Consider the following 230,686-nt stretch of genomic DNA (forward strand, 5'->3'; position numbering starts at 1 on the left):
ATGACAAAGCTAATTATTCACTTGGTTTCAGATTCTTCCGTGCAAACTGCAAAATATGCAGCGAATTCTGCTCTTGCACAATTTACTTCCATAAAACCAAAATTATATCATTGGCCAATGATTAGAAATTTAGAATTACTAAATGAAGTATTAAGTAAAATAGAATCTAAACATGGTATAGTGTTATACACGATTGCCGATCAAGAACTAAGAAAAACATTGACAAAATTTTGTTATGAATTAAAAATCCCGTGTATTTCCATAATAGGTAAAATCATTAAAGAAATGTCTGTTTTTTCAGATATTGAAATAGAAAAAGAACAGAATTTTAATTATAAATTCGATAAAACTTATTTTGATACGCTTAATGCTATAGATTATGCCATAAGACATGATGATGGACAAATGCTTAATGAGTTACCGGAAGCTGATATAATATTAATAGGCCCTTCTAGGACTTCCAAAACTCCGACTTCCGTATTTTTAGCGTATAACGGTCTAAAAGCTGCCAATATTCCTTATGTTTATAATTGTCCTTTTCCCGATTTTATAGAAAAAGATATAGATCAGTTGGTGGTAGGACTCGTCATTAATCCAAATAGGTTAATTGAGATAAGAGAAGCTAGATTAAATTTATTGCAAATTAATGAAAATAAAAGCTATACGGATTTTAATATAATACAAAAAGAGTGTTTAGAAGTCAGAAAAATTTGTGAGCAAAGAAATTGGCCGGTAATTGACGTATCTACTAGATCAATAGAAGAAACGGCAGCTTTAATAATGCGTATATATTATAATAGAAAAAATAAATATAATAAATAAAAAGATTTTCATTATTTACAAGTAGAAGTCTATACTTTATAATTTTATTTATAGATGTTGTTCACATGGATCAGAAAAAACACTATGTCGTTCCTGCTTTCACAGCAGTTAACAATAAGAAAACAGAAAGTATAAATTTAAATTTCAATAGTTCTATATTTTCAAAATTTTTCTGAATTTCCGCATTTGTAGGAATAATATATAACCCATATGAACAATACCACAAAACATAGAGGACAAGTATGGCAAGTAACGTAAATGATAGCTCTTTTAAAAAGGAAGTATTAGAATCGGATTTACCGGTACTAGTCGATTTTTGGGCAGAATGGTGTGGGCCATGCAAAATGTTAACACCGATAATAGATGAAATCAGTAAAGAATTACAAGGCAAAGTAAAAGTACTTAAAATGAATATTGATGAAAATCCTAATACTCCTTCAGAATACGGTATTCGTAGTATTCCGACAATAATGTTATTTAAAAACGGTGAACAGAAAGATACTAAAATAGGTTTGCAGCAAAAAAGCTATCTTTTAGATTGGATTCATAAATTTGTTTAATATTTATTTTATGTCACTTAACCATTCAAAAGTATTGATAGAGATAACCGATGGTTATGTAGAAGGCATAGATACTCACAAAAGAGCTCAAGGTTTAAAACATTTTTTTTTAAAAAAGGGAGTTTCTCTTTCTCCAAATATACTCATATTAAATAATATTAATTTTTCTTGTTATGAAGGAGAAAAAGTAGCTTTTATAGGAACTAACGGTTCGGGAAAAAGTTCACTTCTAAAGCTAATCGCTGGAATATATCCTTTAAAATCAGGTACAATAAAAGTTCATGGAGATATTGCAGCAATTATAGATATGGGAGTTGGTTTTGAGTCAGAACAAACTGGTCGTGAAAATATAAAAATGTTAATGCTATATAATAATATGCTGGATAAATATAGCGAAAAAATTGAAAAAGAAATTATAGATTTTTCAGAACTCGGCAATAAAATTGATTTGCCTATAAAGATTTATAGCTCAGGTATGTTATCACGCCTTGCTTTTTCCGTGTCAATATTTCAAAATCCGCAAATCTTGTTACTTGATGAAGTTTTTGCAGCAGGTGATAGCTATTTTATAGAAAAATCTCTTAGTTTAATGAAGAATAAATTTAAAAACACTCCTATTTCAATAATAGTAAGCCATCAAGAAGAAATTATAAAAGATAATTGCGATAGGTGTATTTTATTAAAAGACGGTAATATTATAGGTGATGGAACCCCATTAGAAATGTTTAAAATTTATAATAGACTTCTTGTATAACTTGCTTCTAAGGGTAATTTGTGAGTCGATCCGGTACTCGAATTCTTCACGTATGTTTTCTAATACGCTGTTGTTCTGTGTTCCGTGTTATCCTCCTCCTGCAAATTACTCCTTATTAGCTACATTATATGCAAGGAGTCTAATGGAGAAACTCATAAATGATAAAGTATTTTTTTTCTAAAAAATACTGGCAGGCAATAGCATTATTGGTTAAAGCTTCTATAATTAGACAAAATAAGGATTCTTTTTTAGGTTCTTTATGGAGTTTAATTCAGCCTTTTATTCACATAATGGTAATTTCATATTTTTTCAGTTTTTTATTAAGACAACCAAGAGAATTTATGGTGATGAACTTAGTTGGCGGTCTTCCTTTATGGAGTTTTATAGTAAGCAGCCTAACGATTTGTTCAAGTTCTTTAGTTACACGTGATCAAATAATAAAAAAGGTTAGAATTTCTAAGACTTTTTTTCCTGTTTCAGATAGTTTAGGGCAATTATATAATTTAATTTGTTCATTTTCGGCAATGTATTTTGCTTTTATTTTATTATTTCCAGAAAAATTTTCTTGGCAAATAATATTTATGCCGGTATTAATTTTTCCTTTAATAATATGTGTGATTAGCGGCTCTATTGCAGTAGCATTTTTAACGCCGTATATTCGAGATATTCCGCAAATATTAAATGTTATTCTTGGAGTTATTTATTGGAGTATACCGATAGTTTATCCGTATTCGTTAATTCCGGAATCTAAAAGGATATATTTTGAGTTTAATCCGTTCTTTTTAGTTATAAGACCTGTACAAGCATTGGTGATTGACGGAACATTACCGGATATGATATTAATAGTTAAGTCTGTTATAGTCGCATTTATCACTGTTTGTATAAGTTATTTTATTTACAGACAATTTTCTAAAAGAGTTATTTATTATTTATGAAACTTGGTTTTAATCTAGATTTTAATGAATTAGATTTAACCGGACTTAAAAAATTAGATCAAATATTTTTAGATTATCTCTTTAAAGCTGATAGTTCTCTACATAAAGATTTAATATTATTTAGATCAACTCCTTTCTCTATTATTCCACAAGATTATTCTGAATTTTTGTTAAAAATTTCCCCTTATTTAGATGATTTTTTAGCAGAGTTATTTTGTATTTCAAAAGAAGTGATAATTTCAAGGCTGAAACATAAAGATTTTGATATTATTTATGAATGTAAAAGAAAATTTGTTCAGCGTATTGCCATAAAAAAATATCCACCGGAAAAAATAAAAAATATTGATTTTGAAGAGATATATTTAAAGCTAACTGATTTAATAGGTACAAATTTTACTTCTAGAGAATTTGCAAAACAAATAATTATATGGCAACAAGAGGAAGAGAGTTTCGTAGAAGAGTTAGACATAGCAGCACAATATGCAGCTTATATGGTTTATGGTCAATGTCATTCCAGCAAAAGTGTGAATCTAGAAAAACTAAGTCTGGATCCCTGTTTTTACAGGGATGACATAACAAACGATAGTATATTGTTCAATCTCCCACAAAAACTAGATAAAGAAAATCTAATAGACGATAAAAAAATATTAAAATATCAAAGGAATCAACGAATAGATTTTAATTATACTAATATCTTTTCAAATTTAGAGGAAGCTTTAAACAACTCTCATTATTGCATTTATTGTCATAAGCAGGATAAGGATTCATGTTCTAAGGGAATAAATGTCATCCGGTGGCCGCCCCGCCGCCACGGGATCCAAAAAAAAATTAAAAAAGACTGGATCCCGAGACTCGATCGCACAATGACAACCGGTTGTCCTTTAAAGCAAAAAATTTCTGAAATGAATTATGTTAAGGCACAAGGTTTTAACCTAAGTGCTCTTGCTATTATTGTTATTGATAACCCGATGGTTGCAGCAACGGGCCATAGGATTTGTAATGATTGTGTGAGAGCTTGTATTTATCAAAAGCAAGATCCGGTAAATATTCCTTTAATAGAATCTAATATTTTGGAAGAAACACTTAAATTACCTTATGGTCTAGAGATATATCTACTCCTTACCCGCTGGAACCCGCTTAATATTTATGCACCGCTTCCGAAAGAATCTACTAATTATAATATTTTAGTTACCGGTCTTGGTCCTGCAGGTTTTAGCCTTAGCTACTATTTATTACGGTCAGGTCACAATGTTACGGCTATTGATGGCTTAAAAATTTCTCTCCTACCTTTTGATGTTAATAAACCTATCAAATTTTGGCATGAATATAAAAGTTTGTTATCGGAAAGAATGGCAAGAGGATTTGGAGGGGTATCAGAATACGGTATAACTATTCGCTGGGATAAAAATAACCTTGATATATTGCGGCTAATATTAGAGAGAAATGATAACTTTAAATATTATGACGGAGTGACTTTAGGTAGCAATATAATGAAAGAACAAGCTTTTAGTTTAGGCTTTGATCATATAGCTTTTTGCATTGGAGCAGGTCAGCCGAAAGTTTTAGATATAGAAAATTTTGAAGCTAAAGGCGTAAAAATGGCTTCTGATTTTTTAATGACTCTGCAAAGCGGAGGAGCATTTTTAGAAAATTCTAATGCTAATATGCTAATTAGGATGCCGATTGCAATCATAGGAGGTGGCCTTACTTCAATTGATGCGGCAACGGAAAGTCTATATTACTATAAAATGCAAGTAGAGAGATTTTTTAAAGATTATGAGCTTGCTGTTCAAAAATATGGTAAAGATTATATAGAAAAAGATTTAACGGAGGAAGATAAAGAAATAGCTGAAGAATTTATTGCTCATGCAAGATTATTTAAAGAAGTTAAGAATCATGAAGAATTAAGAAAGCTTTTTAATAAGCTTGGTGGTAGCACCATCTATTATCGTGGAAAACTGCAAGAATCACCTGCATATAAGTTAAATCACGAAGAGCTAATATATGCTATGGCACTTGGTATTGATTTTAGAGAAAATATGCAGCCTTTAAGGATTAATACCGATAAATATGGTCATGTAGAGTCTGTGACGTTCAGTATCATCCCACGACTTGATCACGGAATCCAGATCCAGGGAAATTATCAGGACAATATTATGGATCCCGCGATTAAGTCGTGGGATGATACTGAAGTACTTAAAGCCAAAACCGTGATTATAGCAATCGGTATAGAAAATAACCTTGAACTCGATGAGAATAAATATAGTTATTTCGGTGATTGTAACCCTGAATATTCAGGTAGTGTTGTTAAGGCACTTGCAAGTAGCAAGGAAGGATATGAAAATATTAACAAAAGACTTATAAATAATAACCCTAGCTTTAAAGATAGTTACAGAGACTTTATAACGCAGCTTGATTATTTATTAATCAGCAGAATCCATAAAATAAATATTTTAGATGATAAAACTTTTGAGTTGGTGATTCACTCACCTCTTGCTGCTAAAAATTTTAAGTTTGGTCAGTTCTTTCGCTTACAAAATTATTCTGAAGATATTGCTAAATTAATAGAACCGTTAGCCTTAAGCCCTACAGATATTGATATAGAAAAAGGTTTAATTAGTTTTATAGTTTTTGAAGTAGGTAAGTCTACTAGTTTATGTAAAACATTATCTGAAAATGAGAAAGTAGTGTTAATGGGACCGACGGGCATACCACTAGAAATACCTCAAAATAAAAAAATAGTTATTGTTGATTCCAAAGTCAGTAATGTAAGCTTGTTGAAAGTTTTAAAAGAAAATAATAATGAAGTTATATTTTTTACCTATCCTGATATAAAAACCCGTAAATTGACTTCTGTGGATAGAGTAATAATTAATGCTTCTCCTGAAATAATAGAAGAATTGCAAAGTCTAAAAAATGAAATATTCGGTGAAAATACGGAGCTAATAGTTAGTGTTAATTCATCGATGCAATGTATGATGAAAGGAATTTGTGGACAATGTATACAAAAAGTTCGAGGAGAGCAGAAATATATTTTTGCATGTAGCTGTCAAAATCAGAAAGCAGAAATAGTTGATTTTGAGAGTTTAAAAACTCGTTTACGCAAAAATTCTTTACAAGAAAAAATGAGAAGATTAGTTTGATAAGTAGTCATAGCGTGTCTTAAAACCACGGTATCTAGAAAAACAACTTATAATATAGCATTTTTCTAGTTTTTACTGGATTCTGCGATCAAGTCTCGGAATGGATAGAATATATAAATCACTTTTCAAAATGGCAAAATGCTCTACTACTATCTTGATTAAGAAAATCAATAATTTGCATTACTATAGAATTATTTTTATACTTCTCTGCAACTTGTTTAATACGCTCAGCAAAATTACCTTCGCTTGAAAAGATTTCTTTGATAGCCTTTAAAGCACTTAAAGACTCTGCTTTATCAAATCCTTTTCTATTCATACCGATTAGGTTTAAACCCTCAAGTACTGCACGTTTACTACTTACAAGTCCGAACGGTATTACATCTGATCCGACCGGTGATAGTCCGCCGATCATCGAATATTTACCGATTCTAGCATATTGATGTACGGCAGACAGCCCGCTGATTATTACATAATCACCTACCTCAATATGACCTGCTAGGCTTACGTAATTGGCAAATACTACATTATTTCCGATTTTACAGTCATGGCCGACATGAACACCGACCATAAATAAATTATTATTTCCTATTCTTGTTATCATTCCACCGCCTTGGCTTCCTGCTTGCACCGTAACATATTCTCTAATAGTATTATTAGAACCGATTATCGTGCTTGATCTCTCATTAGCATATTTTAAGATTTGCGGTGGTTGACCAATTGATGCAAAAGGATAAATAATCGTATTTTCACCGATTTCAGTAATCCCTTCAATTACCACATGAGATTTTAGTTCTACATTATCATTAAGTACTACTTCAGCACCTATAATACAGTACGGACCAATTTTTACATTTTTACCAAGATTTGCACCTTCGGCAATTACAGCTGTAGGATGTATATTAGAATTTGACACTATATTCCTATGCTTTATCTTTAATCATTGCGGTAAATTTACTTTCTGCGGTTATTTCACCTTCAATTTTAACTGTACTTGAAAATTTCCATACATTGGCTCTTTGCTGATCAATAACAGTATGGATATGCATAGTATCTCCAGGCTGCACAATTCTACGAAATTTTGAGTTCTCTATTGTCATTAAAAACACTTCTTTATTCTTAGTAGAACCTAAAGATTTAGCAACTAATATAGCTGCAAGCTGTGCCATAGCCTCAACCATTAGAACACCAGGCATAACAGGTCTTGCCGGAAAATGCCCTGTAAATTGTGGTTCATTAACGGTAACGTTTTTAATACCTAGTATTGATTTGTTAAGATCAATTTCAAGTACTCTATCTACTAATAAAAATGGATAGCGATGAGGTATTAAATTCATAATTTCCGTAATATCCATCATTTATTTAGGTCTCTTTTTTATTAATTGTTTCATAATAATAGATTGTCTATGCCAGTTCATGATATGAACTGCAGGACTGCCGCCGACAATTTTACCTGCCTCTATATTTTGTGCTACGCCGCTTTGTGCCGCTACCTGTACCTGGTCGCCTATATTTAGATGTCCAGCGATTCCTACTTGTCCTCCAAGAGCACAATATTTTCCAATTGTGCTACTACCTGCTATACCTACTTGTGCTATGATAATAGAACCTTTACCTATTTTTACTCCATGTCCTATTTGTACTAAATTATCTATACAGCATAAATCTTCTATAATTGTATCTTGAAGTGACCCTCTATCAATAGTAGTGTTCGCACCGATTTTGACATTATTGCCGATTTTAACTATCCCTGTATGAAATATTTGATGATGTACACCTTTTTCAGTAGAAAATCCAAACCCGTCTTGTCCTATTTTTGCACCTGTGAGTATTACAACGTCGTCGCCTATAATTGCATAATTTATTGAAACATGTTGCTCTATTCTAGCGTTTCTGCCTAGGTTTACGCCTCTACCTATAAAACTTCCAGCTTCTATAATACTATTATCACCTATAATAACATCGTCTTCAATAACTACATTGTGACCTATATAACAATTTTTTCCTATAATTGCTGAAGCTGCAACAATAGCTGATTTCATTATTTTAGCAGGATATGATTTAATAGGAGCATAAAAAAAATCAATCAATTTGCCGTAAGCAAAATACGAGTTCTCAGCATGTATTAAAATGGTATTTGGATTTACTTCTCCCTTAAAATTTTTTGGCACGATACAAGCAGCAGCGTTAGTAGTTTTTAAAAATTCGGAATATTTTGTGTTACTTAAAAAGCTAATATCGTTTCGGGAGGCTTCTTGCAAAATTTTAATATCATGAATAACTATATCTTCATAAATCTTAGGATGCTCTATAATATCGTGCAAAAAATCTATAATTGTCGTTAGTTTTCGTGGTCCTAGATTTTTATAAAAATTACTACTTGCCATATAAAACTTCAGCAAAAATGGTGGTGGCCACGATTGGAATCGAACCAACGACACAAGGATTTTCAGTCCTTTGCTCTACCAACTGAGCTACGTGGCCATAATAATTGAATGTCATTCCCGCGGGGAAGCGGGAATGACATTTTACTCAGAAAGAAACATAATTTAAGCTTATAATATATTAATCGTCTTTTGTCTATTCTTAATTAGTAATATTAGACAAAAATACCTAATATGATATTATACGAATTTATTTTATAACGGTTGTTATGATCAAAATCGGTGATATTGTACTTTCTTCAAATATTATACTAGCTCCAATGTCGGGTGTTACGGATTTGGAATTTAGAAGATTAGTAAAAAGATTCGGTGTAGGGCTGGTAGTTTCTGAAATGGTTGCAAGTAGAGCAATGATTGTGGAATCTAGACAATCGCTACAAAAAAGTGCCATTATGCGTGATGATGCAACAAGTGCTTGCGTGCAGCTAGCAGGCTGTGAACCGAATGTAATAGCAGAAGCTGCCAAAATGAATGAGGATATGGGTGCAAAAATTATCGATCTTAATTTTGGCTGTCCAGCGAAAAAGGTAGTAGAAGGTTATTCAGGTTCGGCTCTAATGAGGGATGAGCAGCTTGCAGCTAAGATTTTTGAAGCAACAGTTAAAGCAGTAAAAATTCCGGTAACGGTTAAAATGCGTATGGGATGGGATGATCAAACAAAAAATGCTCCGACTTTAGCTAACATTGCTGAAAACTCAGGTATTCAGATGGTTACCGTTCACGGCAGAACAAGATGTCAATTTTACTCCGGTAATGCCGATTGGGATTTTATACGATCAGTTAAAGAAGTTGTAAATATTCCGGTTATTGCTAACGGTGATATTACTAATTTTACTAAAGCAAAAGAAGCCCTACAAAAATCCGGTGCGGACGGTATTATGATCGGTAGAGGGGCATATGGCAAACCTTGGCTTATTTCACAGATCGATCATTACCTTAAAACAGGTGAAGCAAAACCTGCTCCCTCTATAGCAGAGCAGCTAGATATTGTAACAGAGCATTATGAGGCAATAATTGATTATTACGGCGAATCTGTAGGCGTACCTATTGCTCGTAAACATATTGGTTGGTATAGTAGCGGGCTACCTAATTCAGCAGAGTTTAGAGGTGCTGTTAATTTAATGAACGATTCAGTTGCGGTAAAAGAGAAAATCAAGGAATTTTATACGAGTATTATAGATACGAGATAAATGAAAAGAATTTAAGTTTTATTTTTATAATATATATTTAAGCTATTCTAAGTAAGAAAGCAATAATTATAATTAATTACAAACCGGTATTTTTGCATGTAATTACTGAAAATAAGCAAATGAAAGTTGTTATTTGTTCTTATTTAAGTAATGAAAAATCATATTTCGTTTTAGTAGATTCGAATTCTTTTAAAACTTAGCTAGTCCTACAAGAACGGGTAATTTTACCTACGAATAAAGTAGAAAAACAAAATCTTCTAAAAAATTAAATAAAACTCCGTATATTTAAGCTTTAAATAAATATAGCTCTGTACCTTATATATAAACAAAATTACGGTGCTACGAGTAGCATGTATAAAGTAAAAGGACAATTTCTTACAATTGAGTGGTTCTTATATAGTATGAAGAATATGAGAAATTTAATCAGCTTGAAGATATGTATTGGACAATGCAAGTAAAAATGATTTGTCTTTAAAGTAAGGATGGCTAGTGTTTTTTATCAGAGAAAGAAAGTAAGGATTTTTTAGATAAGATATTAAAGGAATATATAATTCAATTTTTTAGAAAGGCTTTGATCTACCGAATAGCGGAGAATTTTGTAAAAAATCAATAAGGTAAGATTCTTATGAATTTTCTTTATAATTTGTTATAATACTACACAAACGTTTGTTTTCATCTAATACCTCTAGGTTTACCTCAATTAAAGTAGTGGGCAGTAGGTGCTTAATTATTTGAGACCATTCTATTAAAATTAAATTACCGTTTAACGCCTCTTCAAATCCAAGCTCATAGATTTCTTCAGGTGATTTTAGACGATAAAGATCGTAGTGATAAATAGTGAAGTTAGAGGCTTTGTATGTTTGGAGTAAATTAAAAGTTGGGCTTATAATGCTTGTATTTTCACCGCAAAAATATTTAATAATTTCACGACAAAAAAACGTTTTACCAGAACCAAGATCACTGTTAAGTAAAACTATATCATTTGGTTTTAAGTTTTGTGCAAAGCGTTTTGCAAGATTCTTTGTCTCTTCTTCATTATTTAAGTTTATAAACATTTTTTAACTTGATCAATTATCTGTAAATATTGATTTTGAAAAGTGTTTGAATTAATATTTTTTACATTCCAGTTTTCGCTATTTAATATTATTATTTTAGTATTTAATTTGTCATATAGTTGTGAAGTTTGTTTATTACTTAAAACAAGGCATTTGTTATTAGAACCTTTAATTAAAGCTTCTAAATTACTTATATATTGAAGGCTTTTTTGACTTTCACTATATAGTTTTGCAGTTTTAATATTAGTATTAAGAAAAAAATACTCTGTACTATCACTTAATAAAATTACGTCTTTTAAACTAGCAAGCGCATTATTTTTAATTTCTTTTAGCTTGTTTAATTCTTTAAGTGCTGCTGAAAGATTATTATTAATATCTTCTTGTAGCGCAGGAAACTTCTCACTAAATATTTGTGCAAATTCTTGTAATAAAATCGCAGAATTATTAAGATCAAGCCAAATATGCCAATTATCTTTTATAGAGGTTAAAGATTTAATATCACTGATTTTTATAATATTTTGGCTATGATTATCAATTAATTTTTTAGCAAAACCGTCAAATTGTTCATTAATATAAATAGCTATATCCGCATTTTTAACTTTTGCTAAATCACTAGGTTTTAAATTATAATGATGAGGACAATCGCTACTAATAGCTAAACTTTTTATATCTGCTTTATCCTTAACAAGCATTGAAACAATACTAGCGATTGGCGTAATGCTTACAACTATCTTAGGTTTAGCATAACTAGCAAAGCTGAAGAGTGTAAAGAATATTAATATTATGTATGTCATTCTGCGACTTGATCGGTGTTATTGCAGGTTACCAATATCATTCCATCGTTCCTTTATTTCATTCCCGTGGAAGCAGGAATCAAGAAACAAAGTAAAGCAATTTCTATTTTTCATATTTACTCCTTTTTATTACTGGATTGCTGCTTCCGCGGGATATCACACGTAACAATTCTAATTTACTAGGTTTAAAATCATGCTCTATCCAAAAATTTTTTAGATATTCTAATTTTGCACCTATCTCTTTTTTCTCTATATTCATATTTAACAAATTATTACCGTTTACTTGGAATTTAGGACGTAACACTGCATCATATTTACGTATAAATTCTTTTACTTGTAGATAATCTAGTTTACCTATTATGCTAGCAGCTAATAAATATTCTTTATAATTATTTTTTTCTAACCAAATTTTCTTCATATTACATTCAGTGTCATTCAGAAAGTTTGTTATTGATAATATTTGCATTGCCTCATATTTTGAGAATTTCCAATCTAGAAAAACCTTTAAGTTTAAATCTTTTTGATTATATAATAAGAGTGCATATCGAGTAGCTAATTCTAATTTAAAATCATTTGCCTGCTCAAAGAATTTTATTTTATAATTTTGTATAGAAAATATTAATTCTAATATTCCTATTTCAAACATAGCTTCTAAAATTTGTGCTGCTCTTTTTGAAACAATAATTTTATTCATTTCGCTTTTTATTCGCTCTCTTGATAAAGTTTTTAAGCCGTATTTTAAAACTTTACATGCTTTTAAACCTTCATGATCAAGCTGATTAGCATAATAGCTAGAAAAACGAAAGAAGCGTAGAATTCGTAAATAATCTTCTTTAATTCTATTTAGAGCTTCCCCTATAAATACAACCTTTTCCTGCTGTAAATCCTTAAACCCGTCAAAATAATCATATATCTTGTTCTTAAAGGGACAATAACTTAAAGCATTAATAGTAAAATCTCGTCTTGCAGCATCTTCGGCAAAATCATTTGTGAATACTAATTTGGCATGTCTGCCGTTGCATTCAATATCTTTTCTAAGAGTTGTAATTTCAAATTTTTCCTTATCTAAAATAGCTGTAATCGTACCAAATTTTAAACCAGTCGGGATAGTTTTTATTTTAGCTCTAGATAAAATATTTATTACTTCACTTGGTATCAAAGTAGTATCTATATCAATATCGTAGCTATCCTTTTTAAGTAGAGCATCTCGCACGCATCCGCCTATAAGTCTTGCTTGTCCTTTTTCATTTAATAGGCTCAAGATTTTTTTATATCCTTTTGAAGAAATTTTTAATGTTTTTTGTATAATTTGCATTTTTTATAATGAATATATTTTGAGTAAGATAATTCAATTTCTTTGAACACATGATTATTTTAATTTTTATTGATAATTAATTATATTCTAATATAACAAAAACTCTACCGACATAAATTACTAGTTTATTTTCCTTATTTTTAACACCGACAATCATATGATTTGCATCAAATATTAATCCCGGCTTTGGCTAGTAAAGCATAAATATAAGAGATATTGCCATGATTACAAGACCAAGTAAACGCTAATAGGTTTTTCACATACAAAATCCAAAAAAAGCCGAATAAAAAAAGTAAAATACTAAAATTGTAATATAACTGAAATACTATACAGCATCAGGTAAACTAAAATAGGCAGCAGATTATTATATCAATAAAGAATCCCATAAGCTTTAGTATATAGCTATCAAACCCAATCATGGTAAAAGGCAGAGATAAAGCAAGCGATATAAGGAAAAAAGAATGAGATTAGTCGGTACTCAGTAAGTAGAAAATATGAAGAATTGGTTAATTACTACAGGTGCCGTTATGATGCTTGCTAAGAATCTTGAATAAATATTTGAAGCTGTATAAAATTTATTGCTCTGAAAATGCCTTTCTTATTGCCAAGTAGCCATGAATTCTTTAAGTAAGATTCTTCATAACCGGTAACACGCTATAATACCGCAATAAAAGATAATTAGAAACTTGGATAAAAATATATTCAAGGTTTCACATATTATAAAGGCCTCAATTGTAAATGAACGAAGAGGAAAGCAAGAGCGTCTGAGTAATAAAGATTGTAGCAGTAATAAAAGCACTCGTTGCTGCTAACATACCGCTTAGCTCTAAATAACCAAAGCTACCTACTAGCGAATAATAAGCAGAGATTAATTTTATATTGAAATTATATGCTAAATGATTTGAATGATTTAATAAAAATCTTGTAGTAAGGAAAACAATTATGACTACTAAAGATAAATGCAAACCTGATTTTAGTAAGCTAACTTCAGTTTTTGTCAATCACCATTAGATATCTTCCAAAATTCTACTTCTAGAGGTAATTTGTGTGTCGACCTGATACTTGTATCCTCACGTACACTTTTGTACTACGCTGTGGTGTTGCTTGTGTCTACTACAAATTCCTCTATAAGCGAATTTGGGAAGATATTTATTAATTTTTTCGATTTTAATATTATTTAATACTACTTGTCCTCCTATAATAGTCGGTTTATAGATTCTATATTGCTGTTAATTTCTATGATTATTGGTTTGTAAAGAGTTTTTCTATGTAAATTTATCACATGATATTTAGAGATAAATATGCCAAAAATAAAAGCAATAATCATCTAATAAGTAAAATGAAAAATATGTTAGAATTTCTAGTAAAAGTTAATATTAAGCAAATACAAAAAATGATAAAAATTGTTGTAAATGAAAGCTCAAAATTAAGCATAAATAGCTAATAATACCGTAAATATAAAATACTATTTAAATTATTATGTTTTGCTTCTTAAGTTTTTTAAAATATCATAGCATTTTCAATTAAAAGCTAAAATACGCTATATATCATATCCATATAATATTTTCAATAATGAGAACAAAATTCTCTTATAATTAAAAGTTAAGGTAAATATATTATATTGCTTTTTATTAACTTATTTATTAACATCCCCAACGTTTATGTCTATAAAATAATTAATTAAAACTGAGGTATTTATAATGAGTACGTTAATAGAACAAAGCCAACTACAAAAATCAAGATTTTTAAAATATTCTCTGCTTGCCTCTATCTCAGTAGGGACAATAATTACATTACCTTTTGAGGGTATGGCGAGTAGTGAACCTATTAATTTAGATATTATTGAAAGAGGAGATAATGGTTTATTACAACCTGTTATAAATAATAAATTTGAGCGTGCTAAATCTTTTGCTACTGCTGGTAATAAGAGAAAAAGACCTCCTACTAGAAGGAAAATATTAGTAGGCAATGAAACAACAGAACAAAATCAAAATATTGATACTTCTGAACCGATAGAGCAAACAGCTCAAAAACCAGAGATTATAATAACAGTATCTTCACCTACTGTTAGCCCAACTTCAGGTAGCTTTGTCACTGCACCTAACACCTTAAATACTACACCAATATTCTCAACTCCATCAACATCACCGGAACATATTTATACTACAGCACCTGGTACTCCGTATGATGAGCCTATCCCGCATGCTACTCCAAATAATCAATATGCAGTAGCACGAAGATTATCGTTTAGTGAGCCGCAACAGATAGAGCAGCCTACTACACTGATTAAACCCACAATGTCTCCAAAACCGACCACACTTGAAATTACAGCAGGAATTGTAAATCGCATATCTACACATAATGAAAACGCAAAAAGAAAGTTAGGTATGATAACGGCAGCTATTGAACAGACATCAGGTAAAAAAGCTAAAAAATCAGCTCAAAAAAAAGCTCCCGTTGCGGAAGTATCGACAGCTGGACCATTCTTAAATCAGCAGCGACAACTAGATGTGCTTACTCAAAAGCAGAAAGTCAATGCTGTTAGACAAGCTGCAGTTAATAAAAAGAAAAGGAGAGAAAATGAAGTAAAAAGAAATAGTACAGATGTAGAAAAACTGATAACTCAAATGAATCAAGTTCAATTAGAACAAAATCAACGACGTATTGCTGCAGAACTCCAAAGAAAAGCAGAGACATCAACTAAACATGTAACAATAAAGAATAAAAATAAATCAAAAGCAGATAAAGTTAGACAAGAAAAAACTTTTTTGCAGAAAATACACTTAACTAAGACTGAACAAGAAAAGAAAATTGCTGAAGACAAAAATGCTAGAGCCGCAGCAGAAAAGGTAAGAAAAGAAAAAAATAAACAAGCACAAAAGGCTGAAGAGATAAGCAATATAAAATTGAAAGTTTCAGAGCAACTAATACAAATGTTGGATTATAAGGCAAAATTGCAGGAAAAATTGCAGGAAGTAGAAAGAATAGAAGCAAAACATGAAGTATCAGTAATAAAAAAAGAATTAAAAAATATAGAAAAATTAGTAAGTAAGGCAGCAAAAGTAGTAAATAATGCAGAAACAGAAACAAGTAGAACAACATTACAAGTCATGCAAGATAAAATGAATGGTTATTCTGAACAATTAGATAAGATAGAGGAAAATCTAAAGTTATTAACTCCTATTGTTTATAGTTCTAATGATTCTACTTATAAGCAGCCACCAAAAGCGAAGCCAATCATGCCATTAACTAGTGGAGTTCAGGGAATTTTAGGTAAACAATTGCAACTTGAGGAGAAATATGGATACTTAGTGCCAAACCAAACTCAGCCGCAAACTTATACAACAGTGTTACCTAATCAAGAAGTAGCAGATCCTAAAAGGATGGATTCAGGCTTTGTGAGTTTAGATAAAGAAACAGATGCAGATGTTGGATTTAATACAAGTTGTGGTAAAGGTACAGATTGTACACAAGTTGGCCAAGAACTTTCGTTTGAATTGCCTACTTTGAAAGTTTTGGGGTATCAAGATAATATTAATCAGACATTAGACACAATTGCTAGAGCAAATAGTATAGAACGTCCTATATTATTTCAGAACCTACTCAAAGATTTAGAAAGAAGAAAACAAGAAGCTAAGATGGTAGAAGAGCAAGCTATTATGCATGTAATAAATAATCCAAATGATGATCAAGCAAAAGAACAAGTAGCATTAGTGGATAAATTATTGGAAAAATATAATACGGATATAAAATTAGTTAGAAAAACTTTAGAGGATAACAAAGAAAATAATAGCAGAAATAATGTAAAAAAACCATTAGAACGTCTAGTATTTGAAGCAAAACTTCCACCTATAAGAGAATATGATGCTTTATGTGAGGAATCCCAAAAAGTGATTGCTTCTAAGAGAGCTACGGAAGAACTACGTAACCAACGTGAAGATGATCCAGAACTTGAGAAATTAGCTATAATAGAATATATGGAGGTACAGAAAAAACAGTCACAGTTAGAACAAGATATAAAAGCCATAGATCCTTTATTTCAAGCTGCTATATATTCAGACTCAGAGCTATCACGTGAGCTATCACGTTCTTATTCAGTTGGTGACATACTTAGCAATACAGAATCAAATCTATCCCACTCATCATCAGTTAGTAGCTTAAATAATTTAAGCAGTTCTAATGTTATGAAATTAGAGGAATTAAAATCTAAATATGAAAAAATATCCAATGATTATAAAGCTAAGGAATTAGAATTAGATGCTTTAAATCAAAATGATCCAAAATTTAAGGAATTAATGCTCGAAGTATTTGCAATGTCGAAAGACAAGATTTGGTTAGAAGGGGAAATAAAGCATCTAGAGACGCAATTTGAACCTAATATACATTCAGCTGAGGGTAAGCCAGTGTTTTCACCTGACAGCATAAACAGTGTATTTAGTGGTGTTGATTATATTAATACAAATGATCCAACAAAATTAATCGAAAATAAAATAGCTGCTTTGCGGATATATCAAATGGCAGTAATAGTTAAAAGGCAAGAACTGGAACAATTGCCAAGTACAAGCTCAGGAGCTGATCAAACTGCTCAGCAGATTAAAAAGCTGCAAGAAAAAGAAGTAATTATGCACGATGCTATAAATGCATGTATAGCAGATCCATCAAAATTAAATAATGTTTCTTTTGAAGAAATAAAAGAAGCACTTAAGAAATTGAGTGCAGGGATTCCCGAATCAGTTATTAATGTTCTTGAATCTAAAGCCCAGGAAGATCCTGAAGATATTTTGAATGGATTAACATTACAGGAAATGTTAAGTTCAAACAATGATACAACTATAGATTCTTTGCCATCAGGAAAGGAACAATCATCAGAAGATGAAGAGGTAACAAAAGCAGGTATTCAAGAAGTAGAAGATAAGCAATTACTTGCACTACCTGTATCAAGTAATGAGTATGCATTAGCATTAAGTGACGATAGCGAAAAGGAATGTTTAGTGTTAAGTGATGGTAGCGAAGATGAAGATGACGATAATGACTCAGGAATAGATTCAGAATCTGAAGAAGGAGTAGTAGATCAATTACTTGATTCTAGAGAGGATAATCTTAAAACAACAGAAGTTAATACAGTTATTTCTCTTAAACAGGAAGTAATAGAAGAGACAAAAAAGAGTATTGCAGCAATTGCTCCTACCCTTAATCAAGGAGTTCAAGTTGTTAAAAATATAAGTAAGTCTATTCTTGGTGCAAGGTTAGATTCCTCTGAAGCTCTTACTGCCGTTGCAGCAGGTGATGAAGAAGAGTCTCGTATAAAAAGAGGTTTGTGGATGCGTGGTATGTATGGCACTAATAATCATGGACGTGTTAACAATATGACCGGTTATAGAGGTATTAATAAAGGTACTACTATCGGGTTTGACTTTGAAATCGACAATAATATTGTAGGTATAGCTTATAGTAATGTTTATTCAGTATTTAAATTTAAAAATAGTAAAAATAATGACAAAGAATTTATTAATAGTCATGTAGTTTCTATTTATGGACAAAAAGAATTACCGAAGAATTTTGTAGCACAAGCTTTAGTATCTGCTTCTAAAAACTTTATTAAAGATAAGACAACTTATTCATATGGTGATACTAACATTAGAAGTAATGTAAAGCATCGTAATCATAGTTATAATGCGGAAGCATTACTAAATTATAATTATCTTGTTAAAAACAATCTTGTTATTACTCCAAATATTGGCTTAAGATACGGTAAGTCACGAGATGGGGTATATAATGAAATAGGTATTAACGTACAAGAAATAGCTCTTACAATGAAAGAGAATAATATATTATCCGGAATTATTGGTACTAAAGTTAAAGTACCTTTGAAAGATGTTTTAAAATTTAATAATTTAGGGCTAATATTCCAAGGAGCTGTAGAACATAATTTTAAAGAGAAAACCCAAAGAATAAATAGAGTTATTAAAATATTAGATAATACATTCAAGCAGTATTATCTAATACCAAAACAACCAAAAATATCCTATAATTTAGGAGTAGGGATTATGGGGAGTATAAAAAATACTACTATTTCTTTAGATTATAATTATTACCTAAATAAACATTATCGAAGTCATCAAGGTAGCGTTAAGCTTAAGGTAAACCTATAATTTTATACTTGCAATATTTGCAAAGGTGTTATATAAAACTTCTAACTGTCATCCCGTGATTGTAGCCACGGTATGACACTTTAATACATTTACCAGTCTACTTATACATTAAGGCCCCTTCGTCTAGCGGTTAGGACACCACCCTTTCACGGTGGGAACACGGGTTCAAGTCCCGTAGGGGTCACCATTCTCTATTTTCCTATAAATTAAGATTATTGAGGTAATAATTATTACCTCAATAATCTTAATTTAGATTCTAATTATAACTAGAAATTAAAAAAACATTAATCATAAAATAATAGCTGAAACTAATAACTTTTAATGCTTTAAAAAATTTAGTTGAAAACGTAAATTTCAATTAGAGCTACACAATACAGCTAATAAAATCTTATGAAGTATATTTATGAAAGCAGGTAAGTTTTTTTAATCCAGTTAACTATTCTCAAAATATAATTATAATCTATCTTTTACCGGTTATTCGTTAGGTGCTTGGTTTGCAGAGCTTAGTTTATATTTTGGTCATAGAGATTTTAATTATTTAAAAGCAATAGCTTTTGATAGTCTGGGTTCTGCAAAAATTATGGATAACTTTAAATCAAATGTTTATATTCATGGTCATAAAACTGATTGTGATGTAAGAAATCTAAACATAACAACTTATTTATCTACAATGAATTTTGTGAATATTTGCAACCTGCATATTCATAAAGCATATAAACTATTCCCTAAAATTACCGCAGCTGAATATAGCAGTAAAATAAATAAAGCTATATCTATTAAAAATTATATTCCTCTACTATCATTAACTGGTGACTTACTTGATTCAATGCTAGATAGTTTTGATCACGAAACAGGTAAACCTATAAAATATGAGAAAATATTAGATTGGCCTTGCATAGAATATGATCCTAAAGATGACACATTAGGTAAGAAAGCAATAGATAAGGTGCTTAATTTTATACCTGTTAATAGTATTGATTAAAGATTTTGGAAGTAAATTAATACATAGAAATATTATAGCACAACATTGGGAGGTTTAGACCAATTTTTAATAGTAAGAATATCACCGGTGTGGACAATTTTAGAAGTTTATAAGCATTTAGAAAATGATTCTGCACAAGGATAACCATCAAAAAAAGATATAATATCTGCTAAAGATCAATTTAAACTTTCTTACAAAGGTCCATTACCGCTAGCAAGAAGTAAATTTGTCTACTGATATAATAAATAAATGAAGTAGTGATTGGTTATTTAGGGCAACTAGCAGAATTAAACCTTTTGAAGCAAAAGAAATATGAAAGATCGAAATGCTTACACTTCTGACTATATAAAAACATAAACAGTAATTTACCTCCTTTATCAGTTTATAGTCTTATTATTTGTAAAAAAGTATTGTAAGAAATATTTTAAGTAAAGAGCAATGTGTAATAATTAGTGTTTTTGCCGGAACAGGTAAAGAGTACGCTAGCTATCATTGTAAACAAAGAGAAGAAGCGAAGAAAATAGTACATTTTATTAATGTAGATTTCGCATATAAAATCCTTGAAGCATATAGATTAACTTGCCAAAGAGTTTACTATTTACTTAAACAGATGAAAGGGAAGAAGACATAATAAGATGGTAATACTTTCATGTACTAATTGGTACATGAAAGTATTACCAATTTAATTCAAATACATTATTTATTTTTGATAACGTAGAAATCATTTATATAAAGACATTGAGCATTATATTAAAGGTATAATGAATATATCTAAAGATTAAAGCACAAACAATAATTACTACTAAAAATAATAAATAAAGTGATGATATAGAAAATATTACATTAGAGCCTTTTAACCAAGATGAAGCAAATTGAGAGAAATCTTTAGGGAACAGGTTAAGTAATAAAGATATTAATACTTTATTAAAAGAACGTGGTGATAAAGAGTCCGTATGACCATTTCAATTATTGAAAGTGGTAGTGTATTAAAGTAAAATCAATTACTTAGATCCTGATTTTTCAGCATAGATTTTTTTTAAAAGAATTAATAGATGAAGCTACAATAATCTATAAAAATATTAGAAGCATTGTCATTAATGAATATTATGTGAGTTTGAAGAAACATTAAAATATCACAAAAAAGTATTAAAAATATTTTAAAAATTATATCATGATAAATATCATGATATTGCAAGGTCTATAAAATAATATCAAAGAAGCTTAAGGAAATGATACAAACAGGCAATAGTAATAAACAAGCTTATTAAATGTTTATACAAACTTCAGGTTTAGATTATTCTAGTACTAAGGATAAAAAGTTATCTTGAGGTACCAGAATTTATAAGAAATAATGAAATTAGAGAATTTATATTATAAAGAGGCGATTTTGAGGAAGTTACATTAGAAATTAAACAAAAATTACAAAAAAATTAAATATTTATTAATGTTGTTAAAGGGAAATAGAGTAGTTTTGCGATTTTAGGAAATTGGGGAGTGAAAGGTTATTTAAGTGCTAATTACTTAGTAAAACAATTAAGGGCTTTATCTAATGCTAAGAATATAGAAAAATAGCCCCAAAATGTTGTGTTTTGAAGTAATTGCTTAGGAGCGGTTAACAGCTCTAATAAAAACTTCACTTGTGTAAAAGAATTTACTAGAGCTTATTCTGAACTACAACAAAGATAACAAATGAGCATCCTAAATATTGTATTGACGGATATTAGATATTACAGATCTGTGTCAAATTGCTAGATAGTAGTTAGTGTATCTATGTAACTTTATTATTATGGACAAAATCAGATTTATCCATTAAATTTTTAGCAATGTTGCTCTCTGAAAGCTTAACTGATTGAAAATATTTGGAGACAAGTTTTATCACTTCATCACAAAATTCATCTTGTAATTCTTTACTTGTGATTAATTTTTGGTGTTGAATTAATTTTATAGCATCAGATTTTTTATGCTCTAAAAATTCTTCAATTTCTTTAGTTTTTTCTTGAATGATTTTTTTTGTAACTTTATTGCTTTCTTCTATCATTTGAGAGCGTAAAGTGTCTAATTGCTTTATTTGTGCGTTCGTTTGTTCAAAGAGTAAGATAGCATCTTCTTTTAACTTTTTAGCTTTTAGAACTCTTTCTTGGATTTCTAAAATCTTAACATCTAAAGAATTTAAAATAGCTTTTTTTGCCGGTTTATAAATTAAATATACAAAAATTACAAAACTAACGGCAAGACAGAAGTTTTCATCTAGGAAATTCATTATTTTATTTTTTTTAGTAAATCTATATCTGCTTTAGTTCCAGCTACTTTTTCAATAATATTAACTGCAAGTTTTATGATTGCTTCGCTTTTATTAGTTCTAAATTGCTTAGCAGCTAAATTTATATCTTCAATATTTTTATTTATAGAATTTTTTAAATCTTGTTCTAGATTCTTTTTTTTTATTAAGAATTCTGATTCTAAAGAGTATATTTTTGCTTTTTTTAGCCTATCTATTGCGGTATTTGTTTTTTCTACTTCCTCATTATAATATTTATTTAGCTTTTCTACTTCTAAGGTCAGTATATCAGCTTGTGTAATATTATCTTGAATATTTGTCTGTCTGTTATTAAAAATTTCTTCGGCTTTTGGAATGATAAATTTATAAATAAAGATATACAATAAGCCGAAAGTAACTATAAGCCAAAAAATTTGTGAATAATATGTAGCAATATCAAATTGAGGCATCTTATTTAAAATGAATTTTAAGAAAAAATAAGTAACATAGCAATCACAAAGGAAAAAAGCCCTATTGCTTCAGCAAGACCTGCGCCGATAAGAGCCATTCTTTGTAAGTTTTCTGCAGCTGCAGGGTTTCGTGCTATTGCATTAAGTAGAGAGCTAAATATATTACTAACTCCTAGAGCCGCACCATACATACCGATAGCCATAAGTCCTACACCAATAAATTTTAAAGAAACTATATCCATACGAAATTCCAACTTTAATTAAAAATATTTAAGACTTCTTAAAATTTGCTTATAGAGAGGAATTTGAAGGAGACACGGAACGCAGAACCGCAGGGTACACAAACGTACTTTATGATTCGCGTTTTACCGGATCGATGTACAAATTACCTCTAGAAGTAGAGTTTTATAAGAAGTCTAGTGTAAATTAATCGCATCATTAAGATACATACAAGACAAAATAGTAAAAATATAAGCTTGAAGTACTGCAATAAAAATTTCAAATCCAATCAGTATAACCATAAGAGGGATTGATATAAATTTCAAGTAAATCATTAATGAAATGGTAAAACTAGCTATTACTTTTAATAACACATGCCCTGCCATCATATTAGCAGCAAGTCGCAAAGATAAACTAATCGGTCTTGCTAAATATGTAAATAGTTCAATTACTATCATTAGCGGTGCTAACCATAAAGGGGTACCGTGTGGTAGAAAAAGAGTTAAAAAACGTAAGCTGTGTTTTACAAAACCGACTATAGTTATCGTTAAAAATACTAAAATTGCCAAGGCAAAAGTAACGATAATATGACTAGTAACAGTAAAGCTATATGGTGTCATACCAAGTAAATTACAGAATAAAATGAAAATAAATAAACTAAAAAATAATGGAATAAATTTATGTCCTTTTGCTCCTATATTCTGATTTAACATATCAGCTACGAGATTATAAACTATTTCAGCACTTACTTGTAATCTAGAAGGTACTAACTTCCAGTTATAAAAAGCTAAGTAAAAATAAGTTAAAGCTAAGATACTAGCAAGTAACATATAGATACTTGAATTAGTAAAGCTGATGTCAAAACCGAAAATTTTAATTTCTATCAATTTTTTGATATCAAATTGTACTAAAGGGTTAAGAGTCATTTTCTTACTTTTTATTATTTACTTTCTGCCTTATAATATTAAAACCGGCAATCATTCCTATTATTGTAAATATAATCAGAAATAAAGGTTTAGAATAAAATAACTTATCCGTGAATATTCCACTCGCGACACCTACCATTGTACCTGAAACTAAATCTATGGCAATAGTGAATGAACTAATTTCTTGCTGAACTTTAGGATTAAAAAGTCTAGCACTTTTAAAGTCTTTAATTCTTGCTTTGATATTGTTTAGTTTTTCCGTATCCACATCCACAGTTATACTCGTTTAATTTGAAAAATTGACTACGTCGTCTATATTAAGTTCTACAGTGCTCACATGCTAAATGTATGCCTCCGCTCCCTCACTTTATAGACTTCTTGCTCTTTTCCAAATTAAACTTTGTCTAGCAATCCTAATATTAAATTATAAATTCATCTCATTTTTTTGCTTTTTCTTTTTGCTCATCTAAAGCTTTATCCACTGCCTTAGCAATATTATCTATACTATAATTTTTGGTTTGTACTCCGTTAACGAAGAAAGAAGGAGTACCTATAAATTTTGGTGTTTTTGCTACTAAATTAGTATTAGCAATTAGTGTTTCAGTAATTTTATCGCTATTTAAGCATTGTTTATATTCTTCTGGAGAAATGCCACCAAGCTTACCTATATCGGTTAATAATTCTCTATATTTATTGCTATATGCCCACTTATCTTGTTGTTTTAATATAATATTATGAAACTGTACAAAACTATTTATATCACCCTTGCAACGGGCTAAAATTGCAGCGTCTAAATCTTGTTTTGTAGCAATAAATTCACGAACGACATATGCAATTTTATTAGTATCAATATATTTTTTCTTAAGTTCCGGAAAAATGGTCTGATGATAATAAGCACAATGTGGGCATGTAGGAGAAAAATACTCGATTACTATAACATTTGATTTTTTGTTACCGAGAACCATATCATTATCATCAACTTTAAAAGTGACTTTAATAGGCTTTATTTTAGGATCTTTGTGTTCTTGTGAATCCGGCGTTGATACTTCATTAGTTTGATTGTTATCATTAGCAGGTACTATCGATTCAGCTGCATTTTCAGAATTTATAGCTTCTTGATTTATTTTTTGAGAAGTTTCGTTATTTTGTACAGTTTTTTGCTCTATTATTTGTTTCTCCTCGTGGTTCTTACCCTGTACTTTTCCTTCTGAATAGCTACTCAAAAATAATAAAAATATTAGCACAATAAAAATACTTTGCATATTTATTCTTACCTTAATATTAACGTTAACTTTATTTACAATAAGATTGTATCAATTTTATTTCAATAAAAATATCTACTTTATAATAAAAGTAAAATATGCTATAAGAAAATAATAGTCTAATATTAAGTTCTTAGGCACTAAAACCACTACGGAGGAATTAATAATGGCAAATACAACACAATCCGAACATAAAACTAAATCCGAGTTTAAAATAGGGCAACGAATTGTCTATCCTGCACATGGAGTGGGTGAAATAACAAATATAGAATATCATACTATAGCAGGTACTGAAATTAAAGTATATGTAATTTCCTTTGCTCAAGATAAAATGACGTTAAAAGTTCCGGTTAATAGGGCTACAATTGTCGGTCTGAGAGCAGTCGCAAGTAGAAAAGATTTAGATGTCATATATTCGACTCTTCAAGGTAAACCAAAACAAGGAAATAGAATGTGGAGTAGAAGAGCACAAGAATATGAAGGCAAAATTAACTCAGGTAACATTGTAGCTATAGCTGAAGTATTACGTGACTTACATAAAAATGTCGATAATGATCGTTCTTACAGTGAAAGAACACTCTATGAATCAGCTTTAAATAGACTTGCAGGTGAACTTGCTATCCTTGAAAATATACATCCAACCGAAGCAATTAATAAGTTAGTTGAAGTATTGCGTGAAAAATTAGTAGCGTAGCTGCACTTTTTGTCATTGTGAGTAGACATTGTTGCGTAGAGCAAAAAACACGCTCTAGGTTGTCCCGTGTCTTGACCACAGTATAAAGTACTAATAATCTTAGTATATTTTTAACTGTGTCCCGTGATTAAAGCTGCGGGATAACAACAGAAAGCTTTAGACACATAATAAAGCACGCTTGCAATGTGAGACGACAAAGCTGTACTAACTAACCTACTAAAAGATAGTTCATTCGGAATTTCTCAAGGGACGCAGTAACTATATAGTCAATAAATTCTTTTAACAATTTTGGGTCAGTTACTTCCTGTCCTTTATCGTCACGAGCAGTTAAGAGTTTTGAATTAATCTTTTCAAGAATTTCTTTTTTAATATCATTAATATTATGAGTACCGTCTAACATTTCTAAAATATATTTTTCATGTAACGCTATACCTATCATATCATTAAGTCTATTAGTGATGCTAAACACATTAGTTGCATTATTAAAATGTGCTTGTCGTGCTTGGTATCTTGCAAATTCACCAGTTTTAGGTTTTTCGGTGATAGTAGTTATAGTATGTGGTTTAGTCTCAAATATTTTTAGATAACCTTGAAAAATGAATTTGATAAAATGTTGCTCTAGTGCAGCTAGGAAATCTTGTAATCGATATTTACCAAGCTTTTTAAAAGCTTCTTTTGCTACTTGTTCTAAGCTTAAAGGATTGCTAATATTTTCAGCATATACATATAAAATAGCTTTTATAATTGGTGAAGTGCTTGAAATAAGAGGGTTAGGTAAATTTTCATAATAGAAGCTGATATTTTCTTGTTCATTAGTTAAATCAACCTCTTTTTCCAGAGTTACCGGTTTAATATTAAGGCTAGTATAAAACTCTTTTAAATTGTTAAATTCAATTTTTCTGTTTATAGGTATGTTTTTATGACATAACAATGTCGAGCGAAACTTTCTATTAGTAATAAAATCCATATATTGTTCCGTACGAACAATATCATCAATAACTTGTAGCTTTTCTGCTGCCTGAGCAGGTAAATTACCGATAAACATTGAAGCAAGCGACGCATCTCCTAAGTAATTTAAATGATTTCTTTGAGCTTTTTCTATGAATTGGTTAAAATATATACCTGTATTAATTTCGCCTAAATATTCATGTAGTACGTATGAATCAGTATATGCAGATAATAATTTTGTTTCTTCACGTAAAAATCTAGAATAAGGTGTTGTGGCACTTTCTAATGAGTCATTGATAAACTTTAAAAGTAATCTAGCTTGTTGTAACTTATCGTGGCTATTATTAAAAAGTTCTGAGTGAAACATCATCATTTCACGTATTGTTCGCTGCATATTCCAACCAGGCAGAGTATTATAACTTACAAAAGCTATACCGTTTGGATTTAGCAGCTTATTACAAACTTCAAGTATTTTATTTTGTACTTCTTCAGGTACCCATGAATATACGCCGTGACAAACTATGTAATCAAACTTACCGTATGACTCGTTAAGGTCCAATATAGATAATGCATTTAGTTCGACATTTTTTATTTTCAAATCACTGATAATTTTTTTGCCTAATTCTATTTGTGTTTTGGATAAATCAATACCAAGAGAATTTGATTTAGGATATGTTTCAGCAAAGTTAAGTAGATTAACTCCAACCCCGCAACCGATATCAAGTATTTTAGCAGTTTCAAGAGATGGTGGATTTAGCCCAAATAGCTTGCCGATAGTTCTTAAATATGGCGGAGAAGTATAACTGAAAGTAAATGGGGGATAAGGTACTTCATCATAGGATATTTTATTTGTTTGTTTTGTCATAGTAGTTACATAAGTTAAAAATTAATTTTAAGCAGTTTCAAAAGATTAAGCAATACATTTATTATAGCTGCTGCTAGAACGGATAATGTGTTTATTTACTTTTGAAAAATTATAGAGTATGCTAATTTAGGTTATTTGAACATAATACAAACTATTATAATTTAATCAATTGTGCTTTACTTGCAAAATTTTCTATACTTTCTAAATTGGTAGTGGTAATCCATAACTGCAAATTTAAATAGGTAAAAAATTCAGTTAAATAGTCACGTCTTTTATCATCTAGATGCACAAAGACTTCATCCAAAAGTAAAACCGGTGCTATTTTAGTTAGCTTTATAGCATAATTCATTTCAGCAAGAATTATCGCAATTAATATGGCTTTTTGCTCACCGGTAGAACAGAGTTTTGCTAAGATGTTTTTCTTTTTATGCTTCACTAGAAAGTCACTTTTATGAACTCCAAAACTAGTGCGACCAATTAATTTATCTTTGTTTCTTGTTTTATAAAGTTCTGCCGTAATAACACTAACAATATTCTCTTCACCATCTAATATTTTTTGTTCGACAATGCCGTCAATTGATAAATCAGCTTTTGGAAACTCATTTTCAAGATTATTTATTGTTTGCTGCATAAATTCTAAGGTTTTTAAGCGGTTAACAGCAATATGGTTAGAAATATCAGCCATCTTTTCTTCGATGATTTTCAGCCAATTATCATCTTGTATTTCTTCTGCTAGAATTTTATTTCTCTCATGCATATAATATTCATACTTGCCGACTAATTCTGCATGCTTTGGATCAAAATTATAAACTATTCTATCAAGGAATTTTCTTCTTTCTACTTTTCCACTTGTAAAGATTCCTTCCATTTGCGGAGTTAACCATACCATACTAGTGAATTTACTTAACTCGTTATTAGCTATTTTACTTTCGTTATATTCGGTTATTCTTCTATTTGAACTAAGCTTGAATTGTGTAGTGAACTCTGCAAGCCCTAATTTACTTTGTAATAAGGCTTTAATAGAGCAATGATCTTCTGAAGTTTTGCATATATCGGCAAGTTTAGCTGACCGTAGTCCTCTTCCTGGATAAAACAGTGATATTGCTTCTAAAATATTAGTTTTACCGCTACCGTTTTCCCCTATAAGAATTATAGGGGTATTATCTATTTTCAGTTCAAGATTTTTAAAATTACGATAATTCTCAAGAATTAAGGAGTGCAGAAAAATATTTTTCATTTAGTAGAAAAAAGAGAAGAATAGTTAAATTGATATACCACCACTTTTTTTAAAGCCGGCATAAGTTTTTTTAAGTTTTTTAATAAGTTTAGGTGAATATGATTTAATGTCTTTTTCCTTGCCGCCTTCATATTTTTTAGCGAGTTTCATTCCACCTCTGATCATATTATAGGCAAAGTTCATTAGCTTTGTTTCGCCTGCTATTCTTTTTGGGTTCATAAACATATAAATTTGATAAACAGCAAAACTTTTTAATAAACGTTTTAAGTCTATTCTAGCTTGTTTGGTTAAACCTTGCAATTTATCTTTTGGTTTTGCAAGGTTTTTATTAGCATCTCTAACTATTTTAGAATGTTGATGCATTAAATAATTGCTGACTTCGGCAACATTCTTGTTAATGAGCTTCTCATCCACTTTAAGCATTTTAAGCTTTAAGTTCTTAGTTTTACCTAAATACTTACGGATTAATAAGATAATTCGGCTTTGCAGTTGAGTCAAATCCATAGTTTGTTCGTTTAAGATAGCAAGCATTTGCTCTATCTCATACTCAAATTTTTCATTTTGGCTTAATTCTTCAAAAATTTCCTCTACTTCTTTACTCTCAAGCACAAGATCGTCACTAATACCCATTAATGCATCTTTTATTTGATTGGCGATTTTTTTGGTATCTTCAGAAAAGTGATTATTTGTCATAATCTAATTCATTGTTAAATATAGCTTATTTATACTAGCAACTCATTTCTACTTGTCTATAAAAATTGCATTAAGAGATATTAATTTGAATATAATATTAGATATTTTTTTTCTGCGTCACAATTAATAATTGCCTAAAAAATCTACATTTTCTTTAGAAAATGTTGCTATATTCCATGAATGATATTTATCTTCTGACTCTTCTCCTATCATTTCTAGCCGTTATCACGTTATAAAACACTATTTATGTTGATTCTTGTACTTTTTGTTACAGATACTGTTTTTTTTGACCTGTGGCACTTACAAAACTTAGCTTGTTTTAAAGATAATATCGTTAATTTTGAAGATAATTTAATTGCATCTTAAGTATTGCTTTGTCATTTGTTTATTATTGTCGATTTTTGTTCATTGATCAAGTTTTAAATTTTAAAAGCTATTGATGTATTTAGTTGTATCAATTAGTATTTGATAATAATTCTTCTTATCGAGTTCTATATTTGTTTTAACAGAACCAAGTTCAGCAGCTTTTTTATATAACTCTATTAGATTATTGATCTGGCATCATTGTGGATATTTTAGCTTCTTGGAAGTAAGTTTCATCTTTTGGTAATGGAATTTTATCTAATTGATGCTTAAAGATTTCTCTTTCTATTTATAAGATACTCTTTGTTTATGTTCTTGAGGTATAGCTTCAAAATCGTTTTTTAATAATTCCTCTAATTTGTTATAAGTATCTATTATCTCTTGTCGTGAGGATATTTCAGAATTGAGCAGCTTTTATTATAATTACTAAGTTAATATCTTCTTGCTTCTTGCTAATTTCTGTTATAGAAGCAATAATATATTCACATAAGTTTTATATTAGTGCTTGTTAAAAATTCTCTTAGCTAAATATATTATTAACTTCTGCGCTATCTAATATCTAAAGTTTTGTTAGTTTTTATTTGTTATTATAAAATTCTGAACAGCTTCATTTAATTTTTTAAGAAACGAATCTTTAGTATTATCTATTATCGCTATAAAAGCTACTAATAATTCTTTAATTTATATTATAACCTGGCTACCTAGCTAGATAAATTATCAAACCACTCTGAAGAATTAATTAAATTTGATAGTACCCATTTTTAAGGGCAGTGAAGTTTAATTTATTTTGGTACTACTTAATTCCTTGTATGACAAACACTAAAAAAATTAGAAGATCTTATTTTAGATTTTGAAGAGAGAGAATATTTTAGTACAAGTAGTTTTTATTACTCTAGATCATGAACATGATACCAATTGAGGTGTTAAAAAAATATTTAGAAAAATAGATGTTAATTTTATAGGTTTAATATGAAAAGTACAAGATATTGAACAATTAGCAGATCAATTTAAGGTAATTTTATACATTAAAAATATTCGATCTAATTTTGTGTATTTAATTTAGTAGTCAGGGCAAATTTTTAAAGCATTATTACTTATGATTATCAAAAAATATTGATTAAATGTCATTCCTAGCTAAAAGCAGGAATTCAGAAAAAAGTAAGACAGTTTTAGTTATATCAGTTTTAAAACCAATGTTATTTGTGTTTTTGACTGTAGATTTCTGCTTTCGCAGGAATGACACACATGAGCCATGCTGTATGAAGTTATCTAAGCATTCCCTATTTGTGATGAGAAATGTATTTCATCAATACCTAAGTGCTTTAATGCATTATGCCACTTACTTTCAGGATTATCGGCAAAAATAAATTCTTTATTACAATCCATAACTAGCCATAGATTTTTTTCTAATTCTTCTTCAAGTTGCCCCGATTTCCATGCAGTATAACCGACAATGAATAAGCTATTTTTAGGTCCTTTACCGAAAGCTATATCTTCCGAAATTTCTAAATTAGAGCTTACTGCTAAATCATTATGGAAATCCAATAACAAATTTTTATTATAATCACTAGAATGAAGAAAAAAACCTTTTTCATGTTCTACGGGTCCGCCAAGATATATAGGAACCATAACGGGGTTTGTTATTTCATCATTTTTTATTTTAAAAAACGATTTTAAATCTATATGATTTACTAAACGATTAAAAATTAATCCTATTGCTCCTTCTTCTGTATGTGATAACATATAAATTAAGGACTTATGGTAAATGCCCTTTGTAATTACATGCGGTGTAGCAACAAGTGTTTTACCGGATAAGTTATGAAAAATTTTATCGCTCATAAATAAAACTTATTATTATAATAATTAACATATAAGATTTAAATCAAATTATTCAATAGAAGCTAACAATAATGATCACATTTTTTGATGTTACTATTTTTGCTATTATTACTATTTTCTCATTTTTCGGGTTATATCAAGGTATAATCGGGTTTTCAACTAGAATACTCGGTTTTATTACTTCCATAATGCTAGCATATTTCTTATATCCATATATTTCTGAATTAATCGGGAAATATATGGATAATGAGGTTATAAGAATAATTATTGCTGGTGTTATATCTTATGTTATTTCTTTAATTTTATGTGTTTTTATAGTTTACAAATTTCTTACTATAATTTCATTTATGAGAAATGGTTTTATTGACAGATTCTTAGGTCTATTAGTAGGATTTGCTATAGGTGTTACTATCTCGGTAGTACTATTTTTTATAACAATGATTTTTACTTCTGAAAATTATTTTAAAAGTAAATCTTTAAAAGATTTTATAGTAAGTAGCAAACAGCACAAATATTCAGGAGTGTTGAAAGTTTCCGTTACCACTGATTATTTAGATGAATTAAGTAAAAATATTATAGTTATAATTCCAAACGAGACTTTAAAATCTATTGAAATATTTGAAAATAGAGACTTAAATAATTTCAAAAACTCTCTTAAGAAATCAAATGGTTCTAACGATGATGAGGATGTATTTTCTCAAGAATTATAAGGTGAGCTTTTAATATAGATGATGAATAAAGTGTTATTCCATGGCTCGAAAAACGCATTCGATGCCATTAACACTTTTGCACGAATGGCATCGAATGCGTTTTCCAATCCACTAAACAAGTATCATAACTCTACTGCCATTAAACAAATTTATTTCCTTAAATTGCATCAATCGCTCAATCATAAATAGTTAATTTATTAATTAATTATTGTATATCGTAAATAAATATACTATGCAATAAGTTAAGTGATAAAACTATTAAAAACAACAAGTTATAGGGGGAATAATGACTATTAAGAAAAAACTTTTTTAATAAATTTTTACTAGTCACCAATAGTATTGGACTACTTGCAAGCATGAAAAGCTTGGCAGTGGATATTGCTGTCGTAGGAGTGACACGTTTATATGTGGAATCATGGTTCTTTGCAGCATAATGGAGGTAATTATGCTCAACAAAATGGTGATAATATTATTCTAACAGAGAATAGGCAGAACATAAATTTTGATACTAAGTATTAATATAGGTAATAATTAATCTTTACACTAACCTGTTACAATATATAGTACCTGGGTTGCATATTTTCATAGAAAATAGCTTCACAATAAGCAGCCTAAGGTAAAAGCTAGATTGATAATTACTTTGGGAACACTACAAGTACACTGAAAGTCGGTTATAATGTAGGTGCAATTTTACTTACGGCTCCATAAGAATATTGAGCTACTTGCAACGTATAACTGTAATTGACGCAGCAAATATACTAATACTAGCCATCAAGAGGTTCATTAAAGTATAATAGCTTATAATTCCCTAACCGGTTTTAGTACTAATTTCTTGTTACTAAAAATATTAATTTTAGAAAAGAAATTACTTTTCGGCTTTTTAAAATCACGTTTATAATCTTCACCGGTAACGGCATTATAGCTAGTAATTAAAGAAGGTATAACATCATTATAATATATTTTATAAAGGTCTTGCATAGTTTCTTTGGTAGTTAAATATCCCCATTTTATGGTTTGTTGAGGTACTCTTGCTAAGGCTTCAATGCAGGCTATCGCTTCTTCAATTTCAGGGTTTTTATTTTTATACACGTCAGCTGCTGGTGATAAATTAGCTTGCATATCTTTAAACATAGCATCAATCATTAATGCCATATATTTATCAGTTTTAAATTTTTTCACAAATATTAGATTATGCCTACTGCTATAATTTAACAGCCGAAATTTATATATAAAAATCATGAATTTTATAGCGTAAACTTTTAAACCGCTAATTTTATTTGCATTATAAAATTTAAGTTTCATTTCATATTCTAGCTGCTTTTTCATACCTGCTTTAAGGAGCTTATAAAGCAAATTATGACAATGTATTATATCATTTCTTCTAGCAATTCTTACTTTATCCTTAGCTTTAGTACCGGAAAAATTAGCCGAATGGCGGGTAATTTGCTTACCTCTATCATCTCTTTTTATATCGGCAAAATGCCCAAGTTCTTGAGCTGCAATAATCTGGAGTCTTGCTACTGCCGCAAAGCCGTTGCCGTAAGTCGGATGATCTTTATTGTTTTCAGCAAAAGGATTACCGCCGCATGAAACAAAAATAGCTACATTCTTGCCGTTAGTACTTTGCATGCCGCTATTAGCTCCTACCCGTTGCCAGTTAACCATATCCATCATATTACCAATATTATGTGAATAGGTAAGGAATACTTCCGTCTTATTAAGAAGAAGCCACCTTATTACAATCGGATGAGCAGATTGGACAAAAATACGTGCCAACATTTCAGTTACTTCTTTCTTAACTGGCTGTAGCTTTTGTATTTGTTTTTTTAAATTTTCAAAAATTGATTTTATTTTCTGATCTGAAAGGGAATTTCTATATAAACTTTGAAAAAGCTTGGTAGTTTCAGGGATTAAATGCGGATTTGTTAGTTCTTCTTTACTAACCATTAAGCTTATATTAAGAGCGGGATCGGTAAACCTTGCAAAATTGCAACAATCATCGGTATCTATTCGTAATTTACCGGACTTAATTAATTGCATTGCTAAATGCTCATACTCTATTTCCATGTCCTGCTTATAAATAGCAGGAACATGTTCAAGAATGTGGTATATGCTGGTCATCTTGTTTATTTAGTAATTCTAGTAATTTACAACTGCTATTTCAACGTCATCTCTAGAATGCGAACTATTTATATTAAAAGATAGTGTTACAGCTTCAAATACCATTTCAATTTCAGGTACTTCTTCTAATATAATTTGCAAAAACTTTAACAATATCTAAATTAAGGAATATTGTTTCAAAGCAATCTTTAAAAAATTTCTCTGACAATTTTAACTGTAATTTAAGTAATGCTTTTTGTTTATTCTCTTAATTTTTAATACATGTGTTAATTGCATCTTTCCTAAAAAATAAATGAGGATAATCCTTTAGAACTTGTGTCATCAGTGCTGGATATTGACTACTAAAATATTTGAGACATTCCTCATTATCATATATGAATATTTTATATGCTAAGAATAAGAAGAAGCAGCCTTGCTCTTCTTAAGTAAGTTTATCTGCATAATATTCTTGATTAAAAAATCTTCAATTCTTCTTCTGACCACTGTTAAAGCAAGTATTACTTTTTGAAAAATTGGTTTGAGAGATCAACTGAAATGTAAGCTATATTTATACTTTTCAACTTTCGATTTTTGCTTCCTCAGTTATTTTTTGAGATTCAGGTATTTACTTTTCTATTTGCCATAAATCATACTCTACATTACCAGGCGTACTTTTCATTATATATATCCATCCCACATTATTAATTTTTGAGATTTCCACACTCCTTAAATTAGAAAAAATAAAGCTAATTTCTGTAAACCTTGCCCTATAGGTCGGTTATATCAGATTGTTTATTAATCGTTAATTAGTAAGTAGACCTGCTAGCTTTGTTTCTCTCCTAGAGTTAAGCATATTATCACTGGCATCATGAGCTATTACAGCAGTGGACAATATGATGTAAAACCGGCTGTTGCTATAATCACCAAGGTAACAAAGCCATTTTATAACAGAAATAGGCTCCAGAAGTTTCAAATCCCCTGCATCAGGAACTACTAAAGCCGCTACTTTTTTTATATAGCAGTAACAAATACATTGTGTAAAGCAATATTAAAACGCAGATTTATGTACTAAGGCTTTAGTAAAAACAATAATGGTAGCCTGGAGCAGCACAATGATTAGTTTGCCCAAACCTATCACCCTGCTTGAGCATTAATTGAACTGATATTTGCTATACGACTGTAATCTTGGTTTCGCATCTGCTCTATCACTCTACTAGACATATTGAAACAAGAATTAACATTAATCACATCATTCCAATCTTGATGACTCATTTTTGTAGCATTTTATCTTTGGATAATACTGACATTATTTCTCCTTATATACTTATCTTTAGTGTTACTATATCTATAATGCTGTGAGATCGTTAAAATTTTGAAAATCCTTAGTAACATTCAGCTTCTTATGAGCATCTTTAACAACGTTTTTGCTTAGTAATTTTGCTACACTGTCAATTTCTGTTTTTATTTTCTTTGAAAGATTTTTTGAGATTATTTCATATTCAAGGCATTAAAACTATTAATAAATTTTACTGCTTCTTTATTTAATATTTAATTTTAGCAAAGCTCAGGTTTATTTTCACCATCTGGTCTATGTCGATCACTCCTCTGATGGCATTTAAATATTGCATTTCAACAGCTTCAGTGCTTAAAACCTGTGATTTGTTAGGGTTCTCTCTCGACCTTCACATTAATATATGAGTACTACCCTCTTTTCTTTCAATTTTGATAAGCTTTATACCAGTAAGTTTTTACAATGTCTCAGTAAAATTACCGTTTTTAACTGCTTTATTGAGCTCTTCTCTATTAGCTCTTAAAGGTTTACCAAATTTACTACTATCTTTTAAAAATTCTTGAGTTGTATCAATTTGTATAATTATTTCATCACTTGTGATTTTAATTTAAAATAATTATATATTAATTATCTATTAAAATATATTATTTATATGAACATTGATAAATTTACTGCACATGCTAAATTAGTGATAGCTAGTAGTCAATCGCTTGCTGCTAAAAACGATCATCAGCAAATATTATCTTTACATTTATTATCTAGTCTTTTAAGTGAAGAAACAGGCATTATCAGGAGTATTATTAATAATGTCGGTAGTGATTTAAATATAATACACACTCAAGTCAAAACAGAGCTAAATAAAATACCGCAAGTACAAGTTGCAGGCGGAGGACAAGTTTATTCTTCTGCTGAAGCTCTTAAAGCTTTAGAAAAAGCAAGCAGCCTTGCTAAAGATAGTGGTGATAGTTTTGTAACCATAGAGCGTATACTTGAAGCATTAACTTATGATAATACGATAGCCGGTAAAATTTTAACGAATAACGGAGTTAGTAGTAAAAAAGTAGCAGCTAGTATTTTGCAGATGCGCAAAGGTAAAAAAGCTGATACCGCATCGGCAGAGAATAGCTATGATGCTCTAAAAAAATACGGCAGAGATGTAACAGAGCTTGCAGAAAGGTGCACGCTTGATCCAATAATCGGGCGTGATGAAGAAATAAGAAGAACCGTGCAGGTACTATCACGACGTATGAAAAATAATCCTGTATTGATTGGTGAGCCTGGAGTTGGTAAAACTGCTATAATTGAAGGTTTAGCTCAAAGAATTTTTAGCAAAGATGTACCTGAATCGCTTATGAACTGCCGTATTATTGAGCTTGATATGGGAGCATTAATAGCAGGAGCTAAATATCGAGGCGAATTTGAGGAGCGTCTTAAAGCAGTACTTAGTGAAATCAAAGAATCAAGCGGTGAGATTATTTTATTTATTGATGAATTGCATCTATTAGTCGGTACCGGTAAAACCGACGGTGCTATGGATGCATCAAATTTACTAAAGCCGATGCTTGCTCGTGGTGAGCTACACTGCATCGGTGCTACTACTTTAGATGAATATCGTAAATATATCGAGAAAGATGCGGCACTTGCCCGCCGTTTCCAGCCTGTTTACGTGAGTGAGCCGACGGTTGAGGATACTATATCAATACTTAGAGGAATTAAAGAAAAATATGAGCTACATCATGCCGTGCAAATTTCTGACAGTGCAATAGTTGCAGCAGCTATGCTTTCAAATCGTTATATTACCGATCGTTATTTACCTGATAAAGCTATTGATTTGATTGATGAAGCTTGCAGTCGTATGAAAATAGAATTGTCAAGTAAACCTGAAGAGCTTGATGAATTAGATCGTCGTATTATTCAGATAAAGATTGAGCTTGCAGCACTTAAAAAGGAAAATGAAGATCATTCTAAAAAGAAAATTACCCATTTAACAGAAGAACTCAAAAAGTTAGAATCTAAATCATATGATATGAATGCTAAATGGCAGGCAGAAAAGTCTAAACTACAGCAAGCCCAAAAACTCAAAGAAGAGTTAGAACGAGCAAGAATCGATCTAGAGCGTGCCGAGCGTGATGCTAATCTTGCTAAAGCTAGTGAGCTAAAATACGGAATTATACCTGAGATTATGAAAAAGATTCAGGAAGCTGAAAGTATGGATCATAAAGGGTTGTTAAAAGAAATTGTATCGGACAGTGATATAGCAAGTATTATCTCTCGTATTACCGGAATCCCGATTGATACTATGCTGTCAAGTGAGCGTGAGCGTTTGCTTGTAATGGAGCAGAAATTACGAGAATCAGTTATAGGTCAGGATAAAGCTATTAAAAGTGTTAGTGATGCGGTTAGAAGATCACGTGCAGGTATTCAGGATATTAACCGGCCTCTTGGTTCGTTCTTATTCTTAGGACCTACCGGAGTCGGTAAAACTGAGCTTACCAAAGCCTTAGCCGCTTTTCTTTTTGATGATCGTAATGCAATACTTCGTGTAGATATGTCGGAATATATGGAAAAACATACTATTTCTCGTCTGATAGGAGCTCCTCCGGGCTATATTGGGTATGATCAGGGCGGGGTACTAACAGAAGCAGTAAGACGCCGTCCTTATCAGGTAATATTATTTGATGAAGTGGAAAAAGCACATACTGATATTTTTAATATTATGCTGCAAATACTTGATGAGGGAAGATTAACTGATAGTCAAGGTATAACGGTTGATTTTAAAAATACTATTATAGTTTTAACATCTAATTTAGGTGCAGAAATACTTGTTAACCAAAAAGAAGGTGAAGATAGTGATAAAGTTAAGGATGAGGTTATGGAGTATGTTAGAGCAGTATTTAAACCTGAGTTTTTAAATAGGCTAGATGAGATTATATTATTCCATCGCCTAAGTCGTAACAATATCCACGACATTGTTAAGATACAACTTGAAAGTTTAAAGAAAATTTTACTAGCACAAAATATTACTCTTGAATTTGATGAATCTGCATTAAATTATTTAGCTGAAAAAGGCTATGATCCAAGCTTTGGAGCTAGACCCTTAAAACGCCTTATTCAGCGAGAAATACAAAATAATTTAGCTAAGCTGATTTTAGCAGGCGCAATAAGTAGCGGTAAAACAGTTAAAATAAGTAGAGAAAAAGAAGAGCTAAGGATAAAGCTTGTGAACTAGGTCTAGTTAAAAATACTAAAACTATTAGTACTTTGAGTTCTTTTACTAAATACTGTGGCAGACAATGTCTTTAAAACTTTAGTTAAATTTATATTTATAAAATTTAGGATAAGATTTAAATCTTATCCTAAATTTAGGGTTAATAACTTTCAATTTCAACTGAATTTATTACTTCTCCTGAAAATTTATAATAATCACTACTAGTAGAGTTAGGAATTTGTAAGTCAAATAATGGTGTTTTTTCTTCTTTATACAGATCAACTAAGTAAGAATTTGTAATATCTGTAACTATTGGCGATAAGTAGTTTGTTGTTTCAATAAGTTTATTAACAGCATTTTGTCCGTCTTTTAATATTTTATCGACTAGTTTTTTATCATTATAAAAAGTATTGACGGCACCTATTAAGGTTGTTGATATCTCATATATAATAACACTGTTTTTAATTATATTGGTTATATTAGAATCTAATTTTGCTGTTTTAGAAAAAATTAAAGAAATAATAGTAGGATATTTCCTAAATACATTAGGTAATTCTAAAAAATTATTTACAGCTGAATAGGCAGAATTTGTTGCTTCTGAAAAACAATTAAATGCTTTGTATATGTTTTCATAATTGTTATTGCTCATAAACTTACCTCTTTTTTATATAGATAATTACCACAAAATATGGTTATTATTATAATACCACTAAATTAAGAAGTGTCAATATTAAAAATTATATAGTAAAATGATTTGAATACTGTAGCACGTTGTTTGTCGACTTGCCTATTATTTATAGGCTTCGCTCCTCACGTCTGTCACAAAATGGGGCTGAGTATACTATATTTCTTCCAAGTTCCACCTAGCTTTTGGACAGAAATTCAAAGGAGTAAATAACTTATTATTATAACGCTCAAGTCCTGCATATGCAATCATTGCGGCATTATCAGTGCATAAGTGGATAGGTGGATAAATAAGCTGATAACCATATGTTTTAGCACCACTACTTAATATTTCTTGTAAATATTTATTAGCAGCAACACCGCCAGCAATTACTATATTTTTCTTATCACAATTATTGATCATTTGTTCATATGCTCTAATAGCGTCCTGTAACTTACTACTTAGAATTTCTCCTATTGTGAACTGAAAACTTGCTGCTATATCATTAACTACAGTATCATTAATTTCCTTTAGACTCATTATTAAAGTACGTACGGCAGTTTTAAGTCCTGAAAAGGACATATTGCAATTGCCGCTGTTAATTATAGGTTTTGGAAATTTATATTTATGAGAATTACCAAATTTTGCTCTTGTCTCAATTTCAGATCCTCCAGGAAAACCTAAATTTAACATTTTTGCTACTTTGTCAAAGGCTTCGCCTACGGCATCATCTATAGTAGATCCTAGTATTTTATATTTTCTAAGTCCTAAGATTGCTACAAATTGGCAATGTCCACCTGAAGCTAGCAAGAGTAAATAAGGATAAGGGATATTATCGGTTAATCTTGCGGTTAAGGCATGACCTTCTAAATGATTAATTGCAATAAATGGTTTTTTTAAAGCACTGCTTAGCGATCTTGCAAACATTGAACCCACTATAACACCGCCGATTAAACCGGGACCGGAAGTCGCAGCAATTGCGCTAATTTCTGTTAATTTAGTATCACTTTCTTTTAAAACACTTTTTAATGCTTTATCTAGATTCGATAAATGAGAACGTGCAGCAATCTCAGGTACTACCCCTCCAAAAACTGCATGTTCTGTATTTTGTGAAATGATTATATTAGATAAGATTTCTCGGTTTTCGGTGATTATAGAAACAGCTGTATCATCACAGCTTGATTCTATACCTAAAATTTTTGTCATTCAAATTAACATTAATTAGATACCTTGAAGGTATTTAATTGATTATACAGCTTATAAATAGATTGTTCAGCATCAATAATTTTTTTATTAACTATTTTTAGTAATTTTTCTGAAGATTTTTCTGTTATTTGTGTTGCAGAACTTATTTGCTCCGCTAAATTTTTAAGCGATTCTTGTATTTCTACAAAAGATTTTTTAAATTGTGCTTTAATTGTAATAGATGATTCTTCAAGCTCTTTAATTTTTAAGCATAAATTTTCTAGAAGCTGATCTATTTTAGTTTGCATTAAGCTCAATTTTTGCTTTTGTTTTTCACTAAGATAACTTAAAGTTTCTTGCATTTTTGCCTGTATCCGTACTTTTGTAGTACGTTCGAGTTCTGAAGCTAAACCGACTTTACTCATTAAAAATATTATCCATTTGTGAACGTCAAAATGATACCATTTTGCACCGTTACGATAATCTGAAGGAAAAGCATGATGGTAATTGTGCCAATTTTCACCGAGTAAGAATAATGACATCCACCAAATATCTCCGGCAGTGCCTTTATAATATTTTTTACTACCGATAAAGTGGCATAAAGAATTGACGCAGAATGTTGCTTGTTGTTGCAGGAATCTACCGAGTCCCATAAATAAAAATCCTGCATATGCTGATTGCATAGTACCGCCGACTAAATAACCGATAAATAAAGGTACGACAATATTCATAAAAGCTGCTATTTGCCAATAATATTTTAGCTGCCATTTTAATAAATTGTTCTTCCCGTGCTTAGTCCAAGTAATGCGATCAATAGATTTATAGCTACCGTTTCCAACCAACATCCATCCTATATGAGACCACATAAAACCTAAAAATTTATTGTCAAATTTTAAAGGAGTATGCGGGTCTTGATCTTTATCTGTAAAAGCATGATGTTTATAATGATTCGATGCCCAAGATAAAGCCGGTCCTTGTAATGTTCCTGCAGACAGCATAACTAAAATAAACTCGGCATATTTATTTATTTTATAAGAATTATGAGACCATAGCCTATGTAAACCGATCCCAACAGTAATATTATTAATATAATAGCTAGCAACTATAAAAATAACTTCAGCTAATCCTATTCCATAATCAAACAAATATTTAACTATAAGAGATATAATAAAAATAGGATAAAATATTAAAGAAAATAAAGCAGGCTTATTTAGTTTACTTAACATAAAATTTACGGTTTTTAGTTATAAAAAAATCGGTAACGCATAAGATGTATAATCTTATTTAGTATACAAAAATATAATTAATGGATATTAACATACTTAATGTATAAATACAAAGAAAATTTTGGCTTATTTAGTTAATTTAAAATTTAGGCGAAAAAAGTTGCTATCCTTACCATTATTTAAACAATCACCGATAAACCAAATGGTTTTAATAATTTAATTGTCTTTTCCTGAACCTCTCAATCCTATTTGGATGAACATCTTATAGATGTTCATTAAAGGCCTTTTAGTTTTCTATAACATTTTATTTATTTCTTGATGTGAAAATACTTTATTTGAAAACTGAAAAAAGTAGTAAAATTTTAAACTCAGTAGGACCTAAATCAATATTTTTATTCTTAAATTTAATAAAATGTTATCTTGTAAAACTGATTTAGATTGTCTCAATAAAACTCTTTAAAGTAACCTATACTATTGCTCCGATAAGAAAGGCTTATAAAATAGCACGTTATTGTCTATTAATTGCTTGTTTGATAATAAAAAGATTATGGGTGTTTTAGCAAATTTATTAATTTTTTCTAACGTTAATTTTGCACTAATAATCATGATAGTAAGTGGTTGACTGAAAAAATAAGTTAATACTTTTTCTATAAGTTGAAGTCCTAATTATATATATAATATTTTTACTTCTAAAGAAATATTAACACTTTTTTATTTTTTTCTTCTATAATTAAAACTTTAGGTAATAGCTATAAACACTGAATTAATCTGCATTAATATTTAATATTTAATTTTCTAATTTATTAAGGTTTATAGCAAACTTTTTACAAAAAGAGAAAAAGAAACAAAAGGAATGATAATTTTTTAAGATAATACTTGAATTTAATAGTTTTAGTTGTTATAAATGGTTTTATTTAAAGTTTGTTTGTTGGAGACCCTTATATATTATGAGCTTTTATGAATCAGTTTTTATTATACGCCAAGACATATCATTAAACGATATAGATAAAATCGTTGATGATTTTGCTAAAATTATTAAAGATAATAATGGTACTATCATAAAAAAAGAATATTGGGGGTTAAGAACCTTAGCTTACAAAATCGGTAGTAACAAGAAAGGACATTATTATTTTTTAGGTCTAGACATTACTCCGAATGTAAAAGAAGAAATAGAAAGAAAAATGAAACTTAACGAAAATATCATTAGATTTCTTACAATTAAAGCAGATGCAATTAGTAGTGAACCTTCACCAATGTTAAAAAATCAGAGTACAGAGAATAATCTGGTAATTGACGTAACGATTAATAATTAAATTTGTAAGAATTAAGGTTAAAGAATGTTAAAAAGTAATAATACTAGTGAAGCAACTACTCGCAAAGTAGGAGATAAAACTGCTAAAAAGGTATTTTTTAGAAGACGTAAAGGATGCCCTCTTTCTGTGCCTAATGCACCTGTTATTGATTATAAAAATCCTGAACTTTTAATAAAGTTTGTCTCTGAAGGTGGTAGAATGCTACCAAGCAGGATCACAAATGTTTGTGCAAAGAAACAAAGAAAGCTAAATAATGCTATTAAAATTGCGAGAATTTTAGCGTTATTACCTTTTGTATTTCAAGCTAAATAAAGGCATAATACATGGAAATTATATTAATAAAACCTGTAAGAAAATTAGGTAAAATTGGTGATATACTCAAAGTAGCAGACGGGTTTGGTCGTAATTATCTTTTACCGCAAAAATTAGCTATTAGAGCTACTGAGCCTAATAAAGAGCTAATAGTTAAACAAAAACACGAATTTGAAGCAAAAGATAAGCAAATAAGAGAAGAAGTAGAAAAAATCAATGCTCTTATTAAAGAGCAAAAATTAGTGTTTATCCGTCAAACATCAGATGATGGTAAACTTTTCGGTTCAATTACTAATAAAGAAATAGCCGATAAATTATCTGAAAATGTATCTTATAATATTTTTCATTCAAATATTATTCTTGATAAAAAAATTAAATCTACCGGAATTTATACGGTTGAAATAAGACTCCATGCAGAGCTTAATGCTATAGTTACAGTTATTGTTGCAAGATCAGAATCAGAAGTACAAGATTATTTACGTGAACAAAAGAATGAAAGTTTAGAAACATTAGCTGAATCAGCATAAAATTTTTCTTTATCATCTAGTTGCATAGTTTTATGGATACAAAATTGTCATAAGCTAAGTGACTGGAAGGAGTCTGGTAGTCCAGCAAAATAATTAAAAAATGCTATAAATTAGCATTTTTATTCTTCCGTTTCATCAATTTACTTTGTAAATTTCTCGTAATGACGAAAAACAAGTCATAACAGAAACGTTTGTACATTACTGCGTTTAACCACGGATAATACTAGATTTTTTTAAACTATGCTACAGCTAAATCTTGATTGCTTCAGACAGGATGAATTTAAGAGTAAGTCTGCAAAAACAGTACAAATAGTATGTGAGCACAGACTTAACTTAAAAAATTTCGTCTGTATCAAGCTTTTTGAATGACACTATATAATCCTGTGAAATGAAGAGTTGGGATACAAAGTTCAACTTGAAAAAGAGCAAGAAGTCTGTAAGATGAAGAGTGGAGTGTATAATTCAGTATCCGAGGATTTGCAAAGACATTGTTACCAATTTTTTAAGTATGGCGAGTATATATGAAAAATTTGAGTATAATATCAATAATCTAATAGGTGATTTTGCTTTATCTAGAATAGCGGTTGCAGTCTCCGGTGGAAGTGATTCGGTAGCACTTCTTTATCTTACTAATGTTTGGGCAAAAAAAAATAATATAGAATTATTTGTTATATCGGTTGATCATAACTTACGGGAACAGTCGAAGCAAGAGACCCATTATATCCAAAATATCAGTAACAGCCTAAATCGCAAGCATTATAATTTATCTTTTGATCATCAAAATAATTTTTCCAATTTACAAGAAAGAGCAAGAGAAGGACGCTATAATTTAATGACAAATTTATGCCTGGAACTTGATATATTAGCACTTCTAACTGCTCACCATGAGGATGATTACGTAGAAAATTTTTGTTTGAGGTTAGAACGTAATAGTGGTATATTTGGTCTTAGTAGCAGCAATATAAATTGGCATAATAATATACAAATAATTAGACCTCTATATAATATTCCAAAAAGTGAATTAGTAGAATATTTAGTCAACCATAATATAAAATGGTTTGAAGATGAATCGAATTTATCAGATAAATATAAGCGGAATCTTGTTAGACAAAAATTAGCTAAAGAAGAAGATTATATTAAAGCCGATATAATCTTGCAACAGCTTAAAATTAATAATCTACTGGATGATAAATTTAAACCGGAGTTGATATCAGCGATAGCTGAAGCAGTCAAGATTTTTGAATATGGTTTTGCTTTTCTTGATTTGGTAAAATTTGATAAGTTTTCAAATGAGGTAAAAGTACAACTAATTAATTTTTTACTGATAATAATTAGTGGACAATCTAGAGTAGCGCGTTTTTATTCAGTATCTCCTATTTTGGAGCTAATTACTCAAGACATAAACTTTAAGAATACACTTCATGGTTGTGTAATTAAGCGTATACAAAACGAGTTACTTATATACAGGGAATTCGGTAAAAAATTACCTAAGAGTCAAATATTACTAGATAAATCCATTATTTGGGATAGTAGATTTCATATTATAAAAAATCAAGAAACTCCAAATTGTTTTGTAACTCATTTATCGTTAGAAGATTATAAAACGATAAAGAAGCAATTAGATTTAGAACCTTTGAAAAATCTATCCTGCAAAAACCACAATGCAATTTTATTTACCTTACCTGTCGTTAAAATACTTGAAAAAGTTATAGCAATACCACATATATCATATTATGATCATGACATGAGGAATTTTGGAGTCTCTTTTGCTCCGAATTTTGTATCTCGTTTTACACATTTTTGCTGATATCAGTATTAATCAGTATTAAGTATTAATATATAATATTTTATAATCTTAATACTGAATTCGCATTTTATACATATTTTGTTAGGTTTTATATCGATGAATAATCAAGGTAGAAGTATTTTAGTTTGGGCAGTACTTTTCGTTTTTGTAATATTACTTTTTAATGTTTTCCAATCTGATGGTTTACTTGGTGGAAGAAATAATATAACTTTCTCGGATTTTTTAACACGAGTTGATGAAAAGACTGTTAATTCGGTCAAAATTCAAGGTAGAGTAATTGAAGGCACTTCAAATGACGGTTCTACTTTTAGCACTTATTCTCCTGATTATCCTGATTTAGTAAATCGTCTTACTAGCAATGATGTTAATATTGAAGTCGTGCCTCTTGAAACAAGAATGAATACCTTTTTAGGTTTCTTAATTTCTTGGTTTCCTATGCTTTTATTGATAGGTGTTTGGGTTTTTTTTATGCGTCAAATGCATGGTGGTGGGAAAGTCCTGGGATTTGGAAAATCTAAAGCTAGATTATTGTTATCAGATAAAGGACCTAAAATTACCTTTAAAGATGTGGCAGGTATCGATGAAGCAAAAGAAGAATTAACTGAAATAGTAGATTTTTTAAGAGATCCAAGTAAGTTCCAAAAACTTGGTGGTAAAATACCGAAAGGCTGCTTGCTTATAGGTCCTCCTGGAACAGGGAAAACACTTCTTGCTAAAGCAATTGCAGGTGAAGCGAATGTCCCGTTTTTTAGCATATCCGGTTCTGATTTTGTTGAAATGTTTGTAGGTGTCGGTGCAAGCCGTGTGCGTGATATGTTTGAGCAAGGTAAACGCAATGCTCCATGTATTATCTTTATCGATGAGATTGATGCCGTAGGTCGCCATAGAGGTATCGGTATGGGTGGCGGTAATGACGAGCGTGAGCAAACCTTAAACCAAATGTTAGTTGAAATGGATGGATTTGAAGCAAATGAGGGAGTTGTGATCATTGCAGCTACGAACCGCCCTGATGTTCTTGATCGTGCCTTACTACGTCCTGGTAGGTTTGATCGTCAAATTGCCGTTGCAAATCCTGATATCAACGGTCGTGAGCAAATTCTAAAAGTACATTTAAAGAAAATTAAATATAATAATACGGTACTAGCACGAATTATTGCTCGTGGTACCCCAGGTTTTTCCGGTGCTGAACTTGCTAATTTAGTTAATGAAGCTGCTCTTATTGCTGCAAGGCTTGGTAAGAAAGAAGTAGATATGCATGACATGGAAGAGGCAAAAGATAAAGTGCTGATGGGAGTTGTACGTCGTTCTATTGCAATGTCGGAGAAAGAAAAAAGGTTGACTGCGTATCATGAGGGAGGACATGCATTAGTCGGACTTTATTGCCCTGCAGCATCACCTATTCATAAAGCTACAATTATACCACGTGGTAATGCTCTTGGGATGGTGCAAAGACTTCCTGAAACTGATGAATATTCTCAGAATCGTGAACAAATGGAATCATCTATAGCAGTTTATATGGCAGGAAGAGTAGCGGAAGAAATTATTTTCGGTAGAAATAAAGTTACCTCAGGAGCTTCATCGGATATAAAAGGTGCGACCAATATTGCAAGAGCGATGGTTACAAAAGCAGGTTTAAGTGATTTAATAGGACCAATATTTCATGGTTCAAGCAGTGATGATATGTATGGCAGACAATCTAATAATGAAACGTCGGAAGCTACTGCAGAGTTAATTGATACCGAAGTTAAAAGAATTATTATGCAAGGATATGAATTTGCAAAAGATATTTTAACAAAGCATATAGATCAGCTCCATACGCTAGCTAATGCTTTAATTGAATATGAGACATTATCCGGTCAGCAAATTAAAAATTTACTTAGCGGTAGAGCTTTAGATTCAGAAGAGGAAAATAAGTTTCCTTTTAATGATTCATCTACTATAAAAATAGATAAAGAAAAATCACCTGAAAAAGCAAAAACAACGAAAGCTAAAAAAGAGAGTACTTAAATGGCAGAGTTAAGATTGCCGCCAAATTCAGTAGTAGAAAAGGGTAGAGAGCATAAAGAAAACGAGGAAATGCTAAGACCTCGTAAAATAAAGATTTATAGATATAATCCTGACCTTGATGAGAATCCTACTATCGATAGTTTTGAGATAGATTTAAGTAAAACCGGACCAATGGTTTTAGATGCTTTAATTAAAATCAAAAATGAAATCGATTCGACTCTAACATTTAGACGTTCTTGTCGAGAAGGAATTTGCGGTAGTTGTGCAATGAATATTGATGGCACAAATACTTTAGCATGCATAAAACCAATAGAAGATATATCAGGCGATATTAAAATCTACCCACTTCCTCATATGAAAGTAGTGAAAGACTTAGTACCCGATATGTCACATTTTTACGCACAATATGAATCGATAGAACCTTGGCTTAAAACCGATAGCCCTGCTCCTTCAAACTCTGAAAGGTTACAGTCAATTAAGGACCGAGAAAATCTGGATGGTTTATATGAGTGCATATTATGTGCTTGTTGTTCTACTTCCTGTCCTAGCTATTGGTGGAACGGTGATAAATATTTAGGCCCTGCAATTTTATTGCAGGCTTATCGATGGATTGTCGATTCACGTGATGATCATACCGGCGAACGTCTTGAAGCTTTAGAAGACCCGTTCAAGCTTTATCGTTGTCATACAATTATGAACTGTACTAAAACCTGTCCTAAAAGCTTAAACCCTGCTAAAGCTATCGGTGAAATAAAAAGTTTAATTACAGAACGTCGTGGGATGTGACTCTTAATTAATTATTTCTAAAAATAATAAAATAATGAAAAAAAGAAATTATTATCTGTTGGACTATTTTTTAGTTCTATATCTTGCATTTTGCTTGATTGTAATAGTGTGCACTAACACAGGGTAACATGTATTATTGTGCTGCTGAAGAATATCAGAAAATAGTTTATAAGACACTAAATCAAATATGCCAAGAAATATTAAAACATATTTCAGACAAATAAGAACAAGTTAATTTGCTTAAAAAATCCCAAAACTTATCGATTAAGTACCGAAAAGCTGAGTGTGAATTTCAGAGTTCTGGAGTTTATGGCGGTTCTGTATCTCTAATGATAATGCTTACGTTTTACAGAAAAAACTGAAGAGCATATCAAGGAATTTGAAGTCATGCTGAAATGTAAAGAAGGTGTAAGTTGTATATTTAATTGAGGATTATTGAAATTTATAACATCTTAATAAAATTATCCCATTTGTTTTGTGATATTAGTCTTTCTACTTTGTGTGTGTTCAGATATAAACTCTATTTCTAGCTGGAATACATTCTGTTGAGGAAAGAATTTAGCCAATACTAAAATAGGAAAGGTTAGGTAAATTTTTACGTAAGCAAAATCTTAAATGCTAATAGTTTAGGAGAATTATATGTTCAAGTTTATTATAAATTTGAGAATAGTAAAGATATAGTAGTGATGTATACCATTGGAAAAAAAGTATTAAATTCTGTTAATTTATTGCTACTACTTCTAATTTAGTTAAAGAACCTACGCCTAAAAAACTACAGGTATATATGTCAAAAGATAATAAATTAACTGAAGCAGAGATGAGATTTGCAGAGTAGTGTGATAGAAAATCTGATAAAAATGCAATTACTAGTGCTGTAGTTGAAAATTTTAATGCACAAGACTGGGAAAAATTTTATTAGTCTTCAGGAGAAAACACTGCTAACACTCCTACTAAATATAGATAAGAACTAAATTATGAGACTTTCTAAAGATTAATATTAATTCATTATTTGTAGGACTTTAAATAATACACCCATTTGTTTTGGCGATATTAGTCTTTCTACCTGCTTTTCTATTATTTGTGCTTGCTCATTATTAAGTTTGTCTTGCAATGTTTTACTACGTAATAAGATTCCGTTTTCTATTAAAAAATCACGTTGCAATATTGTATTTATTACATTTATTTTGCTATTTTTAGCTACTGTTTTTAATGTATAAAAATCTACATGTGCCGATAAATCGGCCTTTCCACAATTCTCAAGGATGGGACAATATTTATGATTTTTCACTGCTTGTAATGTTGGATTATATTGATATCTATTTCTATTACTTAAAGCTATATCATAGCCGTAATCGATTATTAAGCAGCTGCCGCTTAGTTTTTTTAGATGTTGAGCTATAAATTTTATAATTTCTATCGATTTATAAGATTCTTCAAGCACTGCTCCGTCTTTTGCTTCAATATGAGTTTGCAGCAGATATTCTTGTAATTGCTTATTAACGCTTATTTTATCGTATTTAATTCTTCCGTCTACCGGCTGTACTACAAATATTCTTTCATACCATAATTCCTTGACTTTAATATATTGTTTTATCGGCATAGCATCAAAGAATTCATTAGCTACTATTATGGTAGGTTTTTTTGGTATATCTTCTATAAATGATAGGTGTTTAATCGGTAAATTAATATCTTGTAAATTAGACTTTTGATGAGCAATAAAATTTTGATTAATTTCTATTAGTTCAATTGATAAAGCTTTGTAAAATTCCGGTACTAATTTTGCGGTACGTAGTAAATCACGCATTAATAGGCCTCGACCAGGTCCAAGCTCAACTAAACTAAGACTTTTTGGACAACCAATTCTTTGCCACTCTTTGATACACCATAAGCCAATAATTTCGCCAAATAGCTGTGACACTTCAGGAGCAGTAATAAAGTCACCTTCGCTAGCCAAAGATTTTGTTTGTCTATAATATGAAGCAGGATTTGAATACAATATTTCTTGTATGAGGACATCGCAAGTAATATAACCATTTTGATTGATTAATTGTCTTATTTTAGAGTCGATTGACATATTAAAGAACTCCCTAAGATTAACATTGGTATTGATAAAATCTGTCCCATAGTTAAACTATCTAAAATAAACCCAATCTGCATATCAGGTTCTCTAAATATTTCAATAGTTATTCGGAAAAGAGCATAAAATGTTAGAAATAGTCCTAAGTTTAAAGCACGTTTTTCAAGAGTTTTGTGCTTAAATGTTGCATATGCTAAGATACAAAATAATACTAAACCTTCAAAAAAAGCTTCATATAATTGACTAGGGTGACGTGGGCTTAGGTCACTATTTGGGAAAATTATACCAAAAGAAGAATTTGTAATACGTCCATATAGCTCACCGTTAATAAAATTAGCGATTCTACCTAAAAATAATCCGATAGGTACTACCGTTGCTATTATGTCTGTAAGACTTAAAAAATTAACTTTATATTTGCGACAAAACAAATAAGCAGCAATAATTACTCCTAAAGCTCCGCCATGGAAAGACATCCCGCCTTGATAAGTTTTTAAGATATCTATTGGATTTGAAAAATATCTAGAAGGGTTATATAATAAAACAAAACCTAGTCTACCTCCAACTATTATGCCTATAACAGCATAAGTAATGAAATCTTCTAGATTTTTTTTTGTAATTTGAGGCTTAAATTTTTCTATAATTTTGTTTGCATAAAACCAGCCTAGTAAAATTCCTATTACATATGAAAGGGAATACCAAGATATAGCAAATGGACCTATAGAAAAAATAACAGGATTAATATTTGGAAATATCATAGTAAATAAGTTATTGAAATAGATTTTTTGTATAAAACTTGCTTCTAAGGGTAATTTGTAAGTCAATCCGGTAATCGCATTCTCACATATGTCTATACTATATGCTGCAGTGCTGTGTTCCGTGTTCCTTCAAATTTCTCCTTATATTATCTACGTTATACAAAAAATCTATTTTTTGAGTTAGAATTATTGATAAGATAAAATTTTAGTAATAATAAAAAAGATTTAATATTTTATTATTATAATAATAATAGGTAAGATATGCAATATTTAATGGATCTATATTATATCTCAAGTACCGAGTTAGTATTATTATTTGTTATGTTAGTAACTCTTATACCAGTGATATTTCTAATTAAAAGATTAATTTTTATTCCTGTAAAAAATTATTTAACTAGACATCATTATGATGATTATGAAAGGATAATAAAAAAATATCCTATATTTCGTTATTTATTACACACTTTATTAGCATTTTACTTTGTATGTTGGGGAAATATTTTTCATCCTAATTCTTTTAAAGCACATGTGTTCCTTGGAATCAAAGATACTATAGTAATCTTATATACTAGTATATCCATGACTATGTTATTATTAACGCTTATAGATGCTTTTGCAGATCTGTATCACAATAGGATCAAAACCGTAAAAAATGTACCGCTAAGTTTATATTTTCAAATATTAAAAATCATTGTCATGGTCATTGCAGTCATGATAACTATTTCCTACATATTAAATATTTCACTTAGTACATTCCTAACAAGTTTAGGTGCAGCCACAGCTCTTTTAACATTTGTTTTCAAAGATACCGTTTTAGGATTACTTGCAAGCTTGCAACTAACTACTCAAGAAATTATTAATATTGGAGACTGGGTACGTATTGGCAAAATTGAAGGGATAGTTGAAAAAATTACTATTTCTGTAGTAACAATTAGAAATTTTGATCAATCTATTTCTACAGTTCCTACTTACAGCATTTTAAATTCTACCGTAACTAATTATAGAGGAATTAGTGAATCAGGAGCAAGAAGGATAAAGAGAGTATTTAATATTAATATGGCAACTATTCACTTCTGTGATGCTACTATTTTAAAAGAATTAAAAAAATCTCCTTATCTATCAAAGGATATAATAAATAAAATCACTGTTGATAAAGAAGAGAAAGATTTAACTAATATTAAACTATTCAAATTATACGTTCAAGAATATCTAAAAAATAATCCAGCAGTTTATACTGAAGGGTTTACTTTTCTAGTAAGACAGCTTGAACCTACGATTTACGGGTTGCCTATAGAAATATATATCTTCGTTAAAGAAGTGAACTTAGTAGGTTATGAAAATATACAAGATGATATTTCTGAACATTTAATTTCTATACTGTCTGAATTTAAATTAAAAATATTTCAGAATGTAGCAGTGGTATAGTAATCCGAGTAAATGAAAAGTAGTAAAAATAGAAAAATACATTAATATTTGCATCCAAAATGGAAGCTACCTTTCATCTTGGATATTATTATTTTTAACTCATTTTAAAAGTAGTATATACTACTTGATTATTTTCTCTAAATGCTTTAAACTTTAAGCTTTAAAAATATAAAAATTTAAGACCTAGGAATGAATAATAATATAATGAATTTAATAGCTGCTATTGTACTGTCTTTAAGTATAATTTTTGGTTGGCAATATTTTGTTGTAAAACCTGAACACAAAAAACAGCAGCAGCAAATAGCAATGCAGAAAGCAGAAAATTTAAAGAAACAAAAGTTAAAAGCTTTAATCAAACCTGCATCTGATCTTGTTGTACAAGAAGCAAATCAAGTCCAGCGTATTAAAATAGAATCTGAATCGCTCACCGGTTCTATTTCATTAAAAGGACTTAGATTCGACGATTTAATATTGAAGAAATATAAACAAGATTTATCTAAAAATAGTACTGAAGTAAGGTTATTTTCACCAGCTAATACAGAGAATGCTTATTTTGCCGAAATTGGCTTAGTTAGTAATTTATCTAGTGTAAAACTCCCTAACAATGATACTATATGGAATAGCGACGGTGAAATATTAAGTCCTGAAAAACCTGTTAATTTATTTTGGGTTAATGAAGACGGAGTTAAATTTTTAGTTACTATTACTCTCGATGAAAACTATTTATTTACTGTAGAACAAACCATTGTTAATAATAGTGATAAAGAACTTCCTGTGCAATCTTACGGTTTAATAAACCGTAAATATATTGCTGTAGAGAAAGCGGTGAATATATTACATCAAGGGCCTATAGGTTGTATAAACGAAAATCTTAAAGAATATTCGTATGATGATATTAAAGATAAGAAAAGCGAAAAGTTTGTAGCAAGTAAAGTTGATTGGATAGGAATGACCGATAAATATTGGTTATCTTCATTAATTCCAGATAAATCAAGTAATTATAGCTCAAATTTTAATTATGCTCTTACACAAGGTGTTGAAAGATATCAGGTAGATTTTATTTCACCGGTACAAATAATAAAGTCTGGCGAAAATTTTTCTATTACAAGTAGAATTTTTGCCGGAGCAAAAAAAGTAGACTTACTAGATAAATATGAAAAACAATATGGTATTAAGTTATTCGATAGAGCTATTGATTTCGGTTGGTTTTATATAATTACTAAACCGGTCTTCTACGCCATGAATTTTTTCTATGGTTATGTTGGTAATTTCGGGATTAGTATATTAATCGTTACAGTTATAATTAAGTTGCTAATGTTTACTTTAGCGAATAAATCCTATTGTTCAATGAAAAAAATGAAAAATTTACAGCCGGAAATAGATAGGATAAAAAATTTATACGGCGATGATAAAGCACGTTTAAATCAAGAAATTATGGCTTTATATAAAAAAGAAAAAGTAAATCCGGTAGCAGGTTGTTTGCCCATACTTGTTCAAATACCCGTATTTTTCTCTATATATAAAGTATTGTACGTAACTATCGAAATGCGGCAAGCACCTTTTTACGGTTGGATTAAAGACTTATCTGCACCTGACCCTACTACTATTTTTAATTTATTCGGATTCTTACCATTTTCGCCGCCGTCATTTTTAATGATTGGAGCATGGCCTATTTTAATGGCTATTACTATGTTCTTACAGCAAAGAATGAGTCCTGAACCTGCCGATCCCGTGCAGGCACAAGTAATGAAATTTATGCCGTTAATTTTTTTAGTAATGTTTAGTAGTTTTCCTGTAGGGCTTTTAATATATTGGTCTTGGAATAATATTCTATCTATAATCCAACAATATTATATTAATAAATTTAATTAATGAGAATAGATAAAAATTTACCTAATTATCTAACTGTTGCTCGAGTAATGGTAATTCCAATAATTATACTAGCGTTTTATATCAATAATTCACTTGCACGTACATTTGGGGCATTATTATTTGTTTTAGCTAGTATTACAGATTTTTTTGACGGTTATATTGCAAGGAAATATAATTTAGTTACAAGTTTTGGTAAAATGTTTGATCCTATAGCAGATAAGCTACTCGTAGGTTGCGTTATTATAATGCTACTAAAAAAAGATAATGTAGATGAGATACCTTGCTTATTAATTTTAGCACGAGAATTTTTAGTTAGTGGTCTTCGGGAGTTTTTAGCTCTAGTAAAGGTTAGTGTGCCTGTATCAAGACTAGCTAAGGTAAAAACGTTTTTACAAATGTTTGCTTTATCGATATTGATACTAGGTTCAAAAGGTTCAGGAATTATTTATTTAGATATAGTAGGAGAAATAATTTTATGGATTGCTGCTTTTTTAACCATCATCACAGGTTATTCTTATTTTAAAGCATGTAAGAAATATTTTTAAAAACGCTAATAGCAAATTACTATAGGTAATTTGCTATTGATTGCAAGGTGGACAAATCAAGCTTGGGACAGCCCTATGCTTGGATTTGAGAATAAAATGTTTATATTATTAAGTAGGATTTATATGGTTTATTTTTATAAATCTACGCTGCTAACAATGATATAATTGCTGATAAGAAAGTTGTAAAGATAGAAGTAATTAATGAACATTTAAAAATATTAGACTAATAGATGCAACAGAAAAATTAATGAAGCAATTAGGATTAGAAGATACTTTTTATAAAGTATCACTGCCAGATGCGTCACGCTTGTCCTTGTTAATGAGAAATATACTCATTGTAGAAAAATAATAGAAGATACTATAGAGATTTTGTAACATTAAACTAATTGTTTTTCTTGATCATAGAGAATGCAGAGCTTATAAAATATAGGTCGGGAAGAGTAAATATCAAGAAAAAAGAAACGGCAGCATATGCAGAAATTTTAAATAAGGCACGTAATAACATAATTAAAGAAAAATTCACCAAATTAAAAATGTATACTCTTTAATGTGGTTTGACGATGTAGTAGAACAAACTTAGGAAGATGTCATTCCTGCGAAAGCAGGAATTTAGACTTTTTTGTTGTCATCCTATAGCTTGACCACCAATTCTTGTATAACAGATTATATCCTAAGATCTAGCTCACAAGTTGCAGTATGATAATAAAAGGTTACTAGATTCCTGCTTTCGCAGGAATGACATAGAGCAGATTTAGCCTCTACCCATACCATATACCTATAAGTTCGCAAAATAATAGATTTTATTTTGTATCTTTATCCTGTTTATCGTTAGAATTAACAGCATTATTTTTGCGGTCGTTGTTTTCTACTGTTAGTTTAGAGAGAGATAGTTTTTGTTTATATTTTTGTTGCTCTGCTAAAAAATTTTGAGCCTCTTTGGAAAGGCTATTATATAATTTACGTTTTTCTTTGTTAATATTAACTATTTTTACTCTATATTTTTGTATTTCCTCACGTACTTCTGGTTTTATAGTCCCGGCATAAGCAGAAAAAGCATCTATAATTTTTTGTGTTGTGACATCATTAGTTTTTGCTGCATCTTTTTTGGAGCCGTTAGAAGTTACACTGTTAGCAAAGCTGATTGTACTAAGTAAAAAAGCTATTCCAAATATGATATTTTTAATTATTTTTCGTGTCATATTAAACCTTAATTTACGCGAATAGTGAATTATTACTATTTGATTAGAAATATTAAATATAAAAGGTGAAAAACGGTTTCCACTTTTTTATATAAATTAATTATATATGTTATTTTTTACTAAAAATAATAACATTTTGTTCTGAAATCGGGTTGAAAAACTGCTTCAAACCTTAATTTCTAGAACTTTTTAATAAGTAGTAAATGAGTGTAGTAATTTGCTACTTATTGGCGATAATTTTATCCTTAGTAAGTAGAACATGTTTAAGTCTAATAGTCAATGAAAAGATATATAATAAAAGGGTATTACCTAAAAAAATTGTTTGGGACAGCTTAATGCTTTAATGTCATTTACACGAAAGCGGGAATCTAGTAATTTAAATAAATAAGATTTTTTCGGAGATACATAATCTAAAAATACTTTTCTATTTAGATGATCAATTCTATGCTCGATAATTCTTGTTAAAAATCCTTCTACAATACCTTCAATTTGATTTTCATTTATATCATATGCCTGATAATTAATTTTCTTATATCATGCTAACCCTGTAGCATTTTCAACAGAAAAGCATCATTTGTAATCTTCATGTTTGTTAATACCTATCGGTTTATATGATGGGTTGAGCCATATAGTTTTAGGCATTGTATCGGTAAGGTAAGGACAGCATTTTTTAACTCTTCATTTTCATGTAATACAAATATTATTACACATTATTAATATGCTTATTTATGGTGCAGCAAGCTCTGCACAATTTTCTTCTTGATCATATTTCTTTTCTAAAATAGATATATCATATAATCTCCTGGAGATAACTGAATGTTTTAAGTTTTTGCCTTTATTCTGATAGTTTTATCCTCTGACCTATTTAAGGTTACATATTCCGGTAATAAATCTTCACTTTTCATATATGAATTTTTATAATTGTATTACTTTTACAACCTGTTATAATAATTATTATATTTCTTTAACTTACCTTAACATCAATAATTTTATTTAATTTCCTTTGAGTAAAAATCAATAGGTTTGACTTTTTAACATATTCTAGTATAATATCTACCTTCAAAATAAATAGAAAAATTTGATTTATGAGTACGACGAAAAGCGATAATTATCTCTCGGAACTAAGAAAAATAATTTGGCCTATAGAAAGATATGAAAATAAGAAGTTTCTTCCTATGGCGTTTATGATGTTCTGTATTTTATTAAACTATTCAACCCTTCGCTCAATTAAAGACGGGTTTGTAGTAACGGATATAGGTGCAGAAGCAATAAGTTTCTTAAAAACATATATAGTACTACCTTCTGCCGTAATTGCCATGGTAATTTATGTTAAACTTTGCGATATTTTAAAGCAAGAAAACGTGTTTTATGTCATTACTTCATTTTTTTTAGGGTATTTTGTACTATTTGCATTTGTTCTTTACCCTTATCCTGATTTAGTACATCCTGATCCTGAAACGATTGAACATTTGAGTTTAGCTTATCCTAATTTCAAATGGTTTATAAGAATAGTTGGGAAATGGAGTTTTGCATCTTTTTATACTATGGCAGAACTTTGGGGAACAATGATACTTAGTTTATTATTTTGGCAATTTGCTAACCAAATTACTAAAACTGACGAAGCTAAGCGTTTTTACTCAATGTTCGGTTTACTTGCTAATTTAGCCTTGCCTGTAGCATCTGTTATTATTGGATATTTCTTGCATGAAGAAACACAAATAGTTGCAGAACATCTAAAATTTGTTCCGTTATTTATTATTATGATAACAAGCAGCTTTTCAATAATATTAACATATAGATGGATGAATAAAAATGTTTTGACTGATCCGCTTCTTTATGATCCTGCACTTGTAAAAGAAAAAAAATCTAAAGCAAAAATGTCGCTCCTAGATAGCTTTAAGATGATTTTTATGTCTAAATATGTGGGCTATATTGCTCTACTCCTTATTGCTTACGGCGTTTCTGTAAATTTAGTTGAAGGGGTGTGGAAGTCAAAAGTAAAAGAATTATATCCAACAAAAGAAGCTTATACTATGTATATGGGCAGGTTCCAATTTTATCAAGGTTGGGTTGCTATTGCTTTTATGATTGTAGGAAGTAATATTCTAAGAAAAGTATCATGGTTGATTGCTGCAATGATTACTCCTTTAATGATGTTACTTACCGGTGCTGCATTTTTTGCATTTATCTTTTTTGATAGCGTTATTGCTATGTATTTAACAGGAATTCTTGCTTCAGGTCCTTTAGCACTTTCGGTTATGATCGGTATGATTCAGAATGTTTTAAGTAAAGGTGTAAAATATTCTTTATTTGATGCAACTAAAAATATGGCATATATTCCGCTTGATAAAGATTTACGTGTAAAAGGACAAGCTGCCGTTGAAGTTATCGGTGGAAGATTCGGTAAATCAGGCGGTGCTATTATTCAATCTACATTCTTTATTTTATTTCCTGCATTTGGCTTTGTAGAGGCGACTCCTTATTTCGCTTCTATATTCTTTGTAATAGTAATATTATGGATATATGCCGTTAGAAGTTTAAATAAAGAGTATCAAGTTTTGGTGAATAAAACCGACAATAGAATTTGTTAAAATTTAATTTTATAAAAAAGCAAGTTTCTTAGAAGATTGCTTTTTTATAGTCCGATGGTTTATAATATGACAAATACAAAATCCAAAATTAAAATTCCAAGATCGCCATATGTAAAAAAATATAATAGTTGGCGAGTAAGGATTTTGTATTCTATTATTATAGGTTATGCGACTTTTTATTTTTGTCGTCAGAATTTTAATATAGCAACTCCTGCTATAAGAGCATATTTTGGTGTTACTAAAACACAAATTGGTTGGATATTAACAGCTTCTTCTATAATGTACGGAGTTAGTAAAGTGTGTAACGGTTTTATTAGTGATAAAGTTAATGCACGTATATTTATGGTATTAGGTCTTTTACTTGTTGGGATCATTACTATTCTAATAGGCTTGTCAGATTTTTTATGGCTTATAGGCATTTTATGGATAGCCAGTAATTGGTTTCAATCTATGGGCTGGCCTCCTGCAACAAAAATGCTTACTCACTGGTTTGCTCCAAAAGAGCTTGGAACTAAATGGGCTATGGGTGCAACTTCTAACCAAATAGGTGGGGCTTTAGCTATGGTAAGCTGTGGTTATTTAATTGATAAATTCGACTGGAGAGCTGCTTTTTTTGTTCCCGGTGTTGTTGCTTGTATAGTATCGCTTTTCTTATATAATAGGCTTCGTTCTTCTCCAAAAGAAGTAGGCTTATCTACCGTGGAAGAATATAAAGAATATCCACCTGAATCTATAGGTGATTATGAAAAGCTATTAACTACGCAATTACTTAAAATGGTTTTTTGTAACAAGCTAATATGGTATGTTTGTCTAGCTAACATGTTTGTTTATATAATACGTTCCGGTGTAATTTATTGGGCGCCGACATTTTTAAGAGATTTACGTAATATAAGTCTTGCAAATGCAGGTTTACAAATCGGTTTATATGAAATGATAGGCATCCCAGGGGCATTAATAGCAGGTGTTTTATCAGATAAACTATTCCAAGGACGTCGAGGTCCTGTTGCTGCCATATGTATGATATCGCTTAGCTTATTGCTAGTCTTATTTTGGAAAATACCTGTTCAAAGTGAATTATTAAGCATAGTAATTCTTTCTCTAATAGGCTTTTTTGTTTCAGGACCACAGCTCCTTGTAGGTATTGCTGCTGCAGATTTTAGTTCGCGTCAAGCTGTTGGTACTGCTAATGGATTATCAGGATTATTTGGTTATTTAGGAGCAGCGATTGCAGGTGTTGGTGTAGGATGGATTAGTGATAATTACGGTTGGAATGGGGTATTTACCTTTTTTAGTGTTTCTGCTCTTTTAGGAGGCGGTTTATTCACTTTAACATGGAATCGTTCAGCTAAAAAATAAATTTAATAATTATATAAATAGGTTGCAAAATGACAATACAATATACTTTTTCAATGATTAAGCCTGATGCGATTAAAAGGAATAAAATAGGGCAAATTAATACTTATTTAGAAAATGCAGGCTTAAAGATAGTAGCTCAAAAAATGAAGTATTTAACTAAATATGAAGCAGAATGTTTTTATGATGAACATAGAGCAAGACCATTTTTTAATAGCTTAGTTGAATATATTACTTCAGGAGCAGTAGTGCTGCAAGTTCTTAAGGGGACAGATGCTATAACTTTAAATCGTAAAATTATGGGAGCAACTAATCCTGATGAAGCTGAAGCCGGAACTATTAGAAAAGATTTTGGTGAATCAATTGAAGCTAATAGTATTCACGGTTCTGATAGCCAAAATAGTGCAAAAAGAGAAATCGAATTTTTCTTTAATAAATCTGAAATTATAGAATAATTAATGCTAAAATATGACGTAATAGTTATAGGTGGTGGGCATGCAGGAGTAGAAGCTGCAGCTGCTTCTGCACGTCTTGGGGTTCCTACTCTCTTAATTACGTTAAAACCGGGAAATTTAGGTGAAATGTCTTGTAATCCGGCAATTGGTGGAATTGCAAAAGGCATATTAGTTAAAGAAATCGATGCACTTGATGGGTTAATGGGTTATGTTATAGACCAAGCAGGTATACATTATAAAATGCTTAATGAAACTAGAGGTCCAGCAGTTTGGGGACCTCGAGCACAAGCTGATAGAAAGCTTTATAAAAAAGCGATGTATCAAATATTAACAAATTACCCAAATTTAAATATATTATATGGAAAAGTGGAAGATATAGAAATTAAATCTTCTAAAGTTAAAGCGGTTGTTTTAAATGATGGTAGCAAAATTCCTTGTCAAAAAATTATATTAACTACAGGTAGTTTCCTATCAGGTCTTATTCATATCGGTTCGACAAAAATTCCTGCCGGTAGAGTAGATGAAGAAGCTTCTTATGGATTATCTAATACATTAAAAAGAGTAGGATTTAAGATTGCACGTTTAAAAACAGGTACACCACCGCGAATTGACGGGCTGACAATTGATTATAGTAAAACAGTTCTACAGCCTGGCGATAAAACTCCTCGTCCTTTTTCGGCATTAACAAATATTGTTGATGTTCCTCAGATAAATTGTTTTATCACAAAAACAACCTCAGAAACTCATGATATTATACGTGAGAATCTTGATAAATCTGCTATGTATTCAGGACAAATAGAAGCGATAGGACCAAGATATTGTCCTTCTATAGAAGATAAAATAGTCAGATTTAGTACAAAATCAGAACATCGTATATTTTTGGAACCTGAAGGGCTAGATGATTATACGATTTATCCAAATGGTATTTCTACTTCTTTGCCTGAAGAAGTACAATGCAAATTAATAAAAACAATCCCTGGTCTAGAAAAAGCAACTATTTTACGTCCTGGTTATGCTATAGAGTATGATTATGTTGATCCACGTGAAATAAGTATTACTCTAGAGACAAAAAAAATAATGGGACTATATTTTGCTGGGCAAATTAATGGTACTACAGGATATGAAGAAGCAGCAGGACAAGGTATAGTTGCAGGCATTAATGCTGCTTTGGCAGTAAAAAATCAACCACCTTTTATATTAACAAGAGCAAATAGTTATATTGGGGTAATGATAGATGATTTAACAATATTTGGTACTAAGGAACCCTATCGTATGTTTACCTCCCGCGCAGAATACAGGTTATCTTTAAGGGCAGATAATGCAGATTTACGTTTAACAGAATTAGGAATAAATATTGGAGTTGTATCAAAAAAACGTAAAGAAATATTTAAAAAAAAATGTTATAATATAGAAAAAACAAGAAATTTATTAAAAACATTATCTTTCACTACTAGTAAGCTTGTTAAAATAGGAGTGCAAGTAGCACAAGACGGTACGTATAAAACAGTTTTAGATTTATTTAAAATACCTAATTTTACTATTGAGCAGGCTATTAAAATTTTTCCTAAGCTTCAAGAAATTAATAGTAATATTTTACAATTGTTATATATTGAAGCTAAATACGCGTCATATTTAGCTAAACAGCAAGCAGATATTAATTTATTTCAAAATGAGGAAATACAATTAATACCTAAAAATATTGACTATTTTAAAATACCAAGTATATCATTAGAGATAAGGGAAAAACTTTCTTACTATAAACCTACTACTATTGGCATAGCACGTCGAATTCCAGGGATTACACCTGCAGCAATTACGGCTATTATAATTTATTTAAAAACTAAATATAATGATGGAAGTTTCATATCAAATAATTGAAAAGTTAAAAATTTTTTCAAGAATTAATAAAAAAATGGAATAAAGCAATCAATCTTGTATCGTATAATAGTATACATAATTTTTGGCAACGTCATATATATTAGACTCATTACAATTAATACAATACATTGATAATAAAGAGATACACTTGGTTGATATAGGAAGTGGTCCCGGTTTTCCTGGTATAGTACTATAGCAGGTGTAGCGAAAGTAAGTTTAATAGAAGCTGATTTACATAAATGTATTTTTTTAGAAAAAGCATCAAAGGTATCAAATAATAACATACAAATCATCAATCAAAGAATAGAAAAAGTAACAATAGATTGCAGTATATTAACTTGTAGAGCTTTTCTAACTTAAATACAATATTTAATTATATAAAGAATATTTCAGTACAAGAAAATTTTTTGTTCTTAAAAGGAAAAAATTATTTAACTGAAATAGTAGAAGCTAAAGAAAGGTGTTTATACGTTTTACAGCAGGGAAAATTCTAGAAGTTAGTAATTTAACAAAAATTATATGAAAGTTATTGCTATTGTTAATCAAAAAGGAGGAGTAGCTAAAACTACAACTACTGTAAATTTAGCTACAGCTTTTGCTGCTCTAAATAAAAAAGTTTTAGTTATAGATCTTGATCCTCAGGGGAATAGTAGTACCGGCTTTGGCATTAGTCAGCAACAACGCAAAAATACTATATATCAAGTATTAATAAATCTAATAGAATTGAAAGATGCAATAATTGCTACAAATATACCAAATTTAGAAATAATTACTTCAAACACTAATCTATCTGCAGCTGAATTAGATTTAACAAAATTAAAGGACCGAGAATATATTTTAATGAAGTTATTGAAAGAAATAAAAATATTATATAATTATATAATTATTGATTGTCCTCCTTCGTTAAATTTATTAACGGTAAATGCTTTAGTTGCAAGCGATGAAGTGCTGATTCCAATGCAATGCGATTTTTATTCTTTAGAAGGATTAAGCCATTTGCTAAAAACAATTAAAATTGTAGAGAAAAAATTAAATCCTAAGATAAAGATTGTAGGTATATTATTTACAATGTATGATAAGCGTAATCGTTTAACTGAGCAAGTAGAAGATGATGTTAGGAAATGTTTAGGAGCATTAGTATTTAAAACTGTTATTCCAAGAAATATTAAACTATCTGAAGCTCCTTCATATGGAAAGCCGGCTATTATATATGATTATAAATGTTCGGGAGCAGTTGCATATATGGAACTTACAAAAGAAATCTTAGAAAGATATGGCGAAAAATAAAGGACTAGGAAGAGGATTATCTTCATTGCTTGGAGAAGAAGTTATTTCTATAGAATCAGAAATAATACAAATAATAAATATTGATAAAATAAGACCGAATGAGAATCAGCCTAGAAAAAACTTTGAATATGATAAAATAAAAGAATTAGCAGATTCTATATTGAATAATGGTTTATTACAGCCTATTATTGTTGATAATAATTTCCAAATTATAGCAGGAGAACGACGCTGGCGCGCATGTAAATTGGCAAAAGTGTTAGAGATACCGGTAATTATAAAAAATTTAGATGCTAAAGAGAGTGTAGAAATAGCGTTAATTGAGAACATACAAAGAACTGATTTAACAGTTATGGAAGAAGCTCGTGGTTTTAAATATTTAGTGGATAATTTTAATTATACGGTAGAAAAATTAGCTGAGAGGCTTGGTAAAAGTCGTAGTCATATAGCTAATTTGTTAAGGCTTAATAATTTGCCGCAGTCTATTCAAGATAAAGTAAATGAAAATATACTAAGCATGGGTCAAGCTCGATGTTTAATAAATCATGAACATGCAGAAGCAATAGCTGATTATATTATAAATAATAATTTAAATGTACGTCAAACAGAAAAACTAGTAAGACAATGGTATAAAAATGATTATACAAAATTTCCTAAAAATAATAACAAAGTAGGAAAGCCTTTTTTAAAGGATAGCACTACAGATAATGATCTAGAATTATTAGCAAAAGCTTTATCAGAAAAATTTGGTATAAAAATAACAATAGAAAATTGTTCATTAGGCGGAAAATTAATATTTCATTATAAAGATTTGAAAGAATTAGACTTGATATTATTACAATTAAATTAAAATCCAATATGGAAAAATCATCAATAAGATTAAACGAAATAAAGTTAGTAGGTATAAAAGTACGTCAAGCAATAATAAAGACTTTGATCGTCAAGCTGCTAAAATTAAAGCATGTATACAGCATTTTATTTTTAAAGATTTGACAAATCAAATGTCTGAACAAGAAAAACAATGATAGAAATTATAACATCTGATTTTGAATTATATGATTATAGAGCAATAAATTCATACAATGTGGTAGTTGATATATCTATCGGTGTAAAATAATAATATAAAGAAATAAGTAATTTATGTCGTATCAATATGTTTATGAAATGGTTGGTTTAAGCAAAATTATAAATGGCAAACAAATTTTAAAAGAAACAAATTTATCATTTTTACCAAGAGCTAAAATTGGTATAATAGGTCCAAATGGAGCAGGTAAATCGACGTTATTAAAAATAATGGCAGGTATTGATAAAGAGTTTGAAGGTAAAGCAATAGCTAAAATTGGTATAAAAGTAGGATATTTACCCCAAGAACCATATCTTGATCCTAGTAAAAATGTTTTTGACAATATCATTGAAGGCCTTCATGAAAAGAAAAAACTTATTGAAGAATTTAATGATATAAGTAATAAATTTTCTACTGAAATCACTGATGAAAAAATGCAAAAGCTTTTTGATAAACAAGCAGAATTGCAAGAAAAAATAGACAATTGTGATGGATGGAATCTAGAACGTGAAATAGAAATTGCAATGCTTGCTTTACGTTGTCCGCCAAAAGAAGCAGATATTACAAAAATTTCCGGTGGAGAAAAAAGAAGAGTAGCTTTATGTAAATTGCTTTTAGAAAAACCTGATATGTTATTACTTGATGAACCTACAAATCATTTGGATGCAGAATCAGTGTCTTGGCTTGAAGATTATTTAAAGCATTATGAAGGTACTGTAATAGTAATTACCCATGATCGTTATTTTTTAGATAATGTTACAGAATGGATATTAGAAATAGATCGTGGCAATTGTATACCGTGGGAATCAAATTATAGTTCTTGGCTTGAACAGAAACAAAAAAAAATAGCTTTAGAAAGTAAAGAAGACAATGATAGAAAAAAACAATTGCGTCGTGAACTTGAATGGATTCGTCAAACTCCAAAAGCTAGACAATCAAAGAATAAAGCACGTATTACAGCATATCACGAGTTATTAAATAAACAACAAGACCAAAAAAATGACCCCACTCAAATAATAATACCTAATGGACCTCGTTTAGGTGATCTTGTTATTGAAGCGGAGCATATAGCTAAAAAATTCAACAATAAAATATTATTATCAGATTTTAGTTTTAAAGTTCCACGTGGAGCTATTGTAGGAATTATTGGACCAAATGGAGCAGGTAAGTCTACTTTGTTTAATATTATTACAGGTAAAATAATACCGGATAGCGGTTCTATTAAAATTGGTCAAACGGTAAAATTAGGATATGTTGATCAATCACGTGACCATTTGGATGATAATAAAACTATATGGGAAGAAATTTCAGAAGGTTTAGACGAATTACAACTTGGTAATAAAATAGTGAAAAGTAGAGCTTATTGTGCAGCTTTTAATTTTAGAGGCAGTGATCAACAAAAGAAAGTTGGACAACTTTCAGGTGGAGAACGTAACAGAGTGCATTTAGCAAAATTATTAAAAGAAGGAGCAAATGTTATATTATTAGATGAGCCGTCTAATGATTTAGATATTGATACCTTAAGAGCACTTGAAGATGCTATTTTAGGTTTTGCAGGTTGTGTATTAGTGATTAGTCATGATAGGTGGTTTTTAGATAGAATAGCCACTCATATTATATCATATGATAAAGAAAATAATGCTACATGGTTTGAAGGAAATTATCAAGATTATCATGAGTATATGCTAAGTACTAACGGCGAAAGTATTTTAAATCCAAAATATAAACATAAGAAGCTAATATAAATATGTCTTTAACGCAAATATTATTAATTTTGTTTATAGGAATATTGGTAACAAACCCGAGTGATATTTTTATAATTATTAAAGAATTTAAAAAAATAAAGGCATATTTAATTAATATTAAGACTTCTATTATAAAAAATGTAAATGAACAATTAGAAACAGAACAATTAAATTTTTATTTAAAAAAAATTATTAACCTAGAGGGTTATTATCATGGTGATTATGATTTAACGACAATAAAAGAAAAATATTATACGTTAGTAATTAATAATGACTTAATAGACAATGAATCAGCAACTGATATAACAGAGAAATACTAATTCGTGCCTTACTCAATAATTAAATCTCAGAATTATGCAAAAAGTAGTAAAACTTCACAATATCAAAATAGGAAATGATTTGCCGTTTATTCTAATTGCAGGACCATGTCAGATTGAAGGACAAGATCATGCTTTATTTATGGCAGAAAAACTTGTTAAATTAACTAGTAAGCTTGATATTCCGTTTATTTATAAATCTTCATTTGATAAAGCTAATAGAACTTCTATAAATGGGGTTCGAGGGCTTGGTATAGAGAAAGGTTTAGAAGTTTTATCAAAAGTAAAAGCTGAATTTGATTGTCCTATTGTTACTGATGTTCATTCAGAGAGCCAATGTACTGAAACAGCCAGAGTGGTAGATATTTTACAAATTCCAGCATTTTTATGCAGACAGACTGACTTACTGCAAGCTGCAGCGAAAACTGGTAAAATAGTAAAAGTAAAAAAAGGACAGTTTTTAGCCCCTTGGGATATGAAAAATGTACAAACAAAACTAAAAGCTTTTGGAGCAGAAAATATATTATTTACAGAGCGTGGGACATGTTTTGGCTATAATAATTTGGTATCTGATATGCGTAGTCTTGCAATAATGGCAAAACTAAATGTACCTGTAATTTTTGATGCGACACATTCTGTTCAGCAACCTGGAGGACTAGGAGATAGTACCGGAGGGGAAAGAAAATATGTAGAGTTACTTGCAAAGGCAGCAACAACTGTAGGTATTGCTGGTATGTATATGGAAGTACATCAAGACCCCGATAACGCTCCAAGTGACGGTCCATGTATGATTAAGTTGGATAATTTAGAGTCGATTCTTATCAAACTGAAAAAATATGATAAAATTACAAAAGAAAAATAACCTTAAATTTTATCTTTCAAAATATATATAAATATCCCATTATTAATTCAATATCTTTTAAAATAAGAGTGATAACGTTTTAAAAATAAACGATAAAACTTTCTTATCCTCAGAGTTCTGTCAATTCATCTTATAGATCAAAAATGTTTTGATTTGTAAATATTAAAAGGTAAAATTATTATGATGAGTTATGTGAAGAGTGTGGATAGTAGTATGTTTGGTAGCACCAAACAGGAACGAGTTTTTAAAAAAAATAAATTTCTGTCAAAAAATCATTTATATTTTATTTATTTAAAATATAAATGATTTTTTGACAGAAAATTTTAATAATCTTTTCAAAACAAGAAAAAAACAAACCTTAACTGTTGCTGAACAATACAATGTTTTAGAAAAATTCGTAATATTAAGGATATATTAACTCCAAACAAGTGCTTCATAGTTGATTATAAATATGAAGATAGATTGACTTTCTAATAATAACAGTTCTAAATTTAATGAAAAATTAGTAAAATCAAATAGCGAGCTTATGAAATTTATTACTATAGCTACTTTGGATTTTAATCATGACACCTTTATAACAAAAGATGTACAACCATATAGCAATTATTTATAAAAGGAAATGATACACTAGAAGTCATAATTTTTTGTGCCGGTACAGAGTAAATATTTTTGATGATAATTCAATAAAGGTATATTCAGCAAAAACACAGAAAAATAAATTTAGATGTGAAAATCACAAATTAAAACTTTGCCGCTTGAGGAAATTTGGAAGAAGATTGCTCTTCTAAAGATTTATTAGATATGAATAAAAATTCTACAAACCTATTAAAATTTATCACAGGAAGTCACAACGAAATTACTAAAACAGAAAATATTATAAAGAAACTAATTGTGATATGGTAAGTAGGTAGCGATGGAACAGAGTAGTTACAATTGCTCTTAGCTGTTTTTTAAGTGGACAAAAATTAGCAGCAGACAAGGAAGAACGCTCTTTGTATATAAAATAATCAGAATATAATGCAAAAATACATTATAAAGTAGACAAGTGGTGAAGGTGGAATTTAATATTATAGAATTTTTTCGGGATTTATAATAAAGATATAGATACTATTCAAACAACATATATTTATTGGCAAATATTAGAATTAGTCAAAAAAGTTAAATTTTCAGTTGTAATTAGAGATAATAGTGTAAACGGCCTTTTAAGGCTACATATAAAAATTCACTAATATTTTTAGAGATAGAACTCATAAATAATTAAAATTACCCCTAGGAAAATCTATAAATCTATAAAACAACAAGTTTTTTATAGGTTTCAATAGATTCCCACTTTCATGGAAATGACATTGGAGTTGTGTTATATCATAATGTTCACTTCGTAATATTTGTATCTATACTGTAAAAGAATTACCGCAACTGCATTTTGCTTTAGCTTGTGGGTTGTGAACGTTGAAATATGAGCTACCAAGTTCTTCTATAAAATCTAAAATACAGTCCAGCATAAATTTTTGAGAGATAGGATCAATAATAATTGTAGCATTATGTTTAGTAATGACATAATCATCCTGTTCTATAGTATTTTTTGAGACTAATTCATAATTATACATCAGACCTGAGCAACCACCACTATCAACAGAAACTCGCAATGCTAAATTCTTATCTTTTTCTAGTCCTATTAACTTGCGGACTCTCTGAAAAGCTCTATCCGTAATTGTTATCGTCACTTAAAATTACCTTGTAAAAGTCTTATAAATTATATAATATATTTTAATACCTTTCAAGGTGGCATTGTTGCATGATTCTGATGTAATTCCCACGAAGGCGGGAATTAACATTGGACACTTTTTTTGATCCATGTAAAATGCCTTTTAAAATAAAGGATAACGATGCTAGCTTCATATGCTTCCGATCCTCTTAAAAGTAGGGGGAGATTATATAAGGAGATTCCGAACACGTATAGAAATGAGTTTGAACGTGATCGTGATCGCATCATTCATACTAATGCATTTAGGCGTTTACAGTATAAAACTCAGGTTTTTATTAATCACGAAGGAGATCATTATAGGAATAGATTAACTCATTCTCTAGAGGTTTCAGCTGTTGCACGTTCGGTTGCTAATACTTTAAATTTATCAAGTGACTTAGCTGAAACAATAGCACTTGCTCACGATCTTGGTCACACGCCTTTTGGTCATGCTGGAGAGAGAGCTTTAAACGCATGTATGAGAGATTATAACGGCTTTTCCCATAATGCTCAATCTTTAAAGATACTAACATTACTTGAAAAAAGATATGCGGCTTATAATGGAGTGAATTTAACATGGGAAGTTTTAGAAGGAATTGTAAAACATAACGGTCCTATAACTTGTGAGATAAATGAATATATAGCAGAGTATAATAAACAAAATGATTTAGAGCTTGATACATATGCATCTGCAGAGGCACAAATAGCAGCACTTGCCGATGATATTAGTTATATTTCACATGATTTGGAAGATAGTATCGGTGCTAAAATTATCGATTTTAATAGTCTTGCTGAACTTAAATATATTGATCAGTATGTTTTTGCACTTAAGTCAAAATTTAAAAATATTAGCTCCTCGTGTCTTATTTATGAGGTAGTACGTAAGCTAATGCATGAATTGATTACGGATTTATTATGGCAAACAAAAGAAAATTTAAATAAAGAAAAAATTACTGATATAGATGAGATACGTAATTTAAATTATCAGCTAGTGGATTTTACGGCAAACACTAATGAACGTATTAAGGAAACTAAAAAGTTTCTACATGAGCGGGTTTATAAAAGTAATAAAATTACAGCCATCAGCCTTAAGTGTACTAAAATCGTACAAGGTTTGTTTAAGGTTTATATGGATGATATTAATTTATTACCGGTGAATTGGAAAATGCTAATAGACTCTAATGAAATATATAGTAAAGCTAGAGTTATTGCCGATTATATAGCAGGTATGACAGATCGCTTTGCTATTCAGGCATATAATCAACTTTGTTAGACTTTCTGCATAACTTGCTTCTAAGGGTAATTTGTACGTTGATCCAGTACTCAAATCTTTACATAATAAGTTAAATGTAACGCTGCGGTTTGCTGCGGAAGTGTCTCCTACAAGTTCCTCCTTATTAACGTTATGCAGAAAGTCTATCTGTACATTTTTAATAACATATAAAATTATGAATATATTTAATCAATTGAAACAAGACATAATTGCAGCAAGCCGGCAATTATATAATAATCAAGAAATAGCGAATATTGTTACTATTGAAACGTCGAAAGATAATTTTAATGGTGATTTATCAAGTAATATTGCAATGATCATTGCTGCTAAAGAAAATATGCCTCCACGTACGGTGGCACTGAAATTTAAAGAAATACTGATAACATTACCTTATATTGCAAGTATAGAAATAGCAGGGCCGGGCTTTATTAATTTTACTATAAAAGCGGAAAGTTGGCAGATAGCAATAAAAAATATTCTACAGCACGAAGGAAAGTTTTTTGAAATTGATATAGATAAGAACAAATATATTAATATCGAGTATGTTTCAGCCAATCCCACTGGTCCAATGCATATAGGTCATGCTAGAGGAGCAGTATATGGCGATGTTTTAGCAAGAATTTTGCAAAAGGTAGGTTACAATGTTACAAAGGAATATTATGTTAATGATGCAGGATCACAAATAAATGATTTAGTTAGTACAGTATTATTACGTTATAGAGAAGCTTTAGGCGAAAAAATTACTATCCCTGTTGGTTTATATCCAGGAGAGTATTTAATTCCGGTTGGACAAATTTTAGTGAAAGAATATGGTAATAAATTATTAGTGATGGATGAAGAGGAACGGTTCAAAATAGTCAAAAATTTTGCTGTAGAAAAGATGCTTGATTTAAATAGAAAAGATTTAGAAGAGTTAGGTATTAAACATGATCTATTTTTCTCTGAACAGTCATTACATGATAAAGGTAAAATAGAGGAAATAGTTAAATTACTTACTAATATGGGGCTAATTTATGAAGGTACGCTACCTGCTCCTAAGGGTAAAATTCATGCAAAATGGGATAACAGAGTTCAAAAATTATTTAAATCTACCAAGTATGGTGATAGTCAAGATCGCCCTATAGAAAAAGCTGACGGAAGTTGGTCGTATTTTGCTTCCGATCTTGCATATGCTAAGGATAAAATAGATAGAGGAGCTAATCACTTAATTTATGTACTTGGTGCTGATCATAGTGGATATGTTAAAAGAATTGAGGCAATAGTTAAAGCTCTAGGCAAAGAGCAGATTAAAGTAGATGTTAAAATCTGTCAATTGGTCAATTTTATTGAAAATGGTGTGCCCGTTAAAATGTCAAAACGTCTTGGAAACTTTGCTAGTGTGCAAGATGTAAATCATGAGGTGGGTAAAGATATCATAAGGTTTATGATGTTGACTAGACAAAATGATAAGCCGCTTGATTTTGATTTAGTAAAAGTGAAAGAACAATCAAGAGAAAATCCTATCTTTTATGTACAATATGCACATGTAAGAACAGTATCAATTTTATCAAAAGCTATGGAACTAATGCCGGAATCTTATAGTAGCTTTGAGGCTGGTATATATGATTTATCATTATTATCATCAGAAGAAGAAATCGACATCATAAAACTTTTAGCTGCATGGACAAAAACATTAGAAGTATCTGCAAAATATTTTGAACCACATCGTATAGCATTGTATTTAATAAATTTAGCTTCAAAATTTCATTCTATATGGAACTTTGGTAAAGAAAATAGTGACTATAGATTTGTAATTGAAAACAATAAAGAATTAACTACCGCCCGTCTTGCTCTTGCTAAAGCTATACAAAAAGTTATAGCTAGCGGTTTTGAAGTGATAGGTGTAGAACCAATGAATAAAATGTAATTATTGTAAACGTTAGTACTAAACTTGCTGTGTTATTAACGCTTTTGTGGGAATGACAGCTAGAGTATTTTATTTATGATCAATAATATTTTTGTTAAAATATGTATAGGGTGTTTAATATGTATATCTGCTATTTATTTTGCTTATCAATATTATCAGAGTAGCAAGCCGATAATAACTATTTATCCTGATGAGCTGCCTACAAAAATAAAACCGTCTATAATAGAAAATAACCAAGCAGCAGTACATAGTACGATATATGAAAATCTTATTGCTAAAGATATAAATATTAAAACTGTAAAATTGCTTCCTGATCCTGAGAAACCTATAAATATAGATTCTTGCAACCAAAGTCAAAGCGATGAATCTTTTGATGAAATATCTAACCTTATTGCATTAATAGAGCCAAGTAATAACTCCAAAAATGAAACAGATTTAAATATAATAAAGCTTGAAAAAGGAACTAAAGATAAGGCTAGTAATGCTAAAAATTGTAAAAATAATGGAAATTATAAAGTACAACTTGGTTCGGTAAAATCTGAAGTAGAAGCAATACAGGAAGGGGAAAGAATAAAAAAGAGATTCCCGAAAATTCTTCAAAATGTTGTTATCACAACCAAAAAAGTTAAATATGACGACGGCAAATTTTTCTATTTAATCTTAGCTGGTGATTATGGAAGTCTTAGTCAAGCTAAAGTGGTTTGTAAGAAATTAGCTTATAACAAGCAGAGTTGTGTGTTAAAATGATGTTTTATTAGCATAGTTGACTTTACTATCTAGAAATACAACTAAAAATGCTAAAATTTTAGTATTTTAAACTCGATCCCGTGATCAAGTAGCAGGATGACAACAAAAAAATCGAGCTATGTAACAAACTTTGCGCGGGAATGAAATAGGAGTCAATACAACAAAAACAAATACTAAACATTTTATGAAACAAGCTAAAATAGAAAATATTGATTTTGGTAATGCATTATCGGAGCGTTATCTTGCTTATGCATTATCAACAATTATGTCGCGTTCGCTTCCTGATGTACGTGATGGACTTAAGCCTGTACATCGTAGGTTATTATACGCCATGCTACAGCTAAGGCTTGAACCGAATTCTGGCTATAAGAAATGTGCAAGAGTAGTTGGTGATGTGATCGGTAAATATCACCCGCACGGTGATGGTGCGGTATATGATACTTTAGTGCGTCTTGCTCAATATTTTTCATTACGTTATCCTTTAATTGATGGACAGGGCAATTTCGGCTCTATAGATGGCGATAATGCAGCGGCTATGCGTTATACTGAATCACGTATGACTGAGATATGTATGTTATTAATGGATGATATTGATAAGGATACGGTAGATTTTCGCCCTACTTATGATGATTCCGATTTAGAACCAGTAATAATGCCGGCAAGTTTTCCGAACTTACTAGCTAATGGTTCTGAAGGGATAGCAGTCGGCATGGCAACCAATATACCGCCGCATAATTTACATGAGTTATGTGATGCTCTAATACATTTAATCGACCATCCGAAAGCTGAAGTTAACGATATAATGAACTTTATTAAAGGTCCTGATTTTCCGACTGGTGGCATAATTATTGATAAAGCTGAAGTTATTAATGCTGCATATAGTACGGGACGTGGTAGTCTTAGAGTGAGAAGCAGATGGAAAAAAGAGGAGTTAAGTTACGGTACATATCAGATAGTTGTCACTGAAATACCTTATCAAGTGCAAAAATCAAAACTCATAGAACAAATAGCGATATTACTAAAGGATAAAAAAATCCCGCTTGTTAGCAATATTAGAGATGAATCAACCGATATTATCAGGTTGGTTATAGAGCCAAGAGATCGTAATTGTGATCCGCAGGTAGTTATGGAGTCTCTATTCAAGCTAACGAATTTAGAAAGCCGAATTCAACTAAATATGAATGTAATAGGTAGTAATAACGTACCGAGAGTAATGAATATTTTAGAGATTTTACAAGAGTTTCTAGATCATAGGCAAAGTATTGTTACTCGCAGGTCAACTTATCTTTTAAATAAAATCCAGCATCGTTTAGAAATTCTAGAAGGACTTAGAATAGCTTATCTAAATTTTGATGAAATCATTAAAATTATTCGTGAAGAGGATGAGCCCAAAGCGATAATGATCAACTGGTTTAAGCTAACCGAAATACAGGTAGAAGCGATATTAAATACCCGTCTTCGTTCGCTTCACAGGCTTGAAGAACAGAAAATTATTAATGAACATAGTAATTTAAAAAAACAACAAGTCATATTAGAAGAGATTTTAAATAATCCTAAAGAACTATGGAAAGTAGTTAAAAAAGAAATAAAAACAGTACAAACAAAATTTGGATTAAATACAGTAATAGGAGCAAGGCGGACCTACTTTGAAGAAGTAACGCTTACGAATCAAGTAGTTGATATAACGGCTTTCATTACTAAAGAACCGATTACTATTATCTGCTCAAAAATGGGGTGGGTACGTTCGTTCAAAGGTCATAACAATGATTTATCGAATATTAAATATAAAGAAGGTGACACAGAAAAATTTATTTTAAAAGCTTATACGACCGATAAACTATTAATAGTTAGTTCAGAAGGGAGGTTTTTTACGTTACTTGCCGATAATATTTCCAAAGGTAAAGGAACGGAGGAATCTATAAAGTTACTTGTGGATATAGGCAATAATGATATTACTAATATTTTAGTCTATAAACCTGATCAGCTTTTATTACTTGCAAGTAGCATAGGTAAGGGATTTTTAGTTAATTCAAACGAAGTAATTGCTCAAACAAAAACAGGAAAGCAAATTATGAACGTACCAAATGGACATATATGCATTACTTGCTTGCCTGCAAATGGAGATAGTGTTGCTTGCATCGGTGAGAGCCGTAAATTGCTTGTGTTTAATATAGATGAAATACCTGAAATGAAAAAAGGACAAGGTGTAACGTTACAAAAATTTAAAGATGCAAAGCTTCTCGATGTTAAAATATTTAATAAAGAAGATGGTTTAGGCTGGAATAACAATGGAAAAGTAAAGCTCGAGAAAAATATTATTACCTTTTTAGGGAAAAGAGGTGGTGCAGGTAAATTACCGCCTATGGGTTTCCCTAAAAATAACAGGTTTTCATCATCGTAATAAAAATTTAGTGTATATAAGAAACCCAGTATATTTTATATGGTTTGATACAAGCGAATTTTTAGGATTCGCTTGTGGTACTCACGTTACAAAGCTAAGCATAATTTGACAAGAATTAGAAAGCTGCAGACTAAACCAATGGTTCAGAAGTGTAACAGAAGAGTAAACAAGGCTATTGCAATAACGAACTATAATAGTTCGATTAAAAAAGTTAAATAATCAAGGCATAAGATTGCTCTATGCCTTGATTATAATAATGATGAAATTATTTTATTCTCATAGAGCATAATGAGTTTGTAAGTAATTTTGTTAACTCTTACAATAATGCTAATCGGCTATAAAACGATGTAAATTTGTAAACAATTAAAACTTAAGTTTTGTACCTATAAGACCAACAGTACCTCGTGTTGTCTTACGAGGTGCTTCAGGGTAATATACAGGCTTACCTTTAGCTTGGAAATGAGAAATTTCAGCATATGGTAATAAACCAGGCATGATCTTATATTCAGTAGCTAAGCTTACAGTGTTAACAGTATTTTTATATCTTGAAGTTTTGAGATATTCAAGGCTTGTTTTTATAGGTCCTTGCCTATAAGCAACTGCTCCATTGTAATAATAGGTATCACGACCGACTTTATAATATTCTTTAGCGGTTAAGCTTTTACCTAAACTACCGTAAGAAGCTCCGCAAGAGAAATTACCGTAAGTAAATACTGCTCCAAGATTATATGCTTTTAAATTAGACAGCTTATAAGTATTTAGAACCTCTACTCCTTTAGTTCTGTCCATTTTAGTATGAATAAGACGACGAGCAGGCTTGCCGTATTCTCCGGTAACAGATAATTTTAAGTCTGTATCTTCACTAATTTCATGTTCATAAGTTAAGCCAGCAGAAAAAGCATCTCTAATATTCTGATTGATAGTCATAGCTTCATTATTTTCTAATTTAACCCTCTGTATTCCAGTTTTAGAAACGCTAATCACATTGCTTCCTGAACTTTTGTCAGGCATTAAATTATTTATATATCTATTACCACCTGTATTAGCAGTATCGGGAGTATAAGAGATAGCGGCTTGGAAGCCTTTCATTTTAGGCGTAAAAAAGTTTACTCTTCTAGCTCTTTCAGTTTTATCATTGATTTGATCAAAATAATTCGAGTATGATTCAAGATAAAAGCTAGCATTAGTATCAAAATCCGGCTTTAAGCCTTTATACCTCATATGCTGACCATTGAGTAGAGCATATCTAGACCACCCCCCAGTACCTGCAGTTACTTGAGAGCCAGTAATACGTAATTTAGCACTTGCATCAGCAGGAGAGCCGAGTTCTGTTTTACCGTAACTAGTTTCAATAAAGATATGTGATCCATTATAACTTGTAGAGGTTTTTACTCTTGTAGTAGGCTGAAGCACTATTTTAGCACCTGCTATTATATCATTAATAGTTTTAGTAATAGTTGCCGCAAACGCTGCTTCTGTATAGAACCCTAACTTTTTCCTGTTATCGGTTACATTTTTATCAAATAAAATTAAATGATCCTGTTTAATGTAACCACTTTCAAGTAAATAAAATCCTTCTAATTTTATTGAAGTATCAGAATTAGAAATAATAGGTGTTGGATTTTTTGTGGCAAGACAAGCCGATGCGAAGCAAACAATACTTGTAGCTAATAATAAATTTTTCATTTATTGAAGTCTCCATAAAACTAAATAATAATTTATAAAAATACTAAAAAATAAACTTTCAGTATATAAATCTAACTACACTAAAGTATAACAATGCTTTATAATAATTGACAATAAAAAACTATTTTAATTTGTAATAATTTAATTTTAAATAGATAATGTTGTATTATTACCACTATCATTATTCAAGTAACCTTAGACTTATAGTTTTAAAGAAAAATTTTGTATTGTAAATAATTATGAGTTATAATCATTAGTTTATTAATTAAATTAAGTTTTGATTATGGCTATTATGTCAGATAAGTGGATAAAAGAAGCTGTTATAAATCAAAGTATGATTAAACCATTTGTGGAAAAGCAGGTCAGAGTTCATAATAAAGACAAGATTATTTCTTATGGTTTATCTTCTTACGGCTATGATGCTAGAGTATCTAATGAATTTAAAATATTTACCAATATTAATTCTACTACGGTTGATCCAAAAAATTTCAGTGAATATAATTTAGTTGATAGAGAAGTAGATGTGTGTATTATCCCACCTAATAGTTTTGCCCTTGGCAGAACTATAGAATATTTTAAAGTACCACGTGATATATTAGTTATTTGTGTCGGCAAGTCCACTTATGCAAGGTGCGGTATAATAGTAAATGTGACTCCTTTAGAGCCAGAGTGGGAAGGACATGTAACTTTAGAGTTTTCTAATACTACTCCATTACCTGCTAAAATATATGCAAATGAAGGAGCTTGTCAGTTTTTATTTTTAAACAGTGATCAAATGTGTGATACTTCATATGCTGATCGACAAGGAAAATATATGAAACAAGTAGGCGTAACTTTACCATTAACATAACTTTTTTATTTAAAAAATTTATTAGTTCTTACTTTAAAAAACAATAATACTATTAAGTAAGTAATTATAAATATAATATTTTTAATAAGGATCTTTATGAGTACAATAAATACTAATACGAATGAGGTAATGCCTCATATTTCCGTTAATGCACAATATATAAAAGATTTATCTCTTGAGAACCCTTCTGCCCCATCTTCTCTTGCAGCTTTGGATCAACGCCCTCAAATTGATTTATCTCTAGATATAAATATTACTAATTTATCGGAAGAAAATTTCTATGAAGTAGAGTTAAATATCGAAGCAATTGCAAGAAATGAAAAATATACATTATTTCAGATAGAATTAAAATATGCCGGAGTATTTAATTTAATTAATATTGATTCTGAACAACATCCGATTTTATTATCCGTTCATTGCCCGGCAATGATATTCCCATTTGCTAGAAAAATTATAGCTAGTTGTACTCAAGATGCAGGATTCCAGCCTTTAATGATTGATCCTATAGACTTTGGTGCCTTATATCATAAAAAAATGTCGGAGCATCAAAACTAAGAAAATCATTTAATTATTAAATACACTTCGTTTTAAACGTCATGGTTTTTAAATCAATATAGATAAGATATAATAGTAAAAATTTTATCAATATGTTTAAATATTCTTTACTTATATTATTAATGAATGTATAAAGCACTAGATAAAAAATTATAAATTAATTAACAATAACTAACTGTAATTAAATTATAACACAATATAAAAATTATTTTATGGAGAAAAACAATGAGAGTTTTGTTAATTGAAGACAAGCCGGAAATGGCGAACTTAATAGAGCTAACTTTAGCTTCAGAGGGTATAGTTTGCGATAAAGCTTCAGTTGGTGTAGAAGATTTAAGGCTTGCTAAAGTCAGTGGTTATGATCTAGTGATTTTAGATCTTATGTTACCTGATATTAATAGTTTTGAAATATTACTAAGATTGCGTGCTGCAAAAATAAAAACCCCTATCTTAATTCTATCTAGCTTAACGGATACGGATCAAAAAATTACTGGTTTCTCTTTCGGAGCCGATGATTATCTAACCAAGCCGTTTGTAAGAGAGGAATTAATTGCTAGAATTAAAGCTATAGTTAGACGTTCTAAAGGTCATGTAGCATCAGTATTTAGATTTGATAAGGTTAGTGTAAACCTAGATACTAGAAGTGTAGAAGTTGAAGGCAAAAAAGTACATTTGACAAACAAAGAATATGCTGTTTTAGAGCTATTAATACTTCGAAGAGGCACTATTTTAACTAAAGAAATGTTCTTAAATCACTTATATAATAGTGTTGACGAACCGGCAATAAAAATTATTGACGTATTTATTTGTAAGCTTCGTAAAAAGCTAAGTGATGCTGCCGGCGGTAGAGATTATATTGATACAGTATGGGGACGCGGTTATATGCTAAAAGAATATGATGAATTACAACAAAAAGAAATTTTAGCACAAGGAGCATAATTAATGCCTTTATCTGCTTCTTTACTTGGTAAAAATAGTACTTATAAAGATAGTTACGATGCAACTTTATTATTTAAAATTCCACGTATAAATAATCGAAACGAACTTGGAATAAATAGTAATAATCTTCCGTTTTACGGTGTAGATATTTGGAATACATATGAACTATCTTGTCTTAATAAGAATGGTAAGCCATGGGTTGGAGTAGGCACTTTTTATATACCAACGGATTCTGAAAATATAGTAGAGTCAAAATCATTTAAATTATATCTAAATTCTTTTAATAACTTTGTTGTTGAATCAATAGAAGAATTAGAAAGAATTATCTTGCAGGACCTAAGTAATGTTACACACGCTAAAGTAACAGGACAGATATTTCCTATAAATACAAAAATAGAATTTGGTCTTCCAAGCGGTAAAAATATCGATGATTTAAATATAGAATGCAATAATTACTGTCCACCCGATAATAGTTTAATTGAGTATGAAGATGTTTTGGTAGAAGAAGAGATTAATTCTAATTTACTAAAATCAAATTGTTTAGTAACCGGTCAGCCGGATTGGGGTACAATCGTTATAAAATATAGAGGAAAAAAGTTAAAACATGATTCTTTCCTAAAATATCTAATATCTTTTAGAAATTATAATGAATTTGCAGAGCAGTGTGCCGAGCGTATTTTTACAGACATTAATAACTCGATAAATCCTGATTTTCTTTCTATTTATATAGTATATACTAGGCGTGGAGGGATTGATATTTGTCCATATCGTTCTCTAGATCAAAATTATAATTTACCTAGCAATAAACGACTTATTAGACAGTAATACACTTTTTTAATCCATAAAAAAATTTCGCTTTGTGAGGAAACCTTGATTATGTTGATAACAAGTTATCATTGTGAGAATTTACTAGCCCTTATTGTATAGATCAAAAAACACGTTCAGGTATCCACCCTAGCTTGACCACGGAAATACAAACTTAAAATACTAATAATTTTAGTATTTTTAACTGGATCCCACAATCAAGTCGTTGGGGATAATAATCAGACAATGATCCATGCAAGCAATTCTTCCGCAGAATAGAAGTTATTATAATTTTATGATTCTTTTGTAGGATTTTGTATAGGTTTTAAGACTTCTACTATTTTATTTAGGTCTATTTGACTACAGATTCCCAGTAATACAGGATCACGAGGACGAATAGAATTCATATTCCAATGACTACGGGTCCTAATAGCATTGATAGTAGTTTTAGTAGTACCTACTAGTTTAATTATTTGATGGTCTTGGATGTTCGGATAATTAGATAATAACCAATATATAGCATCCGGTTTATCTTGACGTCTTGCTATAGGGATATATTTAGCACGTTGTTTTTTCTGATTTTTCATCAATTCATCAGTTGGACTATATGAAATTTGTAAGCTAGTATTAGGATCTTTACTGCAACGTTCAATTTCCTCTAAAGTTAATTGACCGTTTGCAATTGGACTTAAACCTTTTATAGATTGTGCTACCTCACCGTCAGCCATACCTTTTATTTCAAATTCATGAATACCGCAAAAATCGGCAATTTGTTTAAAAGTTAAAGAAGTATGTTCAATTAACCACATAGCTGTGGCTTTTGGCAGAAGCGGTAATATTTTTTGCGCATTCATGATAATTGTTTTTTGGCTTAATTTGAAAAGTTATAACAAATAGAGTTATTTAAGTCAATCTTCATTTAAAATGATCAATGTCATTTTATAGCTAAAAGCAAGTAATAAAAAAATGCTATAAATTAGCATTTTTAACTGTATTGCTTCATCAATTACTGTATAATTTCCCTCGCAATGACGAAAAAATCGATCTATGCAACAAATAAAGCCAAGCTTGTAGTGGAATCCATCCAGTATTTTTTTATTGATACCTGTGGAGTGATCACAGTATGATATAGAAAAGAGTTGAATTTTCTCCTATGTGGGAATGATATATTACATCCTAATCTTCATTTAAAAACTGAACGATTTCCTCAACTACTTTCTTAGCATCTCCAAATAGCATAAAAGTATTATCATGATAAAATAGTTCATTTTCTATGCCTGCATATCCTGATGCCATAGAGCGTTTAATAAACAAAATAGTGTGGGCTTTTTCAACATCGAGTACTGGCATACCATAAATTGGACTATTCGGATCATTTTTAGTGGCGTGATTAGTTACATCATTTGCGCCAATCACAAGCACTACGTTAGTAGTAGCGAAATCTCTATTAATTTCTTCAAGCTCAAGTACTTTTTCATAATCTATATTAGCTTCTGCAAGTAAAACATTCATATGCCCCCCCTGGGGGCCATTCTACCGGCTACTGGATGTGCGGCAAAACGTACATTAATATTTGAATGCTCTAATATATTAACCATCTCTTTTATGATATGTTGAGATTAGGCTACTGCTATACCGTAACCCGGGACAATTATCACCGATGATGCATTAATGTGCCGCATCTGCAGGGCAGCTTGTTTTTGCTATTTTATCATCTTCTATATCTTTATTAATTCCTGCGGGGTGAGGTAAAAATGCCACAAAAAAAACCTTAATTAATGAGCGGTTCATAGCTTTACACATTATATTTAGCTAAAGTCCCCGCTACTCTGCCTACCAATGCTCCAGTAATAATGAGTAGGCTATTACTAAGTGTAAAGCCTATACCTGCTGCCGCAAAACCTGAGTATGAATTTAGCATAGATACTATAACCGGCATATCTGCACCGCCTATAGGTATTATCAATAATACTCCAATTAACAGCGATACAAAGACTATTAGATTAAATAAAAATATACTCTCTGAACGAATAAATGATCTTATCAAAAGAACTAATATTATTGCTGACCATAGAATTTTAACTGGCTACTTTTTATTAAGCCAATTTTAGAAACGCTATTACCGAACCACTAAAAGTTAATGCACCTATAGAAACGTCAAGTGAGATTTCTATTAATGAATTAATTGGTAAGCTGCCTACTATTCCTGTAGAAAAATTTTCAGGAGCAAGTACTGTAGTGTAAGCTACAAATACTGCAGCAAGACCGACAAAAGAGTGAAAGCCTGCAACTAATTGAGACATTGCCGTTATAGAAATTTTAAGTGCAATAATTCCTCCAATTATACTGCCTAATAATATTAGTAGTTATAATTGGTAATTTATGAGTAAAATCAGGTAGGAAAAAAGTAACGCTGACTTGCTATTGTCATCCCCAAAATACCTATAGTACTACCTAAACGTGCTTGTTTCTGTGAGGATCAGAATTTGAGGGATAAAATAAAACAAATAGCAGAAGCTAAATATAGTAATTGGATAATCTGCAGAGACATATATGAATTACTTATTTTACTAGATTCCTGCCTACGCGGGAAACAGCAAAATTCACTATCCTTAAAAAGGAAATCCTATACCTATAGAAACTATTAAAGGATTAAGTTTAACTTTAGAGGTGACGGTTTTATTACCTACTAAATTTGGTTTGTATTCAAGTTTAGGATTTAACAAAAATTGTTTTACGTCTAGATTGATTAAAGTATCATCTTTAGCGTAAAAATCTACACCTATTTGTCCTACAGCACCATGTCCGTTTCTAATTTTAAGACTGGTTGCTTGCGTAAGCATATAAGACCCGTGATAACCTAGACCTATATACGGTCTTATCCCACCGTAAGGAGCTATATGAAACTGTCCGGTAATCGTTGCAGGAATCATATAAATTGGTTTATATTTTCCTAGTTTAGTGACAGCACCGTAATTATGAGCAACATTTGCAATGGCTTTATACTTGGTACGTAAAACATTAAAGCCAAGTGATAATTCAGTAGCTAAATAATTGTTAAAGAATATAGTAGTGGATGCATTACCGCCATAACCATTTTTTGCAACTTCTCCTACTGAAACGGGTTGAGTAGAGGTAGGAGGAGGTAGTCCTTTTTGCTTAGCACTTGAAAAAGTAGCACCTAGACGCACCTTGAAAACTAAACTTCCTTCGTTTTCGTAATACGGTGTACTATCATAGTACTCAGTAGAGTCTATATCATTGTACATGCTTTTAGCAAAACTACTCATGCTTATGCTAGACACAAGCAAAGTTATCCCTAATTTTTTCACTATTCTTAACATATAATTATAACCTTTACTTGCTTAAAATTGATTACCATATATATTATATAAAATTTTTGTTTATACCTTTGTCATAAAAGATAGAATGCTTTTATGCTAAAAGTCAAGACATTTAATAAATTTATAGGAATTTGGGTATATTAATGAATGATGCATTAAAAACATATTTAACTGGTATAGGTTGGTTTTTACTTAGTTTAGTCAGTAGTAGTGCCAATGATGTAATGTCTAAATATCTGGGGACTCGTTTAGATAGCTTTGAGGTAGCTTTTTTCCGTTTCTTTTTTAGTAGTATAGTTTTACTACCTTTTGTTGCTTATTACGGTAAAAATACCTTAAAGACAAGTAGTCCTTTTGTACATATATTAAGAGGATTATTATTATTTTTCGGTATGACTGCATGGACTTACGGTCTTACTATTGCTCCTGTTACGACTGCAACCGTCATAAGTTTTTCTATCCCTTTATTTACTTTAATACTTGCCGTATTTTTTCTTAACGAAAATATTATTTGGCAAAGGTGGGTGGTTACCATAGTAGGATTTATAGGGCTTGTTATTACGCTTAAACCGCATGCAGAGGATTTTAATCCCGAAATTTTGTATTTTGTATTAGCGGCTATTTCATTTGCTATGCTTGACATTATTAATAAAAAATTTGTAATAAAAGAATCGATGATTAGTATGCTATTTTATTCTGCAATAGTAACTGCTATAGTATCGCTACCTGTAGCATCTCAGTATTGGCTAACTCCCAGTAGTTTTGAATTAGTTTTATTATTTGTACTCGGTAGTAGTGGAAGCATAATATTATTCTTCCTGCTTAAAGCCTTTTCTATGGTAGATGCTACCGCTACTGCTCCTTATAGATATTTAGAGCTTGTAATTTCAGCAATAGCAGCATATTTAATATTTAATGAATTTCCTGATAAAAGCACACTCTATGGAGCAGTAATAATAATTCCTGCCACCTTATTTATAATATACTCCGAAAAAAAAGCCATGAGCAGAAAACATGAATCGCAGTAAACTAGTATTTTCAAGTGTTATCGCCAATACTTTTGAATGGTACGATTATGTATTATTCGGTTATTTTGCACCTATAATCGGAGCTAAATTCTTCCCGAATGATGAAGCTAATACTGCTTTACTACAAGCTTTTTTAGTTTTTGCGATAGGCTATTTAGCAAGACTTCTTGGAGGAATATTTTTTGGTGTTATAGGTGATAGATTTGGACGAAAAGTAGCCTTAACTAGTGCATTATTTTGCATGTCTGCTCCAACCGTGTTAATCGGAATATTACCGACCTATCATACTATCGGCATTACTGCTACCATATTAATGATTATCGTTAGAATTTTGCAAGGATTATCGATGGGAGGAGCTTTGACCGGTTCTATTTCATTTGTTATTGAGCATACTAGCTCTAAACACCGAGGCTTCACCGGTAGTATTTTAATGTCTAGTATATGCTCCGGTTTACTGCTCGGTGCTTTTGTTTCTTATATAGTCAGGCACATCCTCACAGCTTCACAATTTGATAATTTTGGCTGGAGAATACCTTTTTTACTTGGTTTTTTTATTCTTTTTGCAGCATTTTATATTAAAAAACATACCGACGAAACACCGAATTTTAAAAACCTAAGAGAGCAGAAAAAGATTTTACAGTCACCGTTAGAAAAAGTTATTACCAATCATTGGTTTGATATATTAATCTCAATTTTTATCAATGCTCCGGGTTCGATAATATTCTACCTAACTACAATTTACTTAGTATCATTCCTAAAAATCAGCCGTAATTTCACTGAAGATGAGGTAAATAGTCTCGCTAGCGTATGTTACGTGATTATGATAGCCGTAACTTTATTAAGTGGTTATTTATCCGATATTATAGGTCGCAGAAAAATTTTTGTAATTAATCTTGTAATAATTATTGTAATGACACCGTTTTTACTTAATAACTTTAAGAATGGCGACTTCACGAGCATAATTATCTCACAATTTATATTGGCAGTACTTGCCGCTAGCTATATTGGTCCTGAACCGGCATTGCAAGCAGAATTTTACCATGCAAATATACGTAATACCGCTCTCTCTATTTCATATAACACTGCTACAAGTATTTTTGGCGGTACTACGCCTCTTGTCTTTGAATATTTAGTACAAAAAACAGGTCATGTAACCTCGGCAGTTTATTACATCATATTAAGCTGTATTTTTGCATTGATTGCTTTATCTTTTTACAAAAATAGAAGTTTAGATAAGATGCAAAGCTAATAAGATGAAATAATATAACAAATTCAAAAATTCTTCTTGATTTAATAGCAAATATGTGGCACAAAGATTTTGAAATAAGGTTTAGGCTACTATAGCTCAGGGGTAGAGCACTTCATTGGTAATGAAGAGGTCGGGGGTTCAATTCCCCCTAGTAGCACCATTAATATATTCAAAGCTTTATAAGTTTTTATCTTTGCTTGAAAAACTCATACACTGATTTTAGTCTAGTTTCTATCAGATACTGTTTATTTTATAAAGCTAAGTTGCAAATAATATAAAACTAATGTATAATTTTCATTAAAATACGATAATGATTGTTTTATGATAGACATACTTCTCTTTGTACATATTACTATTGCAATATTGTTAATTATAGTTATTCTAATGCAGCGTAGCGGATCAGATGGAATTAGTAGTATAAGCGGTGGTAATAACATGGGAGTGGTCAGTGCTAAAACAGTCAGTAATTTTCTTACTAAAAGCACTGTAATACTTATGATATTATTTTTAATAAATGCAATAGTACTTGCTAACCTTTCCTCAAAAAAGAAATCTGATTTAGTTTCTAAGATTAATGAAATTGAAGAAAATCAAACAGAAAATAGTTTACCTATAGCTAAATAGTTACAGTTTTATCTTATTAATATCCTCTCATACTTGTCACTTACATAATATAATTCTATCTTTGTAGTACATTGTTGTTATCTTGAATGTACTACTTGTTATCAATTGATGTCATCACCGTGAAAACGGTAAAATATTATAAAAAACTTATTTTTATATTGTTATATGTAATTTTTATACTAATATTAAGGTTATTTTTTCTAGATTTCCACCTACGCCGGAATGACTTCAAAGCTAGTGCTAACCAAAACAATTCTTTTTAGGAAATACCCATAAAATAATTTTAAAAATGTCTATAGAATTTAATATAAAAGAAAAGATTTATATCATTTTGTGTACGTTTTTTACAGTACTTATTATAGTAGGAAACTTAATATATCAAAAATTTATTTCCCTTAATATTTTTAATTTTTATATTCTTGAATTGTCTGTAGGAACAATTTTGTACCCGTTAACTTTTTTATTCACTGACTTGATAACCGAGTTTTACAGTAAAGAAAGAGCCAATTTTTGTGTAAAGCTTGCTATTATTTTTAATATAATAGTAGTTTTAATAATAAGTCTTATGGATAAATTGGAAGCTACTAATTGGTCTAATGTTGATAACATAACTTTTCATAAAGTTTTTGGCTCATATCATATATCTTTTTTAGCATCAACTTTTGCTTGTTATATAGCTCAACTTTTAGATATTAATATCTATTTATGGATACGTAAAATTACTAAAGGTAAATATTTATGGATAAGAAACAATTTCAGTACGGCAATTTCTTTATTTATTGATACTTTTATTGTAATTGGGATTATGAGCTTGTTTAATATTATCCCTCTTAAACAATTAGATTATCTTGTTCTTAATAGCTATTCATTTAAACTATTTTTTACTATATTTAGTACCCCAATATTTTATGCAGGAGTTTGCTTAATAAGCTTATTCTTTAAGAAAGGATAAGTTTTAACTTATCCTTTCTTAATATGAATAGTGAATTATTATATAATCTGTTATTTAGTTAATATATTAGATCTTTCTACACTTTGCTTCTACAGGTAATTTATAAGTCGATCCAGTACTTGAATCCTCACTTACGTCTATCTATATACGCTCTAGTTCGAGGTGCAGAACTACTTTAACCTTTGATTTCTACAACTTTTAAATCAATAGCAAATTACATAAGTAATTTGCTATTGTTGATTTATAAATTAACTTTTAGTTTAACAAGACCTTGATGGCTTTGATATTTTTTATGCGTATAATAATTATACTCAAGTAGAACATTTATATTTTTTCTACTCATAAGTATATTACTACCGATATTATATCCAAGCTTAGGTTGTTTTGGTAGAATAATTATTTCTTGTAATGCTTGTCCTTTAAAAGTTGCTTTTGCATTAACTTTTGTATTTTTATTATTGAAGTGATACTCAATATTACCGTACAAACTTGGTGTTAATACTATATTACTTATGGTTGCTATAGGCTTAAACACTATTTTACCGCCAAGGCTACTTTCAAATGATTGATTTGATTTCTTTTGAATCATTAAATTTTCTATATCTACATTATACTCTTTATAGTTGCTAGCTCTTGAATAATCGTATTTAAGGCTAATATTAGGGATTAAATATAAATCATATTTTGTACGATATTTATAATTTAACAAGCTTTCAAAACTTACGTTATTGTTTTGATATTTTCCAATTATATTATTGGTACTTATAGATTTGTTTTTAATATAATTATGACTGTAAGTTGTTATAGCTTGCAACGTGAAACCTTTAATTAGTTCTTTTTGACCGTAAATGCTTAAAAGATGACCGTTAATTGCTGTTTTTCCTAGTTTTTTATTATATTTAACTTGAGAGTTTAAACGGCTATAAGCTATTCCTATAACATCATGACTATTGATGAATTCAGCATCAGTCCCGATAGTTATGCCGGTTGTACGACCTTGATATTTTGGAATATTCTTCCAAGCGCTTTGTTTGTTGATCCCGTATAAGCCGCTAATCCATAATCCTCTATTTATACTAGCTTCTTCATCACCGGCAGCTATAATACCAATATTAAGTCTATTAGCTAAAATACTAGGATGAATATACTTATTAAGAGTTGAAGTTGCCTTAACTAATATTGCTACTTTGTTATTAGTTTCTTTAGATATCTGTTCTTTTAATACAGCCTCATCTTGTCTTGCAATTTCTTCAGTTTCTAATGACATATTGATAGTTTTATCTTCACTTTCTAAAGGTATATCTTTTTTAAATTCTTCTTCAGTTGTGTTATTGCTTTCTTCTAGTTCTTTTTCATCAGTTTCATATCCTTCATCTTCTTCATCACTAGATCTTAATGCTAGAAGTGATTTTTTGTCATCTGAGGATTTATCATTTTTGCTATCGTTAGAATCTGATAACATTTGTGATACAGTAGTTTTTGAGTCAGATAACTCTAACTTTTTATTGTTATCGTCGTTATCTTCATATTTTGTATCACTTTCTGTTAAGGATTTATCATTTTTGCTATCGTTAGAATCTGATAACATTTGTGATACAGTAGTTTTTGAATCAGATAACTCTAACTTTTTATTGTTATCGTCGTTATCTTCATATTTTGTATCACTTTCTGTTAAGGATTTATCATTTTTGCTATCGTTAGAATTTGATAACATTTGTGATACAGTAGTTTTTGAATCAGATAACTCTAACTTTTTATTGTTATCGTCGTTATCTTCATATTTTGTATTACTTTCTATTGAGGATTTATCATTTTTAACTTTGTTTTCTTGTTGTAATCGTTTTTTCATTTTATCTACAAGCGATTCTTTCTTACCTTTATTTTCTGGCTGAACATTACTACCATATTTTTGTTCTAGATTAGTAGATTCTGTTAGTAATTCTTCAACAAAAAGTAGTAATTCTTTATCTTTTGTTAATTCCAAAAGTTTAGAATTATAAATATTATGTACTTCTTGCCCTATTTCAGTTCTAGGACCTATAAAATCAGAGTTAGCAGTATTAAATGCCTCTCTTACCTCTTCTTCTGTATATTTTGTCATTTGCTGTGTAAAAATGTTATGTATATCTTCAGTTATAGGACCTATAAAATCAGAGTTAACAGAAGTAAACGCTGCTATTAATGCATCTGTACGTTTTTTGCTAGGTTTAACATTATCTTCAACATATCTAATAAATTCTTTATCTTTTGTTAATTCCAAAAGTTTAGAAGTATAAATATTATGTATTTCTTGTCCTATTTCAGTTCTAGGACCTATAAAGCTAGATTTCATAGTGCTAACTGCTTCTTGCATTTTTTCAAAATATTGCGTGTTTTGATTGACTTCAGATACATTTTTTGAATGCTCAAGTACTATTGATTCTATTATAGCTTTTTGCAACAAATCGGCATCAGAGTATTTTGCTTTATGTCCTGCTGATTTTTGTCCCGATAAAGCAAATCCATTATATCTTAAAGCTATATCAGAGTTAAAATCATAAACCTGTGGAACTGTTTTGCTAGTATGTGTGTTAATATTTTCATTTAATTTAGTAATTCTATTTATCCAATCTTCAGTAATCCCTAAATTTTTTAGATAAGTTATTTGCAAAATTTTTGAACCAGGCGGTGGTGGTGGCGGCGGTGGCATATTACTGGTATGAGTGTGATTTTTAGATTCTTCTTGCTCGTATTTTTGAAGAGCCTTTAATATTACATACATATTTAATTTACTAGAAAGAATTCTTACTTGTTGATCGCTCATGCCTGTAAATGAAGGCAAAGCTAATCTTAATTGATCTAAATTATTATTACTTTCATGTTTGATAATAGTAGCTTTTAAAAACTCTTTTAATAATTCTGGATCTTTTTCTTTTACTATAGCAATAAAATCATTTTGAGATAAATTTGCTGTAGTTAATTCTTCAAATTTTATTGTACTTAAAATAGCTGTTCTTAAATTATCGAGTTTAGCTTGTGCTTGATCAGAATGAATTACTTTTTTCAATTTGTTATTTTCTTGTGTTAAAAAATTAATTTGCTCTTGGGTTGTTAATATAGCAGGGTTTTTGATTAATTCTGCAAGCTTAGTGTCAAACGTTTGACCAAGAATTGCTGCTTTTTCATAAGCAAATTTTAATTGTTCAAATGGATTTTGTTTACTCTCTAATTCTCTCATCAATTTTGATTTATTTAATTCATGTTCAATAGGCTTCTTTAATGCTTCAGATATTTTACACGACGATAATAAAATACGTTCTACTGCATCATCAGCATCTTCATTGAAAAGATTTTGTAGTATTGCTTCGCTTGTTATTGTTTTCTTACCATTTACGGTTATATCTTGTATATATGGGTCTTGAACAAGGATAACAAAAACTTCTTTCGCTTTTTCTGTAACTTCTGGATTTGGATTACCAAATAAAGTTATAAGATCTTCAGTATTGATTCCTTGCTCAGCATATGATGCTGTTAATATTTGGCGGATAACATTTGTAATATCACTTTGTTTCTTTATGAGTTGATCTTGTAAATCATCAGCTTTTTTACCGCCTGTCTCAGCTCTATATTGCTTATATAATTTAGCATATTCTGTCTTTGGTTCACTTCTTTTTGGAGTATTGCTTTTAGTTATATTTTCAGTGGTTTTTTTATTTTTTGATTTATTATTTTGAATAAATTGATTATATAAATCATATAATTTAGGAGTACTTTTAAGCTTGTCTAAATAAGGATTACCAAACAGAGGAGGCAGTGGTGGTGGTGGTGGTGGTAGCAGCGGCGGCATGTTACCATTACCATGTGTTTTATTTTGAATACTTAATCCAAATAAATTATATATTTGCGTATTTAATTCTTGCTCAGAAAAGCTCATAATTTTAATACTATCTTCAAATCCCTGACTGTGAAAAGAATTTGCTAACTTAATCATTTCCGAACTACTTAAATCTTTTTCTGTAACATGATATTTTCTTAGTATTGCATTAATTACTTTTATTCCTTCAGGAGATATACCATTGCCTTGAGCAGTATATGAGTGTACATTATTTTTTAACTCTAATTGTAACATTAGAACTTTTTTTACTATCGATTTGTCTGTAATTGCTGCCAGTTTTAATAAATCTGATAATTTATCATGCCGCACTTCTCCTTTAAATACTAAAGGAATTATATTTTCTTTTGCATATTTGCTAATATTTTCAATAATTTTTTTTCTTTGTTCTTCAGAGCTATTTTTAAATAATTCTTTTAGAATAGGTTTATGTTCGACGTCAATATTTGTATTAAAATTTAATTTCCCCTTATCATCACTAAATAATATTTTTTGAATAGTATCATTATTAAAATCACTTAAGATAGCATTTACTGCTTCTTTTTTATAACTACTATCTACTTCAAGATTTAGTGCTGCTATAGGCTCTGTTTTAATAAGATGTTTAAATTCTTCAATGTTTGCTTCTTGTTGTATTATTTTATATATATTTTGCTGGGACTGTGTAAAATTATTATTCCCCTTTCCTTTAAGCAAGCGTTCAAGAGTACTTCTAGGATCAAAAGAATATGGTTGTTTTTCTTTTTTAAGTGTGTCAAAAGGAAATTGAGAAAATTTTTCTTCAGTATCTGTAGTTGTTCTAGAATGTTTAGTAAATGGTTTAGTAGTATTTTGTTTATTGTCGGCTTGATGTTTTACTTCTGTTTCAGCTTTTATTTGCTTTAGATAAAGCTTTGCATGTCCTTTATCTATATTAAATTCTTTCATTATTTCGTGAGTGTTAGGAATATGATTAGTATCTACATAATGCTGTTTTTTATTATGCATAACATGCATTCTTATATCATTAATATATTTTGTATCATTTGACTCTCTATCTTTACCAAAAAGTTTATGCAGTGTTTCTTGTGTAGGAATCTTTCCAATAGTTATAATTTCTGCTTTTTTATTCTTCATAACTTGATCTCTTATCGCAGTCCTACGAAGTTTTGCTTTGGCTTTATCTATATTAAGTTTTTTCGTTAATTCTTCTAATTCAGGAACCATGCCGGTAGTTGTGTAGTCCTTTTCTACAAGTGCAATTTTTACTAAATCAATATATCGATCTATTATTGCTTTCTTGTCCTTTTCTGCACGGCGTACTTTTTGATCTGTTTCTATTGTAGAGTTTGTTTTTCTAGGATCATAAACTATTCCAAGGTTTTCTCCTACCTCTTCAGGTGTAGGAATTACTCCTCGATTAATATATTCATTAAATTTTTTATCATAATCTGGTTGTGCTATTTGTGCGATATATAAAGTAATGTCAGCATTTTTTTCTCTTGCTTTGTGTCGGATATTTGTGTTTGAATCAGACAAAAGTTTCGGATCAAAACCATTTTGTACATCAAGTATTGCTTGATTAAGATCAGGTACTAACTTTGCTGCTTTCCAAGCTGCTTGTTTGGTTACTAAACTATATTGATTCCATTGATTTTTTCGCTGTGCTTCCGAAAGATGGCTCAAAGCCGGTGTTTTGTTAGCTAATTGTGTAAAACTTGCTGCTCTAGCACTTGTACTTAAAAAACTAATAGCTAACAAATATGTGGACATAAAAAAAGCTAAAGCATATTTTTTTGAATTGAAACTTTGTGCATTCATTAGAACCTCAATTAGTTATTATTATTTTTAATAAACGAGGCGAATAATATAATATTTATTAACTTATGTAAAATATTAATTACTAATTTTCATTAACTAATAAATTTTTTAGCTAAGTGTGATTAATATATTGTATGCAATAGTAATTTAGTTTTCGGTAAATAAAATATGCAAATTCAATTTCATTTATATAACACGCTTACTCGCACTAAAGAGCTTTTTAGACCTCAAGATCAGGCTAACGTAAAAATGTATGTGTGTGGACCGACTGTTTACGATAATCCTCATATAGGCAATAGTAGATCGGCAGCGGTATATGATTTACTTTATCGTATACTGATAAAAATATTCGGAAGTACAGCAGTAAAATATATACGTAATATTACCGATGTTGATGATAAAATTATCGATAGAGCTGAACTACTTGGCAGTACTATTAATGAGTTGACTGATAAAGTTACACAAGAGTTTCATATAAATATGGAATATTTAGGTTGCAAGCTCCCGAGTATTGAGCCGAAAGCTACAGAGCATATTGATATAATGATTGAAATAATAGAGCGCTTAATAGCAAAAAAACATGCATATATTGCTGATAAGCATGTATATTTTAATGTTTTATCGGCTCCGAATTATACAGAATTATCTAACCGAAATTTAGAGGAAATGTTTGAGGGAGTACGTGTAGAAAATAGTAAAACTAAAAAGCATCCACAGGATTTTGTATTATGGAAACCGGCAAAGCCAAATGAATCCGCAAATATGAATTTTGACAGTCCTTGGGGACTTGGTCGCCCTGGATGGCATATTGAATGTTCAGCCATGAGTTATAAATATTTAGGTGAGAATTTTGATATTCACGGTGGCGGAGCAGATTTAATCTTTCCACATCATACTAATGAAATTGCGCAAAGTAGATGTGCGTTCCCAAGTTCTACCTATGCTAAATATTGGGTACATCATGGTTTTTTAACGGTTAACGGCGAAAAAATGAGTAAATCCCTTGGTAATTTTATTACCGTCAGGGACTTAATGGACAAAGAAATTTCAGGAGAAGTAATAAGATTATTTTTATTAAGTAGTCACTATAGACGTCCCCTTGATTATAATGATAAAGCTATAGAAGATGCTAAGAAAACTTTAGATTATTGGTATAGAGCTATAGTAAATATTAATTTACAAAAAATAGATATCATACCTAATGATTTTATGCAAAGCTTACTTGATGATATGAATACACCACTTGCCGTAAAAATAATTAATGACTATGCTAGAGGGGTATTTACTTCTACAACTGAAGAGGAAAAAAAGTTTAATGCATCTAACCTTATTACTTGTGCTAATTTTATTGGTTTAATGAATAAGACTCCACATGAATGGTTTAATAGTGGTGTGAATGAACTATATATAAATGAGCTTGTAAATAAACGTTTAGAAGCAAAAAAACAAAAAAATTGGTTATTAGCCGATCAAATTCGTAATCAATTATTAGAACAACAAATAGTCCTAGAAGATAAGCCTGACGGTACTATCTGGCGAAAAGGATAAAAGCTTGTAAATTACGCATTATGCTTATATAATTTGTAGGCTTATGAGAATGAGACTTTAAGTCTATCTATGTCATTCCCGTGTAGGTGGAGTTCAGAAAAAATAACATTAATATTAAGTACATTTTTGATAAAATAAACATACAAAAACAAGTTTTTTATATGTTTTTCTGAATTTTCGCCTACGCGGGTAATGACATCCTAGACCTAAATAAGCAAAGTTCACACGTAAGATATAAGTTAGTTCATTGGTATGAGCATCTTACGGAGGTATAAACTAACAATTAGGAGAATGTAAAAATGTCAAAAATACCATCTGTTAACATTAAAGAATTATTGGATGCGGGCGTGCATTTTGGTCATAAGACCTCACGCTGGAATCCTAAAATGGGGTCTTATATATATGGTGAACGTGATGATGTTCATATAATCGATTTAAGACAAAGTGCCGTTTTAATGAGTGTTGCTTTGAATGCAATATATGAAACCGTAAAAAAAGACGGTAAAATATTATTTGTAAGTACTAAAATACAGGCCAGTGATATTATAGCGGAATATGCTGAAAAATGCGGGCAATATTATGTAAATCATAGATGGCTTGGTGGTATGCTAACTAACTGGAAAACTATTGCGGGTTCAATAGAAAAATTAAATAAGTTAGAAAAAACCTTAGGAAACGAAGAAGCACTTATGGGCTATACTAAGAAAGAGATACTTGATATGAGTCGTAAGAAAGATAAATTACTTTTATCTCTTGCTGGTATTAGAAATCTTAATTCTAAACCTGATCTTCTAGTAGTTATTGACACTAATAAAGAGCATATAGCAATTAATGAAGCGGTAAAGCTTAATGTCCCTATAGTGGCAGTAGTCGATACTAATTCTAATCCTGATAATGTGGATTATCCGATTCCTGGTAATGATGATTCTATAAGATCAATAAGACTTTATTGTAGTTTATTTGCGGATGCAGCATTACAAGGACTTGCAGAATCAATGAAAGCTTCAGGAGTTGATATGGGTGCTATACAGGAACATACAGATAAGGCGTTAACTTCTAAAAGTGTTTCTAAATTAAAACAAACTAAAAAATTCTCTAAAATGAAAAATATTGATGAAGAGACAAATACAGAATTTGAGCAAGCATTAAATGATGCCGATAAAAATAAAAATTCTGAAAATGCATAATTAAATGGAGATTAAGTGAATATGAGTGAAGTAAATATAAGTGCTGTAGTGGTTAAAGCATTAAGAGAAAAAACCGGTGCAGGTATGATGGACTGCAAAAATGCATTAATAGAAACTAGAGGTAATTTTGAAGAGGCTATAGATTTTCTTCGTAAAAAAGGTCTAGCTGCTGCTGTAAAGAAAGCCGGACGTATTACTTCTGAAGGCTTAACAGCTGCAAAAGTTGAAGGACTCACCGGAGTAGTCATTGAAGTAAATTCTGAAACGGATTTTGTTGCTAGAAATGAGCAGTTCCAGGATTTAGTTAAGAATATTGTGAACCTTGCAGTAGTTGCAAAAACTATAGACAAGTTAAAAACATCTAAAATGTTGAACAGTAAATCAGTTGAAGAAGGTATTATAGAAAATATTGCTACAATCGGTGAAAATTTAACATTACGTCGTATGGATATATTAGAAATATCCGAAGGAGCAATCGGCTCGTACGTACATAATGAAGTTGTACCAAATTTAGGAAAAATTTCTGTATTGGTAGGTCTAGAGTCTAAGGCAAAAGATAAAACGAAACTAGAAGCTTTAGCTAAACAAATTGCAGTTCATGTAGCAGGAAATAATCCACAAAGTATAGATGATTCAAGTTTGGATCAAGTACTCGTGGAGCGTGAGAGAAAAATATTCTTTGAGAAATCTAAAGAAGAAGGAAAGCCCTATAATATTATAGAAAAAATGGTAGAAGGTAGAATACGTAAATTTTTCTCAGAAGTTGTATTACTTCAACAAGGGTTCTTGTTTGAGCCTAGACTTACCGTTGCAGAAGTAATTAAAAATACTGAAAAAGAACTCGGTGCAGAAATTAAAATTACCAAATTTATTAGATATGAACTTGGTGAAGGTATAGAACACGAAGAAAAAAACTTTGCCGATGAAGTAACAGCTATTACACAGGGTTAATATTTGTGTCAAGCCACCGTTAAGATCAAGAGCTAAGGAACTAAAAGGAGTGTGGCAATCTAGCAAAAATAATAAGAAATGCTATCATTTTTACTGGATTGCTTCGTCAAAACTTACAATTTTTCCTCGCAATAACATAAACTTCTCAAGTTATCTTCAGCTTAATACAATAAGTCTTAATTATTGATCATATATATCTTCTTATGATACGCAGGGTTAGTATGTCCTATTTCTAATACTCCTTTATTTTCATAAATTTTTTGAGTGAAATGCTCATAATGTCTGCTATTTACTGGTAAATATATAGTTTGTTGTTATAGTCGATTAACACCAGATAATGATGAATATGACAAAGTACCGATGAGCATTTTTGTAAAGCTAATTTGTATTGAAATGAACTACCTAGATTTACAGTATTGGTAAAAGTAAGCTTTCTATAAGCCGTAACTTCAATAATCTTGTTATTAAACTTTAAACTTGTATTTTAGTAGAATATTATTATGTTTATAATATCTTTTCACGTACTTATCCATAAGTCTGCTTCTAATTAATACCTAGGATCATTGTATAAGATATATATAATATATTGCATTGTTGGTTTTAGGAGTTGTAATCATAACTTTTTGTTTACCTGTCTCATCAGGGTTCACTATTTCTGTGATCTACTAGTTAATTTATAAGCACTTGTTATGCTAGCTGATTTACTTCTTTTTACTCCTTTTCCAATCTATTCTTTTACTTTTTCTCTCTTAGAAAAAATAGTATTTTCTTGAGGTTTAGTAGGTAGATGCACTAGGCTCCGGTTCTTTTTCTAGAATATTACCATCCTCTACAATTTCGATATCTCCCTTGTAAATTTATAAGTATTCGCTATAGTCTTTATCGGCTTTTACTTCCTTTTATTGCCATTTTGTCTTCTTCTATAGTAGCTTTTCCTAGAAATTTTACTCCTTCATATGATGCTATGCAACTGACTACTATTATTATTAACTCACATTCACTATCACAGAAACTTTGTAATTACTTTCAAATATTCATATAGGACTTTCTGGTTGTTCTCAACAAATTTTAAAGCATTTTCACGATAAATTTTAAGTTCTAGAGAATTATTAGAACTAAGTAAATATTGTAGTTTAGTTAGTAAATCCTCACCGTTTTTGATTTGGATAGCAGCTTTATGTTGCAGTATGTCTTTAGCGATATCGGTGTTTTTACTCATATCGGGACCAAATATAATACAATTAGAGAAATATGCTGCTTCTAAAATATTATGTCCGCCTTGTTTAAAAGAACCACCTATAAAAGAAATTGTAGCTACGGAAAAAAACAGTCCCATTTCACCGAATCTATCAACTATATAAAGATCATCGCTTAATACCGGTGAATCATTTTGCGACTTAGCGGTAGAGGATAAATTATGTGACTTACAGTTATCAATAATTGATTTAACTCGTTCAGGATGTCTTGGAATTAAGATAACATAACAATCTAAAAACTGCTCTTTTAAGCTTTTAATTATAGGTAAAATAAGTTCTTCGTCTTCCATGTGAGTGCTAGCAAATACTACAACTCGCCTATTGTTTAAATGTAAGCTTAATTTTGATAACTCTTCTTGATTGACCGGAAGTTTTTCATTAGCGAATTTAATATTTCCTAGGTTAATTGCATCTGATACTCCAAGTTTGTTGAATTTTTGTAAGTCACGCTCGCTTTGTACGATAATTTTACTGAAATTTTTGAGGATAAGCTGAAAAAAGCTTTTTCTTTTTTGCCAAGCTTTAAATGATTTATCAGAAATACGAGCATTTACTAGTAGTAATTTACACTGTTTAGCTCCCTCATTAATAGTACACGGCCATAATTCCGATTCTATAAAAATACCTAAATTAGGTTGCCAATTTCTTAAAAATTTTCTAGTAACAATAATATTATCTATTGGTAAGAATTGATGAGTAGCTATTTTAGGTAACTTAGTACTTAATATTTTAGCAGAAGCTTGTGTCCAAGAAGTTACTAGAAAACGCACATCAGGGTAGCGTTTACTTATATTATGTATTAATGTTAAAGCTGTCATAGATTCACCAATGCTAGCTGCATGAATCCATACTAAGAAAGAGCTATTTTGTCTATGCTTTCCGATAGCAAAACGTTCTTGTATACGTTTTATATCTTCTTTACCTATTAGTAAACGAATAAGAATTATGATAAAGTAAACAGGTAATAATATAAAGCTTAAAGTGTAATATAATAGCATCATTCCTTTAAGCTCTCTGTTAAACTTGCTAATTGTTTTTCAAGGTTTATATGATTTTGTATTTTATCATTTGTGAGTTCTAAAGGTGAGCCAACTATGATTTTAATAGTACCAAATGGTAGGGGTATTATTAATTTATCCCAACTGTTTAGTCTAAAACATTTAGAGGTACTACTGATTATTGGAATAACTTTTTTATTATATCTATAAGCAATTTCGGTAATTCTGCTATTGACTTTATATACCGGTCCTTTAGGACCGTCCGGCGTGACTATTATATTTGCACCTTGAGATAGGTTGCCTATAATATTGCGTAAAGCTGCAATTGGATTTTTATTAGTAGAACCTACTATAACTCTGCAACCGAATTTTCCTACTAGATTGTTTAAAATTTCCCCGTCTAAATGGGGCGATATTAAAGCATAGATATTTCTATGTCCTATAAACATAGCCGGACTCAAAGCAAGCATATTATGCCAAAATACAAAGATTACACCTTGTTCGTTTAGGAATTTTGCCTTATTACCGTTATCGTAGAATATAAATTTCTGTCTTGAAGTAAGGTAAACAAAACGCAAGTACCAATATAGTAAAATAGTAATTATACTAAGTACGCATCTGTTACGTTTTAAAAGTTTTTTAAAAGCTTTCCACATTATTTTTTTTGTTGGTTTAACTTTTCTCAATCTCATTCCAGCGAAGGTGGGAATCTAAAAAAATAATCTTAGTTTTACTGGATTCCCGTATTCGTGGGAATGACATTGATCGCTCTCTCAATTCTAAGGCAAGCTTCTTCTAGCTCTGTCATAGAAGTAGCATAAGAAATTCTAAAATACCCCTCTAAGCCGAAAGCAATGCCCGGTACTACGGCAACTTTTGCTTCTTCAAGTAAATATTCGGCAAAATCATTACTATTTGTAATAATTTTTGCTAACTTAGTTTTATGTCCAAATATTTTATCGCATTTAATAAATAAGTAAAACGCACCTTCCGGCTTATAGCACTCAAAATATTTTACTCTTTTCAAAATTGATAAAGCAAGGTCACGCTTTTGCTGAAAACTTAAAGCATTAGTTTCTATATAATCTTGAGGACCGTTTAATGCTTCAATAGCAGCCATTTGACTTATTGAGCAAGGGTTTGAGGTGTTCTGCGACTGGATAATAGTCATTGCTTTAATTAAAGCTTTTGAACCTACACCATAGCCTATACGCCATCCCGTCATAGAATAAGCTTTAGATACTCCGTTTACAGTAAATATTCGTTCTTTTAAATCGGGTGCTATTTGAGCTAATGTATAAAATTTAAAATCATCAAAAGTAATATGTTCGTAAATATCATCCGACATTACGTTTACATGGGAATACTTTCTTAAAACTTTAGCAATATTTTCTAATTCTTCAAAATTATAACTCGCCCCTGTCGGATTATTTGGAGAGTTAATAATAAGCCACTTAGTTTTATCCGTAATTAAAGGTTCTAAAGCTTCCGCACTTAATTTAAAATTATTTTCAATTCCACAATTTACAAAAACCGGTGTTCCTAGGCTAAGTGCAACCATATCAGGATATGAAACCCAATAAGGAGCGGGAATAATTACCTCATCCCCTTTATCTAAAGATGCCATAAACAGATTATATATAACTTGTTTACCGCCGGCACTAACTATTATTTCATCAAGTTCGTAATCTATATTATTTTCACGTTTGAACTTGTCTTTTATTGCTTGCTTTAAAGTTAGCATACCATCAACATTAGTATATTTGGTAAAGCCGTCTTTAATAGCTTTAATCGCTGCTTCCTTAATGTTATCAGGCGTATCAAAATCAGGTTCACCGGCACCGAGTGCAATAATATCAATACCTAGTCTTTTAAGCTCAAGAGTTTTTTTTACGATTGCAAGGGTTGGTGACGGCTTTATAGAATTTAGCCTCGTAGAAATAATTGACATATATTTTGAGTTTGTATTAATTAGACATTTGTTTGTTACACAGTTCGAATCCAGTAATTAAAAATTTTAAAATTAATAAGTTATAGTTGTTTCACTTTTCTCTGAATTCCAGCTTCCGCGGGAATGACATACATAGTTTTTCTGAGCTACGTAATAAGGCTTGTTTATAAAAGCAATAATACAGTAATTTTGATCACAATAAAATTATTTTATTTAAAAATTTATCAAGATATGTTTATTATAATAAGTAATATTAAATTTAGTAATTAAACTATGCTCGGTAAAATAAAAGACAAAATCAAACATGATTGCTTAATTATAATGGATATACCAAATTTTATTAAAAATAAAATTTTAGAATTTAAAAATTATATCAGTGATTGTAAATATAAATTCTCTCATATAGCTGAAACGAATTATCAGCTTGGACTCGATCATTTATATAGAGGTAATTTAAATGATGCACTGCTTAGGTTTAAACTAGTCGATAAATTTTTTAATCCTAATAATTCTAAAGTATATTATCAACTTGGATTGGTCTATTTTTTAAAAAATAATTACAGGCAAGCTATAGAATATTTAGAAAAATCTAATGAAAAATATAAAACTGTATTTATAAATTTTTTGAAAAATTATAATGATATTACTGAAATACCTCAAGAAATTTGGGTGCAATATCGCGATTTAACTGCAAAATATTATCCTACTATTTTTAATAACGATAAAAATATCAATCTTCCGTATAGGTTTGTTAATGAAGCACTTAAGCAGATATCTGATGTACCGGATAATTACTCTATTTTAGAGCTTGGAAGTAATATAGGGCTTGTAGGTTATGAAATACAAAAACATTTTCCAGAAAGTTTTACTTTAACCGGCGTAGAAATTTCTGCTTTAATGAATGCTTTACAAGAAACATATTATCCAAATACTAAAATTTACGATCAAATATATAATATTTCTATCAATAAATTTTTAAGTCAAAACTCTAATAAATTTGATATTATTTTTAATTTTTGCGGATTATCGTTTACTAACAATTTAGTAGAATATTTTAATTTAATATACTCATCTCTGAGTAAACAAGGGTATTTTGCCCTTTGTTTACCTACTTCTGTAAAGACACAGTTTTCAGTAAAACGCAAAGAATTTATTTTTAACTTAAATGAAATAAATAATTTTTTACAAAAAAATAATTTTACTATATTCACTTCGGAAGAAATAATACTAGCGGAACACAATAAATATAGTATTATTGTTTGTTGTAAGAAAACAACATAAATCAATGAGAATTTTAATTATACTATCTATTATACTATGCTCATTATTCGCAAGAGCTGATCTTGAATATGTTGATAATGACATATATAATTATAATGGTGGAAGAAATGAAAAGGGTTGTTTAGAAGTTTATGATCCATATGAAAAATTTAACCGTAAAGTGTTTGCATTTAATTCTGCGTTAGATTACATAATATTACGCCCTTTAGCGGTGGGTTATAAGAATATCACGAATGATTATGTAAAAGCGCGTGTTAATAGTTTAGTTAGTAATATTGATACACTGCTTACGGCGGTAAATTATGGACTTCAGTTAAATTACGATAAAACTATGAAAAGCGTTTGGCGGTTTCTCATTAACACGACGCTTGGTATAGGCGGTTTATTTGACGTGGCAGGTAAAGTAGGTTTGCCGTCTGATCGTCAAACCTTTGGTAATACTCTTGCGCATTATGGAGTAGCTCCGGGTCCTTATTTAGTGTTACCGATAATCGGTAGTACTAATGCAAGAGATATGACGGATCTGATATTTACTAACTATGTTCTTAATCCCTTAATGTATTACACTCGTAATGATTTTGAGCTTGGAGTATTGGTAGTTAGTAAAATAAACAATCGGTGTGTTGTATTACCGTTTAGTGATTATGTAATGAAGAATTCTACTGACCCTTATGTGGCTATTAGATCGGCATTACATCGTGCTCGTGAAGCATCGGTTCAATATCCTGAGAATTTTAAATGTCCTAAACCTAAAAATTAACTTAAAAGAGGATTATATGCACAAAATGATTACAGGTTTATTTCTGTTAGTTATAACGTTTTCTGCCTATTCTAATGAGAAAGTGCCTGCCGGTTTAAACGATTACATCACTAATTTAGTAAATGAAGCTTCAATTACACTAAATAATAGCAGTTTATCTCAAGAAGCAAAAATTTCTAAAGCTCGTGAGTTAATATACAATAACTTAGACTTTAACTGGATGGCTAGATATACTTTAGGACGTAATGGAGTAAAAACTTTATCTAATGAACAAATCAGGGAATTTATAAAAATTTACTCTAAATATGTTACTAAAGCTTATACTGATTTAATAAAAGATTATAAAGGTGCAAAGCCTAAAATAGTAGGAGTACGTGCGTTAAATTCTACTGATTTTATGGTTGCTATGAATATTATTAGTAATAAAGGACAAGATCCTATTAAAGTAGAGTATTTAATACGCGAAATGAAAAAAGACGGAAAAGGTTTTTTTAAAGTTTCTGATATAATTACAGAAGGCGTAAGTCTTATTGGAGCTCAACAAGATGAGTTTATAAATACTTTAAAGAATGAAGGTTTTGATCAATTAATACAAAATTTACAAAGTCGTTCTTAAATGCGGTGTCATCACTAACACGTCATTGTAAGCATTTGCTCGGAGCGTGGCAATCCAGAAAGATTATAGCATTTTTTACTGGATTGCTTCGTTAATTACTTCGTAATTTTCATCGCAATGCAGGTAAACAACATAACCCACTCACATGAAAATCCTAATAGTTAGTTAGTAATGAGCTACTTGTATCTCGTTTAGCTATAGCATTAAATATTAATATATTGAGTAGAGAATTACATGTTTCAATGATTCCGCAATAAAAGTAGAAATTCAAGAAGCGCTTCATAATGAAGATGTAATCGTAGTACAATCTACTTCAAAACCAGTGAACGATCTACTAATTGAGCTGTTCTTGCTAGTAGATGCAGCAAAAAAAAGTGCAAGTAAATAATATTGATAATGCCTTATTTTAGTTATGCAAGGGCAATATAGGTTTTAATTAATCTACGATTCCTACTAGGTTTAAGACGATTGTTTAGAGAAGTTTTGAGTAAACCATGTAATTACCATTGATTTATACACCGATAAAATAGAGCAATTTTTTAATATTCCTGTTTCTAATCTTACGCCTACATATTTATGTATTCCATTTTTAAGAACTTTTAGCAATTTCAATGTCGTTGCAGCTGACAAAGGAAAAGTATTGATCGAGTGCAAAAAATTAGTAATTTACTAAATATAGATTCAGCTTATCTGAATACAGAAAGGGATATAAATAATAATTGTGAGATGATAGAAATAATAGGTAAAGCCCAGGGGACAAATTGTATATTTAATATTATTAGATAGTGGCGAAACAATCGATAAAGTAGTAATCTTTTAAAAAAACATTCTGCTTGATCGGTTAATGCTTTTATAACTAATGAAGTGCTTTCTGTTGATTCTAAAGATAAAATTGAAAATTTAGTGATAGATAATATTTTTGTACCGATACTACAGAAGTAGGTGACTTATCTACAAAATTTCATATAATATCCGTGTTGCCTATCATCTTAAAAGAGTTAAGAAATATAAATGAGCTTGTGTACTCTAGCAATAAATCTATCTGCAATAAAAAATAATTACTTTTTATTACAAGATATTTGCAAAACCTCGTTAGTCGGTGCTGTCGTTAAAGCTGATGGTTACGGTCTTGGAGCAGTACAAATTTCTAAAGCTTTAATAGAAGAAAATTGTAGACATTTTTTTGTAGCTTCAAGTGAAGAAGGAGTTAATGTACGCAAAGCTTTAGGCATAGATGTTAATATTTTGGTCTTAAACGGTGTTTTTGAGCATGATGCTTTAGAGCTTATAGAATATAATTTAATACCTATTCTAAATAACTTAAAGCAAATCGAAATTTGGCAACAATTCGGTAATTTGAAAAACCTATTATTACCTTGTTATTTACATTTCAATACCGGGATTAATCGTCTCGGCTTAAGCTCTAATGAGATAGAGCAGTTAATTAATAATCGTGATTTGTTAAAAGGACTAAATTTACAATATATTATAAGCCATCTAGCTATATCCGAGGAAATAGATAATCCTTATAATCTAGAACAATTAAACAAATTTAAAGCTTATTTACGATATTTCCCAAGTATAAAAGCAAGTCTTGCTAATTCTGGCGGCATATTTTTAGGGCAGGATTACCATTTTGATTTAGTAAGACCAGGGGCTGCTTTATACGGTCTTAACCCTTTGATGCAAAATCCCGTAACCTTAAAAGCCCCCATAATTCACTTACAGAATTTGACACTAGATAGCCATATCGGTTATAATATGACTTTTACCACTAAGCGTGATAGTGTTATTGCAACATTACCGCTTGGTTATGCCGACGGATATAGCCGTAATTTTAGTAATCAAGGTAAAGTGTTTATTAACGGTCGCAGCGTTCCTATAGTAGGGCGAGTATCGATGGATTTGATAAATATTGATGTTACCGATCTACCACCTTCTGATATTTTTCTAGGGCAGGAAGTGGAAATTATTGGCAATCATTGTACGCCTGATAAAATAGCGAGTATTATTGGTACTATCGGGTATGAGGTATTAACTAGTCTTGGTAATCGATATAGAAGAAAATATACTAGATGAACTTCAAAATTGGCTGTGTCTTCCTACAAGTACCGCAGTGCTTACGTATTAAGTATACGCTCCGCTTCTTGTCTTGTAGTCTCCTTGCTCTTTTTGAAGTTGATCTTCCTATACCGGCTTATAATACCGGATAATTTTTAAAAATGTTATGTTTTTGTAAGGTATATCCTTATATGTCATTCCTGCGAAAGCGGTAATCCAGTAAAACATTTAAAATTATAGCAATATACACAAATGTTATTAAATATAGCTAATGCAGTTGGCAAACGTACCATAAAGTTTGCTCAAAATATAGGCAGTTTTTCTCTATTTAGCTTTGCTGCCGTTAGCAGTATTATAAGACCACCTTTATATTTTAGTTTAATCATTCGGCAATTATTATTTATCGGGTTTTACTCTTTGCCGGTTGTTACTATGACAACTTTTTTTTCAGGTGCGGTACTTGCATTACAGAGCTATAACGGCTTTTCCCGTTTTTCAGCTGAAAGTTCCATTGCAACGGTAGTAGTATTATCACTGACTAGAGAACTTGGACCTGTCTTAGTTGGACTAATGGTAGCAGGAAGAGTTGGAGCATCGATTGCTGCTGAAATAGCAACAATGAGAGTAACGGAGCAAGTAGATGCTTTATATACTTTATCTACCGATCCTATTAAATATTTAGTTTTCCCAAGAGTGATAACAGCTATGCTTACAATGCCTTGTCTTGTTTTAATCGGCGATGTAATCGGTGTTATGGGCGGTTATTTGGTAGGTGTATATAAACTTGGTTTTAATAGTACAGCTTATTTAACCAGTACTTTTCAGTATTTAGAGCCGATTGATGTAATTTCCGGTCTTGTTAAAGCAGGAGTTTTTGGGTTTATTATTTCTATAATAAGTTGCTATAGCGGCTATTATTCAGGTAAAGGTGCTAAGGGAGTCGGAAGAGCAACTACCTCGGCAGTAGTAAATTCTTCTATTCTTATCTTAATAAGCAATTATTTAATAACCGAATTATTTTTTAAAGTATAGATATGAGTACAAAAGAAGAATTTAAAATTAAAATTCGGTCATTATATAAATCATTTGCTAATCATAAGGTATTAGACGGAATAGATTTGGATGTAAAAAATGGCAGCTCATTAGTTATTTTAGGTGGTTCCGGTAGCGGTAAATCGGTTCTAATTAAAAATATAGTAGGGCTGATTAAACCCGATAAAGGTAAAATTTTTATTAATAATGTAGAAATCCAAGATATCTCAAGTAAACGAAAATTTGAGATTATGGACAGTATAGGCTTTTTATTCCAAGGCGGAGCATTATTTGACTCCTTAAATGTACGTGATAATATTACTTTTGAGACTAAAAAATTGTCTAAGAAAGAAAAAAATGACCTTGCCGGTGCAAAGCTTAATTCTGTTGGGTTATCCCCTAGAATACTTGATCTTTATCCTTCCGAATTATCGGGAGGAATGCAAAAAAGAGTCGCACTTGCTAGGGCTATTTGTAGTACACCATCGATTTTATTTCTTGATGAACCAACTACAGGGCTTGATCCTATAATGGCAAATGTTATCAATGAATTAATTATAAAAATACAAGAGGAACTTGGGGCAACTATGATTACTATAACTCACGATATGATTCATGCCAAAAAAATAGCTAAAGAAGTAGCTATGATTTATCAAGGAAAGATTAAATGGTACGGTAGTAAAGATGAAATGTGTAATAGTGATAATCCTTATTTAAAACAATTTATAAATGGATTAACTACCGGTCCTATAGACTTTAATTAGAGGATAAGAATTTGTCCTAAATCCACATTGTTGAGGTATAAAATGTTAAGAAATTTATTATGTGTAATAATCTTTTTAGGTATAAATCTAAATGTTTATTCTGTAAATAATAGTTCTTATAAGGCAGATGATATAATAAAAATAGTAATTATTCTTGGAATAATTATTTTAATTTTTAGTCCCGCAAAATTTCGTATAGTAGTTATCGGTACTATTTTAGGTTTGACTTTTGCCTATTTCACGTATAAATACATTGTACCTATCTTTATTTCTTTACTAAATGGGCCATAATTACCTCTTGACACTAGGGTAGCATTACTTTATACTTCTTATCTGTTGTATATTTAATAAGGTATTTAGCTTATGTCTCGTAAGTGCGACCTCACAGGTGTGGGGGTTTTATACGGCAATAATGTATCACATTCTCAGCGTAAAACTAGAAGACGTTTTGAGCCTAATTTAAGGTCAGTTAAGTTTAAAAGTGATATAACATCTGGAGCATATAGATTATTGGTTAATGCTAGATGTATTAGTTCAGTGGAAAAAGCCGGTGGTTTTGATGCATATATTCTAAAAGCTGATGATAATGTTTTATCTAGTGCGGCTAGAGCTATTAAGAAAAAAATAATTCAGACTAAAACGGCAAAATCATTATGAAAAGTGGTATACATCCAGAATATAAAAAGCTTTTGATTAAAGTAGGGAGTGATGTTTTTAAAACAATGTCAACTCATCCTACAGGTGAGATTTTAATGGATGTTGATTTTAGAAAGCATCCGGCATGGAATAAAGATTCCGGAAATGTAGTAAATCAATCGAACAAAAGTGTTAGTGATTTTAATAAAAGATTCTCAGGTCTTTCTTTCGGTAGTAAGAAAGGAGCTAGTTAGGTTTACATTTTTTGGATTTATTATAAGAAAGCTATGTTTGTTGTGTGGATTAGTTTTTCGTCATTGCAAGGAAATTTACAATAGTAAATTGACAAAGTAATCCAGTTAAAAAATGCTAAAGATTAGCATTTTTTAAGTTTTTTTGGTTGCTACACTTCTTTCAGTCGCTTAGCTCATGATGATTGTATACACAAGCAAGTCTTACGTAAGAATGACAGCCTGAACGTTCCGTATAGTAGTGGATTTATTCACAGTTAACACGGGTATCAAAGTCATTAATTCTCAATTATTGCGGGGTGGAGCAGTTCGGTAGCTCGTCAGGCTCATAACCTGAAGGTCGTTGGTTCAAATCCAGCCCCCGCTACCATATTTTATATTTTCAGTAAAGTTATTTTTTAGGTTGTTAAACAACTTGGTAACTCCAAGAAGTTATGATAGTTTCTTGATCGGCATCATTGTATAGATCGATGTTATTCTTGCGCTAGTGTTATTGCGTAGATCGGTAAAATCTTTTGGGTGTGTTACCACGTGGTTTGAGACCACGGGTTCCAAGAACAACTTAAAATACTAATAATTTTAGTATTTTAAACTGGATACCGCGATCAAGTTCACGGAATGAAAAATAATTTTAATATTGATACACATTTTTGATAAAAAATATATAAAAAAGTTTTTTATATGTTTTGTTGGATTCCTGCTTTTAGCTAGAATGATATTTTAGCTATTTTCTAAGCTATGCAACAAAACCTAATTTTTTCCGCAATGATGATTAAAAAACTATGACTAATAATGAGAAAGTGATAAATAATAAAAAATCAACTGATAGCAGCAAGCTTTTTCGTTATCAAGCTAAATTTGTAGCCGGTGCTATGAATATAAATCAAATACCCAATTTTTTATTACCAGAAATTGCTTTTATTGGTAAATCAAATGTTGGCAAATCAAGTCTAATTAACACTATATGTAATAATAAAAATCTTGCTAAAGTTTCTAATATTCCGGGGCGTACTGGGCAAATCAATTTCTTTAACCTTGCAGATAAACTTATTATAGTTGATCTTCCAGGCTATGGTTTTGCTAATGTCCCTATATCAGTCAAAGAACAGTGGGAGGTGTTAATTAGTTATTATTTACGAAATAGCAATAATTTAAGGTTAGTTAACTTATTGATTGACTCAAGAAGAGGTATAAAAGAAAACGATAAAAAAGTAGCTGAGCTATTACTTAAAAATAAACGAAGTTTTCAAATTATTTTTACAAAGTTTGATAAAGTGACGGATTGTAAAAACCTTACCGATGAAGCACAGAATTTTCTTACAACTTTACACTACTCATGTAATGTTATGTATGTAAGTAGTAGGAGTAAAGAAGGTGCAAGAGAACTTAAAGCTAGTTTAGCAAAATGCATCATCAAACCTCAAAGGTCAAAAGGTAGATAGTATTTCTTTATTAAATAACATTACTCTAATTAAGAATATAATTAAAAGTAGTGAGCTGAAGAATTAAGCAATAGTTCTAAAATTACCTGCTATATTATTATTGACGATAAATTATTTACAGCTTTTATTGAATCTGTTAGATTACTTGAGATGTGTAGTCCTAAATATATAGTACGTGATCATATTAATTTACGAAGTTCGTCTTTAATATCACAAATAGATGAAAATTTTAGTCAAAAAATTAGTAAAATAAGTGACTTTTGGTATTTTAGGTAATGATACTCATTTACTGCAAAAAATTATCTCACCAAAAAATGTAAATCATGATGTTATAAATATTGGTTTTTAAGTGAGTCTATTATGATTAATCTGGAAATTTTATTAAATTTTGAAGATAATAATATTATACCTGTAAATAGCACTGTTTGCTAATGATGATCAGGAAAACGCATTTATTAAATGTTAACTTAAAGGTAGTAACAATTGCTTCTGCATTAAGTGCAGAACATTTAATATTGTCATATGAAATATTATAGGTATAGGTATCCAAGACATTGCCGTATAATATAAAAATACGAGATATTAACTTATTGAAAATCAATGTTAGAATAACTTTCTTAAAGAAGAATTAATTAAAAACGGTTACGTACATTTTGTAAATAGTGAACTACAAAATTCAATATTGTCAACTATGTTTGATATAAATATAAATTAATGCATAATCTGCTATTAGTGATAAATTAAGAGAGGTTTTTTATGGCAGGAGCATTAGCATCCGATCTTTTATTTGTAGGGTTAACTAGACCGCCGATGATATTTGGAGTCAGTATTAAGTTTGCTGCATTAAATATGATAATGACGATGATATTCTTTATTTGGAATAACGGTATTATGATTTTATTCATTGCAACGGCTTTGCATTTGATAGCTTATATTATATGTTTTAAAGAACCAAGGTTCATAGAATTATATTTAAATAAAATGTCAAGAACTAGCCAATGTCCTAATAAATTTTACTACCGAGCAAATTCTTATGGTATTTGAGTTTGATGTCATTGCCTGCCTATCCAGGAAAGCATTGTTGCGTGGCTCGGTAAATCAGTTGTTATCCTGCAGCTTGTGAGCTAGATCCAGATAAAAATATATACTACAAGTTATTTTTTGGATACCGTGTTCAAGCTAAGGTATAACACCGAATGTGTTTTGTGATCCACGCAACGAAGATACGTGGGAATGACATCAGTACAACATTTCAGAAATAACTAATAAAATAACAATATTTAAAATCAGGTGAGGTAATGAAGTTATTTAGAACTAGAGCAGCTAAAGAATTCAGGTCTAAACAAGAAAGACCCACTTCACACTTTATCCCTTATAAATGTCATTGGGATAGTAATACCATTTTAACTAAAGATAATTCGTTATTGCAAGTTATTAAAATAAACGGCTTTTCTTTTGAAACTGCAGATGATGAAGATTTGGACATTAAGAAGAATATAAGAAATGCCTTACTTAAAAATATGTCTTCGGGAAATATCGTTATGTATTTCCATACTATTAGAAGACGTAAAGCAGTAATATTTGATGATACTGAATTTACTTATGATCCTACTGTAAAAGTACCTAATGATTTTATTACTTATTTAGGTGTAGAATGGCGTAAAAAACATGCTGGTAGCAAGTCGTTTTTTAATGAATTATATATTAGTATTTTGTATAAGCCTGATACCGGTGGTGCTGCTATAGTTGAGTATTTTCTAAAGAAGCTTAGACAAAAATCTAATAAAATCGCTTGGGAAAACGACATGAAAGAAATGAAAGAAAATCTTCAAGAAATGTCAACTAGAGTGATTAATACATTCAGAAGTTACGGAGCAAGATTACTTGGAGTGCGTCAAACGCCGTCAGGTAATTATTGTGAAATTTTAGAATTCCTTTCATCTTTAGTTAATTGCGGTGATTCACCCGGTCCTATAGCATTACCGCGCGGTACTATTGACGAATATTTACCGACACATCGCTTATTTTTTGATTCACGTACTATTGAAGCAAGAAGTCCGCTTGGCAAAAAATATGCGGGAATAATTAGTATACTTGAGTATGGTCCTAATACTTCAGCAGGAATTTTTGATGGATTCCTGCAAATGCCTTTTGAATTTGTCATGACTCAAAGTTTTGTTTTTGCTAACCGAACTGTAGCAATAGGTAAAATGCAATTACAACAAAACCGAATGATACAAGCAGGTGATAAGGCTACTTCACAAATTGTTGAAATTTCAACGGCACTTGATATGGCCACTAGTGGTGATATCGGTTTTGGTGAGCACCACTTATCCCTTTTATGTTCTGCAAATAGTATTAAAGCTTTGGAAGATATATTGTCAATGGCATCAGTTGAGCTTTCTAATTCAGGAATTCAACCGGTCAGAGAAAAAGTTAATATGGAACCTAGTTATTGGGGGCAGTTACCTGGAAATATGGAATATATAGTACGTAAATCTACTATAAACACCTTGAATATGGCTAGTTTTGCATCGCAGCATAATTACCCGCTTGGTAAAATTAAAGATAATCATTGGGGCGAGTATGTCACAGTACTTGATACTACTTCAGGTACGCCGTTTTATTTTAATTTTCATGTAAGGGATGTTGGACATACTCTAATTATCGGTCCAACAGGTGCCGGTAAAACAGTTCTTATGAATTTTTTATGTGCTGAAGCACAAAAATTCAAACCTCGTATGTTCTTTTTTGATAAAGATCGAGGAGCAGAAATATTTATACGTGCTTTAAACGGAGTTTATACAGTAATTGACCCAGGTTTAAAATGCAACTTTAACCCTTTGCAGCTTGAAGATACTAGTGAGAATAGGACATTTATTTTAGAGTGGCTTCGTGTGCTTGTAACTTCTAACGGTGAAAGTTTAACTGCACAAGATAATAAAATCTTATCTCAAGCGGTAAGTGGTAATTTTAGATTAGAAAGAAAAGATAGAAGGCTTAGTAATGTTATAGCATTTCTTGGTATTGATACACCAAATAGTTTGGCAAGTAGGATTGCAATGTGGGTCGGTAAAGGTTCACACGCTAAGATATTTGACAATGAAATTGATGATATCGATTTACAAAAAGCAAGAGTATTCGGTTTTGATATGACTGAATTACTTAAAGATCCTATAAGTCTTGCACCGGTATTGTTATATATTTTCCATCGTATTAATATCTCTTTAGATGGTCAGAAAACGATGATAGTGCTTGATGAAGCATGGGCTTTAATCGATAATCCAGTATTTGCACCTAAGATCAAAGATTGGTTAAAAGTGTTGAGAAAATTAAATACTTTTGTTATATTTGCTACGCAGAGTGTTGAAGATGCCGCAAAAAGTAGAATTAGCGATACGTTGATTCAACAAACAGCCACGCAGATTTTTTTACCTAATTTGAAAGCTACAGATATTTATCGTAGTGCATTTATGTTAAGTCAGCGAGAATATATTTTAATTAAAACTACCGATCCTACTACACGTTATTTTTTAATAAAACAAGGAGTAGATGCTGTAGTTGCCAAAGTTAATTTAGACGGTATGAATAATATAATTAGTGTTTTATCTGGCAGAGTTGAGACTGTAATATTGCTCGATCAAATTAGAGAGAAATACGGCAATGATCCGGATAAGTGGTTACCTATATTTTATGAAGCAGTTAAAACATTATAGATTGGAAGTGTGTCAAAAAAGACTGTCATACCGTGGCTTGACCACGGTATATACAAAAACAACCAATAATAGTATTAGTATTGATACCGTGGTCAAGCCACGGTATGACAGTCTTACGATACACGAGGCAAGTAACTAGTTATGCAATTATTTCCTCGTAGTATAATTATAACATTAGTAATAAGCTTTGTCATAAATTTAGGACTAGTCACTAAAACTCATGCCAAAGATACTCTTGATAGCATTATAGATGTTTTAAGCGGCTTAACTTGTGAAACTCAAGGAGTCGGTGATTTATTGCGTAGTGAATTCTCTCATACATGTATTGTTGCCCCGTTCTTTACTTTTGCAGTAATGAATCTTGTTTCTCCCGTTTTATACATGAATACATTTTTAAAGCTTAAAATAAACGATAACGATTTATTTAGTAAGAATGAGCATGATGATTTTGGGTATTTCCCTGGAGGTCAATGTACTCGTGAAAACAGAATTGATCCTAACAAGCCGGAATTACGTTTTGCTTTATGTAGTAATGCTAAATTAATTGTAGCTCGAGCAGAGGCTGTAGCAAAATCAGCACTTGCTATTGCTAAAGCTGTATTAACAGGGAGCGATCCTTGGGACGATATAAAAGAAGCATGGAAAAATAATAAAAAGGATTATTATGTTCCATATAGCGGTAAGCCAGGTGATGATGGTTTTGCCTTTGATGTCGGTTTCCCTGTAATATATTGGAAAGTTATTCAAGATAAAGATAGAATATGTGTCTCAACAAAGGGGTTTACAGGAGATGTTCCTGTCGGTTGTAAATATATGAAAGAGCCGTTTCCGAAATCCATGTATAATAGTTTTATGGATGTAGGAGATAAGGATTTGATTGAGAATACAAATAAAACTCCTACAGATCCTTTAGCCCTAGTTTCATGCAGTAGTGCAGGTGGAGGATGTTATCAAAAAGCTTATAATGCTTCAAAAACTGCAGTAGTCATGACCTCTCCTCTTATAGAATGTATAAGGCAAATGATTGCTAGGTTACTAATTAGTAAAGATGTTTGTAGTTTTGATAATGTAAGTCAAGTGATTAATCTTGCTTCAAGGCAAGATAGTGCATTATTTCAGTTTCAAGTAAGAATGTATAAAATAGTTGCAGCTTTCTTAACTTTATATGTTATGTTTTTTGGTTTTAAACTATTACTTGCAGGTGAAGTACCACCAAAAAGTGAGTATATAAATTTTATATTGAAAATGATATTCGTGACTTATTTTTCAATAGGAATTAATATAACCCCTGGTAGTGGTTCTCCGTATGACCGGCTAGATGGTATGATTCAGTGGGCGTTTCCTTTCTTACTTGACGGTATAAATGCTTTAGCAAGTTGGGTTATGAATGCTGCTCCGTCTAATTTATGTAAATTTAACGGTCCTGGTATTTCCTATGATGGCAGTGTTTCCTATATTGCATTATGGGATGCATTAGATTGTAGGGTAGCTCATTATTTAGGGCTTGATATATTATCTACGTTACTTGTCGAAAATGCTTATCGAAGCCATGATTTTTTAAATTTTGATTTCTTTAGTTTTAGTGCACCGCCATATATTTATTTGTTAATTCCAGCGATAATCTCCGGTAATATGATGTTAGTGTCACTCGCTCTTGCTTATCCGTTACTTGTGATTTCGGTTGCTGCATTTATGGTTAATGCAACGATTATGTGTATGATATCTATAGTAATACTCGGTATTTTAGCTCCTCTTTTTGTACCAATGTTTTTATTCACGTATACAAGAAATTATTTTGATAGCTGGGTTAAACTAATGATTTCGTTCTTGCTACAGCCTATGGTGGTAGTTACTTTTATGATCACGATGTTTTCGGTATATGATTATGGTTTCTACGGTAAATGTCAATATAAGAGCAAGTTAATTCACAATAGTATAGAAAATCTTGCACAGGGCAGTACTTCAAGTCGTGATGTTTTGATATTTTATATTAATAATGATTGGAATGATAAGTCACAATATCCTACTGATGAGGATGTGGAAAGTTGTCAAAATAGTTTAGGTTATATGTTAAATAACCCTATTACCACAGCATTTAATTTTACAAAAAATAGTGTAAGTGAAATTGTCGGTAGTAAATCGGGCGATACCTCTACCGATAAATTTCTTGCCAAATTTCAATTTTTATCGGGAGTGATTTTAGGTCCAGGGATGTTTTTTATGTCACCAAAAGTCGTTTTTGAGAAAATTAAAAATATTTTGCTTGCGTTAGTTACGGCATGTTTTACATTGTACTTGATGTATCATGTTAGTAGTCAACTGGCTGAATTTGCTGCAGATATGACGGAAGGAGTAGCTCTGAATAATGTTGCTATAAAGCCGCAAGCAATATTTAAGGCAGCTATGGCATTATCTGCTACTGTTGCGGGTGCTGCAACTAAGGGTCTAGATCAGGTAGCAAGTAGGAGAGGAGGTGTAAGTGATTTAGCAGGTGGTTTAGGTGGCGGAGTAAGGGATAATGTTGCTGCAAGCGGAGGTGTGTCGGCACCTAAGGTAATGCAGACAACTTTGTCTTCTGTAGCCACTGCTAGCCCAAAAACTGTAAGTAGTGAAGCAAGATCGGATGTTGTTACTACTACTCCTGCTTCTCCAGAAGTTGTATCACTTCCTTCTAGTATTAGAAGTGCTATTTCTATATCTGAACCACAAAGTAATATTAAATCTGAAAGTGCTGGAAAAATCATAAGTGATAATAATCAAGAAAGTAAAAAAGAGATCGATAATACTCCGCCTTTACAAGAAAAAGTTGATAATGCAAGTAAGGGTTCAGGAGTAAGTGATTTAGCAGGTGGTTTAGGTGGTGGAGTAAGGGATAATGTTGCTGCAAGCGGAGGTGTGTCGGCACCTAAGGTAATGCAGACAACTTTGTCTTCTGTAGCCACTGCTAGCCCAAAAACTGTAAGTAGTGAAGCAAGATCGGATGTTGTTACTACTACTCCTGCTTCTCCAGAAGTTGTATCACTTCCTTCTAGTATTAGAAGTGCTATTTCTATATCTGAACCACAAAGTAATATTAAATCTGAAAGTGCTGGAAAAATCATAAGTGATAATAATCAAGAAAGTAAAAAAGAGATCGATAATACTCCGCCTTTACAAGAAAAAGTTGATAATGCAAGTAAGGGTTCAGGAGTAATTGATTATAGTTTTAACTTGAAGGAACATGATAATCCGACAGGAGTAAAGCAGATACGGGAAAATGCAGAGATTCGGGATAAACGTGCAGAAGTAGAGAAAGCATGGAATGAATTAGTAGCAAGTGGAGGAGGAAGAATAAGAGACCAGCAAGGTGAAGAAATATCAGAACGACGTGCAAATGCCGAAAAAGTATGGGATGAGTTAGTAAAAAACGGTGTAGTAACAGAAAAAAAAGATAATAGTTCTAATGAAAACTCTTAAAACCTTAAAGATATTTATTATGGTTTGTATAGCGTCTGTAAGCTTAGCTAGCTTTGCAGGTTTTGGGGAATCATGTTCTAGTTTACCGGCTACTTCAGACAAATATTTAGAAACAGATACAGCATATGGCTATATAATTCGTAATATTGATATGAAAGATCCGAGAGGTAATTGTGACTCAGCTGTGCCTGGTATAACGTTTTGTTTTAAAAATATAGAAGGTAGTAGTAGTCCTTGTACCATGTATACTTTAAATGAAGGTGATTCTAAGAAGATTAGTGATTTAAGTACTGATAATAATCCTGATCTTGGAGCAAATCCTGTATTACAGAATATCGTTTTAACGGTTAAAAAATTGGATAATGATTTATGTTTAATTATGCCTACATCAAGGGGTCCGATGCCGGTAGCATGTAAATCTTTAAGTGCTAATCCGCCGCCTAATCCGTCTGATTATGAAAATTGTAATATAGGTAAAAATTGTTATACGGGAGCAAGTTATAGTCAATCGTTAATTAATTTTTCCGGTCTTGCAGTTCAGTGTTTGAGTGAAACACTTAATAAAATATTTTTTGTTGGAAATAGCTGTAGTTCTCAAGATCAAAATTCTAGAATAACTAATCTTGCCGCTTTTTCTACGTTTCAAGGTTATTTAAAGAGAACTATAGGTGCAGCACTAATTCTCTATATTATGTTTTTTGCCTTTAATATGGCTCTAAATAAAGAATATGCAAGTACTGAAAAAATAGCTCTTTTTATAATAAAATTCTTATTTGTTGCTTATTTTTCTATCGGTCTTGGACCTTTAGATTTTAGCAGCGGTCAGCCGACAAAAGAAAACGGTATGTTAAAATACGGACTACCTCTTTTGACGGGAGCAGCACCAGACTTTGCACAGATGATCTTTAATGCAGCAGGTGCTAGAGGATTATGTCAGTTTGATAATTCAAAGTATAAGGACGGTTATAAATTTTACGGTTTATGGGACGCTATTGATTGCCGTATAGGTTATTATCTTGGTTTGGATTTACTTTATAATATAGATAAGAATCGAGTTTTAGGGCGTTCGGTCGGCAATGGTCCCAGTGGTAATAATGAGAAGATACCTAACCTTGGTAATCCGGATAAAAATAGTCCAAATGATTTAAGTAAAGCAGGATCACTGAGGTTTTTTACAGTTATGTTTGGATTTTTTATGGCTGGCAACGTCATTATATTTGCAGCAGGTTTAGTATTTTCTGTAATATTTTTATCTATACTTTTATATTTTATTACGCATTATTTAGTTTGCATGGTTACTATTTACGTTATGACATATGTTTCTCCTATATTCATTCCTATGGCTCTATTTACTCGTACAAAAGCTTATTTTGATGGGTGGTTAAAAGTATGTATTTCATGTACATTGCAGCCGTCAGTAATAGCAGGTTTTATAGCTTTATTAATAACTATGTATGATTCCGCAATATTTAAAAATTGTGAATTCCTTAGACATGATTATGAAAAAGGAGATATTAGATTTAGTACTTTTGAATTAAGGCTCCCTATTAGTGCTGCAGACAAATGTCAGGAAAGTTTTGGATATAAAATGTTACAATATTATGCAGGTGAAGGTTGGGAAGAGCATTTATTGATACTTTTCCCAATAAAATCAATTGTTAGAGATGTTGTGTCTATTTTAGCGGAACTTTTGTATGTATTAGTATTTTCAGTTATTTTTTATTATTTCTCTAAATCTATAGGGCGTTTTGCTGCTGATTTAACTAACGGTCCTAATATGGACGCAGTAAATGCACGTTCAACTAAAATAGTTGATTTAGTAAAGAAAGGAGCTGCGTTCCTTAAGGATGCTGCTATAGCTTCACAAGGCAAGCCACTGGTAGGACATAAGCTGAGTGGAGGAAGTAGACGTAAAGGTAGGGTGCAAAGTGATGATACACTTGGTTCACACGGAAGAAGTAGTGATAATGCCAAAGATGCTTTATCGACAAGTAGAGGTAAATGATAGAATATGCAGAGTAACTTGTTAAAAGTTTTAGGAGTACTCGCTATAGTAGCAACGTTAGTTTGCTTTATTTTTGCAGCACTTGGTATGATAGGAGCAGTAAAAATCGGTAACGGCTGCTACATGAGATATGACGCAGACGGTAAAGGTGGTAGAGATTCAATAACTGATACTATAACCCTTAATGCTAATGCTAATTATGTATACACTTCTAAGATGCTGTCCGACGGTACAACTCGGCTTATTCCTGATCCTACTCGTTACGGTGAATGGTTAAATACTAAGGTGCTAGTAGAAAATAGCCAATCGGTGAATTTACAAGTCGTCGGTCAGGTTAGTTTGTGTTTAGCTTATATACCACAAGATAATGTCCAACGTACTGGACCTGGATCTAATTTAGATGATAACGGTAAAATGATTCCGATCCCTCGTGTCACCGATTCAAATATTCCTCCTATCTCTCTAATAATGGATGCCAAAAATAGTGAGTGGCGTAATATTGCCGAATTATACGCCAATGATAGAGTTTTAGTTTCCATATCTCCTAATTTTATCGGTACAGAGGCAACAGTTAATGATGCCTTTAAAGGTACTGCGGTCACGACAGATTGTTCACAAGGCAAAACTTCTTATGAGCCGATTTGTGGAAAATATTCTTTTTATTCTGGTCAATATGTTAATGCTTGTGAATTGAAACAAAATTATTGGCAAGGTAATCAGCATAGGGAACCATGTCATTGTGTTTTTGGATGTATTTATCAAGAAGCAGTTGCTAAGTGGGTATGTGATTCTGCTAATGCAGCTTCTCATTGTTGTCTTAGTTTGGTATGTGACTCCCTACCTGCTTGGATAAATCACTATGGCACAATGCCAGAATCTTATAAAGACGATGGTAGTTTTACCTTTAGTTGGTCAGATAATTTGGGTAATTTATTTATTGATTATTCAAATCTTCAATGTTCCAATAATGCTAATATTTTACCGAATGGTAAATGTCCTGATGTTGTCTCTAATCGTAGTCCTAAAGATAAAGATTATATTGGAGGTGTACATTGTACTTCAGGAATATGTAACGATGGAGATTTTCAAAAGCATCGGAGATTTTGGTATACAGCGGATGGTAAAGGAGGTAAAGGACCAACTGGATTAATATATCAAATGAATGATACGGGTTCTGTAAGTCAAGCTTTGCCTTCTAATCTAGAATTTGCTAAGTTTGTTGCAGATTCAGATCAACTGCCTGAATATAAAGATAAAGACGGTAAATATATATATAAAGTTATATATAATATACCTTTTAACAGCAATATTGAAAAAAGTTATTTACAATATAGACTTTGGTCTCCCACCTCACAAGATGCTAGTAAGAATACGGGTGGATATGTTCTAAATATTAAACAGACTAAATGTTATAGAGAGAACGGTAATAGTTTTAATGATACTTTTAATGATCGGGGACGAGTGCAATACATAATAGTAGCTGGTTCAGAAAACCCGAATACTAGCGGTAAATCTTATTCACCTCAAGGAATTAACGTTGATAGTGATGGTAAAGCTAACATTATTGCAAATGGAGATGGTTATATATGGATGAGAATTCTAAACGATTCTAATGATTATAAAGATAGTGATGGTAACTATAAAGTACATTTCTCAACATTCTTAAAAGTAGGAAGTTTTACTGTTAAAGTAATGAATCCATTACTTCAGTTATTTAAAACTAAAGTGCAAGGGGCTGCTACTTCTATTTTTAGAAATATGGTATGTTATAAAGCTAGTGATAGCTCGTCCTGTACTAATTTTTTTACTTATATTAAAGCGATTTTAATTCTGTATGTGATGACTTACGGAGCAATGTTCTTGCTCGGCTTTACTAAGATAAACCAAAAAGAGCTAGTAATTAGAATAGCAAAAATTGGAGTAGTTAGCGGACTTATAAACGGTAATACTTTTGAGTTTTTTAATAGCTATCTTTTTGATGTAATTACCGGTTTTTCAGATGCAATTATTGCTAATATGAGTGGGTATAGTTTGTTTACTTCTACTAATACTATTTCTAATCCTTTTATGTTTTTAGATGCAGTAATGAGTAAAATATTTTTTAGTCAAACATTTATTGCTCAATTACTTGCACTTCTTTCTCTTGGGCTGAGCGGTATTATATATTTTATAATTACTTTTATTGCGCTTGGTATAGTAATTGTTACAGCACTTAGAGCTATGGCCGTTTATATTATGGCATTTATGGTAACTTGTATATTAATCGGTATAGCCCCTTTATTTATTAGTTTCTTATTATTTGATTTTACTAGGTATTTATTTGATAATTGGGTAAGGTTTACAATCCGCTATATGATAGAACCGGTAATTATGATGGCGGGTATTATAGTACTAACACAGCTATTTACCATTTATCTAGATTTTGTTTTAGGTTATAGTGTTTGTTGGAAATGTGCTTTACCGATAAAAATTCCATTTATCGGGACTATTTTACCTATTGCATTATTGAATGTACCGATCTTCTGTATTAATTGGTTTGCCCCTTGGGGGATGGATTATATGTCAGGTATGATGGGAGTGAATATGCAAAATATCGTAGCTTTAGTTATTATTGCTTATGGTATGTACGGTTACGTCGAATTTTCAGGACGTATGGTAGTAAAATTAACTAGTGCTGCCGGACCTTCAGCTACTGGTATGGGCGAAGCAATGTATAATGTTGCAGAACAGAAAACGTTGAGTCAAGTAGGAATGGATGCCGAGACAAGAAAAGGTATTACTGGCAGAGCGGAATCACGATTGAAACAACGCAATAAAACATTAGATCAAGCTGAGAAAAACAGAAAACATACGCCGCAAGAAGGAGGTGAAAAGACAAATGAAGAACCGCCTAAACCTGAAACACTGAAATAATATAATATGATGAAAATTCTTAAGAGTTTAGTTGTATTAGTTTTATTTATGACCGTACCAGCTAAAGCTGTTGATACTTTTTCATGGATGTCAACCAGTTTTAGTGGGTTAAAAAGCTTATTCGGTTGTTTAGAAGTGCCTGAATTTACAAGTTTTCAAGAGGGTAATATAGGCATTAGTTTATCTACAGCTGGAACGTGGCAGTCAACAGGTAATGCTGTTAAGAAAGGTAAATTATTAAAAATAAATTGGTCTACTTCAGGTATTACTCCTGAGCCTAGAAAATATCTAGTATTATATAGAATTGATCCAAGGTTTAGTACGCCGCAAGTTTTCATTAAAACTTATAATTATACTAAATTACAATTTGAAGCTTTAGGATTTCCTCGTTTTGTTACAGGAAATAACGGTGCTATACCGCCTGATAAAGATCTTGATGCACTTTCATTTACTAAAATGTCTGATTCTGTTAAGTATTTTAACTATTCTAACGGTCATTCGAGAATTCAAGTTAATGCTGGCGATGTAGTAAATATTAGTTTAGTTAGTAAAGATAAATTTTTTAGCCCTAATACTCCAAAACTTCCTAATACTGTAGATAATATTTTAACACAGGAACTTGATAGTTCAGTATTCGCTGCTTCTGCACTTTATACTCAAAGTAACCTTGGCAACTTTGATAATAGAATAATTTACTTATCTGCAGAGCAGGTGTGTAATATGATAGATGCGTCAAGAACAAGTGTATGTAGAGGCACAGGCACTGCTACAAAATATAAAAATACCGATAACGGAGTAATAGTTGGTAAGCCTATGAGAACAGGAGCAGTAGAGCATTTTATGGGCTTAATTAATTCTTGTCCTGCTAATGCTGGTATAGATACTAGTCCCGCTTGCTATTACGATCAAGGTAGAGGGATGATAATTAAAGTAGGCCGGCAGGTTATTAAGGGACGAGATCAGCGTTTTGTAAATTCAGGCAGTACTCACAGTAGTTTTATATATTATCAAGCAACTAGCGGCGGTACTATGGATTTTACTAGTGATTGGTCGTCTACTGGAATGTTTGATAAGTCAGTTTTAATGAGTGATTGGAGCCGAAATTATTCTGGTGATTATAATAGGTTTGTAAATGATATAAATAAGAATGATTGGTCAGCTAATTTTTTATATTTCGGTCGTTATGTGATGATTGTGGAAATAGGTAACGGGACAAATTCAATTAGTCCGGGTGATCACCAAAATATAAAGTTAGAATATTTAATTACACCAAATGGTACGTTACCTGATTCATCTGTTCGCGGTATGCCGGTAGATTATAACTTTGCGACTGATGCACTGCAAGATGGATATTTATGGTTAAGGGTGGTAAATCCTAATAGTAATATACAAGGGGTAGTTAGTGTAAATTATGCTAATTATACTGGTACAACTTGGTTTTCTGATATAGTATATTACGGTGTTATTAAACCTATTACCGATCAGTTTAGAACTTTTAGTCAAAACTTTTATATTAAGTTAGTGAAAAATTCTGCAGTGCAGAATATAGCTAAAGCTGCATTAACCCTTTATGTTACTATATTTGGCCTAATGTTTGTTGCTGGAGCATTAAAATTAACTGCTGTAGAAGTAATAACACGTATATGCAAAATAGCTATAGTAGCTTTTTTACTTAGAGAAGAAAGTTGGGATTTCTTTAATACATATTTTTTTAGTGTATTTACTAACGCTATTGATTTTTTTGTAACTAACGTAGTAGGTGCTACAAGCTCTAGATCTAATATTTTTGGTTTTATTGATCCTATATTTGATAAATATACTAACGGTAGGATTTGGGGACTACTATTTATTGAATTATTGCAAATACATAATGGTTTAGCATTTATCTCTGTTATAACCATTTATTCTCTTATCACTTATTTTAGAGCTATTTTAGAAGTTATAATAGGCTATGTTATTGCATTCGTAGGGGTAACTGTTATGATTTCATTAGCACCGTTTTTCATAATATTAATGTTATTTGAAAAAACTAAGAGTTTATTTGATAACTGGATATCAATATTGCTTAGCTATGTAGTGCAGCCGACAATATTATTAATTTTCTTTTTATTGATAGATCAGGTTTTATCTGAACAGCTTTTAAAAGTAGTAGTTAGAGCCTGTTGGGATACTCTTATACCAATAAAAATAGGGCTTGATTTAACACATCTCGGTATTCCGATCAATTTCTCTTTTACATTGCCGTTCTTACCCGGAATACCTTTCTTTGTACCAGATGTTCCGGAAATTAGTAGCTCGAATATTTTAACGAACAATGCTAATACTTTCTTAGTATTATTTACTACGGCTTTATTATTTTATTCATATTGTCTGATGTCATATGGTTTAGTAACTTTTGTAAATGTAGTAGTCGGAATGCTTACAAATGTTACACCAGCACGAATATCAGGAAATTATCAAGAACGTTCTGATCCTGTGGGAGCCATTATGCATGATATAGATTCGGTAACAAAACCAATTAAAAAGACTACAATAGTTCCAGCTAGAGTTTTCAAAGACAAGATAATTGATCAAAATTATAAAGCTAGAAAACCCGAAGGAGGTGGTGAGTATACAAATAAATTCCTTGCCGAGCGTAATGACAGAAAAAAAGAGGAAGAGGTGAGAAAGTAAATAAATTGTCATACCGCGACTCTTGATTGCGGTATCTATTATAAAAATTAAAAATAACTGTCTTTAAAGATGTTGTGATCAAGTCACAGCATGATGAAATAACTTGAAATGAACAAAAATATTTTTATTACATTATTAATATCGCTATTGTTGCTTTCCAGTTGTACCGGTGATACTTGCATTGACCCTGATGATTTCGGTTTTATCAAATTTAATATCTCTTCTAGATATGATTTGGAAGAGATTACTTCAAGACAGGAAGGAGATCAGGTAGCACCATGGCGTAATAGTGCTTATAAAGTAAACGGTTATCCTTTAACCGTTATGGTAAGACCGTGGAGTTATATACTTGGCGATAAAAATACTTCAGGTCAGTTATCTGCATGGTGTCCATGGTATGGTCAAAAAAATGATACAACTACTTTGGCTGCTTTGTGCGTTAAGCTACAACCGTGTCTTTTTATAGATAATGATATGTGTAGACCTAGTCCTATAAATCAAAATGATGCTGCTATTTATAATGCTCCATGTATCATGACAAACGGTGTAGGACTTTATTTTCTTATTGCCGCTAAAAATACCGATCCTAATATTTCGCCCGATTCACAGCGTAAACCGCAAGGTATAACTCAGCATTTAGGAGAACCGCCTCCAAATAACGATTATGCATTTTATAGTATTAGTAGTACAGGACAATTTTTAAAAGCCGGCGGTATAAATTATCAATATAAAGGTGAGGATAAGTCAAAATATGCTCAATGTCCTCTTTATTTTAAGATTATAGATAAATTTTATAATGATAATAGTGGGCAATATAGATTAGTGATAAAGTCTGGAATTAGTGATACTAGACCTGACCCATTACAATTTTTAACGAATTTGATAAAAAAAGTATTATTTGGTACTAGTGATCAAGATCACGGCATTGTAAGAAAAGTTTATACACAAATAATTGATACTTCTGGTTATAGAATGAGTGTCTCGGCTATTTTAACTCTATATATAATGTTTACGGGCTTTTCCTTTTTAATAGGTAATATAAACCTTACTCATGTTGAACTTATAATTAGAATATTAAAAGTTAGTATAGTCTCAATATTATTAAGTACGGATAAAGCTTGGACATTTTTTCATGATTATTTATTTGTATTTTTTATTGATGGAGTTCAGCAAATACTGCAAATAATTAATGAGGCTTCTGCTAACGGGCCAGGTTCTCAAACCTTGCTTGGGTTACTTATTGCTCCTCAAACTTTATCTAAATTATTTTCTTTACTGTTTGTTGATTGGCTTGGCTTTATATACATCATTCTATATTTTATAGCTCTGTATTTTATTTTCTTGCTTATATTTAAAGCTACTATTATCTATCTAACTGCTCTTATAATTATCGGTATGATTATAACTATGGGACCGATATTTATTTGCTTCATGTTGTTTAATATCACTCGTTCGTTATTTGAGAATTGGTTAAGGCAATTAATATCATATGCAATACAACCTCTAATCTTATTCGCTGGTATTGCTTTTATTTCAATGATCATCAGAACCGAAATATATTCAACGCTTGGTTTTGCAGTATGTAAACATGATTTTCCTAATTTAGGTCCGATAAATGAAATATTTGGTAGTTTCCTTGAGGATATAGATCCAAGTCTTGGTAATTCAATATTTTATTGGTGGTTCCCCGTACCAATGAAAGGGGGTATAAATAATTTCCACAAAGCAAAGATATTAGTTCCTGAAGATCATATAAGAGATGACGGTAAGCATTGCGCTGCGTATGAGTGTATAGATGAACGCTATATTGAGTTACCGTTTTTAGATTTAGTTAAAGATGCAAAAAGAATTAGTAATTTTATAAATGGGAAATTTGTCCAACTTGACGGGATATTATTGATTTTTGTGTCTATTTATTTACTAAGTAAATTTAATGATATTGCTATATCGACAGCAGCATTTATTGCCGGTACTTCGGGTAATTTAACAGACATACAAAAAGTTAATCAGCAATCTGCATCACTTGCAACGAAGCAAATGAATAGACCACTAAATTATGTGGCTAAGACATTAAGTGCACCTGTAACTACCCGTGTAAGTGCAAAGTTGGAGGAAACAAGTATGTTTTTTGCCGCGAAATTTGAAAATATGATGATGAGAAGACTTGAAAATCAAGCCCTTGGTTCTGCTGCTAACAAAGCCGTACAAAATGAAGTTAAGAGGAAATACGGTATAGATTCTAAAGATGTAAAAATGAATGCTATTACGGATTATGAAAACAGTATTTCAGGATTATTAGAGAATTTACCTAAAGGGAATGAATTAAAAGCGAAAGAACTATCACAAATGAAATTTACTCAGCTTCGAGATAAAATTGCTGAAAATAAATATGGAGTGAAAGATTACGACTCTTTAAGTAAAGAACAAAAAACTGAGCTTGATAAGTTATTAAAAGATGCTAACTTACGTGAACTAGCTAGTGATGCAAACTTTACTAGAGATTATCAAAAAGCTTATAAAGATGCTCATCAAGATATGTCAGGGCGAGGAATAGGTTTATTTGGTAAGAATATAGGAGTATTAAGAAGTTGGCAAGAGATGCAGCATCGGGTTAAATCTAAGAGGGCTTTAAAAGAACAAAAACGTGTAGGTATAGGTGAAAAAATATATGCTGGTTATACAGGAATAACAAGAGCTGCTTTAACTGCAATAGTTGGTAAAGATTTACGTGATGCTTATGAGGGTAATCTAACTAGTGCTGAATGGCATGATTTTGAATATAACGATCCAAGACTGAGAACTTATAGTGAAAAATTAAAAGATGAAGAAAAAGTACGAGAATTTCAAGAGCTTCAAATGCATATTAATAAGGAAACGCTAGCTGCTCAAGCAGATGTGTTATCACCGGAATATCTAGCAAGACTAGAGCAAACAGGTAGACAGAGTGATGTGGAATATTATCAAGAATTAGCTCAAAGAAAGCTAATTCATGAGGTACGTAGTAGGTTATCCGAGGAAGATGATCCGGTCATGATGGGTGACAGATTTATGCGTGAGAAAGCTACTGATTCTCAGATGCGGGATATGATAGATAACGCTCATAGAAAATATGTACAATTTATAGATGAAGATCGATATATTCGTCGTCAAGAGTATTATGATATTATGCACGAGAAAGCCCAGGAAAATTTAGAACAAACTTATAAAGAGCTTAAAGATCATTTCAAAAGAGATGATATCAAGCTCGAAGAAATGCCGGTATTAATAGCACAAAAGTTCAAAGATACTGACGGGGGAGCTGAAATAGACAAAAAGATTACAGAAGAGATTAATAACTTTAATGCTAATGTTAACAATTACGAATATAGTACTGAAGTACTAAATAAAATAGAGGATAGAAAGCAAGTTATTACCGATGAAGTAAATGCTCAGATCAATCAGATTAATAAATATAGGGAAAATGCAAAAATGCAAACCTATGTAAAACCTATAGTAAATAAAGGCAGAAAACTAAGAAAATTAGAAGATCATTTGAGAAATATGAAGTAGTAAAAATATAGGATTTTTGTTTGTGCTGTAATAATATTATAATGTATTATTATGAATAAAGCAAAGATATTTATGAATGGTCAAAGTCAAGCAGTAAGATGACCTAAGGAATTTTGTTTTTTAGCTCAAGAAGTAAGCATCATTCTTTTAGGAACAGTATTACAGCCAATATTAAAAACATAGGAGAAAGTATTTGATGCAATAAAACCTACAGAGGTGATTTTTCCCTGAAGGAAGAAAGGATTTGCCACTACAACAACGAAACTGGGAATTATTTAAATGATTTACATGTTAGATACAAACGTTTATATTTAAGTAATGGATAAAAAACTTATAACTTACTTACAAAAGCTTAAAATAGTTGAAAAAATAATTCTGTAGTTATTCCTTCTATAGTATTAGCTCCAATATGGAGTATCTAATGCAAGTAATCAGAATAAAAAACAAATTAACTTAGACGCTTTTTAAAATAAAGTTGAAGTAATAAGTTTCTCTGCAAAGAGTGCATTTTACTATGGCAAATTGAGAAGTATCTTAGAGAAGAAAGGAACAATAATAGTGAGTAATGACTTACTTATTGTAAGTAATATTCTAGCTGGGAATACAACTTTCATCACTAATAATATAGAAGAATTTAAGTGTATACCTAAAATTTAATTTTAGAAAATTGGGATAAATAAAAAATAGTAGATGAAGTTTAATTTGAAAAAGAGCAAGGAGTATAATATAAGGTGAGTATCAATTAAACGTTCAGCACACCGCAGATCTTATAAAGCCAAATTTTTAAGTGCAACGTATATACACTGTTGCGAAAATTTCCTATTGGTTTATAGAGAAACAACATATAATAATGTTTCACCGCATTTAATGAGACTTTTTTAGATGTGATTCTAGCTAAGAAATTAGGTACTAATTACACTCCTCGAAAAGAAATTAACGATCCTGATTTTGACAGAGAATCAGCAAAGCATTTCATCGATCTATTACTTAGAGCCGATGGCTTTAAGCCTGTAAAACTGCAGTAGTGCATCCGATCAATAAAGAATCATTACTCGGTTCAGTTAGAGCAGCACAAATTTAATGTAATAAAACTAGTTTTAATTGGACCTCAACATAAAATAGAAGCAGAAGTTAATAATGTTGATCTTGACGATTATCAAGTAATTAATGTTGAGCATAGTTACGATGAAGCAGCAAAAAAGCCTTAGAACTTGCAAAGAAAAGAGGCAGCTCTCATGAAAGAATCCTTGCATAATGATGAGCTGTGTCTACAGTAGTTCATAAAGAAAGTGGTCTGTGTACCTAATGCTGTATAAGTCATGCTTTCCTAATCGCAGTCGCTACTTTTTCAAAGCCGTTGATATTACCGATACTGCCTATTAATATTTGTCCTACTCTAGAAGATAAGCGTGATATAGTACAGAATTCTATTGATTTAACGCATATGATCAAAGAAGATAAAGAAAAGTTTAGAGTAGCAGTATTATAGCAGTTGAGACGGTGACTTCTGCAATGCCTACAACCATTGATATTGCTGCTTTATCAAAAATGGCAGATTGCGGACAGATCACGAATGCTATAGTTGATGGACCGCTTGCATTGTAGAAGCAAAAGGTATTAGCTCTTCAGTTTCAGAAAATATTAGTAGTACCAGATCTTGAGTCAGGCAATATGCGTGCAAAGCAGCTAAAATATTTGGATCAGGCCGTTATGACAGGTATTGTACTTGAAACACGTCGATTATTCTAACAAGAGCCGATCCTATGGATATGCGTGTTATTTCCTGTTGTACTTGCTTTGTGTATTTATAATCATACCAAAGGCAAAGTTTTACCTATTTAAACAGGTAAAAAAGATGTTATTTTTATAGCTAATTCCAGTTCATATAGTTTAAAAATTTCTATTTTTGAAATTCAGAATAAAAAAGTTAAGGATAAATATTTTTGTAGAAAAAAAATGACAATAAAATACTATTCCACATCAACAAAAATCGTGAGTCTACTACAGATATCACCGGTGATCCTATTAAAGGAATGATTGATCTTTTTGAAGATGTATAGGAAAAGCAAGAAAACCTAAATTTAATTACAACTGGTTACTGTATTGTCTATCTATGGCGAGAAAAATTTTTAATAAACCGTTGATTGTTAATGAAAAAGTTAGTGAAGTTAAGAGCATTAATATCCTTAAGTCCCTTGCATCAACCTTATAATGTGTAGGTATTGGTTTTTAGAAATACAAAGAAGTCTCACATATAGCCTGTTTTGATATGTCGTTTCATTCTACCTATTCGCCTATTACAAAAGTTTCCGATTTACCGAAAAATATTATGATAAAGGGAGCATTCTCAGTTTAACAAGTTCCATGGGCTTTAGTAGCTGTACTTGATGGTGTGTGATGCTGGGTACAAGAACAGGTAACCTTGATCCTGGATTAGTGTTTTATATTTTATTGATTATGCGAAAATGAACATGCAAGAAGTAACCAAGTTATTATATAAGAAATCATGGTTACTAGGTGTGTATGTAGGATGAAAGCTCCGATATATGTACTTTACTTGTAAGCAATTCGCCAGATGCTAAATTCGCTATAAATTTATTCGTCTATTGTATCCAATTTGAAATAGGTAAGCTAACTGCTGCACTTGAGGGGCTTGATTGCTTAATTTTTACTGCTGGTGTTGGTCAAAATTCTGCCGTAATACGTGCAATGATTACTAAAAAATTTTCGTGGTTAGACATTAAAAATTAAAATAGATGATGCAAAAAACCAAAAAAACGATTATAAGTACTAAAGATAGCAGAATTAAAGTCTTCGCTGTACTGATGAATGAAGAGCTAATCCTCGCTGAGGAAGTGATGAAGTTTTTATAATATAAATTGGTTAATCTTTCATTACTTATACATCTATTTTTCTTTATTAACTTTTTTTGAAATAAAATATATGCAATTATAAGTATATTTTAACTTAAATTTTGGAGAAAGTTATAGTAGAAAAATTTGATAAAAAGAAAGTAGAAAAACAAATAAAGGATATAAAAATAATAGGATAAATCCATATTGTGATGCAATAAAGTACGGTTCTAAAGTGTATTTTATGAAACAGCAAATTATAGCAGAAAAAGCATCTAAAGATTATAATAAAGTATTAGAGATAGACTATAAAGCAGCAAAAGCCGGCATTAAGTTAGATAAAACTGCTATGAGACGTTTGGATAAAATAATAAGTACTTGTTTTAAGCAGCTACGCAGAAAAGTGATTTTAAATAATATCAAAGCGATTATGCTTATAGAACGAGTCAATAAAAAGCTGAAGTATTTAGGAGTGGTGCAACAGTTGCTGCTAGAAAGCAAAAAAAAAAGAAAATTATAAAGGTAAATTAAAATTATAATTTTATTGTATTAATTATCTTAAACGTATGTCTAGGCTTCACGCTACAATCTTAACCATTTTTCCTAAAATGTTTCCTGGGACTTTAGGATATTCTTTAGCAGGGCAAGCACTACACAAAAATATTTGGTCATATGACATTATTAATATTCGTGATTTTGGTTTAACTAAGCATAAAAACATTGATGATGCAGCATATGGTGGAGGTGACGGGCTTATAATGCGTCCTGATGTTCTAGGGAATAGTATAGATCATGCTTTATCGTTAAATTCTAATGCTAAAATTTACTATCCTTCACCTCGCGGTAGAGTTTTTACTCAAAGCTTTGCTAAAGAGATGATAAAAACCAAAAATATCATATTCTTATGCGGACGTTATGAAGGGATTGACGAACGTGTAATTCAAGAGTATAGTATCATGGAAATTAGTGTGGGTGACTACATTTTATCCGGTGGAGAAATACCTACCCTTACCATTCTTGATTGCTTAATTAGGCTACTTCCTGGGGTATTGATAAATCAAAATACCTTATCTTCTGAGTCTTTTGAAGAAGATGGGGAATTTAAAGGAGGGCTTGAATGTGGTCTATATACAAGACCTGAAGTTTGGCGTGGAATAAAAGTACCTGAGATATTATTATCAGGTAATCATAAACTAATTAATGAATGGAAAAGAGAGCAGTCTCGTATGATTACTAAATCACGCCGTCCGGAGTTACTTAAAGATTTATAGAGTGTCAATAGCAAATTACTTATGTACATTGCTATTGATTTAGAAATTTTAGAAATCGTGCTTGGATGCTAGTCTTCACCACGATAATATTATTATATTTAGTAAAGAATTATAAGTTTTTACTAAAAAATAACATATATAATGAATTTATATAAAAGGTGGAGTTGCCTTTCACCTTTTATATTCAATATTTTAACCGAATAGCAGATTATGTAATAATTCGCTATTCGCATTATAGAGATTAAGGAGTTAAATAATGAATATTATTGATAGTTTTGAACAAAAAAATATTGCAAAACTTACCGCAAATAAAAATATCCCTGATTTTGAAGCCGGCGATACAGTTAAGGTAACTGTTAAAATTATTGATAGATCAATTGAGAAAGACGGTAAGGAAAAACTCACGGAAAGATTCCAAGCTTATGAAGGTGTAGTTATTGCAAAAAGAAATCGTGGTATTACTTCTTCTTTTTTAGTGCGTAAAATTAGCCACGGAGAAGGTGTTGAAAGACGTTTTATGACTTACTCGCCGATAGTACACTCTATTGACGTAGTAAAGTACGGGGTGGTTCGTCGTGCTAAACTTTATTATTTAAGAAATAGAAGTGGTAAGTCAGCTAGAATTAAAGAGAGACATATCCCTATTGCTAAAAATCAGGCAGTAAAAGCATAAGTATTAGCTGTGTCATCTTAGCTAACTTGATTGGTCTTGCGTAGCTTAAGTTTTATCATCATTGTGAGCGACTGCAAAGCATCGTTGCCTAGCTTAGGAAAAGGGAGTCGGTGTCTCATGCTTTGGCTTGACCCTGGGGGTTCTGAAAAAATGTAAAAACTATGTATTGTTTTAAGTTATTTTTCTAGCTTCCCGCATTCGTGGGAATGACATCTTAAACGTTCGTGCAAAATACATGTTCAAGCCAGAGTATGACAATATAATACTTCAAAAATTCAAATCCCTAAAGTATCTCTATAAAGCTCAAGCATAGCGTCTTGTTCGGCAAGTTTATCTTTATCCAATTTCTTTAGTTTTAATATAGATTTCATAGCTTTAACGTCAAATCCATGTGAAGAAGCATCTTGAAAAATATTTTTTATTTCCTCCAATAAATCCGCTTTTTCTTGTTCTAATCTTTCTATTTTGCTTATATATTGCTCTAATTGTTCTTTGACTACTACTTCTGACATAAAAAATCATTTAACCTTTTTGAATTTACTATATAATACAAATATAACTTTTATTCAATACAATATATAAAATGCAAATTTATCCTTTGAGACTTTTACCGAATAAAATCGATTTTGATTTTATGAACTTTAAAAAAGTCAGTTACACTTTCTCAATTATTTTATCACTTATTAGTGTTATTTCGATCGGTATATATAAATTTAATTTCGGTATTGATTTTGTCGGTGGTATAGTTATTGAAGTAAGACTGGATCAAACCCCTGATTTACCAAAAATGCGTCAAATTCTAGGCGAGCTTGGAATAGGTGAGGTGGTCTTACAAAATTTCGGTAGTGAGCGTGATTTATCGATTAGATTAGGTAGTAGTAGTGAAGCAAATCTCATGGAAAATATTGAATTAATTAAAGCATCTTTGCACAATAATTTTCCGTATAAGTTTGAATATCGTAAGGTAGATTTTGTCGGTCCGCAGGTTGGTAGGCAGTTAATAGAAGCAGGGACTATGGCAATGCTATTCTCTTTTTTAGCCATTATGGTTTATATTTGGGTGCGGTTTGAATGGTATTTTGGTCTTGGTATACTTATTGCCTTAATGCATGACTTAATACTCGCTCTTGGGTTTATGAGTATGACAAAGCTTGATTGTAACTTAAGTACTATTGCCGCAGTGTTAACTATTATAGGTTATTCCGTTAATGATTCGGTAGTAATATATGATAGGATTAGAGAGAATTTACGTAAATACTATAAAAAAAATATCACGGAAATTATAAATTTAAGTATTAACGAGACTTTATCAAGAACTATTTTGACGGTAATTACTACGCTACTTGCCAATTTAGCCCTTATTCTTTTTGGTGGGGAGGCGATTCGTAGTTTTAGCGTACTTGTATTTTTTGGGATAATAGCCGGTACTTATTCATCAATTTTTATCTCTGCTCCAATACTTACAATGTTTGCTAATAAGAAGTTTAATAATAAGAAGTTTAATAATAAGAGGTAATAGGTACTTGCCATTGTCATTCCGTGATTTGAGTGCAGAATCGAGTTTTTAATTTTGCCTGGATAGCTTTAGTCAAGCCCATGGCATGACAATAATTAAAACTAGAACTATTTATGCTAAAAGAAGAAGACAAAATTTTTATTAATTTACATGGTCAGCAAAGCCATGATTTGAAATCTAGCAAGAAACGCGGTGATTGGGATAATACTAAAGCTTTGCTTGATAAAGGTAGAGACTTCATTATTGAAGAGGTTAAGCAATCAGGGCTTAGAGGGCGAGGTGGTGCAGGATTTTCTACCGGTATGAAATGGTCTTTTATGCCAAAAAATTCAGAGAAACCTTGCTATTTAGTAGTAAATGCAGATGAGTCTGAGCCTGGCACATGCAAAGATCGGGATATATTAAGGTTTGAACCACATAAATTAATAGAAGGTTGTTTGCTTGCAAGTTTTGCTATAGGAGCGAATAATTGTTATATCTATATTAGAGGTGAGTTTTATAATGAAGCTTCTAATATTCAGCGTGCATTAGATGAAGCTTATAAAGACGGGTTAATAGGAAAGAATGCTTGCGGTTCAGGGTTCGATTGTAATATTTATTTACACTGCGGGGCGGGGGCTTATATTTGCGGTGAAGAAACGGCACTGCTTGAAAGCTTAGAGGGTAAAAAAGGCATGCCACGGCTGAAGCCACCTTTTCCTGCCAGCTTTGGATTATATGGCTGTCCAACTACTATAAATAATGTTGAGTCTATCGCAGTAGTGCCGACCATTTTAAGACGTGGAGCTAATTGGTTTGCTTCTATTGGTAAGCCTAACAATACTGGGACTAAGGTTTTCTGCATATCGGGTCATGTTAACAAGCCTTGCAATGTTGAAGAAGTAATGGGGATTCCATTAAAAGAATTGATTGAGAAATATGCTGGCGGTGTGCAAGGTGGTTGGAATAATCTTAAAGCCATAATTCCAGGTGGTTCTTCCGTTCCGTTAATTCCTAAATCTATCTGTGAAACTGTTGATATGGATTTTGATAGTTTGAGAACTGCAGGTTCTGGACTCGGTACAGGTGGTATTATAGTTATGAATCAATCTACCGACATTGTTTATGCAATAGCTAGGCTTAGTAAATTTTATATGCATGAATCATGTGGGCAATGTACCCCTTGCCGTGAGGGTACGGGTTGGATGTGGCGAGTTATGATGCGGCTAGTTAAAGGTAATGCCAAAAAATCTGAGATAGACCAACTTCTTAGCGTTACAAAAGCAATAGAGGGCCATACTATTTGTGCCTTAGGTGATGCGGCAGCTTGGCCGATTCAAGGACTGATACGTCATTTTAGAGATGAGATTGAAGAGAGGATATGTCATCTCATGTAGATTGATGGAGATTGTTACATGGTTGCAGATGTCATTTCAGCAACGGTGGAATCCAGAAAATAACGTCAATATTAATACAATAATTATATGTTGCTGTACGGCGCAGGCATGACATAGTTAAGAGCCATGTAACAAATGTTACTTATTAAATAATTAAGAGATTATGCAAATAGATACAAAAACAAACACTAATAAAACAACTGCTCAAGAATGGAAATCTTTTGCTTTTGTAGTATGTATCGCTTTACTGATTAGAATACTTATTATGGAGCCGTTTACTGTTCCAACAGGTTCTATGAAAGCAACCATACTTGAAAATGATTATATATTTTCTACTAAATATAGTTATGGTTATAGTAATTATTCTTTATCTTTCTTTGATTTTATTCCTCTTTTTAAAGGGCGAATATTTGCTTGTGAACCAGAGCGTGGTGATATTGTAGTTTTTCGTCCACCTAATGATATGAGTGTTAGATATATAAAACGCTTAATAGGATTACCGGGCGATAAAATTCAATTGATTGACGACATAATATATATTAACGATAAAAAAATAGAACGCACGGAAGTTGGAACTTATATAAGTGAAGAAGGAAGAAAATATTTGAAATTTAAAGAAACTCTGCCAAATGGTAGAACATATTTTTCGTATAAGCTCGCCCCTATTTTTGGTGTTATATCTGATGATAGATACGGTAATACGGACGTTTTTTATGTGCCGGAGGGAAAATATTTCTTTTTAGGGGATAATAGAGATCAATCAAATGATAGTAGAGTAAATCTTGGATTTGTACCGTTTGAAAATTTTATTGCTAAAGCACAATTTATTTGGTTCTCAACAAAAATAACTTGGTGGGATAATGATATAGGAGTTATTAATCTAATATTAAAGTTAAAGCCTTGGATTGAGTCTGTTAGGTTGAATAGAATTTTTAGAAATCTTTATAATACGGATGAATAATGTCATCATTTAACGAATTAGAAAAATTACTAGGCTATAGTTTCAAAAATAAAGAGCTTTTAATAGAGGCGTTAAGTCACCCGTCTTTAAGACAGCATCACGAGTACAAGGATAATAAAGATTATGAACGATTAGAGTTTTTAGGTGATGCTGTATTAAATTTAGTAATCACGAAAATTTTATTTAGTAATTTTGCAAGTTATAATGAAGGGAATTTAGCTAAAATTAGATCATATTTGGTTTGCAAAGAAACAATATGTATGGTTGGGGCTAAGCTTGCTTTAAAAGATTATATAATTATGACTTATGGTGAAGAAGTAGCAGGGGGGCGTGATAACCCTAATAATATAGAAAATGCTACGGAAGCTTTGATTGCAGCTATATATCTTGATAGCAATATTGAAACAACCCATAATATTATCGGGCAATTATGGGCAGAATTTATAAAAGTTCAGAATTTAACGGATTATGATCCAAAAACTGCTTTACAAGAATGGGCTCAAGCTAGTGATCATCACCTACCTATATACTGTCTGATAAAAAGAGAAGGAGCTGCTCATTCATCAACTTTTACTGTTCTTGTGAAAGTAAAAGATTATGAACAAATCGGTATAGGTTACTCGATAAAAGAAGCAGAGAAAAACGCAGCAAGAAGCTTATTGCATAGGCTTAAAAATGACTAAACAAATTCAGAAAACGGTTTCTGTTTGTATCATCGGTAGGCCAAATAGTGGTAAATCGACTTTATTAAACAGAATAATTGGTGAGAAGCTTTCTATAGTTACGCCCAAAGTTCAAACAACTAGGTCAATTATTACGGGCATTATTACCTTAAAAGATACACAGGTAATTTTGTATGACACGCCTGGTATATTTGAGCCGAAAGGAACACTTGAGAAAGCGATGGTTAGATGTGCGTGGTCAAGTTTACATAGTGCGGATTTAGTTATGTTGATTATTGATAGTTTAAAACCGTTTGATGATGTAACACATAATATTTTAGATAAGCTTTGCTCACTTAACATTGTACCGGTATTTTTATTGAACAAAATAGAGATTGAATCAAAATATCTAAATAACCTTAAAGCTTTTTTAACGGAAAATCATCCTGATAGTTTGCTTTTTCCTATTTCTGCTTTATCAGGCAAAAATATTGATCGATTGCTTGAATATATAACAAGTAAAGCAAAAATCGCTCCTTGGCTTTATGCAGAAGATGATATAACGGATTTACCGATGCGTTTTATTGCAGCAGAAATTACAAGAGAACAGTTATTTTTAAATTTGCAGCAAGAACTTCCATATAAATTAACCGTGCAAACAGAAAAATGGGAAGAGCTTAAAGACAAATCCGTAAAAATTAATCAAGTTATAGTAGTTGCAAGAGAAAGCTATAAAACTATAATCCTTGGTAAAAATGGCTCTAAAATCAAAGAGATTGGAGCTAAATCCCGTATGCAAATGGAGCAGTTTTTTAGCTGTCCTATTCATTTATTTTTGTTTGTTAAGGTACGTGAATTATGGGAGAATAATCAAGAATTTTATCAGTATATGAAGATATGAAAGTATGTCATTCCTATGAAATTGGGAATCGAGTAAAAATGTATTATGGTCAACCCCGTGGCTTAACCACGGATTCCATAAATACAAAACTAGATGTCGTGGATTAAGTCACGGTATGAGACTATGGAAAGCTGGATTCCTGCTTTCGTAGGGCTAACATCGGAATCGTGTATAAAAAATAAAATAATAACTATGATAGTACTTGGCATTGATCCAGCACTTGGGAGTCTTGGATGGGCGGTGGTTGTAAGGCAGTCGACAAAATTGAAATATTTAGCCAGCGGCACGATAAAGACAAATAGCAAAGATGAAATTCATCATAGGCTTGCTTTTATCAATATTACTTTAGAAAAAGTAATATTAGAATATCAGCCAAATATGGCAGCGATTGAAGAAATATTTGTTAATACTAATAGCCTTACTTCTTTAAAACTCGGCTATGCTAGAGGTGTGATAATGTCGCTGATCGGTAGATATAATTTGGGTTTACGAGAGTTTAAGCCAAATATGGTAAAAAAAAGCGTAACAGGATATGGTCATGCAGAGAAAGAACAAATTTTGCATATGATTAAACTCTTATTGCCTGGAACTTCCTTAATTACTAACTCTGATGAAGGTGATGCCATAGCAATCGCTTATACTTGCCTAGTTACAAAAAGTTATTAAAATGAATCCAATAATAATATTAGTTGCACCGCAAATGGGTGAAAATATTGGTGCTACTGCAAGAGCAATGAAGAATTTCGGTCTAAATGAGCTTAGAATCGTAGCACCAAGAGACGGATGGCCAAATGAGCAAGCACGCAGCAATGCAGTTGGAGCAGTCAATATTATAGATAATACAAAAATTTATGATAACTTAGAGGACAGTATTAAAGATCTCGAATATTTATACGCTACTACTTGCATTAAAAGGGCTATGAATAAAGATTATGTATTTTCACAAAATTTGTCTTTAGATTATCCAAATTCTGCAAAAGTCGGGATAATGTTTGGGCGGGAAAATAACGGGCTTAGTAATGAAGAGATTTCACTTGCCAATAAGATTATCACTATTAACACAACTGAATTTAGTTCGTTAAATATTGCTCAAGCAGTGATTATTATATGTTATGAATTGTTTCGTAATTTTACGCTTAGAGAGGATATACATAATATTCAAAAATTAGCTACTAAAGAAGAAATAGAGCATTTTTTAACAAATTTATTCGGCAAACTTGATAAACTCGGATTCTTCAAGGCTCCCGACAAAAAGCCTGCTATGCAGCAAAATATCACCAATATATTTACACGTATCAATAACCTCTCTTCCCATGAAGTTCAAATACTGCAAGGCATCATAAAGTCTTTGTATACTTGATGAACTTCAAAATTGGCTACATCCGTTCTATAAGAGCTGTGGTACTCACGATTAATATACGTTCTGCGCCTAGCTATGCACTCCTTGCTCTTTTTGACGTTGATCTTTGTATTCTGCTAGGAATATACCATTCTTAAAATGACAGGTATTTATTTTATCAAAGATTTAATAATTTCAGCTACTCGCTCTGATTCATTTAAAGATTTATAATTATATTCTTCTAGAGAAATAACTGACTCATCAAAAATTCTTGCTATTTTTTGTTCTACTAATTGCTTTATAAAAATCTTATGTTTTGAGGAATTAAAGTTTGGTGGGTGGAATATATAAAGAGGCTTACCACTTGAAGCTGCTTCGCTACACATTGAAATCGAGTCAGCTGTAACTATTATGTACTTCGCATTAGCAAGCATAGCGATATAAGGGTTATAGCCTATGTCTTTGTTCGGGTCATAAATAATTGTGGAAGATGGCATATTATTTTTAATAATGGACTTTACTTCTAGAGGAGTACGTCTACTGAAACTAATAAAAAAAGGTATTTTTTGATTAGTATATATTTTATTTAGTAGTGAAGAAAATAAAATTGCTTCATCTTTATTAAAATTAAATTTTTTATTATTTCCGCCTATTATCACTGCAATAAATTGTTTAAGATCAGGATAATATTTTTGTAGTTCTAAACTTACAGCAGCAAACTTATCGGTTACGTTGTTGATAGCTCCGTTGATGGCGATTATGTTTTTGTGTTTGATGTCATTCCCGCGAAAGCTGGAATCCACTTTGTCATATCGTGGCTTAACCACGATATCTAGAAAATAATTTATAGTATTAATTATTTTAGAATTTTTACTGGATCCAGCTATCAAGTTACGAGATGACGATAGGTGACAATCATGATAAGGTAGGATAACGGCATCAAATATATTATAAGGAAGATTAGGCTGCATTATTTGTATTAACTTTATATCTTTAAATTTCTTTTTTAAGTAAAATGCCAGTACTGTCGTTCTCCTTCCGGCGGCAATTATCATGTCAGGTAGGGATTGATCCAAAATATCTTGCAATAGTTCACTTTTTATATGAATAGGATAATATTTTAATAAAAAGTTTGGCAGCTTAGCTAAACAATTATATTGAAGTTTAATTAAAGTATAATCTGTAGCTAATTTTTCTGCAAGTGCAATAGCCTGATGTGTGTTGCCTGTTCTCTCATCTGTCAATACGTATATTTTCATGATAGATATTTTTCTAAAGGTAATGTTAATAAGTCTGTAAGGGGTAGTGATTTATCACAAGCATCGGCTATTTGCAGTGTGATTGGGATTTGAGCCATTAAAGGTATATTATATTTTTGTGATAAATGGTGGCCACTATTATCTTCAAGCATATAGCTCATATTTTCAATTATTCCCAGTATCGGCAGTCCTAATTTTTGATATAAATCGATAGAGCGTATTACATCTATTTCTGATATTTTTTGTGGAGTAGTTACTATTATTACGCCGTCTAAATGATAATTCTCTAAGATACTTAAATGAATATCACCGGTACCGGGAGGCATATCGATAATTAAATAATCAAGGTTATCCCATTTTGTTACTGATAATAATTGATAAATGGTCTTACTTGCCATAGGGCCGCGCCAAATAATTGCTGAATAGTCTTTAACAAAAAAGCCTATAGACATAATTTGAATAGTAGATATCTTTCCAAACTTTAGTTCTAGAGGTAATTTGTACGTCGATCCGGTACTCGCATCCTTACATACTTCCTTGTATGTTGTGGTGCTGTGTTCCGTGTTTCCTTCAAATTCCTCTCTATAAGCGAATTTTGAAAGATATCTATTTTTTGCTGTTATAGGTATTATTTGTCCTTTAATGGTTTTCGGCACTTCGTTAATGCCAAATATGTGAGGTATTGACGGACCGTAAATATCGGCGTCTACTATCCCGACTCGGTAATTTTCTAGACTTAACTGCTGAGCAATAAGAGCCGATATTGTAGATTTTCCGACTCCACCCTTACCTGACGCTACTAAGATAATTTTTTTTACGTTTTCTACAAAATGTTTTGGTTTTTGAGATTTTCGTTCTGAAGTTTTGTGGCTTGTAAAAACAATTGTTATATTACCTATTTCGGAAATTTTGTTAAGTTTATTAATTGCTTTAAGTCTGATTTCTTCAGCTTCTAACTTTGTTTTACCTGATATATCTATTGAGAAACCTATATTATTATCCTTAATTACAATATCCGATATAACTTGTTTTAAAAAAGTACCGTCTTTAAAAGTAATATTCTGAATCTTATCGATAATTTGTCTTTGGTGTAATTTCGCCATAATTAAATTTCCTTTTTAAGTCTATATAAAGCTCGTAACTTGACGTTATATACTATAATATATATAATTATCTAATCTTTAAAATAATATAAAAAAGCAAATGCTTAATAAAAAATATATCTTGATTTTAAAAAAATCCCCATGGCAAGATTTTGATTCTAATAAAGTCGATAACATATTCACAAGACCCCGTAAAAATCAATTTAATTTTGATAAATTTCAATTCCAGTTTAATTTCAATGCTAAAACAATAATTTTAGCTATTGTTGTGGTGGCTGCTTTATGGCTTGCTTCCGGTATTTATGAAATAAAAGAAGGTGAAGAAGCAGCAGTGATAAGGTTTGGACGCTTTGTACGTAAGGGCTATCCAGGGCTTAATTATCATTTACCTGCTCCTTTTGAAAAGATAATAGTTGAGAAAGTTAAACAATCACGCCGAATTGAGATTGGTTATCGTACAAATAGCTCAATACGTAGCGGTGGTGATAATACTAAAAATATTGCTGGTGAAAGTATAATGCTCACCGGTGATGAAAATATCGTTGCTTTAAATTGTGACGTAATGTGGCATATTAATAATCTTGAAGATTTTATTTTTAATGTACAAAGACCTGAAGAAACAGTAAAAGCAACAGTAGAAAGTGCCGTTAGGGAAGTAATAGGGAATACTCCTATTTCTTGGGTATTATCAGATCAAAAGCAAGAAATTACTTATAAGATAGAGAAATTAGCACAAAAGATATTGGATAGTTATAATGCTGGTGTTATGATTGAGAAAGTACAGTTATTGAAAGCCGAACCACCTGCTGAAGTAATAGACGCTTATAGAGACGTGCAAACTTCAAAGGCTGATAAAGAGAAAGAAATAAATCAAGCTCAAGCCTATAATAATAAAATTTTACCGGAAGCTAGAGGAGCAGCTGCAAAGATTATACAAGAAGCAGAAGGTTATAGAGAAGAAGTAATATCAAAAGCAGAAGGTGATAGCCAAAGATTTAATGCTATTTATAAACAATATACTACAGGTAGGCAGGTAACGAGAGATAGGTTATATTTAGAGGTAGCTGAAGAGATATTAAGTGGTTCAAATAAAACAATTATTAATAATGTACTGCTACCACATATGGCTATTAAACCATAGGGTACTATGTCCATTTCCACTTTGGTGGAAAATCACTTTGTCATACTATGGCTTGACCACGGTAAAAAATACTGGATCTATCTCACAAGTCATGGGATGACAATCAGGAAACTGATCAATGCAACAAAGTCCTTTCGCAAGAATGACATTTAAATAACAAGGAATATTAAATGCAACAAAAGGTTTATTATATAATTTTTACAATTGTTTTCGGGCTGATGCTGATTTCTAGCTCCTTATTTTCAGTTGACCAACGTCAATCTGCTGTGGTATTCCAGTTTGGTGAGGCGGTTAGAACTATAGAAAATCCAGGGCTGCATATTAAAATTCCGTTTATTCAAAATGTAGAGTTTTTTGATAAACGTCTTTTAGATGTTGAGGTTGAGGCAAAAGAATTAACAGCTGCTGATGGTAAACGAGTTATTGTTGATGCTTACGCCAAATTCCAAATTAATAATCCGGTAATGTTTTATAAAACAGTGCATAATTATCAAGGAGTAAAAATTAGATTGACTCGAAATCTTGAGTCGTCGATGCGTAAGGTGATAGGTAAAATTTCGCTCAGTACTCTTTTAAGCCAAGAGCGTAGTAACGTAATGTTAAATATCTTAAACCAAGTGGACGGAGAAGCTAAAAGTTTTGGTATTAATGTTGTAGATGTTAGAATTTTAAGAGCAGACTTGCCACAAGAAAATAGTGCTGCTATTTATCGTCGTATGCAAACGGCACGTGAAAAAGAAGCTACACAAATTAGAGCAGAAGGACAAGAAGAAAGCGTGCGTATTCGTTCAAAAGCAGATAAAGAAAGTAAAATAATACTTGCTAAAGCTTATAGAGATGCACAAATTATTAAAGGTGACGGCGATGAGAAAGCAGCAAAAATATATAATGCTGCTTATTCAGTCGATCCAGAATTTTATAAATTTTATAGATCACTTTTAGTATATAAAAATTCTTTAAAGAAAGAAGATACTAAGTTTGTAATCTCACCTGAGGCTGAAGTTTTTAAATATTTAAATTTAGCTAAGTAGTAATAATTATGCACCCCAAAATGTTTAAATATATTTTTGCCGTAATAGTTATAATTTTATTAAACAATGCTGTTTTAGCAAAAGAGAACATTAAAAAACCAGGAAAAATTTTAGAAGAAAATGAGTTTACAGAAATAAATTCTGTCCCTTTAAAAGTAAGTGAAGCTGCTCGTTATAGCTTTGCTGATATAGTGGAGCCGTTAATTCCTGCAGTCGTTAATATTTCAACGATAGAATATGTGAATAGTAAATCAGAAAATGCCGAGAAAGATCCTCTGCAAGAAAAAAAACCTTTAGACTTCATTAATGATTTTTTAGAACGGCTTAATATACCGCTGAATTTGGAAGAAGTGGATCAAAATCCTAAAAATGTTCCACTTGGCTCAGGATTTATTATTGAGCCTAACGGCTTAATAGTGACAAACTATCATGTAATTGCAAATGTTGAGAAAATTAATATAAAACTTGCAGATAATACTGAATTACCTGCTAAATTAATAGGTAGCGATACTAAAACCGATTTAGCTCTCTTAAAAATAGATCGCGAGGAGCCTCTACCTTTTGTTGAGTTTGGAGATTCAAATGATGCAAGAGTAGGTGATTGGATTATTGCAATCGGTAATCCGTTCGGTAATCTAGGGGGCACAGTTACTGCTGGTATTATTTCTTCTAAAGGTCGGGATATTGATATAGATACGGATAATATAGTTGATAATTTTATTCAAACGGATGCTGCAATTAATAACGGTAATTCCGGCGGTCCTATGTTTAATTGGGATCAGAAAGTAATCGGCGTAAATACGGCAATTTTTTCACCGCTCGGTACTAATATAGGTATCGGTTTTGCAATACCGTCAAATACTGCAAAGCCTATAATCGAGCGCCTTAAGAAAGACGGTAAAATAAATAGAGGACGTCTTGGAGTAACAATACAAGATTTAACTGAGGAAATTTCTGAAGGGTTAGGTCTTAAAGATACTAGTGGGGTGTTAGTGGCTAAAGTACAAAAAGACGGCCCGGGCGATAAAGCAGGTATTAAAACAGGCGATATAATAATAGAGTTTGCAGGTATACCGGTTAAAAATACTAAAAAATTACGTGTCATTATTGCAGATGCTCCTATTGATCAGGAAGTAAAAGTAAAAATACTTCGTGACAAAAAAGAGTTTGAATTACCTATTAAGGTTACTGCAGATAATGAAGAAATTAACAAAGATTTAGCAGAACGAGTAAATAAAGAAGCGGTAACAAATAAAGGAGACAATAATTTATCTATTACTAAAAATAATATTACTTTTAGTAATTTGACTCAAGAATTAAGACAAAAATATACTATCCCTCAGGATAAAACGGGAGTAGTTATAACCAATATTAATGAAGAAGAAAACAGTTTCAAAATTGGTGATCTGATAACCAATGTTAATCAAGAAAACATAGAGGATATAAGTAAGCTAGAACAATTATATGAAAATGCTAAAAAATCGAATAAGCAAAATATTTTACTCTTGATTGAAAGAGGCGATCGTTATATGTTTGTACCGCTGCAGGTGATGTGATTAACTGTCATATACAGTGGTCAAGCCACGGATGACACCGGAGTGTTTTTCAATAGGCATACCATAATAATCGTTAAAAATAACATTAAAAGTTATGAATGAAAAAATAGCAATTTTAAGTACATATAGTTTTGTTAATATAGAAGAACCAGCGAATTTAATACCAAAGCTTTTGCTTATCGCTAAAAGAAAATATGTTAGAGGTACTATTTTATTATCAAAAGAAGGTTTTAACGGTTCTTTTTCAGGTTCATATGAAAATGTAAATCTTGTACTTGAAGAATTGATAAAGCTAACCGTTCCCAAAGATGTTAACGTTAAAATAAATTATAGTGATCTTCATCCTTTTCAGAAATTAAAAGTCAGACTTAAGAAAGAGATTGTAGCGATGAATGTCGATGATTTAAATGTTGATTTATTTAAGGGCGAATATATAGAGTCGAAAGATTGGGATAGTTTTATTACAAAACAAGATGTTATAGTAATAGATACTCGAAATGATTATGAAGTAGAGATCGGTACATTTAAATCGGCAATTAACCCATATACGAAAACATTTAAGCAGTTTCCGGCTTGGGTTCACCAGAATGAGAAATTACTTAAAGGCAAGAAGATTGCTATGTTTTGTACCGGCGGTATTAGATGTGAAAAATCCACTAGCTTACTTAAAAGTATAGGCTATGATGATGTATATCATTTAAAGGGTGGTATATTGCAGTACTTAGAAGATACGCAAAATAAGAATAATTTATGGCAAGGCGAGTGCTTTGTTTTTGATGATAGAAGAGCAGTGGAAGATGATTTATCACCTTCTGAACGGCATACTCGTCTACCTTCCACCTAATTTTTTATTATGTTCAATAGCATGACTAAAACAAAACAGGAAATTTATAATAAGCGTCCTATTTCACCGCATTTAAGCATATATAAAATGCAGATAAGTTCTACGTTGTCAATTTTGCATCGTATAACTGGTGTAGCTTTATTTTTTGCAGTATCAATTTTAGCGTGGTGGTTGATTCTTAGTAAATATGACAATAATTATTTGTATCTTGCTAGTTGCTATATTATAAAAATATGCTTAGTAGCCGTTAGCTACGCTTGGTTTTATCATTTATGTAATGGTATTCGTTATTTATTTTGGGCTATCGGTTATTGCTTTTCTATAAAAGCAGTTAATATCACGGGTTGGTGTGTGGTTATATGTTCTACATTATTAACTATATTGTTATGGGTTTAAGCTATATGTTGTTGTAGGAATTATGAAAACTCCTTTACCTGAATGCTCTCTTAAAATTAGGGCAAGGCTCAATTTTATAGTGCAGCAAATTCTAGATATTTCATAAGATATAAAATCACCATGATTATCTTATATGGATCATATGCTAGAGGCAATTGGGTACGTGATTGAGTTAATAGTTATCATAGTGATCTCGATATTTTAATAATACTAAGAAAAGGTAAGTATAAGGTATATGCTAATTTAAGATTCGAAGATAATATCTCTGATGATTCAGAAATATCCATAATTCTTGAATCAATATAGGAAGTAAATACTCAGCTTGAGAAAGGGTGTTATTTCTTATCAAACAAGAAATATTGCTGTTATATGATCGTGGTGAATTTATTTTAAGCGAAGCTAAAGATTTACCTTGGAGTGAGGAAATTGCTAAAGATTGTTATGAAAAGTAGTTTAAAAGTGGATGTAGGTTTTTGATTGATGACAAATATCAATTTGAAAGTGGTAAGTTAAACAAAAGTGCTTTTTATCTTCATCAAGCTATGGAAAGTTTTTATAGTAGTATTTTATTAGTTTTTTCAAATTATAACCCTAAGCTGTATGAGATCAAAAAGTTAGGTAGTAGAGTAAAAATTATAATAGTGAGCTATTGCAAGTGTTTTCTATAGCAGCGGCAGAGCAAAAAGAATGTTTTAAATTACTTTGGAAAGCTTACGTCGATGTAAGATATAATAAAAACTATAAACTTGACCAAAGAACAGCTTTTATATTTAATGGCAAGAGTTAAAAAGCTAAAACAAATAACAGAAAAATGTGTTTAGAGAAAATTAATGGTATATGATTTTAAAGTGGAAATTGTAAAAGCAAAGGCCAGCGGTTCTGCTAAAAGCGGTTCTCATCATTGGTTATTACAAAGGGTTACAGCGATTATATTAGCTTTATGTTCTATATGGTTAATATATTTTACCTTAACTAATAAAAGTAGTGATTTAAGTATCATTATGTGGGAGCTTAAAAAACCTTTTAATGTAGTAGCATTATTAATTACGGTCATTATTTCTTTATATCATGCTATGATCGGTGTGCAGATAGTAATAGAAGATTATATAAGATGCAATAAATTACTTAATACATTAATTATAGTAGTAAAATTATTCTGCTTAGTTACTATTGCAGCTTTTGTGACAGCTATGTTTTATAAGGGGTGATTTAGTTATGTTCAGTGTCATCTCACACCTTGATCGTGGTATCAAGAAAAAATCACTAATAAGTAGTGTTATTATTAACTGGACCCCATGGTCACAAGCCACCGGGGGTAACAATTGAGAAACCTTACGTCACAATACTTTCTCGCAAGGACTGTTGATACAAATATTTCAAAATACAAGATCAAACATTAAAAGTAATGACTAAAGCATATAATATTATTCATCATAAATTTGACGTTGTTGTTGTAGGGGCAGGCGGAGCAGGTCTTCGTTCTGCTTTTGGTATGGCTAAAGAAGGTCTAAATACTGCTTGTGTAACTAAGCTATTCCCAACTCGTAGTCATACTGTTGCTGCTCAGGGTGGAATTAGTGCAGCTCTTGGAAATATGGGCGAAGATGATTGGCGTTGGCATATGTATGATACTGTGAAAGGCTCTGATTGGTTAGGTGACCAAGATGCCATCGAGTATATGTGTAAGAACGCCGCTGATGCGGTTTTAGAGCTTGAGCATTACGGCGTACCTTTTTCAAGAACCGAAGAAGGAAAAATTTATCAGCGTCCTTTTGGTGGTATGACAACAGAGTACGGTAAAGGAAAAGCAGCCTATCGTACATGTGCTGCGGCAGATCGTACGGGGCATGTCATACTTCATACTTTATATCAACAATCATTGAAACATAAAGTACAGTTTTTTGTTGAATATTTTGCTATTGATTTATTGATGGAAGACGGTCAATGTAGAGGTGTAGTTGCATGGAATTTAGATGATGGTAGTATGCATTGTTTTAGAGCTCATAATGTAGTACTTGCAACGGGTGGATACGGGCGTGCTTATTTTTCAGCGACTTCTGCTCATACTTGTACTGGTGATGGAGGAGGTATGGCGATTCGAGCTGGTCTGCCGCTGCAAGATATGGAGTTTGTGCAGTTCCACCCGACTGGTATATATTCGGCGGGCTGTCTTATCACGGAGGGAGCTAGAGGTGAGGGGGGATATCTTGTCAATGCAAACGGTGAGCGTTTTATGGAGCGTTATGCTCCGGCCACAAAAGATTTAGCTTCAAGGGATGTAGTGTCAAGAGCAATGACTATCGAGATTCGTGAAGGTCGAGGAGTTGGCAAGTATAAAGATCATGTATTTCTACATTTAAATCATTTATCTCCTGAAATTTTATACAGTCGCTTACCGGGTATTGCCGAAACAGCTAAAATTTTTGCAGGTGTAGATGTTACTAAAGAGCCGATACCGGTACTTCCTACAGTTCATTATAATATGGGCGGAATACCAACTAATTACCATGGTCAAGTTATAATTAAAGAGGGCGAAAATCATAACACTATAGTAAAAGGTCTTATGGCAATTGGTGAGGCTGCTTGTGTATCGGTACATGGTGCTAATCGTTTAGGATCAAACTCTTTGCTTGATTTAGTAGTATTTGGTAGAAGCTCTGCATTAAAAGCAGCTGAGCTTATTAAGCCTGCTAGCCCGCATAAGTCTTTAAAAGAAGAAAGCCTTGAAAAAGTTATAAATAGATTTGATAAAGTTCGTCATAGTAATGGTAATATTTTAGTTGCAGATTTAAGGCTTAAAATGCAGAGAACTATGCAAAGCCACGCTGCGATATTTAGAACTCAAGAGGTACTAGACGAAGGAGCGGAAATGATTAGCGAGATAAGGGCTGGTTATAAAGATATAAAGGTTAACGATAAATCTTTAATTTGGAATAGTGATTTAGTCGAAGCCTTAGAGCTAGATAATTTACTTGATCAGGCTTTGGTAACGGTATATTCAGCAGCTGCAAGAAAAGAAAGCAGAGGTGCCCATGCTAGGGAAGATTACCCTGATCGTAATGATTTGGATTGGATGAAGCATACCCTTAGCTCTATCAATGACGTAGGTACAGTAGTGCTTGATTATAAACCTGTGACGTTAACCACTTTAACTGATGAAGTAAAAGCAATCCCGCCAGCAAAGAGAGTGTACTAATAGTTTAATGTGAAAAATTGGCGTCATTAGTTCGTGGATACCTAAATCATTATTGCACGCATTTGCTCAGAGCGTTGTAATCCAGTAAAAATAATAAAATGCTGTAAACTAGCATTTTTATTTCTTCCTTGTTTAGTCAATTACTTCGTAATTTTTCTTGCCATGACGAAAAAATTGATCTACGCAGGAATAAATCTATAAATAATTTATGTTTGAGTATTTAATAAAATTCTATCCAAAAATCCTTTTTATTGTAGAGGGGACTTTAGTTACTTTAAAATATAGCGTTATTGCCGTTATATTTGGTTTAGTTATAGGGATGTTACTTGCTATTTGTAAGGTAAATAAAAATTATGCTTTAAGATTCTTTGCAAATTTCTATACTTCTATTTTTAGAGGGACGCCTCTGTTAATTCAGCTAAGTATTATTTATTTTGCATCACCTTATATAGTAGGTATTAAATTTAGCGTGTTTACGGCAGGGGCGATTTCCTTTTCTCTTAATTCGGGTGCATATGTTTCAGAAGTAATTAGAGCAGGAATTAATGCGGTTGATAAAGGTCAGTTTGAAGCGGCTGAAGCTCTTGCTATTCCAAGGTATTTAATAATGCAAGATATAATCCTACCGCAAGCAGTTAAAAATATTTTTCCATCATTAGTAAATGAGCTTGTAAGTTTGATTAAAGAATCAGCCATTATTTCTATGCTTGGAGAAATAGATTTAATGCGTAGAGCACAAATTGTATCAATTGAAACATATAATTATTTTTTTCCAATGCTTATTGCTGCGTGCTGTTATTATATTTTAGTGATGTTAATCAGCTTTATAGCAAAAATAATTGAGAAAAAAATGATTGTTAATTAAAACATACTTGCTTTTATAGAAAAAGTAATTATAATTCAAGTTTAGTATAATTTACAAATGCTTATAATTTGTATTTAGAAATGATTTAAAACTAAAGGGTGGAGTGTTTTTCACCCTTTAGTTATCGTATATAAGTTTTTTTGGAGTATTTATTTTAATGCCGACATATAATCAATTAGTACGTTTTGGGAGAAAATCAAAAACTCGTAAGACAAAATCTCCTGCCTTAGAATCTAATCCTTTTAAAAGCGGTGTTTGCTTAGTTGTAAAAACCGTTACCCCTAAAAAGCCTAACTCTGCACTTCGTAAGATCGCAACGGTACGTTTAAGTAATAAAAGAACTGTAAATGCATATATTCCAGGTGAAAAGCATAGTGTAAAGGAACATGATAGGGTGTTAGTAAGAGGCGGTCAGGTGCCTGATCTTCCAGGGGTGAAATATCATATCGTACTCGGTGCTTATGATATTGCCGGAGTTAAAGGACGTAAGCAAGGTCGTTCACGTTACGGTGCTCCTAGTAAACAAGTTGCAGTTACAAAAAAATAAATTATTAAGTTAGAGAGAAAAAATCAAATGTCACGTCGTCACGCCGCGGGAAAGCGAGTAATTTTACCTGATATGAAATATAACAGTATTTTGTTGTCAAGATTTATCAATAATCTTATGAAAGAAGGAAAGAAAGCTCTTGCAGAAAAAATTGTTTATTCAGCTTTTAATAAAATTGAAAAAAAGCATAGAGTCGATCCATATCAAATCTTTAATAATGCTATGCATAACGTAAAGCCGCATTTAGAAGTTACTTCCGTTAGAGTAGGAGGAGCGAATTATCAAGTTCCGACACATGTTGATGAAAGCAGAGGTTATGCCCTTGCTAGCCGCTGGATTATTAATGCTGCGTTAAAACGTTCTGAAAAAATGATGATTGATAAACTCGCTGAAGAGTTGTTTGAAGCTTCTAATAATAGAGGCGTTGCCATTAAGAAGAAAGAAGATACTCATAAAATGGCTGAAGCTAATAAAGCTTTCTCTCATTTTAGTCCTAAAAAAATGAAATAAGGTAAGCTAATTATGACTAAAATAAACAAACTTGAGTATATTCGTAATATAGGTATATGTGCTCACATCGATGCTGGTAAGACTACAACTACTGAGCGTATTTTATATTACACTGGTAAATCACATAAAATAGGTGAAGTTCATGAGGGCGGTGCTACCATGGACTGGATGGAGCAGGAGCAAGAGCGTGGTATAACCATTACTTCGGCTGCTACTACCTGTAGATGGCAAGATAAGATAATAAATATTATTGATACTCCTGGACACGTTGACTTTACTATTGAGGTAGAACGTTCGCTTCGTGTTCTTGATGGTGCGGTTGCAGTATTTGATGGTGTAGCAGGTGTCGAACCGCAATCTGAGACGGTATGGAGACAAGCGGATAAATATAATGTTCCTAGAATGTGTTTTATCAATAAAATGGATAGAATGGGAGCAGATTTTTATAGATGTGTTGAAATGATCAAAGATCGTTTAGGAGCAAAACCACTTGTGATTCAGTTGCCTGTAGGGATTGAAGAGAATTTTAAAGGTATAATTGATCTTGTGAAAATGAAAGCAGTGATTTGGAAAGATGAATCACTTGGAGCCGAGTATTTTGCAGAAGATATACCTGCCGATATGAAATATAAAGCTGAAGAATATCGTACTAAATTACTTGATATGGTTGTTGAGTTAGATGACCATATTATGGAAAAATATTTATCAGGTGAAGAAGTAACGGAAGAAGAAATTGAAAGATTAATCAGAAATGGTACTATTTCAGCAGCTTTTTATCCGGTTTTATGTGGTAGTGCTTTTAAAAATAAAGGAGTACAGCCTTTACTTGATGCCGTAGTAGGTTTTTTGCCTTCACCTATTGATATAGGTATAGTAAAAGGCATAGAAGTAAGTACTGGTGAAGAAAAAGATTTTCCTATTTCGGTAACTGAGCCTTTTGCAGCTTTAGCATTTAAAATTATGAATGACCCGTTTGTCGGTTCATTAACTTTTATTAGAATATATTCGGGGAAAATTACTTCTGGATCGACTGTTATTAATACCGTAAAGAATAAAAGAGAAAAAATCGGTAGAATGCTATTAATGCATGCTAATAATCGTGAAGACGTAAAAGAAGCATCGGCAGGTGATATAGTAGCTTTAGCAGGTCTTAAAGATACTACTACCGGTGATACGTTATCCGATATTGATAAGCAAGTAATCTTAGAAAGAATGGAATTCCCGGAGCCGGTGATTGAGCTTGCGGTGGAACCTAAATCAACAGCTGATCAAGAAAAAATGGGCTTAGCGCTTTCTCGTTTGGCAGCAGAAGATCCGTCCTTTAGAGTTTCAATGGATCATGAAACAGGACAAACGGTGATAAAAGGAATGGGAGAACTTCATTTAGAAATTATCATTGATCGTATGAGAAGAGAGTTTAAGGTTGAAGCAAATATTGGAGCTCCTCAAGTAGCATATCGTGAAACTATAACTAAAATCTGCGAAATTGATTATACTCATAAAAAACAATCAGGAGGTGCGGGGCAATTTGCACGTGTAAAAATTATCTTTGAACCTTTAAATCCAGGTGAAGGTTTTGTTTTTGAAAGCAAGATTGTCGGTGGTGCTGTGCCTAAAGAATATATACCTGGTATTGAAAAAGGATTAAATAATATTAGAGAAACCGGTGTTATTGCTGGTTATCCTATGATTGATTTTAAAGCGACTTTAGTTGATGGTGCGTTTCATGATGTAGATTCTAGTGTACTTGCGTTTGAAATTGCAGCAAAGGCAGCATTTAGAGAAGGGATGCTGAAAGGTAATCCTAAATTACTTGAGCCGATTATGAAAGTTGAAGTTATCACTCCTGATGAATATATGGGAGATATTATAGGTGATTTAAATAGTCGTAGAGGACAAATCCAAAGCATGGATCCAAGAGCAAATGCTCAAGTAGTTACCTCTAATGTTCCTTTGGCAGAAATGTTTGGTTATGTTAATACACTTAGGTCTCTATCTCAAGGTAGAGCTCAGTTTAGTATGATATTTTCTCATTATGATCAAGTGCCGAGTCAGATAGCTGATGTTATTAAAGCTAAAAAATAATTGAGGGTTCTAATTAGATATAATTAATGTTACATCTGACAAAGGTAATATTATTTTGTCTGTGACAGATTATAAGTGAGAAGTACCAGTTATTATAGTAATTTTTAATAATAGCAAATATTTTTAATAAATCTTATTGATTTTTTATTAAAAATATGATAGGAGTGTAGCTCAATTGGTAGAGCGCCGGTCTCCAAAACCGGAGGTTGCGGGTTCGATACCTGTCGCTCCTGCCATTATAGGTTTGAGTTTTTTACTATAAAATGTAGACTTCTTATAAAATTCGCTTATAGAGAGGAATTTGAAGGAGACACTTTAGCTTGAATTGCATTGTACATAGTAGTAGGTTAGAATGTAAGTGCTGGATCATTGTCTCAATTACCTAGAGAAGTAGCATGTTATGATAAGTCTAATAAATTACCTAACAAAAATATGTTTAAAGAATATAAAATTTATAAGTTTTTTGAACAAGTTAAACAAGAAACTTATAAGGTAGTTTGGCCAACTAGAAAAGAGCTTGTAGCTTCAACATTAGTAGTGGTGGTCGCAGTGTTTATTTTTAGCTTAATTTGTTTGGTGCTTGATTATAGTATACATAATATAATGAAGCTTTTGCTTAATATTGGCAAATAGTATAAGGAATAAATTGTGACAGCACAGAGTTTAGATAATATATTACCTTCTTCTAAGAAGAATATAAAACAGTGGTATGTAGTACATACGGCATCAGGAGCAGAGAAACGCATAAAAGAAGATATGCTTAGAAAAATCGCTAAACAGAAAATGACAGATTTTTTTGAAGATATATTAATACCTGTTTTTGGAGTTTCTGAAGTTAAACGTGGTAAAAATGTTAAGGTAGAAAAAAAGCTAATGCCGAGTTATCTTTTGATAAAGATGAATATGACTGATAAATCTTGGCATTTTGTAAAAAATATACCTGGAGTAACTGGCTTTTTAGGAAGCAAAACCATGCCCAAAGCACTTACAGAAGGTGAAATACAAAATATTTTTAATAATCTGGAAGCAGAAGCTAAAGAAGCAAAAAATTCTAAATTGTATGAAGTCGGTGAAATAGTGACTGTTACAGACGGTCCTTTTGAAACTTTTATGGGTACGGTAGAAGAAATAGATCAGGAAAAAAATAGGTTAAAAGTTTCAGTGTCAATATTTGGTAAAGCAACTCCAATAGAACTAAATTTTAGTCAAGTAAAGAAAAATGATTAAAAGATGGTAGTATATTTAGAATACTCCTAAATAAGATGAAGAGTAGGTAAATAAATTTTTTAATACCAAGTGAAACCAGCTGTTTCATTTTTATTACTCATTATTTAATTTCTTCAAAAAAAGAAGTATATGTCTAATTAGGACTAAAGCGCGATATATATAAAAATTGCCTCTACGTAATGAGTGTTATTAAGTAATATTAATTTAAGAAAAAAATAAGGATATTTATCAATGTCTCAGAAAGCAATAAAAGGTTATATTAACTTGATCATTCCGGCTGCCGGGGCAACTCCTGCCCCTCCTATAGGGCCGGCACTTGGACAGAGGAAAGTTAATATTGCAGCATTTTGTAAAGATTTTAATGATGCTACACAAGCTATGGAAAAAGGCATACCTCTGCCAACAGTAATTACTGTTTATGAAGATAGAAGTTTTTCTTTTAAAATAAAAACTTCTCCTGCTTCTTATTTTTTAAAGAAGTATGCTAAAATTACTAAAGGTTCTAGTGCTACTAAAAAAGAAGCCGTAGTAGGTAAAGTTACTATGGATGATTGCCGTGAAATTGCAAAGTTAAAAATGCCTGATTTAAATACAAAAAATATTGAAGCGGCAACAAAAATTATTTGTGGTAGTGCTGCATCTATGGGACTTGAAGTGGTAGGGAATTAATTATTATGTCAAATAAGAAAGATATTGCTGTAAAAAATAGCGGCGGTAAAAAAATAAGAGAAGCTAGAGAGAAAGTAAAATCAGATACCTTATATAATTTAACAAATGCAGTTGAGCGATTAAAATCAGCATCATATGTTAAATTTGATCCAACTTTAGAAATAGTTATGAAGCTTGGAATTGATCCTAGGCATTCCGATCAAATGATACGTGGCGTAGTTAATTTACCTGCTGGTACAGGCAAAACCGTAAGAGTTGCTGTTATTTGTAAAGCAGAAAGAGTAGAAGAAGCTAAAAGTGCCGGAGCAGATTTAGTAGGTTCAACAAGTATCATTGATGAAATTAAAGCAGGAAAAATTAATTTTGATGTATGTATAGCTACTCCCGATATGATGGCAGCTATAGGTTCAGTTGCAAGAATTTTAGGACCAAAAGGTTTAATGCCTAACCCTAAACTTGGTACTGTAACTTTAGATATTAAAAATGCTATAAAAAACGCTAAAAGTGGTCAGGTAGAATATAGAGCAGAGAAAGCAGGTATAATTCATGCAGGGCTTGGGAAATTATCTTTCTCAGACCAAGATTTATTACAAAATTTAAATGAGTTTATTGAGGCAGTAATTAAAGCAAAGCCTGCTGGATTGAAGGGAAGTTATTTAAAAGCAATGTATTTATCTTCTACTATGGGAGCATCGGTACAAATAGATTTAACTAGTATAGCATAATTTTTATAAACCGTTTCTATTTAAACAACGAAAATAGCGAATTATTACATAATAAGGTGAAAGCCGGCTTCGACCTTTTATATAAAAATATTAGTTTTATTTAAGGATTTATAGGTTATATTTTATTTTTGAAATCAAGTGAAGAACTGCTTCAAGCTTGATTTATACAGCTTTTAAAACAATAGCAAATTACATATGTTTTGCTATTAGTGGTAAATAGATAATCAATAATAGTTTTAGGATTTAATATATTTAAAACTGTATTATAAAAGGAGAATTAAAAGGTGTTAAGATCAGAAAAATCAGTAGCAGTAGAGGATATTGTAAATATTTATAAAGAATCGCCGTCTGTAATTATTACTCATTATCACGGGTTAACTGTTAGTCAAGTCAGTTCACTTAGAGAATCACTTAAATCTCAAGAAGCAGGTTTTAAAGTAGTTAAAAATACTTTAGCAAAAATAGCTGCGAATCAAACAGGGCTTAATAATATTGTTGAATTATTTGCGGGTCCTACTGCTATTGCTTATTCTAAAGAACCGGTTGGGATGGCAAAATTAGTAGTTAATTTTGCGAAGGCTAATGATAATCTTAAGATTATTGGTGGAGTAGTCGATAATCACGTATTAGATAAACATTCAATAAAAGAACTTTCTAAGCTACCTTTACTTAATGAGCTTAGAGGTAAAATTGTTGAGTTATTACAAGCACCTGCTACTAAGGTTTTAGGTGTTTTACAAGCCCCGTCTTCGAGTATGGCGAGAGTAATACAAGCACATGCTAGTAAAAATTAACTTAATATAAAAAAGTAAAAAGGAAAAAATTATGGCAGATTTAGCTAAAATTGAAGAACAATTATCATCATTAACATTAATGCAAGCAGCTGAACTTGTGAAAATGCTAGAAGAAAAATGGGGTGTATCTGCAGCTGCTCCTGTTCCTATGGCAGCTGCATCCGCTCCTGCTGCCGCTGAAGAAGCAGTTGCAGAGAAAACAGATTTTGAAGTAGTGTTAACAGCTGTAGGTGGCAAAAAAGTTGAAGTAATTAAAGTTGTAAGAGAAATTACGGGTCTTGGTTTAATTGAAGCTAAGAAATTAGTTGATGAAGCTCCAAAGGCAGTTAAACAGAGTGTAAAGAAAGCAGAAGCAGAAGAAATTAAAAGTAAATTAGAAGCTGCTGGAGCAAAAGTTGAATTAAAATAATTATTTCTGCACTAGGTTCTGTAAAGAAAATTTAAATTATTTGTATTTTTAGATATTTTTAAGTGAAAATTAATAAGATTCTTGCAGGAATAGTTGTTTTATTTTAAAAAAGCTTATAATTTGCAATCAAAAAGAACTAAATGTAGATTAATTTTCTTTTACAGAACCTAATGTTTTTTGCATTACAGATGGAATATTTTATAGCTTTAAATTCACTTTTTAAATAAAAAAGCCTTATTTTAGTGATTAAATTTGAATAAGGCTTTTTTATTTTAAAATAATTTTATTAACGTACCATACGTCTAGAAATTTAAATTATTGAATGGCCTAGGCTCTGTGAACGTTTCTAATTGATTTTTTGTTTTTAAGTAAAAATTAATAAGATTTTTGAAAGAATAGCTGCTCCTATTTTCAAAAATCTTATAATTTACAGGAAAACATCGTCTACATTAAATCTTTATTAGAAATGTTTACGAGGCCTACACAAGATCTAAATGAGAAGCTTACTAGGTTTCTTTAATTTAGGTTCTATGTAAAAAAAATTAAAACGGTATATTTTTAGTTTTGTACTGTATAAGTATTTTGTTGAAATATGTGTAGCTATTTCAATAAAAACTTTATTGCTTAAAATATAATGTAAATTTTATATACAGAACCTAGTCACTTCAATACGGGCAGTAATTTTATCAGTCAGGAGATTATATGGTTTTATTAAGGGATAATATAGAAGTACAACCCTTGTCAAATAATAGAAGAATAAGAAAAAATTTTGGTCACATAAATTTAGTAGCAGATATACCAAATTTGATTGAAATTCAAAAGAACTCATATGAAAAAAACTTTCTACAGTTAAATATTAAAGATTCTGAAAGAAAAAATAAGGGTTTACAATCTATATTAAACTCAATTTTTCCTATTTCAGATTCTTCTAATATTGCTAACTTAGAATTTGTAAAATATGAATTTGATACTCCAAAATATGATGTAGAAGAGTGTAGTCAAAGAAGTTTAAGTTATGCTGCTCCTCTTAAAGTTACTTTAAGATTAAGTATTTGGGATATAGATGAGGATACTGGTACTAGAGAAATTAAAGGGATTAAAGAGCAAGAAGTCTATATGGGTGATATCCCATTAATGACTAAAAACGGTACTTTTATTATCAATGGTACGGAAAGAGTAGTTGTATCACAAATGCATCGCTCACCAGGTGTATTCTTTTATCATGATGAAGGAAAAATCCACTCTTCCGGAAAGTTGTTATATTCTGCTCGCGTTATTCCATATAGAGGGTCTTGGCTTGATTTAGAGTTTGACGCTAAGGATATTATTTATTTTAGAATTGATAGAAAAAGAAAACTGTATGCTACTACTTTACTTAGAGCTATAGGCATGAGTACTGAAGAAATTATTAAATTTTATTATAATTCAGTAACTTATAAGCTTGTTCAAAATAAAGGTTGGGCGGTTAAATTTATGCCTGGGCATATTACTGCTCATCGTTTAACAAGTGATTTAGTAGATGCAGATACTGGTAATGTTTTACTGAAAGCAGGACAAAAAATTACCCCTCGTTTAGCTCAAAAATATTTTAGAGAAGGGCTTAATAATGTTTTAGTAGCTCGTGAAACTTTAATTGGCAAATATCTATCCGAAGATTTAAGAGATCCTGTAAGTGATGAAATATTAGCAAAAATCGGTGAAATGATTACTGCTGATATGCTCAATGTTATTAATGATCTTAAAATTAAGAATGTTAACGTATTAGTGGTCAATCCTCAATCAGGTCCGTATATAAGAAATACCTTATTTGCCGATAAAAACCAGGATCGAGAGACAGCATTATGTGACATTTTTAGAGTTTTAAGACCAGGTGAACCTGCTAATATTGAAGCTGCCGAAGGCCTGTTTTATAATTTATTTTTTGATGCGGAAAGATATGATCTTTCAGAAGTTGGGCGAATAAAAATGAATTCTAGGTTAGAGTTGAATATTTCTGAAGAAGTGACAGTTTTAACAATTGATGATATTAAAAATATCGTAAGGGTTTTAGTAGAGCTTAAAGACGGTAAAGGTATCATAGACGATATTGATCATTTAGGTAACAGAAGGGTGAGATCAGTAGGTGAATTAATAGAAAATCAATTCAGAATAGGTCTAGTCCGAATGGAAAAATCTGTAATTGAAAGGATGTCCGCAGGTGATGTTGATACACTAATGCCTCATGACTTAGTAAATTCTAAAATTTTAGTTTCAGTAGTAAAAGAATTTTTTAGTACTTCACAATTATCACAGTTTATGGATCAAACAAATCCATTATCGGAAATAACTCATAAAAGGAGGCTATCAGCACTAGGTCCTGGAGGTCTTAGTCGAGATCGAGCAGGTTTTGAGGTGCGTGACGTACATCCGACTCATTATGGTCGTATTTGTCCTATTGAAACACCTGAAGGTCAGAATATCGGGTTAATTAACTCTATGGCTACCTATGCTAGAATAAATAAACACGGCTTTATAGAGAGTCCGTATAGAAGAGTTAAAGATGGGCGTGTAACTGATGAAGTAGTATATCTTTCTGCCATTGAAGAAGGTAAATACAAAATTGGACAAGCAAACTCTAAAGTTGATAAAGACGGAGTGCTACAAGGAGAGTTTATTAATTGTCGTGTTGAGGGAGGAAATTTTGTAATGGTAGAACCGCATGAGGTAGATTTCATTGATGTTACTCCTATGCAGGTAGTATCAGTTGCAGCTTCTCTTATACCTTTCCTAGAAAATGATGATGCTAATCGTGCTTTGATGGGTTCAAACATGCAAAGACAAGCCGTTCCTTTAATTAAAACGGATGCACCTTTTGTAGGTACTGGAGTTGAAGGTGTAGTAGCTAAAGATTCCGGAGCATCGGTACTTGCATTACATGACGGTATTGTTGAGCAGGTAGATTCAAATAGAATCGTGATTAGAACTTTAGCACAAAAAGCTGACGGTTCTCCTTCGGTTGATATTTACAATTTACTAAAATTTCAAAAATCTAATCATAACACTTGTATTAATCAAAAGCCTTTAGTTAAAGTCGGTCATTATGTTAAGAAAAACGATATTATAGCTGATGGTCCTAGTACGGATAACGGTGAAATTGCTTTAGGTAGAAACGTACTTGTGGCTTTCTTACCTTGGAATGGTTATAATTTTGAAGATTCAATTTTAATATCTGAACGTATAGTAAAAGAGGATATTTTTACATCTATTCATATTGAAGAGTTTGAAGTAATAGCAAGAGATACACGTCTTGGTCCTGAAGAAATTACGCGTGATATACCGAATGTAAGTGAAGAAGCATTAAGTCATCTTGATGAAGTTGGAATAATTTATGTAGGTGCAGAAGTAAAAGCCGGTGATATTTTAGTTGGAAAAGTAACACCGAAAAGTGAGTCGCCTATTACACCTGAAGAAAAATTATTACGTGCTATTTTCGGGGAAAAAGCCTTTGACGTAAAAGATTCGTCACTGCACGTACCTTCCGGAGTTAGCGGAACCGTAGTAGAAGTAAGGATATTCTCTCGTAGAGGTGTGGAAAAAGATCAGCGTGCTATTGCTATTGAAAAACAACAAATTGAAAAATTAGCGAAAGACAGAGATGATGAGTTAGAAATTGTTGAGCATTTTGTATTTAGTTGGCTTGAAAAGCTTTTAGTAGGGCAGGTGATTATTAACGGTCCTAAGCAAGTAAAAGCAGGGCAAACTATTACTACTGAAGTGCTAAAAGGCTTATCTAAAGGGCAATTTTGGCAGCTTACCGTGGAAGATGCAAATATAATGAATGAAATAGAGCAGATAAAGACTCATTATGATGAAAAAAAAGAGGCTCTTAATAAACGATTTGCTACTAAGGTAGAAAAATTGCAAAGCGGTGATGATTTACCTCAGGGAGCTTTGAAAGTAGTAAAAGTATTTATTGCAACTAAGCATAAATTACAACCTGGTGATAAGATGGCAGGAAGACACGGAAATAAAGGTGTTATTTCACGTATCGTCCCTGAAGAGGATATGCCGTTTTTAGAAGATGGAACAGTGGTGGATATTGTTCTGAATCCGCTTGGTCTTCCATCTCGTATGAATATAGGTCAGATTTTAGAGACGCATCTTGGGTGGGCATCAATAAATTTAGCAAAAAAAATATCTACCTTAGTACAGGAATATCAAAATAAAAAGATCGCTATTGAGCAAATTAAGAAATTCTTAATTAAGCTGTACGGAGAAAATATTAATTCTGTACTTGAAAGATCAGAAGAAGAGATTATCTCTTTCTGTAAGAAAGTAAGTAAAGGCGTACATTTTGCAACTCCTGTGTTTGATGGAGCAAAAGTTCAAGATGTTAAAGATATGTTAAAGCTTGCCGATCAAGATCCTTCAGGACAAGTAAAATTAATTGACGGTAGAACCGGTGAATATTTTGATCGTTTAGTCACTGTCGGGCAGAAATATTTGCTGAAATTGCATCATTTAGTCGATAATAAAATTCACTCTCGTTCTATAGGGCCTTATAGTTTAGTAACGCAGCAACCGCTTGGAGGTAAATCTCATTTTGGCGGACAGCGTTTTGGGGAAATGGAATGTTGGGCTCTACAAGCTTATGGTGCTGCTTATACGTTACAGGAAATGTTAACGGTTAAGTCAGATGACGTAAACGGTAGGATCAAAACTTATGATTCTATAGTACGCGGTGAAAATAATTTTGAATCAGGCATTCCTGAGTCATTTAATGTTATGATAAAAGAGTTTAGATCTTTATGTCTTAACGTAAAGCTTGAAGTGACTTCGAGTTAAATGTGTTATCCTATCGTTCAAACCGGCTTTAATGTGTTAATCAATTCTTTTTCTTGTCGTCCTGGCGATTTGATCGCAGGATCCAGTTAAAGATACTAAAATTATTAGTATAGTAAGTTGTCTTTTTAGATACCGTGGTCAATCCACAGTATGACATTTTAGAGAGCAAGTAATTTAAAAGGAAAAGTATTTATGAGCTTAGTAAATTTTTACGGACAATTAAGTAATACTCAACAATTTGATCAGATAAGAATTAATATAGCAAGTCCTGATCAAGTACGTTCGTGGTCTTTCGGTGAAGTAACAAAGCCTGAAACAATTAATTATCGAACTTTTAAACCTGAAAAAGATGGGTTATTTTGTGCAAGAATTTTTGGTCCGGTAAAAGATTATGAATGTCTCTGTGGCAAATATAAGCGGATGAAAAATCGTGGTATTATTTGCGAGAAATGCGGTGTTGAAGTTACGGTTTCTAGAGTAAGACGTGAAAGAATGGGGCATATAGAGCTTGCAGCTCCCATTGCTCATATTTGGTTTTTAAAGTCGCTACCTTCAAGGATTAGTACGCTTCTTGATATGACAATGCGAGATTTAGAAAAGATTCTTTATTTTGAAAATTATGTAGTATTGGACCCAGGGTTATCAATTTTACAAAAAGGCGAACTCTTAACAGAGGAAGAATTACAGAAAGCAAAAGATAAGTACGGTGAAGATGCATTTACTGCCTCTATAGGTGCAGAAGTAATACAACAAATGCTTAAAGATCTTGATTTTGCAAAGTTAAAGCAAGAATTATACGAAGAATTACAAAATACAACTTCAGAAGTAAAAAAGAAAAAATTAGTCAAACGTTTAAAATTAGTAGAGGATTTTTTAGAGTCGGAAAACAAGCCGGAATGGATGATTATAGATGTTTTACCAGTAATTCCTCCTGAAATTAGACCCCTTGTTATGCTTGACGGAGGAAGGTTTGCTACTTCGGACTTAAATGAACTTTATAGAAGAGTAATTAATAGAAACAATCGTTTAAAGAAATTAATAGAGTCAAAAGCGCCTGATATAATAGTTAGGAACGAAAAAAGAATGTTACAAGAAGCGGTGGATGCATTATTTGATAACGGTCGTCGCGGGCGAGCAGCAAAAAATGCTAATAAGCGTCCATTTAAATCATTAAGTGACATGCTTAAAGGTAAGCAAGGTCGTTTCCGTCAGAACTTGCTCGGTAAGAGGGTTGATTATTCAGGGCGTTCAGTTATCGTGGTAGGACCTGAGCTTAAACTTCATCAATGCGGCTTACCTAAGAAAATGGCTTTAGAGCTATTTAAGCCATTTATTTATTCTAAGCTTGAGTTGTACGGCATCGCTACAACTATTAAAGCTGCTAAAAGAATGGTGGAAGCTGAAAAACCTGAAGTTTGGGATGTGCTTGAAGAAGTAATAAGAGAGCATCCAGTTTTACTTAATAGAGCTCCGACGTTACATAGGCTTGGTATTCAAGCATTTGAACCTCTATTGATAGAAGGTAAAGCAATTCAGCTTCACCCGCTTGTTTGTGCTGCATTTAATGCAGATTTTGATGGTGATCAGATGGCAGTACATATCCCGCTATCAATTGAGGCACAGCTTGAAGCTAGGGTATTTATGATGTCTACAAATAATATCTTAAGCCCTGCTAACGGACGTCCTATTATTGTACCGGATAAAGATATAGTACTTGGTTTATATTATCTAACCATTGCATTTGATAATGAAGTAGGTGAAGGTCTGATGTTCTCAGACTTAGCTGAGATGGAACATGCTTTATATAATAAATTTATAACTATTCATACAAAGATAAAATATCGTAGAAATCAGTTAAATGCTGAAGGTAAAATGGTTCCTGTTATCGTTGATACTACTTACGGTAGGTTAATGGTCGGTGAGTTATTGCCCTCTAACCCTAATATAGAGTTCAAGTTTATTAATAAACAACTAACTAAAAAAGACATATCATTAGTTATAGATCTAGTTTATCGTCACTGTGGTCAAAAAGCTACAGTAATTTTCGCCGATCAGTTAATGAAACTAGGTTTTAAATATGCTTGTTCTTCAGGTATTTCTTTTGGAATGGATGATATGGTAGTACCGGAATCTAAGAGTACTCATATCAATGAAACTCAACTTGAAATAAAAGAATTTGAACAACAATATTCAAACGGTTTAATTACTTACGGAGAGAAATATAATAAAGTAGTTGATGCTTGGTCAAGATGTACTGATAGAGTAGCAAACGATATGATGAAAGAGATTGCTACGCCACCGATTAATGATGAACCAAATCATCAGAAAATAAATGCTATATATATGATGGCTGTTTCCGGAGCAAGAGGTTCTTTCCAGCAAATTAAGCAGCTTGGCGGTATGCGAGGTTTAATGACCAAATCAAACGGTCAAATTATACAAACTCCTATTATTTCTAATTTTAAAGAGGGGTTAACCGAATTTGAGTGTTTTAATTCTGCTAATGGAATGCGCAAAGGGCAAATAGATACAGCTTTAAAAACAGCAAGCTCAGGTTACTTAACAAGAAAATTAGTAGATGTTGCACAGGATTGTATTATTACGGAGAAAGATTGCGGAACTGATAAAGGAATTGAAGTTAAGAGTGTTATTGAAGGTGGAGAAGTGATAGTATCTTTAGCTGAAAAGATTTTAGGTCGTACTGCTGCTATTGATATATTTCATCCGGTAACTAATGATCTAATTCTCAATAAAGGCGAGCTTATTAATGAAGTAAAATTAGAGCAAATTGAGTCGGCAGGATTAGACAGAATTATGATCAAATCCGTATTAACCTGTGAAAGTACTACCGGTATATGTAGTATATGTTACGGTAGGGATCTTGCCACCGGTACATTAGTATCGGAAGGTGAAGCAATTGGGGTTATTGCTGCTCAATCTATCGGTGAACCAGGTACGCAGCTTACAATGAGAACTTTCCATATCGGAGGAGCAGCAACGAAAGGTGCTGAGATTTCCTCGGTAGAAGCTTCCTATGATGCAAAAGTGAAAATTATAAGCCGTAACGTTGTTATTAATTCCGAAGAACGCAAAATTGTTATGAGCCGAAATTGTGAGTTATTATTGCTTGATAACAATGGTAATGAAAAGGCACGTCATAAAATTCCATATGGTGCTAGATTACTTGTTGATGACGGTGATATGGTTATTAAAACTCAAAAACTAGCTGAGTGGGATCCTTATACTATACCAATTATCACGGAGAAGTCAGGTAAAGTTTTGTTTAAAGATATGGTTGAGGGTATTTCTATTCGTGATGTAACTGACGAAGCTACCGGAATACCAAGTAAAGTTATTATTGAATCAAAACAATATTCACGTGGTGCAGAATTACGTCCACGTATACAGCTTTTAGATGCTAAAGGTGAAGTTATAACTTTATCAAATGGTTTAGAAGCTAGATATTACTTGCCTGTTGGAGCAGTTTTAAGTGTAGAAGACGGAGTGCAGATATCCGTAGGTGATATTATTGCACGTATACCGAAAGAATCAACCACTACTAAAGATATTACTGGTGGTTTACCGAGAGTTGCCGAACTTGTAGAAGCAAGACGTCCTAAAGATCATGCAGTTATTGCCGAGGTTGACGGTAGAGTAGAATTCGGTAAAGACTATAAATCTAAAAGACGCATTATCATACATCCGATTGATGAAACAATGTCTATTGAATATATGGTACCCAAAGGCAAGCATGTTGTAGTGAACGAAGGTGACTTTGTTAAAAAAGGTGATTTATTAATTGATGGTAATCCGGTACTTCAAGATATTTTAAAAGTAATGGGTGTAGAGGTTCTTGCAAATTATATTGTTAAAGAGGTTCAGGCCGTTTATCGTCTACAAGGTGTAAAGATTGATGATAAGCATATAGAAGTTATTATACGTCAGATGTTACAAAAAGTAGAGATTACAGATTCAGGTGGGACTACGTTATTAGTAGGTGAAAAAGTAGATAGACATGAATTTGATGAGATAAATGAAAAAGCTATTAAAAACGGTTTAAAACCTGCTGAAGCACAATTAATATTACAAGGTATTACTAAAGCTTCGTTACAAACTAGATCATTTATCTCTGCGGCCTCATTCCAAGAGACTACTAGAGTTTTAACTGAAGCAGCTATTGCCGGTAAAGTAGATAAGTTACGAGGACTAAAAGAAAATGTGATAGTTGGACGATTAGTCCCTGCCGGAACCGGTTATTTTATGGACAAAATGCGTAAAGCAGCTGTAAAGCTTGATGAAGAGAATAGCATAAATGCTGACAAAGGATAAGATCCTTTTTAAATACTTTAAGCTGGATCTAGCTCATAAGTTGCAGTATAATAGCTGAAAATTGAGGTATTGCTAAATAGAAGGTGGTTTTATTTTACACAACTCTTAAAAAAGCCTTATTGTCATTCCAGTAGTGGTGGAATCTAGATTAAATAGCCTTAATTTTGGTACTAAAATTATATTTAGGCAATGTCAAAATTGATTTATGCAACAAAGCTAATAACAAGAGATTGATGTTGTTAAATGCTCGTAGTTTTGGCCTAAATAAGAGATGGGTTGTTCTGGGATATACGTATTATTATTATCATAATTATAATTAGCGTATAATTGTAATTTTGTTAAATCATCGTCAATATAAGCATTTTTAAGCATTGTGTAATGATGACGTATACGTATCTGGTATTCTGCTAGATAGTTTTCAATATAGACTTTTTGTATTTCCTGACCAACTCTATCATATAAAGCTTTAAGCATTATTAAGTTCATTAATGGGTTGTTAGTATTAACTTCTTCATATTTTTGATTATTAGAAAGAGGTCTATTACTTACTTCTACCTTATCTATTTGAAGATCTTCTGATTCAGCTTTGATTTTTTCTTTAAAATTTATTTTGGGGAAAATGGCTTGTACATCCGTTATTTCAAGTTTTTCTCCTTTCTTACCTACTTCATAAGCTTTGGAAACAATTTGTTTATAGATAACGTTAATTAATTCTCGTTTTGTTTGTATTTCATAAGAATAGTTAATTCCTCCTTCATTCCAAAATTTTATTATTTTAGAAAAAGCCGGAATATATTTACCGGCCTTTGCTAAAAATTTTTGTATAAATGTAGGTTCAATAAGAGGTGCTAATGTAGGATTTTCTTCATATTTTTTAAATACATATTCGACAGTTTTAAGTATATCTTGCTCTGTTTCTATTCCGTCAGGTAAGCCATGCAAAATTTTTGTAGCTATTGATTGATCCATCTTCTTATACAAAATATTAACACCGATCCATGTCCATACCGGATTAGCTGTAAAACAAAACTTTATTAAATAAAATGCTAGTGATATAGGTAAAGATAATAACTTTAAATAGTTAAGGCAAGCATATCGTATCGGGTGAGGCGTAAGACTATAAATCTCATCCATATTACATTTTAACTCACATGATGTCTTAATCATTGTGTACTTCTGTTTAATTAAGTAAGAAGTGATGTCTTGTATTGGCATATGGTTACTTAAATTTAACTAATTCGTTAGCAAAAATATAAAAAACGTTAACATTTGTCAACTAGTCTTTAATGAGATTTTGTTCTAAATCAATTATAATACTTGCAAAGTTTTATCAAGATAAATAGAATTATCGCTAAATATACTCAAATGATTTCAAGAATTGCTCTTTCATTTTATTAAGGATTCGCATCCTCACCTATTCAGTATAGGTCTGCAGGTGCCTCACCTCTTCAAAATAAAATTAAATTCTTGAAATCATTTGAGTATAAACAAGTTAATATAAGGAATAGTTATGCTTAATGTAAATTTTACTAATGGAGAATTGCTTAACACTCAAGGTTTAGTAGTTTTTATTGATGAACAGTTAAAACTTGATAGTAATTTAATAACACTTGATCAACAACATCATGGATTAATTTCTAAAACTATTGCAGATAAATTACAATTTACTGGTAAATATGGACAGATCAAGGTTATTCCGTCCGTCATTAAGTCAGGCGAGATTAAATACTTGATAATAGCAGGGCTTGGAACTGAAGAAAAGTTAACTGAAGCAAAAGTCGAAGAGTTAGGCGGCAAAATCTTACAATATGCAACTAGTGCTAAAATTTCTACTATTAGCTTAAAAATTATAAATAGAATAAGCAGATTTACATCTCAAACATTTGCATCTTTAGTTGCTAGCGGTGCATTTCTTGCTTCTTACAGATTTGATAAATATAGAACTAACTTAAAAGAAGCAGAAAAGTTTGCAGTAGAATCAATCGAAGTGTTTACCGATAATAATACTGAAGCAGCAAAATTATTTGAAGTCAAAAAATTAGTTGCTGAGGCAGTATTTTTTACAAGAGATATCAGTAATGAACCGTCAAATATTAAAACTCCGCAAGTCTATGCTGAAAGAATAGTTGATATACTTGAACCACTAGGAGTAGATGTTGATATTATCGGTGAACGTGAGATGAAAAATCTTGGTATGGGAGCATTACTTGGTGTGGGACAAGGTTCACAAAACGAGTCAAAGTTAGTAGTTATGGAATATAAAGGCGGCAGTAAATATCCTACTATTGCTTTGGTCGGTAAGGGAGTGATTTTTGATACAGGCGGTATTTCCTTAAAACCGTCAAGTAATATGCATTTAATGAGATATGATATGGGAGGTTCTGCAGCAGTTGTGGGTAGCATGATTGCAGTTGCTGGTCAAAAATTACCTGTAAATATAGTTGGTGTTGTAGGGCTTGTAGAAAATATGCTATCCGGTAACGCACAGCGTCCAGGGGACGTGGTAACTACCATGTCAGGGCAAACTGTAGAAGTTTTAAATACCGATGCAGAAGGGCGTTTAGTACTTGCTGATGCTGTTTGGTATGCACAAGAAAAATTTAAGCCTAAATGTTTGATTGACGTTGCAACTCTAACAGGAGCAATAACTGTAGCACTTGGTAGTACATATGCCGGTTGTTTTTCCAACAATGATGAGTTAGCAAGTAAATTAATAAAAGCGGGGGAAGAAGTTAATGAAAAACTTTGGAGAATGCCGCTTCATGATGAGTATGATGCAATGATTGGCTCCGACATAGCCGATATGGCAAATATTAGTAACATACCGAGAGCTGCTGGAAGCTGCATAGCTGCACATTTCATTAAACGTTTCATTAAAGATGGAGTAGATTGGGCTCATTTAGATATAGCAGGTGTTGCAAATAGTAATAAAGTTTCATCACTTGGTCCTAAGGGAGCAGTGGGATACGGTGTTAGACTACTTGAAAAATTCATCAAGGAATATAATCGATGAACTTTACAAATTTGCTACATCGTTTTACAAGTACTGTGGTACTTTTACTTATTAAGTAATGAAGAATAGTTAGAATAAAACATAATTAAATTTGTATTCGAGGTGGAAACCAATTTTCATCTTGAATACCCATTATTTAAAACTTCTTTCAAAAGTAGTATGTACACTACTTTTGAAAGACAAAAAGTATATTATGAACAGTAAACCTTATATTTTTGTGATAGGTAATGAAAAAGGAGGAGCAGGTAAAACTACCTGTTCTATGCATCTAATAATAGCTCTGCTTTATCAAAATTATTCGGTAGTAAGTATAGATACCGATTCACGTCAAAGTTCTTTAACAAATTATTTAAAAAATCGAGATTTATATAATAAACAAAATCCTGATAAGACTGTATTAGTACCAAAACATTTTTATATATCGGAAAGTGAAGTAGGAGAACAAACAAAGAGTTTTGAGCAGGTACTCAAAAATAATCAGGATACCGATTATATAGTGATTGACACCCCAGGTAGCCATACTCCTTTATCAAGGCTTGCGCATTCTTATGCTGATATGATTATTACACCGATTAATGATAGTTTTCTAGATTTAGATGTGATAGCAAAAATCGATAGTAAGGACGAAATTATTAGCCCATCAATCTATAGTCAAATGATTTGGGAACAGAAAATGGAACGTGCTAGTCGTGATAGAGTCAGTATAGATTGGATAATACTTCGGAATCGTTTAAGTAACCTTGATGCATTAAATAAAAGACGTGTAGGAAATGTATTAGCTAAACTTGCTAAAAGAATTAACTTTAAACTTGCAGAGGGATTTAGCGAACGTGTAATATATAGGGAATTATTTTTGCAAGGTTTAACATTACTTGATCTAAAAACTGCAAAATATGATAGAGCGTTTAATAGCTCACATGTCCTTGCACGTCAAGAATTACGAAATTTTTTAGACTTTTTAGGTATTAAGACTATGTTTAAAGGTTAATTTCTATTAAAGTTTTTCTTGTATAAAGTTAAAAAATATATATAATAAATTAATGTATTTTAACTTTTTAAGAGAAACAAATGCAAAATATTTCTGAAAATATTTCACCGGAACAACGAAAGCAAGTGGATGAGCTTATTAATAAATATAAGCATTTAACTCTGGCAGAACAAAAAGAAGTTGATAGAAAGCTTGAATTACATTTTAGAGAAAAAGATCTTGAACGCAATGAACTTCAGTTAAGAATGAATAAGATATTTGGTAATTTATCACGCGAAAATCAAGAAAAATTACAAGTAAATAATAATCCTATAAATAAAATTAAAGAGGAGTTATTACCGTTAATTAAAGGAATAATAAATTTAGTAGAAAATGTTGCAGAGATAATTAAAAACCCTAAGAAAGTAATATATGAATGGATTAAAGGTGAGTTAAATCAAGTAAAACCTCAACAACAAAATCATATCCAATCATTGCCAAAACAAAAGAATGTTCCTACATTATCAAGATAAATTTTTAGTTTTTATTTGTGAAAATCCACAATTTTATGTATATATTTAGGGGACAGCGTATAATCAAAAATAAAAATGCATAAATATAGAACTCATAATTGTAACGCATTACAAATATCTGATGTAGGAAAAGAAGTGAAATTGTCAGGTTGGGTACATAGAAGAAGAGATCACGGTAATCTAGTTTTCATAGATTTACGTGATCATTACGGTATAACTCAGATCGTGTTTACAGATCAAAACCTCCAGCTTATGGAGATGGCTAGTCGTTTGCGTTATGAGTCGGTAATTACAGTTATTGGTAAAGTTGTAGCAAGATCAGGTGATACTATTAATGATACGCTTACAACTGGTCATATTGAAATATTAGCCAGAGAATTTATTGTTGAATCAGCAGCCGATACTCTACCTTTTGTTATTAATACCGAAAAAGACGCGCCAGAAGATTTGAGGCTTAAACATCGTTTTTTAGATCTTAGACGTGAGAAATTACATAATAATATAATACTCCGCTCGCAAATTATTTCTCATATTCGTCATTTGATGACGGCAAGAGGTTTTACTGAATTTCAAACACCGATCCTAACGGCAAGCTCACCTGAGGGAGCCAGAGATTTCTTAGTCCCTAGTAGAATGCATTCCGGTAAGTTTTATGCACTACCGCAAGCACCTCAGCAATTCAAACAGCTTTTAATGGTTTCGGGGTTTGATCGTTATTTCCAAATTGCTCCTTGTTTCCGGGATGAAGATGCAAGAGCTGATAGGTCTCCTGGTGAGTTTTATCAGCTAGACGTAGAAATGTCTTTTGTTACACAGGAAGACGTATTTAGTACTATTGAGCCTGTGATGTATGATTTATTTACTAAATTTACAGATAAGAAAGTATCAGAAACCCCTTTTATCCGTATCCCATATAATGAATCTATGCTAAAATACGGCTCTGATAAGCCTGATTTACGTAACCCTATTATAATTGCTGACGTAACGGAAATATTTAGAGATTCCGATTTTACAATTTTTAGAGAAAATATCAAAAAAGGTAGTGTCGTTCGTGCAATTCCTGCACCTAAAGCAGCAGCACACGCTCGTAGTTTCTTTGATAAAATGATAGAGTTTGCGATATCCGAAGGGGCAGGAGGGCTGGGCTATATCCAGTTTAGTAAAAACGACAAAGCAAAAGGACCGGTAGCAAAATTCTTAAGCCCGCAGCAATTAGAGAGCCTCAAGGCTACTGTCAATATAAGTGATGGTGATGCCGTATTTTTTGTTAGCGATAAAAAAGAAAAAGCTGCCAAACTTGCTGGTAAGGTTAGAATAAGAATTAGCGATGAACTTGATTTACTTGAAAAAGATTGCTTTAAATTTTGTTGGATTACTGATTTTCCATTCTATGAATTAAATGAAGAAACAGCTAAAATTGATTTTAGCCATAATCCATTTTCTATGCCGCAAGGCGGTTTAGATGCTTTAAAAAATGCTAAAACAACTGCAGAGTTGTTAGAGCTTACTGCATACCAATATGATATTGTTTGTAACGGTATTGAACTTTCCAGCGGTGCTATTAGAAACCACAAGCCGGAAATTATGTATAAAGCATTTTCCATAGCAGGTTATAGTGAGGAGGAAGTTAATAAGAGATTTGGCAGTATGATTAGAGCCTTTAAGTTTGGTGCTCCACCACATGGCGGAATAGCTCCAGGAATTGATCGAATTGTTATGCTGCTTGCAGAAGCCACAAATATAAGAGAAATAATTGCATTTCCTTTAAACCAACAAGCGGAAGATTTACTTATGAATGCCCCAAACTATGTGGAAGATAAAGCTCTAAAAGAGCTAGGCATTATGCTCTTACCGTCTGCTAGAAAAAATGTAGAGCAAGAATAAGAATTTATAGTTGTTGCTAGGTGCTTGAAAAACGCTCTAATATCATTCCTGTGAAAGCAAGCATTCAGAAAAAGTTTAAGCTTTTAATTTTAAAAATTTAGTGTGTTTATACTTTTTAGTTACTGAATTCCGGCTTTCACGGGGTTTTTTGATCCCCCTGCGACAAGAACAGTCAAAGCTGTGAATCTAGACATCATCTATGGCATCAAAGCATTAAGCCTATATACAAAGCAATTCTTTTTAGGTACTCTCCAAAAGAGTTTTAAAAAATTATTTGCATCGACTCTCATGATAAGAGATTTAGCAGTTATTACTTAATGTAAAATAGTCACTAAACTCAAATAGCGAATTATTACATAACCCGCTACTACTAGTGATCACCGAAGTTAAATTATTTGTTTGTATAGATATAAAAAAGTATAAAGATTTTTTTAATCTCTTCTATTGCCTAAAAATCTCACTAAATGTAAGAAAAGGTTGATAAAATCTAAATATAAAGTAAAGGCTGCCATAATAGAAAGCTTTTGTCCTACTTCATTGTTGCCTGCCATGTAATACATAGATTTAATCTTTTGAGTATCCCAAGCAATTAAGCCCATAAATACTACTATTCCAATAAGAGAGGTAGCAAAAGAGAGAGCTGAACTTTTTAGAAATAGATTAACTAGTGAGGCGATTATAAGACCTATAAGACCCATTGCAAAAAATGACCCCATAGATGTCAAATCTCTACTTGTACTATAACCGTATAAGCTCATTGCTCCAAAAACAGAGGAACAAATAAAGAAAGTACGTGCTATTGATGTACCGGTATAAATAAGAGCTAAATATGCAAGAGACATACCGGTTAAAGTGGTATAAACCCAAAATAATATTTGTGCCGTTTGCAGATTCATGCGTCCGAAGCCCATAAAGAAATATAAAGCAATACCGAGCGGAGCAAACATTATAATAGTGCCGAAGCTGGTTTGAAACATTAAATTATAAATAGGCTCAACTGATATAGTCGTTAAAGCTGCTACGCCGGTTAGTAAAAGTGCTAAAGCCATATAATTATATACTTTAAGCATGTATTTTCTTAAGCCTTCATCAAAAGTTTTATTTTTTGCAGTGGCAGTTAAAGTTTTTGTATAATCGATCATAAGTAACCTACTATATATTTACATAATAAAATATAATCTTTTAAATGTGTTTTTTCAAGCTTTAATTAATAAATTTTATAAATATCTTGCATTGAATATAAAGCAGAAGGTTTATCTTGTAGCCAAATAGCAGCTTTAATTGCTCCGTTGGCAAAAGAATTGTTATTCAGAGCTTCATGTTTTAAAGTGATTATTTCATTGTCATCTAAAAAAGATATTTCATGTATACTGTGAACATTGCCACCACGAAGTGAGGAAATACCTATTTCCTCTTTTTTTCTTGGTCTGTTACCGCGATTAAATATTATATCTAAATCTTTTCCGTTTGCAATTGTTTCAGCAAGCATAATAGCAGTACCTGATGGTGAATCTTTTTTATTACGGTGATGTATGTCTAAAATTTCAACATCGTAATCATCTAGTATTTTTATTGCTTCTTTAGCTAGATAGCTGAGCAAATTAGCACCTATACTCATATTTGCAGAATATAAAATAGGTAAAGTTTGCGCTGCTTTTTCTAAAAGCTTAAAATGTTTAGGCTGAAGACCTGTCGTTCCGATCACTAATTTTGTATTGTGTTTTAATGCATAATTAACCAATGTTTCTAATATTTCAGGGGTAGAAAAATCGATGAACACATCAGAATGTTTACAAAAATTGTCTAAATCATACAGACTATTAGTACTACTAAATTTTGCCGAAATTTTGCAATTTTCAAATTCGTCTATTCTTTCAGCAATAGCTCTGCCCATTTTACCTGTAGAACCACTAAGACCGATATTTATCATATGTGCTTTATTGTAAATTTGTATAGGATTTATGAAAATATAATAGAGGTTTTAAATTGTTTTTAATAGTGGTATTTATTACTTTACCAATAAATATAGTATGATCACCGGCATCATAAGCAGCATATTTATTACATTCTATATGACAAGTTGCACCATTTATTAAAGGACAATCAGTTTTATTCCCAAGCGTATAATCAATTTTTGTAAATTTATTAAGTTGTGATTTAGCAAAATGCTTTGAGATATCAATTTGATTCTCTGCTAAAATACTAACTGCAAAGTTATTACTTTTTTGAAAACTGTTTATGCTGTAAGAATTTTTATTAAGGCAAAATAATATTAACGACGGTCTTAAAGATACGGAAGTAAAAGAACTAGCAGTAAAACCAAAAAGTTCGTTGTTGTAATTTGTTGTTATAATAGTTACCCCCTGAGGGAAGCGGCTCATAGCATCTTTAAATTGACTTTCTGTTACTGTCCCAGCCATTTTTTCATAATTTTGTTAATGGTTCCGTCTTTTTTTAATGAATAGATTGCCTCATTAATTTCATTAATTAGTCCTGAGTTTTTAGACATACCTATAGCAAAATCAGATGAAAATTCTTCTAAAGTACAGCTTTCTAAATTTGGATTATTTTCTTTTAATTTTATACCCTGAAATTCTTCGGAGATAATAGCATCTATGACTCTGGCTTTTAATTCTTCAACTAACATTAAATGATTTGCTAAAGAATGGACTTTAATATTCATCGTCTGTGATAGATCTTGTGCTTTTTTTTCTAAAACACTGCCAAGTTGTACTCCTACTATTTTATTCTCTAGCTCTTTACTAGATTGTATATTATCGCCTGTTCTATATATTATGGCAAATCTTGCAGTAGCGTAATTATCGGAAAAGCTGATATATTCGGCACGCTCCGGTGTTACAGAAAGCTCTGCCACCGCAACATCAATATTTTCGCTAACCAAAGCTGCAAGTAAACCGTTAAAGTCAAAGTTTTTTATGATAACTTTTTTATTTAGACGCTCGCCTATTGCTTTGATAATATCAATATCAATACCAACAATCTTGCCGCCTTGGATGAATTCATAAGGAGGATTATCTGCGGCAGTACCAACTATTAAAGTTTTTTCCGTTTCTTTTTTTTCACAAGAAACTAGTAAGAAAGATAGTAAAAATATTTTGAGAAATTTCATAAAAATAATGTTTTAAGTTTGAGCATGTCCTGTGTCATACCATGATCAAATTGTGGTATGACATTTGGTATAGAAAACATCAAGAACCCAATTTCTCCTTTAAAAGCTGATTCACAAGTATCGGATTAGCTTTGCCGCCAGTTTTTTTCATTATCTGCCCTACAAAAAAACTGAATAATTTCTCCTTACCACTTCTATAATCCTCTACAGATTTAGGATTTTCAGTTATCACCTCATCAATTACCGTGTTTAGTACGTTATTATCCGAAACTTGTACAAGTCCTTTTTCCTCTACTATTTTATCAGGTGCTTTGCCGGTTTCAAACATAATTTCAAAAACAGTTTTTGCAATTTTACCGGAAATAGTATCATTTTCTATTAATTTTATTAATTTTGCAAAGTTACTGGGAGTAATTTTGCATTTACTTATTCCTATCGATGCTTTATTTAATTGTCCGAACAACTCACTGGTGAGCCAATTAGTAAGCATTTTAGGGTTACACTCATTTGCTGCTTGCTCAAAATACTCGGCAACTGATTCATCGGCTACGATTACTTCGGCATCATATTTACTTAAGCCAAACTCTTTCATATATTTCTCAATCTTTTGATCAGGTAGCTCAGGTAAATTTGCTTTTAGCTTGTTTATTAACTCATCAGAAATAATAAGAGGTAATAAATCAGGATCAGGAAAATATCTATAATCAATGGCTTCTTCTTTTAAACGTATAGTTCTTGTTTCGCCACTATCAGCATTAAATAAACGTGTTTCCTGAATTACGATTCCACCGCTCTCAATTAAATCTACTTGTCTTTTAGCTTCAAATTCTATTGCTTTAATGATGTTACGAATTGAGTTAATATTTTTAATTTCGCATCTTATGCCGAGTGGTTCACCGCTACGTCTTACTGATATATTAGCATCACAACGCATTGATCCTTTCTCCATATCGCCGTCACAGCTACCGATATAACGTAGCAAACTCCTTAGTTTTTTAACAAATTCAGCCGCTTCTTCTGGGGATGATATATCAGGTTCGGTCACAATTTCCATAAGCCCAATGCCGGCACGGTTTAAATCGATAAAGCTATAATGCGGAGATTGATCATGTATAGATTTACCTGCATCTTGCTCTAAATGCAAACGGTTAATACGAATAGTTTTAAGATCACCGGTACTAGTTAGTATTTTCATAGTCCCGTTTTGTACTATAGGATAGTAAAATTGCGAAATTTGGTAACCTTGTGGTAGATCGGCATAAAAATAATTTTTACGATCAAATACTGAATATTTATTTATCTGTGCTTTAAGTGCAAGTCCTGTTTTAATTGCTTGGTGTACACAGTGCTTATTTAATACCGGTAACATCCCTGGCATTGCTGCATCAACATAAGAAACCTGTGAATTTGGCATTGCTGCAAATGTAGTACTACTTCCTGAAAAAAGCTTAGATTTGGAGGAGATTTGAGCATGAATTTCAAGTCCTATTACATATTCCCATTTCCCTGTATTACCTTTAATATATGTCATAATTAAAAACCCTTTGGCTCAAATTTAATATGTTTAACACCTGATTCAATTGTCGATGCTACTTTCAAAACATTATATTCATCTAATTGTTTACCGATAATCTGCATTCCAAGAGGTAAACCTCGTGCCGATAATCCGGCAGGAACCGATACACAAGGTAAACCGGCTAAACTTGCAGGAATAGTAAATAAATCGTTTAAATACATAATAGTCGGATCATTTTGTTTTTCACCGATCTTAAATGCTTCAGACGGGGCAGCCGGTAATAAAATGGTGTCAACTTTTGTGAAAGCATTATTAAAGTCGTTTGCAACTAAACTACGTACTTTTTGAGCTTTTAAATAATATGCATCCATACAACTAGAAGAAAGTACATATGTTCCAATCATAATACGACGTTTTACTTCCTCGCCAAATCCTGCTGATCTAGTCATTTCATACATTTCATCAAGCGTCATATTTTCACGTTCTACCCGAAGACCATATCTAACGCCGTCATATCTAGATAAATTTGAAGAAGCTTCAGCCGGTGCTATTACGTAATAAACGGCAACGCCATATTTAGCATACGGCAAAGTAATATCAACTATTTCAGTACCAGCATTTTTAAGTAGCTCTATAGTATCCTGCCACATTTTCATAACATCAGGTTCAATAATACTGCCTTCACCAAGGCTAAGAGGTACGCCTATCTTCATATTTTTTACCGAACTGCCGATAGCAGATTGTAATTGTGGTACTTCTGCTTTGAGCGAAGTAGAATCTTTTTCATCAAATCCCATCATTGCTTCAAGCATAATAGCACTATCTAAAACGCTTCTAGTAAATATTCCTGCTTGATCAAGAGAGCTAGCAAATGATACCATTCCGTATCTTGAACAACGTCCGTATGTCGGTTTAAACCCAACTAAACCAGTAAAACTTGCAGGTTGACGTACCGACCCGCCAGTATCGCTACCAAGCGCAGCAGATGCCATAAAACCACTAACTGACGCAGCTGATCCTCCGGAAGAACCGCCTGGCACTAGATCACTATTGTCGTTATTTGCTTTCCAAGGGTTAATTACATTTCCAAAACAACTAGTAATATTTGCCGCACCCATAGCAAATTCGTCCATATTAGTTTTGCCGAGCATCACACCACCATTATTAAAAATATTTTGTGTAACGCTTGATTCATAATTAGGTATAAAATTTTTCAGTATATTAGAACATGCCGTAGTTCTAATGCCTTTCGTACAGAAAAGATCTTTAGCGGCAAACGGGATACCCTCAAGTGTTCTTGCTTTATTTTGAGCATAATTTTGATCAGCAATTTGAGCACCCTTTAAGGCAAGATCAAAAGTTTTGGTAACATAAGCATTTAGGTTTTTATGCTTCTCTATTTGTTGAATATGTGCATTAACTAATTCCGTACTTGTGAAATCTTTATTTTTTAGACCTTTTATACTATCTGCTAATGTTAATTTGTTTAGTTCTGTCATAATTATTCAATAACCTTTGGAGTGATAAAATATTTTACTTCTTTAGCAAGCTGAGCGCTTTGTCCACTTACATGATCCAATAATTTATCTGATAAATCAGAACTTGTAACTTCATCCTCTCGCATTCTAGCATTCATATTAGAAACTGAAGTTAAAGGCTCTATATCTTTGCAATCTATTTCATTTAAAATATCGATCATATTCATTATAGAGCTAAGCTGAGTAGAAAATTTTTCTACAGTATCTTCTTCAAATTTTAATCTAGCTAATTTTGCTATTTTTTGTGCTTCTTCTTTTGTAATCATAGTTTTATTATTTTAAGTAATATAGCCTGATGTCATTTCCGTGAGGCATTATTGCGTTGATCGATTCCACTTGTTTGTGTCATCCCGCGAGCTTGTTTATAGCCGGGATCCAGTTAAAAATACTAAAATTATGGATACCGTGATCAAGCCAGAGGTATGATACTGAACATCAAACAGTCATTATTTCTTGTTCTTTTTGTTTTATTGCTGAGTCAACTTTGTTACTATAATCATTAGTTAGTTTTTGTACTTGTTCAGATAAGCTATGATGCTCATCTTTTGTAAGAATATTGTTCTTTTCTAGCTTTTTAAGTTCTTCGTTGCCGTCTCTTCTAATATTACGTAATGAAATTTTAGTATCCTCACCGTATTTATGAGCAAGCTTTACAAGTTCTTTACGTCTTTCTTCAGTTAAAATGGGTATCGGCAGTCTAATTAGTTGACCGTCCGTTGCCGGAGTTAAGCCGAGATTTGCTATCGTAATCCCTTTCTCTACCAATGATACCATAGATTTATCCCAAACCTGCACGTTAATTGTTCGTGCATCAGGGGTGGATATGGAAGCAACTTGTGAAAGTGGTATTTTACTCCCGTAAGCTTCTACGATTACACTGTCGAGTAAATTAACCGAGGCCCTACCTGTACGTAGTCCTTTAAGCTCATGATCTAAAACTTTTAGAGCTTTTTCCATCTTTTCTTGTAAATTTTTCTTTAATGTTTCTGTGTCCATATATTATTCCTCAATTGTCGTATATTTGCCTTTATCTTGTATTACTTTGGCAAAATTTCCTTGGTCTTTTATCGAGAATATCCTTATAGGTAATTTATTTTCTTGTGCTACTGCTATAGCTGCCATGTCCATGACTTGCAGGTTGTTAGTTATAACATCTTTATAGCTAATAGTGAAATATTTTTTAGCATTCGGATTTTTTTTAGGGTCGGAATCATATACGCCGTCAACCTGAGTTGCCTTTAATAAAATATCACAATTCATTTCGATTGCACGAAGTACTGCAGCACTGTCGGTTGTACAAAATGGATTACCCGTGCCGCCGGCAAAAATGACTACTCGTTTTTTTTCCATATGTCTTTTAGCTTTGCGACGAATATAAGGCTCGCACACGCTCATCATAGGAATAGCCGATAGAACTCTTGTATAGATATTGAGGCTTTCCATAACGTTTTGTAAAGTTAAAGCATTAATCACCGTTGCAAGCATACCTATATAATCAGCTGAAGCACGATCCATACCGACGAGTGCTGCATTAATTCCGCGGTAGATATTTCCACCACCGACTACAATAGTGACTTCTACTCCTAAATCGATAACTTCTTTAATATCGCCGGCAATCTTTTTTATTACGTCATATTCATGTCCAAATTGCTTGTCTCCCATTAAAGCTTCCCCTGAAACTTTAAGCAAAACTTTTTTATACTTTAGAGCATTTATATCTGATGTCATTTTCTATTTGAAGTTGCTTTTAGCTGCTTAATTTTTTTAATCATTATACCTCTTTGTAGGGTGGTAATCGATGATTTATTGAGTGCATGCACTAATAACATATTATTATTTATATCAAGTGTTACTGTACCAGGTGTTAATGTAATCGAGTGAGCATATACTATTTCACCTATTACTTCTAGTCCTTCTGCATCAATCCATTCAAACACTGGTTCTATTTTTATTTTTCTTTGCCAAATTATTTTGATAACCGAGAACGCCGATTTCCATATTTCTAATAATAACCAAGGAAAATATAATATAAATTTAATTTTAGTGGACATTAACATTTTTGGTTAATTTGATATTTGAAGTAAAAGGTATAAGCAGCATTATAAATACAAATACCAATCCTATCATATTAAATATATTATTTATTGCAATTACAAAAGCATCATTATTTAATTTGTTTGCTAATAACAAATATGATGCTTTTTCAGGATTAAGAACTTTCCTGCTTAATAATTCAGTGTAAGAATCGAGCTGCTCTAATGCCATTATAGAAGTAGATGAGATATTTTCTGAGAAATATTGCATAAAGGTTTTGGTATCATTAGTAAGTATAGTGCTGATTATTGCAAGTCCTACTGCTCCTCCTAGATTACGGGTAAGATTATAAAGCCCGCTAGCATTGCCTATTCTTTCTTTTGGCATATTGCCAAGCGCTATATTATTAGTCGGTATAAAACAAAACATTAAGGAAATACCTCTAACAAATTGAGGAAGTACAAATGCAGCAAATTTAGAATCAGGCGTTAGAAAACTATTCAAATGACATCCAAGAGCGAATCCTCCAAGCCCTATAATAAGCATCAGGCGTAAATCTACCCCTAGCCCTAGCATCCTGCCGGCTAACTGTGCAGATAAAAATTGTGCTCCGCCCGTCACCATCATAGTAGCCCCGATTTGTAATGTATCATATCCGGCAATGGTAAAGAGAAATAGCGGTAATATATATACTGCCCCGTACAATCCTATACCCATCACGAACGAATAAAGGCAACCAAAAGTAAAGTCTTTATAAAGAAATGTTTTTAAATCTAAAATTGGATTAATAAAGGTTAGTTCTCTAATGATTAATAAAATAAAGCCTAAAGCTACTGCAATACTTAAAAATAATATTAAATTATCCTCAAGCCAACCTTTTTTGTTGCCTTCTTCTAAAACATACTGTAATAAGCCAAGTGTTAAAGCCATTAATAATATACCGAGAAAATCAAAATTTTTGAGTAATTTATAATTTGGTTTATCAAAATCACCGTATAAAAAAACGACGCTGCACACAAAAATTCCAGGGATAACATTTAATAAAAACATAAAATGCCATGACAAAATTTCCGTAATATATCCACCGAGCGTAGGTCCTAAAGTAGGTGCAACAGTTACGACAAGTCCAATTAAAATAGTGACGGTAGGACGTTGTGATGCCGGAAAAATTGTAAAAACAGTACTAAAGACTGTTGGTATCATTGCACCGCCAAAAAATCCTTGTAATGCTCTAAAGATAACCATTGATTCAATATTAGTTGCAAGCGAACATAATACACTCATAACCGTAAATCCTAGGGTTGCAATAAAATAAGCAATTCTAGTAGAAAGTAAGCGTGCTAAAAAGCCTGAAGTAGGAATAATTATAACTTCGGCTATTAAGTACGATGTTTGAACCCAAGAAAGCTCGTTACTTGAAGCAGCAAGGCCTGCAGCTATTACAGATAATGAGCTAGCAACAATTTGAATATCAAGTACCGACATAAACATCCCGACAACCATACCGTAGAAAGCAAATAACTGTCTTTTGGATAGATTAGAAGTAACTTGTAAATTATTGTTTGACATAATTACATTATACAGTTTAAATTAAATTTTGTATACAGAACCTAACCATATTATAAATTTGTTGTGTCATATAAGATTTTTTCATGTTTTTTTTAATAAAGTTAATAAGTGATATAAAAATATGTGTTTAAAATAAAAAATTGTTGTACAACTTTTAATTTTTAACTAAACTACTTTATTAGAATATAAGTAGACAAGGTCTAATAGTAATTTTATTTATATTTAGCATAATATAGCATAATATAGCATAATAAATATGTGATTGATTTATTAAAAAATATTTACTATAACATTAATATTTATTAACTGTAATTGATTTATCAATATGCAAAATCCAGCACAAAAAGTTATATCTTTTTCAGAGCATAAGTCTGATATAGAACGCATAAAGAAGTCAATAGAAGAGGGGTGGGCGATAGTAAAGCTAGTACCTAATAAAAACCGTTTTATCGGACTTTTAGAAAAGATTTCACATGCTGAAGATGAAACAATCTATATTCCTCCAAGAAAAAAGATAATAGTTAATTAACACGAATAGCAAATTATGACATAATCTGCTATTTGGTTTAAAAAGTTGAATATAAAAGGTGCAAGATGGTTTCACCTTTTATATAAAGGTAAGTGTATATTATTTTTTAGCAAAAACTTATAATTCTTTACAAAATATAATGGAATTACCTAAAAAGGTGGTTTTGTTTTACATAACTTTTAAAAAGACCTTATTATCATTCCCGAATACGTGGGAATGACATCGAAGCATTAGGCTATGCTCTAAGCAATTCTTTTTAGGCAATGCCAATATTAATAACTGTTTTAAATCTCAATTTCTACGGCTTTTTATGGTGTAGTAAATTACAAAAGTTTTTTTTAGTATAGTTTGGAAAGAACTCTATTATAGAATGCCAATAATCATTTATAAATAGTACATAGAATCTAAACCAATCTCAAGTCTAAGTTCTGTGAAAATTTCTAATTGATTTGCTATTTTGAGCTATTTTTAAACAAAAATTAATAAGATTTTTGTTGGAATAGTGAACCCAAAAAAATCTTATACAGCTAATAAAGAGTCACAATTAAATCTTTTGAGAAATCTCCACAGAACTTAGGATATTTTATCCTAAATTTGTATTTGGAAAGTGGTGCCAATGTGGGGATTTGAACCCCAGACCTACGCATTACGAATGCGTTGCTCTACCAGTTGAGCTACATTGGCTGAAATATAATCATATTACGTTGAATTAGAAATTGTAACTTAATATTGTATTTCGGTGTATGGTCATTCTAGCTAAAAGCGGTTATACCATAGATTGCATCCTAAGATACTACAATCAAGTCATGATATAACTAAAAGGTTTCTAGATTCCAGCTTTTTAGCTAGAATGACATATATAGATATAGAGACCATACAACAATGTTTATAATCACGGTATTTTTAAAGATGCGTCGAAAATCTTAAATGGAAGTGCTGCGTATCATCATATTTTTTCTTCTTTACTGGAAATCCCCAGTCCATTCTGATCGGAGCAAAACGCGTTACCCAAATAAAGCCGAAACCAACAGAAGCTCTAAGTGATTTATCATTATAAAAACCATTTAGAGTTTCATACCGCTTTTTATTTAAACCTACACCCCATACACTTCCTAAATCTATAAAGACCGCCCCCGTTAAATTAAACTCTTCAGGTACAGGAGTTGGAAAATTAAGCTCTGTTGATAATGTATAATACCTCTCACCGCCAAGTCCCTCATTAGTGTTCTTTTCACGAGGTCCGACACCGCCACTTGCAAAGCCTCTTAAACTATAATCACCTAAATTAAAACGATCTGAGATTCTAACGATTTTTCCTCCAAGCCCTGCAATATCACCGCCAGAAGCAGATAATTTTAAAGTAAGCTTATTATGTATGAAAGATTTATAATATTTACCGTCAACTTCATGTTTTATATATTTGTTATCACCTCCAACGCCGGCAAATTCTTGTGTCCCGCTTATTAAATAACCGTTCTTTGGAACAATGTTGTTATCAGTCTGATTATAAGTAATAGTATGTCCTATAGCAGAAGTAATGAATCTCCCCATTTGCTCCTTTAAGAACATTGAGGTTGACAGAGTTGGTGCACTTAAAATATCACGTTTAATTAAATAATCTATTTCATGACCTAAGCCCTCTTTAATTTCATAACCAAGAGAGGTTTTGAGTCCTATAGAGTGTAACTTATAGTTTTGATCAGTTGTATTTAATACACTACCACCATATCCAGCATAGTTTCTAAATGCGTTTACACTAAGTGATAAATCGCGATCTAAAAAATGCGGTTCAATAATAGTGCCGTAATAGCTTGTACTATTTTTACTTACTTGTACACCGGTATTAAGCAGTTTACCGGTACCGACTAAATTACGCTCTAAGAAAGAAAAACGACCAAATAAACCGCCGGCAGTATTATATCCTAAATCAAAACCTATAGAGGAAGTAGATTTTTCATCAACTTCAACATTAACGTCATACTTATCTTTAGCTTTAGTTGGAGCTAAGCTAATTGTTACTTTCTCAAAATAATCTAAATTTCTAAGATTACGCTCACCTTTTTCAATATATGAACGGTTAATTATATCACCTTCCTCTATCTTAAATTCTCTTCTTATAACATGGTCTTCAGTTTTAAGGTTATTAATAATATTAATCTTATTAATATAAACCTTATCTGCTTTCTCAATAATAAATTTAATATCTGTAGTATGATTAACATTTTTCATTATATCCGGATAAACATTTACCGCAGGATAACCAGAAGCCGTAAAATATTCTCCGATTTTTTTAGCTATGTCATTAACTATTTGCATATTGAAAACCTGGCCTTGCTTAATATTAACAATTTTATTAAGTGGAGTTATATCTATATTAGTTAATTTGTTATCTATTGTAACATTACCGAAACTATATTTCTCTCCTTCTTCAATGGAATATGTAAGGGTGAAATATTCTTTAGTATTATTGAGTTCTGCCAATGCCGAAATTACTCTAAAATCTGCAAAACCGACAGATTGATAAAATTCTCTTAGTAATTCTTTATCATACTCCACTCTATCAGGATCGTAAGTATCGTTACTTTCTAAAAAACGAAACCAACGAGATTCTTTAGTTAAAACAATAGATTTAAGTTCTGAATCACTATAATTGTCATTACCGTTAAAATAAATATATTTAATAACGGTTTTTGGTCCTTCTGCAATATCAAAAATAACCTTAACTCTGTTGTTTTCTAAATTCTCAATTTTAGCTGTTACCGTAGTAGCAAAACGTCCGCTACGTTTATAAATTTCTAATATTTTCTTTACGTCTAATTCGAGTTTAGATTGGCTAAGGGACTCACCTGACATTGTATAAATTTCTTTAGCAAGCATATTAGTTTTGATTTTAGAATTACCGCTAAATACTACACTACTTATAAAAGGTGTTTCGGTGACGTTAACTATTAAATGCCCCTTATTTGTTATATACATATTTATTTTTTTAAAAAGTGAGGTGGCATATAAACGTTTTATTGCCTCATCTTCTTTAGAATTATTGTAAGTTTCTCCTACTTTAAGCTTTAAATAGCTCTCAATAGTAGAACGCTCAACCCTGTGGTCACCTGTGATAGTTATTTTACGAATTACAGTGTCAGCTAATGAAATTTGATAATAAAAAATCGTTAATAATAAAATTGTTAACTTACTAATTGATCTGCTTTTCACTTAAAACCTTCTTTTAAGATTTAATTTAAATTTCTTTACGTTAATATAGGTAAATTGTTATATTAGTTTGAAAAACATTATAGTTATTCCAGCGAAAGCGGGAATATAATAAAACCATATAAAAAACTTGTTTTTATATGTTTATTTTACCAACAATGTAATTATTAATACTAATATTTAAGGCTATTTTTTTGATTCCCGTTTTCCTGAGAATGATATAAAGTCCTCCTACACTAATGCATTTAAATATAATTAATGTACTCTAACTATAGTGGATAATATTAGTCAGAGCAAGTAAATCTATTATTTAAAAAATAAATTTTGTATATCGTTGGAAACAGAGATTATAATAAGAAAAACTATTATTGCCGCTCCTAATTGTAACAAAATATTTTTAGTTTTAGGATTTGGTAATCTACCGGTAATTGCTTCATAGAGTATAAATATCAAATGTCCACCGTCAAGAACCGGTATGGGTAGTAAGTTAAGTAACCCTAAATTAACGGAAAGCATTGCAATAAATAATAGATACATTTGGGGTCCTTGAGCTATAGATTTCCCTGACTCTCTAGCAATAGCTACCGGTCCTCCTATCTCATCTAATGAACGTTTTCCTACAATCATTTGTGATATTGCTTTTAGAGTTAAAGCGGACATATCTATAGTAGTATTAATAGCTTCCCAAAATCCTATTAAAATTCCTATTTTAGTATGAATAGGTGCATTTTTAGCTATAATACCGATTCGGAGAGTTTTCTTAACATTCTTTGCTTCAGGATGCGTTATAATTATTTCTTGGGGCATTATATTAACAGTAAATTCTTCGTTGTTTCTTTCTATAGTTAAAGTAGAAGAACTAAAACCGTTAATTAATATTTCTTTCTGTACGTCCCCGAAATCTTTAACAGGTTTATTGTTAACCTTAATAATTTTATCTCCTTCTCTTAAGTCTGCTGTCTCTGCCGGTGATGAAGCTACTACATCACCTATTATAGGAGGAATCTCTGTTTTGCCAAAGTAACAATAAAGACCTGCAAATATTATTATGGCAAGTAAATAATTAATAAGTGGGCCTGCTGCAACTATTAAAAAACGTTCTAAACAAGATTTGGTATAAAAAGCTACTTTTTCATTCACTTCTTTAGCGTTAGCTATAAGAGTACGATCATAGCCGTAAATCTTGACGTAGCCACCGAGCGGTACAAGGCCAATCTTCCACCTAACTCCTTTTTTATCGCTAATACCTATTAGTTCTTTACCGAAGCCTATCGAGAACTCCTCAACTTTTACATTAACATATCTAGCAACCGCATAATGTCCAAACTCATGGATAAATACCAAGAAACTAATTGTTATAATAAATCCGACTATAGATAACATAAAATTTTTATAAGTTTACTAATAAATTATTTTAAGGTATAAATTGCAATGTTATAGGTATCATTCCGTCATTGCGAGTGAATATTGTTGCGTGGATCGTAAGATGTGTTCAAGTGTCACCACCACGTGGCTTACGGTATCTAGAGCAAAATAAAAAAAAAGACTGGATCCTGTGATCGAGTCGCGGGATGACAAACAATGAGAAACTCAAGCCACGTAACAATACTCCCTCGCAATGATGTAAATTTAAAAATTCTTTTCTCTATGGGTTCAAATAAAATTAATAAAAAGTCGATTGCACGTATTGCAGCAGTGCAGGCTATGTATCAACATATATTACAAGATAATCAAGATATGGAATATATATTGCAGAACGTACTTTCTTTTTATCAAAATAATAATTCTATAACAGATTTGTCGGAGAATTTAAAAATATCATTAAGTATAAGTCATTTTAAAATGCTGGTAAAGTCAGTATTTGAAAATTTTAATAAACTAGATGAAATGATCGACAATCATTTAACAAATGATAAAGATCCTGCACATATGCCGATCTTACTCCGAGCTTTATTTCGTGTTAGTATATGTGAGCTATTATTTTGCCATACTACGCCTGCTAAAGTAGTAATCAACGAATATACGGACATAGCAAATGATATGTTAAATGAACATGAGATCGGTTTTGTTAATTCTGTATTAGATAAAATAGCAAAAGAAAATAAAAAAATCTTATGACAAATAATTTAAGCGGTTATAGAAATAAATTTGTTAGAGTTAAAACTTCTAGAAAACGTACCGTCTCCTCTAATAACTGGCTTAGACGCCAATTAAATGATCCGTATGTTGCAAAGGCACGTACCCAAGGCTTTAGATCAAGAGCTGCGTATAAACTGCTTGAAATTCATGAAAAATTTAAACTTTTTACTCCTAATATGAAAATTGTTGATTTAGGAGCAGCTCCTGGTGGATGGAGCCAAATAGCTTCCAAGCTTATTAAAGCTTCGGATAATAGCCTCAATAATAAAATAATCTCTATCGATTTATTGGAAATCAGACCTATTGTTGGAGTTGAGTTTTTTCAAAAAGACTTTTTTGAAGAAGATACGGAAAAATTAATTATTCAGGCTTTAGATGGTAAAGCTAATATAGTAATGAGTGATATGGCATCAAATACCATAGGTCATAAAGCTACCGATCATATCAGAACCTTACTTTTATGTGAGCAAGCTCTTGAATTTGCTTTAAAAGTTCTAAAACCTTCAGGTCATTTTATTGCTAAAATCTTTCGCGGCGGTGCAGAAAACAAGTTATTAAATAAAGTGAAGCATGAATTTAGGACCGTGAAACATTTTAAACCTTTATCCAGCCGTAGTGAATCTACTGAAATCTACTTAGTTGCTCTAAATAAGAAATAAAAATTACCCTCAATAGTTGAGGATAATTTAAGATATAATACTGAAATTATGATTTGGTTACAGAAGATGACTCATCTCCTAATGAGACTACTACCCAGTTGCCATCAAGTTGCTCTATAATAGTAGGATTATTAACTATATCTTCATTATCTGTTATTGTACTTAAAGTAGTAGAAATTATATTTATATTAGCTTCTACTATATTTGAAGCAGTATCAGCTGCACCTCTTATAAATCTAGCTATACCAAAAATAATGTTGTCTAACATACAATTTCTATACTATTATATAAGTCTATGTTACCTATTTGTTTAACTTCCATAGCACAACTTTGTTGTAAATCACTATATCCCCAATGATACATATTTACTCCAACCATGCTAGAACATTCATCTGCAACATAAGTATCTAATAAAAATAAATCTTTACCCTGACCTGAAATAGTTTTAAGTTGTTGAGTATATTCATTATTTTCTAATATTTGCTGTTCCCAATCGGCTATAGGTAAAATAATCTGATCTTCTAAATTAGCAAAATTTTTTAATTTATGATTATCAATCCCTTCCATTATTTTATTAATGCCTAGATATTTTGAAGCTGTTTGAACAACAGAACCAACCATATTATATAAATATGATCCCCACCCGTCTGTTGTTGATGATTCTGACGTCTCGATATTATTTACTTTCGGTAGAACTAAGTTTATTTTACCGGAATGATAATTGGTAGTATTAATAATATTAGGTTTTGCATTATATACCTCAGAATGTTTAGCTAACTCTTCTAGAGGGGTTGTTACTTTTCCGGTAAATAAATCCTGATCTATAGCGTATTTAATTACTTCTTGTGAACCTGGGCTGTCAAAAGTTACAGATTGATTAAAATTTAAATTACGAGAATGTAATTCTACTCCGGTTAAATCCGCAACTATTGCTCCAAGTGAATGACCGCTAGTATCAAAAATATATTCTGCAGCTTTCTCAATACCGCCTATTTTGTCAATTACTTCATCAATAAATTTCTTAACTGTTACTAATTTATTAGGATTATAATGGAAAGTAATACGTGCATCATCCCATATGTCATGCATATCTGCTTTTGTACCGGCACTAGCAATATGAATAGTTTTAGTTTCCTTATTTATAAATGCAACAGCTTTATAACCATATTGAGCTGTATTTGCGTTATTACAAGAAGCAGCGAGTATTTCCCAACCACTGCCTACTAAGTGACTACCATCTGTCACTAATGCTTCTGCAAGATATCGCTGTGCATCATCCGTCTTATATGCAAGATTTACTCCTAAATGAGCAAATTCCTTATAGTTTATAGTGTTTATAGGAATTTCTTCTACAGTTAAAGATTCAAATTCTTTCATTTTATCCCTCAAATTAATTCTTTCATTTGTATTCCCAATATTTGGTTTATCTAAATTACCACAAAATATGGAATTATGTCAAGCATTAATATTACTTAAGTTATTATTAAATTAAAGTTTACATTTGTTTACCTTTATAATACAGTACATTTACGTTATATTTAAAAACCATGAAATATGCTAATTTAAATTTAATAATAATGAAAGAGGAGATAATGTTTCATATATTACAAATTTATTTGGTAGCGATGCCCCAAAAACTTATTCATCTATTATAAAGACTAAAGCAACATATCTTGAATATATTATATAGCTAAATAGCTAAAAAAGTAGCAACAGATATAGCAGCAATATTATCAGCTTTAGGTTTAAAAATAGTTATTAGTTATGCAGAATATGTCATTGATTTTTCAGTAGAAAAAATTTTTGGAAATACTATAGGTAGAATAATCTCTCCTAAAATTAAAGCAGCTATTAAATATATAACGGCATATGTTGATGCGGCAACAAAAAACCTAGAAGAAGATATTAAAACTTTTAATGATTATTTAAATAATGCTGCTAACATTGAGCTAGATTTTGCTAATGAAGAAGAAGGAAGTATAGTTTTAGTGGGAGTTGATGCTAATTGTTAAGGTTCAAGTTATTAAATCTGATCAAAACTTATCCTTTTTCATCTAATAATATCCTGTGCTCTTTTTTCAAAAGCTACAATTATTTTTTCAGTTGCTTTTGTAAAATAAGTGCTGATTAATTTATCCAGTATTACGGACTGCATTTTTAAATCAATAAAGAATTTTAATTTAGTTCCTGCAGTGCGTGGAACAAATTGCCAGGTACTTGTTAAATATTCAAAAGGTCCTGCAATAGCTACCGTATCAATCAAATATATTCCATTATCTGTTATTGCATTTGTAACTCGTGAATTATATTTTTCTGAAAAACCTTTTAACTGGATCACTAACTCAGCAATGATCTCATATGGATCTTCTGAAAGAATTCTAGAAGCAACACACCAAGGTAAGAATTTAGGATAAGACTTTATATCCCATACCAAATCAAATAATTCTTGCGGTTTATAAGGTAAAACTTTAATTTGCTCAAATGAGGGCATAGTAGGTATTGTATAGTAAGTTTAATCTAAAAAAATCCTTAAAATATAAATAATTTAAACTTACTACACAAGACCTAAAAATCGGTGACTTTAACTTTATGTTGCCAATCGTAGTATTTGCAGATATAAAATTTTTCATAAACCTACTTCTTAACATGGGAAAATAAAAACTATTAATCCAGCAAGGAGATTATCTTCACTCTTAAACACAACAAGATGCAATGTTATGACATACAATATTTTCTTAGAAAAGACAGATAATAATACACTCAACAAACGGATATTTCAGAACAACAAAAAAAGAGTGTTTTAAGGATATAATCAGCGATATTATTGATATATCGTATTGCCAATAACAAAATAGTGTTATTGCATAGCTCATTTTATTTTATTGCCGCACAGGCTGGATCCCAGTATAACATCACAAAACTTGTTTTTTATATATTATTTTATTAATATTATTTTTCACGTTGGATATAACATAAAACGCGCTATGTAAACGCTATAGCAAATATAAAAGCAATTCGATATTCACGTTATCTTAATAAGTCATTTATGCTTACTCTAGCTCTAGTAGTTTTATCAACTTGTTTTATAATGACTACGCAGTAAAGCCCAGGCTTACCCGCTTCCTTAGCAGGTAATACCCCAGGTACTACAACAGAATAAGCTGGAACTCTGCCATAAATAATTTCCCCTGTATCTCTATATACTATTTTTGTAGAGCTACCGATAAACGCCCCCATACTAATTACTGCTCCCTCCTCTACTATTACACCTTCTGCTATTTCCGATCTTGCACCGATAAAACAATTATCTTCAATGATAACAGGTTTTGCTTGCAATGGCTCAAGTACTCCACCTATTCCCGTGCCACCTGAAATATGGCAATTCTTGCCGATTTGGGCGCATGAGCCGATAGTAGCCCATGTATCAATCATTGTTCTCTCATCTATATAAGCACCTAAATTAATGAAAGAAGGCATAATAACAACATTTTTAGCTATATAAGTACCGGTTCTAACAAAAGCACCAGGTACTGTGCGTATAGATGCTTCTTTGAATATATTTTTATCAATATCTGCAGAAAATTTAGGAGCAACTTTGTCATACCAGCTATTATAATTGTTACTATAAAGTTGCGATTCCGTAGTGATAAAATATAGCAATATAGCTTTCTTTACCCATTCATTAACTTGCCAACCATTTTCTTTCTTTTCACAAACACGAATTGTACCTTGATTTAAGCTTTCTATAATGTAATTAAGAGTCTTTTGTAATGTTATAAGCTTTGCAGAATCTTGAAGCAGCATGTCCTTAATTTGCCAAGCTTCTTCAATTTCTTTAATAAGGTCGTACATATCTTTTAACTGTTTTATTGCCAAAAATAATAAATGAGATTATCATAAAAGTCAAACATAATAACAATTATAATTAACTATGTATATTACTTGCCCAAATTGCCAAACAAAATTTATTGTTACAAGCAATCAAATAGGTATTAACGGACGACGAGTAAAATGTTCCAAATGTAGCCATTTGTGGTATCAAAAATTAGACTATAATACTAGTAAATTAAATGACTGTAAAGATAAAGTAAACACGGAAACTATTACAAATCATTACAATGCTAATGTGCCGGTTATTTTACCGTGTATTCCTCCTAAGAAAAAATATAATATATTTCCAATATTATGGACTCACTTTATAATTTTTTGTTTAGTGATATTACTAGTAGATAGTTTTAAATTCTTAGGTAAATATGATCAATTAAAAATAGAGCAAATTAATTTAGGAAAATCTCTTCATATAGGCCGTATGAGGATATTTTATAAATTATCTAATGAGTCGGATTATCTAATTTCCGATCCTATAATTAAAGTTAGAGTAATGGATACTAATAATCAAGCTTTAGATGAATATATATCCATTACAAGGCTGCAAACAAAAATTCCTGCAAAACAAGCAATATACCTAGAAATGAATCTTGCAGGGATACCTATTACGGCAAAATATATTAATATTGCTATAGGTAATAGATTAGGACTTTTATTTAAGTGAGAAGCACTTTTTATTTTTTATGAATAGGCGTTGTGGTATGATTCCTTAATTCCGACGAAAAGGAGTCTTGTTGCATAGATTGATTTCCTATTGTGATCCTCCCACGGGTCTTGTACTGTGGTCCAGTTTAAAAAAATTATTAGTATTTTAAGTTGTTTATACTGTGGTCAAAGCCATGGTATGACACTGAAGGCGTTTTTTCGATCACACAACAAAACTGGAACGACATTAGCAATGTTTACTGTATCTAAAAGTAAAAATACCTATAAGTTAAAACTTATAGGTATTACTCTAAAGATATAATAATTTTTATTACCGTGTATTAGGAAACACCACAATTTGAGCTATTAGTATCGCTTGATACCATATTAACAATATCAGGAGCTTTAAATAATATAATAATTGCAGTAACTACCACTAAAGCTACTTCCCACTGCAATTTTCCTCTTAATGTTTGAATTCCCAGAACAATTATACCAACAACAGCTATACCTTTTGCAGTATTGCCTCTGAATACTTTAATTAACTTACACAATGTATCACCTACAGGATCGCTACTACTACCTAAACTGTCAAAAGCTACTATAATAATAGCCACGCTTAGAATAGTAAATAATATGCGTAACGATAGCTTATAATTGATTAATTCTTCGTTTAATTCACGAATATGAAAGTTCATATATTGTACCTCAATAAAATAAATTAAAAAGATAATGTATAGTTTATTTATATATAAATCAACTCCTAAATATATGCAATTTTATTAATATGCAAAAATATTTTAAAAACACTTATTTTAAGTAACATTATAATCACATATAGTATAATTTAACTGCCAAATATATAAACAAACGTAAATAAAAATAACCAAACCAGGTCAATAAAATGCCAATACCATGCAGCAAATTTAAATCCTAAATGTCCATTACCTTCTGTAGTAAAATCTCCTCTTTTTGCTCTAAAATAACAAACTATTAGAAATATAGTACCTATAATTACATGAGCACCATGAAAACCCGTGGCTAAATAAAAATTAGAAGCATATATGCCATCTGTAAATTTAAACGCTGCATGATAATATTCATATGCTTGCATAGTTGTAAAAAATATTCCAAGCAATATAGTAAGAGCTAGTGCAGTTACACAATCTTTTTGATTTTTTTCCTCTAAGGCGTAGTGAGCCCAAGTAACGGTAGTGCCTGATAAGAGTAGTATTAAAGTATTGATAAAAGGAATATCAAACGGATCAAAAGTTTTAATTGTAGGCGGAGGCCAAACGCCTTGCTTTACAACCCATACACCATCTAAAAGACCTACAGGTGATAGACTTGATTTAAAAAAAGAAGCAAAAAATACACCAAAAAATACTATTTCCGTTAAGATAAATAACGCCATACCTATTTGTAAACCTTTTCTAACCGGTATTGTATGTTGGTGTTCTACTATTCCTTCTTTTACTACGTCTCGCCACCAAGAATATAAACAGTAAACTACTGAAATAACTCCTGCAGATAAAATATATACATTAAATTTGTAGCCATGCATAAACGAGACACTGCCTATAACCAAAAGAAGTAAAGCAAAAGATGTTAGGACAGGCCAAGGGCTTGGGTCTACTACATGGAATAAGTGTGATTTTGTAATAGGATGTGAATTATTTAAAATTATTTTTTGACTCATATTTTTATTTTATATTTCCTAATTATCACCAATAACAAACTACAAAAGTAATGAGCGATTTGCATGAATTAAATATAAATTATTACTGATGTAAAAGCAAATGCTAGAAGCAGATTATATAGAAAATATACCTCATAACTATTACAATATTTATTATTAATCACAACTAAAATCTCTTAACTCTATATATTATTCAACTAATATATAGACCACTAATAATGTTTAAGCTCCATTGTTGCAAGAACAATTTGTCAAAACTTAATATTAAGTTATGCCAAGGGCCTATGTATTGTAAGTGAGTAAAATCATGAAATATAATGAAGGTTGTTGTCTTACAGCAACGGAGCTTATAAGCCCTAGCATCTTTATTTATTAATTGCTAGATTAGGTTTCGACATATTGAATCAAGGAATTGCAAGTAGTATTAGCTAATGTTTGAAGATTTATTAATTATAAAAAATACAAAGGTAAAAATTTTTCCTTTCACCACTGTTTCTAATAATATTATTTAATATCTTAGAAAGAAAATATTTCTAGATTGTTCAACTCACTAAGTAATCACCAAAAAATATATCTTTGCTTATTAAACTACAAACTCTAAATTTTCTTGCTTAAAATTATAGAAATACGACAAATTATCTTCACTACTTTACTACTTATTTCTGCAAATATTGTCTTAGTGCTATCATGCATTATAGCAATATTTTTATGTTCAATTTCATCAAGTCGAAATTTAGTTATATTATCTAATAATTCTTGTTCGCAACCTAGGCCATGCCAATCATTTATTTGCTGTTCATAATGTTTTTCTATTACTTCTTCTACACTCTCGGTAATAAGCATTGCCGTTTTTATTCCCATCAAGGAAGATAAAGCACCAAGTAAAAATCCGTAATAATGCCACAAAAATAATAAAATCGTGGGTCTTACTTTTTTTTCTAATAATTTTTTTTCAAAAAAATTTAAATGTATCTCTTCGTGATCAAGCATTTCTTTAATCAAAATATAATCATTTTGAGATTTAATATATTTTAGCTGCCCTTGATAAATTCTTGTTGCACCATACTCTCCAGCATGATTAACTCTAATAATTTCATGAATTTGTTTATGAGGGTCAGAAAAATCAGGTCTTGGCATATAATATACTTCTAATAAATGAAAACACTTGTATACGAAGAGCAACTTCAAAAAGATCAATAAATCCACAAGACAAAGAGCAGAGTATATAATAACGTGAGTACCACAGTAACTATAATATTAGGATAACGTAACCAATTTTTGAAGTTCATCGAGTATAAATTTTTTGGAGTAAATCAAAGCTAGCAGGGTTTAGCTTATATTCTACCTCTGCTTGCTGCAGCAGTTTTAAAGTCTCTAAACATTCAGCTAGGCTAAGACTACTTGCTATTTTTGTAAAATCATTAATATACTGATAAAAAATTGGTGGTGATAATGATTTTATTGCAAGTTCCAAACACTCACCGTTTTTTACTTTCGATAACACTATATATAAATTTAAGTAATGCCTTATTAAGGCTCTGATCATTAAAACTTCATTGATATTTTGTTTTTTTAATATATCAAGCTCTTGCAGAAAATTACTATAATCTTTTTTTGAAAAATATATTGCTAAATCGCTACCGTTTGCCGTAATTTCGCTACTTATAACTTCTAGGACGTCGTTTAAAGTAATTTCTTTTCGATCATGAACAAAATATATCAATTTATTTATTTCGTTACAAACTAGATTATGATCACCTTTTAGGTGAGCTTTTAAATAAGCATTAGCTTCTTTACTTATAATTTTATTAGTTTTTCCTACTTTATCTAAAATAATTCTTTCAATTTTTACTTCATCATCATGATAACAAGCGGTTGCCGCTAAATATTCTTCCGTTTCAAAAAATTTTCTGAAGCTTGAACTAGAAGTCATTTCCTCACCTATAAATACAGGAAAATTTATATAATCACGGCTTAGAATTATTTTTAAATTCTGATCGATTGAATTCCCGACCGATCTAACTTTAATTAATTCTTTTTGACCAAAAAAATTAGGTGAATTAAGCAATATCTCTAAAGATGCAATATTAAGTTCTGTATATTCTATAGAAGTTTGTAGCATATTTAAGCTTTTTACTAAGTGCTTACAAATTTTTTCTATATAACCTTTATCAGGACCATATAGTAAAAGAGCTCTAATTTTTCCAGCTGTTATTAGTGCAAATAATCGCTTAATTTGTGAAAAATAAAATTTCATACGTTGAGGTTCTATGTATAAAAAGCAAAATAAGCTATTTTAGTTCTTTTTAGTTATAAATGACAAGATTTTTTTAAATAGGAATTAGCTATTCCACTAAAATCTTATTAATTTTCACTTAAAAATATTCTAAAATACAAATATTGTATTTTATTGTACATAGAACCTACTTCCGTATAAAATATAAAATTAATCTGCTACGAATTTCCTCTGCTGCTTGATATGCTAAATCTATTCCTGTTCCATGTCTTTCAACATTTGTTGCATATGGTGTAAAAATAGCATTATATGATGTGTTTTGATAAAACTGCTCTTCAATTAAAACCTTTTGGCTTTCTATATCAATCAATTTATATCTCACTAATTGATTAATATATTCCCTTAAAATATTGGACTTTTTGTCAATAGTAGCAGGCATAGTTGTTGCGATAAGCTCTACTTTAAGTAGGTATTTTGCTTTTGTTCTCTGAGGTAAAATACTAGTTAAGCGATGATAAAATTCAGCCCCTTCAATTGTTTTAATCGGCTCAACTTCAATAGCTTCTAAATCATCATTTCTATTGTATGCTTCTCTATATACGGGCTTTAAATTACAGCTACTTATTAGAAAGAATATTATTATAAATACAGAACGCATAATTTTTATTTTTTATTAATTTATAATATATTGGTTTATTTCAGTTTTGTGAAGATTTTGTTGTATAACTTGTATGTTATTCCCGCCTTCGCGGGAATAAACATATGAAATGTTTTTATGAAAGAAAATTATAATAATGAGTATCTATTAATATTTGTAATAAGTTGACACTTATGAATAAGACCTGTAATATACCGCCTCAAATAATTTTTAAGGTATTGATGAAATTATATATAACTTGTTCAAGTATTCAAAAATGTTCAAAAAGCAATAAAAACATCTACATAAACACAGACAAAGCTAAAACTGTAAAGATTACAAAAGAGGATCTAGAAAAATCTTTTAAGTTACATGAAGAAAAATTGATAATATTAGCACAAAAACTATCATCACAAGAACCAATTAATAATGATAATTATAATCCTCAAACAGAGTATTACCGATTGATAGGGGACGATGGAATTAGCCAGTATATTCCTACCACTGAGTTATAATTTTTAAAGCTTTTGTTCATATATTGCTATTATTGCTTTACTAGTATTATAACGCGATGGTGTAAAGACCTGAAGCATCTTTTATCATTACTAAAGTAGGTTTGTTGTTTAATAAAATTTCAATATTACTATAACCACGGCAATTGCCGAATGTAATAGCGATAAACGGTAGAATCTATAGCGTCCTAATTTGCGTCTAATATCTCTACTACTAAATCTTTTTTACCATGTTCAGCTACTTCGTGTATAAGAACATTGGGATTGCTTTCAAGAAACACCTGTAACGCACTTTTAAAAGTTTTAATAACACTTTTTGATAATTTTCCAACTCGTCTATATCACTCTTTACTGACGCGGATTTCATTTCTCTATCTAAATCGGGCGAATTTAAGTTTGGAGTTTTATATTTAAATCTGATGTAAAGTAGGTATTTGTTGTTTTCTCATTAATTCTCCTAAATTTATAAATTATTAATTATTTTAGGCGTAATTAGCTATGTTTCTTAGGTAGGTTTGGGTGCGATGTACTTCCTGCAAAAATAGGAATTCAGTAATCAACAAGCATAAACACTATTATTAGTTTAAATTACCTCAATTTTTTCTGGATTTCCACTTTTAACTAGGAATGAGACATCAAGAGTGTTTCTGATCCCTACAACACAAAGCTACGTAGGGATGAACATAGTATTATGAATAATACTGAGCTAATTTGCAATGCTCCTGACGCTGTGAAGGAACATTAAATTATTTATTTAGATATTTTTGATAATAAGATTTTTGTAGGAATAGTTATTCATTTTTCAAAAAAATATTATAATTTGTAGCCAACAAGAATTAAAATATATTAATTAAATTTTCATAGAACCTGAATATAAGATTATAAATTTAGAAACAACAACGCAAGCAACACACTAAGTTGAATTGAAAGAATTGTTAATTTATCACAATGAATTACTTACTGAAATTTTATATTTTCCATATCCCAGTCATGAGAAATAGTATTATATTTCAATATATAAGGCTTAATATCTATAGAATCTAAAGTTACATCCGCAATCATATTATTATGTGATGAGATAAGTTCATTATAACCAAAATTAGCATAATAAGGTTGATAATTTCTAAATCTAACCGTTATAAATTTCTCTTTAGTAATAGCAGGTAAGAATTTCACCAAATCATCAATATTACTTAAGTTCAGATCTTTTATTTCAAGCATTTGTAATCTATAAATATTTTTATAATCTTTAGTAAAAAACGTTGGTATAGAGCTAAAGCTACTACCAGATTGAACGGAAGCTATACTTAAAGCTTTAAGCGGAATACCTGATTTATTGCTAAAATAATCATCGGTTTCAAAAAATATGGCACCGCCAAAATTTACCATTTTAGTGATTTTATTACTATTTATATCATATAAATCTACTACTTGTTCTAGCTTTTTCCCGTCACGAAATATAGTAAGCTTAATAGCTATTCCTTTAAAATTATCCATTTCTTTATCAAATAACGCTAGATTACCTCCGAGTTCCTTATCATTTACTGCCCAAATAATATCACCGGCTTTTAAAAGCTTTTCAGCAGGTGAGCCTGCTAGAATTGTCTTAACGCTTATCACTCTATTTCTACTATCAGGAAATTTATTTATATATTTATCCATTTCTTCTTTAGGGAAATTATGATGTTTAACTGCTTTATTTAAAGAATATAATTCGCTTATTACTCCAATATGATGCCGCTTTGGTTCTTTATTATTCTTCAAACTTTCCAAAGTACGAGCTACATAATCACCATGCAACGCCAAAGAATGGGTTTTACCGCCGCCATATAATACTCCTATAGCCTCAATCTTATCATTTAACACCGGTGAACCACTTGCACCTCCTGTAGTATTTAAACTAATTACATAAGTACATTGCGGCATCATACCTGCAATATTATAAAGATCTGATAAGTACCCTGTATGGAAAGAAAAGCCTTGAGCTTCAGTATTCCCTACCACAAAAACTTTTTGATTTAATTTGGGCAGTTCGCTTGCAAAAGATATTTGTGTTACCGATGCTGGTATGTCTTTGCTCTCTACTTTTAGAATGGCATAATCTTGCCAAATATCGTAATAGATAAGTTTTGCTTCTGCCTGCTCGCCGTTATAAAAAGTAACAAAATAAGTTCCGATCGAAGCAACACCGACTACATGGGTATTAGTAATTATATAGCCATTTTGCTTATCGTTAATAAATCCCGTTCCGGTCCAACTGCTTGTATCTTCGTACGCTGACACGGCAATTCTAGTATCAATCGTTACAATTGCTTTCTTAGCTTTTTCAAATATAGTACTATTCATTTCTGCAGAGGCTAAAACTATCTTGTTTAAGAAAACTAAATTAATAATAAATAAAAGTTTTAGTACAATCGATAGTTTTGTCATTTTCACCTCTTGTAAAATCATTAAAGTCGCACTATATCAAATAAAAAGTCATAACAAAATAGAAATTTTAAGAAAACGAGGATTATTATGGGCAAAGTAATAGGTATTGACCTTGGGACTACTAACTCTTGCGTTGCGGTCATGGAAGGGAAAGAACCAAAAGTAATAGAAAATTCAGAAGGTGAGAGAACTACACCGTCAATAATAGCTTTTGCAAACGGAGAAAAATTAGTAGGACAATCAGCTAAGAGACAAGCAGTCACTAACCCTCGCAATACTATATATGCGGTAAAGCGGTTAATCGGTAGAAATTTTACCGATCCTATGGTTAAGAAAGATCAAGATATTGTACCGTATAATATAGTTAAAGCCCAGAACGGTGATGCATGGGTTGAAGCAGATAATAACAAATATTCACCAAGCCAAATTAGTGCTTTTATTTTACAAAAAATGAAAGAAACTGCTGAGAATTATTTAGGAGAAAAAGTAACACAAGCAGTAATAACTGTACCTGCTTATTTTAATGATGCACAACGTCAAGCAACGAAAGACGCAGGTAAAATAGCAGGTCTTGAAGTACTTAGAATAATTAACGAACCGACCGCTGCAGCTCTTGCTTACGGTTTTGACAAATCTGCAAGTAAGACTATTGCAGTTTATGATTTAGGCGGCGGAACGTTTGATATTTCAATCCTTGAAATCGGTGACGGTGTTTTTGAAGTAAAATCAACAAACGGTGATACATTCCTTGGTGGCGAGGATTTTGATACAAGAATATTAAACCATTTAATAGATGTATTTAAAAAAGCAAGCGGTATAGATTTACGTAATGATCCTTTAGCACTTCAGCGTTTGAAAGAAGCAGCGGAAAAATCTAAGAAAGAGCTATCTTCTGCAGTAACTACTGATATTAATTTGCCTTATATTACGGCTGATAGTAGCGGTCCAAAACATTTAAATATCAAATTTACTAGAGCCGAACTTGAAAAATTAGTAGATGATTTAATTGAGAAAACCATCGAACCTTGTCGTCAAGCATTAAAGGATGCAGGTTTAAAGCCTTCCAATATTCAGGAAGTAGTGTTAGTCGGCGGTATGACTAGAATGCCGAAAGTACAAGAAGCCGTAAAAAAATTCTTTGGACGTGAACCGCATAAAGGCGTAAATCCTGATGAGGTTGTAGCCCTTGGTGCTGCTATCCAAGGCGGAGTACTTAATAAAGAAGTAACGGATATATTATTATTAGACGTTACGCCTCTATCCCTTGGTATTGAAACTCTTGGCGGTGTCTTTACTAGATTAATAGAGCGCAATACTACTATCCCGACCAAAAAAAGCCAGATATTCTCTACTGCCGATGATAATCAGCATGCTGTAACAATTAGAGTATTCCAAGGTGAACGTCAAATGGCAAAAGATAATAAATTGCTTGGTCAGTTTAACCTTGAGGGCATACCTCCTGCACCTAGAGGTGTACCCCAAATAGAAGTAACATTTGATATTGACGTTAATGGAATAGTACATGTTTCAGCTAAAGATAAAGCAAGCGGTAAGGAACAAAAAGTAACTATTCAAGCCTCAGGAGGACTCAGTGATGCTGAAATCGCACAAATGGTTAAAGATGCTGAGCAGAATGCTGATGAAGACAAAAAGCGTAAAGAACTTATTGAGACGAAAAATGCTGCCGATAGTTTAGTTTATTCTACTGAAAAAACTTTAAAAGATTACAGCGATAAATTATCATCAGAAGATAAAGGACTAGTCGAAGAAGCACTAGCTGCCTTAAAAGCCGTTCTTGATTCGGAAGATGCAGCTTTAATTAAAGAAAAAACTGAAAGCTTAACTGCAGCTAGCATGAAAATCGGTGAAGCAATGTATAAAGCACAAAGTGAAGGTCAGCCTTCTGAAGAAAATACTGCTAACGATGAAAAAGTAGTAGACGCCGATTTTAAGGATGTAGAGAAGAAGTAAAGCTTGTCATACCGTAGTTTGACCACGGTATCCAGTAAATATATAAATGGATTCCTAAGATCCCGCAGTCAAAAGCTGCGGGATGATAACCATGTTTATAAATTAAATTATGTCACAAGATTATTACCAAATTCTAGGTGTTAGTAAAACAGCTAGTTCAGCTGAGCTTAAAAAAGCTTATCACAAGCTAGCTAAACAATATCACCCCGATAATGCGGCAGCTGGAGATACGAATGCTGAGAAGAAATTTAAAGAAATCAATGCTGCTTATGACGTTTTAAAAGATGAACAAAAAAGAGCTGCTTATGACCGTTTTGGGCATGACGCTTTTCAAAATCAACAATCACGAAGAGGAGCAGGAGGAGGGACTAGCAGTTTTCATCCCGATATTAACGATATTTTCGGTGACTTCTTTAGCGATTTTATGGGAGGTAGTAGAAGGTCACGCCCGACTTCAAGCAAAGTTAGAGGCTCGGATTTAAAATATGATCTGACAATTAATTTAGAAGAAGCATTTCACGGTATAGAAAAAAACATTAGCTTTTCTAGCGAAGTACAATGTGACACTTGTCACGGTAACGGTTCTGAAAAAGGTGAAACCATAACAACTTGCGATGCTTGCAGCGGTGTTGGAGTGACTAGAATTCAGCAAGGATTCTTTACGATCGAACAAACTTGCCATAAATGCCAAGGTAACGGACAAATGATAAAAAATCCATGCAAGAAATGTCATGGCATGGGACGTTACCATAAGCAACGCAATTTATTGGTAAATATTCCTGCAGGCGTTGAAAACGGTACTAGAATAAGGCACACAGGTGAAGGAGAAGCAGGTATTAGAGGTGGTAATAGCGGTGATTTATACGTTGATATATCAATAAAACCTCATGATATTTATAAAGTAGACGGAGCAAATTTACATTGTAAACTACCTATTAGTTTTGTAAATGCTGCCCTTGGAGGGGAAGTAGAAGTACCAATCATTGAAGGCGGAAAAGTAAATTTAACAATTCCTGCAGGTACACAAAACGGTGATCAATTAAGACTACGCAGTAAAGGTATGTCTAAAATGAGATCAACTATTAGGGGTGATATGCTGACACATATTCATGTTGAAGTACCTAAAAATTTATCTAAAAGACAGCGTGAGTTACTAGAAGAATTCAAAAAAGAATCCATGAGTGAAAAAGAAAACGACAGCAGCTTTTTTAACAAAATGAAAAGCTTATGGTCGTAAATTTTGTGTAACTTTCCTATAGAAATAAAACCTGTGATGTTATAAATATTATTTGCATAATATTATTACCGGAGGAGGTGTCTATGCCTGATAAAAATAAGGATGATTTACCTGATTAAAACATCTTCAGAGCTATGCTAAGGATATTTTATCGCGAAGCTTTTAATCATGCATTTGAGCGATATAATGATGCCGATAAAAGACATAAGGATGATTCAAGAGAAGCAGTTGCACACAAAGTAGCGTGTTCAGCCGTTGAAAAACAATACCATAAAAATGATAAAGGACATTGGGTGGAGAAAATAAGTCCAAGAAATTTATAAGCTTATGAGATTTTAAATTGAATCCTTGAAATTCGATAAGCCTATATGTATATTTAGGTATTAACTGAATTTAAGTTCTTATGAAATTAGCAAAATTATTAAGTGTCCTTTTCATTATAGGACTATCTTTAAGTGGCTGTAAAAGCAAAAAAAACAGTGATGATGTAGTAGTACCTATTCCTACACTTTATAACGAAGGTATTATTTTGTTAGAAAAGAAAAAATATAAGAAAGCTGCAGAAGAATTCGGAAGAGTATTTTACCAACATCCAGGTAATGAAATGACGCCGCAAGCTGAATTGATGCAGGCCTATTCTTTATTTCTTGCCACTCAATATGAAGAAGCGGTTGATGTGCTTGATATGTTCATTAATTTGCATCCTGCAAATGTTGATATTGCGTATGCATATTACCTTAAAGCTCTATCATATTATATGTTAATTTCTGACGTAAACCATGATCAATCTAGAACTTTCCTTGCTAAAGACAGTTTTAAAGACATAATAGAAAAATTCTCAAATACCAAATATGCCATTGATGCATCTTTAAAAATTGACCTAGTAAATGATCATCTAGCAGGTAAAGAGATGATGGTAGGTCGTTTCTACTTAAAGAAAAAGAATCCTATAGCAGCAATTAACAGATTTGAAGAGGTAATCAATCATTATCAAACTACTTCTCATTCGGTAGAAGCTCTTTACCGTTTAGCCGAAAGCTACATGATGCTTGGACTGCCAGATGAAGCAAAAAAATATGCATCGGTGTTAGGTTATAACTACCCCGATAGTCAGTGGTATAGTTATGCATATAAGTTGGTCAAGTAGTATGATAGTGGTAAATATGAAGAAGAGTTATACGAAGATCAACTTTAAAAAGAGTAAGGAATTCACAAGGCAAGGAGCGGAACTATATATTAGTGGATACCTGCACTCTTTGTAGAATGACGATGCCAATTTTTGAAGTTCTATCTTAGTATTAATTATGCTCCAGAGCCTTTTAGTTAAGAATTTCATTCTGATAGATGAGCTGGAAATTGAGTTTAATAAAGGTTTATGTGTTATTACCGGTGAGACAGGAGCTGGTAAATCTATTTTACTCGATGCTATTTTATTTTGCCTAGGTTACAAAATTTCAAACAATATAATAAAGCGTGGAAAAGATTACGCTGTTGTTAGTATAATATACTCTTTAAATGAAGAAATAAAAAATTTTCTACTACAAAATTTTATTGAACCTGAAGAGTTATTACTTGTAAAGTGTTTGCACAAAACCGAAGGACGGAAAAAATTCTTCATTAATAATCAAGTAGTTAATAAGACTCTTATGCAGCAATTAGCTACGTACTTATTTGAGCTTCATGGACAAAATCATAACATTTCTCTTCTAGAAGCAAATACGCAGCGTGATATTTTAGACAGTTATGGAAATATTTTGGACTTCCGAGCGGAGCTTTCCAAATGTTATCAAATTTGGAAAGATACTCAGAAAGAAATTGCTGAAATAACACTTAAACAAAATTCTATAGAACAAGAAATTGATTATTTAAGCTTTGCAACGGAAGAATTAACTAAGTTGAACATTCAAATAGGTGAAGAAGAAAAATTAGCAAATATACGAAAAGATTTGCAAAATAAAGATAAAGAGTTACAGCTAATAAAAGATACTCTAGAACAGATCAACAATCCCGAAATAAATATTTCAATTAATAGGGCAGAAAAATTATTAGCAAGACAAGGTCAGAACAAACATTTTAAAACTATTGCTACAAGTTTAGAAGAAGCCTATAATAATTTAGAAGAAGCACGCCAAGAATTATCAAATCTGTTAGATAGTTTTAATTATAAGGAATCTAATCTTGAAGAAACAGAAGAAAGATTATTTTTAATAAAAGCTATTAGTCGTAAATATAATGTTCCTGCTAATGGGTTAGGTGTATTTTTAGATAAATCTTTAGAGCAGCTCGGTATATTAAAAAACAAAATAGCAAATAGCAATGAGTTAAAAGCTCAAGAAGTGCTATTGCAGCAAAAATATTATGAATTAGCAAGCAGTTTATCTAAAAAGCGTCTTATTGCTGCAAAACACCTAGAAGAATCGTTGCATCAGGAGCTAAAACAGCTTAAAATGGCGAAAACAATCTTTAGGATTGAGATAACTGCTAGAAAAGAACCGACAGCATGCGGTAATGACGATATTGTTTTTAAGGCTTCTACTAATCCCGGAACGGCAGCGGAAGTAATTAATAAGATTGCTTCCAACGGTGAATTATCAAGGTGCATGCTTGCTTTAAAAACTTCTTTATTTGATAAAATGGTAAAAGCGTCTATTATATTTGATGAAATAGATGTTGGAATCGGCGGTGAAGTTGCAGATAAAGTAGGTGAGAGATTAAAAAAGCTTAGTACTGTTACTCAAGTAATAGTTATTACACACCAGCCGCAAGTAGCAGGTAAAGCAGACTTACATATAAAAATTGAGAAAACGCAGCTAGAAAAAGAAACAAAGGTAACAGCAAAAGCTTTAAATTTATCTGAAAGACAAGAGGAACTCGCCCGCATGATTTCAGGTAAAACAATTACCAAGACAAGTTTAAAGGCAGCAAAAGAATTGTTACATTTGTAGTAGTACTCATTGTCATCACGCGACTTGATCACGTGATCTAAAGAAGCAATATCTACAATACTAATAACTTTATTACTGTATCACGCTAGAACTAGAAGCTCACGGGGTGATATTAAGTGTTTCTAGATTTGCGCTTTTGCGGGAATGACATTCGAGTAGTACAACAAAACTTACAATAGAGAACAATATGAACAACTACACAAAATTAGAAAATGCATTTTCAACCATCTCTCATTTTAATAATATTCTAAACATATTATATTGGGATGTTGCGGTAAATATGCCTATAGGTTCAGGTGAGAGTCGCAGCAACGAAATAATAACTTTAACATCGCTTGTTCATTCTATGCTCAAATCTCCTCTCCTAAAAGAGCTACTTAGCAAAGCAAAAGAAGAATCAAAAAACCTTAACAATTGGCAAAATGCTAATATTAGAGAGATTGAGAGAAAGATAACAGATGCAAATTGCATCGATGAGCAACTACAAAAGAAGTTAGTAGCTGCTACTAATAAAGCAGAACTTGTTTGGCGAGAAGCAAGAAAAAATAATGACTATAACTTATTCAAACCACACTTACAAAAAGTTTTAGATTATACGAAAGAAGTAGCAAAAGCACGAGCAGATGTTTTTAATTGCGGATTATACGACTCATTAATAGATATGTATGATCCAAGCAGAAAAAGTAACGAGATCAAGCAATTTTTTTCGGTACTTAAAAAAGAACTCCGGGAGCTTATAAATAAAGTTTTAGAAAAGCAAAAAGGTGAAAAAAAATTAGTAAAGATTAGTAGACTAGATCCTAAGATGCAAAAGCGTATCGGAAAACGCATTATGGAAATTATGCAGTTTGATTTAGCAAAAGGGCGACTTGACGAATCGAATCATCCTTTTTGCAGTGGCACACCAAACGATATACGTTTAACTACTAGGTATGATAAAGACAATTTCATAAGCGGTTTAATGGGAATTATTCATGAAACAGGTCATGCTTTATATGAGCAAAATTTGCCAGAAATGTATAAAGGACAACCGGTAGGACTTGCTAAAGGTATGGCTTTTCATGAAAGCCAGTCTTTATTTATGGAGATGCAAGTAGGGAGATCAAGAGAATTTACAGAATTTTTAGCCAAATTACTTCACGATGAATTTAATATAAAAGGTGAAGAATATTCAGCGGAAAATTTATATAGAAAAATTACAAGAGTTATGCCTGATTTTATAAGAGTGGATGCAGATGAAATAACTTATCCAATGCATGTAATATTACGTTTCGAGATTGAAGAACTGCTAATCAACGGTAATTTAAACCTTGATGATTTACCAACCTTTTGGGATAGTAATATGGTGGAATATTTAGGTATTAAACCAACAAGTTTCAGTAATGGCTGTCTTCAAGATATTCATTGGTCACATGGAAGTTTCGGTTACTTTCCTGCCTATACAAACGGTGCAATTATTGCTGCGATGATGATGAAAAAAGTAAAAGAGATGCACCCAAATATAAAAGATGATATATTAAATGGTGATTTTAGTAATCTAAATAATTATCTAAATAAGAATTTTAGAAATCTCGGTTCGTTAAACAATTCAGCTGATTTATTAAAAAGTGCTAGCGGTGAGGACAAAATAAATCCTGAAGTGTATATCAAGTATTTAGAGGGGAAGTATTTATAGTAAACACTGTCATAAGCTAAACGATTGAAGGCTTTGCTGTATAGATCTGTAAAACCCACTGTTGTTAGCCTGTTGCTTGACTACGGGGACCAAACTTAGAGTGTGAATTTTTGACATTTCTAACTGGATCCCACGATCAAGTCGCAGGATTAACAGTGTAGAATCATTCAACGCAACAATGCCTACTCGCAATGATGTCTTACGACAAACAATCAAACAATACAAACAAAAATAATATGGAAGAATATTTAAAAAAAACAGACTTTTTATTTGGCGGGAATGCTGTTTTTCTTGAAGAGCTATATAGACAATATTTAACAAATCCCACTTCAGTTGATCAAACTTGGCGAAAGTTTTTTTCTCAAATTAAAGACAATAATGAATCTTTGTTTAATAAAAGTACAGCAAAAATAATTATCTCTAATGATACTAAAAAAGAATCCTTAAATAATAATCTCTCTTCTGAAATCTTAAATAGTTTCAAAGCTAAAGAAATGATAAATGCTTATCGCAAGTATGCTCATTATTTAGCAAATCTTGATCCACTTGGTCTTGAGATTCGTAAAACAAAAAATGATTTAAAGCTTAATATAGAAACTTTTGGTTTTGATAGCGGTCAGCTAGAAGACAACATTAATATTACGGATGAATTTGTTGGTACTTGGAACTGCAAATTATCTGAATTAGTTACCAAGCTTGATAAAGTTTATACAAATTCTATAGGTATAGAGTTTGAACAAATAGAAAATGTAGAAGAAAAAAACTGGTTATATAATAAGCTAGAAAGCGAAGTTATCTTTTCTTCTGAAGAAAAAAAAGCTATCTTAAATGATTTAGTGGAAGTGGAGGGGTTTGAACAATATCTACATACAAAATTCCCTGGAGCTAAACGTTTTTCTATTGAGGGCGGTGATGCTTCTATAGTTGCCATGAGTAAAGCTATAGATTTATCTATGCATCAAGGCGTTGAAGAACTAGTCATCGGTATGGCACATCGAGGGAGATTAAATACCATAACTAAAGTAGTCGGCAAACCATATAAAGCCGTTATTGCAGGCTTCATAAGCGGCAGCGTATTTCCTGATGAGCTAAATGTTTCAGGCGATGTAAAATATCACTTAGGATATTCCTCGGATAGAGTCGTAGGGGATAAGAAAATACATTTATCACTAGCCTATAATCCATCGCATTTAGAGGCAGTAAACCCTATAGTCGCAGGAAAAGTAAGAGCAAAGCAAGATATACTTAAAGATACTAAACGTAATAAAGTAAAAGCTATTTTAGTGCATGGTGATGCCGCTTTTTGCGGTCAAGGCGTAGTAGCAGAGAGTCTATCAATGTCGCCTTTAGCCGCTTATGATATCGGCGGGATATTGCATTTCGTAATTAACAATCAGCTAGGTTTTACAGCGAATGCTGCAGATACTAGAGCTAGCAGATATTCTACGGAGTTCGCTAAAATAATAGCTGCCCCAATTTTACATGTTAACGGTGACGATATAGAAGCAGTGTTAAAAGCAACTAATATTGCTGTAGAATACAGGCAGAAATTTGGTAAGGATGTTGTAGTAGAAATTGTTTGTTACCGAAAATATGGGCATAATGAGGGTGACGAGCCGATGTATACGCAAGGCCAGATGTATAACATTATAAAAAGTAAACTGACTCCTGGAAATATTTACGCAAATGAGTTAGTAAAAAGTGGTATAATTGATCATAATTATTTTCCTAAATTAAAAGAAGCATTTAAAGCAAAGCTAGATAAGGAATATGAGCATGCTAAAAGTTATAAGCACGAAGCTCATTTCTTAGGCGGTTTATGGCAAGGCATTTCTCGTACTCTTAAGTCTACTTCAGTAACAGGTATAAATAAAAAAACCTTACAAGATTTAGGAATCAAACTATGCACAATACCGAAAAATTTTACCGTTAACGCAAAACTTGTAAAATTATTTGATGCTAGAAAGGCTAGTTTAACCACAGACAAGCCTATTGACTGGGCGACGGCAGAACAGCTAGCTTTCGCAACGCTGCTCAACACAGGGACGTATATAAGATTAACAGGGCAGGATTCAGAACGCGGTACTTTCTCGCATCGTCATTCGGTATTGCATAACCAAATTGACGATACTACCTATATACCTTTAAATAATCTATCGAAAAACCAAGCAAAATGTGAGGTGGCCGATAGTAATTTATCTGAATATGCGGTGCTTGGTTTTGAATATGGTTATTCTTTAGCAAATCCTAAAAACCTGATTTTGTGGGAAGCACAATTTGGTGATTTTGCTAATGGGGCTCAAATTATTTTTGATCAGTTTATTGCAAGTGCTGAAACTAAATGGCTTCGTATGAGCGGGCTTGTGGTTTTGTTACCTCACGCATTTGAGGGGCAAGGACCGGAGCATAGTTCGGCAAGGCTTGAGAGATTCTTACAATTAGCTGCAGAAGATAACATGTATGTTACATATCCGACTACCCCTGCTTCGATTTTTCATCTGCTACGTCGCCAAATACTTGATGATACACGCAAACCGTTAATCGTAATGTCACCGAAATCACTATTACGTCATAAATATGCCGTATCTAAACTTGATGAGCTAGGCGAAAATACTACTTTCTTACCGGTTTTAGATGAAGTAAATAAAGTAGATGCAAACAATATTACTAAAGTAATATTATGTAGTGGCAAGGTATATTATGATTTGTTTGAAATGCGTGGGAATAATAGTAATATAGCGATTATTAGGTTAGAACAATTATATCCTTTTGAAAAAAAGGTTGTAGCATCATTATTAAAAAAATATAATAGGACGCAGGAATTTATTTGGTGTCAGGAAGAACCGAAGAATATGGGAGCTTGGCGTTATATAGTTTCTCACTTAAACGATGCTTTAAAAGAAGCCGCCATTAATAATGAATTTAAATATGTAGGTAGAGAGGAATCAGCCTCTCCAGCAGTAGGTTCACTGCAAGTACATAATAAACAGCAGGAAAGATTGCTAAAAGAAGCAATAGAGATTTGAATATTGTGGTTGGATAGTTTAAAAAATTAAGTTGTTATCCCGCGATTTGATCACGGGATCTAGTTTATACTAAAATTATTAGTATTTTCTATTGTTTTTTGGATACTGTGTTCAAGCCACAGTATGACATCGAATCATTTTGCGATTTTTTTAGGAGTAAAATAAACTATGAGTATTAAAATTATAGTACCATCACTTGGAGAATCCGTAACGGAAGCAACTATTGCCAAGTGGTATAAGAAAGAAGGTGATTCAGTTAAAACCGATGACTTACTGTTAGAAATCGAAACTGAGAAAGTAACTTTAGAAGTTAATGCTCCTTGCAACGGTACTATAGGTAAAATATTGAAAACTGACGGTGCAAACGTGGAAGTTGGCGAAGAAATAGGCGAAATAAATGAAGGAGCGGTTGCAAATACTGCCGGTACTAATAATGAATCTGCGAATTCTCAAGCAGCCACACAACCTACTTCAGAAAAACCTATAGAAAAACCTGCCGTTGCTAATAATACTCTTGCCCCTTCCGTACAAAAATTAGTTACCGAAAATAAGCTTGATCCAAATAATATAAAAGGCACAGGTAGAGATGGTAGGATTACCAAAGGTGATGTGCTTGAAACACTAAACACTCCGCCTGCAGCTACTACTGCTCCTGCAATGAGTAAAGCTAACGAAGATAGGGTACAGCGTGTTCGTATGTCACGTTTGCGTAAAACTATTGCACAACGCTTGAAAGATTCACAAAATACAGCAGCTATTTTAACTACTTTTAATGAAATCGATATGTCAAAAGTAATTGCATTGCGTAATCAATATAAAGAAGAGTTTGAGAAAAAACACGCTGTAAAACTTGGATTTATGTCGTTTTTTGTCAAAGCAACCATAGAAGCTTTAAAGCTTATTCCGTCGGTAAATGCTGAAATAGATGGCAACGATTTAGTATATAAAAATTATTACGATATAGGGGTAGCTGTTGGAACAGAGCTAGGGCTTGTCGTACCTGTTGTGAGAGGCGCTGATAAAATGGAATTTGCTGAAGTAGAAAAAGCTATAGGAACTTTGGCTAAAAAGGCACGCGAAGGTAAGCTTTCTATGGCTGATTTGTCAGGAGGGACATTCTCGATTTCTAACGGCGGCGTATATGGTTCATTATTATCCACGCCGATTATTAATCCACCTCAAGCAGGTATTTTAGGCTTACACAAAACTGAGGAAAGACCTGTAGTTATAGACGGTAAAATTGAAGTGCGCCCGATGATGTATATAGCTTTATCTTACGATCATCGTATAATTGATGGAAAAGAAGGAGTATCATTCTTGATAAAAATTAAGCAGCTCATTGAGCATCCTGAGAAGTTATTGTTAAACTTATAAGTATACTTGTTTAATTTGAAAAATTGGCGACGTTGTTTTTCATTTTTAATCCGCACGTAGGTTTAACTACATTGCAGTTAAAAATCTTAAAATACCTTGCTCTTTTCTAAATTAAACTTCATCTACCTACTTTTCGTTTATTAGGAGTATACATAATAATGATAAAATGTACTCGTCGCATTGAATTCGATTCAGGACATAGAATTATTGGACATCAAAATAAATGTCAGTTTTTACATGGTCATCGCTATGTTCTTGAGATAACTATAGCTGCAAACAAAACTGATACACTCGGTATGGTAATCGATTTTGGTTTAATTAAGGATTTGGCTAAAAAATGGATTGACAAAAATTTTGATCATAGCTTAATCCTACATCAAGACGATAAGGAAATGGGACAGCAAATAGAAAATTGTACCGGTCAGAAAATATATTACATGAGAAATAACCCAACTGCTGAAAATATAGCGATACATTTAAAAAATGAAATTTTTCCTAAACTTTTCATAAATCAACAGTTCTCTGTTACTAGTCTCAAACTATTTGAAACACCTAATTGTTTTGTTGAGGTTTAGGCATGCATTTAGATGAAATGAAGATGGGTTATATGCAGATCACCTTGGACAAGGGTAAGGAATCTGTAAGCCGAGGAACGGAGCATACAAAAGTACGTGAGTATCCTAGGACTTACAAAGATGATATAGTCAATTTTTCAAGTTCATCGAGTATACAAGATTATTGTTTAACTTTAACTACTACTAATGATTTGCAAATTGCTGAAAAAATAGCATCTGTTTTATTAGAATTAAATCTTGCTGCTTGCATTCAAATTGACAATGTCAAAAGTTACTTTAGATGGGATAGTAGAGTAACTTTAGAAACCGAATATAGACTTATAATTAAAGCAAAATCTTCTAATTATAAGAAAATTGAAAATAAGATCCTTGAAATTCATAATTATGAATTACCACAAATAATAAAAATAAATATTGACTATGGCTTTCAAAAGTACTTAAAATGGATTGACCAAAATAGTAAATAAATTTATAGTTGAACAAATTTAAAAATTAAGTAAGTAAATTATGAAATTATGGCAAAAAGTTACCTTAGGGTTAATCTTAGGTATTATATTTGGTATATACTTACCACAATACGTTAATTATATTAAACCTATCGGTGACATTTTCTTACGTTTGATAAAAATGATCATTACCCCTTTAATTTTCTTCAGTTTGGTTTCCGGTATTACTAGTATGAATGATACTTCCGCACTCGGTAGAGTAGGAATGAAAGCGGTAGCCGCTTTTTTAGGTACTACTTTTTTTGCCACGGTTTTTGGCCTCACTGTCGCCTTAGTATTAAAGCCTGGAGTAGGCATACATATAGATTTTGCCTCTTCAGAAACGACAAGCAGAACTTCATTTAATATAATTGATTTTTTTGTAAATATCGTCCCTGATAATGCCGTTGGGGCTTTTGCAAAGGGTGATGTCTTACAAGTTGTATTTTTTGCTATTTTTGTTGGAATTACCTTAAATAAAATGAAATCTATCAATGAACCTATCACTGATTTAATTCATGTAATGTCAAAATTAATATTAAAAATGATATCGTTTGTTATTCAATTATCCCCTTACGGTGCTTTTGCCTTAACAGGATGGATTGTAGGTATGCAAGGAGTTGAGGTAATGATTAGTTTATCAAAACTTGTTGTAGCGGTAGTTGTGGCTATGACGTTTCAATATTTAGTTTTTGGCTTACTTATATATTTATTCTGCCGTGTTTCCCCTATACCTTTTTATAAAAAAAGTTTTGAGTATCAGATGCTTGCTTTTGCTACCTCAAGTAGTAAAGCAACTCTTGCAACTACCATGCAAGTTTGTCGTGAAAAACTTGGCATTTCAGAGTCTAGTACTGCGTTCGTACTTCCAATAGGTGCATCAATTAATATGGACGGCTTTGCTATAAATTTATCTCTTACTACTATATTTTTTGCTCAGATGATGGGAGTGACACTTACTCCTCACGACTATTTAGTAATTATTATCACTTCAACACTTGGATCTATTGGTGGTGCCGGTATTCCCGGTGCCTCTTTGATAATGCTTCCCATGGTTCTTTCTTCGGTTCACTTACCTATAGAGGGAGTAGCAATTATTGCCGGTATTGACCGAATACTTGATATGCTCCGTACTACTATCAATATTACCGGTGATGCAACAATTACTATGATTATAGATAACAGTGAAGATACTTTAGATAAGGAAGTATATTTATCTTAATGTATATACTCGTTCAACTTGAAAAATTGGCACCTCATTTTTGTTAGTCCTCAGATGCTCACATATTTTTAGTATACACTACGCTCTTTAGCTTACAGACTCCTTTGCTCTTCTCTAAGTTGAACTTCGTATCCCAACTCTTCATTTACTTAGTAGTATACTTGTTACATATATATCTAGATATCCCTCATTTTTAATTTTTAATTTAAAAAGCTATAAATACCATCAAAAAGGTTTGTATCTATAAATATGTAGAACTTTAGCAAGTGATAGACCTAAATCGTTTTGGCATTCTATCATTGTAAATAATATTAATTATGACAAAAAAGTCATGTTCATGATTGGCACTACTCAAGGTTTAATTCAAGCATTAAAACCCAAAACTATAATTAAATTTGGAAGTTTTAAAGGGGGTTCAGCCATTTTGGTTGGCGACATACAAAGTTTATCGGTAAAAGACGGTAAAATTATTAGTATAGATATCGATTTTGATAATATTGATCAAACTGTAAAAGAAGATAATAGAATAGAATTTTTACAGGGTGACTAATAAAGTCGCAACGAAAAAAGAAACAATATCCAAAATAGTACATCCTACTAGATATTTAGAATATTTTTATAATAATATATTTAAAGAAGCAGATTTTATTTTATCATTGAAGATATTCATATTGTCATAATACATGCTATGGATGTTTTGAGACAAACTTTAGACACAAAAACCTGTATAGCAAAATTAGAAAATTTAAATAATAAAATCGTTAGATTAACTAGCTGGTTGAAAGAAAGATTGATATTTAGTAGATAAAACATAGATATTACAGATACCGTAATAACAATACAGAAATTATACATATGACAGTGAGGTACAGGTTAACGGAATAGAAGAGCTAATTTATCATACGTATGGAGTAATAAGGGTAAGTTTTCCTATATAATAAAAGATGAAGATAAGAATATTATTAGAGCGGTAGCACCAAGATGTAATTCTTATAATGAACGTGGCTCTCAATCACTTTATAATGATTTAGATTGGCATGTAGATGCGGCATATTGTCCAATGATAAAAAAGAGGGATAACTTATCTCCTTTTTACCAGATTACTTAATTTTCAGTATTGTGCATAAGTGGCATGATAATCTACCTATAGTATAATTAGCCTTAAAGATATATTAAATTAATTAAGCTATCAAGCTTAATAGGACTGAGTAATAAATTTACAGTAACAAGTGCATGTACAATATTAAGTAAAAATATACCTTTACTAGTATGCTAATGGTTATTACAGCAAAATAAAGATGGATACCATTCCTGAAACACAAAGACAAAGAGCAGCATAGTTGTTAAATACAATTAGAGAAATTGTAGATCAAAAATCTATTCAAATTACATATATTATATTGTTTCCAGTGATATCGTTATATTAAGCCATAAAATGGTTTTACATAAAAGAGATAGCTATAGTCCTAAATGGGATGGCAAAGACCGTTATTTTATTAGAATATATTCAGTGGAAGATATAAAAACCAAGGTATATTAAGCAAATTCTGCTCTATCATGGATATGGGTATAATAAAACCATAGTACTATGTAAATCACGTAAAAACGTCATTACGAGCATTCGTATAGAATGCGTGACAATCTAGTAGGTAGTGCGAAAACTCCTGAGATTAACGCATGTTGTTAACGCAACTCCTAACAATGACAGATAGTTTTTTAAAACTGTCCGATATTATGATAATACACAGACAGGGGTAAGAACAGTTTACCCCCAAATTTCTACTTTTTATAAGATAGCAAATTACAAAAAATAACTATTGGAAAAAGACTTATCCTCACTTATGAAGTATCGATAGAAACGCTACAATTAACGGTGAGAATTAAAAAGCTTTGTTATTGCTTTTTGTTTAAGTCTTTATGCTATTTCTTTGTTTTATAATTTTTGAACGTTAGAATTAACACCTAACTTAAGCAAAAGATTAAATCATGGTTATTTCTTTCTGCGGCTAACATCATTCTGGTACTACCTCTTCATATCTTAAATTAGCCATCATTCTCTAAAATGCGGCAATTCCTGGCTTCATAAAGCCTATATTTATATGTATTAAATTCATAGATGCACCCCAGACTGTAATACAAAATTGGCAATTTCTATATTATTATTTGATATAGCATAATCTAGAGGAGGCCAGCCCCCAAGCATGGTTGATTTACTCCATATCCATCATCTAATATTTTTTACTTCATCGATATTATACGCCTTAAATAGCATCTGCTATCGGTGTAATTAGATTTACAACTTTTTGATCATACTCAATACCTTCTACATATATTTTTTTACTCTTATACTCAAATTTACATTCGATCACATGAATAGAAGGAATAATAAAAATAATTATAAACTTTATTACTTAAATAATTTTTATAGAATGAATCTTAATTGTTAATTACTTGATCAATCTAGGTACTATGTAACTATGCAGCATCAAACCTTTATCGGTAAGGTAGACATTTTGATCTAACTTAATTAGGTCTTGGTTTTGATAATGTTTAAGATTATTCATGTCTAAAATATTCTCTAATTTTGTGTTCAATTTCTGCTCTAATATAGAAAGATTTATGCCACTTTTAAGACGCAATCCCATCATTAACATTTCTGCAATGACTTCTTGATGTGTTAACTTAATGTTAGTTTGAATACCAACATTTTTTATTTTAACCGAGTCTAACCATTTTTCAGGTTTATGCCACATCATAATTGCCAATACTGAACTTGAGGGTTCAATGATTCTACTATGAGCTCCAGGACCTATACCTAAATAACTATTATAATTCCAGTAAGTTAAATTATGCAAACATTCCTGACTTACTAGAGCATAATTAGATATCTCATATCTAAAATATTTTTTAGATTCTAGATAATGGTTTGTCCATTCATACATTTCAGCTGCTTCATCCGAATGCGGCAGAATCAGGGTACCGTCCCTAAATAATTTATAAAACAGTGTACCTTTTTCAATAGTCAGCTGATAAAGAGAAATATGCGAGGTAGCAAGCTGCATTGCTTGTTTTAATTCTTCTTGCCAGTCTTTTAATTTCTGACCACTACGTGCATATATTAAATCAAATGATACTCGTGGAAAAATCGTATTTGCCGTCTCAATTGTTTTAATTGCTTGCATACAATCATGGGTTCTACCTAGTTTTTTTAAATCGTCTTCTTTTAAGGATTGTACTCCAATTGAAACACGATTAATTCCGGCAGACTTGAATGCTTTAAACTTCTCAGTTTCAAAGGATGTAGGATTGGTTTCTAGAGTTATCTCGGTTTGATGATCAATAATCGCTATATTAATGATTTTATTTATTATTACTTCCACTATTACAGGATCCATTAATGAAGGAGTGCCACCACCAAAAAAAATAGATTTTATATATTTATTTTGAATAATGGGCTTAAAATACTCAATTTCCCTTTCATAGGACTTAAGCCACTGTTCATGATCTATAGTGCTTGCCACATGAGAATTAAAATCACAATACGGGCATTTTGACAAACAAAACGGCCAATGAATATAAATACTTAAATCATCTGTCGTAACTTTCATATTTTATATTTTTAAAGAATGCAGATAATTTATGTTAGTTTCTCAATTTCTTCTTTTTTGAATCCAATTAAGACAATTATTAAGTCAATTTTTAAACCAGCTTTGATTAAATTTTGTGCTATAATAATTTTTTCTTTTCTTTATACCTGCGATCTAAGAATTTTTCTACTTCTATTTTATCATTTTTCTTATTCAAGGTGTAGAACAAAATTAGCTCTATATAATCAATACCGATATTAATTTTAATAAATTCAGGGAAAAGATCAGCTATTTCTTGCCATCTCCTTAATAAATCTCATGCATGTATATGCTTCATAAAAAATTGTAAAATTCCAGACAAAGCATTTTCTTTCAATTTTTGATCAGATATATCATACACATTTATAAGTTGATAATCATTAATCCAAGTATTTTTAAGTGCACCATGATCAAACAAACTTCCATCAATTTTGAGGAGTATAATATTTTTATATACCGTTTAGAATACGCACCGATATATAAAAGGAAATTGGGTATTTTTGTTGTTTTTATATGATATTCATCAATATTTAACATATACTTAAATAAACGAAAAACCATATAATGATCAGATTGACTTTGCCGCCAAGTTTAGCTAAAAATAAAATATCCAATATGGATTTTAAGTGTTTTATCCACAAAACTATCTTTCTCCATTTTAAGAGTTTCAAAAGAAAGTAAATTTTGTATTAATGCGGTCAATGCATTTCCAAAAACTCTTTAGCAACTATCAGATTTTTAAATGTACTACTTACAATCTCATCATGTTTAGGATTTTTCTTTATTTGACATAATATAAATTTATGAAAACACTTTTCCAAGTCCACTACGTAATAGATTTTTAGGGTTTACTTTACTTGCTTTTTTCATCATATCGCTTATTTGCTTATATTGCTTTAGTAAAATATTTACCTTTTGTACTGTAGTACCGGCACCTAGAGCTATACGTTTTCTGCGAGAGGCATTAATTATATCAGGATTCTTACGTTCTTTCGGCGTCATAGATAAAATAATTGCTTCTTGATGTTCAATTATTTTACTATTTAGTTTTGACTGATCTATTTGATCCATAATTTTACCGCTACCCGGTAACATACTAAGTATACTTCCAAAACCTCCCATTTTTTTTATGCTTCTAATTTGCTGCATATAATCATTTAGATCGAATTTACCTTTTTTTAATTTAGCAGCTGTTTTTTCCGCTTCTTCTCTATTAACGAGACCAGATGCTTTTTCAATAAAGGATATAATATCGCCCATATCAAGTATTCGAGAAGCTAAACGTTTAGCATCGAACTCTTCTAAATCGGTTAGTTTTTCACCGTTACTCAAGAATTTAATCGGCTTTTTGGTAATATATTTTACACTAAGTGCTGCACCGCCTTTAGAATCACCGTCAATTCTAGATAAAATTAATCCTGAAATTTCTAACTTTTCATTAAAGCTACTTGCCGTAACTACGGCATCCTGCCCTGTCATACTGTCAATTACTAATAAAGTTTCCGTAGGCTCCACTATCTTTTTTATTGATAGTGCCTCCTCCATCATCTCTTTATCAATTTGTGTTCTACCGGCAGTATCATAAATTACGACATCATAAGCAGAGAGTTTAGCTTCAGCAATAGCTCTTTTGACAATATCAAGAGGTTTTTCACCTTGCACAATAGGTAATGAATTAATCTGTACTAAATTTGCAAGTATAGCTAGTTGCTCTTGTGCTGCTGGTCTGTAAGTATCCAGAGAAACAAGTAAAACTTTTTTATTGTGATTTTTAAGTCGTAAAGCAAGTTTACCACTCGCTGTAGTTTTACCACTACCTTGCAACCCTACCATTAAGAAATTTACAGGTGGCTTTGAATTTAAATTTAGCTTTGTCTCACTTTCACTGGCAGCTAAAAGATTTATCATCTCTTCATGGATAATTTTAATTATCATCTGCCCAGGTGAAACAGACTTAATAACCTCCTGCCCCAGTGCTTTTTGTTTAACTTCTGCTATAAAATCTTTTATCACAGGCAACGCTACATCCGACTCTAAAAGAGCTACTCTTATATCTCGCATAGTAGCATCTATTTGGGCTTCCGTCAAAATTCCTGAGCCAACTAGTTGATCAAAAGCCTTCGTTAAATTTTGTGTTAAAGTTTTAAACATGTAAATAATTTGATTTTAATAAAGTGCACAGAACCTAATATATTCTACGAGTAAATGAACAATAGTCAAAATAAAACATAAATTAAATTTGTATTTGAGATAGGGTGGGGCACGCTTCTATCATCAATATGTTTCAGCAACAATATATTTTGTTGTTTTATAGATAACGTGCAAGGGCAGAGTGATATCGACTTCTCAATTACTAGAAAATTCATTAACCACTAATATATAACTTGCTTTTAAGTCCAAATCATAATCAATGGTATTATATATTAACTTTTTTATGTTAGTAAATTTTTGCAGTAAATATGAAGGATGTTGATTGGATAGTTTATTAAAAATCTTATTTTCTAAATCTAGAAGTTCAATATTAACGTTAGCAGATTTTTTAAGAATTCTATTCATTAATAATAATATGTTATCAATAAAATCTAGCCATAATTCTCGGTCTTTAGTAGTAAAACGATTAATAAAATCTAATGTCTTATCATCTGCTATCGGCTGAATAAATTCAGAATATAATGGGTTTTGAGTATTATGGATAGATGATCTCATATTAATTTTAAAACATCTTGATCTAATCGTAGCAATAATACTTGCAGCTCTTGAAGTAATTAAAAAAATGTAACTATTCTTTGGTACATCTTCAAGAATTTTTAAGCATGAATTCGCTGCATTCAAATTCATAAGATCCGCCGAATAAATTACGGCAACTTTATAACCTGAGACTGCAGAAGTTTTATTTAAAAAGTCTTGTAACTTTCTTATTTGTTCAATAGAAATATTTTTAACATTAGATATACTTGAAGTTTCCCTAGCGATAAAATGATAATCAGGATTATTTTCAAGAGGAATGTTATTCTTAAAAAGCTTAACATATATAAAATCTTCTACATCTTTTAAAGCTTGCTCTATATTTTCAGCTTCGATAAGCCAACTATTATATAGCTTATTATATTTTAAGTTAAACTCTAGACGTTCGATTATCATAATATAAGAAGAGTTATCGTAGTAACAATATGGTGTAATATCATTATTTAAGTTGTACTTAAAAATTGTTCTATATTCATTCCGACTTTTGCAGAGCATTGTTGCATGAGCTGGTTTATCTAGTGTTACCCCGTAAGCTTATAACGGGGTTTGGAAAATTATTAGTGCTATAAGTTACTCCTTGAATGATATGGTCAAGTCACGGTATAACACCGAAGCATTTTTCTAGAGCCATACAAATAAAGCCCCATTTTGTAGGAATTATAAAATAAAACATTTATAACGGGTTCAGAATCATTAATTACAAGCTTCTTTCATTTTTCTTCCAGCTCTAAAAGTAGGTTGATTGTAAGCATCTATTTTCATTTTTGCTCCAGTTTTTGGATTACGACCCTCACGTGCTTTTCTATGATGTATTTCAAATGAACCAAAACCTGTTATATTAATATTATAATGACTCTTTATAGCATTAATCACACTATCAAGAACTAAATTAAGTGCTTTCTCAGCATCAGCTTTTGTTAATGATTTATATGAAGCATGTTTATGATTACGACCATGGTTGGTCATAAACGCTATAAATTCGGTTTTATTCATTTTTTTTGATTCGTGTTTGTTATGTGCACTCATAATAAAATCAACTCTCCTTTAATGGGTTAATATGCATTGATGGTTTTTTATAAAAAAATATATACAACTGGCAATAATATACATCAATATATTTTTTATGTGAGTTAATTATAACAAACTACCCACATACTGCAAATGCCAGTTATTTACACAGTTTAAAATACATACGTTATTATATTAATTTATAGAAAAATGTATCCATTTTACATCAGTAATACTGTTAAAACTATCGTAATCAAGTAATTAAAGTGAAAATTTATCATTAAAACAGTAATTTGTTATTGGGTAAAATTGTAGAAATCAGGATCTGAAGTGTTTCTTACCCTGATTTCAAAATATATTATTTTCTATAAAAAATTATAAGTTTTTACTCACAATAATATATTTTATAAAAGGTAGAAACCACCTTTTATCTTTTATATTCAATATTTCTCATTGAATAGCGGATTATGTAATAATCCGCTATTCGCATTAATTCAGAATAAAATTTTTTAAAAAATATATTAACAATGTTATTGTCTGAAATTTGCATTAAACGTCCAGTATTTACGACAGTTTTGAGTTTGGTTATCGTAGCTCTTGGAGGATTTTTTGTTACCAAACTACAAATTAGAGGAACTCCGGATATTTCAGTGCCCATTATAAATGTCAATGCTTATTATGCAGGTGCTGATGCTTTATATATGGAAAAAGAAATAACGACACGTATAGAAAAAGCTTTAAAGACGGTTAAAAATTTAGATTATATAACTTCTCACAGTTCCACGGGTAAAAGTAGTATTACTTTATCGTTTCTACTATCTACCGATATTGAAGTAGCACTAAACGATGTTCGTTCTAAAATATCGGATATCACTTATATGTTTCCACACGATATGAAAACTCCGTCGGTTGCAAAACTTGATACCAATAGTTTTCCAAGTCTTATAATAAGTATTGAAAGTGATCAATATAGCGATTTAGAATTAACAAAGATCGTCAAAGATAGTCTACAAACACCTTTAGATAAACTTACAAGTGTAGGACAATCACAAATTTATGGAGGCAGGGAATATATAATGAGAATAGAACCCGATTCCAAAAAATTATATCAGTATAAAATTTCTTTATTGGAGATTGAATCTGCAATAAAAGAACAAAATAAAGATTATCCCGCAGGCACAATTAAAACAAGAAGTAATAATTTTATAGTAACTCTTCAAGGTTCTTTATCTACACCGGAAGAATTCGGCAATATTATTCTAAAAGTACAAAATAGAAGCATAATAAAATTACGAGACATCGCAAAAATATCTTTAACTTCTCCCGATAAGGACATAATTTTCAGATATAACGGTAAAAGCTCTATTGCCCTTGGGCTTATAAAAGAATCAAAAGCTAACGTCATAGATTTATCAAATGAAGTAACTAAAGAATTAGAAAGAATTAAAAAATTAATGCCCAAAGGAATAAGCATGGGTGTCGTATATGATGGAGCAACACCTATAAAAGAATCCATTTATGCGGTATTTCAAACAATTGTTGAAGCTTTAATATTAGTAGTTTTAGTAATTTATTTATTTCTTGCTTCTGCTAAAATGACCTTAATTCTGTTTGTAACGATTCCAGTATCGTTGATCGGTACTTTTAGTGTAATGTATGCTTTTGGATTTTCTATTAATATATTTACGCTCCTTGCTATGATACTTGCTATAGGTATTGTAGTAGACGATGCAATAGTTATGCTTGAAAACATTTTTAGATATAATGAAATGGGGCATAAACCCATGGCAGCAGCTATGCTTGCTTCCAAAGAAATCGGCTTTGCAATCATTGCTATGACTATTACGCTTGCGGCCGTATTTTTACCTGTCGGTTTTATAGAGGGTTTCATTGGGAAACTGTTTATTGAATTTGCTTGGACTTTAGCATGTTGTGTTCTGTTCTCAGGATTTGTTGCTTTAACTTTGACTCCTATGATGTCAAGTCGTATGGTTACAAAACATAGTAAGGACTTACCAAAATTCTTAGTAAAGTTTAATGACATTTTACAATTTATTCAAAATAAATATATTTATTATCTAAATCTAACTTTTGAAAATAAAAAGAAAATTGTCATCATTATTGCATCATCATTTATAGTACTGATTATTAGTTTTAAATTTACTCAAAAAGTTTTTATACCACAAGAAGATGATGGATTTTTACAACTTTCTCTTAAAGGACCTGAAGGTTCTAGTTTGGAATCTTCTACTAAAGTAGTAACGGAAGCTGAAAAGATCCTTGCTAATTATAAAGATATATTAGGTTATCTGATGATAATAGGTGCCGGCGGTAGCGATAATGTTTTTGGGTTTATTCCATTAAAAGACTGGAGTGATCGTTCTCGTTCACAAGAAACTATTAAGAATATATTAAATAAGCAATTTTCCGAAATACCTGGTATGTCGATTTTTGCTATGGCTCCACGTTCAATGGTTAGTGGAAATGCAATTAGTCCTATCGAGTTTACTATTCAAACAAGCCTTGAATATGATGACCTAGATAAAATATCACAACAATTTATTGATATAATGAAAACAAATCCTATTTTCTTAAATGTCAATAGAAATTTACAATCGACAATACCGACTATAAGTATAGACGTTAAGCGTGATAAGGCTTATTTATACGGAATGGATTTGGCCAATATAGGCAAAACAGTACAATATTTACTTGCAGGTCAACAAATTGGAGATTTTAGAATAGGTAATGATTTATATAATGTTATATTACAATTTAATCCAAAAGATCGAAAAGATATTAGTGCTTTTAGTAAAATTTTAATTAGAGCAAAAAATAATAATATGTTACCGCTTGAATCGATAGCCAATATTACGGAAAAAATCTCAGTAAAATCATATAGTCATTATAATAATTCAAAATCCGTTACTATTTCTTCCGATCTTACTCCTGATGGAAAAATTAATGACGCAATCGATGAAATTAATAAAATCGCTGCTAAGTTACTTGATCCTAGTAATACGATAATTGAATATATTGGAGAAATTAAACAAATGAGAGAGGCAAACAGTAATATGCTTATAACATTTGTATTTGCTCTTGTATTTATCTATTTAGTGCTTGCAGCTCAATTTGAAAGTTTTACTGATCCTTTATTAATATTACTTGCTGTACCTTTCTCAATAACTGGCGGTGTACTTACACTATGGCTTGCAGGTAATAGCCTTAATATGTATAGCAATATCGGACTTATTACTTTAATTGGATTAATTACTAAGAATTCTATTATGATAGTAGAATTTGCTAATCAGCTAAGAGAAAAAGGAGTAAAGGTTCGGACAGCTATAATAGAATCCTCAAAACTTCGCTTGCGTCCAATTCTCATGACTAACCTTGCTGCTGTAGTCGGAGCTTTACCTCTAGTTTTTGCAGACGGGACCGGTGCTGCTGCTCGTAATTCTATCGGTTTTGTAATAGTTGGAGGATTAAGCTTCGGTACTATATTTACAATTTTTGTTATACCCGTAATATATCAAACTTTTAAGAAGGATTAATAAATTATAGAATTTTAAAATTTAGTAGACATAAAGCACAAAATGAGAAATGATTATTTTACGTTTAATGAATATGAGGTCAAAATATGTTAATAAATACTTCTAATAATCTGCTTATTACTACTATACATTTACTATCTTCTATAGGTGCTATAAATTGGGGCTTGGTTGGGTTATGTAATTTTAATTTAGTCACACTTTTATTTGGCTCATTTCCAATTATTGTTACAATACTTTATATAATTATAGGCTTTTGTGGTGTATATTCTTTCCTTTATTTAGGTAAACTATTTTAAATCTGGAATAGAAAATGGGAGTAAAACTGTGTTATTCTGTGGCCTACATTCATTGTTGTATGAATCAGAAAACTCCCTTGATGTCCTTTCCGAGGAAGTGGAAATCCAGTAATTAAAAAGCATAAATACTACTAGTATTGTTGTATTTTTTTTCAGATTTCCACCTCCGCAGGAATGAAATAGTAAGAGCTACTTGTGCTATAGCAGTTATCGCTGCTGTTTCAGCTCGCAGTATATTACTTCCTAAACTTATAGATTTTGTATTCTTATATGAGGCAAGAAGTTGAAGCTCATCAATAGTAAAACCGCCTTCCGGTCCAATAACAATATCTATATCACTATTATTAAGTAATGATGTAATTTGTAATATAGAGTTTTCTTCTTTTTCATATTCATTAGCATATAACATCAAATTATTATTCTTTTTAAGATAATCTTGTAATTTAATAGCTTGCTCAATTATTGGGGGAATAAGACGCTCTGATTGCTCTGTCGCTTCAATCATACATTTTGTTAAACGTTTGATATTTACCGATCTAAATTGACACCGCTTGGTAATTAATGGAATAATTTTAGTTATACCGAGTTGCGTAGCCATATTTATTGTGAGCATTAATTTATCTTGCTTTATTATAGCAACAGCAAGAGTTAAAGCAGATTCTGTATCAGGCTTCTTTAACTGTTCTTTAAGCTTAACCGATAGGTTATTTTTACCTATATCAGTAATTTGTGCTAAAAATTCTCCATCCGTACCGTTAAAGATACGCAAGCCATCATTTACTTTAAGACGTAGCACCGTTTTAATATAATGAATATGATCGTTTGCTAATTCTAGCTTGCTATTTTCAGCTAAATGACTATTAATATATATGCGGTTATATTTCATATATTTAGTACTCTGGACGATAAAAAGATAATAATATATCAGAAGAAAAAATTTGCCAAAAGAAAAAGAAATTGGTGGTGTTAAAGGTCTTAGGACCCGACAAGATACGGATATTATCATTATGAATAGTAACGCTTTCTAATACTGTTATAATTTTGTTGTGATTATTTTCATAATATTTTGTTATTACACATAATATTTCCTTTTCATTTGTTGTGTTCTTCTGTAGGAAAAATTTTTTAAAAGCCTGTTAGAATATTGTTAAGGTTGCCGGGAACTGGTGACTGTTACTGCATCTAATATTATGATATTAATTTATTAGTAACTAAGTTTTTAATAAAAAATACATTGATGAACTCCTGAGTGATAATATAAGCTGTATCAGTGTATTTTCATTAAAAATTTGTTAGAACATTCCCAAAATCCTTTTCCTGTGATTTCAAATTTTTTAGGGAATATACAGCTAGTTCATATTTATGCTTCATTGCCAGTGTATCAAAATCACATAATTTATCGAATCTTGTATTAGTGAATCATTAACTTCTGTCAATGCATTTAGAATATTTGCGTTTAAAGAGTCAAGAGCAGTTTCTTCATCTGTTAAAGATTTAATATCCACTTCTATGGGAATTTTAAATTTCATGTATAACCCGTTAATTTATTCTTTAATATAAATTTAATACTATCGCTTTCGTTGCTATCACTGATAGTACTAATAATAAATTCACCGACTTTTACCTTCCATATTACTGCTGCGTTTGGTTTTGCATTTTGCTACTCATGCATTACCTGCAAACCAAAAGATATTATTAGTTTTATTATCGTTGATTGCATTAAATTTTTTTGATTAAATTTAATCGGCAAACTAATTAACTGATTATACATAATATCTTGTGGATGAGCCGCTAGACATTTGGTAAATAAATATTTATATGCATCAAAT

Annotated in this window: 180 protein-coding genes, 6 tRNA genes and 13 pseudogenes (1 of these 199 cut by a window edge); 127 read left to right on the forward strand and 72 right to left on the reverse strand. The window is 31.3% G+C overall.

Annotated features, from left to right (window positions below):
• From A1E_RS00005 to A1E_RS00025, 5 genes are all read left to right on the forward strand, one after another.
• Entirely contained in the window at positions 1–822 is an 822-nt protein-coding gene (locus A1E_RS00005; RefSeq protein WP_012148155.1) for a pyruvate, water dikinase regulatory protein, read from the forward strand.
• A gap of 242 nt (positions 823–1,064) precedes the next feature.
• On the forward strand, positions 1,065–1,382 hold the full coding sequence (gene trxA, locus A1E_RS00010) for a thioredoxin (RefSeq protein WP_012148156.1): 318 nt from the start codon (positions 1,065–1,067) through the stop codon (positions 1,380–1,382).
• A gap of 10 nt (positions 1,383–1,392) precedes the next feature.
• Positions 1,393–2,136 carry an ABC transporter ATP-binding protein gene (locus A1E_RS00015; RefSeq protein ID WP_041405260.1) on the forward strand — a complete coding sequence of 248 codons (744 nt, stop codon included), beginning with the start codon at positions 1,393–1,395 and terminating at the stop codon, positions 2,134–2,136.
• A 158-nt stretch (positions 2,137–2,294) separates the two neighbouring features.
• The gene (locus A1E_RS00020) at positions 2,295–3,071 is read left to right on the forward strand and encodes an ABC transporter permease (RefSeq protein ID WP_012148158.1); all 777 of its coding nucleotides are present in this window, start codon (positions 2,295–2,297) and stop codon (positions 3,069–3,071) included.
• Positions 3,068–6,214, forward strand: coding sequence for a bifunctional glutamate synthase subunit beta/2-polyprenylphenol hydroxylase (locus A1E_RS00025; protein ID WP_012148159.1), 3,147 nt, complete (start codon positions 3,068–3,070; stop codon positions 6,212–6,214). Before A1E_RS00020 ends, A1E_RS00025 begins: the two co-directional genes overlap by 4 nt.
• A gap of 118 nt (positions 6,215–6,332) precedes the next feature.
• Here A1E_RS00025 and lpxA read toward each other — a convergent pair whose 3' ends face one another.
• The 4 genes from lpxA to A1E_RS00045 all read right to left on the reverse strand — a co-directional run bounded on the left by lpxA (position 6,333) and on the right by A1E_RS00045 (position 8,695).
• Positions 6,333–7,127, reverse strand: a complete 795-nt coding sequence (gene lpxA / locus A1E_RS00030; RefSeq protein WP_012148160.1) for an acyl-ACP--UDP-N-acetylglucosamine O-acyltransferase — start codon at positions 7,125–7,127, stop codon at positions 6,333–6,335.
• 7 nt (positions 7,128–7,134) lie between these two features.
• The gene (fabZ, locus tag A1E_RS00035; RefSeq protein ID WP_012148161.1) at positions 7,135–7,569 is read right to left on the reverse strand and encodes a 3-hydroxyacyl-ACP dehydratase FabZ; all 435 of its coding nucleotides are present in this window, start codon (positions 7,567–7,569) and stop codon (positions 7,135–7,137) included.
• The gene (gene lpxD / locus A1E_RS00040) at positions 7,570–8,598 is read right to left on the reverse strand and encodes a UDP-3-O-(3-hydroxymyristoyl)glucosamine N-acyltransferase (RefSeq protein ID WP_012148162.1); all 1,029 of its coding nucleotides are present in this window, start codon (positions 8,596–8,598) and stop codon (positions 7,570–7,572) included. It lies immediately after the preceding gene.
• Positions 8,599–8,619: 21 nt separating this feature from the next.
• A tRNA-Phe gene (locus A1E_RS00045) sits at positions 8,620–8,695 on the reverse strand.
• 169 nt (positions 8,696–8,864) lie between these two features.
• Here A1E_RS00045 and dusB point away from each other — a divergent pair.
• The gene (gene dusB / locus A1E_RS00050; protein ID WP_012148163.1) at positions 8,865–9,845 is read left to right on the forward strand and encodes a tRNA dihydrouridine synthase DusB; all 981 of its coding nucleotides are present in this window, start codon (positions 8,865–8,867) and stop codon (positions 9,843–9,845) included.
• Between the two features lie 92 nt (positions 9,846–9,937).
• A pseudogene (locus A1E_RS06665) lies at positions 9,938–10,282 on the forward strand (hypothetical protein); the annotation flags it as partial.
• A gap of 186 nt (positions 10,283–10,468) precedes the next feature.
• On the opposite strand, the gene tsaE reads toward A1E_RS06665, so the two are convergent.
• The 5 genes and pseudogenes from tsaE to A1E_RS07205 form a co-directional block, all read right to left on the reverse strand.
• Positions 10,469–10,900 carry a tRNA (adenosine(37)-N6)-threonylcarbamoyltransferase complex ATPase subunit type 1 TsaE gene (tsaE, locus tag A1E_RS00055; RefSeq protein ID WP_012148164.1) on the reverse strand — a complete coding sequence of 144 codons (432 nt, stop codon included), beginning with the start codon at positions 10,898–10,900 and terminating at the stop codon, positions 10,469–10,471.
• The gene (locus A1E_RS00060; RefSeq protein WP_012148165.1) at positions 10,891–11,694 is read right to left on the reverse strand and encodes a metal ABC transporter solute-binding protein, Zn/Mn family; all 804 of its coding nucleotides are present in this window, start codon (positions 11,692–11,694) and stop codon (positions 10,891–10,893) included. The genes tsaE and A1E_RS00060 overlap by 10 nt, the downstream gene beginning before the upstream one ends.
• A 103-nt stretch (positions 11,695–11,797) precedes the next feature.
• On the reverse strand, positions 11,798–13,009 hold the full coding sequence (locus A1E_RS00065; protein WP_012148166.1) for a CCA tRNA nucleotidyltransferase: 1,212 nt from the start codon (positions 13,007–13,009) through the stop codon (positions 11,798–11,800).
• Between the two features lie 728 nt (positions 13,010–13,737).
• Positions 13,738–14,010 (reverse strand): hypothetical protein, encoded by a 273-nt coding sequence (locus A1E_RS07360; protein WP_012148167.1) that lies wholly within the window; start codon positions 14,008–14,010, stop codon positions 13,738–13,740.
• A gap of 5 nt (positions 14,011–14,015) precedes the next feature.
• A pseudogene (locus A1E_RS07205) lies at positions 14,016–14,175 on the reverse strand (palindromic element RPE1 domain-containing protein); the annotation flags it as partial.
• Between the two features lie 534 nt (positions 14,176–14,709).
• Between A1E_RS07205 and A1E_RS00075 the strand changes: the two are divergent.
• From A1E_RS00075 to A1E_RS00085, 3 genes are all read left to right on the forward strand, one after another.
• Positions 14,710–19,161, forward strand: coding sequence for an autotransporter domain-containing protein (locus A1E_RS00075; RefSeq protein WP_012148169.1), 4,452 nt, complete (start codon positions 14,710–14,712; stop codon positions 19,159–19,161).
• A 112-nt stretch (positions 19,162–19,273) separates the two neighbouring features.
• Positions 19,274–19,348, forward strand: a tRNA-Glu gene (locus A1E_RS00080).
• Between the two features lie 393 nt (positions 19,349–19,741).
• Complete coding sequence (locus A1E_RS00085) at positions 19,742–20,143, forward strand: hypothetical protein (protein WP_012148170.1); 402 nt, start codon at positions 19,742–19,744, stop codon at positions 20,141–20,143.
• Positions 20,144–21,911: 1,768 nt separating this feature from the next.
• On the opposite strand, the gene A1E_RS00090 is transcribed toward A1E_RS00085, so the two are convergent.
• From A1E_RS00090 to A1E_RS00100, 3 genes are read right to left on the reverse strand one after another with little or no spacing between them, the layout of a single operon-like run.
• Entirely contained in the window at positions 21,912–22,403 is a 492-nt protein-coding gene (locus A1E_RS00090; RefSeq protein WP_012148171.1) for a F0F1 ATP synthase subunit B, read from the reverse strand.
• Complete coding sequence (locus A1E_RS00095) at positions 22,403–22,870, reverse strand: F0F1 ATP synthase subunit B family protein (protein ID WP_012148172.1); 468 nt, start codon at positions 22,868–22,870, stop codon at positions 22,403–22,405. The genes A1E_RS00090 and A1E_RS00095 overlap by 1 nt, the downstream gene beginning before the upstream one ends.
• Positions 22,871–22,887: 17 nt before the next feature.
• Positions 22,888–23,112: a F0F1 ATP synthase subunit C gene (locus A1E_RS00100; protein WP_012148173.1), complete on the reverse strand. Its 225-nt coding sequence runs from the start codon at positions 23,110–23,112 to the stop codon at positions 22,888–22,890.
• Between the two features lie 41 nt (positions 23,113–23,153).
• On the opposite strand from A1E_RS00100, the pseudogene A1E_RS07210 reads away from it, so the two are divergent.
• Positions 23,154–23,288 (forward strand): annotated as a pseudogene (locus A1E_RS07210) (palindromic element RPE1 domain-containing protein); the annotation flags it as partial.
• On the opposite strand, the gene A1E_RS00105 reads toward A1E_RS07210, so the two are convergent.
• The 3 genes from A1E_RS00105 to A1E_RS00115 all read right to left on the reverse strand — a co-directional run bounded on the left by A1E_RS00105 (position 23,287) and on the right by A1E_RS00115 (position 25,277).
• Positions 23,287–24,015, reverse strand: coding sequence for a F0F1 ATP synthase subunit A (locus tag A1E_RS00105; protein WP_012148174.1), 729 nt, complete (start codon positions 24,013–24,015; stop codon positions 23,287–23,289). The pseudogene A1E_RS07210 and the gene A1E_RS00105 overlap by 2 nt on opposite strands.
• Positions 24,016–24,019: 4 nt before the next feature.
• Entirely contained in the window at positions 24,020–24,283 is a 264-nt protein-coding gene (locus A1E_RS00110) for an AtpZ/AtpI family protein (RefSeq protein WP_012148175.1), read from the reverse strand.
• A 169-nt stretch (positions 24,284–24,452) separates the two neighbouring features.
• Positions 24,453–25,277 (reverse strand): DsbA family protein, encoded by an 825-nt coding sequence (locus A1E_RS00115; protein WP_012148176.1) that lies wholly within the window; start codon positions 25,275–25,277, stop codon positions 24,453–24,455.
• Between the two features lie 166 nt (positions 25,278–25,443).
• Here A1E_RS00115 and A1E_RS00120 point away from each other — a divergent pair, with 166 nt between their 5' ends.
• Positions 25,444–25,971 carry a CarD family transcriptional regulator gene (locus A1E_RS00120; RefSeq protein ID WP_012148177.1) on the forward strand — a complete coding sequence of 176 codons (528 nt, stop codon included), beginning with the start codon at positions 25,444–25,446 and terminating at the stop codon, positions 25,969–25,971.
• Between the two features lie 208 nt (positions 25,972–26,179).
• On the opposite strand, the gene A1E_RS00125 is transcribed toward A1E_RS00120, so the two are convergent.
• From A1E_RS00125 to A1E_RS00135, 3 genes are all read right to left on the reverse strand, one after another.
• Positions 26,180–27,784 (reverse strand): class I SAM-dependent methyltransferase, encoded by a 1,605-nt coding sequence (locus tag A1E_RS00125; protein ID WP_012148178.1) that lies wholly within the window; start codon positions 27,782–27,784, stop codon positions 26,180–26,182.
• A 154-nt stretch (positions 27,785–27,938) separates the two neighbouring features.
• Positions 27,939–29,021, reverse strand: coding sequence for a DNA replication/repair protein RecF (recF, locus tag A1E_RS00130; protein WP_012148179.1), 1,083 nt, complete (start codon positions 29,019–29,021; stop codon positions 27,939–27,941).
• A gap of 24 nt (positions 29,022–29,045) precedes the next feature.
• Positions 29,046–29,714 (reverse strand): DUF5394 family protein, encoded by a 669-nt coding sequence (locus tag A1E_RS00135; RefSeq protein WP_012148180.1) that lies wholly within the window; start codon positions 29,712–29,714, stop codon positions 29,046–29,048.
• Positions 29,715–30,890: 1,176 nt separating this feature from the next.
• Between A1E_RS00135 and A1E_RS06680 the strand changes: the two are divergent.
• Positions 30,891–31,177 (forward strand): annotated as a pseudogene (locus tag A1E_RS06680) (SCO family protein); the annotation flags it as partial.
• A gap of 169 nt (positions 31,178–31,346) precedes the next feature.
• Here A1E_RS06680 and A1E_RS00140 read toward each other — a convergent pair.
• On the reverse strand, positions 31,347–31,916 hold the full coding sequence (locus A1E_RS00140; RefSeq protein ID WP_012148182.1) for a YqgE/AlgH family protein: 570 nt from the start codon (positions 31,914–31,916) through the stop codon (positions 31,347–31,349).
• A 71-nt stretch (positions 31,917–31,987) separates the two neighbouring features.
• Here A1E_RS00140 and A1E_RS00145 point away from each other — a divergent pair, with 71 nt between their 5' ends.
• Positions 31,988–32,626 (forward strand): CvpA family protein, encoded by a 639-nt coding sequence (locus A1E_RS00145; RefSeq protein ID WP_012148183.1) that lies wholly within the window; start codon positions 31,988–31,990, stop codon positions 32,624–32,626.
• Positions 32,627–33,424: 798 nt separating this feature from the next.
• Here the strand turns inward: A1E_RS00145 and A1E_RS00150 are convergent.
• Together A1E_RS00150 and A1E_RS06685 are read right to left on the reverse strand one after the other, a co-directional pair.
• The gene (locus A1E_RS00150; RefSeq protein ID WP_012148185.1) at positions 33,425–34,747 is read right to left on the reverse strand and encodes a DUF2748 family protein; all 1,323 of its coding nucleotides are present in this window, start codon (positions 34,745–34,747) and stop codon (positions 33,425–33,427) included.
• A 1,113-nt stretch (positions 34,748–35,860) separates the two neighbouring features.
• The gene (locus A1E_RS06685; RefSeq protein ID WP_231259243.1) at positions 35,861–35,998 is read right to left on the reverse strand and encodes an SDR family NAD(P)-dependent oxidoreductase; all 138 of its coding nucleotides are present in this window, start codon (positions 35,996–35,998) and stop codon (positions 35,861–35,863) included.
• Between the two features lie 671 nt (positions 35,999–36,669).
• Here A1E_RS06685 and clpB point away from each other — a divergent pair.
• Positions 36,670–39,246 carry an ATP-dependent chaperone ClpB gene (clpB, locus tag A1E_RS00155; protein WP_012148187.1) on the forward strand — a complete coding sequence of 859 codons (2,577 nt, stop codon included), beginning with the start codon at positions 36,670–36,672 and terminating at the stop codon, positions 39,244–39,246.
• Positions 39,247–39,385: 139 nt separating this feature from the next.
• Here the strand turns inward: clpB and A1E_RS00160 are convergent, their stop codons facing one another.
• From A1E_RS00160 to A1E_RS00170, 3 genes are all read right to left on the reverse strand, one after another.
• Entirely contained in the window at positions 39,386–39,874 is a 489-nt protein-coding gene (locus A1E_RS00160) for a DUF5424 family protein (RefSeq protein WP_012148188.1), read from the reverse strand.
• A gap of 192 nt (positions 39,875–40,066) precedes the next feature.
• Positions 40,067–41,095, reverse strand: a complete 1,029-nt coding sequence (gene tsaD, locus A1E_RS00165; RefSeq protein WP_012148189.1) for a tRNA (adenosine(37)-N6)-threonylcarbamoyltransferase complex transferase subunit TsaD — start codon at positions 41,093–41,095, stop codon at positions 40,067–40,069.
• Between the two features lie 11 nt (positions 41,096–41,106).
• Positions 41,107–42,300, reverse strand: a complete 1,194-nt coding sequence (locus A1E_RS00170) for a fatty acid desaturase (RefSeq protein ID WP_012148190.1) — start codon at positions 42,298–42,300, stop codon at positions 41,107–41,109.
• Positions 42,301–43,247: 947 nt separating this feature from the next.
• Between A1E_RS00170 and rpsF the strand changes: the two genes are divergently transcribed.
• The 6 genes from rpsF (at position 43,248) to A1E_RS00200 (ending at position 49,052) form a co-directional block, all read left to right on the forward strand.
• The gene (gene rpsF / locus A1E_RS00175; RefSeq protein ID WP_012148191.1) at positions 43,248–43,613 is read left to right on the forward strand and encodes a 30S ribosomal protein S6; all 366 of its coding nucleotides are present in this window, start codon (positions 43,248–43,250) and stop codon (positions 43,611–43,613) included.
• A gap of 24 nt (positions 43,614–43,637) precedes the next feature.
• Positions 43,638–43,925 (forward strand): 30S ribosomal protein S18, encoded by a 288-nt coding sequence (gene rpsR, locus A1E_RS00180; RefSeq protein ID WP_012148192.1) that lies wholly within the window; start codon positions 43,638–43,640, stop codon positions 43,923–43,925.
• An 11-nt stretch (positions 43,926–43,936) separates the two neighbouring features.
• A complete protein-coding gene (rplI, locus tag A1E_RS00185) occupies positions 43,937–44,452 on the forward strand; it encodes a 50S ribosomal protein L9 (RefSeq protein WP_012148193.1) in 516 nt (171 codons plus the stop codon).
• Positions 44,453–44,960: 508 nt separating this feature from the next.
• Positions 44,961–46,259 carry a tRNA lysidine(34) synthetase TilS gene (gene tilS / locus A1E_RS00190; protein WP_012148194.1) on the forward strand — a complete coding sequence of 433 codons (1,299 nt, stop codon included), beginning with the start codon at positions 44,961–44,963 and terminating at the stop codon, positions 46,257–46,259.
• Positions 46,260–46,355: 96 nt separating this feature from the next.
• Complete coding sequence (ftsH, locus tag A1E_RS00195; protein ID WP_012148195.1) at positions 46,356–48,266, forward strand: ATP-dependent zinc metalloprotease FtsH; 1,911 nt, start codon at positions 46,356–46,358, stop codon at positions 48,264–48,266.
• A complete protein-coding gene (locus tag A1E_RS00200) occupies positions 48,267–49,052 on the forward strand; it encodes a succinate dehydrogenase iron-sulfur subunit (RefSeq protein WP_012148196.1) in 786 nt (261 codons plus the stop codon).
• A 997-nt stretch (positions 49,053–50,049) separates the two neighbouring features.
• On the opposite strand, the gene A1E_RS00205 is transcribed toward A1E_RS00200, so the two are convergent.
• Positions 50,050–51,126, reverse strand: coding sequence for a class I SAM-dependent methyltransferase (locus A1E_RS00205; protein ID WP_012148197.1), 1,077 nt, complete (start codon positions 51,124–51,126; stop codon positions 50,050–50,052).
• Entirely contained in the window at positions 51,105–51,884 is a 780-nt protein-coding gene (gene lgt / locus A1E_RS00210) for a prolipoprotein diacylglyceryl transferase (protein WP_012148198.1), read from the reverse strand. The genes A1E_RS00205 and lgt overlap by 22 nt, the downstream gene beginning before the upstream one ends.
• A gap of 261 nt (positions 51,885–52,145) precedes the next feature.
• Here lgt and A1E_RS00215 point away from each other — a divergent pair, with 261 nt between their 5' ends.
• The 4 genes and pseudogenes from A1E_RS00215 (at position 52,146) to A1E_RS00230 (ending at position 56,306) form a co-directional block, all read left to right on the forward strand.
• Positions 52,146–53,309 carry a mechanosensitive ion channel family protein gene (locus A1E_RS00215; RefSeq protein WP_041405214.1) on the forward strand — a complete coding sequence of 388 codons (1,164 nt, stop codon included), beginning with the start codon at positions 52,146–52,148 and terminating at the stop codon, positions 53,307–53,309.
• A gap of 189 nt (positions 53,310–53,498) precedes the next feature.
• Positions 53,499–55,181 carry a membrane protein insertase YidC gene (yidC, locus tag A1E_RS00220; RefSeq protein ID WP_012148200.1) on the forward strand — a complete coding sequence of 561 codons (1,683 nt, stop codon included), beginning with the start codon at positions 53,499–53,501 and terminating at the stop codon, positions 55,179–55,181.
• Complete coding sequence (gene pgsA, locus A1E_RS00225) at positions 55,181–55,726, forward strand: CDP-diacylglycerol--glycerol-3-phosphate 3-phosphatidyltransferase (protein ID WP_012148201.1); 546 nt, start codon at positions 55,181–55,183, stop codon at positions 55,724–55,726. Before yidC ends, pgsA begins: the two co-directional genes overlap by 1 nt.
• A gap of 140 nt (positions 55,727–55,866) precedes the next feature.
• Positions 55,867–56,306: pseudogene (locus A1E_RS00230) on the forward strand (carbonic anhydrase).
• A gap of 220 nt (positions 56,307–56,526) precedes the next feature.
• Here the strand turns inward: A1E_RS00230 and A1E_RS00235 are convergent.
• Positions 56,527–56,913 (reverse strand): hypothetical protein, encoded by a 387-nt coding sequence (locus A1E_RS00235; RefSeq protein ID WP_041405261.1) that lies wholly within the window; start codon positions 56,911–56,913, stop codon positions 56,527–56,529.
• Positions 56,914–57,315: 402 nt separating this feature from the next.
• A pseudogene (locus A1E_RS06405) lies at positions 57,316–57,883 on the reverse strand (peptide deformylase); the annotation flags it as partial.
• A gap of 127 nt (positions 57,884–58,010) precedes the next feature.
• Here A1E_RS06405 and tlc1 point away from each other — a divergent pair.
• From tlc1 to A1E_RS06695, 11 genes and pseudogenes are all read left to right on the forward strand, one after another.
• On the forward strand, positions 58,011–59,516 hold the full coding sequence (tlc1, locus tag A1E_RS00240; RefSeq protein ID WP_012148204.1) for an ATP/ADP exchange transporter Tlc1: 1,506 nt from the start codon (positions 58,011–58,013) through the stop codon (positions 59,514–59,516).
• A gap of 66 nt (positions 59,517–59,582) precedes the next feature.
• Complete coding sequence (locus A1E_RS00245) at positions 59,583–60,872, forward strand: MFS transporter (RefSeq protein ID WP_012148205.1); 1,290 nt, start codon at positions 59,583–59,585, stop codon at positions 60,870–60,872.
• Positions 60,873–60,901: 29 nt separating this feature from the next.
• Positions 60,902–61,324: a nucleoside-diphosphate kinase gene (ndk, locus tag A1E_RS00250; protein ID WP_012148206.1), complete on the forward strand. Its 423-nt coding sequence runs from the start codon at positions 60,902–60,904 to the stop codon at positions 61,322–61,324.
• A gap of 3 nt (positions 61,325–61,327) precedes the next feature.
• Positions 61,328–63,202: a tRNA uridine-5-carboxymethylaminomethyl(34) synthesis enzyme MnmG gene (gene mnmG / locus A1E_RS00255; RefSeq protein ID WP_012148207.1), complete on the forward strand. Its 1,875-nt coding sequence runs from the start codon at positions 61,328–61,330 to the stop codon at positions 63,200–63,202.
• Positions 63,174–63,725: pseudogene (gene rsmG, locus A1E_RS05190) on the forward strand (16S rRNA (guanine(527)-N(7))-methyltransferase RsmG). The gene mnmG and the pseudogene rsmG overlap by 29 nt, the downstream one beginning before the upstream one ends.
• Positions 63,722–64,489, forward strand: coding sequence for a ParA family protein (locus tag A1E_RS00260; RefSeq protein ID WP_012148208.1), 768 nt, complete (start codon positions 63,722–63,724; stop codon positions 64,487–64,489). Before rsmG ends, A1E_RS00260 begins: the two are co-directional and overlap by 4 nt.
• Positions 64,476–65,336: a ParB/RepB/Spo0J family partition protein gene (locus A1E_RS00265; protein WP_012148209.1), complete on the forward strand. Its 861-nt coding sequence runs from the start codon at positions 64,476–64,478 to the stop codon at positions 65,334–65,336. The genes A1E_RS00260 and A1E_RS00265 overlap by 14 nt, the downstream gene beginning before the upstream one ends.
• A 290-nt stretch (positions 65,337–65,626) precedes the next feature.
• Positions 65,627–67,294 carry an energy-dependent translational throttle protein EttA gene (gene ettA / locus A1E_RS00270; protein WP_012148210.1) on the forward strand — a complete coding sequence of 556 codons (1,668 nt, stop codon included), beginning with the start codon at positions 65,627–65,629 and terminating at the stop codon, positions 67,292–67,294.
• A 2-nt stretch (positions 67,295–67,296) separates the two neighbouring features.
• Positions 67,297–67,614, forward strand: a complete 318-nt coding sequence (locus A1E_RS00275; protein ID WP_012148211.1) for a DUF2672 domain-containing protein — start codon at positions 67,297–67,299, stop codon at positions 67,612–67,614.
• 34 nt (positions 67,615–67,648) lie between these two features.
• The gene (kdsA, locus tag A1E_RS00280; RefSeq protein ID WP_012148212.1) at positions 67,649–68,473 is read left to right on the forward strand and encodes a 3-deoxy-8-phosphooctulonate synthase; all 825 of its coding nucleotides are present in this window, start codon (positions 67,649–67,651) and stop codon (positions 68,471–68,473) included.
• A gap of 765 nt (positions 68,474–69,238) precedes the next feature.
• Complete coding sequence (locus tag A1E_RS06695) at positions 69,239–69,376, forward strand: hypothetical protein (protein ID WP_231259245.1); 138 nt, start codon at positions 69,239–69,241, stop codon at positions 69,374–69,376.
• Positions 69,377–69,864: 488 nt separating this feature from the next.
• On the opposite strand, the gene A1E_RS00285 is transcribed toward A1E_RS06695, so the two are convergent.
• Positions 69,865–70,197: an iron-sulfur cluster assembly accessory protein gene (locus tag A1E_RS00285; RefSeq protein WP_012148214.1), complete on the reverse strand. Its 333-nt coding sequence runs from the start codon at positions 70,195–70,197 to the stop codon at positions 69,865–69,867.
• Between the two features lie 162 nt (positions 70,198–70,359).
• Here A1E_RS00285 and A1E_RS00290 point away from each other — a divergent pair, with 162 nt between their 5' ends.
• The 4 genes from A1E_RS00290 (at position 70,360) to parC (ending at position 76,544) form a co-directional block, all read left to right on the forward strand.
• Positions 70,360–71,490, forward strand: coding sequence for a deoxyguanosinetriphosphate triphosphohydrolase (locus tag A1E_RS00290; protein ID WP_012148215.1), 1,131 nt, complete (start codon positions 70,360–70,362; stop codon positions 71,488–71,490).
• Between the two features lie 175 nt (positions 71,491–71,665).
• On the forward strand, positions 71,666–73,396 hold the full coding sequence (gene argS, locus A1E_RS00295; protein ID WP_012148216.1) for an arginine--tRNA ligase: 1,731 nt from the start codon (positions 71,666–71,668) through the stop codon (positions 73,394–73,396).
• Positions 73,397–73,471: 75 nt separating this feature from the next.
• Entirely contained in the window at positions 73,472–74,143 is a 672-nt protein-coding gene (locus tag A1E_RS00300) for an SPOR domain-containing protein (RefSeq protein ID WP_012148217.1), read from the forward strand.
• Between the two features lie 184 nt (positions 74,144–74,327).
• The gene (parC, locus tag A1E_RS00305; RefSeq protein ID WP_012148218.1) at positions 74,328–76,544 is read left to right on the forward strand and encodes a DNA topoisomerase IV subunit A; all 2,217 of its coding nucleotides are present in this window, start codon (positions 74,328–74,330) and stop codon (positions 76,542–76,544) included.
• Between the two features lie 363 nt (positions 76,545–76,907).
• Here parC and A1E_RS00310 read toward each other — a convergent pair whose 3' ends face one another.
• Positions 76,908–78,230, reverse strand: a complete 1,323-nt coding sequence (locus A1E_RS00310; protein WP_012148219.1) for a porin — start codon at positions 78,228–78,230, stop codon at positions 76,908–76,910.
• A 283-nt stretch (positions 78,231–78,513) separates the two neighbouring features.
• Between A1E_RS00310 and dcd the strand changes: the two genes are divergently transcribed.
• From dcd to queF, 4 genes are all read left to right on the forward strand, one after another.
• A complete protein-coding gene (dcd, locus tag A1E_RS00315) occupies positions 78,514–79,080 on the forward strand; it encodes a dCTP deaminase (RefSeq protein WP_012148220.1) in 567 nt (188 codons plus the stop codon).
• A gap of 96 nt (positions 79,081–79,176) precedes the next feature.
• Complete coding sequence (gene secB, locus A1E_RS00320; RefSeq protein ID WP_012148221.1) at positions 79,177–79,635, forward strand: protein-export chaperone SecB; 459 nt, start codon at positions 79,177–79,179, stop codon at positions 79,633–79,635.
• 225 nt (positions 79,636–79,860) lie between these two features.
• Positions 79,861–80,574 (forward strand): response regulator transcription factor CtrA, encoded by a 714-nt coding sequence (ctrA, locus tag A1E_RS00325; protein WP_012148222.1) that lies wholly within the window; start codon positions 79,861–79,863, stop codon positions 80,572–80,574.
• Between the two features lie 3 nt (positions 80,575–80,577).
• Positions 80,578–81,399, forward strand: coding sequence for an NADPH-dependent 7-cyano-7-deazaguanine reductase QueF (gene queF / locus A1E_RS00330; RefSeq protein WP_012148223.1), 822 nt, complete (start codon positions 80,578–80,580; stop codon positions 81,397–81,399).
• A 272-nt stretch (positions 81,400–81,671) separates the two neighbouring features.
• Here the strand turns inward: queF and A1E_RS00335 are convergent, their stop codons facing one another.
• The 3 genes and pseudogenes from A1E_RS00335 to A1E_RS00350 form a co-directional block, all read right to left on the reverse strand.
• Positions 81,672–82,232: a cell cycle transcriptional regulator TrcR gene (locus A1E_RS00335; RefSeq protein ID WP_012148224.1), complete on the reverse strand. Its 561-nt coding sequence runs from the start codon at positions 82,230–82,232 to the stop codon at positions 81,672–81,674.
• A gap of 322 nt (positions 82,233–82,554) precedes the next feature.
• Positions 82,555–83,809: pseudogene (locus tag A1E_RS07055) on the reverse strand (NAD(P)(+) transhydrogenase (Re/Si-specific) subunit beta).
• A gap of 181 nt (positions 83,810–83,990) precedes the next feature.
• Positions 83,991–84,722 (reverse strand): OmpW family outer membrane protein, encoded by a 732-nt coding sequence (locus A1E_RS00350; RefSeq protein WP_012148227.1) that lies wholly within the window; start codon positions 84,720–84,722, stop codon positions 83,991–83,993.
• Between the two features lie 143 nt (positions 84,723–84,865).
• On the opposite strand from A1E_RS00350, the gene A1E_RS00355 reads away from it, so the two are divergent.
• From A1E_RS00355 to A1E_RS00375, 5 genes are all read left to right on the forward strand, one after another.
• Entirely contained in the window at positions 84,866–85,750 is an 885-nt protein-coding gene (locus tag A1E_RS00355; protein ID WP_012148228.1) for a DMT family transporter, read from the forward strand.
• Positions 85,737–86,999, forward strand: a complete 1,263-nt coding sequence (locus A1E_RS00360; RefSeq protein ID WP_012148229.1) for an MFS transporter — start codon at positions 85,737–85,739, stop codon at positions 86,997–86,999. Before A1E_RS00355 ends, A1E_RS00360 begins: the two co-directional genes overlap by 14 nt.
• Before the next feature lie 85 nt (positions 87,000–87,084).
• Positions 87,085–87,159, forward strand: a tRNA-Thr gene (locus A1E_RS00365).
• A 161-nt stretch (positions 87,160–87,320) separates the two neighbouring features.
• Positions 87,321–87,623 (forward strand): preprotein translocase subunit SecG, encoded by a 303-nt coding sequence (gene secG, locus A1E_RS00370; protein ID WP_012148230.1) that lies wholly within the window; start codon positions 87,321–87,323, stop codon positions 87,621–87,623.
• A 289-nt stretch (positions 87,624–87,912) separates the two neighbouring features.
• The gene (locus A1E_RS00375; protein WP_012148231.1) at positions 87,913–88,575 is read left to right on the forward strand and encodes a queuosine precursor transporter; all 663 of its coding nucleotides are present in this window, start codon (positions 87,913–87,915) and stop codon (positions 88,573–88,575) included.
• A 241-nt stretch (positions 88,576–88,816) separates the two neighbouring features.
• Here the strand turns inward: A1E_RS00375 and A1E_RS00380 are convergent, their stop codons facing one another.
• Positions 88,817–94,246 (reverse strand): autotransporter outer membrane beta-barrel domain-containing protein, encoded by a 5,430-nt coding sequence (locus tag A1E_RS00380; protein WP_012148232.1) that lies wholly within the window; start codon positions 94,244–94,246, stop codon positions 88,817–88,819.
• 168 nt (positions 94,247–94,414) lie between these two features.
• Here A1E_RS00380 and cysS point away from each other — a divergent pair, with 168 nt between their 5' ends.
• From cysS to tsf, 3 genes are all read left to right on the forward strand, one after another.
• On the forward strand, positions 94,415–95,794 hold the full coding sequence (cysS, locus tag A1E_RS00385; RefSeq protein ID WP_012148233.1) for a cysteine--tRNA ligase: 1,380 nt from the start codon (positions 94,415–94,417) through the stop codon (positions 95,792–95,794).
• 299 nt (positions 95,795–96,093) lie between these two features.
• Positions 96,094–96,981: a 30S ribosomal protein S2 gene (rpsB, locus tag A1E_RS00390; RefSeq protein WP_012148234.1), complete on the forward strand. Its 888-nt coding sequence runs from the start codon at positions 96,094–96,096 to the stop codon at positions 96,979–96,981.
• Positions 96,982–97,002: 21 nt separating this feature from the next.
• The gene (gene tsf, locus A1E_RS00395; RefSeq protein WP_012148235.1) at positions 97,003–97,932 is read left to right on the forward strand and encodes a translation elongation factor Ts; all 930 of its coding nucleotides are present in this window, start codon (positions 97,003–97,005) and stop codon (positions 97,930–97,932) included.
• Between the two features lie 1,003 nt (positions 97,933–98,935).
• Here the strand turns inward: tsf and waaA are convergent.
• From waaA to A1E_RS00410, 3 genes are all read right to left on the reverse strand, one after another.
• Entirely contained in the window at positions 98,936–100,189 is a 1,254-nt protein-coding gene (waaA, locus tag A1E_RS00400) for a lipid IV(A) 3-deoxy-D-manno-octulosonic acid transferase (RefSeq protein WP_012148236.1), read from the reverse strand.
• Positions 100,186–100,842, reverse strand: a complete 657-nt coding sequence (locus A1E_RS00405) for a lysophospholipid acyltransferase family protein (RefSeq protein ID WP_012148237.1) — start codon at positions 100,840–100,842, stop codon at positions 100,186–100,188. The genes waaA and A1E_RS00405 overlap by 4 nt, the downstream gene beginning before the upstream one ends.
• Before the next feature lie 74 nt (positions 100,843–100,916).
• On the reverse strand, positions 100,917–102,137 hold the full coding sequence (locus A1E_RS00410) for a pyridoxal phosphate-dependent aminotransferase (protein WP_012148238.1): 1,221 nt from the start codon (positions 102,135–102,137) through the stop codon (positions 100,917–100,919).
• A 273-nt stretch (positions 102,138–102,410) separates the two neighbouring features.
• On the opposite strand from A1E_RS00410, the gene A1E_RS00415 reads away from it, so the two are divergent.
• The 25 genes and pseudogenes from A1E_RS00415 to rplS all read left to right on the forward strand — a co-directional run bounded on the left by A1E_RS00415 (position 102,411) and on the right by rplS (position 134,088).
• Positions 102,411–103,418, forward strand: a complete 1,008-nt coding sequence (locus A1E_RS00415; protein ID WP_012148239.1) for a methyltransferase domain-containing protein — start codon at positions 102,411–102,413, stop codon at positions 103,416–103,418.
• Positions 103,419–103,422: 4 nt separating this feature from the next.
• Positions 103,423–104,178 (forward strand): MlaA family lipoprotein, encoded by a 756-nt coding sequence (locus A1E_RS00420; protein WP_041405262.1) that lies wholly within the window; start codon positions 103,423–103,425, stop codon positions 104,176–104,178.
• A 16-nt stretch (positions 104,179–104,194) separates the two neighbouring features.
• The gene (locus A1E_RS00425) at positions 104,195–104,794 is read left to right on the forward strand and encodes an MlaC/ttg2D family ABC transporter substrate-binding protein (protein ID WP_041405216.1); all 600 of its coding nucleotides are present in this window, start codon (positions 104,195–104,197) and stop codon (positions 104,792–104,794) included.
• A 265-nt stretch (positions 104,795–105,059) separates the two neighbouring features.
• Complete coding sequence (locus A1E_RS06710; RefSeq protein ID WP_330932946.1) at positions 105,060–105,182, forward strand: ribose-phosphate pyrophosphokinase-like domain-containing protein; 123 nt, start codon at positions 105,060–105,062, stop codon at positions 105,180–105,182.
• A gap of 623 nt (positions 105,183–105,805) precedes the next feature.
• Positions 105,806–106,873, forward strand: coding sequence for an alanine racemase (locus A1E_RS00430; RefSeq protein ID WP_012148242.1), 1,068 nt, complete (start codon positions 105,806–105,808; stop codon positions 106,871–106,873).
• A 234-nt stretch (positions 106,874–107,107) separates the two neighbouring features.
• The gene (locus A1E_RS00435; RefSeq protein ID WP_012148243.1) at positions 107,108–107,887 is read left to right on the forward strand and encodes an MlaE family ABC transporter permease; all 780 of its coding nucleotides are present in this window, start codon (positions 107,108–107,110) and stop codon (positions 107,885–107,887) included.
• A gap of 2 nt (positions 107,888–107,889) precedes the next feature.
• On the forward strand, positions 107,890–108,651 hold the full coding sequence (locus A1E_RS00440) for an ABC transporter ATP-binding protein (protein ID WP_012148244.1): 762 nt from the start codon (positions 107,890–107,892) through the stop codon (positions 108,649–108,651).
• A 42-nt stretch (positions 108,652–108,693) separates the two neighbouring features.
• Positions 108,694–108,942, forward strand: a complete 249-nt coding sequence (locus A1E_RS00445) for a DUF5510 family protein (RefSeq protein WP_012148245.1) — start codon at positions 108,694–108,696, stop codon at positions 108,940–108,942.
• 72 nt (positions 108,943–109,014) lie between these two features.
• Entirely contained in the window at positions 109,015–109,308 is a 294-nt protein-coding gene (gene rpmB / locus A1E_RS00450; RefSeq protein WP_012148246.1) for a 50S ribosomal protein L28, read from the forward strand.
• Positions 109,305–109,541 carry a 50S ribosomal protein L31 gene (rpmE, locus tag A1E_RS00455; RefSeq protein WP_012148247.1) on the forward strand — a complete coding sequence of 79 codons (237 nt, stop codon included), beginning with the start codon at positions 109,305–109,307 and terminating at the stop codon, positions 109,539–109,541. The genes rpmB and rpmE overlap by 4 nt, the downstream gene beginning before the upstream one ends.
• Before the next feature lie 290 nt (positions 109,542–109,831).
• Positions 109,832–109,908 (forward strand) — tRNA-Met (locus A1E_RS00460).
• A gap of 412 nt (positions 109,909–110,320) precedes the next feature.
• Positions 110,321–110,980, forward strand: a complete 660-nt coding sequence (yihA, locus tag A1E_RS00465; RefSeq protein ID WP_012148248.1) for a ribosome biogenesis GTP-binding protein YihA/YsxC — start codon at positions 110,321–110,323, stop codon at positions 110,978–110,980.
• Between the two features lie 55 nt (positions 110,981–111,035).
• Positions 111,036–111,695 (forward strand): annotated as a pseudogene (locus A1E_RS07365) (acetylglutamate kinase).
• Between the two features lie 41 nt (positions 111,696–111,736).
• Positions 111,737–112,024, forward strand: coding sequence for a VirB3 family type IV secretion system protein (locus tag A1E_RS00470; protein ID WP_012148250.1), 288 nt, complete (start codon positions 111,737–111,739; stop codon positions 112,022–112,024).
• 254 nt (positions 112,025–112,278) lie between these two features.
• Positions 112,279–114,696, forward strand: coding sequence for a VirB4 family type IV secretion/conjugal transfer ATPase (locus A1E_RS00475; protein WP_012148251.1), 2,418 nt, complete (start codon positions 112,279–112,281; stop codon positions 114,694–114,696).
• A gap of 141 nt (positions 114,697–114,837) precedes the next feature.
• On the forward strand, positions 114,838–118,152 hold the full coding sequence (locus A1E_RS00480; protein ID WP_012148252.1) for a TrbL/VirB6 family protein: 3,315 nt from the start codon (positions 114,838–114,840) through the stop codon (positions 118,150–118,152).
• Positions 118,139–120,157, forward strand: coding sequence for a TrbL/VirB6 family protein (locus A1E_RS00485; RefSeq protein ID WP_012148253.1), 2,019 nt, complete (start codon positions 118,139–118,141; stop codon positions 120,155–120,157). The genes A1E_RS00480 and A1E_RS00485 overlap by 14 nt, the downstream gene beginning before the upstream one ends.
• A 6-nt stretch (positions 120,158–120,163) precedes the next feature.
• Complete coding sequence (locus A1E_RS00490; protein ID WP_012148254.1) at positions 120,164–123,070, forward strand: TrbL/VirB6 family protein; 2,907 nt, start codon at positions 120,164–120,166, stop codon at positions 123,068–123,070.
• 9 nt (positions 123,071–123,079) lie between these two features.
• Complete coding sequence (locus tag A1E_RS00495; RefSeq protein WP_041405217.1) at positions 123,080–125,743, forward strand: TrbL/VirB6 family protein; 2,664 nt, start codon at positions 123,080–123,082, stop codon at positions 125,741–125,743.
• A gap of 108 nt (positions 125,744–125,851) precedes the next feature.
• Positions 125,852–129,292 carry a TrbL/VirB6 family protein gene (locus A1E_RS00500; RefSeq protein WP_012148256.1) on the forward strand — a complete coding sequence of 1,147 codons (3,441 nt, stop codon included), beginning with the start codon at positions 125,852–125,854 and terminating at the stop codon, positions 129,290–129,292.
• 884 nt (positions 129,293–130,176) lie between these two features.
• Positions 130,177–131,134, forward strand: a pseudogene (locus tag A1E_RS06035) (bifunctional enoyl-CoA hydratase/phosphate acetyltransferase).
• A gap of 18 nt (positions 131,135–131,152) precedes the next feature.
• A pseudogene (locus A1E_RS05230) lies at positions 131,153–132,165 on the forward strand (acetate/propionate family kinase).
• Positions 132,166–132,388: 223 nt separating this feature from the next.
• Complete coding sequence (locus A1E_RS00510; RefSeq protein WP_012148260.1) at positions 132,389–132,664, forward strand: hypothetical protein; 276 nt, start codon at positions 132,389–132,391, stop codon at positions 132,662–132,664.
• Positions 132,665–132,710: 46 nt separating this feature from the next.
• Positions 132,711–133,415: a tRNA (guanosine(37)-N1)-methyltransferase TrmD gene (trmD, locus tag A1E_RS00515; RefSeq protein ID WP_041405218.1), complete on the forward strand. Its 705-nt coding sequence runs from the start codon at positions 132,711–132,713 to the stop codon at positions 133,413–133,415.
• A 256-nt stretch (positions 133,416–133,671) separates the two neighbouring features.
• Entirely contained in the window at positions 133,672–134,088 is a 417-nt protein-coding gene (gene rplS, locus A1E_RS00520; RefSeq protein ID WP_012148262.1) for a 50S ribosomal protein L19, read from the forward strand.
• A gap of 275 nt (positions 134,089–134,363) precedes the next feature.
• Here the strand turns inward: rplS and A1E_RS00525 are convergent, their stop codons facing one another.
• Complete coding sequence (locus A1E_RS00525) at positions 134,364–134,600, reverse strand: DUF2312 domain-containing protein (RefSeq protein WP_012148263.1); 237 nt, start codon at positions 134,598–134,600, stop codon at positions 134,364–134,366.
• A gap of 71 nt (positions 134,601–134,671) precedes the next feature.
• Between A1E_RS00525 and secF the strand changes: the two genes are divergently transcribed.
• From secF to A1E_RS00560, 7 genes are all read left to right on the forward strand, one after another.
• A complete protein-coding gene (gene secF / locus A1E_RS00530; protein ID WP_012148264.1) occupies positions 134,672–135,604 on the forward strand; it encodes a protein translocase subunit SecF in 933 nt (310 codons plus the stop codon).
• A gap of 113 nt (positions 135,605–135,717) precedes the next feature.
• The gene (gene nuoF / locus A1E_RS00535) at positions 135,718–136,980 is read left to right on the forward strand and encodes an NADH-quinone oxidoreductase subunit NuoF (protein ID WP_012148265.1); all 1,263 of its coding nucleotides are present in this window, start codon (positions 135,718–135,720) and stop codon (positions 136,978–136,980) included.
• Positions 136,981–137,143: 163 nt separating this feature from the next.
• Positions 137,144–137,941 carry a signal peptidase I gene (gene lepB, locus A1E_RS00540; protein ID WP_012148266.1) on the forward strand — a complete coding sequence of 266 codons (798 nt, stop codon included), beginning with the start codon at positions 137,144–137,146 and terminating at the stop codon, positions 137,939–137,941.
• Complete coding sequence (rnc, locus tag A1E_RS00545) at positions 137,941–138,624, forward strand: ribonuclease III (protein WP_012148267.1); 684 nt, start codon at positions 137,941–137,943, stop codon at positions 138,622–138,624. Before lepB ends, rnc begins: the two co-directional genes overlap by 1 nt.
• Entirely contained in the window at positions 138,617–139,504 is an 888-nt protein-coding gene (era, locus tag A1E_RS00550) for a GTPase Era (protein ID WP_012148268.1), read from the forward strand. The genes rnc and era overlap by 8 nt, the downstream gene beginning before the upstream one ends.
• A gap of 192 nt (positions 139,505–139,696) precedes the next feature.
• Positions 139,697–140,170 (forward strand): crossover junction endodeoxyribonuclease RuvC, encoded by a 474-nt coding sequence (gene ruvC / locus A1E_RS00555; protein ID WP_041405263.1) that lies wholly within the window; start codon positions 139,697–139,699, stop codon positions 140,168–140,170.
• A 1-nt stretch (position 140,171) separates the two neighbouring features.
• Positions 140,172–140,864, forward strand: coding sequence for an RNA methyltransferase (locus A1E_RS00560; protein ID WP_012148270.1), 693 nt, complete (start codon positions 140,172–140,174; stop codon positions 140,862–140,864).
• A 149-nt stretch (positions 140,865–141,013) separates the two neighbouring features.
• Here A1E_RS00560 and A1E_RS00565 read toward each other — a convergent pair whose 3' ends face one another.
• Together A1E_RS00565 and A1E_RS00570 are read right to left on the reverse strand one after the other, a co-directional pair.
• Positions 141,014–142,102 carry an ELM1/GtrOC1 family putative glycosyltransferase gene (locus A1E_RS00565; RefSeq protein ID WP_012148271.1) on the reverse strand — a complete coding sequence of 363 codons (1,089 nt, stop codon included), beginning with the start codon at positions 142,100–142,102 and terminating at the stop codon, positions 141,014–141,016.
• A complete protein-coding gene (locus A1E_RS00570) occupies positions 142,099–143,205 on the reverse strand; it encodes a P-loop NTPase (RefSeq protein WP_012148272.1) in 1,107 nt (368 codons plus the stop codon). Before A1E_RS00570 ends, A1E_RS00565 begins: the two co-directional genes overlap by 4 nt.
• A gap of 100 nt (positions 143,206–143,305) precedes the next feature.
• On the opposite strand from A1E_RS00570, the gene hflK reads away from it, so the two are divergent.
• The 20 genes from hflK (at position 143,306) to rpoC (ending at position 168,353) form a co-directional block, all read left to right on the forward strand.
• Positions 143,306–144,346: an FtsH protease activity modulator HflK gene (hflK, locus tag A1E_RS00575; RefSeq protein WP_012148273.1), complete on the forward strand. Its 1,041-nt coding sequence runs from the start codon at positions 143,306–143,308 to the stop codon at positions 144,344–144,346.
• 170 nt (positions 144,347–144,516) lie between these two features.
• Entirely contained in the window at positions 144,517–145,377 is an 861-nt protein-coding gene (hflC, locus tag A1E_RS00580; protein ID WP_012148274.1) for a protease modulator HflC, read from the forward strand.
• 20 nt (positions 145,378–145,397) lie between these two features.
• Entirely contained in the window at positions 145,398–146,933 is a 1,536-nt protein-coding gene (locus A1E_RS00585; RefSeq protein WP_012148275.1) for a Do family serine endopeptidase, read from the forward strand.
• Positions 146,934–147,027: 94 nt separating this feature from the next.
• The gene (trhO, locus tag A1E_RS00590) at positions 147,028–147,777 is read left to right on the forward strand and encodes an oxygen-dependent tRNA uridine(34) hydroxylase TrhO (protein ID WP_012148276.1); all 750 of its coding nucleotides are present in this window, start codon (positions 147,028–147,030) and stop codon (positions 147,775–147,777) included.
• A gap of 21 nt (positions 147,778–147,798) precedes the next feature.
• Positions 147,799–148,173, forward strand: a complete 375-nt coding sequence (gene sdhC, locus A1E_RS00595) for a succinate dehydrogenase, cytochrome b556 subunit (RefSeq protein WP_012148277.1) — start codon at positions 147,799–147,801, stop codon at positions 148,171–148,173.
• 830 nt (positions 148,174–149,003) lie between these two features.
• Entirely contained in the window at positions 149,004–149,381 is a 378-nt protein-coding gene (gene sdhD / locus A1E_RS00605; RefSeq protein WP_012148279.1) for a succinate dehydrogenase, hydrophobic membrane anchor protein, read from the forward strand.
• Positions 149,382–149,578: 197 nt separating this feature from the next.
• On the forward strand, positions 149,579–151,369 hold the full coding sequence (sdhA, locus tag A1E_RS00610) for a succinate dehydrogenase flavoprotein subunit (protein ID WP_012148280.1): 1,791 nt from the start codon (positions 149,579–149,581) through the stop codon (positions 151,367–151,369).
• Between the two features lie 208 nt (positions 151,370–151,577).
• A complete protein-coding gene (locus tag A1E_RS00615) occupies positions 151,578–152,234 on the forward strand; it encodes an amino acid ABC transporter permease (protein ID WP_012148282.1) in 657 nt (218 codons plus the stop codon).
• Between the two features lie 157 nt (positions 152,235–152,391).
• Entirely contained in the window at positions 152,392–152,781 is a 390-nt protein-coding gene (gene rpsL / locus A1E_RS00620) for a 30S ribosomal protein S12 (protein ID WP_012148283.1), read from the forward strand.
• A 27-nt stretch (positions 152,782–152,808) separates the two neighbouring features.
• Positions 152,809–153,291 carry a 30S ribosomal protein S7 gene (rpsG, locus tag A1E_RS00625; protein ID WP_012148284.1) on the forward strand — a complete coding sequence of 161 codons (483 nt, stop codon included), beginning with the start codon at positions 152,809–152,811 and terminating at the stop codon, positions 153,289–153,291.
• Positions 153,292–153,303: 12 nt separating this feature from the next.
• A complete protein-coding gene (fusA, locus tag A1E_RS00630; protein WP_012148285.1) occupies positions 153,304–155,376 on the forward strand; it encodes an elongation factor G in 2,073 nt (690 codons plus the stop codon).
• Between the two features lie 160 nt (positions 155,377–155,536).
• Positions 155,537–155,612 (forward strand) — tRNA-Trp (locus A1E_RS00635).
• Between the two features lie 196 nt (positions 155,613–155,808).
• Entirely contained in the window at positions 155,809–156,009 is a 201-nt protein-coding gene (secE, locus tag A1E_RS00640; RefSeq protein ID WP_014363586.1) for a preprotein translocase subunit SecE, read from the forward strand.
• A gap of 15 nt (positions 156,010–156,024) precedes the next feature.
• On the forward strand, positions 156,025–156,603 hold the full coding sequence (nusG, locus tag A1E_RS00645) for a transcription termination/antitermination protein NusG (protein ID WP_012148287.1): 579 nt from the start codon (positions 156,025–156,027) through the stop codon (positions 156,601–156,603).
• A 231-nt stretch (positions 156,604–156,834) separates the two neighbouring features.
• Positions 156,835–157,272 (forward strand): 50S ribosomal protein L11, encoded by a 438-nt coding sequence (gene rplK, locus A1E_RS00650; protein WP_012148288.1) that lies wholly within the window; start codon positions 156,835–156,837, stop codon positions 157,270–157,272.
• 5 nt (positions 157,273–157,277) lie between these two features.
• Positions 157,278–157,997 (forward strand): 50S ribosomal protein L1, encoded by a 720-nt coding sequence (gene rplA, locus A1E_RS00655; RefSeq protein WP_012148289.1) that lies wholly within the window; start codon positions 157,278–157,280, stop codon positions 157,995–157,997.
• Positions 157,998–158,281: 284 nt separating this feature from the next.
• Positions 158,282–158,791, forward strand: coding sequence for a 50S ribosomal protein L10 (gene rplJ / locus A1E_RS00660; RefSeq protein ID WP_012148290.1), 510 nt, complete (start codon positions 158,282–158,284; stop codon positions 158,789–158,791).
• A gap of 31 nt (positions 158,792–158,822) precedes the next feature.
• Positions 158,823–159,200, forward strand: a complete 378-nt coding sequence (gene rplL, locus A1E_RS00665) for a 50S ribosomal protein L7/L12 (protein ID WP_012148291.1) — start codon at positions 158,823–158,825, stop codon at positions 159,198–159,200.
• A 702-nt stretch (positions 159,201–159,902) separates the two neighbouring features.
• Complete coding sequence (gene rpoB, locus A1E_RS00670; protein WP_012148292.1) at positions 159,903–164,024, forward strand: DNA-directed RNA polymerase subunit beta; 4,122 nt, start codon at positions 159,903–159,905, stop codon at positions 164,022–164,024.
• Between the two features lie 192 nt (positions 164,025–164,216).
• The gene (gene rpoC, locus A1E_RS00675) at positions 164,217–168,353 is read left to right on the forward strand and encodes a DNA-directed RNA polymerase subunit beta' (RefSeq protein WP_012148293.1); all 4,137 of its coding nucleotides are present in this window, start codon (positions 164,217–164,219) and stop codon (positions 168,351–168,353) included.
• Positions 168,354–168,569: 216 nt separating this feature from the next.
• On the opposite strand, the gene A1E_RS00680 is transcribed toward rpoC, so the two are convergent.
• The gene (locus A1E_RS00680) at positions 168,570–169,568 is read right to left on the reverse strand and encodes a DNA-binding protein (RefSeq protein WP_041405219.1); all 999 of its coding nucleotides are present in this window, start codon (positions 169,566–169,568) and stop codon (positions 168,570–168,572) included.
• Positions 169,569–169,863: 295 nt separating this feature from the next.
• Here A1E_RS00680 and A1E_RS00685 point away from each other — a divergent pair, with 295 nt between their 5' ends.
• The 4 genes from A1E_RS00685 to aspS all read left to right on the forward strand — a co-directional run bounded on the left by A1E_RS00685 (position 169,864) and on the right by aspS (position 174,750).
• Positions 169,864–171,366 carry a leucyl aminopeptidase gene (locus tag A1E_RS00685; RefSeq protein WP_012148295.1) on the forward strand — a complete coding sequence of 501 codons (1,503 nt, stop codon included), beginning with the start codon at positions 169,864–169,866 and terminating at the stop codon, positions 171,364–171,366.
• Positions 171,367–171,559: 193 nt separating this feature from the next.
• Positions 171,560–172,354, forward strand: coding sequence for a division plane positioning ATPase MipZ (locus A1E_RS00690; protein WP_012148296.1), 795 nt, complete (start codon positions 171,560–171,562; stop codon positions 172,352–172,354).
• A gap of 80 nt (positions 172,355–172,434) precedes the next feature.
• The gene (locus A1E_RS00695) at positions 172,435–172,866 is read left to right on the forward strand and encodes a hypothetical protein (RefSeq protein WP_012148297.1); all 432 of its coding nucleotides are present in this window, start codon (positions 172,435–172,437) and stop codon (positions 172,864–172,866) included.
• 75 nt (positions 172,867–172,941) lie between these two features.
• Entirely contained in the window at positions 172,942–174,750 is a 1,809-nt protein-coding gene (gene aspS / locus A1E_RS00700; protein ID WP_012148298.1) for an aspartate--tRNA ligase, read from the forward strand.
• A gap of 431 nt (positions 174,751–175,181) precedes the next feature.
• Here aspS and A1E_RS00705 read toward each other — a convergent pair whose 3' ends face one another.
• The 11 genes from A1E_RS00705 to A1E_RS00755 form a co-directional block, all read right to left on the reverse strand.
• Positions 175,182–175,892: a Bax inhibitor-1/YccA family protein gene (locus A1E_RS00705; protein ID WP_012148299.1), complete on the reverse strand. Its 711-nt coding sequence runs from the start codon at positions 175,890–175,892 to the stop codon at positions 175,182–175,184.
• 65 nt (positions 175,893–175,957) lie between these two features.
• Positions 175,958–176,680, reverse strand: coding sequence for a 4-hydroxy-tetrahydrodipicolinate reductase (gene dapB, locus A1E_RS00710; protein WP_012148300.1), 723 nt, complete (start codon positions 176,678–176,680; stop codon positions 175,958–175,960).
• Positions 176,681–176,687: 7 nt separating this feature from the next.
• A complete protein-coding gene (locus A1E_RS00715) occupies positions 176,688–177,170 on the reverse strand; it encodes a flavin reductase family protein (RefSeq protein WP_012148301.1) in 483 nt (160 codons plus the stop codon).
• Complete coding sequence (locus A1E_RS00720) at positions 177,155–177,880, reverse strand: ABC transporter substrate-binding protein (RefSeq protein ID WP_012148302.1); 726 nt, start codon at positions 177,878–177,880, stop codon at positions 177,155–177,157. The genes A1E_RS00715 and A1E_RS00720 overlap by 16 nt, the downstream gene beginning before the upstream one ends.
• Positions 177,881–177,959: 79 nt before the next feature.
• Positions 177,960–179,411, reverse strand: coding sequence for an Asp-tRNA(Asn)/Glu-tRNA(Gln) amidotransferase subunit GatB (gene gatB / locus A1E_RS00725; RefSeq protein ID WP_012148304.1), 1,452 nt, complete (start codon positions 179,409–179,411; stop codon positions 177,960–177,962).
• A gap of 2 nt (positions 179,412–179,413) precedes the next feature.
• Positions 179,414–180,895: an Asp-tRNA(Asn)/Glu-tRNA(Gln) amidotransferase subunit GatA gene (gene gatA, locus A1E_RS00730; protein ID WP_012148305.1), complete on the reverse strand. Its 1,482-nt coding sequence runs from the start codon at positions 180,893–180,895 to the stop codon at positions 179,414–179,416.
• Positions 180,896–180,897: 2 nt separating this feature from the next.
• Entirely contained in the window at positions 180,898–181,200 is a 303-nt protein-coding gene (gatC, locus tag A1E_RS00735) for an Asp-tRNA(Asn)/Glu-tRNA(Gln) amidotransferase subunit GatC (protein WP_012148306.1), read from the reverse strand.
• A gap of 169 nt (positions 181,201–181,369) precedes the next feature.
• Positions 181,370–181,930: a ribosome recycling factor gene (gene frr / locus A1E_RS00740; RefSeq protein WP_012148307.1), complete on the reverse strand. Its 561-nt coding sequence runs from the start codon at positions 181,928–181,930 to the stop codon at positions 181,370–181,372.
• 3 nt (positions 181,931–181,933) lie between these two features.
• On the reverse strand, positions 181,934–182,662 hold the full coding sequence (gene pyrH / locus A1E_RS00745; protein WP_012148308.1) for a UMP kinase: 729 nt from the start codon (positions 182,660–182,662) through the stop codon (positions 181,934–181,936).
• Positions 182,659–182,991 carry a monovalent cation/H+ antiporter subunit E gene (locus tag A1E_RS00750; RefSeq protein ID WP_012148309.1) on the reverse strand — a complete coding sequence of 111 codons (333 nt, stop codon included), beginning with the start codon at positions 182,989–182,991 and terminating at the stop codon, positions 182,659–182,661. The genes pyrH and A1E_RS00750 overlap by 4 nt, the downstream gene beginning before the upstream one ends.
• Positions 182,975–184,537, reverse strand: a complete 1,563-nt coding sequence (locus A1E_RS00755) for a DHA2 family efflux MFS transporter permease subunit (protein ID WP_012148310.1) — start codon at positions 184,535–184,537, stop codon at positions 182,975–182,977. Before A1E_RS00755 ends, A1E_RS00750 begins: the two co-directional genes overlap by 17 nt.
• A gap of 325 nt (positions 184,538–184,862) precedes the next feature.
• On the opposite strand from A1E_RS00755, the gene A1E_RS00760 reads away from it, so the two are divergent.
• The gene (locus A1E_RS00760; protein WP_012148311.1) at positions 184,863–185,066 is read left to right on the forward strand and encodes a DUF2674 domain-containing protein; all 204 of its coding nucleotides are present in this window, start codon (positions 184,863–184,865) and stop codon (positions 185,064–185,066) included.
• A gap of 608 nt (positions 185,067–185,674) precedes the next feature.
• On the opposite strand, the gene A1E_RS00765 is transcribed toward A1E_RS00760, so the two are convergent.
• From A1E_RS00765 to rseP, 3 genes are all read right to left on the reverse strand, one after another.
• Positions 185,675–185,750: transfer RNA gene (locus A1E_RS00765), tRNA-Thr, on the reverse strand.
• Between the two features lie 219 nt (positions 185,751–185,969).
• Positions 185,970–188,276, reverse strand: coding sequence for an outer membrane protein assembly factor BamA (gene bamA / locus A1E_RS00770; RefSeq protein ID WP_012148312.1), 2,307 nt, complete (start codon positions 188,274–188,276; stop codon positions 185,970–185,972).
• Between the two features lie 303 nt (positions 188,277–188,579).
• The gene (rseP, locus tag A1E_RS00775; protein WP_012148313.1) at positions 188,580–189,656 is read right to left on the reverse strand and encodes an RIP metalloprotease RseP; all 1,077 of its coding nucleotides are present in this window, start codon (positions 189,654–189,656) and stop codon (positions 188,580–188,582) included.
• 264 nt (positions 189,657–189,920) lie between these two features.
• Here rseP and nusB point away from each other — a divergent pair, with 264 nt between their 5' ends.
• A complete protein-coding gene (gene nusB, locus A1E_RS00780) occupies positions 189,921–190,391 on the forward strand; it encodes a transcription antitermination factor NusB (RefSeq protein ID WP_041405220.1) in 471 nt (156 codons plus the stop codon).
• The gene (locus A1E_RS00785; RefSeq protein ID WP_012148315.1) at positions 190,388–191,071 is read left to right on the forward strand and encodes an RlmE family RNA methyltransferase; all 684 of its coding nucleotides are present in this window, start codon (positions 190,388–190,390) and stop codon (positions 191,069–191,071) included. The genes nusB and A1E_RS00785 overlap by 4 nt, the downstream gene beginning before the upstream one ends.
• Before the next feature lie 46 nt (positions 191,072–191,117).
• Here the strand turns inward: A1E_RS00785 and A1E_RS00790 are convergent, their stop codons facing one another.
• The 4 genes from A1E_RS00790 to dapD form a co-directional block, all read right to left on the reverse strand.
• Complete coding sequence (locus A1E_RS00790) at positions 191,118–191,339, reverse strand: hypothetical protein (protein ID WP_012148316.1); 222 nt, start codon at positions 191,337–191,339, stop codon at positions 191,118–191,120.
• Positions 191,333–192,448 (reverse strand): hypothetical protein, encoded by a 1,116-nt coding sequence (locus A1E_RS00795; protein WP_012148317.1) that lies wholly within the window; start codon positions 192,446–192,448, stop codon positions 191,333–191,335. Before A1E_RS00795 ends, A1E_RS00790 begins: the two co-directional genes overlap by 7 nt.
• 673 nt (positions 192,449–193,121) lie before the next feature.
• Positions 193,122–193,562, reverse strand: a complete 441-nt coding sequence (locus A1E_RS00800) for a type II toxin-antitoxin system RatA family toxin (RefSeq protein WP_012148318.1) — start codon at positions 193,560–193,562, stop codon at positions 193,122–193,124.
• 536 nt (positions 193,563–194,098) lie between these two features.
• On the reverse strand, positions 194,099–194,923 hold the full coding sequence (dapD, locus tag A1E_RS00805; RefSeq protein WP_012148319.1) for a 2,3,4,5-tetrahydropyridine-2,6-dicarboxylate N-succinyltransferase: 825 nt from the start codon (positions 194,921–194,923) through the stop codon (positions 194,099–194,101).
• Between the two features lie 79 nt (positions 194,924–195,002).
• Between dapD and A1E_RS00810 the strand changes: the two genes are divergently transcribed.
• Complete coding sequence (locus A1E_RS00810; protein WP_012148320.1) at positions 195,003–195,623, forward strand: MJ0042-type zinc finger domain-containing protein; 621 nt, start codon at positions 195,003–195,005, stop codon at positions 195,621–195,623.
• A gap of 322 nt (positions 195,624–195,945) precedes the next feature.
• On the opposite strand, the gene A1E_RS00815 is transcribed toward A1E_RS00810, so the two are convergent.
• The 5 genes from A1E_RS00815 to A1E_RS00835 all read right to left on the reverse strand — a co-directional run bounded on the left by A1E_RS00815 (position 195,946) and on the right by A1E_RS00835 (position 200,197).
• The gene (locus A1E_RS00815; protein ID WP_012148321.1) at positions 195,946–196,302 is read right to left on the reverse strand and encodes a TrbC/VirB2 family type IV secretion system protein; all 357 of its coding nucleotides are present in this window, start codon (positions 196,300–196,302) and stop codon (positions 195,946–195,948) included.
• A gap of 149 nt (positions 196,303–196,451) precedes the next feature.
• A complete protein-coding gene (locus tag A1E_RS00820) occupies positions 196,452–197,303 on the reverse strand; it encodes a cytochrome c oxidase subunit 3 (protein ID WP_012148322.1) in 852 nt (283 codons plus the stop codon).
• 597 nt (positions 197,304–197,900) lie between these two features.
• Complete coding sequence (locus A1E_RS00825; RefSeq protein WP_012148323.1) at positions 197,901–198,440, reverse strand: demethoxyubiquinone hydroxylase family protein; 540 nt, start codon at positions 198,438–198,440, stop codon at positions 197,901–197,903.
• A 148-nt stretch (positions 198,441–198,588) separates the two neighbouring features.
• The gene (gene holA, locus A1E_RS00830; RefSeq protein WP_012148324.1) at positions 198,589–199,560 is read right to left on the reverse strand and encodes a DNA polymerase III subunit delta; all 972 of its coding nucleotides are present in this window, start codon (positions 199,558–199,560) and stop codon (positions 198,589–198,591) included.
• Between the two features lie 166 nt (positions 199,561–199,726).
• Positions 199,727–200,197, reverse strand: a complete 471-nt coding sequence (locus tag A1E_RS00835; RefSeq protein ID WP_012148325.1) for a hypothetical protein — start codon at positions 200,195–200,197, stop codon at positions 199,727–199,729.
• A gap of 173 nt (positions 200,198–200,370) precedes the next feature.
• Between A1E_RS00835 and A1E_RS00840 the strand changes: the two genes are divergently transcribed.
• The gene (locus A1E_RS00840; protein WP_041405221.1) at positions 200,371–200,691 is read left to right on the forward strand and encodes a hypothetical protein; all 321 of its coding nucleotides are present in this window, start codon (positions 200,371–200,373) and stop codon (positions 200,689–200,691) included.
• 954 nt (positions 200,692–201,645) lie between these two features.
• Here the strand turns inward: A1E_RS00840 and A1E_RS00845 are convergent.
• A complete protein-coding gene (locus A1E_RS00845; protein ID WP_012148328.1) occupies positions 201,646–203,139 on the reverse strand; it encodes a S1C family serine protease in 1,494 nt (497 codons plus the stop codon).
• 66 nt (positions 203,140–203,205) lie between these two features.
• Between A1E_RS00845 and dnaK the strand changes: the two genes are divergently transcribed.
• From dnaK to A1E_RS06720, 12 genes are all read left to right on the forward strand, one after another.
• Positions 203,206–205,089, forward strand: coding sequence for a molecular chaperone DnaK (dnaK, locus tag A1E_RS00850; protein WP_012148329.1), 1,884 nt, complete (start codon positions 203,206–203,208; stop codon positions 205,087–205,089).
• A 109-nt stretch (positions 205,090–205,198) separates the two neighbouring features.
• The gene (gene dnaJ / locus A1E_RS00855) at positions 205,199–206,326 is read left to right on the forward strand and encodes a molecular chaperone DnaJ (protein WP_012148330.1); all 1,128 of its coding nucleotides are present in this window, start codon (positions 205,199–205,201) and stop codon (positions 206,324–206,326) included.
• 134 nt (positions 206,327–206,460) lie between these two features.
• Positions 206,461–206,649: a ChaB family protein gene (locus A1E_RS00860; RefSeq protein ID WP_012148331.1), complete on the forward strand. Its 189-nt coding sequence runs from the start codon at positions 206,461–206,463 to the stop codon at positions 206,647–206,649.
• Positions 206,650–206,729: 80 nt separating this feature from the next.
• A complete protein-coding gene (locus A1E_RS00865) occupies positions 206,730–207,473 on the forward strand; it encodes an outer membrane protein assembly factor BamD (protein ID WP_012148332.1) in 744 nt (247 codons plus the stop codon).
• A 157-nt stretch (positions 207,474–207,630) separates the two neighbouring features.
• Positions 207,631–209,271, forward strand: coding sequence for a DNA repair protein RecN (recN, locus tag A1E_RS00870; RefSeq protein ID WP_012148333.1), 1,641 nt, complete (start codon positions 207,631–207,633; stop codon positions 209,269–209,271).
• A gap of 187 nt (positions 209,272–209,458) precedes the next feature.
• Positions 209,459–210,946, forward strand: coding sequence for a carboxypeptidase M32 (locus A1E_RS00875; protein WP_041405222.1), 1,488 nt, complete (start codon positions 209,459–209,461; stop codon positions 210,944–210,946).
• Between the two features lie 236 nt (positions 210,947–211,182).
• Positions 211,183–213,972, forward strand: a complete 2,790-nt coding sequence (locus A1E_RS00880) for a 2-oxoglutarate dehydrogenase E1 component (RefSeq protein WP_012148335.1) — start codon at positions 211,183–211,185, stop codon at positions 213,970–213,972.
• 168 nt (positions 213,973–214,140) lie between these two features.
• Positions 214,141–215,346 (forward strand): 2-oxoglutarate dehydrogenase complex dihydrolipoyllysine-residue succinyltransferase, encoded by a 1,206-nt coding sequence (gene odhB / locus A1E_RS00885; protein ID WP_012148336.1) that lies wholly within the window; start codon positions 214,141–214,143, stop codon positions 215,344–215,346.
• Between the two features lie 158 nt (positions 215,347–215,504).
• Positions 215,505–215,921, forward strand: a complete 417-nt coding sequence (locus A1E_RS00890; RefSeq protein ID WP_012148337.1) for a 6-pyruvoyl trahydropterin synthase family protein — start codon at positions 215,505–215,507, stop codon at positions 215,919–215,921.
• A 152-nt stretch (positions 215,922–216,073) separates the two neighbouring features.
• Positions 216,074–216,388: a divalent-cation tolerance protein CutA gene (gene cutA / locus A1E_RS00895; protein WP_041405264.1), complete on the forward strand. Its 315-nt coding sequence runs from the start codon at positions 216,074–216,076 to the stop codon at positions 216,386–216,388.
• A gap of 40 nt (positions 216,389–216,428) precedes the next feature.
• Positions 216,429–217,628: a dicarboxylate/amino acid:cation symporter gene (locus tag A1E_RS00900; protein ID WP_012148339.1), complete on the forward strand. Its 1,200-nt coding sequence runs from the start codon at positions 216,429–216,431 to the stop codon at positions 217,626–217,628.
• A 337-nt stretch (positions 217,629–217,965) separates the two neighbouring features.
• Positions 217,966–218,178 carry a dihydrolipoamide acetyltransferase gene (locus A1E_RS06720; RefSeq protein WP_012148340.1) on the forward strand — a complete coding sequence of 71 codons (213 nt, stop codon included), beginning with the start codon at positions 217,966–217,968 and terminating at the stop codon, positions 218,176–218,178.
• A 1,897-nt stretch (positions 218,179–220,075) separates the two neighbouring features.
• On the opposite strand, the gene hemW is transcribed toward A1E_RS06720, so the two are convergent.
• The 5 genes from hemW to A1E_RS00930 all read right to left on the reverse strand — a co-directional run bounded on the left by hemW (position 220,076) and on the right by A1E_RS00930 (position 225,025).
• Positions 220,076–221,236 carry a radical SAM family heme chaperone HemW gene (hemW, locus tag A1E_RS00910; RefSeq protein ID WP_012148342.1) on the reverse strand — a complete coding sequence of 387 codons (1,161 nt, stop codon included), beginning with the start codon at positions 221,234–221,236 and terminating at the stop codon, positions 220,076–220,078.
• A 609-nt stretch (positions 221,237–221,845) separates the two neighbouring features.
• A complete protein-coding gene (locus A1E_RS07370; RefSeq protein ID WP_410524325.1) occupies positions 221,846–221,956 on the reverse strand; it encodes a hypothetical protein in 111 nt (36 codons plus the stop codon).
• A gap of 99 nt (positions 221,957–222,055) precedes the next feature.
• Positions 222,056–223,405: a signal recognition particle protein gene (ffh, locus tag A1E_RS00920; RefSeq protein WP_012148344.1), complete on the reverse strand. Its 1,350-nt coding sequence runs from the start codon at positions 223,403–223,405 to the stop codon at positions 222,056–222,058.
• A gap of 195 nt (positions 223,406–223,600) precedes the next feature.
• Positions 223,601–224,395 (reverse strand): DNA polymerase III subunit delta', encoded by a 795-nt coding sequence (locus A1E_RS00925; RefSeq protein WP_012148345.1) that lies wholly within the window; start codon positions 224,393–224,395, stop codon positions 223,601–223,603.
• 297 nt (positions 224,396–224,692) lie between these two features.
• The gene (locus tag A1E_RS00930) at positions 224,693–225,025 is read right to left on the reverse strand and encodes an HU family DNA-binding protein (protein WP_012148346.1); all 333 of its coding nucleotides are present in this window, start codon (positions 225,023–225,025) and stop codon (positions 224,693–224,695) included.
• A 509-nt stretch (positions 225,026–225,534) separates the two neighbouring features.
• Here A1E_RS00930 and A1E_RS00935 point away from each other — a divergent pair.
• Both A1E_RS00935 and A1E_RS00940 read left to right on the forward strand, forming a co-directional pair.
• A complete protein-coding gene (locus A1E_RS00935; RefSeq protein WP_012148347.1) occupies positions 225,535–228,561 on the forward strand; it encodes an efflux RND transporter permease subunit in 3,027 nt (1,008 codons plus the stop codon).
• A gap of 86 nt (positions 228,562–228,647) precedes the next feature.
• A pseudogene (locus A1E_RS00940) lies at positions 228,648–228,876 on the forward strand (DUF378 domain-containing protein); the annotation flags it as partial.
• Positions 228,877–228,969: 93 nt separating this feature from the next.
• On the opposite strand, the gene A1E_RS00945 reads toward A1E_RS00940, so the two are convergent.
• A complete protein-coding gene (locus A1E_RS00945) occupies positions 228,970–229,743 on the reverse strand; it encodes a 16S rRNA (uracil(1498)-N(3))-methyltransferase (protein WP_012148349.1) in 774 nt (257 codons plus the stop codon).
• Between the two features lie 843 nt (positions 229,744–230,586).
• Positions 230,587–230,686: pseudogene (locus A1E_RS07220) on the reverse strand (transglycosylase domain-containing protein) (its annotated part continues 547 nt past the right edge of the window); the annotation flags it as partial.

It is taken from the genome of Rickettsia canadensis str. McKiel (genome assembly GCF_000014345.1).
GTDB classification, from domain to species: domain Bacteria; phylum Pseudomonadota; class Alphaproteobacteria; order Rickettsiales; family Rickettsiaceae; genus Rickettsia; species Rickettsia canadensis.

Excerpts from the sequence above, each read along its gene's own strand:
- A1E_RS00005 (WP_012148155.1), top strand. The coding sequence starts at position 1 with ATGACAAAGCTAATTATTCACTTGGTTTCAGATTCTTCCGTGCAAACT.
- trxA (WP_012148156.1), top strand. The coding sequence starts at position 1,065 with ATGGCAAGTAACGTAAATGATAGCTCTTTTAAAAAGGAAGTATTAGAA.
- A1E_RS00015 (WP_041405260.1), top strand. The coding sequence starts at position 1,393 with ATGTCACTTAACCATTCAAAAGTATTGATAGAGATAACCGATGGTTAT.
- A1E_RS00020 (WP_012148158.1), top strand. The coding sequence starts at position 2,295 with ATGATAAAGTATTTTTTTTCTAAAAAATACTGGCAGGCAATAGCATTA.
- A1E_RS00025 (WP_012148159.1), top strand. The coding sequence starts at position 3,068 with ATGAAACTTGGTTTTAATCTAGATTTTAATGAATTAGATTTAACCGGA.
- fabZ (WP_012148161.1), bottom strand. The coding sequence starts at position 7,569 with ATGATGGATATTACGGAAATTATGAATTTAATACCTCATCGCTATCCA.
- lpxD (WP_012148162.1), bottom strand. The coding sequence starts at position 8,598 with ATGGCAAGTAGTAATTTTTATAAAAATCTAGGACCACGAAAACTAACG.
- dusB (WP_012148163.1), top strand. The coding sequence starts at position 8,865 with ATGATCAAAATCGGTGATATTGTACTTTCTTCAAATATTATACTAGCT.
- tsaE (WP_012148164.1), bottom strand. The coding sequence starts at position 10,900 with ATGTTTATAAACTTAAATAATGAAGAAGAGACAAAGAATCTTGCAAAA.
- A1E_RS00060 (WP_012148165.1), bottom strand. The coding sequence starts at position 11,694 with ATGACATACATAATATTAATATTCTTTACACTCTTCAGCTTTGCTAGT.
- A1E_RS00065 (WP_012148166.1), bottom strand. The coding sequence starts at position 13,009 with ATGCAAATTATACAAAAAACATTAAAAATTTCTTCAAAAGGATATAAA.
- A1E_RS00075 (WP_012148169.1), top strand. The coding sequence starts at position 14,710 with ATGAGTACGTTAATAGAACAAAGCCAACTACAAAAATCAAGATTTTTA.
- A1E_RS00085 (WP_012148170.1), top strand. The coding sequence starts at position 19,742 with ATGGATAACTTTAAATCAAATGTTTATATTCATGGTCATAAAACTGAT.
- A1E_RS00090 (WP_012148171.1), bottom strand. The coding sequence starts at position 22,403 with ATGAATTTCCTAGATGAAAACTTCTGTCTTGCCGTTAGTTTTGTAATT.
- A1E_RS00095 (WP_012148172.1), bottom strand. The coding sequence starts at position 22,870 with ATGCCTCAATTTGATATTGCTACATATTATTCACAAATTTTTTGGCTT.
- A1E_RS00100 (WP_012148173.1), bottom strand. The coding sequence starts at position 23,112 with ATGGATATAGTTTCTTTAAAATTTATTGGTGTAGGACTTATGGCTATC.
- A1E_RS00105 (WP_012148174.1), bottom strand. The coding sequence starts at position 24,015 with ATGACTCTTAACCCTTTAGTACAATTTGATATCAAAAAATTGATAGAA.
- A1E_RS00115 (WP_012148176.1), bottom strand. The coding sequence starts at position 25,277 with ATGCAAAGTATTTTTATTGTGCTAATATTTTTATTATTTTTGAGTAGC.
- A1E_RS00120 (WP_012148177.1), top strand. The coding sequence starts at position 25,444 with ATGGCAAATACAACACAATCCGAACATAAAACTAAATCCGAGTTTAAA.
- A1E_RS00125 (WP_012148178.1), bottom strand. The coding sequence starts at position 27,784 with ATGACAAAACAAACAAATAAAATATCCTATGATGAAGTACCTTATCCC.
- recF (WP_012148179.1), bottom strand. The coding sequence starts at position 29,021 with ATGAAAAATATTTTTCTGCACTCCTTAATTCTTGAGAATTATCGTAAT.
- A1E_RS00135 (WP_012148180.1), bottom strand. The coding sequence starts at position 29,714 with ATGACAAATAATCACTTTTCTGAAGATACCAAAAAAATCGCCAATCAA.
- A1E_RS00140 (WP_012148182.1), bottom strand. The coding sequence starts at position 31,916 with ATGAGCGATAAAATTTTTCATAACTTATCCGGTAAAACACTTGTTGCT.
- A1E_RS00145 (WP_012148183.1), top strand. The coding sequence starts at position 31,988 with ATGATCACATTTTTTGATGTTACTATTTTTGCTATTATTACTATTTTC.
- A1E_RS00150 (WP_012148185.1), bottom strand. The coding sequence starts at position 34,747 with ATGACCAGCATATACCACATTCTTGAACATGTTCCTGCTATTTATAAG.
- A1E_RS06685 (WP_231259243.1), bottom strand. The coding sequence starts at position 35,998 with ATGAGTCATCAAGATTGGAATGATGTGATTAATGTTAATTCTTGTTTC.
- clpB (WP_012148187.1), top strand. The coding sequence starts at position 36,670 with ATGAACATTGATAAATTTACTGCACATGCTAAATTAGTGATAGCTAGT.
- A1E_RS00160 (WP_012148188.1), bottom strand. The coding sequence starts at position 39,874 with ATGAGCAATAACAATTATGAAAACATATACAAAGCATTTAATTGTTTT.
- tsaD (WP_012148189.1), bottom strand. The coding sequence starts at position 41,095 with ATGACAAAAATTTTAGGTATAGAATCAAGCTGTGATGATACAGCTGTT.
- A1E_RS00170 (WP_012148190.1), bottom strand. The coding sequence starts at position 42,300 with ATGTTAAGTAAACTAAATAAGCCTGCTTTATTTTCTTTAATATTTTAT.
- rpsF (WP_012148191.1), top strand. The coding sequence starts at position 43,248 with ATGAGCTTTTATGAATCAGTTTTTATTATACGCCAAGACATATCATTA.
- rpsR (WP_012148192.1), top strand. The coding sequence starts at position 43,638 with ATGTTAAAAAGTAATAATACTAGTGAAGCAACTACTCGCAAAGTAGGA.
- rplI (WP_012148193.1), top strand. The coding sequence starts at position 43,937 with ATGGAAATTATATTAATAAAACCTGTAAGAAAATTAGGTAAAATTGGT.
- tilS (WP_012148194.1), top strand. The coding sequence starts at position 44,961 with ATGGCGAGTATATATGAAAAATTTGAGTATAATATCAATAATCTAATA.
- ftsH (WP_012148195.1), top strand. The coding sequence starts at position 46,356 with ATGAATAATCAAGGTAGAAGTATTTTAGTTTGGGCAGTACTTTTCGTT.
- A1E_RS00200 (WP_012148196.1), top strand. The coding sequence starts at position 48,267 with ATGGCAGAGTTAAGATTGCCGCCAAATTCAGTAGTAGAAAAGGGTAGA.
- A1E_RS00205 (WP_012148197.1), bottom strand. The coding sequence starts at position 51,126 with ATGTCAATCGACTCTAAAATAAGACAATTAATCAATCAAAATGGTTAT.
- lgt (WP_012148198.1), bottom strand. The coding sequence starts at position 51,884 with ATGATATTTCCAAATATTAATCCTGTTATTTTTTCTATAGGTCCATTT.
- A1E_RS00215 (WP_041405214.1), top strand. The coding sequence starts at position 52,146 with ATGCAATATTTAATGGATCTATATTATATCTCAAGTACCGAGTTAGTA.
- yidC (WP_012148200.1), top strand. The coding sequence starts at position 53,499 with ATGAATAATAATATAATGAATTTAATAGCTGCTATTGTACTGTCTTTA.
- pgsA (WP_012148201.1), top strand. The coding sequence starts at position 55,181 with ATGAGAATAGATAAAAATTTACCTAATTATCTAACTGTTGCTCGAGTA.
- tlc1 (WP_012148204.1), top strand. The coding sequence starts at position 58,011 with ATGAGTACGACGAAAAGCGATAATTATCTCTCGGAACTAAGAAAAATA.
- A1E_RS00245 (WP_012148205.1), top strand. The coding sequence starts at position 59,583 with ATGACAAATACAAAATCCAAAATTAAAATTCCAAGATCGCCATATGTA.
- ndk (WP_012148206.1), top strand. The coding sequence starts at position 60,902 with ATGACAATACAATATACTTTTTCAATGATTAAGCCTGATGCGATTAAA.
- mnmG (WP_012148207.1), top strand. The coding sequence starts at position 61,328 with ATGCTAAAATATGACGTAATAGTTATAGGTGGTGGGCATGCAGGAGTA.
- A1E_RS00260 (WP_012148208.1), top strand. The coding sequence starts at position 63,722 with ATGAAAGTTATTGCTATTGTTAATCAAAAAGGAGGAGTAGCTAAAACT.
- A1E_RS00265 (WP_012148209.1), top strand. The coding sequence starts at position 64,476 with ATGGCGAAAAATAAAGGACTAGGAAGAGGATTATCTTCATTGCTTGGA.
- ettA (WP_012148210.1), top strand. The coding sequence starts at position 65,627 with ATGTCGTATCAATATGTTTATGAAATGGTTGGTTTAAGCAAAATTATA.
- A1E_RS00275 (WP_012148211.1), top strand. The coding sequence starts at position 67,297 with ATGTCTTTAACGCAAATATTATTAATTTTGTTTATAGGAATATTGGTA.
- kdsA (WP_012148212.1), top strand. The coding sequence starts at position 67,649 with ATGCAAAAAGTAGTAAAACTTCACAATATCAAAATAGGAAATGATTTG.
- A1E_RS00290 (WP_012148215.1), top strand. The coding sequence starts at position 70,360 with ATGCTAGCTTCATATGCTTCCGATCCTCTTAAAAGTAGGGGGAGATTA.
- argS (WP_012148216.1), top strand. The coding sequence starts at position 71,666 with ATGAATATATTTAATCAATTGAAACAAGACATAATTGCAGCAAGCCGG.
- A1E_RS00300 (WP_012148217.1), top strand. The coding sequence starts at position 73,472 with ATGATCAATAATATTTTTGTTAAAATATGTATAGGGTGTTTAATATGT.
- parC (WP_012148218.1), top strand. The coding sequence starts at position 74,328 with ATGAAACAAGCTAAAATAGAAAATATTGATTTTGGTAATGCATTATCG.
- A1E_RS00310 (WP_012148219.1), bottom strand. The coding sequence starts at position 78,230 with ATGAAAAATTTATTATTAGCTACAAGTATTGTTTGCTTCGCATCGGCT.
- dcd (WP_012148220.1), top strand. The coding sequence starts at position 78,514 with ATGGCTATTATGTCAGATAAGTGGATAAAAGAAGCTGTTATAAATCAA.
- secB (WP_012148221.1), top strand. The coding sequence starts at position 79,177 with ATGAGTACAATAAATACTAATACGAATGAGGTAATGCCTCATATTTCC.
- ctrA (WP_012148222.1), top strand. The coding sequence starts at position 79,861 with ATGAGAGTTTTGTTAATTGAAGACAAGCCGGAAATGGCGAACTTAATA.
- queF (WP_012148223.1), top strand. The coding sequence starts at position 80,578 with ATGCCTTTATCTGCTTCTTTACTTGGTAAAAATAGTACTTATAAAGAT.
- A1E_RS00335 (WP_012148224.1), bottom strand. The coding sequence starts at position 82,232 with ATGAATGCGCAAAAAATATTACCGCTTCTGCCAAAAGCCACAGCTATG.
- A1E_RS00350 (WP_012148227.1), bottom strand. The coding sequence starts at position 84,722 with ATGTTAAGAATAGTGAAAAAATTAGGGATAACTTTGCTTGTGTCTAGC.
- A1E_RS00355 (WP_012148228.1), top strand. The coding sequence starts at position 84,866 with ATGAATGATGCATTAAAAACATATTTAACTGGTATAGGTTGGTTTTTA.
- A1E_RS00360 (WP_012148229.1), top strand. The coding sequence starts at position 85,737 with ATGAATCGCAGTAAACTAGTATTTTCAAGTGTTATCGCCAATACTTTT.
- secG (WP_012148230.1), top strand. The coding sequence starts at position 87,321 with ATGATAGACATACTTCTCTTTGTACATATTACTATTGCAATATTGTTA.
- A1E_RS00375 (WP_012148231.1), top strand. The coding sequence starts at position 87,913 with ATGTCTATAGAATTTAATATAAAAGAAAAGATTTATATCATTTTGTGT.
- A1E_RS00380 (WP_012148232.1), bottom strand. The coding sequence starts at position 94,246 with ATGAATGCACAAAGTTTCAATTCAAAAAAATATGCTTTAGCTTTTTTT.
- cysS (WP_012148233.1), top strand. The coding sequence starts at position 94,415 with ATGCAAATTCAATTTCATTTATATAACACGCTTACTCGCACTAAAGAG.
- rpsB (WP_012148234.1), top strand. The coding sequence starts at position 96,094 with ATGTCAAAAATACCATCTGTTAACATTAAAGAATTATTGGATGCGGGC.
- tsf (WP_012148235.1), top strand. The coding sequence starts at position 97,003 with ATGAGTGAAGTAAATATAAGTGCTGTAGTGGTTAAAGCATTAAGAGAA.
- waaA (WP_012148236.1), bottom strand. The coding sequence starts at position 100,189 with ATGATGCTATTATATTACACTTTAAGCTTTATATTATTACCTGTTTAC.
- A1E_RS00405 (WP_012148237.1), bottom strand. The coding sequence starts at position 100,842 with ATGTGGAAAGCTTTTAAAAAACTTTTAAAACGTAACAGATGCGTACTT.
- A1E_RS00410 (WP_012148238.1), bottom strand. The coding sequence starts at position 102,137 with ATGTCAATTATTTCTACGAGGCTAAATTCTATAAAGCCGTCACCAACC.
- A1E_RS00415 (WP_012148239.1), top strand. The coding sequence starts at position 102,411 with ATGCTCGGTAAAATAAAAGACAAAATCAAACATGATTGCTTAATTATA.
- A1E_RS00420 (WP_041405262.1), top strand. The coding sequence starts at position 103,423 with ATGAGAATTTTAATTATACTATCTATTATACTATGCTCATTATTCGCA.
- A1E_RS00425 (WP_041405216.1), top strand. The coding sequence starts at position 104,195 with ATGCACAAAATGATTACAGGTTTATTTCTGTTAGTTATAACGTTTTCT.
- A1E_RS00430 (WP_012148242.1), top strand. The coding sequence starts at position 105,806 with ATGAGCTTGTGTACTCTAGCAATAAATCTATCTGCAATAAAAAATAAT.
- A1E_RS00435 (WP_012148243.1), top strand. The coding sequence starts at position 107,108 with ATGTTATTAAATATAGCTAATGCAGTTGGCAAACGTACCATAAAGTTT.
- A1E_RS00440 (WP_012148244.1), top strand. The coding sequence starts at position 107,890 with ATGAGTACAAAAGAAGAATTTAAAATTAAAATTCGGTCATTATATAAA.
- A1E_RS00445 (WP_012148245.1), top strand. The coding sequence starts at position 108,694 with ATGTTAAGAAATTTATTATGTGTAATAATCTTTTTAGGTATAAATCTA.
- rpmB (WP_012148246.1), top strand. The coding sequence starts at position 109,015 with ATGTCTCGTAAGTGCGACCTCACAGGTGTGGGGGTTTTATACGGCAAT.
- rpmE (WP_012148247.1), top strand. The coding sequence starts at position 109,305 with ATGAAAAGTGGTATACATCCAGAATATAAAAAGCTTTTGATTAAAGTA.
- yihA (WP_012148248.1), top strand. The coding sequence starts at position 110,321 with ATGACTAATAATGAGAAAGTGATAAATAATAAAAAATCAACTGATAGC.
- A1E_RS00470 (WP_012148250.1), top strand. The coding sequence starts at position 111,737 with ATGGCAGGAGCATTAGCATCCGATCTTTTATTTGTAGGGTTAACTAGA.
- A1E_RS00475 (WP_012148251.1), top strand. The coding sequence starts at position 112,279 with ATGAAGTTATTTAGAACTAGAGCAGCTAAAGAATTCAGGTCTAAACAA.
- A1E_RS00480 (WP_012148252.1), top strand. The coding sequence starts at position 114,838 with ATGCAATTATTTCCTCGTAGTATAATTATAACATTAGTAATAAGCTTT.
- A1E_RS00485 (WP_012148253.1), top strand. The coding sequence starts at position 118,139 with ATGAAAACTCTTAAAACCTTAAAGATATTTATTATGGTTTGTATAGCG.
- A1E_RS00490 (WP_012148254.1), top strand. The coding sequence starts at position 120,164 with ATGCAGAGTAACTTGTTAAAAGTTTTAGGAGTACTCGCTATAGTAGCA.
- A1E_RS00495 (WP_041405217.1), top strand. The coding sequence starts at position 123,080 with ATGAAAATTCTTAAGAGTTTAGTTGTATTAGTTTTATTTATGACCGTA.
- A1E_RS00500 (WP_012148256.1), top strand. The coding sequence starts at position 125,852 with ATGAACAAAAATATTTTTATTACATTATTAATATCGCTATTGTTGCTT.
- A1E_RS00510 (WP_012148260.1), top strand. The coding sequence starts at position 132,389 with ATGAAACAGCAAATTATAGCAGAAAAAGCATCTAAAGATTATAATAAA.
- trmD (WP_041405218.1), top strand. The coding sequence starts at position 132,711 with ATGTCTAGGCTTCACGCTACAATCTTAACCATTTTTCCTAAAATGTTT.
- rplS (WP_012148262.1), top strand. The coding sequence starts at position 133,672 with ATGAATATTATTGATAGTTTTGAACAAAAAAATATTGCAAAACTTACC.
- A1E_RS00525 (WP_012148263.1), bottom strand. The coding sequence starts at position 134,600 with ATGTCAGAAGTAGTAGTCAAAGAACAATTAGAGCAATATATAAGCAAA.
- secF (WP_012148264.1), top strand. The coding sequence starts at position 134,672 with ATGCAAATTTATCCTTTGAGACTTTTACCGAATAAAATCGATTTTGAT.
- nuoF (WP_012148265.1), top strand. The coding sequence starts at position 135,718 with ATGCTAAAAGAAGAAGACAAAATTTTTATTAATTTACATGGTCAGCAA.
- lepB (WP_012148266.1), top strand. The coding sequence starts at position 137,144 with ATGCAAATAGATACAAAAACAAACACTAATAAAACAACTGCTCAAGAA.
- rnc (WP_012148267.1), top strand. The coding sequence starts at position 137,941 with ATGTCATCATTTAACGAATTAGAAAAATTACTAGGCTATAGTTTCAAA.
- era (WP_012148268.1), top strand. The coding sequence starts at position 138,617 with ATGACTAAACAAATTCAGAAAACGGTTTCTGTTTGTATCATCGGTAGG.
- ruvC (WP_041405263.1), top strand. The coding sequence starts at position 139,697 with ATGATAGTACTTGGCATTGATCCAGCACTTGGGAGTCTTGGATGGGCG.
- A1E_RS00560 (WP_012148270.1), top strand. The coding sequence starts at position 140,172 with ATGAATCCAATAATAATATTAGTTGCACCGCAAATGGGTGAAAATATT.
- A1E_RS00565 (WP_012148271.1), bottom strand. The coding sequence starts at position 142,102 with ATGAAAATATACGTATTGACAGATGAGAGAACAGGCAACACACATCAG.
- A1E_RS00570 (WP_012148272.1), bottom strand. The coding sequence starts at position 143,205 with ATGGCGAAATTACACCAAAGACAAATTATCGATAAGATTCAGAATATT.
- hflK (WP_012148273.1), top strand. The coding sequence starts at position 143,306 with ATGCTTAATAAAAAATATATCTTGATTTTAAAAAAATCCCCATGGCAA.
- hflC (WP_012148274.1), top strand. The coding sequence starts at position 144,517 with ATGCAACAAAAGGTTTATTATATAATTTTTACAATTGTTTTCGGGCTG.
- A1E_RS00585 (WP_012148275.1), top strand. The coding sequence starts at position 145,398 with ATGTTTAAATATATTTTTGCCGTAATAGTTATAATTTTATTAAACAAT.
- trhO (WP_012148276.1), top strand. The coding sequence starts at position 147,028 with ATGAATGAAAAAATAGCAATTTTAAGTACATATAGTTTTGTTAATATA.
- sdhC (WP_012148277.1), top strand. The coding sequence starts at position 147,799 with ATGACTAAAACAAAACAGGAAATTTATAATAAGCGTCCTATTTCACCG.
- sdhD (WP_012148279.1), top strand. The coding sequence starts at position 149,004 with ATGGTATATGATTTTAAAGTGGAAATTGTAAAAGCAAAGGCCAGCGGT.
- sdhA (WP_012148280.1), top strand. The coding sequence starts at position 149,579 with ATGACTAAAGCATATAATATTATTCATCATAAATTTGACGTTGTTGTT.
- A1E_RS00615 (WP_012148282.1), top strand. The coding sequence starts at position 151,578 with ATGTTTGAGTATTTAATAAAATTCTATCCAAAAATCCTTTTTATTGTA.
- rpsL (WP_012148283.1), top strand. The coding sequence starts at position 152,392 with ATGCCGACATATAATCAATTAGTACGTTTTGGGAGAAAATCAAAAACT.
- rpsG (WP_012148284.1), top strand. The coding sequence starts at position 152,809 with ATGTCACGTCGTCACGCCGCGGGAAAGCGAGTAATTTTACCTGATATG.
- fusA (WP_012148285.1), top strand. The coding sequence starts at position 153,304 with ATGACTAAAATAAACAAACTTGAGTATATTCGTAATATAGGTATATGT.
- secE (WP_014363586.1), top strand. The coding sequence starts at position 155,809 with ATGTTTAAAGAATATAAAATTTATAAGTTTTTTGAACAAGTTAAACAA.
- rplK (WP_012148288.1), top strand. The coding sequence starts at position 156,835 with ATGTCTCAGAAAGCAATAAAAGGTTATATTAACTTGATCATTCCGGCT.
- rplA (WP_012148289.1), top strand. The coding sequence starts at position 157,278 with ATGTCAAATAAGAAAGATATTGCTGTAAAAAATAGCGGCGGTAAAAAA.
- rplL (WP_012148291.1), top strand. The coding sequence starts at position 158,823 with ATGGCAGATTTAGCTAAAATTGAAGAACAATTATCATCATTAACATTA.
- rpoB (WP_012148292.1), top strand. The coding sequence starts at position 159,903 with ATGGTTTTATTAAGGGATAATATAGAAGTACAACCCTTGTCAAATAAT.
- rpoC (WP_012148293.1), top strand. The coding sequence starts at position 164,217 with ATGAGCTTAGTAAATTTTTACGGACAATTAAGTAATACTCAACAATTT.
- A1E_RS00680 (WP_041405219.1), bottom strand. The coding sequence starts at position 169,568 with ATGCCAATACAAGACATCACTTCTTACTTAATTAAACAGAAGTACACA.
- A1E_RS00685 (WP_012148295.1), top strand. The coding sequence starts at position 169,864 with ATGCTTAATGTAAATTTTACTAATGGAGAATTGCTTAACACTCAAGGT.
- A1E_RS00690 (WP_012148296.1), top strand. The coding sequence starts at position 171,560 with ATGAACAGTAAACCTTATATTTTTGTGATAGGTAATGAAAAAGGAGGA.
- A1E_RS00695 (WP_012148297.1), top strand. The coding sequence starts at position 172,435 with ATGCAAAATATTTCTGAAAATATTTCACCGGAACAACGAAAGCAAGTG.
- aspS (WP_012148298.1), top strand. The coding sequence starts at position 172,942 with ATGCATAAATATAGAACTCATAATTGTAACGCATTACAAATATCTGAT.
- A1E_RS00705 (WP_012148299.1), bottom strand. The coding sequence starts at position 175,892 with ATGATCGATTATACAAAAACTTTAACTGCCACTGCAAAAAATAAAACT.
- dapB (WP_012148300.1), bottom strand. The coding sequence starts at position 176,680 with ATGATAAATATCGGTCTTAGTGGTTCTACAGGTAAAATGGGCAGAGCT.
- A1E_RS00715 (WP_012148301.1), bottom strand. The coding sequence starts at position 177,170 with ATGGCTGGGACAGTAACAGAAAGTCAATTTAAAGATGCTATGAGCCGC.
- A1E_RS00720 (WP_012148302.1), bottom strand. The coding sequence starts at position 177,880 with ATGAAATTTCTCAAAATATTTTTACTATCTTTCTTACTAGTTTCTTGT.
- gatB (WP_012148304.1), bottom strand. The coding sequence starts at position 179,411 with ATGACATATATTAAAGGTAATACAGGGAAATGGGAATATGTAATAGGA.
- gatA (WP_012148305.1), bottom strand. The coding sequence starts at position 180,895 with ATGACAGAACTAAACAAATTAACATTAGCAGATAGTATAAAAGGTCTA.
- gatC (WP_012148306.1), bottom strand. The coding sequence starts at position 181,200 with ATGATTACAAAAGAAGAAGCACAAAAAATAGCAAAATTAGCTAGATTA.
- frr (WP_012148307.1), bottom strand. The coding sequence starts at position 181,930 with ATGGACACAGAAACATTAAAGAAAAATTTACAAGAAAAGATGGAAAAA.
- pyrH (WP_012148308.1), bottom strand. The coding sequence starts at position 182,662 with ATGACATCAGATATAAATGCTCTAAAGTATAAAAAAGTTTTGCTTAAA.
- A1E_RS00750 (WP_012148309.1), bottom strand. The coding sequence starts at position 182,991 with ATGTTAATGTCCACTAAAATTAAATTTATATTATATTTTCCTTGGTTA.
- A1E_RS00755 (WP_012148310.1), bottom strand. The coding sequence starts at position 184,537 with ATGTCAAACAATAATTTACAAGTTACTTCTAATCTATCCAAAAGACAG.
- A1E_RS00760 (WP_012148311.1), top strand. The coding sequence starts at position 184,863 with ATGCAAAATCCAGCACAAAAAGTTATATCTTTTTCAGAGCATAAGTCT.
- rseP (WP_012148313.1), bottom strand. The coding sequence starts at position 189,656 with ATGTTATCTATAGTCGGATTTATTATAACAATTAGTTTCTTGGTATTT.
- nusB (WP_041405220.1), top strand. The coding sequence starts at position 189,921 with ATGGGTTCAAATAAAATTAATAAAAAGTCGATTGCACGTATTGCAGCA.
- A1E_RS00785 (WP_012148315.1), top strand. The coding sequence starts at position 190,388 with ATGACAAATAATTTAAGCGGTTATAGAAATAAATTTGTTAGAGTTAAA.
- A1E_RS00790 (WP_012148316.1), bottom strand. The coding sequence starts at position 191,339 with ATGTTAGACAACATTATTTTTGGTATAGCTAGATTTATAAGAGGTGCA.
- A1E_RS00795 (WP_012148317.1), bottom strand. The coding sequence starts at position 192,448 with ATGAAAGAATTTGAATCTTTAACTGTAGAAGAAATTCCTATAAACACT.
- A1E_RS00800 (WP_012148318.1), bottom strand. The coding sequence starts at position 193,562 with ATGCCCTCATTTGAGCAAATTAAAGTTTTACCTTATAAACCGCAAGAA.
- dapD (WP_012148319.1), bottom strand. The coding sequence starts at position 194,923 with ATGTACGACCTTATTAAAGAAATTGAAGAAGCTTGGCAAATTAAGGAC.
- A1E_RS00810 (WP_012148320.1), top strand. The coding sequence starts at position 195,003 with ATGTATATTACTTGCCCAAATTGCCAAACAAAATTTATTGTTACAAGC.
- A1E_RS00815 (WP_012148321.1), bottom strand. The coding sequence starts at position 196,302 with ATGAACTTTCATATTCGTGAATTAAACGAAGAATTAATCAATTATAAG.
- A1E_RS00820 (WP_012148322.1), bottom strand. The coding sequence starts at position 197,303 with ATGAGTCAAAAAATAATTTTAAATAATTCACATCCTATTACAAAATCA.
- A1E_RS00825 (WP_012148323.1), bottom strand. The coding sequence starts at position 198,440 with ATGCCAAGACCTGATTTTTCTGACCCTCATAAACAAATTCATGAAATT.
- holA (WP_012148324.1), bottom strand. The coding sequence starts at position 199,560 with ATGAAATTTTATTTTTCACAAATTAAGCGATTATTTGCACTAATAACA.
- A1E_RS00835 (WP_012148325.1), bottom strand. The coding sequence starts at position 200,197 with ATGCGTTCTGTATTTATAATAATATTCTTTCTAATAAGTAGCTGTAAT.
- A1E_RS00840 (WP_041405221.1), top strand. The coding sequence starts at position 200,371 with ATGAATAAGACCTGTAATATACCGCCTCAAATAATTTTTAAGGTATTG.
- A1E_RS00845 (WP_012148328.1), bottom strand. The coding sequence starts at position 203,139 with ATGATTTTACAAGAGGTGAAAATGACAAAACTATCGATTGTACTAAAA.
- dnaK (WP_012148329.1), top strand. The coding sequence starts at position 203,206 with ATGGGCAAAGTAATAGGTATTGACCTTGGGACTACTAACTCTTGCGTT.
- dnaJ (WP_012148330.1), top strand. The coding sequence starts at position 205,199 with ATGTCACAAGATTATTACCAAATTCTAGGTGTTAGTAAAACAGCTAGT.
- A1E_RS00860 (WP_012148331.1), top strand. The coding sequence starts at position 206,461 with ATGCTAAGGATATTTTATCGCGAAGCTTTTAATCATGCATTTGAGCGA.
- A1E_RS00865 (WP_012148332.1), top strand. The coding sequence starts at position 206,730 with ATGAAATTAGCAAAATTATTAAGTGTCCTTTTCATTATAGGACTATCT.
- recN (WP_012148333.1), top strand. The coding sequence starts at position 207,631 with ATGCTCCAGAGCCTTTTAGTTAAGAATTTCATTCTGATAGATGAGCTG.
- A1E_RS00875 (WP_041405222.1), top strand. The coding sequence starts at position 209,459 with ATGAACAACTACACAAAATTAGAAAATGCATTTTCAACCATCTCTCAT.
- A1E_RS00880 (WP_012148335.1), top strand. The coding sequence starts at position 211,183 with ATGGAAGAATATTTAAAAAAAACAGACTTTTTATTTGGCGGGAATGCT.
- odhB (WP_012148336.1), top strand. The coding sequence starts at position 214,141 with ATGAGTATTAAAATTATAGTACCATCACTTGGAGAATCCGTAACGGAA.
- A1E_RS00890 (WP_012148337.1), top strand. The coding sequence starts at position 215,505 with ATGATAAAATGTACTCGTCGCATTGAATTCGATTCAGGACATAGAATT.
- A1E_RS00900 (WP_012148339.1), top strand. The coding sequence starts at position 216,429 with ATGAAATTATGGCAAAAAGTTACCTTAGGGTTAATCTTAGGTATTATA.
- A1E_RS06720 (WP_012148340.1), top strand. The coding sequence starts at position 217,966 with ATGATTGGCACTACTCAAGGTTTAATTCAAGCATTAAAACCCAAAACT.
- hemW (WP_012148342.1), bottom strand. The coding sequence starts at position 221,236 with ATGAAAGTTACGACAGATGATTTAAGTATTTATATTCATTGGCCGTTT.
- ffh (WP_012148344.1), bottom strand. The coding sequence starts at position 223,405 with ATGTTTAAAACTTTAACACAAAATTTAACGAAGGCTTTTGATCAACTA.
- A1E_RS00925 (WP_012148345.1), bottom strand. The coding sequence starts at position 224,395 with ATGATAATCGAACGTCTAGAGTTTAACTTAAAATATAATAAGCTATAT.
- A1E_RS00930 (WP_012148346.1), bottom strand. The coding sequence starts at position 225,025 with ATGAGTGCACATAACAAACACGAATCAAAAAAAATGAATAAAACCGAA.
- A1E_RS00935 (WP_012148347.1), top strand. The coding sequence starts at position 225,535 with ATGTTATTGTCTGAAATTTGCATTAAACGTCCAGTATTTACGACAGTT.
- A1E_RS00945 (WP_012148349.1), bottom strand. The coding sequence starts at position 229,743 with ATGAAATATAACCGCATATATATTAATAGTCATTTAGCTGAAAATAGC.